This window comes from Saccharothrix sp. BKS2, assembly GCF_047689505.1.
In the GTDB taxonomy this organism is placed as follows: Bacteria; Actinomycetota; Actinomycetes; order Mycobacteriales; family Pseudonocardiaceae; genus Actinosynnema; species Actinosynnema lopnurensis.
The window spans coordinates 57,672-288,357 of sequence record NZ_JAUQOL010000005.1; the positions used below are offsets into that span (position 1 = coordinate 57,672).

A 230,686-nucleotide genomic window follows, 5' to 3' on the forward strand; every position below is an offset into this window, starting at 1 on the left:
GGTGGTGGCCAACGCCCTGCGCCACGGTCGCCCGCCCGTCCGGCTGCGGGTGTGGTCGGCGCCCCGGCAGTTCGTCGTCACCGTCCACGACACCGGCGCGGGCCTCGACGACCCGTTCGCCGGCCTGCTGCCCGCGCGGGACCGGACCACCGGTGGCCTGGGGCTGTGGCTGGTCCACCAGCTGTGCCACCACGTCACCTTCGGCCGCGACGAGGGCGGTTTCACCATCCGCCTCACCCTGGGCGTCGCCTGAACCCGGCACGGTTGTGCCCGCCGCGGTGGCGATCTACGATGGAGCTCTGCGATAAGCGTCCGCTACGCGGAACGACGATTCGGGTTAAGCAGAAGCTCGGTTGCCGGTTCTCGTGCCAACCGAGGAGCCCAATTGGGGCATTTCCCCGTCGAAAGAACACCCGTGGCCGTCATCGGCGTCGACGACCGCGACGGCATCTCCGTGGTCTCGGTGGCCGGTGAGATCGACATGACCTGCGACGAGCCGATCCGCGCCGCGCTGACCGCGCAGTTCGACCGACGCCCCGCCGGACTGGTCCTCGACCTGACCGACGTCGGCTTCTTCGGCTCGACCGGGGTCCGCCTGGTGGTCGAGGCCGCCACGTGGGCCCGGGACCAGGGGGTGGCCTTCGCCCTGGCCTCCACCCGGCGCGCGGTCCTGCGCACCCTGGACATCGCGCTGCCGGACGGGGTGGTCGACCTCCACCCCACCGCGCCGGACGCGATCAGGGCGTTGCGGACCGCAGGCGTGCCGGTGTCGCACTAGTGCCGGTGGCGCACTAGTCGAAACCCAGCCGACCTGTCCCGGCCCCGCCGGGGCAGGTCACCACCCCGGTCGACGTCGCGCGGCGGCACCGGGGGCGCCCCCGGTGCCGCCGCGCACCGGACGGGCACCCGGCGGTCACGGCTCCCGCCCGTCGGCCAGCTCCTCCAGCCCGGCGCGGTCGAGCAGGTCGAGCCGCGGCCCGTCCGGCGAGTCCGAGCGCTTGACCAGGCCCTTGCGCTCCAGGTGGCCCATCGTCTTGCGGAGCTTCTCGGTCGCCAGCGAGCCCTTGCCCTTGGCCGCGAACTCGTTCTTCTGCTCGGGCGCCAGGGTCGGCGCGACCGACTTCTTCCACACGGCCAGCAGCGCGGCGCGCGGCACCGACGCCTCGTCGCCCGCCACGTCCAGGACGATCCCCGCCAGCACGCGCCCGAGGTCGTCCTGCCGCTCCGCGTGGCGCCTGACCAGCTCCTCCACCGACGCGCGCCCCTCGCCGTCCGGCGTGCCCGGCACGTCGAGCGCGGTCAGCCTCGCCCACAGCGCCCGGTCGGCCGCGGTGGGCTCGCCCTCACCCGCCAGCACGGCGCCGCGGTGGGCGTCGATGGCGGAGCCCAGGGCGAGCACCAGGTCCATCAGCTCGTCGCGGACGTCGTCGCCGCGCAGCCGCCGCGCCGCGGGCGCGATCAGCCGCTGGTGCTCGCGCACCAGCGTCTCGAAGTGGGCGGTCTTGGTGAACCGGTTGGCGTCCTCGGCCGCGTCGCGCTGGTACTCGGCCTGGGTGATCTCCCCCTCCAGCGCCCGCGCCCGCGCGGTCGCCCGCTCGGCCGTGCGGTGCGTGCGCGTCACGGTGATCCGGTCGAGCATCGCCCGCAGCACCCGCTCGGTCTGCTCGACGTAGGCGTCGGAGCCCAGCAGCCGCCACGTCTCGGGGTCGCGGCTGCGCAGCGCGTTGTTGACGTAGCGGTCGGCGGCGTGGTCGTCGTCGGGGTCGTAGGGCAGTGTCACGTGTCATTCCTCGGTAGTGGGTGCGGAAACGCCCGCACGGGGAAGCCGGCAGGGCCCGGACAAGGGTGCCCGGCGGGCTCGGGCGCGCGGTCGCCGGGTGGTGCGCGGCGCGCGGCGCGGCAGGTGGTACGGCCCGGGCCGCTGGTTGGACGGTGCGGCGACACGTGGGAGTCTGTCACCACGCGGCCCTCATCCGGGCTGTTCGCCCACTGTTCCACGCAACCCGCCCCGAGGTCGTCGCACCCGGGACGGCGGTGGACGCCTTCTCCCGGCCCGTTCCACCCACACCTCGCGGTCCACGCCCACCTCACCACCCCGGGCAACGGCGCGCACCACACTCACCTCACGGGAGATCCCCATCACCACCTCAGCCCTGCTGCCGCCTTCCGTCGCCTCCCCCCGCGCGCTGGCCGACGTCTACGGCCCCGGCGTCGCCGTCGCCGCGCGACCGGCGCTGGAGGCGGGCGCGCCGGGGAACGGGCACCGCACCACCCGCGACTCGCTCTCCGCCAGGCCGATCGCGATCGCCTCGGACACCGCGCTGATCTGCAGCGCCGGCGGCACCGACCCGGTGCTGCTGGCGCAGTTGCGCGACGGCGGCCTGCCGGTCGGGACCGACCTGCGCGAGTTCAGCGGCGAGGCCGGGTTCGCGGCCCGCGTGGCCGAGGCGGTGGGCGACGGGCTGCGGATCGCGATGGAGTACCCGCAGCCGACCGCGCTGTGCGCGGACGAGCGCTCGGTCAAGACCGCGCGGCTGGTCGGCCACCTGAACAACAAGGCGACCATCGGCACGTTCGTCGACCCGCGCTTCCGGGCGCGGCGCAGCGTCGTCCCGCGCGCCGGGCTGGCCGAGGCGACGCCGGCGGAGGAGTCCTGGGTGCTCAAGGCCGCCACCGACGACGCGCACGGCGGCAGCCTCGACGTGTACCTGCACCGGGCGGGGGACGAGGTCGCGCTGCCGGCCTTCACCGACCTGCTCGGCGAGTTCGTGCTGGAGGAGTACCTCCACATCCTGCGCAACTGGGGCGTCCAGCTCTACGTCGGCGTGGACGCGGTCGCCCGGCTGCTCGCCGTCACCGAGCAGCGGGTGGACGGGGCCGGGGTGTACGTCGGCGGGCGGTTCGGGCCCGTCGCCCCGCCGCCGGACGACCTGCTCGCCGAGTGCCTGGCCATCACCCAGCGCGCGGCCGACGTCGGGTACCGGGGCCTGTGCAGCCTGGACTGCGCCGAGACCCTGGACGGCCGGCTGGCCATGCTCGACCTGAACTTCCGCATCACCAGCGGGTCGATCCCGCTGCTGGCGCTGCGGTCGGTCCGGCCCGACGCGCTCGACGGGCCCGCGGAGTCGGTGAAGCTGGCGGTCGCCGCGCCCATGGCCGAGCTGCTGGCCGAACTGCGCCCGGCGCTGGCGGCCGGCGGGCTGCTGGTCACCTCCGGCCACGACACCACCCGTACCGACAACCGCGTCCGGCAGAGCACCCTCCAGTTGCTGGTGTACGGCGACGACCCGGAGGACGTGACGGCGCGGCGGAGCGCGCTGGAGGCGAAGTTCGGCCTCTGACGGGGCGGAGGGCCTGGCGGTCGACGCGGGACTGCCGCGGGACCGCCACCGCGACGAACGCCTAACCGTCCCGTCTGCCAGGTGCTGCTGGAGGTGGCTGTGCCGGAACTGGTGGACCGCGCCGGTCTGCCTGAGCACGCCGCGCCGGTGCGCGTCGTCGAGGAACCGCAGCAATCGCCACGGCAGCCTGCCCCGCAACGCCCACCGGGTCAGGGACACCGCGGACGACACCAGGTCACCGCGCAGCGACCGGCCGGGTCGGGGCACGCTGAACCCGTCCGGCGGCACGGTCAGCCAGGTCCCGAGGCCGACGGCCCAGGCCACCACCAGGCCGAGGGCGGCCGGGATCCACCAGTCCCGGGGGTGCCCCACCCCGTGCAGGACGAGCGCCGGGGCCGTCGTCACCGCCGAGATCGCGAAACCGAGGGTCGCCCGGAACGCGATCGTCCGGCCGCGACCCCAGGCGCGCAGGGCGGTGCGGTGCGGCGGGCGGTCGGCCGACAGCGCGATGGCGACCAGCAGCACCAGCCCCGCCGCCGCCACCGCGACCTGGCCGGGAGGCCGGGGGTGCGAGTAGGTGAAGAACCAGAACGCCACCCCCAGCACCACCGGGGCCAGGAGCAGCCGGCGCCGCGGCACCCGTCGGCGCGCGATGCCGATCAGCCAGGTGAACGCGAAGCCGATGGCGAACCCGACCGGGAGGGACGAGCCCTCGGTGACCGCCGCCCGGCAGAGCGCGCCGGCGATCGCGGGCACCAGCACGAGGCGGGGACGGGGCAGCCGCCACCAGGCGATGTCGCGCCCGGCGGGCCCGGTGGCGTGGCGGGCCAGGAACCCCAGCCAGCGCCGAGCGCGGTCGGCCGGGTACCGCCCGGTGACCGCCGGCAGCGGCGCGAGCCGGGGCGGCGGCGTCGGCCGGTCGCCGTAGACGGCGGGCACCAGGGCGTCGAGCAGGTGCCGCTCCACGTCGGCGGGATCGGCGAACCGCCGCACGTCGGCCAGCTCGCCGGGGTCGCGGTCGGGCCGGGTGCAGGCGGTGCGGGCGAGGTTGACCGCCAGCGGGGTGGACAGCGACCGCGTGACCACCGAGTCCGGCTCGGTGCGCAGCCGGTCGAGCACCGGGGCCCAGCGCCCGGCCGACTGCGGCGACGCGGCGGACAGGAACTCGGCCGCGTCGGCGGCGGCGACCGGCGCCAGCTCGACCACGGCGGCCGCGGGCAGCGCCGTGCCGGAGGCGCGCACCGCGGCCTCGTACTCGTCGCCGCGGCAGGCCAGCACCAGCGGACGGCCCCGGCCGAACGCCCGGTGGACGCACTCCAGCGCCGGGGCGAGCAGGGCCTCCGGCAGCTCGTCCGGCCCGTCGAGCAGCGGCACGAGGCGCTGCCCGGCCACCAGGCGGCGCGCGGCGTGGCGGCCGTGGGTGCTCCGGTTGCGCAGGGCCGGGTAGTCGGTCTCCAACCGCCGGATGACCCAGTCCTCCAGGTGTTCGCCGTGCGGGTCCCACGACGAGAGGGAGAGCAGCACCGGCACGGGCTCGCCGGGCCCGCGCCGGGCGAGCAGGTCCAGGGTGAGCAGCAGCGCGGTGGCCGACTTCCCCGCGCCGGGTCCGCCGAGCAGCACCAGCCGCCGGTCCGCCAGGGAGGTGAACCGCCTGGTCAGGTCGTCGAGGTCACCGCCCTTGACGACGGGCGCGGTCGGGCAGGCGACCCGGCGGCGGGTGGGGCCCAGCGCAGGCGCAGCGGCTCGGGCCGGCGCAGCGAGCGGACCGACGCCTCGGCCTCCCACTGCCGGCGCACCACGGCCGCCAGGCCGTCCGCGGTCCCGTCCAGGCCGGGGCCCGCCCGGGGCGCCACGACGTCGCCGGCGACCACCCCGATCTGGAGGACCGTGCCCGCGTGGCCGTCGAACGCGTTGTGCACGGCTCGCACCCCGTGCCGCCCCCACCGGGGAACACCCATGGCACCCCTCCCCTGCCCCGATACCGACGGTACTCGTTTGATCACCAAGTGTTAACGAGCAGCCACGTTCGGGGCGGGTGAACCCGAGCACGACACTGGTGATCACTTTAAGTAATCGATACAGTGCCGTGGGTGACCAGCGCCGAGAACTCCCCGGGACCTGTCGCACCGCCGGCGGAAGCCGATCCCCGCTTCGCCCTGATGGACCTCGCGATGAGCTACCTGGTGCCCGCCGCCCTGCGCGCCGTCGCGGTGCTGGGCGTGGCCGACCACCTGGCCGGGGGGCCGCGCCCGGTCGCGGACCTGGCGCGGGCGGTCGGCGCCCACCAGCTCAACCTGCACCGGGCGCTGCGGCTGCTGGCCACGCACGGCATCTTCACCGAGGACGACGAGGGCCGGTTCGCGCTCACCCCCGCGGCCGAGCCGATGCGCACCGACGCGCCGTCGTCCTTCCGCGCGGCGATCCTGATGCTCACCGACACGACGTTCTGGCGGCCCGCCGGCGAGCTGGAGGAGGCCGTGCGCACCGGGACCTCGCCGTTCGACCGGCTGTTCGGGATGCCGTTCTTCGACCACTTCGCCCGCGACCCCGGGACCGCGGCGGTCTTCCACGACGGCATGGCCTCGATGTCCGACCCGGAGAACCCCCTCGTCGCGCGGGCCCTCGACCTCCCGCCCGACGCCGTGGTGGTCGACGTGGGCGGTGGTCACGGCGGACTGCTGCTGGCCGTGCTGCGGGAGCACCCGGGGGCGCGCGGGGTGCTGTTCGACCAGCCGCACGTGCTCGAAGGGCACCGGCTCGGCGAACTCGGCGCGGAGGACCGCTGGGACCTCGTGGCGGGCGACTTCTTCGCCGAGGCCCCGCCCGGCGACGCCTACCTGCTCAAGCGCATCCTGCACGACTGGGACGACGAGCACGCCCTGCGCGTCCTGGAGCACTGCCGGCGGGCGATGTCCCCGCAGGGCCGCGTCCTGGTCGCCGACGCGGTGGTCCCGCCCGGCAACGACCCCGACCCGGGCAAGGTCATCGACCTGCTCATGATGAGCTCGTTCACCGGGCGGGAACGCACCCGCGCCGACTTCGACGCCCTGTTCACCCGCGCCGGGCTCCGGCTGACCCGGGTGCTGCCCACCGACACCCGGCTGTCGGTCGTCGAGGGCGTCGCCGCGGTCTGAGCCCGACGGGTGGGGCCGCGCAGGCCGGGACCCCGACCGCGATCGGCACGGTCGGGGTCCCGGTGTCGCCGGTCCGGGTCGGGTCGTGGGAAGGGAAGGTCGGACCTCGACCCGGCCGGTGCCCGGTCCGCCCCCGCGGGGGCGGCGGGAGCGGGTTCAGCGCGGGCTGCGACCGCCCTGGACGTCGCCGTCGGTGTCGATGCGCTCCTTGCGGACCTCGCCGGCGACGGTCTCGGTGTCGGTGACCTGCTCCTTGGCCAGCCGCACGCGCTCGACCGGGACCGCCTCGGTGTCGACCACGGGGCGCTCCTCGTGCAGGGTCACCTCGTGCTCCTCCTCCGAGATGTCCGGCCCGGACAGGGCGGCGCCGCGGTTGGCCTCGGTGATCGGCTCGCGCTCGACCCGCACCTCCTCGCGCGTGACCGGCACGGCGACCTGCTCGGTCTCGGTGACCACGTACTTGCGCAGCCGGGCCCGCCCTGCCTCGTGCTTCTCGGTGCCCACCCGCAGGTGCTCCTCGGAGCGGGTCATCGCGTCGTCGGTGTTCGGGCCGGAGGTGTCGTGGCCCGTGTCGGCGGCGGTGTGGCGGCCGGCGGCGGCGGTCTGCTGCCCGGTGGCGGCCTGCTGTCCGGCGGCGGTCCGCTGCCCGGCGGCGGCCTGTCGCCCGGTGCCCGCCTGCTGCCCGGTGCCGCTGGTGAGGCCGTAGTGGCTGTAGAGGCGCCGCTCCTCGTCCGGGTCGAGGTGGTCGTCCGACGCCTCGACGTTGGGCGCGTCCTTGACCTGCTCCTTCGGGTAGGGGGTGCGCAGCTCGCCGTCCGGGCCCTCGGTCAGGCCGCGCACCGGCAGGAACGACTGCCGCAGCCCGAGCAGACCGGTCTTGACCGACACCCAGGTGGGCTCGCCGTCCTGGTCGTCGAACCACAGCTGCTCGACACCGCCGATCTTCTCACCGGCGGGGTCGTGGACGTCGCGGCCGGTCCAGCGGGTGATGCGCTCGCGGATCGAGTTGGTCACGGTCGTTCTCCATTCGTCGCTGTCGTGCGCCCGCGGCTCGCGGAGGTGGTCCTGGGCGGACCCCGGACGCGCGCGGGTCGGCTGGTTGCCCGGGGGTCGTCGCCCCGGGAGGTGTGCTCCTTCGGCCGCGGTCAGTAGCCGCGGGTGGGACCGTCGCCCCGGACCTGGCCCGCGGTCGTCTGCGGGGCGGGCACCTGCTGCGTGGGCGCGTCGGTCGTCGCGGTGCGCGCCACGTCCTCCCGGCCCCGCTGGTAAGCCTCGGCGTGGGCGCGGGCCTGCGGCACCTCATGCTCGGCCCGGCTGAGCCACTGCTCCCAGCGCTGCTGCATCGGCCGGACCAGGCCGCCGCCGACACCGATGACCGCGATGCCGCCGACCGTGGCCAGCACGGTGATCAGCACCGGCATCGTCACGGTGGTGGCCACGCCGATCTGGTTCAGCGCGGCGATCACGCCCAGGCCGATGACGAAGACCGAGGCGGTGGTGGCCAGCACGCGGCCGTAGGACAGACCGCCCAGGGCGTTGCCGACGAGGTCCTTGACCGCCCTGGCGACCGCCGCGGCCACCACGACGATGATGATCGCCACGGCCGCGCGGGGCAGCCAGGCCACGATGCCGGTCAGCAGCGTGGACACCGGGTTGGGACCCCAGGCGCCGAAGGCGACCTGGAGCGTGATCAGCAGCACCGCGTAGTAGACGAGCTTGGCGATGATGTCGGAGGCGTCGTACTTCGAGCGGGCCAGGGCCTGCTTGACGCCGCCGCGTTCGACGACGCGGTCGAACCCGACGCGCTCCAGGACCTTGTCCACGGCCTTGGCCAGGAACTTCGCGATGAAGAAGCCGATCAGCAGGATCAGCAGGAAACCCACGAGCTTGGGCACGAAGGTGGCCACCGCGCGCCAGGCGTCGGAGATGCCCTGGCTGAGGTCGATGGCGGCCAGTGTCGCGGTCGGCATGTCCGTTCTGGTCCTTCCCGTCGCCTGGAGGCGGGCCCCGGTGCGCCCTCGTCTCGGGATCGTCAGGGCCGGTCACCTCTTCGGCTACCCCGCTCGGGTGAGACGACACGCCCATTTGCCACATCACCCGTACGGTTCGCCATGAACAGTCCACAGCGGACACAGCGCTACGGGCGGTGGCCGTTCGGCGGGGTTTGCGGGCGTGGCAACCCGATCAAGGGGTCAGGCTCCTCCGTCGCGCGACCGGACGTGGACGCGTTCACCGTCCAACCCGAACAGCACGAGCAGCTCGACCGCGCGCCCGTCGGCCGATCCCAGCCAGTGCGGGAGCGTGGTGTCGAACTCCGCGGCCTCGCCCGGCGGCAGCACCAGGTCCCGGTCGCCCACGACCAACCGCAACCGTCCGTTGAGGACGTAGAGCCACTCGTGGCCGCTGTGGGTCTGCGGGGTGGGCTCGGCGGGCCGCGCCGAGGCCGGGATCAGCATCTTGTACGCCTGCACCCCGCCGGGCCTGCGGGTCAGCGGGATGAACGTCATGCCGTAGCGGTGGATCGGGCGCAGGTGGATGCGCGGGTCCCCGGTGCGCGGCGCGCCCACGAGGTCGTCGAGCGGGACGTCGTAGGCGCGCGACAGCGGCAGCAGCAGCTCCAGGTTCGCCCGTCGCCGCCCGCTCTCCAGGCGGGACAGGGTGCTCTCGGAGATGCCGGTCTTCGCCGCGAGCTCGGCCAGGGTGGTGCCGCACTGCCGGCGCAGGGCGCGCAGGCGCGGACCGACCTCGTCCAGCACCCGCTCGATCTCCTCGCTCATCCGACCAGTCTTGCCGGTGTGGCAAGTTTTCGTGCACCCGGCGCCGGCGGCGGGAAAGGTGGTGCCACACCCACCGTTCGACGAGAAGAGGAGGCCCCACGATGGGCACGGGCTCCACACCGGACGCGGACGGCGCACCGGCGCACCGCGCGACCTCGCGACGCACCCGGCCGGGCGCGAGGGCGAGCGCGAGCGCTTCGCGGTGGCGACAGGTGGTCGCGGCCGCGGTCGCGGCCGTGCTGCTGCCGACCGCCGCGTGCACGGCCCCCGCCGGCACGGTCACGACCGTCCCGGCCACGACCGGGACGGTCGGCCCGGCCGCCGAGGACGCGGAGTTCGACCGCGTGTTCCGGCACGAGTACGCGGACGTCGACGGGGTCCGGATGCACTACGTCACCGGCGGCTCCGGCCCGCCCCTGGTGCTGCTGCACGGCTGGCCGCAGACCTGGTTCGAGTGGCGCGGCATCATGCCGGAGTTGGCCAGGCACTTCACGGTCTACGCGCCGGACCTGCCCGGCCTGGGCGACAGCGAGGGGGTTCCGCCCTCCTACGACAAGGCCACGCCGGCCCGCTACGTGCACGGGCTCGTCACGGGGCGGCTGGGCCTGCGCGACGCCCGCGTGGTCGGCCACGACCTCGGCGCGGCGGTGGCGTTCCAGTACGCCGTCCAGTTCCCGGACGACCTCGTGCGGCTCGGCTACCTGGACCTGCCGCTGCCCGGCCCCGCCCTGGACGCCGCCCGGTACCGCGGCCTGAGCCGGCACATCGCGTTCCACTCGCAGGAGCGGGTGCCCGAGGCCGTCGTCGGCGACGACGTCCGGGAGTACCTGGCCCTGTTCTACCCGCAGGTCGCGTTCGGCGGCACGGCTTTCGGCGGACCCGGCGCGGCCCAGCCCTTCGACGAGGCCGAGATCGACGAGTACGCCCGCACCTACAGCCGCCCGGACGTCCTGCACGGCGGGTTCGAGCTCTACCGCGCCCTGGACCAGGACGTGCGGGACGACACCGCGGCCGCCCCGATCGCCACGCCGACGCTGCTGATGACCGCCGAGGGCCTGCTCGACCCGACCAGGGCGACCCCGGCGCCCCGGGTCGGGAACCTCGTGCGCGCGGTGGAGGTGCCCGGGTCCGGGCACTGGCTGGTCGAGGAGAACCCCGAGTTCGTCACCGCGGAGCTGCTCGCCTTCCTGCGCCCTGATTCCTGCGCCCCTGGCCCGGTACGGCGGAACCCGGTCGCCGGGAGCGGATCGCTCCCGACGACCGGGTTCCGGGAATTCCGGTTACCGGCCGATCAGGCGTTCGGGTCGAACGGGATGCCGCTCGGCTTGGCCTGGGACAGGTTGTGGTTGAACGCGCCGTCCTTGATGGCCAGGCTCGCGCTGCCGAAGTTGGCGTTCACCAGGGTGTTCCGGATGCCGGCCGGGAAGTGGTCCCAGCTGACCAGGTCCGGGTACTGCCAGGTGCCGTAGTGGTTCTCCGGCTGCTCGGTCGAGCTCGCGATCCGGAAGCAGTGGGTGCTCAGGCCGTCCTTGTGGTAGACGATCTTGGGGTGCGTGCCCTCCCAGGAGACCTGGGAGCGCGGGTAGGTGGAGTAGTTGCCGTGCGCGGAGGTCGAGACGTACTGGGCCTGGTCGTTGCTGACCCACACGATGACGTGCTCGATGTCGTGGCGGTGGCCGCAGCAGTCGATGCCGGGGACGGCCTGGTCCTTCTCGAAGTAGAGGTCGTACAGGTAGGCGCACCAGTTGTTGTTGCACTTGGAGCGCGAGTACGAGTTGGTGTTGTCCAGGTCGGACTGGTCGCGGCAGTTGCCGTTGAGGGCGCCGGAGTTGTTCAGGCCCGTGGCGATCACGCCGGTCGGCGAGATGGCCGGGGTCGGGTAGCAGCCGTCGGTGTCGTAGTCGAACGCGGGCTGCCACTTGGCGTCGGCGGCGGCGGCGTTCCCGGGCAGCGCCTGCGGCGGTGCGGCCCAGGCGGCCCCGGGGACGAGGACGGCCATCAGGGTGGCGCCCAGGAGGGCGGCCAGCAGTCTCAGGGCGGTGCGGGAGGTGGTGCGGGAGGTGGTGCGGGTCCGGTCCGTCGTTCGGGCGGTCACGGCGACCATGCTCTCCATCCGGGGTCGAGCGGCAGGGACGTTCAGCGCCGGCCGGTGTTCGCGGAGATCATCCGGCCGGTGACGAGGTTCCCGATCCGGGCCCTCCGCCGTCAACCCGCCGATGGTCGCGCCGGGGCGAACAGCCGGCGAACAGCGGGGAATCGGTCTACACCACCCGCTCGTTGCCGCCGTCGACCGGCACCTGGGCGCCGGTGGTGCAGGCGAAGGTGTCCGAGCACATCTCCGCGACCATCCTGCCGACCGCCGCGCTGGTGATCTCCGCGCCCAGCAGGTTCCGCCGCTTGTACGCCTCGACGTCGAGGCCGTAGTGCGCGGCGCGCTGGGCCAGCACCTCCTCGGTCCACAGGCCGGTGTCGAAGACCGCGTCGGGGTGCACCGCGTTGACCCGGATGCCGTCGGCCGCCCACTCCAGGGCCGCGACCCTGGCCAGCTGGGTGACCGCGGCCTTGGACGCGGAGTACGCGGCGGCGCCCGGTCCCGGCGCGGGGGCGTTCTTCGAGGCGATGACCACGACCCGGCCGCCGCGCGGCGCGAGCTCGAGGAACGGGTGCGCCGTGCGGAACAGCACGGCCGTGGAGTCGGCGTTGACCGCCATGGTGCGTCGCCAGGTGTCCGGGTCGAGCTCCGCGATGGGCGTGTTGCCGGGGAACACGCCGGCGGAGGCGACGAGCACGTCCACCCCGCCGAACCGCTCGACGCCGCGTTCCACCGCGGCCCGCACCGCGGCGGTGTCGGTGACGTCGACCCGCAGGCCCAGGTAGTCGGTGCGGCTTCCCGTAGGGGTGAGGTCCAGGCCGATGACGCTCGCGCCCCTGGCGCGCAGCGCGTCGGCGCAGGCCCGGCCGATGCCCGACGCGGCGCCGGTGACGAGGGCGACCTCGCCGGTGAACTCGGCCGGCGGCCCCGCCAACCGGAGCTTGGCCTGCTCCAGCTCCCAGTACTCCATCTCGAACAGGTCGCGCGGCGGCAGGGCGCGGTACCCGCCCAGTTCCTCGGCCCGCTCCAGGACGTCGATGGTGTGCGAGTAGATGTCGCGGGCGATGTCGGCGTCCCGCGCCCGCCGGCCGACCGTGAGCATCCCCAGCTCGGGGTCGAGCACGACGCGGGGCGCCGGGTCGAGCATGGTCAGGCCCGGTCGCGCGTGCCGCTCGAAGTAGCGGCGGTACTCGGCCGCGTAGCCCTCGACGTCCCGGCCGACCAGCGGCACCCGCTTGGTGCGGATGACGTGGTCGGGGGTGGCCGGGCCGCGCCCCGCGAGGTCGGCGAGGTCGGACCTGGCCACGAAGGCCGCGGTGGCCGGGTCGGTGTGCCGGGTGACGATCACCGGGTGGCCCGCGGCCTCGGCGATCCGCCGGCGGAGGGCGGCGAGGTCCCGGGGGTCGACGCGGGGCAGGGGCGCGGCGGGCGCGCGGGTCGGCCGGTGCCGCGCCAGGTGCGCCTCGGCGGCGCTGACCAGCTCGACGTGCCGGGCGTACGCCTCCTCGGTGTCCTCGCCGAAGGTGAACAGGCCGTGGTTCATCAGGACCACGCCGATGGTGCGCTCGCCGGCGTGCCGGGGGAACAGCTCGGCGCACTTCTTGGCCAGCGCGAAGCCCGGCATCACGTAGGGGACGACCACGACGCGGTCGCCGAAGACCTCCTCGACCAGGGGTTCGCGCAGGTTGGTCAGGGTGATCACGGCGTCGGCGTGGGTGTGCAGGACGGCGGGGTGCGGCAGGACCGCGTGCAGCAGCGTCTCCACGCTCGGGTCCGGCGCGCCCGCGTCGAGCAGGGCGCACCGCAGTTCGTTCATCATCCGGTCGTCGGGCAGGCTCGGCACGGTCAGCAGCTCGCGCAGGCGCTCCAGCCGCAGGGGCGCGAACCCGGCCCGCTCGATGTCGGCCAGGTCCCAGCCGCTGCCCTTGACGTGCAGCACGTCCACCCGGCGGCCGGTGAGGTCGGTGACGACCGCCTTGACCGAGGTGTTGCCGCCGCCGTGCAGGACGAGGTCCGGTTCGCGGCCGAGCAGCCGGGAACCGTACGCGCAGGCGTCGAGGGGGTCGGTGTGCGTTTCAGCCCAGCGGTTTTCCACGAATCGTCCGCTCGTCGGTGATGATGGCCGTGACCAGGTCGGCCGGGGTGACGTCGAAGGCGTAGTTCAGCGCCCTGGTCGGGTGGTCGCCGACGATTTCGGCGGGGTCGCGGATTTCGATGTCGACCCCCGCGCCGTCGGGGGTGGCGGGGTCGATCGTGGATTCGGGGGCGGCGACGAGGAAGGGGATGCCGGCCCTGGCCGCGGCGAGGGCCAGCGGGTAGGTGCCGATCTTGTTGACCACGTCGCCGTTGGCCGCGATGCGGTCCGCGCCGACCACGACGGCGTCGGCCAGGCCGCGGGCGATCACGGTGGGTCCCGCCGAGTCGACCACCACGGTGTGCTCGACACCCATCCGGGCGAGTTCCCACGCGGTCAGCCGACTGCCCTGGAGCAGCGGCCTGGTCTCGTCGACGTAGACGTGGCCCAGGGCTTCGGCGTCCCGCAGCGCGCGGACCACGCCGAGGGCGGTGCCCCACTCGACGCAGGCCAGCGCGCCGGCGTTGCAGTGGGTCTGCACGTTGACCGGTCCGCCGAGCCGGTCGAGGAGCCACCGCGCGCCCCTGAGCCCGAGGTCGCGGTTGCGGCGGACGTCGTCCTCCAGGACGTGGACGGCCTCGGCGACCACCGCGTCCAGGCCCTCGTCCAGCCGGGCCAGCACCCGGTCGACGCCCCAGGCCAGGTTGACCGCCGTGGGGCGGGCGGCCCGCAGCCGGGCGGACTGGGCGCGGACGTCCCCGCCGCCGCACGCGGCCAGCGCCACGCCCAGCGCGCCGGCCACGCCGAGTGCGGGCGCGCCGCGGACGGCCAACCGGCGGATGGCGTGGACGAGCTGGTCGACGGTGTCGATGCGCAGGGTCGTCAGCTCGCCGGGGAGCAGGGTCTGGTCGATCGCGATGATCCGGCCGTCCGCCCAGTCGATCGTCCGCATGGCCCGAGTGTGCCGAGCACCGCCCGCCCGGGGAAGCGGGCGACCCGAACGGACGATCACGGCGCGGGGTGCGCCCTGGCGGTCGGGCGCACCCCGGCGTGCGGTCGTCGGCGGGGTGCGTTACCCGCTGACGGAGGCCGAGAAGTTGTCGACCGCCAGCCCGGTGCCGCCGTTCCACGGCTCGAACCCGGCCTGGATGCTGGTCAGGTACCACGAGGTGGTGATGGCGCCGCGGTTGCGCACGTCGTTGATGAAGTCGAGCACGTTGAACGACCACGACGTGATGGGCGAGGGCGCGACGTAGGAGATGACGTTGTTGCCGCCGTTGTTGCCGCGCCACACCTGCCAGGTGCGGCCGCCGACGGTGGCGTTGCCCACGGCGCTGCCGATCGGCTGGATGGAGCCCTGGCGGTTGAACCAGATCATGATCTCCATCTGGTTCACCCCGGTGGTCTTGGGCGTGGGGTCGAGCCAGATGTCGTAGGAGGCGTTGTAGGTGCCGCCCGTGTACCGGTAGTTGATCGACGAGGTCGCGCTGCGGATGCGGCTGACCTGCATGGGCAGGTTCGACCCCGGCGAGCAGTTGCCGTAGTGGCAGCCCAGGTACACCGACGGGTAGGACAGGGGCGCGCCGTTGGTCGGCGCCGAGCCCTGCTGCTGGGTGATCTGGAACCCGGTCGAGGTGACGTTGATGCACTGGTTGGCCGAGGAACCCCACCGGTTGTTCTGGACCACGTAGCGGCCCTGGATGGTGGTCGTCCCGTACTGCTGGCAGATCGTCACGTCGGCCTGGGCCGGGCCGGCGGCGGCCACGACCGCGCTCGCGGCCAGCAGGCCGGTCAGCGCGAGGGCCCGGAGGGTGCTTCGCATGGAACTCCTCTCGAAGGTTCCGCGGCGGCGATGGCGCAGAGCGCTCTGGGAGCGCTCCCAAGGTAACGCGGGTACCCGTCCTCCGCACAGGCCAATCCGGTGACGTGCGCTCCCCCGTCCGTGGTCCCCCCCGCGGAACGGCCGTCCGGGCAGGCCGGCGGGGGTCCCCGTCCCGCCGCGGGACAACGCCGCGTGTCGGTTCTTTGACACCGCGTGACCGGGCGGTTTGACTGGGGCGATCCGGCGCCGCGGGGCGCCGAAATCCCACCGGCGGTGAAGCGCGTTTCGCCACACCCCCCGTCCGCGAGGCGGGAGGGTGTCCCCGGAATGCCGTCCGCCGTCCGCGGGGAACCAACCGAGAGGAAGCCAGTGCGATTCATCCGTGTGCTCTCCGCCGCATTCCTGGTGTTGGCCGCGCTCACCGCGGTCGGCGCCGGGCAGGCCGGCGCGCAGCCCCTTTCCGCGGCGGGGATCGGCATCGCCCAGGTCGGTGAGAACTGCGCGAACATCGGCAACGGCGACGTCTGCATCAGGGTCGGCGCCGTCAGCAACGGCCGCGCCGACATCACCGTCTGGTACGACAAGCACTCCGGCTCCCCGGTCACCATCCGGCTGCGCTACGGCGGCAACGGCTCCGGCGTCGACGAGGGCCAGTTCACCATCTCGGCGGGCCAGGTCCGCGGGTACATCTGGCGCGGCGTCTACCTGCTCAACGGCTGCTACGTCGGGCAGATCATGACCGGCCCGCCGCCCAACTACACGCCGCTCGTCAACGGCGGGTACGTCTGCTACTGAGGTTCGGGGCGGCCCTGTGCACGCTCCCATCCGGTTCGGTCCGATCCGACCTTGATTCGGGTCCGTATCTGCGCTTCCCTTGTTGTGCACGTTCACAACGCGAGTCCGCCGCAGGCCACCGCACCCTCGATCGAAGGAGATCGGATGTCCGGACCGAACCGGGCGGCCAGGGCCGCCCTCGCCCTGGCGGCCGCCGTGCTCCCGCTGACCGCGATCACCCCGGCCGTCTCCGCGGCCGGCTCCCTGACCATGCTGGGGGCCGACGTCTCGACCGCGCAACGCGCCCTGGAGCTCGGCGCGAGGTACTACGACGCGTCCGGCACCGCCCGGGACCCGCTCGACATCCTGAAGGGCGTGGGCGTCAACTACGTCCGCCTGCGCGTCTGGAACAACCCGCGCAGCGGCTACAACAACAAGGCGAAGGTCCTGGCCTACGCCAGGACCGTGAAGGCCAAGGGCCTCAAGCTGCTGGTCGACTTCCACTACTCCGACACCTGGGCCGACCCCGGCAAGCAGTACAAGCCGGCCGCCTGGTCGGGCCACGACATCGGCCGGTTGCAGACCGACGTCTACAACTACACCCACGAGGTGTGCAGCGGCCTCAAGGCGCAGGGCACCACGCCCGACAGCGTGCAGATCGGCAACGAGATCAACGTCGGGATGCTCTGGAACGAGGGCAGGGTGGTCAACAACGACTTCACCAACCTCAGCCTCCTGCTCAAGGCCGGCTACAACGCCACCAAGGCGTGCAACGGCGGCACCAAGGTCATGATCCACACGGCGAACGCCGACAGCCTCGACCACGCCCGCTGGTTCTACGACGGGATCAGGGCCAAGGGCGTGCCCTGGGACATCACCGCGCTGTCCTACTACTGCTCGTGGCACGGCACGCTGGCCAACCTCCACGACGTCATCACCGACGTGCGCTCCCGCTACGGCAAGGACGTCGTGCTCGCCGAGACGGCGTACCCCTTCACCAGCCAGAACGCCGACGGCACGGGCAACTCCGTCACCTCCGGCTGCGCGGACTACCCGCTGACGTGGGCGGGCCAGGCCACGAACTTCACCCACGTGCAGAACACGGCGCGCAACGCGGGCGCCATCGGCGTCTTCTACTGGGAGCCGACCTGGTACGCGGTCCCCGGCAACGGCTGGGACCCGGCGGACATCAACGGCAGCGGCAACGGCTGGGACAACATGGCGGTCTTCGACTGGTCCGGCCGCCTCAACCCGAACGTCCGCTGGACCCCCTGACCCCGACCCGGTGGGCGGGACCGGGCTCACCGACCGGTGAGCCCGGTCCCGGTCACCCCGCGGACCAGGTGGCGCTGGAGCACGGCGAACACCAGCACGATCGGCAGGATCGACACCGCCGCCGAGGCGAACAGCAGGGTGGTCCTCGGGTTCTGCGCGGTGAGCAGGCCGGACAGCGCCACCTGCACGGTCCACGTGGTCGAGTCCTGCGCGACGACCAGCGGCCACAGGAACTGGTTCCAGCTGCCGATGAGGTCGACCACCGCGACGGCGGCGAAGAACCCCGTCGAGTTCGGCACCACCACCCGCCGGAACACCCCCAGCCGGGACAGCCCGTCGAGCCGGCCCGCCTCCTCCAGCGCCACCGGGAAGTCCAGGAAGTACTGGCGGAACAGGAACACGTTGAGGGCGCTGAACAACCCCGGCACCACCAGCCCGCGCAGGTCGGACAGCCAGCCGAGGCTCGACACCACCACGAAGCCCGGCACGAACGTCACGGCGGCCGGCACCACCAGCGTCGCCACGGTCGCGTACAGCACCGCGGGCGCGTGCCGGTACGGGATCCGCGCCAGCCCGTAGCCCGCGAGCGAGCACAGCAGCAGCTGCCCCGCGGTCTGGAGCACCGCGACCGCGGTCGAGTTCAGCAGGCTGCGCGCGAACGGGACCTCGGTGCCCGAGAACACCTCAGGCAGGGCCGACCAGCTGTCGCGGACCAGCACCGCGAACGGCAGCAGGAACAGCGCCGCCGCGACCACCAGCGCCACCCCGCGCGCGACCGCGCCCACCCGGCCGGCCGGGGTGCGGTGGTGGCCGACGGGCCGCATCAGGCCACCCGCCGCAGCACCCGGCCGGACAGCAGCGTCACCAGCGCGATCACCAGGGCCAGGACGAGCGCGCCCGCGCTCCCCCGCCCCAGGTCCTGCCCGCCGGAGCCCAGCGAGGTGTAGTAGAGGTAGACCAGCGGCGGCCGCGCGAACGGCGGGTAGCCGCGGGAGTCGCCGAGGATGTTGTAGAACTCGTCGAACGCCTGGTAGGCGTTGACCAGGTTCAGCACCAGCACGGCCACCAGCGCGCCGCGCAGGCCGGGCAGCGTGACGTGCCGGAAGGTCTGCCAGCGGGGCGAGGCCCCGTCGACCCACGCCGCCTCGTACAGGTGCGCCGGGATCCGTTGCAGGGCGGCGATGAACAGGATCATGTAGAAGCCCAGTTGCAGCCACAGCCTCGCGGTGACGAGCACGACCCAGTACAGCGGCGGGTCGACCGTGCCGATCCACGCCCGCGGCTCGCCGCCGAACCAGCCCAGCACGGTGTTGGCGACGCCGCTGTCCACCCCGGAGAACAGCGACATCCTCCACACCAGCGAGGCGACCACGGAGGAGCACGCGAAGGGCAGGAAGAACACCGACCGGAAGAACGCCCGCGCCACCCGGACCTGGTTCACCAGCAGGGCCAGCGCGAGGGCGAGCACCACCGTGGCGGGCACGACGAGCGCGGCGAACGCGGTGAAGGTGCCGATGCTGCCCAGGAACGCCCGGTCGGTGAGCACGTCCGCGTAGTTGGCGAACCCCACGAACTCCTCGGGCGTCACCGTGTTGCGCGCGTCGAAGAGGCTGAGGTAGGCGCTCCAGCCGATCGGCACGTAGGCGAAGACCAGCAGCCCGGCCGCGAAGGGACCGACGAACAGCCAGAACGCGAGCGCGGTGCGCCGTCGGCTCACCGGTCCTGCCGGCTGATCTCGACGCGCGCCACCTCGACCGCCGCGCGCAGCTCGCCCGCCGCGTCCGCGCCCTCCCGGGCGATGCGGGAGACCGCGTCCGACAGCGCGGTGTTGGCGCGCGCCGGCCAGCGGGCAGGACTGGCGATCCGGCCGCCGTCGGTGACGAGGCGGACGACCTCCGCGCCCGGCCCGTCGCGCAGCGCCCCGGCCCGTTCGGCCAGGCTCCGGCGGGCGGGCAGGTGCGCGCCGAACGCGGTGGCGAACTCGGTCTGGTGGTCGGTCCGCTCCACCCACAGCCACCGCACGTAGTCCCGGGCCGCGTCGACGTCGGCGGCGCGCGCGTTCACCGCGGCGCTGAACGCGCCGATCGGCACCGAGTCCGCGCCGTCGGCGTCCAGGCGCGGGAACGGCAGCACGCCGACGTCGTCGCCGTGCGCCTCGGTGATCTTCGGCAGGTTCCACAGGCCGGTCCACTGCATCGCGGCCAACCCGTCGACGAACGCACCGGGGTCGGCCCAGTCGGTCGGCGCCCCGAGCAGCAGGCCGCCACCCCGGTGCAGCTCGCGGAGCCGGCCGAAGGCCGCGGCGGCGCGCGGGTCGTCGAAGCCGGGCGCCCGACCGTCCTCGGACAGCAGGTCCAGCCCCGCCGACCACAGCAGCGGCGGGGTGAGCACACCAACGCCGCCGTCGTTGCCTGCGAACAGACCGCGCACACCGCCGGTGGTGAGCCGCGCGGTGGCCTCCACCAACTCGTCGAGGGTCCGGGGCGGCGCGACACCCGCCCGCTCCAGCAGGCTGGGCCGGTAGTAGAGGACCTGGGTGTCGACGGCCTGGGGGATGCCGTACAGCGCGCCGTCGACGGTCTGGGACTCCAGCAGGGCCGGGAGGAAGTCCGCGCGGGCCTCGCCCAGCAGGTCGTCCAACGGCACCACCCGGCCCTGCCGCACCCAGTCGACCTTGACCTGCGCCTCGAACACGTCGGGCACCGCGCTGTTCTGGAGCGCGGTCAGCAGCTTGGAGTCGTAGTCGCCGGGGTTCCACTGCACCTCGACCCGGGCGCCCGGGTAGCCGGCGGCGTAGCGGCGCACCGCCTCCTGGACGCCGTCCTCGCCGTAGGCGTGGTACCAGTGCCGCAGGGTCCCCTCGGCGGACCCCTCCCGCCCGGTGTTCGACCCGCACGCGGTGAGCCCCACCAACCCGGCCGCCGCGAGGAACGACCGACGGCTCAGCTCGGCACCCATCCCGACCTCCCCCGGCTCGACCCCTGCGGCAAGGTAGCCGACCGTGGTGGGCCACTATCGGGTGATCAGGCCGGGGAGGCGGGTTCGGTACGCCTGGATCCCACTGACGGGTGACAGTCGGAGGAAGGGCTGGTCGCCTCGGAGGAGAGTGATGCGCCACCACTGCTACCAGCCGTGCGACTTCGTGTTCCTGCGCAAACCGTGGACCGGCTGGATCACCTCCCACACACCGGTCTGGCCGCCGCCGAGACCAGCGGGAACGTATTCGGTCAGGCATGGGTGCTCAACAACCTGGCCCATGCCCATCGCGAACGCCAGGAGTACGACCTGGCCGGTCGTGAGCTGGAGCAGGCGCTGGCCATACGCCGCGGGATCGGGGATGAGACGGGGCAGGCGTGGACGTTGACCGGCAGCGGCTACCTGGCGGCCGAACTGGGACGACGGGATGAGGCGGTGAGGCTGTTCGAGGAGACGGTGGAGCTGTTCCGCGGTGTCGGGGACCGCCACGGGGAGGCCATCGCCTCGGCCAGCCTCGGTGAGGCGATGCGCCGTTCCGGCCGTGACGATGAAGCGCTGCACCACCTGGGCAGGGCGCTGGAGATCATGCGTGGCGCGGTCGACGGCTACGGCGAAGGCTTTGCCCTGACCAAATTCGGCATCACGCTGCACGACCTGGGCCGCTATGAGGAAGCACTCGACCGGTTCGACCTCGCGCTGGACGCCCGTCGACGGGTCGGAGACCGGTGGGGCGAGGCCGAAACCCTGGTCAACTGCGGCCACACCCTGGCCGCTCTCGGTGACCGGCACCAAGCCCAGGTCTCCTGGCGCAAGGCGCTGGCCATCCTCGACGAACTCGACGACCCGCGCGCCGACCACGTGCGCGGCTACCTGGCCCCCCACGACAACATGGCCGAGCCCCGCGATCACGGGCTTGACGACCCGGCGGCATCCGCGGAGTCGTCCGACCAGGTGTAGTCGGGTGGGCGGTAGCCGGCGAAGCGGTCCAGCAGGCGGTCCAGGTCGTCGTCGACCAGCAGCATGTCCCGGTAGGGCTGCTTGAGGAAACCCTCGGCGACCACGTGGTCGAGCATGGCGAGCATCGGGTCGAAGAAGCCCGCCACGTTGAGCACCCCGACCGGCTTGGCGTGCACCTTCAACTGGGCCCACGTCCAGGTCTCGAACAACTCGTCCAGGGTGCCCGCACCACCCGGCAACGCCAGCACCGCGTCCGACAGGGCCGTCATCAACGCCTTGCGCTCGTGCAACCCTCCCACGACGCGCAGTTCGGTCAGACCCCCGTGGGCGACCTCCCAGCCCACCAGCGCCTCGGGCAGCACCCCGACCACCCGACCGCCGGCCGCCAGGGCACCGTCGGCGAGCGCGCCCATCATGCCGACCCGGGCACCGCCGTAGACCACCTCGATCCCGCGCCGGGCCAACGTCGCCCCGACCTCGCGGGCCGAGGCCAGGTACCGGTCGCCCCCACCGGAGGAACCGCAGTAAACGCACACACGCACGCCTCGAACCTAAAGGCACAACCCTCGAACGAGTGATGGCGACATACCCGATCAACCTGATTGGGTGAGACACGTACGTGTCGTCCCGGCCACCTACCCGGCTTCGACGACGCATTGGCCATCCTCTACCTCGCCGAGGTCGTCGCCGTGGGCAGCGTGCCGGCGCCCCGAGCCGCCGACACCGCCCTACGCGCCACAGCCGACAATCGATCCGTGGAGGGGCGGGGTGGCTTCACTCGGCGAGGTTCGACAACTGGTCGAACTGGGGCTCGGGAAGGCAGCCGATGCCATCGCCGCGTTGGAAGCTGCCGCCGATCTCGTCGACGAGGCCCAAGCCCTGATCCGAGCCGCCTCACGCGGCAGCGGCCGCGCCGATGCGGCACATCACGATGATCACCAACAACACGCCTTTGTCTGCGACACGATGTCGCATGCGATAAGCGAGCCCTTTCCAACCTCATCCGGTGGCGAGGTGGAGTGCGAGGACGGCTCGGGCCAGGTCGGTGATTCGGATGGTGGAGCAGGGGATCCTGCGCAGTAGACGCCAGGTCTTGAGGCGGAGACGGCGCGCTCGCCAGGAGCGCGGATGCGGGCGTGGGAGCGGTTGACCGCCTGTCGACCGGGCGAGAGGTTGTGCCACCTGCTGCCGATCCGTCGACGATGCACGGGCCACTCCCGGGCGGGAGCCGGAGGTGCGAACCGCACAGGTCGATCGCTGATGGGTGGACAAGCACACGAAGCTCCTGGCGATGGCCTCACTCTTGGTCGAGAAGTCATCTACCAGGAGCTTCGCCACGTCTCCAGCCCACCACCAGGCTGGAAGGGCTCACTGCGTACCCCCGCCGCTCGCAGGCGGTAATTCGCGCCCAACCGATGATGCCCGACCACGACCAGGGCCAGCAGCTCTCCGATGTGGCGGCCCATCGGAGAACCCAAGCGAGCCCTACCTCATATTGCCCTACGGATGGTAGTCAAGCTAGCCTGTTTACTTACGAAGCATTGGCCAAGCAATCGAAATCCCAACGATTCCATGCCACAGCTCGACGAGGTGGACCTACAGCTGCTGACCCTCCTTCAGGAGGACGGGCGCGCGACGCACGCCGCACTCGGCAAAGCTGTGGGCCTGACCGGCCCATCGGTGTACGCGCGGGTCAAGAGGTTGGAGCAGGAGGGGGTGATCCGGGGGTACAGCGCGATCGTCGAACCCCAGAGCGTGGGTCAAGGACTGCTGTCGTTCATCAGGGTGGGCACCGCGGCGTCCCACGACGAGCAGGAGCCGTTCGAGTCTTACGTGCAGGAGAGCAGGGCGATCATCGAGTGCCACGACGTGGACGGTGAGGACAGCTACATCCTGAAGACACGCACCGGTTCTCCGGAGGAACTCCGGGGCCTGCTCGCGGAGATCAGGGCATTGCCGGGGGTAACCCGCACGGTGTCGTCCATCGTGCTGCTGACGGTGAAGGAGATCCGTGGCGGAGCGCACCTGACCGAACCGGGCTCTCCTGGGACGAAAGGTGGGGCGTGATGGCAGAGATCCTGTGGTTGGGTGTGCTGCTCGGCGTCGGGGCGGCCCTGTCGGTCGGGCCGATCTTCGTGACGATCCTGCAGGAGGCGGCGGCCCGCGGCTTCTGGGCCGCGTTCAAGGTCATCCTGGGATCGGCGACCGCGGACCTGGTGCTGCTGGTGCCCGCCCTGGCGTTCGCCTGGGTGGTGGCGGCCGTCGCGGAGGCGCAGGTCTGGGTCAGCGGCGTCGGTGCGGTGCTGTTCCTGGTGTTCGCCGCGCAGGCAGTGCGGGACAGCCGGGTGTTGTGGCGCGGCGGTGCGAGCGCGCCGGTCGAGGGGTGGGCGTTCTGGAAGGGCGTTGCCAGCAACTTGGCCAACCCGTTGACCTGGACGTTCTGGGTGGCGACCGGGACACCGAGCATGCTGCGCGCGCAGGAGGTGGGCGGTTGGTTCGGGGTGGTGGTGTTCACCGTGACCTGGTTCGCCGTGGCCTCGGGTCTGGAGGCGGTGATCGCGTTCGTCGTCGCCGGGTCGGGCCGGAAGGTCGGGGTGCGGGGACAGGCGGTCATGACGGCGGTATCGGCAGTCGTCTTCGTCGGGTTGGCGGCCATCCTGGTGGTGCGGGACGTCGCGCCGGTGGTCGGGTGAGCCGGCCCGGGACCCCGGTCCCGGGCCGGCTCACCGGTCAGGCGAACACGTAGGACAGGTCGGTCGGCCGGCCGGCCAGCGCGTCCTCGAACGGGGCGGCGGCGCGCCGGCCCGCCGCGATCGCGTCGAACAGCGGGTCGAGTCCGTCCCGGTCGCCCTCCCACAGCACGGCGTGGACAGTGCGGACGAGTTCCTCGACGGCGGGGCGCGCCCGATCCAGCCACGCGCCGGAGTTCGCGGGCAGGGTGATGCCGCGGTCGGTGAGCCAGCCCAGTTCCAGGGTCGCGGCCACGCTGTCGGCGAAGTCGCTCGTCCGCCGCGACAGGTAGCGGATGTGCTCGGCGCAGAACCCGACGCCGAACTCGTCGCGGTCGGCCAGCTCCGCGGCGACCAGGATGCCGTGGCTGTCGGCGTAGGTCTCCTCCAGCGCCATGGCCAGGAACGGACCCAGCTCCTCGCGTACCGCCGCGCCGGTGTCCTGGCGGTCGGCGCGCCGCCAGAAGTGGCCGAGGTCGTGGCCGCGGAACCACACCAGCAGGCTGTCGACCAGCTGGGCGGGCGAGTGGTTGGCCACCGGGGTGGCGGTGCCCAGCAGCGGCAGCGAGCACCGTCTGACGCGCTCCTGGAACACGTTGCCGAACACGACGGTGAATTCGCGCCCCAGGACCGAATTGCCGGGGGTCTCCAACGGGAAGAAGTGCGCGAAGTTCTTGTGCCCGAAGGCCGACTCCCCACCCGCCAGGACCAGCTCGCCGAGGTGCATGTCCGGCTTCTCGTCGCACAACCGCGCCTCGGCGCCCAGCGCGCGGCCGGCGATGTCGGTGACGGCGCCGAACCGCGCGTCGAAATCCGTGATCACCCGCTGCCTGGCCGGGTCGGGGACGACCACGAGCAGACTCAGCGGGTCGCGGGCCGTTCTCGGGCTCCACGTGCCGAGCCTGCCGCAGTAGAACCACGGCTCGTCGGCCGTCGGGGGCTCGACGATGGACGGCTTCCACTCGCCGGTGGCGGAGTACAGCGCGAACAGCTCGGCGGAGGTGGAGATCGTCTCGGCCAGGGCGGCGCGCCCCGAGGCGCGCTCCGCCTCGGCGACCGACCACAGCGTACCCGCGACGCGGCGGGCCAACTCCAGACGGAGGCCGTCACGGCCGTCGCGGGACGGGGTCGCCCTGCTGTCGACCATGGCGTAGCAGTCCAGCAGCGATTTGACCTCGACCAGCCCCGACCACGACACCGGGAACGCGGCGCGCAGAGCCGCGTAGCCGGGGTCGACCCGGAAGGCGCTCGTCGTGGGCTGATCGCGGTGCCAGAACGGGCTGGTCGAGTCGACGTCCAAACGCGGGGTGATGCTCAGTTCCAGGGACATGGCGTGCTCGTTCCTCTCCAGGGTCTGGGTTCGGTTCGGTTCCGACAACGGCGGCCGCAGGTCGTCCGCGGCCGCCGTACCGCATCCCGACCTCAGCGAGGAAGGGCGCGCGGTAGGGGCTGGTGTCGACTTCCTGTCCCGCCGTGAGTACGTCCAGCCGCAGCGGGGTCTTCTCGTTGGCGGGCTCGACGTAGGCAGGTAGCAGGAGACCGGCAGGGGCAGGTTGGTCAGAGCGGACAGGCGCACCACCCGGACGGCCTCGTTGGGGGCGTCGTCGGGGGCGAACATCCGTGTAGGGGGCGAACATCCGTCTCGCCCGTGGTGGCCACCGGACCGGGGGCGACTTCCGGGGCCGGGTCGAGCGAGCAGGGACCGTCATCGGCGTGACCACGCGGAGTTGCCCACCGCGGCGCCAGAGCAGGTGCCGCACGGCGCACTCCGCGGGTTCGACCGGTCGATGGAGCCGATCAGTTCCCAGGTGCCTGCCATGCCGTTCTCGTCGAGGTCGGGTGGCCGCCGCCACTGCGGGTTCCCATCACCTCGTAGTCGCCCAGAACCTCGGCGACCGGTGGGAACACCAGGCGCAGCGCGGCCCGTCGCCGCGAGCCCTTCCGTCACGGGCGCACCCAGCGGGTTGGTGATCACCCGGTCCACGTCGCCGAGGTCGGCCTCGCGACAGTCGCCGTCGGCGGCCACGACCAACCTGCGGTACGCGGTCGTGTGGCACCGGTCCGCCGACAGCAGGTCACCGTCGTAGAGGCAGAAACCGTTACATGGCGGCCGGGGCGGGATCGGCTCGGGATTGCCCGTGGGCAACCGCGGTTCCCGCTCGTCGGCCTGCCTGGAGCGCGCCAGGTCGACGAGCGCGCCGAAGCCCAGCAGGGCATGGTTGGTCAGCACGAGCCACCGCCCCCCAGTTCCTTTGTGCGCGCAACACCGGACAACCCGGACGCGGGTTGTCTGGAAGCGCTACCGGAAAGTCCGGATTTCCCCACCGATCATCCGGTCACGACACGCGCAACCGATTCGCCCTAAAGCATGCCCCCCACAGGCGTATAAATGGCGTGTTTCAACAGCCCCCTTGGCGATCTAGAAGTTACCTGCGCTCGAGCGCCCTGAGCAAGTACTTATGGGCCATACAGTGCTATGTCGCATGGAAAAACCCAGGTCGGCGCCAAGCGAGGTGACGCATCTTCACCCAATGGCAGCAGCCTGAAACTTTCGCAACCGGAACCTTTCTCCGTGGTTGGCGACACACCAAGCAGGGCTCGATGTGGTGCAGAACAAGGACGGCCGCGACGATCGTGGTAGCGCGACGCGGGCAACACCGCAGCTTGGCAAGGCTTTCCAGCTCTTACCGGTCCTGAAAAAATGATCACTGCGGTGGCGTCGAACGTGCTCGATGTGGATCATTTTCGGTCGTGAGGAGGGATGAGTCCCCGCAACCCGCGCCGCAAGCGCGTGCCGAATCGGGTGTGGTGGACGCACCGAAGGCGTGAACACCAAGACGAAGCTGATCAAGCGCCAGATGTGCGGAAGAGCCGGTTTCGGCCTCCTGCGCCACCGCATCTTCCTCTGGAACACCACCACCGAAGTACGCCGCCAGGTCCTGAGGATCGACACGGCTCGTTCGCCGAGGGCGCGGATGTGGGCGTGTGAGCGGTTGATCGCCTGCTGTCCTGGCGAGGGGGTGTGCCACTTGCCGCGGCACAGAACGCGCAAGGGGCCGCCGACACCTCGATAGGCATTGTCCGCCCGGCACGGGAGGTCCACCGTGGCGAGGACTTGGACGTTCATTCCATGGCGCTGGTGCTTTCCGAGCTGCGCACAGGCCCGACACCGACGACCAACTGATCATCGCCGAGTCGGGTGAAGACCCATCCTCCGACGAGCCCGTTCCTGCTCAAGCCCGGAGACGTCCACCAGGAGTTCGACGAAGACGACGGAGGCATACTTGGCGCCGCTGTCTGAGCCGTGGGCGCTGTGGCAGCCGGAGGTGGGGCAGATCCCGGGACATATCGGTGGCACCGGCGCGAACGGGCCGTACCCGGCGTCGGGTTCACTGCGTTCTCCGCGTTCGACAGCGGCAACCACTCCGCCGCCGACGCCGGGCCCACATGCCGTGTTTCCGGGCCGACGGGTTCGTCGACATTCTGCTCAGCGTCAGTCTTCCGCATCAGCCATACGCCCGCCGAAGAGAGCTCCACACGATACCGTCACGGCACAGGTCCGAATATCCGCAGGATAACCGTTGCCCCTCGTTTACTGGTCCTAATAAAATTGTCGGACGTGGCGGTAGCAGATGATGCAGGTGGCGAGGCCGAGGAGGGCTTCGTGGATGTCGTCGCGGCGTTCCCAGCGGATACGCAGGCGTTTCATGCCGTGGTACCAGGCGATCGTGCGCTCTACCACCCACCTGACGGTGCCCAGGCCGGAGCCGTGGGGTTCGCCTCTGCGGGCGATCCTGGGGGTGATTTCCCTGGCGCGCAGGCGTCGGCGGTACTTGTCGTGGTCGTAGCCGCGGTCGGCGTAGAACGTCTTCGGGCGTCGACGCGGACAGCATCGTCGTCCGCGCACGTTCGGCACCGCGTCCAGCAGCGGTTCCAGGCCGACGACGTCGTTGCGGTTGCCGCCGGTGAGCAGAGTGGCGAGCGGGATGCCGCCGCCGTCGGTCAGGACGTGGTGCCTGGAGCCCGGCCGGGCGCGGTCGACCGGGCTCGGACCGCTTTTGGGCCACGACGCGCGGCACGGACGTGCGAGGAGTCGATGACGCCGCGATCCCAGTCCAACCGCCCCGCCGAGTGCAACTCCGCGAGCAGCACCTCGTGCAACCGGGACCACACCCCGGCCTCGTTCCAGTCACGCAGCCGCCGCCAACAGGTCATCCCAGAGCCGAAGCCCAACTCCTGCGGCAGGAACTCCCACTGGATGCCGGTGTGCAGCACGAACAGGATCCCCTACAGGCACAGCCGGTCCGGCACCCGCTTGCGGCCCGGGTTGCGGGGCCTGCGCGGCACCACCGGCAACAACGGCTCGATCCGCTCCCACAGAATCGTCCGGGAACGATCCACGGCGGCGACTCACCCCTCCCCACGACCGAAGATGATCCACATCAGATGCACTCAACACCAGTACGTTGATCATTTTGCTAGGACCAGTTACACCGACAACTGGGCTCTGGCCCGTAGTCGGTGGTGACGCTGTGTATCGGTCAGGGTAGGAGGATGCGGTGGCGGAGGAGGTCGAATCCGGCGCGTCCGTGCATCTGTCTCATGATCCTTTTGGTGCGGGTGTTGACGCCTTCGGTGCGGCCGTTGTGGTAGGGCAGGGTGAGGGCGGCGTCCACTGCGGACCGGTCGATCTCGAGGCCGTTGGTGAGACTGCGAAGGTGCGGCAGGTCGGCGGCGCGGGCCGTCGCGATCCATTCGGTGAGTTTCGCGTCGTTGCCCGCGGCGGGTGTCAGCAGGGCGGCGAAGCCGCGTATCAGGTTGGCGAGTGCGGTCATCTCCGGGCAGGCCGCGGTGATCTTCTCCAGCAACTCCGTGTCCTTCGGGCGCAGGTTGTCGGGTTTGGTGAGCAGGAGGCTGCTTGCGTGGCGGGAGGTGGTGACGGGGCGGTCGCCTTCGGCGCGGCCCTGGTTGAGGTAGCGGACCAGCAGGTTGGCGCTGCCGGTGTAGCCCAGCTCCCGGATCTCGGCGAGGAGGCGGGTGACCGGGACAGCGGGGTCGGCGGCGCGGCGGGCGCGCAGATGGTCGCGGTAGGGGTCGACCAGGTTCGGGCGGTAGGTGGGGGCGATGCGCAGCGCCTGGGGTTCGGGCATGCGGGCGTAGCGTTTGACCGTGTTCAGCGCCACGCCGAGCCGGCGGGAGCAGTCGAGCAGGCCGACGCCCCGGCCCAGCAGGTCGTGAACCTTCTTCCAGCGCTCACGGATGGTCTGCTCGTGAACCCCGCCGGGGCGGGGCGGGTTGATGGTGGCCCAGCATCCGGTGTGCGCGCGGACTTCGAGCAGGACCTTGTCGCAGAGGTTGCGCCACAAATGCCAGCGATCGCTGACCTGCACCGCGTCGGGCAGGGCGCGGCGGATCGCTTCGGCGTAGGTGGCCGAGCCGTCCCGGCACACGACCTCGACGCCGGGATGCTCGCGCAACCAGGTCTCCAGGACGGTTGCGTCGCGGCCGGGCAGGACCGCGACACGGCGGCCGGTCTCGGCGTCGATGACGATCGTGGCGTAGCGGTGGCGGCGGCGCAGGGCGAAGTCGTCCACGCCGATCACCCGCGTGACCGTCAGCTCGGGCAGCGGCAGGCGCCGCAGACGGCGCAACGCGGTGCTGCGGGACACCGGCACGGCGAGAAGTCCGGCCAGCCTTGCGGCCGCCCGGCCACATAATTCGTGGGCCACATGGGATATCTGCCGGACAAGCCGCACCGTGCGACGCTGGTGGCGCTCCAACAGCCCGGGAACCTGTTCTCGGAAGGTCTGCCGCAGGCAACCCCGAGCCGCGCGGACCAGCCGCCGGGCGCGCAGGTGCACAACGACCTGGCGGCCGTCGACCGGCACGTCCTTCACTGCCCGGTGGTGATACCCGTGCACCTTCGCCGTCGCGGTCCCGCACACCGGACACGGTACGGCCGCATCCCGAGTACGGGCCGTGAGCACCAGCATGCCGCCGCTGTCCTTCACCTCCTCGACGACCAACGCCGACAACCCGGCAAACACCGCCCCTACAAGGGAACCGACATCCATCACAAAGATCATGATCACGCTTGATTACTTGGCGTCACCACCGACTACGGGCCAGAGCCGACAACTGGACAGACCCAAGTCGCGCCGCTCAGCCGCTGTCAGGGTTGGCGCTGGTGGAGTGGTCGAGATTGTCGAGTTGCTGTTGGACGCGTTCGGCGTCGGTGTCGCGGCCTTGGTCCCGGTACAGCGCCAGTGCCCCCTCCCACGCCATGCGGGCCTGTTCCTGATCTCCTAGGGCGGCATGAGGATGGCCGACGTTATCGAGGGTGTTCGCAACCTCGTAGGCATGGCCGAGGGTGCGGCGCAGACTGAGGGCTTGGTCGTAGAGGTCGAGGGCCTGGTGGTGGTCACCGGTGTGGTGGGCGATGTAGCCGAGGCTGTCCAGGGTATGCGACTCGCCTACGAGGTCGTGGTGGTGCCGGTGCAGGACGAGAGCGGCGTGGCAGTGGCCGCGGGCGGTATCGAACTCGCCCAGGCGCGCGGCGTACCAGCCCACCGCGTTGAGCGCGTCGGCTTCCCACACCGGCTGGTTAAAGCTGCGATAAAGGTCGAGGGCGTGTTGGGCGTGGCCAAGAGCCCGTCGATCGTCGCCCCATAGCTCCCAAACGATCGCAAACTGCTGGTGCGTATGGGCCTGTTGGATGAAGTCGTGGTGACGTACGGCCAGGTCGAGGGCATGGTTCAGGTGTCCGGTGGCCTGCTCGTGTAGACCCAGCCGGGAACAGACATAGCCGAGGATCCGGTGGGTGCGGCTGCGGGTAGCGGATTCGGGTAGGTGTTCAGCGGCGTCCAAGGCCGCCTGCCACACGGCGAGCGCGTCTCGCAAGTGCCCACGGTGGTGGAAGGTGTCCAGGTTCCAGGCGAGGTGCCAGACCGCATGGTGGCGGCCGAGGGCGGTGGCAATGCGCTGGGTCGCCAGCAGAGTGGTGTGCTCGGCCTGTAGCCAGGCGAGCGCGGCCGCGGTGTCGGGCAGCGGGTGCGGGTGGACCCCGGAAGCGGGCGGGTCGGGTGGTAGGAGCGTGCCGTGGGGGTCCAGGTGGCGGCTGGCGGTGTGGGCGGTGTGCAGGTGGAAGTCCACCACCCGAACCAGGGCCGCCTCTCGCACGTCATCGGGCAGGGTGGCGCGGGCGGTGTTTGCGGCGTAGGCGCGGACCAGGTCGTGCATTGCGTACCGGCCGCCGGGCGAGCGGTCGATCAGTGAGGCGTTTTCCAGTGCCGCCAGTGCCCGGCGCGTGCGGGCCGGGGACAGACCGGTGAGGGCGGCGGTGGCGGGCGGAGTGGTATCGGGACCGGGAGTGATCCCGAGCAGGGCGAACATGGTGCGTTGGTCCTCCGTGAGATAGCGCAGGGACCAGGAGAGCACGGTGGGCAGGCTGGCGGCGGGCTCAGTGTCGTGATCGAACGCCTCCAGCCCGAGTTGGCGCAACTCGGCGGCGATTTCGGTTAGTGGGACGGTAGGGCGGATGTCGGCGGTACGGGCGATGATCGACAACGCGAGCGGGTGACCCCCGCACAGCATCACCAGTTCGTCCACCAATTCGGGCGCGGAGGCGACGCGGTCAGCGTCCAGGCGATCTGTCAACAGGGCGTGGGCCTCTTCGCGGGACAGGACGTCCAGGGATAGGTGGCGGGCGCCGTGCCGGTCGATCAGCGACGCCAGCCTTTGGCGACCGGTGACCAACACGGTGCAGGTCGGCGAGCCGGGCAACAACGGCACGACCTGCTCGATGGTGGCGGCGTTGTCCAGCACGATCAGCATCCGCCTGCCCGCGACCATGCTGCGGTACAGCGCGGCTTGGGTATCGAGGTCGGTCGGGATGCGGCCGGGGTCGACCTGCAGGGCGTCGAGGAACCCGCGCACCGCCGCCGCTGGCTCCACCGGGTCGTCAACGGGGCTGAAGCCGTGCAGGTCGACGAACAGCTGTCCGTCCGGAAAGCGCTCCAAGTTCCGATGCGCCCAGGCCAGGGCAAGCCAGGTCTTGCCAATGCCCCCGGCCCCGCCGATCGCCGAGACCAGCATCGTCGCCCCCGTACCCACCGGACCAGCGGGTACGGTTGTGGTAGTCGGTTCCCGCGCGTCGGTGCCCAGTCCCTCCGGTAGGGCGGTGTGGGTGAGGGCGCGGTCCAACCGGGCCAGTTCCACGGTCCGGCCGGTGAACAGTCCCGGTGCGGCGGGCAGTTGCCGCGGCACCACCCGCGCCGGGCGCGGTGATGGCGGATGCAGGTGTACGTTGCCGTGCACCACGCCGACAGCGGCGCCGTAGTCGGTGGCGACAAGCCCACCGTGGATGCTCGTCGTCGCTGCGGTCTCATGAGCCGGGGTCGTGTCGTTCTGGGAGGCCGGGTTGGGCGCCGACGCAGCGTGCCCGCCGTCTGTGTCGGCTACCGAGGGCTCTCGGACTCCGGTGGTGGTGGGGCTGCTGGTTGGTTGACGGTGAGGTGGTCGCCGGTGGCGGCGCCGATGGTGATTCCCCCTGTCGCTCCGTTGACCCCACCGTAGATGGTCGTGCTGCGATCCCCCACTCGGTCGCGATTCCCGGCTCCGGGGGCGCTTCGCGGCGCACCGAGGTCGTCGGATTCGTGGTCGGGTCCTGTAGGTGTGGTGTTGTGCGGGGTTGGTGTGGTGGGACCGGGCGGGTAGGTGACGAGGTGGTGTAGGTGGTTCTGGGTGGTGGCGGAGAGTCCGGTGCCGCCGCTGAGGTCGCGCATTCCGGTGGCGATGCGGTCGGCCCAGGCGGCGATGGCAACGTGTTGTCCGGTGCGGGCCAGCGCTTCGGCGCCCAGGAGCAGGAGTCGTTCGTCGTGGACGATGTCGGCTTCCAAGGGACCGAGCTGGGGTGGGATTTCGTGGTGTCGGCCTTGTTCGAGTAATAGTTGCCACAGGGTGGCCAGAGCGGTGCGGCGGTGTGCGTGGGCGTGGTGGCGGAAGGTGTCCACCCACCGTTGGTGCACGTTCTCCAGTGGGGTCCCGCGCCACAGCCCGAGCGCGTCGTGGAGGCGGTCAGGGTCGTGGTGCTCGCCCGCGGCTCGGGTCTCGCGGAGGAACCGGTGGTAGTCGACTGTGTCGGGGTCGACGTCGAGGATGTAGGCGTGGACGCCGGGATCGTGGCGTAACCAGGCGCGGTCACCACCCGCTCGTTCGATGGCGTCGCGGATGCGGGTGAAGTAACGGGTGAGGGTTGTGGGATCGGGTTCCTCGCGGCCCTCATCGCGCCAGGTGCGGTCGATCAGGGTCGTGACGGTGACCGGCCGGCCGACGTCGAGGGCCAGCAGACCCAGCATGCATCGTTGCGCCGACCCGGTCAGGGTGACGACGTTGTGGCCCTTATGGATCTCGACGTTGCCCAGTACCCGAATTTCCACCCGTCCCCCCGGCTGTAGCCCTTCTTGAAGGCGCAGTCTGGCGAGAGCCGCGCCGACGTCCAGCCGATGCGACCACGCTGCACTCGTCCGTAACGCGAATCCACCCGGACGGGGCAGCAGTGGTTGACGATGCGTGGCGGTTTTGGGCGTCTGTTCATCCCAGTGGTGTCCGACAACTGCGGACACCACGGCGGACACGACTCCTACCCAAATGGGGTAGCGATGTCCGCCCCGGTATCACGGACGTCGTCCGGGGACCCGTCGCGTGCGGTGGCCGATGCTGGTTCCAGCCTCAAGGCAGGAAAGCGGGGCGAAACGGAGACCAACGTCATGGACGTCATCGACAGCTGCGGCGATCACCTACCGGGTTGGCCTCACATCATGCAGCCACGCTGCACGGGATCGGCATGTGGGCAACGTTTTCGGCTCGGTGCCGACGCCCTGGGATCAGGAGGGAGGTGGCGGTTGTGATCGAGTTCGAGGAAGTGGTCTGGCAGGAGTCGTTCAGCAATGGAGGGGAGTCCGGTAACTGATAGCGGAGGGTGTTGATGTTTCGTCCACGGATCAAGTTCGAGCACCGGCCCGTCCGCTACGGCGAGGACCGGATCAGGATCGGCGGCGACATCATGGGTATCGCCGCCGAGATCGGAGACCCGGAGGGGTGGGTGTGGGCGTTGCTCAACATCCTCGACGGCACGCGCACGGTGGACCAGGTGCTCGCCGACCTGGTCCACCGCTTCCCCCGGCTGTCTCACGCCGAGGCGCGGGAGGCTGTGGACGACCTCATCAGGGCAGGGTACGTCTACGACACCGCCGCACCGCCACCCGAGCGGGTGATCGAAGCGAAGTGGGGTCGGTACGACCGGGGAGCAATGCTGCTGCGGTGGATGGACCGCACACCCGATCGCGGTGCATGGGACGCGCAGCTGCTGTTGCACCAGTCTAGGGTCACTGTCGTCGGGCTCGGTGGCGTGGGTGCCGCCGCGGCGTGGGCGTTGGCCGCCTCCGGTGTGGGTCAGGTGCACTGCGTCGACGGGGACGTGGTGGAGTTGTCCAACCTCAACCGCCAACTCCTCTACACCGAGCAGGACCTGGGTCGGTCGAAGGTGGAGGTCGCTGTCGAGCAACTGCGGAAGCACAACTCGCAGGTATCGATCACCGGCCAGCACGGCGTGATCGACCGACCGGACACACTGTGGAGCCTCGCGGCCGGGTGTGATGTGCTGCTGCTGGCGGCAGACACTCCGGGCGACATCCGGTCGTGGACCAACCGGGCCTGCCTCGCCACGGGGACAGTATGGGTGCACAGCGGCTACCACGGTCCACAGGTCCATGTAGGGCTTTACCGGCCAGGTAGCGGGCCATGCTCTGATTGCGGACGCGCCGCCCGGTTGGAGCGTGACGCCACGTTGCCGCCCCTGACCGGCTGGGCACCGGCCCGTGGGCAGCAAGGGCCCCACGCGGCGAACGCGGTCACCGCTGGCATCACCGGACAGCTGGCGGCGCACGCCGTGATCAGCCTGATCACCGGGGCACCCGCCCTACCGGTCAACCGGGAGTACGGAGTAAACCTCGTGACCCTACGCGGCCACACCGTCGGGTTGGACTCACCCAGGGCCGACTGCCCCGCCTGTCACGGACTGGTCTGATCCCGCTGCTCCGGCTTCCAACGCGTGAAGTCGGAGCAGTACCTCCTCCACCCGCGGATCACCCAGCTCGGTCAGCACCCGCACAGCCTCAACCAGCTTCTGCCGGGCCTGCGCTGGTTGCCCGAGGTGCTCGTGCGAGGTGGCTGCCGCCTCGTACAACGGCGCGATCAGATACTCCATCCCGCCCGACTGCTCGCACAGCGGCAATGCCTGTCCGCACAGCTCCAACACACGGTCGTGCTCGCCCAGATGTTGCCGGGCTACCGCCATCCCGTGCAGCGCGTAGGCGACGTTTGGGGGGTCGGCGGCGTGGCGCAGCACCAACTCGCGTTCCAGATGCGCCAACCCCTCCACCGGTTGTCCTGAGAAAGTGAGGATCGCGCCAAGGTTGGCTTCCACCACTGCCTCCGTACGCATCGCCCCGGTCTCTTGAGCCAGGGGCAGCGCCTCGGTGTAGCAGGCAAGCGCCTGCTCGTACTGATGATGGGTGCGATGCAGATAACCAAGACCGCACAACGCATCCAACCGCCGGACCCGGTCGTCGCCCGCATCACCGGCGGACTTCAGCACCAGAGTGAAGTCCGCCTCCGCTTCCGCCCACCGCTCCAGCTGGCGACGAGTATTGCCGCGGCGGATCAACAACGACAACTCGGATGCCTGATCCCCCGCCTCGCGGGCGGCGGACAGCCCCAGCGCCTCCGCCTCAAGCCGCAACGGCCACAACGACCTGGGCCTGGCGGTCACGAACCGGCACGCCCCCGCCAGCAACACCGCCTCACTCCACAACCCCTCCCCGTGCGCTGTCCGCAACGCCGTCAGCATCGTCGTCAACTCCGCGGTCAACCACTCCAGCGCCCCTGGTCGGTCGAACTCCGGAACACCACGCGCAGACCCTCGCAATGCCAACGGCGAATCCCCCGGAAAAGCCACCCGGTCCGCCTCATCGGCGACCGTGGCGTACCAGCCGACCACTCGCGTCACGGCCTGTCGACGGTCCGGCCCGGAATCGTCGGCGTCCGCCCGTCCGGCCGCGTAGGCGTACGCCAGGTCGTGCAGCCGATATCGTCCCACCCCGACCTGCTCCACCAGGTTCAGATCGACCAAGTCCTCCAGCAGCCAGCGGACCCGCGACAACGGCCAGTCCGACAAGGCCGCCGCCGCACCCTCGCCCAGTTCCACCGTGGGATGCAGGCCCAGCAACCGGAACAGGCGAGCCTGCTCCGGTGACAACCGCGCATACGACGCGTCGAACACCGCCCGCACCGCGGTCGAATCGTCCCCCGACACGCTCAACCCCTCCACCCTGCCCCTCTCCTCGGCGATCCCGGTCACCAACCCCGCCACACTGCCGTGCCGACGCCCCGCGATCCGACACGCCGCCACCCTCAACGCCAACGGCAACCCGCCGCACAGCGACACCAACGACGCGACCGCCTCCGGCTCCGCCCGAGCACGCTCCTCACCGATCACGCCCTCCACCAACGACACCGCGTCCTCAACGGGCAGCACGCCAACCGGCAGCCGTACCGCACCGTCGGAGACCGCCAGCCCCGTCAACGCCGCACGCCCGGTCACCACCGTCACACACCCCGACCCCGCAGGCAGCAACGGCCTCACCTGGTCCGCCGACACAGCGTTGTCCAACACCACCAACACCCGCCGCGACGCCGTCAACGACCGGTACAACCCGACCTGCGCCTCCTCAGCTGCGGGCACAGCTTCCGCCGAAGTTCCCAACCCCTGAAGAAAACCCGCCAACACCGCCGACGAAACCAACGGCGCACTCGGCCCGTAACCCCTCAGATCGGCGAACAGCGTCCCGTCGGGAAATCGCGACTCGGCACCTCGCGCCCACCGCACCGCCAACGACGTCTTCCCGACCCCACCCATCCCCTCCAACACCACCACCGACGGGCCACTTGGCTCATCCAACGACCCGCCCAGCGCGCTGTCCACCGCCGCGAGCTCGCCAGCCCTGCCGGTGAAATCCCGGACGCCAGCTGGCAATTGCCGAGGTACCGGAACCCGCGACGTCGGCAGCACTACCTGCCCGATGTTGCCTGCCTGTACCACAGCACCCACCACGGCAGTTCCCGCCAATGAGTTCGACACACCCACCCCGTCCGTCACCCACCATAAATCCCACAACCGGAACCGAGACACCACCGCATCGACGGCAGTCCACCCGGTCGGCTCACCCACCCGCGACACCCTCTGGCCTCCTGTCGTCGATCGCGCCACGATCGACGACAGGAGGAAGTGGAGGACCCGGACCGCACACCAGTTGTCGACCCGTGGCTGCGTTACTACTGCCGATCCGAACCGATCGAGTTGCGGCGTACGCCCAGAGGAGTGACCGACGCGCGAGAAAGCCGACGTCGCTGCCATTCACGACACCGTCGGCGACCGGGCACACACCGATGCACACCGAGCGCATCCGGTGACCGACGATCACCGCCGAACAGCGGACCGGAGTGGTCGCATACCCGCCAATCGGGTGGACTCGTACAGCCTAATGAGCGGTTGATGCGTCAAGTAGCACGGAATTCACCCGCACCCGTCGGTAGAACGGAGGTTCATTCGGCGCACCACGCAGTTCTGCCCTGGGGGGTCGACATGGCGGGTACGAGTCGGCACGCGGTCCACTGCACGATGGTCCTGCTCGACGTGGAGGGTTCCAGCGCCCCCAACCGGACGTTGCCTCAGCAACTCGACACTCGCAGGGGCCTGTACGCGGTGGTTGGAGAGGCGTTGGCGGCGGCCGGAGTGCCTTGGGAAGCCTGCCACCACGAAGACCGCAGCGACGGCCTGCTCCTGCTGATCCCGCCAAAGTACCCGAGGGCGCCGCTGGTTGAGGCGCTGCCGGAAGCGTTGGCGCGGACGGTGCACAGGCACAACACCAACAGCACCGACGCCGCCAGGGCACGGCTGCGGCTGGCGGTGCACGTGGGTGAAGTGGCCTTCGACGAAGGCGGCGTCACCTCCACGTCACTGACCAGCGCGATCCGGATGGTTGGCGCGCCGCCACTGCAGCAGGCACTGGCAGATGGGCCCGGTGCGCTGGCAATAATCGTGTCCCAGGTGGTGTTCGACGAGGTCGTGCGACATTGCGCCACGTTGGACGCGGCGATGTTTCGGCCGGTCGAAGTGACAGTGGGGGAGATCCGGAACCTTGCTTGGATCGCCGTGCTGGATCGCCCCTACGGACCCGACTCAGCAGGTCTCGATCGTCGACCGGCGGATTCCGCGTCGTCCACCCCCGAGTGGGGTGGACGCGCCTCACCCCTGCCCGACACCGACGACGCAGTACCACCCGGCGCTTCTGGCCCGCGTGCCGTGTCCATCGTCGGCGGCGTACATGGAGCCGGGTCAGGCATCACGATCGGCGCCGCCACCGGCAACCACTTCACAGTCGGCGCACAACCGGCAGGAGAGTCGGAAAACCCCTGGTAGCCGACACGGACAACGGGCACACCGTGTCGGCGCACGAGCCCGACGTCGCACCACCCGCCGGCACGCAGACGGTCACATGGATCCACGGCGCCCTCACCGCCACCGACAACAGCACCTCCGTCGGAGTGATCCACGGCGGCCTGCACCTTCACCAGTCACCACCGCTACCGCGCATACCCGCCCCGCGGCAGCTCGGTCCCCGACCGACGGCGTTCGTCGGCCGCGTCGACCAACTCGCCGCACTCGACCGCGCTCTCATCACCGATCCTCACACCGGGGCCGGCGAATTACGAACCGGTGGCGCGGCGTTGATCTCATCCATCGGCGGCACCGGCGGCATCGGCAAGACCTGGCTCGCCCAAATATGGGCTCACGAGAACCTGCACCGCTTCCCCGACGGGCAACTCTCCACCGACCTGCGTGGCTTCAGCCCTGGCGAACCACGTGCGCCGATCGACGTGCTGGGCGACTTTCTCGACGCTCTCGGCATCGACCGCGATAACCAGCCCAACGAGCTTGAAGCCCGAATCGGACTCTACCGCACCCGTACCAACGGCAGACGCCTGCTCATCCTACTCGACAACGCCGCCCACGCCGATCAAGTCCTGCCGCTGCTGCCCGGCGGCAATACCTGCACCGTCTTGATCACCAGCCGCGACCGACTCCATAACCTCATCGCGCGCCACGGGGCACGTCCTGTTCACCTCGACACCCTCACCGACACCGAGGCTTGCACACTGCTCACGACCGCCCTCGATAACACCCCCACCACCCCCGAGACCGAACACTCGATCACCGAACTGATCGGCCTGTGTGGCAGGTTCCCCCTCGCCCTCGGCCTGATCGCCGCCCGAATTCGCACCGATCCTCATCTGCTGCACGACCTCGCCGCCGAACTACGTGAACTCGGCCTAGATGCCCTCGACTCAGGCGACTCGCACGCCAGTTTGCCTACCGTCCTGTCTTGGTCGTTGCGCTACCTCACCGAACAACAACGCGCCCTATTCGAATTGCTCGGCATCGCCCCCGGCCTCTACGCCTCACTGCCTGCTGTCGCCTCTCTCGCCGGACAAACCTCACGGGAAACTCGCATAATGTTGCGAGCTCTGACCGATGTCTCCCTGGTCACCCATCTTCCCGGCGACCATTACTCGATGCACGACCTAGTACGCAGCTACGCAGCTACACGCGCCAATAGTGTGCCCCGAACTGATCAGCTTGCGGCCCTGCGACGAATCATCGACTTCTATCTCCACACCGCATATACCGCAAGCCAAATCCTGGAGCCCAACAGTACGACAATTCAGCCAAACCCTCCCGCTCCCGGCATCCAACACTATCCGATGGTCGACCACCCCATGGCGATAACCTGGATGGACACCGAGCATTCTTGCCTTTTAGCTTCCCAGCGCACCGCCTTTACCCACCAGTGGAATGATATCGTGGTGCAGTTCGCCTGCACACTAAGCGGACTCCATTTCCGACGAGGTCATATACTCGACGACCACGCCTCATGGAAAGCAGCATTGAACGCCGCCGAGCGTTTGTCCAGCACTGATGCACTTATACTTGCCCACAGAGGATTCGGATTCGCCAACGCGCAGGTAGGTGAACACCACGAAGCCATCCGACATTTGAACGAGTCTCTCTTCATGGCTCGACAGCGGGACGATCGAGCCGAGCAAGCTCATAGCCAGCGCGTCCTCGCCTGGGTGTGGGCAATACAAGGCGACGGTCATCGAGCACTGGAACACTGCCGACTCGCGCTCGAGTTGTATCGCACCGTCAACCTGCCTACAAGGGAAGCAAATGCCCTTAATGACCTTGGCTGGTTCGCGGCCCGCTTGAGAGATTTCGACACCGCGCGCGCCAACTGCCTAGCCGCTCTCGCCATGCACCGACAGCACGGAAATGCCACCGGCGAGGCATCTACGCTAGACAGTTTGGGGTATATCGCATATAGCACTGGTAGCCATCACGAGGCCATCGAGCACTACAACGGCTCTATTGCACTTCTCGCAGCTCATAGCTTCAGCGCGCACCTCTCTGACATCCTCGACCGACTTGGCCATCCCCATTCCGCATTAGGTCAAAACAACCAGGCTCGTCGAGCATGGCGGCAAGCCTTGACGCTCTATCAACAGCAGGGCCGCACCGCCGATGCCGAACGCGTCCAAAAGCAGCTCGACGACCTCGGCACCACCATTGAGCCATTTTCATCGTGACATCTCAGTGCCCGTTTCCGAGCTTTGGCTAGTGGAGGGCCTTGGTGCGGAGACGAGGGAACGGCAGGTTCAGGCGGTGGAAGCATCCGCTTCGAGGAGTTCGGTGAACACCTCGCTGGGTTTCTCCAGTCGTGGATCTTAGAGCCGGTCTCACGTGGCGGTGACGGTGCTGGGATGATGTGGTGCCGTGGTCGATCAGTTGTCGTCGCGGTTGGTGCCGGACGAGTTATGGGCGCTGGTGCAGCCGCTGATTCCCAAGTTCAGACGGCGCCCGCAGGGTGGTGGGACGGCTCCGGTGGACGACCGGGCGGTGTTCACCGCGATCGTGTTCGTGCTGACCAGTGGATGTAGGTGGCGGGATCTGCCGCCGTCGTTCGGCGTGTCGGCGCCGACCGCGCATCGTCGGTTCACGCAGTGGACGCAGGCCGCGCTGTGGCGGCGACCGCACCAGGCGGTACTCGACGAACTCGGCGGCCGGGGATTGGTGGACTGGTCGCGGGCGATCCTGGACAGCGCGTCGGTCCGGGCGAAAAAGGGGGCGACATGACCGGGCCGAACCCGGTTGACCGTGGCAAGTCCGGCTCGAAGATCCATGTCGTGACCGACTGCACCGGGTTGCCGCTCGCGGTCGGCGTCTCGGCCGCGAACCTGCACGACAGCCAGGCGTTCCAGCCGATGCTCCGGGCGATCCCGCGCATCCGCTCCCGACGCGGTCCGCGCCGCTTCCGGCCCGCGAAGCTGCACGCGGACAAGGCCTACGACATCGACCACCTCCGCCGTTGGCTGCGCGACCGCGGCACGATCCCACGCATCGCCCGCAAAGGCATCGAGTCCTCACAACGACTCGGCCGCCACCGCTGGGTGGTCGAACGCACGATCTCCTGGTTGTTCGGCTACCGCAGGCTCGTCGTCCGCTACGAACGCAAGGCCGTCAACTACTGCTCCTTCGCCACTCTGGCCGCAGCGCTGACCTGCTTCAAGCAACTCGTCAAAGCAACCACGTGAGACCAGCACTTAGCTTATCTTTTAACCTGTTCGGCGGAGTTTGGCGCCTTTCTTGTGGTGGGTTGGTCGGGTGTGTGTCTGGCCGGTGGCCAGGACGAGTCCGACGTCGAAGCGCGGTGCGGTGACGCGGTTCTTCGAGCCGGATGGTCTCCCGGTCCGGGGCGGACCGGTTTCGGTGCAGCCGCTGGGCGGACGATTTTCATATGGAGGTTGCGGAACCCGCGCCGGACGCGGGCCGGGGTGAGCTTGGTGGGTTCGGTATGGCGTTCCCAGGGGTGGCGCAGGTCGGCGACCAACGGGCGGGCCAGGCGTAGTTGGGCGTGGGCGGCCAGGACCAGCCAGGTCCAGCGGTCGGCCGCCTGAGGGCTGCACAGCTTGGGCCTGGTCCAACCCAGGGTTGCTTGAGCAGGCGGAAGGTGTGCTCGACGTCGAAGCGGCGCAGGAACATCTGCCAGTAGCGGTCGACCTCGGCGGGGCCGGCGTCGGCGGCGGAGCACCACAGCCAGACCGGTTTGTTCACCCCGCCGGACGGCAGATGCTCCACCGTCAGGCGGATCATGGTGCCCTCGATGATCGGTAGCGGTCCATTGTGGTCGATCCAGGCGCTGCGGCGGGTCAGGCGTGGATGCAGGCGGTTCCAGGCTTGTGCGGTGGCGGTGCCGTAGAGGCGGGTGTTGGTGTGGGTCACCGCGTCCTCGGCGCCCTAGGTGGCCGGGTCGCCGAAGACGAACTCAGCCCCGTGCTTGGGAAAACGCCCGCCCAGGGGGGTTGTGGACTCGGGGTGGGGTTGGGCGGCGCAGCACCCGGTCTGACCGCATCCGTCCCAGCACCCGCACCGGCAGATCGGCCAACAGGTGCGCGATGTGGGGCGCGTCGTAGCCGGCGTCGAACACCACCAGGATCTCCGGGTCGCCCTGCTTCCACTGGCCCGCGACGATCAGTCGTTCGACCACTCCGCGCACCTGGGCGACGGTGACCGCGGCGAGGTCGGCGCCGGGCGTGAGGCGGATCGCGTCCAGCAGCGCGGTCCACGAGGTGCCGCCGGTCTCCAGCGCGGCCACGAACGAGTACGGCCATCCCGGGATCATGCGGTGCTCGCCCCTGCCACGGCCGTAGACGTGACAGAACGCGCGGTCCGGGCAGGTCGCGCGCCGTCCGGTCGCAACCACGGTGAGACATCGACCGCGAGCACCAAGCGGCCGTTGGCCGCCCGTGGTAACGGCGTCCCGGTCAGCGCGGTGCGCAACCGGTCGATCTCGATGCGGCCGTTGTTGACCGCGTCGTACAGGCCGCCGTGCCCACGCCGGTGCTCCGGCGCCAGCGACAACCCCACCAGGGTCCGCACCGATCCGTCGGCGCACAACACGGCGTCAGTCAACTCGAACAGCCCGTCCGCCCGACGGGTCAGACACCGGTGAAACTCCCGCCGGAACCCGGACAACGCCCCGAGTGACCGCTCGCGGTCGAGATGGTGCACACTGATCACGCAGCCGATACCCCGGCCGCGGACCTTCTCGCTGCGGCCGTGCACCCGCCAGCCACCACCGTCGGGCACCCGCCCGAGCTTCTTGACATCGACGTGCAGCAGGTCGCCGGGGTGGGGGCGTTCGTAGCGGATGCCGGTGTGGCGGCGGCGCACCGGCGCACCGGTGACCGCATCGGCGCAGGTCAGGGCGGGCTCCTCGCGGCGGCGCAGCACCCGCCCGATCGTGGAGGCGGGCAGCCCCAGCAGTCCGGCCAGGTGCACGGGACCCACCGCACCGCCCGCCGGACGGCGAGGACACGGTCCTCGACCTCGACCGGGGTGCGCCGGGGACTGCGGTGCGGACGCGAGGAGCGGTCGGCCAGGCCCGCCTCACCCTCACGGCGGTGCCGGGCCAGCCATTTGTGCACGGTGGCCCGGGAGATCCCGAGCTGCTCGGCGATGCACGCGGGCGACCACCCGGCCGCGCGGCGGGTCACGATCAACCTGCGGGCATGCAGCGTGGTTCGGGCGTTACTGTGCACGCGAGGACCTCCGTGTGCCGGAACGGGTGCGTCAGACACATCCACTCCGCCCGGAGGTCCTCTCCTACTTCAACCCGACACGCCGTCAACAACCTCATTAGTCACTACACCTAGACCACCGCCTCGGGCCCGGCGAACCAGCGGGTCCCCGCCGAAGTCGACGGGAATCCGCTCCACGACGGCCCGGCGTGGACACAGCCGACTCCCGGAACCCCGCGGGCCGGATCAGGTGTGCCGACGCGGGCCGGTCGGTGCGGACGGCACCTCCGGCGCCGCGACCAACGCGGCGACCAGCGCCGCGACCACGCCGTCCTCCTCACGTCGGTGCAGCACCTCGGACCGGTAGACCAGGTCGAGCCCGACCAGGGGCACGCCCACCAGGTCCGGCGTGATCGCCTCGGCGGGCAGGAGGGCCAGTCCCTCACCGGCCACCAGCAGCCGGCGCAGGGTGTCGAGGTCCACGCCCGTGCAACGGACGGCGACGCGCAGCGGCGGGAGGCCCGTGGTGGCGCACAGCTCGTCCAGGCTCCCCAGGGCCTCGGGCGCGTCGATCCAGCGCGCGTCGGCCAGGTCGGGCGGGGAGACGCCGGGCCGGCCCGCGATCGGGTGGTCCCGGGGCACCGCGACCAGGGCCGGGGACTCGGTCAGCGGCGTGGCCCGCAGGGAGCTGACGGCGGGCAGGCTCAGCGGGTCGGTGCGCACGGCCGGCGCCGCGACGACGCCCACGTCCACGTCGCCCACGGCGACCGCCTCGGCCACGGCGACGGGCGGCAGGACGCGCAGGGTCAGGTCGCGCACCCCCGCCCGTCGCGCCTGGCGGGCCACGACGGGCGCGACGGCGGACGCGGCGGGGGCGATGCCGACCGCCAGCCGCGAGGTCGGTTGGGCGGCGACGCGGGCCACGTCGGCGCGCGCGGCGTCCAGGCGCATGAGGATCGGGGCGGCGTGCTCCAGCAGCCGCTCGCCCGCTTCGGTGAGGACGACCGGGCGGCGCCCCAGCAGGGTGGTGCCCAGGTCCGACTCCAGGGCGACGACGTGCTGCGAGACCGCGGACTGCGTGTAGCCCAGTTCGCGAGCGGCGGCGGAGAACGACCTCAGCCTGGCGATCGTGCAGAACGTCCGCAGCAGCCGGGTGTCCACGGTCGATAAGCGTAGCTGATGCGGACATGCCCGATGATCGATTGACCTGCACTCGGCTCCGCGCCGATGATGGCGGCGTGGACGACGGGCCGTGGATCGCGCGGGTGGCGCTGGTGGGCGAGCGTTCCGCCGGCGTGCGCGCGCACTCCCGCTACGCGACCCTGTTCGACGCGCTGTGGCGACGGGCGGGCATCGCCGTCGACGCCTACTGGACGCCCACCACCGACGTGTCCGGGCTCGCCGCCTTCGACGGGGTGTGGCTGGTGCCCGGCAGCCCCTACCTCAGCCAGGACGGCGCGCTGGCCGCCGTGCGCGCGGCACGCGAGGGCGACCTGCCGTTCCTGGCGACCTGCGGCGGGTTCTCGCACGCCGTGCTGGAGTTCGCGCGCTCGGTGTGCGGGCTGGCGGGCGTCGCGCACGCGGAGAACGCGCCGGACGCGCGCGAGCACCTGATCGTGCCCTCCGCCAAGCCGCTGGCGGGTCACGAGCGCCGCATCCGGTTGCGGCCGGGGTCGCTGGCCGAGCGGGTGCTCGGCGCGGGCTCCACCACCGAGCGCCACCACAGCGGCCACGAACTCGACCCGGCCTACGCGCCCCTGCTGGAGGCCGGCGGGCTGCGGCTCACCGGCCACGACGACGACGGCGTGGCCCGCGTCGCCGAGCTGCCGGGGCACCGCTTCTTCCTCGCCACGGCGTTCCAGCCCGAACTGACCGCCGACCCGGTCGCACCGCACCCGATCGTGACCGCGTTCGCCGAAGCGGCCGTCGCCGCCGCGGCCGCCTGACCCCTGCCCGCTCCCCCTTCCCCGAGGACGCCCATGTCGACCGAACCGCGTGCGCAGACCCCGACGTGGCTGCCGTACTTCCTGCTCTGCTCGCTGATCTGGGGTTCGGGCTTCGCCCTGATCAAGATCGGCGTCGAGGCGGACATCGCGCCCGCCTGGGTGGCGTTCTGGCGCTGCTTCTTCGGCGCGGCCGTGCTGTGGCTGCTGGTGCTCGGGCGCCGGCTCGCCGTGCCGCGCAGCGCGAAGGTCTGGGGGCACGCGCTGGTCGTGGGCACCGTGCTCAACGCGCTGCCGTTCGTCCTGTTCGCCCTCGGTGAGCAGGACATCAGCTCGCTCCAGGCCGGCGTGTGGAACGCGATGATCCCGCTGTTCACCCTGCTGTGGGTGCTGGTCATGCTGCCCTCGGAGAAGCCGACCCCGCGCAGGCTGGCGGGCCTGGTCACCGGGTTCACCGGCGCGCTCGTGGTGCTCGGCGTGTGGGACGGCGTGGACTCCTCGATGCTGGCGGGCAGCATCGCCTGCCTGGTCGCGGTGGCCTCCTACGGCCTGGGCTACACCTACACCCGCAAGTACCTCTCCGACGTGGACTCGCCGGCGCTGACGCTGACCGCGATGCAGATCGGCCTGGCCACGGTGGAGCTGGCCCTGCTGGCACCGTTCAGCACCGGGTCGCCGAGCCTGCCGATCTGGCCGGGCGCCGGGCCGATGCTCGCCATGGTCGTGCTGGGCACGATCGGCACCGGCGTCGCCTACATGTGGAACCTGAACGTGATCCGCGCGGTCGGCTCGACCGTGGCGTCCACGGTGGCGTTCCTGACGCCGATGTGGGCGGCGCTGATCGGCGTGCTGTTCCTCGACGAGGTGCTGCACTGGAACACGGTCCTCGGCGCGCTGCTCATCATCAGCGGCGTGCTGCTGACCCGACCGCCCAAGCGGGAGCCGGCCGCCGCGGCGCCCCCGGTGGGCACCTCGGCGGCCGGCGGCGCGGTCAGGGGCGGAGCAGCGGAGTGATCCGGCGCAGGCCCTCGGCGACGGTGGCCGGGTCGCGGGCGAAGCCGAGGCGGAACCCGCGATCGCTGCCGAGGGTCTCCCCCGGCATCAGCAGCACCCCGGCGTCGAGGGCGCGCCGGCACAGCGCCAGCGACGGCTCGCCGGAGGTGGGCGACGCCCAGGCGAACGGCGTGCCCTCCGGCAGGACCACCCGGACCAGGTCGGTGTGCCGGCCCGCCCACCCGGCCACCACCGCCAGGCCCGGTCCGACGGCGGCCTCGTAGGCCGCGGCGAACTCCTCGTGCCGGTCCAGCACCCCGGCCGCCAACTCCTCGCACAGCACGGAGTTGGCGATGGAGGTGTAGTGCTTGTGCCGGGCGCACCCGGCCACCACGTCGGCCGGGCCGTGCAGCCAGCCGATCCGCAGGCCCGGCAGCCCGTACACCTTGGCCAGCCCGGACACCGACACCACGCGCGGGTGCCGCGTGGCCGCGGAACCCGCCAGGTCGATGCGGTACTCCTCGTCGAGCACCAGGTAGCCGTCGGTCTCCGCCAGCAGGTCGGCCAGGGCGGTGACCTGCTCGTCGGTCGCCCGCCTGCCGCCCGGGTTGCCCGGCGAGTCCAGGTAGACCAGCCGCAGGTCCGGGCCCGCGGCGGCGCGCACCGCGTCGAGGTCGACGCCCATGTCCTCGGTGCGGGCCACGGTCTCCACCCGGCACCCCCGGTGCACGGGCACGTCCACCGACGGCAGCCACCCCGGCAGGAACGTCACCACGCGGTCACCCGGCCGCAGCAGGGTCGTGAACAGCAGGTACAGCGCCTCGGCGGCGCCGTGGGTGACCAGCACGCGGTCCGGGTCGGCGCTCCCGCCGTAACGCGCCGCGACGGCCTCGCGCAGCCTGCGCGTGCCGGTGTCGGAGCCGTAGCCCAGGACCAGGCTCGCGGGCACGCCGAGGTCGGCGAGGTCGCGGGCCGGGACGTAGCTGTTGCCCAGGTCGATCTCGTAGCGGCCGGGGGTGTCCTCGAACGCCCACTGCCGCATCGGGTAGAGCGCCGCGGTCACCCGGCCTCCTCCAGCCTGCTCCTCAGCGCGGGCGACACGTCACCCGTGCACACCTGCTCGACCTCACCGCACAACCGCACCGCGCCGTCGTCGCCGATGGCGACCTCCACCACGCCGCCGGCCATCTCCACGCGCACCCGGCGACCCGTCAGCCCCCGGGCGTGCGCGGCGGACGCGGCGGCGCACGCGCCCGCGCCGGAGGCGGGGGTGTAGCCCGCGCCGCGCTCGTGGACCTCGATCCTGAGCGCGTCGAACCCGAGCACCGTCGTGAACTCGACGTTGACCCGGTCGGGGAAGCGCTCGTGCCCGGCGACGGCCTCGCCGAAAGCGCGGGCGAGCACGGCGTCCACCCCGTCGAGGAACAGCACCGCGTGCGGGTTGCCGTTGTCCACGACGCTGACGTCGAACCGCTCGCCCGCCGCGGTCAACTCCCCCGCGGGGTCGACGCGAGCGGGACCGAGGTCGACCTCGACGAGCCCCGCCGCCGCGTCGTGGACCTCCACCACGGACTCGCCGGCGGGCGTGAGCACCACGACGCGGTCCACGCCGGCGTGCCGCCGGGCCAGGTGCAGGCCGACCATCCGGACACCGTTGGCGCTGCGCGCGCACGCGCTGCCGTCGGCGTTCACCGCGTGCAGCGCCACGGGCCTGCCGACGTCGACCGGCCCGTGCGGCAGGCGCAGCACCCCGTCCGCCCCGACCCCGAACCGCCGGTCGCACAGCAGCCTCACGGCCGCGGGTGTGACCGGCAGGTCGGTCTCGGCGGGGTCGATCACCAGGTAGTCGTTGCCCAGCGCCTGGTACTTGGCGAAGTCGGCCACCGGGGAACTACATCGCGTCCGCGGTGAGGGCCGCCTTGTCGTGGTCCTCGCCGTACCACTTCTCCTTCCACCGCGAGAACGCCACGATGACGATGTCGCGGTGGCCGGGGCCGCCGTCGGCGGAGGTGACGTCGGTGACGTCGTGCTGCAACGCGCGGTCGTCGAGCAGGACGGCCTGACCGGCCTCCAGCGTGCCGTCCCAGAACGGGGCGTCGGCGCCCGGCCGCCACAGCCGGGTCTTGCCGCCGCCCACGTTGTTGCGCCGCAGGATCGCGATCATGACGAACTCGTGGCCGTCGTGGTGCACGCCCTCGGGGGTCAGCGGACCCACCCGGTCACCCTCGGCACGGGTGCGGTTCTGGTGGACGTTGATCTGCCAGTCCTCGCTCTTGTCGAGGCCGAGGCCCTCCATGCCCGCGCGGATCAGCGGGGTGAAGTCGGCCTCGATGGGCAGGTACTTGCGCTTGATGCCGCCCCCGACCGGGTTGAACTTGGTGAACGCCGTGTAGTCGCGGTGCTCCAGCAACCCGAACTGCCAGCCCTGCTCCTCGTCGTGGTGCAGCCGGTACTGGCTGAACCGCTTGAAGCGGGTGCCGTTGCCCATGTACTCGTCGACGGGGCAGCGGTCGTAGCTGTCCAGGATCTCCTGGGGGATCTCCGGCAGGTCGACGATCGCGAACCGCTGGTCGTTCAGGGACATGTCAGGTCCTTCCGTGCTCGACGGCGGGGTGGTGGGGGTGTGCCGGTGGCCGGCGGTGTGCCGGGGTCAGGTGCTCGAGGTGATCAGGTGCACGCGGTGGTTCAGGTGCCCGCGGTGATCAGGTCGGCGACCTCGGCCAGGCGCTCGTCGAGGTAGCGGGCCGAGGAGTTCAGCCGCCAGAGGGTGCCGCGGGCGATGCCGCGCCGCATGTAGGCCGAGTCCGCGGACGGGGACACGATGTTGTGGAACCAGCCCGCCGCGTGCTGCGAGTCGACGGTGATGTGCAGGCGGTGGTAGACGATGCCCACCTCGGGGAGCCCGAGCCTCTCCCACGCGCCGACGACCTGCACGAAGCGGTCCGGCACCAGCCACTCGGTCATGCCCAGGAACCCGACGGCCTCGGGGTAGAAGCGGCGGTAGCGGCACAGCAGCACGGCGAGGTTGCCCGACAGCAGGGCGGTCGCGGTGAGCGAGTCCTCCAGCTCCTGCGGGGTGATGTCGAAGACGTCGTAGAGCTGGTTGAACAGGGTCGTGTGGACCTCGGCGGGCTTGCCGTTGCCCATCTCGTCCCAGAAGTTGTTGGCGATCTCCATCTTCGCCGGCCCCGCGGTGCCCACCTGCATGAGCGCCAGCAGGTCGTCGAACCGCCCGTCGACCACGGACTCCTGGATGACGTACTTGCGCAGGTGCGCCGCGGTGGCGTGGTTGCGGATGAACTTCATGTAGTACGGGTGCTTGAACACCCGGTGCCCGCGCGCGCTCTGCTTGAGCCAGGACAGGTACTCCGCGGGCGTGGTCGGCGCCGCGTCGACCACCGCCCAGTCGACCGCGGCGTCCTCCGCGGCGATGGTCGCCCGCTCCAGGGCGGTGAGGATCCCGTTGATCACCACCGACCCCTCCGCGGTCGGCTCGTCGGGGATCTTCATGAACAGGTCGTAGATGCGCGCCAGCAGCAACTGCTGGAGGCGGAACGCCTCCTGGTCACCCGTCGCGGCGGCCGCGTTGAGCGCGTCCACGTCGAGCGAGACCCGGTGCGCCTCCTCCCCGATGACCCGGGCATCCAGCTCCTCTGCGGGCAGCCGAAGCCACGACGTTATTTCCTCGACGAGCGCAACCCCATTACGCAGCACCGGCTCCACCTTGCCCAGATTGGTCTTCCCACGACATGTTCGATGCAATCGAAGAGAGTTCAACCGCGCGGCGGAGTGCTTTTTGACCAATAGGGCCCACGGTTGGCGACAATGATTACCCAGAGCCGGAGGCACCCAACATCCACCATTCGGCCGCATTGTCCGCACAGATGCGGTCCGGCCGCCGAAAACCCACCCCCGCAGGTCCCGTCCGCGCAGGTCAACCGGGCGACCGGCGCGGACGGCCCACCCAGGAGCGCTGCCACGACCAGGACCGATGGCCGTCGGGCCCGCCTCGGCGACAACTGAATCGGTGAGGAAACGAACGGCCTGACCGGAAAATTCCAAGTTATCGGTCAACGGTGCCGCAGGCCGAAGTTCGGAGGTCCGCACACGACCCCGGATGCTTCGCCTCCGGCACTGGCCCCCCGAGGAGGAACTGCTACCCTCGACCGGCGCCGGCACAGACGACAGTGCGCCGCAGCGCTTTCGGCTCGTCTTTCACCGATCCCGGCCGGTGGTGCGCACCCCGGTTGATCGTGGGAGCAGAACAGAGCCGCCGGACGCGTTCAACTGCGCTGAACCGCGTCCGGCGGCTCCCGACATCCTCATTTCACCCGCGGTGACCCAGCTTCCGCAGGCAGGAGCCTCCACCAGGCTTCACCTTCCCCCGCGTCGCATCCCCACCGCGCCGACCACGGACCACGGCGGCGCGGCGGCCGGGGCTCAGGTCGTGACCAGCCGCACCGCGGCGACCGCGTGCTCCAGCGTGGCGTGCAGCGGCAGCGCCGCGTCCACCTGGCTCATCCGCAGGGGCCGCAGCACGCAGCGGTTGTCCGCGATGACGGCGAAGGGGACGTGCAACCTGCTCGCGTGGTGGTGGGCGTTGATCAGCACGGCGATGCCGGCCGAGCCCATGAAGTCCACCTCGCGCAGGTCCAGCAGGACTGCGGCCGGGCGGCGCTCGACCACGGCGTCGAGTTCGGCCGCGACCGCCCGGTGCGACACCGCGTCCAGGGCGCCGACCACCCGGATCAGCGGGATGCCACCATCGATCTCGGTGGTGTGCGTACCGGGAGCGTGCTCGTTCATGGGGCTCTCCTCTTCGTCGGAGGCCACGGGGCCGCATCGTTCGAGCACGCTGTTTGACCCGAAGCGGTTTCTGCGCAGCTTTCGGCGTTCGCCCAGTGGTCCGTCAACGGTACGTGCGGCCGGGAGGACTACCCCCGGACGAATTTTCCAAACCCCCGGTTCACGCCACCGCGCGGACCAGGTCGACCGCTTCCCGCAGCGTCCGGCGCACCCGCAGCACCTCGACCAGGTCGGTCACCTGGAGGGTCCGCAGCGCCGGCCGCCGGCTCACCGCGACGGCGAACCCGACGCCCAGCCGCGCCGCCCGCTGGTGGGCCCGCAGCAGCGCCGTGATCCCCAGCGAGCCGAAGAACTCGACGCCGTCCAGGTCGACCACCAGGGCGGCCGGCCGCCGGTCCAGCCGGGCGGACAGCTCCGTGTCGATGACCTCGACGCTGCCGTGGTCCACGTCCCCGATCACGGTGGTGACCAGCACCCCGTCGTGCTCCGCGTGGGCTATGGCGAACGCCCCGATCTCCAAGGTCCGGTCCACGGTTCCGCACTCCTCGCCACGAGACGGGGGGAACGGTCCATCCGGGCGCGCTGTTCGGCCCGGGACAATCGCTCCACCGAATGCCTGCATTCGTCAGGGACACCTCGACGTTACGGCGCGTCACGGTGAAACATCAACCTGAAACGGGGAACACAGCGGGGATGTTCACCTGTCGGGATGACAGGAGCGCCTGTCGAACGCGGGTGAACCACCCGGACGGGGAAGGGCCCGCCGGGAATCGCCGGCCCCGTCCGGCGGCCCGGCGCCGGGACACCACGGCGCGACGGGCGGCACCCCTCCTGGACGAGACCGCGATCCTGTCGGCGCGGGGTTGGTTCCGCCACCCGGTCCCCGGCACCGGCGGGCGCGGCTCCCGGGCTCGATCACGACACGCGCGACCCGGTAGGGCACGATGGGCGGCCAAGCGGAACACGACCGCGGACAACCGGCGGAGGGTGGGCTCATGGTCGACAGCACGGCCGGGAAGACCGGGCGGGAGGACGACGGCGTGGGGATCGCGCTGGACGAGGCCGACCGGGGCGACGAGCTGGCCGTGCGGCTGAACGAGGTCGCCCGCACGCTGCACCACCAGGGCAACGAGCAGGAGACGCTGGACGAGATCGTGCGCGCGGCGGTGGGCACCATCCCCGGCGCCCGGCACGCCGGGATCATGACCATCGTGGACAAGCGCGACGTCCGGACGGTGGCGGTGACCGGCGACGTGCCCGGTGGCGTGGACCAGGTCCAGTACGACACCGGCCAGGGCCCCTGCCTGGACACGCTCTACCGGCACAAGATCGTCAACGTGCCCGACCTGGGCGCGGACAACCCCTGGCCCGTGTTCGCCGAGCGGACGCTGGCGCTGGGCGTGGCGTCCATGCTGTCGTTCCGGCTGTTCGTCCAGGACGACGACCTGGGCGCGCTCAACATGTACGCCCCCGAGCCGCACGCGTTCGGCGAGGAGTCCGAGCACGTGGGGCTGCTGTTCGCCGGTCACGCCGCAGTGGCCTTGGCCTCCGCCCAGAAGCGGGACCACCTGACCGAGGCGGTGCACACCCGCGACCTGATCGGGCAGGCCAAGGGCATCCTGATGGAGCGCCACAAGCTCACCGCCGACCAGGCGTTCACCCTGCTCGTGCGCGCCAGCCAACGCGCCAACACCAAGCTGCGCGACCTCGCCGAGCAGCTCACCCGGACCGGCGAGATGCCGACCGGGCCCCGCCGCCGCACCTGAACCGGACCCGGGCGCGACCGGCCGTCCTCACGGGAGCAGCGCGCGCGGATCTGTCCAGCGGGCGAGCAGCACGGCGGCGGCCTCCCGGGGGCCGCCGTCGCGCCGGGGGCGCAGGGCGCGCAGGAGCTGCCGGGCGGTTTCGGGCGGCGGGTGGCCCTCGGCCGCCTCGCGGCGCAGGAACTCGGCGAGCCGCGCGTGGGCCGAGGGGTCGCCGAGGACGTCGGTGATGCCGTCGGTGTGCAGGACCAGCCAGTCGTCCGGCGCCAGGGCCTCCCGCGCGGGGGTCGGTTCGCCCAGGCCCGAGCCGAGCGGCGGCGCCTGCCCGGCGGTGAGGGGCTCGACCCCGCCGCTCGACCGCACGATCACCGGCCGGGGGTGACCGGCGTTGAGGTAGCACAGCCGCCCGGTGGCCAGGTCGACCTCGACGAGGGTCGCGGTGGCCGACGCGCCGGGGCCGAACTGCCCCCTGATCGCCTCGTCGATGGCGCGGGCCTGCCCGATCAGGTCCAGGCCCGCGTGGCGGGCGCTGCGGTGGGCGGCCACCGCGGTGGCGGTGATCAGGCCGGCGCGCAGGTCGTGCCCGTCGGCGTCCAGCACGACCAGGGTGGCGGTGGTCTCCGAGAGCGCGTAGTCGAAGGTGTCGCCGCTGACGCGCTCGCCGGGTTCGACGGCGCCGGTGAGCACGAAGCCGTCCACCCCGGCGGTCAGCGGCGGCAGCAGCGACCAGGTCAGCTCGCCGGGCACCGTGCGCGGCGCGGGCAGCCGGATCAGGTCCGCGGCGTCTCCGTACCGGGTGAGCAGGGTGACCAGGTGCCCGAGCAGCATGGACAGCCACCGGCACTGGGTGCGCAGGCCGGGGTCCCGCAGGGTGAGCGGGTCGTCGACCTCGACGTCCAGCACGCCCAGCCGTTCCACGCCGTCCAGCAGCGGCACCCACAGCCGGGGGTGCTCGGGCACCGGCACGACCCGCACCTGCCGGAACGCGAGCCCGGCCGGGGTCGTGTCCAGGCCCAGGGGCTCCCGGCCGTCCTGGACGGCGGGCCACGGGTGCAGCAGGCGCTGCTGGTGGTCGGCCAGGTAGGGGGTGATCCGCACGCCCAGCGACCGCCCGGCGGCGTCGATGAGCAGGGGCAGCCGGTCGGGCGGGGCCAGCTCCGCGCCTTCGAGCAGCTTCACCAGCGCGTCCAGCGACCGCTCGCGGGGCTCGTTCGGGCCGATCGGCCAGCTGTAGTCGGCGCGGTCGGGCGGGGCCAGCTCGTCCAGGCGCTCGTTGACCGCGTGGGCGAGGACGTCCCGCTGGAGCGGGGGCAGCCCGCCGAGGCCGTGCACGTAGGCGTCGACCTCGATCAGCCCCAGGTCGCCGCCCAGGGCGAAGTAGCGCAGCCACAGCTCGTCGACGGTCAGGCCCGCGTGGCGCAGGGCGGCGGCGGTGCTGCGCTGCTGCCGGTCGGCCCGGTGGTCGGTCATGGCGGTCAGCGCCGGTCGTGGGTCGTGGAGCGCACCAGCCGCTCGGCCGCCTGCCGGAGCGTGGTGCGGTCCCGCCGGGCCTCGTCGGCCAGGACCAGGAACGCCGCCTGCTCGTCCACGCCGTCGCGGGCCATGACGATCCCCTTGCCCAGCGCGATCACGTCCCGTTCCCGCAGGACCTCCTTGAGCCGGTCGCTGACGCGCCGCGCGTCCTCGGCGGTGCGCACGTTGGCCAGCATGACCGCGCACTGCGTGGCGAACATCGTCAGCAGGCGCTCCTCGCGTTCGCCGTAGGCGCCGGGGACGGACGCGTAGACCTTCATCGCGCCCAACCCCTCCGAGCCCGCGACCATCGGCGCGCTGAGCACGGACCGCACCCCCACCCCGGCCGCAGCGCGCCCCCACTCCGGCCACCGGTCGTCCCGCAGCACGTCGTCCACGCGGACCACGGCGCGCCGGTCCCACGCCGCCAGGCAGGGCCCCTGCCCCAGCTCGTACTGGAGGGCGTCGGCCACCTCCACCCGGGGGTCGGTCGCCGCGGCCGAGACGCGGTCGCCGGTCGGGCCCAGCAGCGTGAGGCCGGCCCCGTCCGAGGCGGGGAAGGTCTCCCGGGCCAGCGAGGTGAGCAGCTCCAGCGCGGTGTTCACCGTGTCGGTGGTCAGCAGCAGACCGGAGACGCGCACGAACACCGCGGCCAGCTCATCGGCCGGTGATCGTCCCGATGTCATCGCACACCCCCAGTCCGGTCTCCGCGCACCGCTACTACCCGGTACGGCGCAGGTCAAACCCCGGCGGTCCCGGCGGGCCGCCCCCGCCCGGCCCGCCGACGCCCGCGGGCGGGCGCCCGGGAAGTCCACTGTGGAGGCTGCGCGGACCGTTCGGCGGCCCGAAAACCGGGATGAACGCGACGAATCTTCGACTACAGTCCGGCGCATGTCCCCTGAACCCGCACCCGAGCAGCGGGTGATCGGCCTGCTCGGCGGCATGAGCTGGCAGTCGACCGCCGAGTACTACCGGTTGGTCAACGAGCTGGTGGCCGAACGCCTGGGCGGCCTGCACTCGGCCCGCTGCGTGCTGTACTCGGTCGACTTCGCCCCCGTCGCCGAGGCGCAGGCCGCGCAGCGGTGGGACGAGGCCCTGCCGCCGCTGGTCGAGGCGTCGGACGCGCTGGTGCGGGCCGGCGCCGACGTGGTGGTGCTGTGCACGAACACGATGCACCTGCTCGCGCCCCGGTTGGCGGAGCGGCTGCCGGTGCCGCTGCTGCACATCGGCGAGGTGACCGCCCGGGCCGTGCTCGCCGCCGGGGTGCGCCGCGTCGGGCTGCTCGGCACCGCGTTCACCATGGAGAAGTCCTTCTACCGCGAGCTGCTCGCGGACCACGGCGTGGAGACGATCACGCCCGAGGCGCGCGACCGCGAGGCGGTGCACCGGATCATCTACGAGGAGCTGTGCCGGGGCGTGTTCACCGAGGACTCGCGGCGCGAGTACCTGGCGGTGGTCGACCGGCTGGTGGCGCGCGGCGCGCAGGGCGTGGTCTACGGGTGCACCGAGATCGAGCTGCTGCTCGACGGGTCGGCGGCGCCGGTGCCGGTGTTCCCGACCACCCGGTTGCACGCCGAGGCGGCGGTGCGGTTCGCCCTCGGGTCGCGGACCGCCTCCACGGCGTAGGGGTTCCTGGTCGGGTGGTGCCGTCAGGGCGGCCCGGGAGGAGTGGTCGCCCTGACGGCGGAGGTGTCCACGGCGCCGGGTGTTCGGTCTGCGCCGGTTCCGCGGACGGGCTGGTGGCCGGTGGGCCACGCGTGGTCTCGGCAGGTCGTGCCGGGGCGGGACGGGGGCCGGCTCTCAGCGCAGCGGGTCGAACGGCCGCAGCGCCTCGGGCTGCTTGCCGGTGGTGATCTGCTCCGCCAGCAGCCGCCCGGTGACCGGCCCCTGGGCCAACCCCCACATGCCGTGCCCGCCCGCGACGTAGATGTGCCGGGCGCGCACCGCGCCGATCAGCGCCCGGCCGTCCGGGGTGACCGGGCGCGGGCCGACCCACACGTCCCGGCGCTCGTCCCAGCGCACGCCGTCGAGCAGGTGGCGGGCGGAGGCGGTGATCGCGTCGACCCGGGCCGGGGAACCGGGGGCGTCCGGGTCGCGGAACTCCATCGTGCCCGCCACCCGCAGCCCGTCCTGGTACGGCGTGCACGCCACGCGCACGTCGGGCAGGTACACCGGGCCGGGGACCGGGCGGTCCACGGGCACGGTGAACGAGTACCCGCGTCCCGCGCGCACCGGCACCCGCACGCCCCACCGCCGCGCCAACCGCGACAGCCACGCCCCGGTCGCCACCACCGCGACGTCGGCGGCCACGGCCTTGCCCCGGCGGGGGTGGACCGTGACGCCCCTGCTGTGGGTGCGGATGCCGTCGACCTCGAACACCCGGATCGTGGCGCCCCTGGCGACCACCGACCGGCCCAGCGCCCGCACGAACGCGCCGGGGTCGACGTGGCGCTGCCCGTCGACGCGGACCCCCGCCGCGAGGGCGGGCGAGGCCAGGGGCACGTGCTCGCGCAGCCCGTCGGCGTCGAGTTCGACGTGCTCGACCGGCTGGCCGGCGTCGGCCATCCGGCGCAGCTCCCGCAGCAGCCCCCGGGCCCGCCGGGGCGTGGCGAAGGCGGCGGTGATCGGCGCGGCGACCGCGGCCGCGTCCACGCCGTTGGCGGTGAGCACGTCGAACGCCTCGACGCTCTCCTCGTTGAGCGGCAGGTTGGCCCGCACCGCGCGGGTCCACGAGGACCACCGGCACTGGGCCGCGAACCTGGCCAGGAACGCCCACAGCTCCGGGTCCGCCGACAGCGGGACGTGCAGGGGCGCGGTCGGGCTCAGCAGCGACCGCAGGCCGTAGCGCAGCACGGAGGGCTCGTTGAGCGGGATCGCCAGGCCGGGCGCGATCCACCCGGCGTTGCCCCACGACGCCCCGGCCGCCACCCCGGTCCGGTCGACCACGGTCACCTCGACGCCGCGCTCCTGGAGGAACCAGGCGGTCGACAGCCCCACGATGCCCGCGCCCACCACGACCGCCGACCGCGGTCCGCCGTCGACGTGCTCGACGTCGGCCATGACCACCTCCACACCGGGACGAATGCCGCTGACGAAAGCCAGCATCGCCCGGGGCGCCCCCGGTCCCGTTGTCCGTCGCCGACAACCTCGGCGGGTGTTCTTGTCGGGAACCGACAGCGGGGTGGTCAGTCGTCCCCGGCCGCCGCCAGGTCGATGATCATGGCGAGCCGCTTGCGGGCGTCGTCCAGGTCCAGCGCGGTCACCTCGGTCATCCGGCGCAGCCGGTAGCGGATGGTGTTCGGGTGCACGCCGAGCCGGGAGCCCGCCCGCGCCAGGTCGCCCTGGGCCTCCAACCACGCCCGCAGCGTGGCCACGTAGTGGGTGGCGTGCTCGTCGTCGTGGCGGCGCAGCTCGGCCACCGGTCCCCGGGCCGGGGTCCGCCCGCCCCGCGCGGCGGCGCGCAGGCGTTGCAGCAGGATGTCGTCCCACGACTCGTCGTAGGCCGGGGGCTCCGCGCCCGGTGCGCGCGCCTCGTGCAGCGCCAGGCACTCGTCGGCCTCCTGCCTGCTCGCGGGCAGGTCGGCGGCCGACGCCGGGCCGCCGACGCCGGCGGTCACCGCCACCCGGGCCGGCAGCGCGGCGCGCAGCCGGTCCACCCACTCCCGGGCCGCGGCCACCCCGTCGCCGGGCAGGACGGTGTAGAGGGTGTTGCCGGACAGGGCGCTGCGGCCGGGCCTCGACCAGCCGAAACCGGTGGTGGCCCGCTCGAAGGCCAGCAGCAGCGCGGCGTGCCGCTCGGCCGCGATGCGCGCGCGCACGGCCACCACCCGCAGCGCGCCGGGCGGCAGTCCGAGCCTGCTGAGCACGGTCGCGGCGTCGGCGGTGCCCTCCAGCAGGCGGATCACCAGGTCGGACTCGACCTGCCGCTCCAGGTCCGCGCTGGCCTGCCGGCGCAGCAGGTGCAGCGCCACCGTGCGCGCCCCGTCGGCCAGGGCCGCGCCGCGCGCGCCGGTCAGCGGGCTCCCGCAGGTGACCCACACCGAGCCCAGCAGCTCCCGGCCCGCGCGCACCGCCACCACCATGCGCCCGGTCAGCCCGTGCTCCGGGTCCCGCTCCACGAACAGCGGCCCGTCGTGGGCCGCCAGGTGCGCGAACACCCCGCGCTCCTCGAACACCGCGCGCAGCGGGTCCGGCGCCCGCCGCCCCAGGATCGTCGCCAGCCGCGCCGGGTCGGCGCCCTCCTGCGAGCTGGAGTAGGCGAGCACCCGCGACAGCCGGTCCTCGATGGTCACCGCGCCGCCGACCGCGCCGGCCAGGTTGTCGGCCAGCGCGAACAGGTCGGTCGGGCCCCGGCCGGACTCGGTCTCCCGGCCCTCCAGGACCAGCCCGTAGACGACCCCGGCGAGCTGGCTCCACGACACCGCCGGCTCGACCACCAGCACCGCGACGCCCTCGGACTCGCCGAGCGCGACGCCCTCCGCCTCCGCTCCCCCGGCGTCGCCGTGCACCAGCACCGCGCACGCCCGCGCCGCCACCGCCCACCCCACGGCCTCGGCCACCGAGCCCGCGCCCACGGCCAGGAACACGTCGCCGTCGACCGCGCGGACCTCGGTGGACTCGCGCATCACCACGCTGCGCAGCTCGGCGTCGCGCGGCACCGGGCAGCACGCCAACCGCACCCCGTAGCCGCCCAGCACGTTCACCAGGCGGTCCAGCCTGATCATGAGCACCCCTGTCCGACACCGACGACCCACGGTAATCGCCGGTCACCGGACCGCCGAGGTCACCGGATCAGGTGACCCCGCCGGAGGCGCTCACGCCGGGGAGCCGCCCCCAAGGACCGGGCGGGCCCGCGGGGTGCCGCCGCGGTCACGCCGCCGACCGGTCCCACGAGGACGAGGCGCAGGGCACCTGAGCCCAGACGGTCTTGCCCCCCGCGTGCCGGACCGTCCCCCACTCCTTGCTCAACCGGTCGACGATGACCAGCCCGCGGCCCCGCTGCGGCCCCAGCCGCGACCTGCCCAGGGTCGGCTCCCCGGACGAGCCGTCCTCCACCTCGATGTGGACCGCGCACGGGTCGACCGACCGGCGCAGCATCACCCGGCGGGGCACGGAGCCGTGGTCGTAGGCGTTGGCCACCAGCTCGGTCACCACCAGCACGCAGTCGCCCAGCTCGTCGTCGGTCAGGTCGGCCAGCGCGTCCGCCGCCCACCGGCGCACGAGCACCAGCGGTGGGACGTCGGCGGCCAGGTCCAGTGCCAGCGGTCCGGGCGCCTCGGAGTCGTCCATGGTGCCGCACCCTCCCGTTCAAGACGCCTGCTTCGTGCGGTTGGTACCCCGGAGCGGCCCCGGTCATGCGCCCCGACGCCCATCGGCGGTTCCGGGGGGCCGGGGGTGCGGCTCGCCCGGCGGACCGCCGTTCCGGGTACGCTCGTTTGCTCGACGCTGGCTCGTACGGCACCCGCCCTACGCTCGTGCCGGTCGCTCGGTGCGCACGGTCGGGACTTGGACGGGGTTGACGGATGGGTGGTACGCGGAGTTCGGGGATGCGGCTGCGCGTGCTGGAGGCGATCACCGACAGCGCGCTCCGGGAGCTCGACCTGGACAAGCTGCTGGAGGTGATGCTGTGGCGGGTCCGCGACCTGTTCGCGGTCGACACCGCCACCGTCCTGCTGGTCGACCACACCGGCGGGCAGCTCGTGGCCAAGGCGGCCTCCGGCCTGGAGGAGGAGGTCTTCCAGGGCGTCCGGGTGCCGGTCGGTGTGGGCTTCGCCGGGCGCGTGGCCCAGACCCGGGAACCGGTGCTGATCGAGCACGTCGACGAGTCCACCGTGGTCAACCCCCTGCTGTGGGAGCGGGGCCTGCTGGTCCTGCTGGGCGTGCCGATGCTGGCCCAGGGCGACCTGGCCGGGGTGCTGCACGTCGGCAGCACCGAGCCCCGCCGGTTCACCGACGCGGAGGTCGACCTGCTCCAGCTGGTCGCCGACCGCCTCGCGATGGCCGCGCACGTGCACCGGTCGCGTTCCGAGCGGTCCGCGGCCGCCATGCTCCAGGACAGCCTGCTGCCCAGCGTCCTGCCCACCGCCGACGGGTGGGAGATGGCCGCCCGCTACGTCCCCGGCACCGACAGCGGGGTCGGCGGCGACTGGTACGACGTGTTCCACCTGCCCGACGGGCGCATCGGCCTGGTGATGGGCGACGTGGTGGGCAAGGGGCTGCCCGCCGCGGTCGTCATGGGCCGCCTGCGCAGCGCGCTGCGCGCCTACGCCCTGGAGTTCGACGACCCCGCGGAGGTGCTGGGCAGGCTGGACCGGAAGGCCAGCCACTTCGAGACCAACACCATGGCCACGGTCGCCTACGCGGTCATCGACCCTGCGGCCTCCGGCATGGACCTGGCCCTGGCGGGCCACCTGCCGCCCGTGCTCGCCCTGCCCGGCCGGGAGGCCGTCTTCGCCGACGCCCCGGTCGGCCCGCCGCTGGGCTACGACCTGGCCGTCACCGGCCGCGTGAGCGCCCACGTCGACCTGCCGCCGGGCGCGCTCGCCGTCCTCTACACCGACGGTCTGGTGGAGCGCCACGACACGGACCTGGACAGCCGCCTGGAGCAGCTCCGGCTGTCGGTGTCGCCCGCGGCGCCGGAAACGGCCTGCGTCCGGATCATGGCCGCCCTGGTGGGCGACCAGCCCGCCACCGACGACGTCGCCCTGGTGGTGCTCCGGCACAGCCCCGGCCCCGGGGCGGACTGAGCCGCGCCGGGTCCCGACCGCCGACACCGGCCGTGGTGGTGCCGGCCCGGGGCCGCGGTGGTGGGATACTGCCGCGGTGGACGTGCTGAGCAGGAACCACGTGACCGTGTCGGGCCGCGAGGACGGGCGGGCCGTCGTGTTCTCGCACGGTTTCGGGTGCGACCAGAACATGTGGCGGTCGGTGGTCCCGGCGTTCGAGCGCGACCACCGGGTGGTCCTGTTCGACCACGTGGGCGCGGGGCGGTCCGACCTGTCCGCGTGGCTGCCGGAGCGCTACTCCACCCTCGACGGCTACGCCGGCGACGTGCTGGAGCTCCTCGACGAGCTCGACCTGCGGGACGTGGTGTTCGTCGGGCACTCGGTGAGCGCCATGATCGGCGTGCTGGCCGCGAACCGGGACCCGTCGCGGTTCGGCGCCCTGGTCCTGGTCGGGCCGTCGCCGCGCTACGTCGACGACGGCGCCTACCGGGGCGGGTTCACCGCCGAGGACATCGACGAGATGCTGGAGTCCCTGGACAGCAACTACCTGGGCTGGTCCACCGCCATGGCCCCGGCGATCATGGGCAACCCGGAGCGCCCGGAGCTGGGTGAGGAGCTGACCGAGAGCTTCTGCCGCACCGACCCGGACATCGCCCGGCACTTCGCCCGGGTGACGTTCCTGTCGGACAACCGCGCCGACCTGCCCCTGGTCACCGTGCCGACCCTGGTCCTCCAGTGCCGCGAGGACGTCATCGCCGAGCAGCGGGTCGGCGAGTACGTGCACCGGAGCATCCCCGGCAGCGAGCTGGTGGTGCTCGACGCCACCGGCCACTGCCCGCACCTGAGCGCGCCGGAGGCGACCGCCGAGGCCGTCCTGGACTTCGCCGCGCGGCGGGGCGCACGGCCGTGATGTGCGCGGCCGGGAGCCGGCTGGACCCCGAGGAGCCCGGTGACGGCGAGCGGTCGGGGACCGACCCGCGGGCGGTGTTCTCCTCGCTGCTGGAGGACAGCCCCGAGGAGCTGTACGACCGGGCGCCCTGCGGCTACCTGTCCACCCTCATGGACGGCGAGATCGCCAAGGTCAACGACACGCTGCTGGACTGGCTCGGGTACCGGCGGGAGGAGCTGGTCGGGACCAGGCGCCTGGGCGACCTGCTGACCACGGCGGGCAGGCTCTACCACGAGACCCACTACGCGCCGATGCTGCGCATGCACGGCGAGGCCCGCGAACTGGCCCTGGACCTGGTCACCGCGGCCGGTCGCCGGCTGCCCGTGCTGCTCACCGCCGTGGTGAAGAGCACCGAGGACGGCCAGCCGCTGCTGGTGCGCGTCACGGTGTTCGACGCCCGCGAGCGCCGCTCCTACGAGCGCGAGCTGCTGGCGGCCAAGCGGAAGGCCGAGCAGGAGCGCGAACGCCTCCAGCGCCTGACCGGCACCCTCCAGCGCACCCTGCTGCCCGACGCGCTGCCCGACATCGACGGCCTGGAGGTCGCGGCCCACTACCGGGCCGCGTCCAGCGACCAGGTCGGCGGCGACTTCTACGACGTGTTCCCGCTGGGCGGCGACCGGTGGGGGTTCTTCCTGGGCGACGTGTGCGGCAAGGGCCCCGAGGCCGCCGTGCTGACCTCGATGACCCGGTACGCCCTGCGCGCCGCGGCCGTCCGCGACGCCGACCCGGCGGCGGTGCTGACCACCCTCAACGAGGTGCTGCGGCAGCAGCGGTCGCCGGGGGCGCCGCGGTTCTGCACGGTCGTGTTCGGCGTGCTCCGGCCCGACGGCGACGGGTTCGCCGTCGACCTCGCGGCCGGTGGGCACCCGCCGGCCCTGGTCATCCGCGCCGGCGGGGAGGTGGACGTGCTGCACACGCCGGGCGGGCAGCTGGTCGGCGCTCTGCCCGAGCCCCGGTTCACCGGCGCCTCCACCCGCCTGGCCCCCGGTGACGTCTTCGTGCTCTACACCGACGGCCTGACCGAGGCGCGGCGCGCCGACGGGACCATGCTGGAGGAGGAGGGGCTGGCCGAGGCCGCCGCGGCGTTCGCGGGCCGGGGCGCCCACGGCGTGGTGGCGTCGCTGGTGGACCTGCTGACCGAGTGGTCGGGCACACCGTCCGACGACACCGCGGTGCTCGCGATCGGCCACCCCGGGGAGGCGGCGTGCTCGCGCTGACCACAACCACCAGCGGGACCACCTGCACCCTCGCCCTCGTCGGCGAGCTCGACCACCAGACCGCGCCCCGGCTGCACGAGGCGCTCGCGGGGCTGCGCCTCGCGCGCGGCGGCCGGCTCGTCCTGGACCTGGGCGGGCTGACCTTCTGCGACTCCAGCGGGCTCGGCGGCTTCCTGGTCGCGCACGAGGTCGCCTCCGACGCGGGCGCGGCGATCACCCTGGCCGACCCGCCCAGGGTCGTGACGAGGATGCTGCGCTTCACCGGGCTCGACTCGGTCTTCGGCACCGGGGACACCGCCGCGACGGGCTGACCGACCGGTCGACCCGCCCGCGGCCTACCCGGTCACGCAGGTGATCCAGTAGCCGCCGTCCTCGTGGTGCACGCCGTGGGTCTCGGCGGCGAACCCGGGGAAGCGCCGGTCGAAGCCCTCCAGCGCTTGCAGGTAGCGCAGCAGCGGGCCGTCGGCCGGGCCGACGCGCTCGCCGGGCACCAGCACCGGGATGCCGGGCGGGGTGGTGGTGACCTGGGTGGCGACGACCCGGTCGGCGAGGTCGGCCAGCCCGACCAGCTCGGTGCGGCCCCGGATGAAGTGCTGGTGCGCCTCGGCGGGGGTCATCGCCGCGACGGGCGGTGTCGGGTTGGTGAACGCCTCGTTGAGCAGCGCGATGACCCCGCTGCCCGCCAGGCTGTCGTGCATCTCCCGGCACAGCTCGGGCAACGTGAGGTCCGCGTACCTCGCGGGGTGGGCGCGGACCAGGTCCGGCAGCACCTCGCCCAGCGGCGCCCCGCGGTCGTGGAGGTTCTTGAAGTCGGTCAGGGCGTCGAGCAGCGTCCCCCACTTCCCCTTGGTGATGCCCATGGAGAACAGCACCAGGAAGGTGTAGACGTCGGTCTTCTCCACCACGATCCGCCGCGTCTCCAGGTAGGCGGTGACCACCCGGGCGGGGATGCCGGACGCCGACACCGCGCCGAGGGCGTCGACGCCGGGGCAGGTGATCGTCACCTTGACCGGGTCCAGCAGGCAGAAACCCGGTTCGAGGCCGTCGAAGCCGTGCCACGGCGCGCCCGGTTCGAGGGTCCAGCAGTCGGGTCGGGTGCGCAGCAGGTCCAGCGGCGCCCGTTCGAAGGCGACCCGCTCCCCGGTGTCCGGGTCGGTGACCTCGGTGGGCTGCCACACGCCGAAGAACCACGGCGGCCGGTCGCCCGCCGCGGCCAGGCGCGCCCCGAGGCGGACCGCGGCCTGGCGAAACCTGATCGCCTCGGTGATGGCCTCGGTGGTCAGCCACTGCCCCGCGGGACCGTCCATCATGCCCGCGGCCACGTCGCAGGAGGCGATCATCGGGTACAGCGGCGAGGTGGTGCCGTGCATCATGTAGGTCTGGTCGAACCGGGCGCGGTCGAACGGTACCCCGCCGCCGGACTTGACGTGGATCATCGCGGACTGGGACAGCGCGGCCAGCAGCTTGTGGGAGGAGTGGGTGGCGAACACGGTCGGGCCCCGCGCCCCTTCGACGGCCATCCCGTAGCGCCGGGCGTAGAGCGGGTTGAAGCGGCCGTAGGCGAACCACGCCTCGTCGAAGTGCAGGACCGCCGTCGAAACGCCGAGCAGTTCCGCCACCCGCACGGCGTCGTAGCACAGCCCGTCGTAGGTCGAGTTGGTGATGACCGCGTACACCGGGTCCGGGGAGGCCGCGCCCTCGGTGATCGGGGTCCGCGCGACCCGGTCGCGCACCGCGTCGGCGGTCAGCCTCGCGGGCGGGACCGGGCCGGTGGTCCCGTAGCCGTTGCGGGTCGGCACCAGGTAGACCGGGCGGGCCCTGGTCAGCACGACGCCGTGGTTGACGGCCTTGTGGCAGTTGCGGTCGAGCAGCACGATCTCGTCGTCGGCGACGGCGCTGTGGACGATCATGCGGTTGGACGTCGAGGTGCCGTGCAGCACGAAGTAGGTCTCGTCGGCGCCGAAGACGCGCGCGGCGTTGCGCTCGGCCTCCCCCACCGGACCGGTGTGCTCGAACAGCGAGCCCAGCTCGCCCACCGACACCGACACGTCGGTGCGGAACAGGCGCTCGCCGTAGTAGTCGTAGAACGCGCGCCCCACCGGCGACTTCAGGAAGGCGACCCCGCCGGCGTGGGCCGGGGTGTGCCAGGAGTAGGCGTGGGTGTCGTCGAACCGGCGCAGCTCGCGGAAGAACGGCGGCAGGACGTGCTCCAGGTACTGCCGGGCCGCGAAGTCGATGCGGCCCGCGATGAAGTCCGGGGTGTCCTCCAGCAACCAGATCCAGCCGTTGACCACCTCCGACACCCACAGCGGCGCTTCGTCGTCGTACTCGCCGGTGGTGAGCAGGAAGACGGGCAGCCGCGCGGAGAACCGGTCCAGCAGCAGCCGCAGGACGCCGCCGTCGCCCGAGCGCACCACGGCGGCGACCAGCTCCCAGCTCACCACGGCGGCGGCGATGTCGGCGTCGGACCCGACCACCGAGGCGGCGTCACCCGCCGAGTGGACCAGCACCACGTCGTGGCCGCAGCCGCACAGGTGGGCGCGGACCTGCTCCACCTTCGCCGCGGGTACCGAGCGGTCCGCGGTCGCCCGCTCCGCGACGATCAGGACAGTCGACTGCGACATGGTCCGGCTCCCTCTTCCTCGGTCCGGGTGGGCCCGTCGGTGTGAAAATAGGGAACTCCGCGCGCGGCGGTCCGAAAATCACCGGTTCGTGGCGACTCCCTCACCCGGAAGTGGAAGTCCGGCCCGCGCCGAACCGCCGCCCGTCGTTCACGAGTGTGACCGGGGGGCCGCGGATTCCGTTCACGAATGTGACCGCCGGCATTGACCCGCACCGGCGCTTTCCCGGCGGATGATCAATCCGGACGGCCACCACCTCGGTGTTCGACGGATTTCGACGGCCCGCCGCACGGAGCACCCCGGAACCATGGTTGACCAGCGGCTTCCCCGCCACCTAGCATTCATCCGGAAAGCGGTTTCCGTACGACGAGGTAAGGAAGCACCCAGGAGGCGCCGCGTGGCCACCCACCCCGTTCCCGCCGGTACCTGATTTCCGGGAGCGAGCCGACAAAGGCGTCTGCCCCGTTGCCGCGCGAAACGGATTTCGGCGAGCACCTCGCCGAAAGAGGAATTCACCACCGGCCCCGGCCTCCGGGGAAGTCAGAAGTGGAGTCGTCATGAGCACACTTGACCGATCACCGACCACGCGGACCGGGCGCCCGGGTGACGCCCGGTGGCGCCTGAGCCTGACGGCGGCCGCGGGCGCCACGGCGCTGGCCGCCGCCCTGGTCGCCTGGCCGAGCGCCCCGGTCGCGGACGCCGCGGTCGGCGCGGGCACCTACACGGTCACCAACGCGGGCAGCGGGCAGTGCCTCGACGTGCCGGGTGCCGGCACGTCGAGCGGCGTGCAGCTCCAGCAGGCGGCGTGCACCGGGGCCGGCGGCCAGCGGTGGACGCTGACCTCGGTCAGCGGCGGGTTCCGCATCGCCTCCGCCGCCAACGGCCTGTGCGTCGCCGTCCGGGACGGGTCGACCTCGGCGGGCAAGGTGATCGAGCAGACCTCGTGCACGGGCTCCGCCGGGCAGACCTGGTCGTTGACCCAGAGCGGCAGCAACTACCGCGTGGTCGACACCAACGGCGGCAAGTGCATGAACACCAAGGACAACTCCACCTCGGCCGGCGCGCCGGTGCAGACCAACTCCTGCGACAGCGCCGCCACCAAGCAGTGGACGTTCTCCCCCACCTCCGGCGGGCCGACCTCGACCACCACGTCGACGTCGACCACGACGAGGACGACCACCACCACCACGACGTCCCAGCAGCCGGGCGGTGGCGACGGCAGCGGCTCGTGGCCGTCGGACACCGGGAGCGTGCACCAGACCACCACGCGGGACGTGGGGACGTACTTCAACGGTGGGATGAAGCGGTACTACGGCATCGGTGACGGCGGTCAGGGCGAGGGCCAGGACCCGATGTTCGTGGTGGCCAACGGCGGCACGATCGAGAACGTGATCATCGACGCGCCGGCCGGCGACGGCATCCACTGCTCGGGTTCCTGCACCATCCGCAACGTCTGGTGGAACGACGTCGGCGAGGACGCGGCCACGTTCATGTCCTCCAGTTCCTCGGCGACCTACCTGGTCGACGGCGGCGGCGCGAAGTCCGCCTCGGACAAGGTGTTCCAGCACAACGGCGCGGGCACCCTGACCATCCGCAACTTCCAGTCGCACAGCGTCGGCAAGCTGTACCGGGCGTGCGGCAACTGCTCGTCGTCCTACCAGCGGCACCTGGTGATGGACGGCGTGACGGTGCGCTCGACCAAGGTGTTGGCGGGCATCAACACCAACTGGGGCGACACCGCCCGGTTCTCCCGGATCACCGTGTACGGCAGCGCCACGATCTGCGAGAAGTACCAGGGCGTGCCGAAGGGCTCCGAGCCGAAGAAGATCGGTGAGGGCGCCGACGGCAAGAACTGCTTCTACTCCACGTCCGACATCACCTACCGCTAGCACCTGCCGGCGGTCGGGCACGGACGAACGGGAACCCCGCGGACGAGGTCGTCCGCGGGGTTCCACCCTGTCGGCCGGGCGTCAGTTCGGGGCGTGGATCTGGTCGGCGGCGTTGGCCGCGTAGTCCCTGGTGGCGCCGCGGACGAACATGTTCACGGGAGCGTGGTTGCCGGAGAAGTGCTGCTGGATCGAGCCGTTGAACGGCGTGGTCGACGCGTTGCGGCCGTACACGTCGGTGTAGACGGTGGTGGGTCCGGAGTTGCGCACGGTGAACCCACCCGGCCGGAACTCGCGCAGCGTGCCCTTGAACGGGGAACGCGGGTCGTCCCAGGCCACCCGCTGCCCGGTCTGCTGCGTGATCCGGCGGACCTGGTCGCAGTAGTCGCCGCGGATGTTGTCGTAGCAGAGGTCGACCTGGCGGGCGAGCCGGTTCGGCGCCGAGGCGTCGTAGTACCGGCTCGGGTTCAGCACGTAGAACAGCGGCGAGATGGTGAACGACAGCTGCGACGTGCTGACGGAGAAGTCCGAGAACCAGAACTCGTGCAGGTCGTTGGTGTCGAACGGGACCTCCTTGCCCTGGATGACCTCGTAGTGGGTCTTGCCCTCCCGGATCGCCTGGACGCAGTCCGCGGCGGTGATGAGCCGGCCGAGCGAGCGGGTGTCGGACGGCGAGTCCGCGGGCACGGCCTGGCCGACCGAGGTGAACCTGCCGGTGAAGTTCGGACCCGGGCAGTCGGTGGCGCTGAAGCCGCCCGGCCGGCCGTTGGGGATCAGCCCGGCGAAGCGCGCCTCGCTGATCTGGCCGTTGTCGTTGTGCGAGCACCGGTTGTGGTAGATCAGCTCGTGCACGTTGTTGGTGAACGCGTCGGTCGAGTGCGTGCCCTGGTGGAACTTCAGCAGGACGTCGCACACGGCGATGGTGCTGCCCTGCGGCGGGAAGAAGCTGGTGCCGTTGTCGCCCTGGACGACGTTGGAGTTGTTGACCGCCAGCACCTTGTGCCCGACGTGGTCCTCGTGCCGGTGGACGCCGCCGGGGTTGGCGCTCATCATCACCTCGCTGGTGTAGCCGAAGGGCGGCCACTTCGCGGTGGTGAACAGGTCAGAGGTGCGCGGGTCGTCGCCGTGCTCGTGCCCGAAGGCGCAGCCGCTCGGGTCGCGCGGCGGGTGCCAGGTCGGGTAGACCTTGCCGTCCGGCCCGTACACCCAGTACCGCGCGTGGACCTCGACGGCGCACTCACCGCCGCGCGGCGAGTAGCCGGCGCCCGAGGTGATCAGGTCGTAGGACATGCCGGTGGCCGCGTCCGCCGGCGGCAGCGACCTGCCCCAGGCCGGGTTGTCGGCCGGCGGGGTGCTCGTGGGCGACGTCGTGGGTGAGGTCGTCGGTGATGACGTGGACGACGAGGTGGACGACGAGGTGGGGCTGCTCGTCGGGGAGCCCGTGCAGGCGGTGCCGTTGAGGGTGAAGCCGCCGGGCGCGGGGTTGCTCCCGTTCCACGAGCCGTTGAAGCCGAACGACACGGTGGCGCCCGTCGCGATGGCGCCGTTGAAGCTCGCGTTGCGCGCGGTGGCCTGGTTGCCGCTGTGGGTCACGGTGGCGCTCCACGCCTGGGTGACGCGCTGACCGGCGACGAACTCCCAGTTCAGCGTCCAGGAGCTGACCGCGTCACCCAGGTTGGTGACGTTCACGTTGGCGGTGAAGCCGCCCTGCCACTGCGACGTGACCGAATACGTGACGCCGCACCCGGCGGCCGCGGCCTGCGCGGCGACCACTCCGCCACCGGCGGTCGCCGCGGCGACCGCCACGACGGCCGTCAATCGTGATCGGTGTCTGCTGAGGTGCATTCTGTCCTCCACGAGATGAGACCGGCTCTGAACTGCGGCTCGGGCATCGCGCGGGTGGTACCGGGGCCGGCCCGGTCGCCTCGGCGCCGGGCTGCGCACCTGGTTCTTCCCGTTGTCGCTGCCCTTGGGTGGCGGTGTGCCTGCACCCGGGGCGGCGCCGGGGTGGTTCGGATGTCGAAACCTTGTCGACGCGGCCAGTGTTCGGCCGACTCCGCGAATTTGTCAACATTGTCGCAATTTTGCGAAAAGATTCGCGGCAGGAGTTCGGCCGGAAATATCACAATGAGTCATTTTCATCGTGACGTCGCAGGTCACGGTGCGGGCTGAGCAGTGGGGAGCGGTGGGCGAGGCTCCCGGTAAGACAGCAGTCGACCAAGATCCGATGCCCCAACCGGGAGCCTCGCCGTGCTGTCTTACCCTGCCGCGATTCCGCTGTCCAACCACACCCTCGTCCGCCTGGGCGACCTGATCCGCGCGGAGCGGACTCGGCGTCGGTCTCGTTGGCGGCGACTTGACCCTGGTCGTCAGGCGCTGCTCGTGCTCGCGCACCTGCGTAACGGCGACACCCACGCCCGCCTCGCCGCCGGGTTCGGCATCTCCCTCAGCACCGCCTGGCGCTATGTCCGTGAAGCGGTGGACCTGCTCGCCGCCCTGGCCGACGACCTCCACGCCGCCGGTGAACGCGCCGCCCGCCTCGCCTACGCGATCCTCGACGGCACCCTGGTCCCGATCGACCGCGTCGCCGACCAGAAGCCCTACTACTCGGGCAAACACCATCGCCACGGCGTCAACGTCCAGATCCTCGCCGACCCGGCAGGTCGGCTGGTGTGGGCGTCGGCGGTGCTACCCGGCGCCGTCCACGACCTGACCGCGGCCCGCACCCACGGCCTCGTCGACATGCCGACCACCCACAACGTCACCACGTTCGCCGACAAGGCCTACCAAGGCGCGGGCGGCACGGTGCGCACCCCGTTCAAGCGCCACGCCACCCGGCCACGGCTGTCACGAGGTCAAAAGGCGGTCAACCGGGCACACGCCCGCATCCGCGCCCTCGGCGAACGCGCCGTCTCGCTGCTCAAGACCTGGAAAGTCCTGGCCAAGCTCCGCTGCTGCCCACGCCGGGCAACCGCGATCATCGCGGCCATCCTCGTCCTGCACCACATCCAGACCCGCCGCCAACCACGATGAAAAAGGTTCAATGTATCCGGCGGGGGTGGGCAGCCCGCGAGCCCGGCCCCTCGAAGACCCGGCGGCCGGCACGGCGGGCACCCGTGCGGGCCGGCTCGGGACCACCGGCGGGTGGTCCACCGGCTCCGCACCCCAGCCACAGTGACGCGCATCACAAGAAAGGACCGGCGAACGGGTAACGTTCACGGGCTTGCGCAAGTTGCACCGTACAAGTTGCTCCCGGGCCGCCGAAAAAGGCCGGCGCACCACCGGGACCGGAATGCCGCACGACGAAAACGGGGATCGCGCATTCGGCTGGAGGACACCTTGGAGACCCGTCACCTTCTCGCCTTCGCCACCGTCGCGCAGACGGGCAGTTTCACCAAGGCCGCCGAAGTGCTCAGCTGTTCCCAGCCCACCGTCACCGCCCGGATAAAAACGCTGGAGGACAAGCTCGGCGCGCCGTTGTTCCGGCGGTTGCGCCAGGGCGTCCGATTAACCCGCGCCGGCGCGGAACTGCTCCCGCTGGCCGCCGACATCATCAAGCTCACGGACAAAGCGCTGAGGGTGAACTCCGCGGGCGGTGAACCGCAGGGGGAGATCGTCATCGGCACCACCCAGGGCCTCACCGAGCACCGCCTGTTCCCGCTCGTGGAGTACGTCCACTGGCGGCACCCCGACATCCGGCTGTCCCTGCGCTCCCGCGACACCCCCGGCAACCTGGCGGCGGTGCGCGACGGCGACCTGGACTGCGCGTTCTTCACCGACGGGGTCGAGCACCGGGACGGCCTGGACGTCACGGTGCTGTGCGAGGAGCCGCTGGTCCTGGTCACCGGCCACGACCACCCGCTGGCGCACCGCCCGACCGTCACCGACACCGACCTGCGCGGCGTCACCCTGATCACGGTGGAGGACGGGGTCTCCCACCACGACCGGCTGGTGCGGCTGCTCGACCTGGGCGGCGCGGAGCACCGCTCCTCGGTGCTGACCCTCGACTCCGTCGAGGTGGCCAAGCGGGCCGCGGCGTCCGGCCTGGGTGTGGCGCTGCTGCCCTCGGTCACCGTGCGGGCGGAGATCTCGGCGGGCCGGTTGCACCGCCTGCCGTGGTCCTTCCCCTTCCGGGTCTACACGCAGCTGGCCCGGCGGCGCGGGAACCCGCCGGGCGCGGCCCTCGCCGCGCTGACCGCGGCCGCGACCCGGGTGGTCAGCGAACAGGTGGCCGAGCACGCCTGACCCGGCCACCGGTCCGGGGGTCCTCCCGCTGCGGGCCCCCCGGACCGGGCGGTGTTCTCGGGGTTCCCGCCCGGGTTCCGCCGCCGGGGTTCGGCTCAGGACCCGCCGCCCTGGGCCCCGCCGCCGGGGTCCCACCTCGGGTTCCGCCGCCCTGGCCGTCCTCCCGGCCCGGCGCCCTCAGCACCGGTGGTGCTCGCCGGCCCGCAGGACGAGCGCCGGCTGCTCCCCGCTGGTGGACCAGACGACCCGGCCGACCACCAGCGTGTGGTCGTGCACCTCCAGCGCGTCCTCCAGCACGCAGCCCACGACCGCGACCGCGCCCGGCAGCACCGGCACGCCGTCGCGCAGCACGTGCCGCACGCCGTCGAACCGGCGGGCCGGGTCGCCCGAGGCGAACCGCCGGCACAGCTCCCGCTGCTCCCAGGCCAGCGCGTTGACCGCGAACACCCCGGTGGCGCGGAGGTGCTCCAGCGTCCGACCGCCGGTGCGCAGCGACACCACCACGCTCGACGGCTCCAGCGACAGCGACATCACCGCGTTCACCGTGCACCCCACCGGTCCGTCGGGGCTCCGCGTGGTGATCACCGTGACGAACGTCGGCAGCTGCGCCATGGCCCGCCGGAACGCGTCCGCGTCGACCACCTCGACCGCGGTCACCGCGCCACCCGCTCGGCCAGCAGCGCGACCAGGGCGTTGCGGTCGGTCTTGCCGTTCGGGTTGAGCGGCAGCTCGTCCAGGACGGTCACGCCGCGCGGCACCATGTAGCCGGGCAGCCGGTCGCGCAGCGCGGCCAGCAACCCCTCGCCGTCCAGGTCGGTCCCGGTGCACACCGCCTCCAGGTCCGGTTCGCCGTCACCGCCGGGCACCGCCACCACGACCGCGCCCAGCACGCCCGGCCGGTCGCGCAGCGCCGCCTCGACCTCCCCCGGCTCGATCCGGTACCCGCGCACCTTGACCTGGTGGTCGAGCCGGCCCAGGTGCACCAGCAGGCCGTCCTCGCGGCGGACCCGGTCGCCGGTGCGGTACCAGTGCGCCCCGGTCAACGGCCCGGTGCCGTCGTAGACCACCGCCACGTCGCCGTCGAAGGTCAGGAACCGCCCCGCGTCCTCGGCCGGGTCGAGGTAGCCGGGGAACCGCTGCGGGCCGCGCAGGCACAGCTCGCCCTCGTCGGCGGGGCGGCCGTGCTCGTCCAGCACCACGTGCTCCAGGTGCGGGTACGCCGTGCCGATCGGCACCGTGCCGTTCGCCGGGCGCGGCCAGTCGGCCGGGTCGGCGGGCAGCTCGTACCCGGTGCAGGTGATGGTCAGCTCGGTGGGCCCGTAGAAGTTCTCCAGCCTGCTGCCCGGCGCCGCGGCCCGCCACGCCTCGGCCTGCCGCAGGGTCAGCGCCTCGCCGGCGAACAGGCTCCAGCGCAGGGTCGGCATGCTGCCCGGCCGCAGCGCCCGCAGCCGCTGGGCGAAGGAGATCACCGACGGCACCGAGCACCAGTGCGTGATCCGCTTCGCGTTGACGAACCGGACCGGCGCCAGCACCTCGTTGCGCGTGGGCACCACCAGCGTCGCCCCCGAGCCCCAGGCGAGGAACATGTCGAACACCGAGACGTCGAAGGTGGTGTCGAAGGTCTGCGACACGCGGCTGCCGGGCCCGACCTCGTACCTCGGGATCACGTGCTCCAGGTAGGCCGACGCGTTGCGGTGCCGGATCGGCACGCCCTTGGGGGTGCCGGTCGAGCCGGAGGTGAACAGGACGTAGGCCAGGTCGTCCGGGTCCGGCGTGCGGGGCCGCAGGCCCTCGGCCGACGCGGGCACCTCGTCGCCCTCCCGCAGCACCCGGTCGAGCCGGGCGGCCGCGGCGACGGCGTCGTTGCGGGCGGCCGGGAACTCGGGGTTGAGCGGCACCACCGTGCCCCCCAGGCGCTGCACCGCCAGGTACCCGGCGTAGGTGAGGGCGCTGCGCGCGGCCAGCAACCCGACCCGCTCGTGCGGGCCCCGGGCCAGCCCGGCGGCGATCCGGTCGGCCAGCCCCGCCAGTTCGGCGTAGGTCAACCGCTCGTCGCCGACCTCCAGCGCGACGTGGTCGCCGAACCGGGCCACCGACCCCGCGAACCAGTCGTACAGGGACCTGCTCATCCGTTCCGCCTCTCCACCGCGATGACTTCTTCGAGGGCCCGGACCACCAGGGTCGGGCGGGGTCGTCCGCGCTCGGCGGACTGCACGGCGAACCGCACGGCCCGGGGCAGCTCCGCCCACGCCGCCGCGGCCGCCGGGTCGTCGGCGTGCTTGAACCGGTGGTGCCTGGCGGCCGCCCACAGGTCCTCGGCGTGGCGGGCCAGCGCCGCCGGGTCCTCCGCGACGTGCTCGACCAGGTGCCGCAGGGCGGGCCCGGTGCCCGTCACCCACGTGCCCCGCGCCGCCGGCGGTGGCGGGACGTCCCGCCTGGACAGCCACCGGTACCGGCCCGGACCCGGCACCTCGACCGGCACGCCGAGCGCGTGCACGTCCCGGTCGTGCACCTCCGGGCGCAGCGGCGGCAGCGGCGCGAGCAGCTCCCGCAGCGCGTCGTCGTCGAACCAGCCCCGGTGGGGGCGCTGCTCGCCGTGCGGCAGCAGCGCCTCGAAGCCGTCGACGACCAGCCAGCGGCCGTCGGCGTGGTCGGCCACCAGCACCCAGTGCGGGACGTCCTCGCCGGACGGCGGCGCCCACGGCAGGTTCCGCGTGCTGGCCACGGCCAGGGCGCGGCCCGCGTCGGCCAGCTCCTCGCGCAGGCCCGCCGCGGCCCCCGACCAGTCCCCGGCCGACCGGTAGCCCAGTTCCGGGTCCAGCGGCGCGTGGTGGGTGAACGCCACCCTGCCGGGGCGGTCCACGCGCACCGACAGGGAGACCGCCTCGGCGAACCGCCGGTCGACGTCCGGTTGGTCGGGGCGCAGGCAGCCGACCAGGTTGGTCGTGTAGCAGCTCAGCATGTCCACTCCTCGAACGCGCAGCTCAACGGCACGGCGGTGGTGCGCAGGGCGACCCAGCGGAACCGGCGCCACCGACCGGACACCGGCCGCGCCGGGACGTCGATCGCCCACGGCCGCCCGGCCAGCCCGGTGCCCTCCGCCTTGACGCACGCCTCCTGCACCGTCCACACCCGGGCGAACTCCACCGCCCGCTCGGCCGCCGGCAGCCGGTCCAGCTCGGCGGCCCGCTCGCGCAGGCAGCGGCGCACGACCCCCGCCGGCAGGTCGGCGGGCGGCTGCTGGAGGTCGACGCCCACGGCCCGCCGCAGCGCGACGGCGGCGGCGACCAGGCCGCCGTCGTGCGACACGCTCACCCCGACGTCCGGTGCGCCGGCCAGGACCGGTTTGCCGGTGGCGGTGGGGGTCAGCTCGGCGTCGCGCGCCCACGGGGCGACCGCCGCGAGCAGGTCGCGCAGCACGCCCCGGCCCGCGAGGAACTCCCGCGCCCGCCACGGGGGCAGGCCGGCCGCCGCGCGGGTGTCGGCCGGGTGCGGCGGCCCCGCCGGGGTGTCGGCCAGGCGCACCCAGACGTCCTGGTGGAGCTGGAGGTTCAAGGTCGGGGTCCCGGTCGGCGTGGAGTCCGCCGGCCCGGACCTGGCGGGTCCGGGCTCCGTGGTCCAGGCTCCCGCCGCGCCGCCTCCCGCCGCGCCGGCAAGGCCGGCAGAGCTGGCCGGACCGGCCGGACCGGCAAGGCCAGCCGGACCGGCAAGGCTGGCTCCCGCCGCCCCAGCGCTCATCGAACCAGCTCCGCGAGCAGCCGGTCCGCCTGGTCGGCCACCCCGCCCAGCACGACCTCCGTCACGCCGCCCCCGACCCCGAACACCCCGGCCTCGGCCCGCAGCAGGTGCGGGCCACCGGCGGCGAACCCGTCGGCACCGTGCAGGTGCGCGCACTCCGCCAGCACCCGGTCCACGGTCAGCCCCACCGACGCCTTGAGCAGCGCGGCGGCCGTGCCGTCGTGGTCGGTGGCGATCCGCACGCCCAACACCGCCACCAGGGCGTTGAGCTGGTGCACCTGCACGAGGCAGGTCGCGAACCGCTGGCGCACGCCGTCGAGCTGCCACAGCCCCTCGCGGGCGGTCAGCGACCGCTTCGCCGCGTCGAGCGCCCGCCGGCACAGCGCGACCGCCCACAGCGCGCCGGCGAGCCGTTCGACGGCGATGTGCCGCGCGAAACCCGCCAGCCCCCGGCCCGGTCGCCCCACCAGGTGGTCGGCGGGCACCCGCACGTCGTCGAACCGGACGTGCCCGACGCCGCTGCCCGCGAACAGGTCCGTGTCGGTGGGCCGCACGACCACGCCGGGCGCGTCGGCGGGCACCAGCACCCACGAGAAGTTCGTGAAGTGCGGTCCCGGCCGCCGCCGGGCCAGCACCAGCAGCCAGGTCGCGCCGGTCGCGTTGGTGATCCACCGCTTCGCGCCGCGCACCACCAGCCCGTCCTCGTCGGACCGGACCTCGGTCCCCAGCGCGGTCAGGTCGGAGCCCGCCGCCTCGTCCGTGGCGGCCAGCGCGGTGGTGGCGGAGCCGTCGAGCGTGCGCCGCAACGCCTCCGAGCCCGGCGCCTCCTCCGCGAGCAGCGGCAGCACCGTGGCCAGCTGCACGCACGCGGCCAGCGTCACCCCGTTGAGACCCCTCGCGTCCAGCGCGGCGAGCAGCGCTCCCAACCTGCCCGGGTCGACGCCGCGTTCCGGGCGCCCGTCCCGGTAGACCCCGGCGAGCACGCCCGCCTTGCCCAGGGCCGCCCAGCAGGCCGCCGCGTCGGGCAGCGACGGCACGGCGGCGAGGGCGCGCTCCACCTGCCCGGCGAAGTCCACTGTGGTCGGCGGCTCAGGCAAAGCGCACCTCCTGGTCGAGCAGGGCCAACCGCCCGTCCGCCAGGTACAGCCGGTCGTTGCCGTAGTTGAGCGCCGCCGAGCGCAGGTCGCGCAGCGCGCGTTCCAGCCCGGTCGGCGAGTCGCGCAGGTAGCCGTGCCGCAGCCCCACCGCGTCCACCAGCTCGTCCACCGCGGCGTAGCACTCCTCGGCGGCGGTGATCTTCAGCTCGTTGAGCAGGAGCTGGGTGCGCGGCCGGGACAGGTCGTCCTCCCTCGCCACCACGGCCTCCGCCCGCCACAGCAGGGCGTTGACCACCTCCAGCCGCTGCCGGGACCGCGCCAGGCGGGTCAGCAGCAGCTCCGAGCCCAGGTCCAGCGACCCGCGCGCGGCCGGGTCGCGCAGCAGCCCGAGCACCCGCGACAGGGCGCCGCTGGCGGTGCCGAGCCAGCACGCCGACCAGCCCAGGTGCGCCAGCGGGCCGAACGTGGTGGTGACGATCTCGCGGAAGCCGCCGTGCCGCCCGATCACCTGGTGACCGGGCACCCGGCCGCGCAGCCGCAGCGCGCCGCTGGAGCTGGCCCTCATGCCCAGCGGCTGCCACTCGCCGACCGGGACGACCTCCAGCTGGTCCCGCGCGGCGTAGACGAGCGAGACCTGGTTCGCCGAGGTCGCGCCCGGACCGAGCATCGTCACCAGGAAGCCGTCCGCGTGCCCACCGCCGGTGACGATCGGGGCGAACCGGTCCACCACCAGCTCGCCGTCGTCGTCGCGCAGCTCGGCCCGCGCGGTCAGCAGGTGGCCGCCCTTGCCCGCCTCGGTGGTCACCGAGGCCAGGTACAGCTTGCCCTGCGCGATGGCGGGCAGGAGCTCGTCGCGCAGCCGGTCGCCGGCGTGGCGCACGACCGCGGCGACCTGCTGGCAGTGCATCGCGAAGATCATGGCGGCGGACATGTCCGCCCGGCCCAGCCGCGTGCTGACGGTCAGCACGTCGGCCACCGAGCCGCCCAGGCCGCCGTGCTCGACCGGCACCAGCAGCCCGAGCAGACCGGTGGCGCGCAGCTCGTCCAGCGCCCGCACCGGGAACGCGGCCTCGGCGTCGCTCTGCCGGGCGTGCTCGGCCACCACGTCCGCGACGGCGTCCGCCAGCGCGCCCAGGTCCGCCGTCCGCGGCGGCGCGGCGGCGGTCACACCGCACCGACCTCGGGTCGCGCCGCGGCGGAGACGGCCCGCCACAGGTTGCCGGCGGTGGCGAAGGTGGTGTCGGTCAGGTCGTCGTCCGCCAGCGACACGCGGAACTCGTCCTCGATGGCGAACAGCAGCTCGATGGACTGCATGGAGTCCAGGCCCAGATCGCGCAGCGACGACTCGGGGGTCAGCTCGCGGTCGCCCCGGGCGGGCAGGAAGCGGGTCAGCAGTGCGGTGAAGCGCGGGTCCATGGCGTCGGTCCTCTCGGTTCGGGACGCGGTTCGGAACTCAGTTCGGGACTCGGGTCGGGACTCGGGTCAGGGCGAGGCGGGAGGTGTGGACCACCCGGTCGCCCTCCACCACGGCTTCCGCGGGACAGGGGTGACCGAGGAAGGCGAGGAGGGAGGCGGACAGGCCGTAGGCGCCGACGTTGGGCACGGCGAGCAGGTCACCCGGCCGCAGCGGCGGCAGCGGGGCGGCGCGCGACCACGTGTCCAGCGGCGTGCACAGCGGTCCGGTCACCACCGTGGGCGTCACCGGCGCGTCGGCAGCGGGGTGCACCAGTGTCGGGTTGAGCGGGGGCAGGCGCCGCAGCCCGGACATGCCGCCCAGGTGGTTGATGCCCGACTCCAGCACGACGACGTCCCGACCGTGCGACCGCTTGACGTCGAGCACGGCGGTCACCAGCGACCCCGCGGTGCCGACGAGGTAGCGGCCGGACTCGAAGACGACCTCCGGCCCTCCCCCTCGCCAGCCCGGCGCGTGCTCGTCGAGCAGGTCGTGGAGGCCCTCGCGCAGCCCGGTCAGGTCGACCGCGCCGCCCGCCCGGCCGAACGGCGCGCCGAACCCGCCGCCCAGGTCGAGCACGTCGGCCCGGAAGCCCTCGGCGCGCAGCTTCGCCGCGGTGGCCAGGCTGCGGCCGAACTGGGCGAGCAGGTCGTCCACGCCGGCCAGGTTGGTCCCCATGTACAGGTGCAGGCCGACCACCTCGACGTGCTCGCGGTCGCCGAAGCGGGTGGGCTCCGCGAGCACCCAGGCGACGTCCGCGCCGAACTGCGAGGTGACCCCGGTCATGGTCAGGCCCTGGCCCGGTTCCGGCTGGTCGTCGTTGATCCGCAGCAGGCAGCGGGCCCGGACGGACTCCGCGCGCGCCGCCGCGTCCAGCCGGTCCAGCGCGTGGGGCGAGTCCACGGAGAACTCGCGCACGCCCAGCCGCAGGGCGCGGACGAGGTCGGCGTCCCGCTTGCCCGGCCCGTTGTAGAGCAGGGTGTGCGCGGGCCACCCGGCGGCGAGCGCGGCGTCCAGCTCGCCCGGCGAGCAGACCTCGGCCCGCGCGCCGCCCTCCCGCAGCGCGGCCAGCAGGTGGGGGTGGGGGTTGGCCTTGAGCGAGTAGTAGTGGCCGCACCGCTCGGGCAGCGCCGCGCGCAGCCGCGCCTGGTTGGCGCGCACCTCGGCCAGGTCGTAGACGTAGGCGGGGGTCTCGACGCCCTCCCGCAGGGCGGTGGCGACGGCGTCAGACACCGCTGGTCACCTCCCGCAGCAGGGCCTTGCGGTCGACCTTCCCGTTGCCGGTCAGCGGGAGCGAGGACACCACCACGCACCGGTGCGGGATCTTGAACTCCTCGATCTCGTCCTTCAGGAGCGCGGTGACCTCGTCCGCGGTGACCCGCCCGACGACCACCAGCACCGCGGGCCGGTCGCCGTCCGGCGGGAGCACCACCGCGGACTCCACACCGGGCACGCGCCGGGTGGCGGCCTCGACCTCGGTCGCGCTGACCCGGAAGCCGCGCTGCTTGTAGATGTCGTCGCGGCGGCCGTCGAAGTAGACGTAGCCGTCCTCGTCCAGCCGGCCGTAGTCGCCGGTGCGCAGCTCCGGGAACAGCCCCTCGGCCAGGTGGAAGCGCCGGGCGCTCAGCTCGGGCCGCCGCCAGTAGCCCGCCATCACGTTCGGCCCGCGCACGACCAGCTCGCCCAGCTCGCCGGGCGGCAGCCGCCTGCCCTCCTCGTCGATCGCGAACAGCTCGGTGCCGGGCAGGGCGCGACCGGACGCGCCGGGGCGCTCCAGGTCGCCGTCCGGCGGCATGATCGCGGCCCGCTTGCACTCGGTGAGGCCGTACATCAGCTGCACCCGCAGGGTGGGGACCGCGGCGCGCAGCGCGTTCAGCGGCTCGACCGGCATCGCCGCGCCGGTGTTGGTCAGCAGCCGCAGCGGCGGCGTGCCGGCACCGCCGGAGCGCTTGACCAGGCGGGCCAGCGTCTCGGCCACGGCGGGCACCGAGGCCAGCACGGTCGCCCGCGCGCCGACCAGGTTGCGCAGCAGGGACGGACCGACCTCGGCCGGCTGCCCCAGCCGCACGTGCGCGCCGCTCGCGGCGCCCAGGAACAGCTGGTACAGCCCGTAGTCGAAGGACAGCGGCAGCGGGCAGTAGACGACGTCGTCCGGGCGGTAGGTCAGCTGGGACTGGATCGCCCCGACCGCGAACACCACCTGCTGGTGCGTGCTGACCACGGCCTTGGGCAGGGAGGTGGTGCCCGAGGTGTAGATGAGGCAGACCGGGTCCACGGCCAGCGGGCCCGGCGCGGGGGCGGGCGCGTCGGCGCCGGCGGGTGCGTCGGCGCCGGCGGGTGCGTCGGCGAAGGCGGGCGTGCCGGCGAAGGCAGGTACGTCGGCCCGGCCGGGCACGTCCGCGAAGGCAGGTGCGTCCGCGAAGGCGGGTGCGTCGGCGCCGGCAGGTACGTCGGCGCGGCCGGGCGCGCCGGCGAAAGCCGCCGTCCGGATCTCCCCGGGCGTGGCGACCAGGACGCCGCGGGACCGCGCCGCGGCCCGCGCCCCCTCCTCGGCCGCGACCAGCAGCACGGGCCCGCTGTCGTCGAGCACGTGCTCCAGCGGACGCCCGCGGGTCTGCTCGTGCAGCACGGTGAACGCCGCGCCGATCCGCGAGGCCGCGTACACCAGCACCGGGACCACCGGGTCGGACGGCGCGACCAGGACGACCCGGTCACCCCGGGCCACGCCCCGCGCGGTCAGCCACGCCGCCAGCCGGCGACTGCCCTCCGCCACCTGCCGGTGGGTGAGCGAGTCCGCGGCGGTGGACACCGCGGTGCGGTCCGGCCAGGCCAGCGCCGCCGCGTCGATCAGGTCGTGCAGCAGGGTCGTCATTCCGGTCCTCCGGAGGAGCGAGAGACGAGACGGCACAGGTCGTCGAGCCGGTGCAGGTGCTCCGGCACCAGGTCCTCGGCGTCGAACTCGACGCCCAGGGCGGACTCCAGGCGCTCGACGATGTCGACCACCCGGAACGAGGAGAACGAGGGGAAGCTCGGGAACGGCTCGCCGCGCAGCACCTCGACGGGGTCCACGCCCAGCACCCGCGCCACCACGGCCGCGACCTCCCGCCGCAGCCCGTCGAACACGACCCGGTCGGCCGCGAGCAGGTCGGCCAGCCGGGGCAGCACGCCGGGCGGCTCCGCCCGGCCCCGCGCCACCCGGCGGTAGGCCAGGTAGGTCTGCTCGGCCAGCGCCTCCCACCGCCGGACGTGCTCCTCGAACACCGCGGGCTCCTCGTGGCACGCCGCGTGCAGCCGCCGGGACCTGGCCAGCAGCCACGTCTCCAGGGTCAGCCGGCGCAGCGCGGCCACCCGGTCCGGGTGCTCCCGGTAGGCCCGGACGTAGGCGTCCACGACCTCCGGTCCGGCGTGGTCCTGCCGCGGCCGGACCCCGGCGGGCGGGTCCACCGGGTCGAGCCGGAACACCCGCGCCCCGTCCGGGACGGCGGCCGACAGCTCCGCCGCGGACAGCTCCCGGCGGTCCGGTCGCGCCGAGCCCCACTCGGTGTCGTTGTGGTAGGCGTCGTGCACGACGAACCCGGTGGGCCCCGCCTCCACCAGGAAGCTGTGGTCCATGTGCTCGTGCCCGTGGTAGGGCACCCACGGCAGGTGGAAGGCGTCCGCGACCACGTACACCAGGTCGTGGCCCCGCAGCAGGTCCGCCGACGTGGCGGCCCGCCACGTGCCGGCCACGGCCAGGCCGAGCAGGCGGCGCGCGTCGAGCAGGTGCTCGTCGAGGGTCCGCTCCACCGTGGGCAGCCCGTCCGGACCGGGCACGGGCGCGAACCGCAGCCGCGCCCCGAGGGCGAGGTGCCGCCCCGCGCCGTTCGCGCGGTCCGCCAGCAGCGCCAGGTTCGCCTGCACGCAGTCCAGCAGCTCGGCGCGCACGACGACGTCGGTCGGGGCGGTCACGTCCGCGCCCCTTCCACCCGGGGCAGCCCGGCCACCGCCGCCAGCAGCGCCTCCGGCGCCGGCGCCTGGTCGCTCAGCTCGCCGTCGAGCAGCTGCCGGTAGGCGCCCAGGTCCAGGTAGCCGTGGCCGCTGACGCAGACCAGCACGCCGCGCTCGGCCCCGCCGGTCGCCAGCCGCGCCGCGGCGGCCAGCGCGTGCCCGGACTCCGGCGCGGGCAGCACCGCCTCGCGCACGGTGAAGCGGCGGCCCGCCTCCAGCGCCTCGACCTGGTCCACCGCGACGGCGTCGACCTGGCCCGCGTGCCGCATCGCGGAGACGAGCTTGGCCGCGCCGTGGTAGCGCAGGCCCGCCGAGTGCGAGTCCGGGATCGGGTAGGAGCTGCCGATCGTGTACATCGCCTCCAGCGGACCGGTGCCGGTGGCGTCGGTCTGGTCGTAGGCGTACACGCCCCGGGTCAGCTTGGGCGTGGAGCTGGACTCCGCGGCGACGAGCCGGGGCGGCCGGGTGCCGCCGGCGGCGGCCTCGGCGTGGAACGGCAGCGCGATGCCGCCGAAGTTCGACCCGGCCCCGACGCAGCCGACCACCGCGTCCACCTCGGCGTCCAGCTCGGCCAGCTGCGCGATCGACTCGATGCCGATGACCGACTGGTGCAGGATGCTGTAGGTCTCGCCGCTGCCGATGCAGAACGCCGCGCCCTCCTTGCCCGCGGCGTACTCGACCGCCTCGCCGATGGCCAGCGACAGGCTGTTGCCCTGCCCCCGCGTCTCGCGGGAGACCCTGGTCGTGCCGGTCGGGCTGGCCAGCACCTCCGCGCCGAGCATCCGCATCAGCACGCCGCGGTAGGGCTTGCGCTCCAGGCTCGACCCGACCATGAACACCGTGCAGCGCAGGCCGAACAGCGCGCAGGCGGCGGCCAGCGCGGTGCCCCACTGGCCCGCGCCGGTGCCGGTCACCAGCTCCCGCACCCCGGCCCGCTTGTAGTAGTACGCCTGGGCCAGCGCGGTGTTGAGCTTGTGGCTGCCGGAGATGTTGCCGCCCTCGTACTTCACGTAGACGGGCACCCGCGCGCCCACCGCCTCCTCGAAGCCGGTGGCCCGCCACAGCGGGGTCGGCCGGAACTTGCGGTAGGCGTCGAGCACCTCCTCGGGGATCTGCCAGTACTCGCGCGGCTGCACGCTCTGCCGCACCAGCTCCATGGGCAGGTTGACGCCGATGCCGTGGCCGCCGCTCGTCTCCGGGGAGCGGTCCTCGGGCAGTGGGATGGTCAGGTGCGGCAGCACGCTGCGCCAGCTCGTGGTCCACGCGCTCACCGCGCCACCTCCACCGCGTCGAGCACGACGGCCACCAGGTCGTCGACGGTGGTGAAGGTGCGGCCCACGAACAGGTCGTCGGGCAGCGTCACACCCAGCTCGTCCTCGAGCCGCACGAGCATCCCGACGAAGCCGAACGAGTTGACCCGCAGCAGCTCCCCGCTCAACGGCTCGTCGCCGCGGACGGTGCCCGGGTCGATCGACAGCCGCGATTCCGCGACCACCACGCTCTTGACCGTGCGGGTGACGGTCACGCGGTCCAGTGCCCCGACGGACATCAGTGCCCCCTTTCGGCACGCAGCGCACCGCGTGCCTCGACGACCCAGGTGTGGGTGAGCAGCGCGGACACGGTCACCGGACCGCGCACGTGCAACCGGCCGGTGCTGATGGAGATCTCGGAGCCCAACCCGAGGGTCGGGCCGTCGTGCAGCCGAAGCGAGCCGTTCACCACGACCGCGGCGGCGTCCACCCCGCGGGTGAACCGCTCGACCACGTCCCCGTCGGCGCTCACCACGCCCTCGGTGTGCGCCGACCCGTAGCGGCGGACGTGCTCGACCGCGGCGTCCACCCCGGTCACCGGCAGCACGCCGATGGTCGGTTCGAGGAACTCGCGGCCGAGGTCGTGCGGCGCCAGCTCGGCGATCCGCACGCCGCCGCCCGGTCGGGCCCGCAGCCCGCCGCCGAGCTTGAGGGTGACGTCCGCGCCGGTGCGGACCAGCTCCCCGACGAAGTCCTCCGCCACGTGCTCGTCGACGAGCACCAGCTCCAGCGTGTTGCACGCCGAGGGCTCGGCCAGCTTGCTGTCCAGGGCGATCGCGGCGGCCCGCGCGAGGTCCGCGCTGCCGTGCACGTAGAGGTGGTTGACGCCGCCGCCGCTGGCGATGACCGGCACCGAGCCGGCCGAGCGGCAGTGGTCGATCAGCGCGGGGCTGCCGCGCGGGATCAGCACGTCCACCGCGTCCGGCCGGCGCAGCAGCTCGCGCAGCACCGAGCGGTCCGGGTCCTCGACCACCGAGACCAGGCCGGCCGGGAGCCCGGCGGAGACCAGCGCCCCGTGCACCGCGGTGGCCAGGGCGGCGTCGGTGTCGGCCATCTCCTTGCCGCCGCGCAGCAGCACGCTGTTGCCGACGACCACCGGGATCAGCGCGCCCTCGACGGTGACGGTGGGGCGGGCCTCGTAGACCATGAAGACCACGCCCAGCGGCTTGGCCACCCTGCGCAGCTCGCCCCAGTCCCCGATCGGGACCGGTGGGGCGGGCGCGGTCGCCGGGCCCAGTTCGGCGGTCACCGCGTCGATCAGCCGGAGCAGGCCGTCGAGGTGGCCCTCGGTCAGGCGCAACCGCTCGACCAGCACCGGGGAGAGCCCCCGGCGCTCGGCGCGGGCCACGTCCTCCGCGTTGGCCTTGAGCACCAGCGGCCACGAGTCGGTCAGGTGTTCGGCGAGCGCGCCGCAGTAGCGGCGGTAAGCCGGGTCGCCCACCGGCGGGGCCGCGCGCAACGCGGCCCGTGCGGAACTCAGCAACTGCTCGGTCATGGTCTCCTCACCACATGAACTGGCCGCCGTCGACGATCAGCTTCTGGCCGGTCAGGTAGCCGCTGTTCGGGCTCACCAGGAACTCCAGCGCGTCGGCGATGTCGTCGGGGGAACCGAGGCGTCGTCGGGGGATCTCGGCCAGCACGGCGGCCAGCCGGTCGGGGTCGTCGAGCCGGAACCGGGTCCGCAGCTCGTCGGTGTCGGTCATGCCGGGGATCAGGCAGTTCACCCGCACGGTCGGCGCCAGCTCCAGCGCGAGGCACTTGGTGAGCTGGAGCAGGCCGGCCTTGCTGGCGCAGTAGTTCGCCCCGTCGAGCCGGGGCCGGATGCCGGTCGTCGCGCCGATGTTGACCACGTTCCCGGAGCCGGCCGCGACCATGGCCGGCGCCAGCGCCCGGGTCAGCCGGAACGGGCCGGACAGGTTGGTGTCGAGGACGGTGGACCAGTCCTCCTCGGACATCTCCAGGAACGGCCGGTCGACGTTGACGCCGGCGTTGTTCACCAGCACCGAGGGCGTCCCGTGCGCGGCGAGCAGCCGGTGCGCCCAGGAGGTCACCGCCGCCGGGTCGGCGACGTCGACCCGGTCCGCGCCCACCCGGTCGCCGTGCTCGGCCACCAGGCGCTCGGCGGCCGCCTCGTCGCCCTGGTACAGCGCCACGACGCGGTACCCGAGCTTGACCAGGCGGGTGGTCAGGGTGAGGCCGATGCCCCTGGTGCCGCCGCTGACCACGGCGAGCCGGTCAACCATCGAGGAACTCCTTGACGTGCGTGACGAGGGTGGCCAGGTGCTCGGGGGCGAAGACCTCGAAGTGGCCGCAGGCCAGGTGCCGGGTGCGCAGGTCGCGGGCCAGCGAGGGCCAGCGGGTGTCGGTGTTGTCGGGGCAGCGGACCAGCAGCGCGGGCCCGTCGTAGCGGCTGCGCACGCGGTGGCGGCTCATCGCCCCCAGGTGGGCGTCGGTGACGGCGGCGACGCGCTCGCGGGCGTCCTCGGTGGGCGCGAACCCGGCGGAGGCCACCACCTGCTCGCGCAGCCGGTCGTCGCCCGGCTCGGGGTCGGCGGTGCTGTCCACCAGGACCACGGCGGGCCGGGCGCCCCGCTCGGCGAACCGGGCGGCCAGCTCCCAGGCCAGCACGCCGCCCATGGACCAGCCGAGCAGCAGGGCCGGTGGCCGGTCGACGAGGGCCGCGTAGCGCTCGACCATGGTGGGCAGGTCGTCGTCGGGGCGCTCGCCCGGCAGCAGGCCGGCCGCGCGGACCGCGTGCACCGGGCCGCGGGCGGCCAGTTCGGCGGCGAGGCCGAGGTAGGGGCCGACGCCGCCGCCCGCCGGGTGCAGCAGCAGGGTCGGCGCGCCGTCGCCCGCGGCCAGCGGCACCAGCAGGTCCGTCCGGTGCGCGGTGGTCATCGGAGCCCCCGGACCAGCTCCGCCAGCGCGGACACGGTGGGGGCGCGGAAGAAGTCCAGGAAGGGGACGCGCACGCCGTGCTCCTGCTCGACGCGGCCGAGCGCGAGCAGCACGGTGAGCGAGTGCGCGCCGACCTCCAGCAGGGAGCGGTCGAGCGGCGGCGCGGGGTGGTCCAGCAGCTCCGCCCACAGGGCCTGGAGCTCCGCCTCCAGCGGGTCGTCGGGCGTGGTGCGCCCGCCCCGGTCCGGGCCCCGCTCGTCGGCCGCCGCGTCCGCGCGCCGCAGCAGGGCGGCGCGATCGACCTTGCCGTTGCCGGTCAGCGGCACCTCGGCCACGGTGAAGGCGCGCGACGGCACCGTGTACGGGGGCAGCGCGTCGGCCAGCCGCCGCCGCAGTGCCTCCAGGTCCGGGACGTCGCCCTGGACGAACAGCACCAGGTGGCGGTCCGCGCCGTCGCCGCGCGCGACGGCCACCGCCCGGCACACCCCGGGGTGCCGCTGGGCGACGACCTCGACCTCGCCGAGTTCGACGCGGTGGCCGCGGATCTTCACCTGGTGGTCGTCGCGCCCGAGGAAGACCAGCACGCCGTCGGCGTCCCACAGGACCTGGTCGCCGGTGCGGTAGCGGGTCGTGCCGTGCGGGTCGGGGACGAACCGCTCGGCGGTGCGCCCCGGCTCGCCGACGTAGCCCAGGGCCGGGCAGTCCCCGCCCAGCAGCAGCTCGCCCGCCACGCCGCGCGGCGCGAGGTGGCCGGTGCGGTCCACCACCTGGGCGGTGACCCCGGTCAGCGGCACGCCGATCGGCACGTGCGCCGGCCAGTGCGGGTCCTCGGCGGAGAGCCGGTGGGTGGTCACCGCGTGCGTCTCGGTCGGACCGTAGAGGTTGACCAGCCGGACCCCGGGGTGCCGGGCGAAGAACTCCCGCACCACGTCGTCCAGCACCAGCTGCTCACCCGAGACGCACACGTACCGCAGGTGCCCGAACTCCAGCCCCTCGGCGGCCTGGACGAACGGCCGCAGCGCCGCGACCGGCAGGTAGACGTGGGTGACCGCGGCGTCGAGCACCCGGCGCGCCACGGCCGGGAGGTCCCGCCGGTCGGCCGGGTCGCGCGAGACCACCGTGCCGCCCGCGGCCAGCGTCGGCACGATCTCCTGGAAGGACACGTCGAACCCGAGCGGCGCGTACTGGAGGAACCGGGTGCCCTCGTCCATGTCGAGCGCGTCGAGCTGCCACGCGGTCAGGTTGACCAGCGGGCGGTTGTGCATCAGGACGCCCTTGGGGTTCCCGGTCGAGCCCGAGGTGAACATGACGTAGACACCGTCCTCTTCGGACGGTGCGCCGGGGTCGCCGGCGCCGGCCGCGGTGTCGCGCAGCTCCGCCACCGGGAACACCGGCACGCCGGGGTCTCCCCCGCCGACTGCGATGCGGCAGTCGGCCCGGCCCACCACGTAGGCCAGGCGCTCGGCGGGCAGCGCCGGGTCCAGCGGCAGGAAGGTGGCGCGCAGCCGCAGCACGGCCAGCACCGCGACGACGGTGTCCACCAGGGTGGTCGTGGTCAGGCCGACGACCCGGCCGGGGGCGACGCCGCGCCCGCGCAGCCCGGCCGCGACGGCGGCGACCTCGCGGCCCAGCTCGGCGTAGGTGAGGGCGCGGCCCTCCTCCTCGACCGCGACGGCGTCCGGTCGCCGGGCGGCGACCCGGGCCAGCCAGCCGTCGAGGTCCGCGCACGGCGGTTCCCGGCGGAACCCGTCGGTGTGGCGCGCCTCCCGCGCCGAGGCGTCGTCGAACAGCTCGCGCAGCGGGGTCGAGGGGTCGGCGGCGGCCCGGTCGAGGGCGAGCCGCAGGGAGTCCTCGACCGCACCGGCGATCGGCTCGGGCAGCAGGTCGAGGTCGTGCTCCAGCTCCAGCACCCAGCCGTCCGGGGTGGGGGTGACCCCCAGCCACAGGTCGAACTTCGCGGTGCCGGTGCCGTGCTCGCGCACGGCGCGCACGGCCGAGCCGGGCGGGGTGGCGGTCGAGTCCTGCATGGCGAGCATCGCGGAGAACAGCGGGTTGCGGGCGCCGTCGCGGTCCGGGTCGGCGTGCCGGACGACCCGGCCGAACGGCACGGTGACCGCCCGCCGCACCTCGTCGACCTCGCGGTCCACCGCGGTGCGCGCGTGCTCCGCGAACGCCCGGTCCCAGTCCACGTCCACCACCAGCGGCAGGGTGTTGACGAAGAAGCCGCACAGGTCGTGGGAGGCGAGGGTGCGCCGCGCCATCAGCGGGCTGCCGAAGGTGACCCGGTCGGTGCCGCCGTGGCGGGCGAGCACGGCCGACCAGACGGCGGAGAAGAAGGTGAAGGGGGTGACGCCGAGCGCGGTGATCGCGCGGTCCACCGCCGCGGAGCCCGCGGCCGACAGCGGCAGCTCGCGGCGGGCGCCGCGGAAGTCGGTGGTGGTGGGGCGGTGGGGTCGCGGGTACAGCACCACCGGCGCGGTCCCCCGCAGCCGGGCGGCGATCGCCTCGGCCCGCTCCTCGGTGGTGGCCGCGGCGGCGGCCCTGACCTGGGCGTCGAGTTCCCGCCGCAGCGCCCGCTCGCGCACCGGGCGCACCGCCGCCACGTCCAGGGTCCCGGCCAGGGCCGCGTCGAGGTCGCGGACCAGCGGTTGCAGCGAGTACCCGTCGAAGACGGTGTGGTGCACGGAGAGCAGCAGCGTCGACGCGTCGCCCGAGGTGGAGCTCAGGTGCACGGCGCGCAGCAGCGGGGCCTCGCCCGGGTCGAAGCCCTCGGCGGCCAGCTCCGCCAGCGCGCGGCCGGTGCGCGCCCCGAAGTCCCGGTCGACCGGCACGTGCCGCAGCGGGACCTCCCGCTCGGTGAACGGCTCCCGCAACCAGGCGGCGGGTTCGGGCAGCTCGCGGAACGCCAGGCGCAGCGCCGGTTGCGCGTTGAGCACGGCGGTGAGCGCCGCGCGCACCTCGGCGGCCGACCGGTCCGGGTCGAGCCGCAGCTCGACCAGCACGGTGTAGAGGTTCCCGACGGGGACCGAGCGGTGCACCACCAGCAGGCCGAGCTGCGACTCGGTCACCGGGGCGGCGCTGATGACGGCCGTCACCGGGCCACCTGCCCGGCGACCCAGGCCCGGAACCGGCCCAGCGTCTTGAGGTCGGCCAGCTCCGCGAGGTCGATCTCCCGGTCGGGATCGGGCACGAGTTCGGCCACGACGCGCAGCGTCGTCAGCGAGTCGAGCCCGATCTCGGCCAGGGTCGAGGCGTCGGTGAAAGGCACGCGGACGAACCGCCGGATCGTGGCGTCAATGTCTTCGGCGAAAATCTGCACGGCAGGCTCCATCGACCAAACTCCCAGGTGGGTCCGGGAACACCGGAGGCGATGAATCCAGGATGCGCGCCCTCGGACGGGATTTTCAACCGAGGATCGGGGCTTCCATAGAACCGGCCGATGGTCGAATAGGAGCAGTTGGAATAATTTCCGGTAATGCTTTTCCGAGCCGTTCGGGCTCGCGGGTCAGGCGTCGGTCCGGGTGTAGATGCGGTTCAGCACGGCGGGGGTGAACGTGCGCAGGAACGGCACGATCAGCGCGAGGGTGGCCAGGGCGAACACCGCGAAGGCGACCCGGAAGCCGAACCACTCGGCCAGCACGCCGACGAGGGCCGCGCCGACCGGCATCGCGCCCCAGCTGAACAGCCGCAGGGCGGCGCTGAAGCGGCCCATCATCTCCGGCTCCACCAGCAGCTGGGTGATCGTGCGCGAGTTCACCGTCCACAGCGTGCCGCCCAGGCCGCCGAAGAACGCGGCGGCGCCGACGGCCACGGCGTTGGTGGTCAGCACCGGGACGGCGACCATGGCCAGCGTGCCGACGAGGTCGACGAACATGACCGTGCGGCGGCCGAGCAGGCGGTTGAGCGGGCGGACGGTCAGCGCGCCGACCAGGCCGCCGACGCCGAGCGCGCTGAGCACGAAGCCGTAGCCGCGCGGGTCGAGGCCCATGGTGGTCGTGGCGATCAGCGGCATCAGCGCCAGCCACGCGCCCCAGCACGCGCACAGCACGGTGAGCACCAGGGCCATCAGCCGCAGGACCTGGCTGCGCCACAGCACCTTCAGCCCCTCGGCGATGTCGCCGTGGACCGAGGTCGCCCCCCGGTCCCCGGTCCGCGCCACGCGGAACCTGCCCACCAGGAACACCAGCACGCCGATGCCGATGACGTAGGCCGCCGCGGTGGCGCCCAGGGCCACCGACGCGCCGGCCGCCACCAGCAGGCCGCCCACGAAGGGCCCGCAGAACTCGTTGCAGACGGTTTCCGCGCCCGCCACCCACGTGTTGGCGCGCTCGCGGCCGGCGGGGGCGACCGCGTCGGGCACGAGCGCGCCCGCCGACGTCAGCGCGATGACCTCCGCGACGCCCAGGGTCAGGCCGCCCGCGTACAGCAGGGGCAGGCTGGTGGTGCCCGCGGCCGCCGCGGTGAGCAGCCAGCCGACCACCACCAGGCGCATCCCGTTGGCGACCCACAGCAGGCGGCGGCGGTCGACCCGGTCGACCAGCACGCCGACGTGCAGGGCCACCAGCAGCCAGGGCAGCGTCAGGGTCAGCCCGACCGCCGAGATCTGGAGCGGGGAGCTGGTCAGGGCGGTCGCCATCAGCGGCAGGACCACCTTGGTCACGCCGTCGGCGAGGTTGGTCACGGCGGTGAAGGCCACCAGCACCCCGGTGTTGCGGGTGCTGGTCCGGTCGATGCCCGCCGGCACGGCAGTGGTCGTCATGGCTACCCCTAACCACCTATGGCGTTAGCCGGTCAGTTCCTGCTCCAGCGGCTACCCTAGAGGAGTCCGGGATAACCATCAACCGCGTTAGCTGGTGGGAAACATGATCGAACCCTCCCCCGAAGCGGAGTTGACCAGGGCTTTCACCAACACCGTCGACCTGGAGGACGAGACCGACGAACTCGCCGCGAGCGACTCGGCCGCCGCCTGGCTGCGGGCCCGGGGGCTGGTGGACGAGCCGGTGCCGCTGACCGCCGAGGACCACCGCCGGCTGCTCGACCTGCGCGCCGGCGTCCGGTCCGCGCTCGGGCAGGTCCAACCGGGCGGGCTGGCGGCGGGCGAGGCCGTGCTCTCGGGCCTGCCGGTGCTCGTCAGCCTCTCCGCCGGCGGGCTGGTGCCCGCGCCGGGGCTGACCGACGTCGACCGGGCCCTGGCGCGCCTGGCCATCGCCTGGTCCGCGCTCGTGACCACCGGCGAGGCGCAGCGGCTGAAGCGGTGCGCGGACGACGTGTGCGGCTGGGTCTTCTGGGACGTGTCGCGCAACCACAGCAGGCGCTGGTGCAAGATGCGCGTCTGCGGGAACCGCGCGAAGTCCCGGCGCTACTCGGCGCGGCAGCGGGAGTTGCGCCTCCGGGAGGAGACCGCCTGACCGGCGACCCGGGTCACGCGGAGTCGACCAGGATCGGCGCCACGCCGCTGCGCGCCCACGCGGCCAGGCCCTGCCGGTCCACCAGGGTGATGCCGACCTGCGCCGCGACGGACCGGGCCGGCCCGGTGAACGTCGAGGTGGTGACGATCAGCGGGTGGTCGGCGCGGTGGTAGTACCGCGCGGTGCCGGAGAACCGCTGCACGGCCTCGCTGCCCACCTTGTTCGTCGGGCTGTAGCGCTTGCACTGCACCACGACCCGGCCGCCGTCCGGCGCGATCGCCACCACGTCCGCGCCCGCGTCGCCCGACCCGCCGACGACCTCCACGTCCACGCACCCCGACCGGCGCAGCAGCCGGGCGGTCCACTGCTCGAAGTCCGCGCCGCTCATGCCGTCGGTGGACTCGACGGCGCGGTCCAGTTCGGCCTGGAGCACCGACTCGGCCCGGCGCCGGCGCAGCCGCAGCACCAGGACCGCCACCCCGACGGTCAGCCCCGCGCCCGCGATTCCCGCGGACAGCACCGGGTACGCCTGGACGAACCACCACAGCAGCAGCACCGCGACCCCGACCGCGATGGGCACCAGCGGCACCCGGTCCCCGCGCCGCTTGGCCTTCGGCTTCGCGCGCGTGCGCCGTTTCGCCCCCATCCACTCCCCCTCGTCCCGTCCAGCGTGCGGGGGCGCCGGCGGGCGGCGACAGGTCCCGTCGGGTGAAAGTCGCCGGGGCACCGGGGCGCGGGGACCGCAATCGTGCGTTGCGGCCGGCCGCGGGCGCGGGGTGTGGTGGCGGTTGTCCGGCCGCGGGGCCGGCACGGCGATCGGAGGGGGTGCGATGGTGGAGCCAGGCGCGGCCGGCCGGGTGAGCCAGTCCGGTGCGGCCTCCGGTGGGGCGAACCTCTTCCAGGCCGGCGGGGACATCACGGTCCACGGTGACGTGATGGGCGGGGTGCCCGCGGTGGAGTCGGTGTCCCCGCCGCCGTCGGTGGGGCGGGTCCCGGTCGCACCGGAGCTGTTCGTGGGCCGCGGCGAGGAGTTGGCGCGCCTGGGCGGGGTCGTCGCCGGCGGGGGCCGGGCGGCGGTGGTGGCGGTGCACGGTCTGGGCGGGGTCGGGAAGAGCACCCTGGTCGCGCGGTTCGCCGCGGTGCACGCCGAGGCGTTCGAACTGATCTGGTGGGTGACGGCGGACTCGCCGGCCGCGCTGGACGCCGGGCTGGCGGAGCTGGCCGAGGCCGTGGCCCCGAAGGCGGCGAAGCTGCCGCCGGAGGAACGGACGCGGCTGGGCGTCCGCTGGCTGGCCACCCACGACGGGTGGCTGCTGGTCCTGGACAACCTCACCGCCCCGGCGGACGTCGCCGGGCTGCTGGAGCGGGTGCGGACCGGCACCGTGCTGATCACGTCCCGCCGAGGTGGTGGTTGGCGCGGGGTGGGCACGGTGGTGCTGGACGTGCTCCTGCCCGCCGAGGCGGTGGCGCTGATGACCGGGCTCGTGCGCGCGGAGTGGCCCGACGCCGACCTCCGGGGCGCGGACGCGTTGTGCGCGGAGCTGGGCTGGTTACCGCTGGCGGTGGAGCAGGCCGCCTCCTACCTCGCCCAGGCGCGCATCCCCCCGACCGGGTACCGGGACCTGCTCGCCCGGTACCCGGCGCGGATGTTCGCCGCGACGGCCGAGGGCGGGGACGCCCAGCGCACCGCGGCCCGGATCTGGCGCGTCACCCTCGACCGGCTGGCCGACACGCCCCTGGCCGGCCGGGTGCTGCGGGTGCTGGCCTGGTGGGCGCCCGACGCCGTGCCGCGAACGCTGCTCGACGGGACGGCCGACGAGCCCGACCTGGTGGAGGCGCTCGGCAGGCTGGCCGCCCACAGCATGATCACCCTCACCGGTACCACCATCGGGGTGCACCGACTGGTCCAGGCCATCACGCGCACCCCCGACCCCCACGACCCGCACCGCCGGGCCCGCGACCTCGACGCGGCCCGCGCCACCGCCACCACCGCGCTGCTCACCGGGCTCCTCGAGCGCGATCCCGGCCACCCCTCCGGCTGGCCCCATTACCGCCTGGTCCTGCCCCACGCCCAAGCCCTGCTCGGTCACAGCGCCACCGCCACGGACACCGGCGAGACCTGCGACCTCCTCACCCACCTCGGCCGCTACCTGGTCGGCCAAGGCGATTCGGCCACCGCCCTCGCCTACTTCACCCGAGCCCTGCACGGCCGCGAGCGCATCCTCGGGCACACCCACCGGAGCACGCTGGCCAGCCGCAACGACCGCGCCTACGCCTACTGGTCCGTGGGTGACCTCCGACGTGCGATCCCGCTGCGCGAATCCACCGTCGCCGATTACGAACGCGCCCTGGGCCCCGACCACCCCGACACGCTGACCGCCCGCAACAACCTCGCCTACGTCTACCGGTTCGCCGGCGACCTCCAACGGGCGATCCCGCTGCACGAGGCGTGCCTGGCCGACCGCGAACGCGTCCTCGGACCCGACCACCCCCACACGCTGACCACGCAGGACACCCTTGCCGCCGCCTACCTGGCCGCCGGTCACCCCTGGCGCGCGATCCCGCTGTACGAGAAGACCCTGGCCGACCGCGAACGGGTCCTCGGCCCCGACCACCCCGACACGCTGCTGTCCCGCAACGACCTCGCCACCGCCTACTCGATCGCGGGTTCCCCCCGGCGCGCGATCCCGCTGCACGAGGCGACCCTGGCCGACCGCGAACGCGTCCTCGGACCCGACCACCCCGACACGCTGATCACCCGCAACAACCTCGCCACCGCCTACCGGGCGGTGGGCGACCTCCAGCGGGCGATCCGCCTGCACGAGGCGTGCCTGGCCGACCGCGAACGCGTCCTCGGACCCGACCACCCGGACACCCTCACCTCCCGCAACAACACCGCTTTCACCCACTGGTGCGCGGGCGACCTCCGACGCGCGATCGCGCTGTACGAAGCCACCGTCGCCGATTGCGAACGCGTCCTCGGACCCGACCACCCCGACACGACGCTCTACCGCGAGAACCTCGCCGGCACCGCCGCTCGAACAGCCCCGACGCGGCCGCCCCCACATCCCCGTCCCCCGACGACGCGCCCCGACCGCAGCGGCTGGTCCGGCGCCGACCACCCGGGCAGGTCCACGCACGCGCGTACCTTTGGGAACGTGAGCACCGCACCGCCCCCGACCACCACCCTGGGCAACGACTTCGCCCGCGCGCTCCCCGAGCTGGCCCTCCCCTGGCGCGCCGACGAGTTCCCCGCGCCGGACCTGCTCGTGCTCAACGAGCCCCTGGCCGCGGAGCTGGGCCTGGACCCCACCTGGCTGCGCGGTCCCGAAGGGGTGCGCCTGCTCGTCGGCAACCACGTCCCCGAGGGGGCCACCCCGGTGGCGCAGGCATACGCCGGGCACCAGTTCGGGCACTACTCCCCGCGCCTGGGCGACGGCCGGGCGCTGCTGCTCGGTGAGCTCACCCACGCCGACGGCCACCCGCGCGACCTGCACCTGAAGGGCTCCGGGCGCACGCCGTTCTCCCGAGGCGGCGACGGCCTGGCCGCGGTCGGGCCGATGTTGCGCGAGTACGTGATCAGCGAGGCGATGCACGCCCTGGGCATCCCCACGACCCGCTCCCTGGCCGTGGTGGCGACCGGTCGTCCGGTGCGCCGCGAGACCGCGTTGCCGGGGGCCGTGCTCGCGCGGGTCGCGCGGAGCCACCTGCGCGTCGGCAGCTTCCAGTACGCCCGCGCCACCGACGACGTCGACCTGCTGCGCCGGCTGGCCGACCACGCGATCGCCCGGCACCACCCCGGGGCGGCGGAGGCGGACAACCCGTACCTCGCGCTGTTCGAGGCGGTGGTGGCCGCCCAGGCGTCGCTGGTGGCGCGGTGGATGCTCGTCGGCTTCATCCACGGGGTGATGAACACCGACAACATGACGATCTCGGGCGAGACCATCGACTACGGGCCCTGCGCGTTCCTGGAGGCGTACGACCCGGCCACCGTCTACAGCTCCATCGACGAGGGCGGGCGCTATGCCTACGGCAACCAGCCGCTGGTGGCCGAGTGGAACCTCGCCCGCCTGGCCGAGGCCCTCCTGCCCCTGCTCGCCGACGACCAGGAGCGGGCGGTCGCGGTGGCGGTCGAGGCGCTCGGCGCGTTCCGGCCCCGGTACGACGCCGCGTGGTCGGCGGGGATGCGGGCCAAGCTGGGTCTGTCCGCAACCCCGGCGGACACGGCGGACGCGGTGGTCGCGCCGCTGGTCGACGACCTGCTGACGCTGATGCGGGACAACCACGTCGACCACACGTCGTGCCACCGCCGGCTGGGCGCGGCGGCCCGGGGCGACACCGAGCCGGCGCGCGAGCTGTTCCTCGACCTGGCCGGGATCGACGCGTGGATCGCCCGCTGGCGGGCCCTGGGCCCGGACGGCGACGCCATGGACCGGGTGAACCCCGTGCACATCCCCCGCAACCACCTGGTCGAGGAGGCGCTGACCGCCGCGACCGGGGGTGACCGGGCCCCGCTGGAACGCCTCCTGGACGCGGTGACCTCCCCCTACGACGAGCGCCCCGGCTTCGAGCGCTACGCCGAGCCCGCCCCGGCCGACTTCGGCGCCGACTACCGGACGTTCTGCGGGACCTGAGCCGGCGGTCAGGCGTCGGGCGGTTCGGCCGCGCACGAGCGACAACCCGGCGGGTAGCCCGGTGGGGTACTGGTCCGGTCGGCGGAGAGCTGGGACGATGGCGGTGTGCGATCCGATCCCGTCACTCCGTGCGGGCCCCTGACCGCGAGCCGTCGTCGAGGCGTGCAGCTGGTCACCGGGGTGGCCGTCGGTGGTGGCCTGGGCGCCGTCGCCGCCCCGTGGTGGGCGTGGGCCGTCGTGCTCCCGGGGCTGTGGCTGCTGGCCGCCGCGATGCGCCGGATGACCCCCTCCTACCTGGTCACCAGGTGCAGCGGCTAGCGGTGCGCCTCGGCGGGTCGGTCCGTCGTGGGAACGACACCGACCAGGGCGTGTCCTGGGGGTCTTTCTCATGATCGTGTGCAGATGATGAGGCGTGGTAGGACGTGGTAGGACGTGGGATGAGGCGTGGGCGGGGATCGTGTCGATTCCACCCCGATCTCCACAGGCTCCGCGACGTCGTCCAGCGGTGCTTCAACGAACTCGAGCAGTTCCGCGGCCTGGCCGGCAGGTTCGCGAAACGAGCCGCCCACCACCGAGCCGGGATCATCCCGGCCCGCATCGTCCTCCACCTCAGATGAAGATCCACAGGACACGCCCCAGCCGACCTGCTGTCCGGTTTCGGGACTGACGTTCCGGCACCGGCAAACCTGGTCATTCCCGTTTTCCGGAACAGTGGGTAGCGTCGTGGTCACACAGCGGTCACTCCTGGAGGAGCGGAATGCGACGCGACGACCACACCAGCGGCGATGGCACCGATCCGACAGCACGGACGGGCCGCGGCATCAGCCGTGCGACGTTCCTCAAGGGGGCCGCCGGCGCACTGCTCGGCGCCGGCGGCGGGCTCGGCGCCGCGACGGCCGGCGCAGCCGACACACCGCGTGCCGGTTACCTCAAGGACCTCACGGGCAACGAGACGGCCCGGTTCGGCTTCCGGGGCACCGACCTCGGGTTCACGGCACGGACCAACCACGGTTACTGCATCTCGATCTTCGGCGACACCTTCGACCAGCCGGTGCCGGTCAACGTCACCGGGTGGCGTTCGCCCGTCGGGCTGCGCCAGTCGAACACCGACCTGCAGAACGGTATCCGCTGGGACAACGCCATCGGTGGCTCACGGGCCAAGGAGTTGATCCTCTATCGGCACAACGATCCCGACTACGCCAGGAACACGCCGGGGCAGGTCGTCACCGAGATCCCCAACGACCTGATCCACCTGCCCGACGGCCGCTACATCATGACCACGTTCGGTGTGCGGGACTGGGCGATCCCCGAGCAGGGCGGCATCCCGAGTGCCGGTGGCAGTTGGCGCACCTGGTACTCCCGGCTGTGGACGTCCACCGACACCAACGCGGAGAACTGGACCACCACGTGGAACCTGGAGACCAACCGGGAGAACATGGACTACTGGAACAGCGGCGACATGAGCCTGTTCCAGAACAACACCATGATCATGTGGCCGGGTGAGAACTTCGTCTACGTCTACGGGACCAACGAGGGCCGCTGGAACGGCGGTGGCATCCACCTCATGCGGGTGCCGTGGGACAAGATGTGGAACTACAGCCAGTACCGCTTCTGGGGCGTCGACGGCTCCGGTCGCTGGGACTGGCGCCAGTACGGGCCGATCACGCCGATCATCAACGCACCGAGTCGCAACGAAGCCATCGGCGAGTTGTCGGCACAGGTCATCGAGGGGCGGGTCGTGTTGTCGTTCCTCAACGGCGGCCGCGGCGCGGTCACCCAGACGGCGACGTACCCGACAGGCCTGTGGACCGCCCCGAAGACCCAGGTGACCTACGCGCAGGCCCAGAACATCTACGCGCCGATCGTGCATCCGTACTCGACGTTGGCGAACTCCCACATCCTGTTGTCGCAATGGGTCGGGTCGGAGTACTACGGCGTCCGCCAGTGGACCGGCAACATGTACGGCACCGTCGCGGCGCGTGGCTCGGTCGGTGCCACGCTGGCGGTGACGAAGGACGAGCCCGCCCTTCCCGGGCACGTCGGGCCGGTGTCGCCGCAGTGGCAGAAGCTGCCGCTGGCCGAGCAGATCGCGGTACTCGGTGACAATACCGACAACCGCGTGAGCAGAGCCGACATCGCGGCGGTGACCAGGTCTGCGGCGAGCGCCAACACCGGGGTGTCGGCGGCACGCCACCGAGCGGGGGCGATGGCGCCGACCGGCTAGGGCGTGTCCTGTGGATCTTCATCTGAGGTGGAGGACGATGCGGGCCGGGATGATCCCGGCTCGGTGGTGGGCGGCTCGTTTCGCGAACCTGCCGGCCAGGCCGCGGAACTGCTCGAGTTCAGGGAACTGCTCGAGTTTGTCGAAGCACCGCTCGACGACGTCGCGGAGCTCGTGGAGATCGGGGTGGAATCGACACCGACCACGAACGCGACATTCTCCCCCAACGTCCCCGGGGAGTCGTCCTCGACGATCACGTGCTCCGGGATCCGGTCCCCCGTCCCGTCCGCGGTCCACAACCGCAACCGTTCATACGCGGTCTTCCACGGCCCATACCGCCCAGGCACACCACGCCACGCCGCACCGGCGCGCCCCTTCCACACAACCGCGTCGATCTAGTCGCCCACGACCTCCTCGTACACCGCCCGCGCCTCGACCCCGGGCCTGATGCCCAGGTCCGAGTCGAGCACGTGCCACAGCCGGCGGTACACGCCGATCGCGCCCGTGCGGTCGCCCAGGTGCGCCAGCACGCGCATCAGCAGCACCTGCGAGGACTCGCGGGCGGGGTGGGCGGACGCCTGGGGCGCCAGCAGGTCGACCGCCTCGGCCCACGCGCCCAGCTCGGTCTTCGCGGTCGCCAGGTGCTCGACGGCGGCGAGCCTGCGCTCCCGCCACAGCGCGGTCACCGTCGTGGCGGGGCCCGAGGGCACGAGCCCGACCAGGCCGTCGACCGGCCAGCCCGCCAGCGCGGGGGTCAGCGCGGCCACCGTGGTCGGCAGGTCGCCCTGCCGCAGCGCCGTCGCGCCGCGCCGGGCGAGGCCGTCCACCCACAGCGCGTCCACGGCCTCCGGGCGCACGTCGAGCCGGTAGCCGTGGCCGACGTGGACGAGCAGGCGGGCGAAGCCGGTGTTCGCGGTGTCCAGGCAGCGGCGCAGGCGGGACACGTACAGCTGGAGGTTCTTGACCGCGCTGCGCGGTGGTTCCCGCTCCCACAGGTAGTCCAGCAGGCGTTCGGTCGACACGGCCGTGCCGGCGTCCAGCGCGAGCGCCACCAGCAGCGTGCGCGTCTTCACGCCACCGGGCACCACGCCGCCCGCGGTCGGTCCGCTCACCGAGGAGCCGCCCAGCAGCCGGACGTCCACCTCCCGCTGCACGCGCACCGTCGACCGAACCGACATCCCAGCGCTCCCCACCTCAGCCCGACCCGTCACCGCACACGGTATGTCGGACCCGGAGGTGCGCGGCGCCACACCGAACGGAGTGCGTTACCTCGCCCGGAAACGCATACCGGACGTATACCGGCAGGTGGAATCGTCCGGCCCGTCGCCCGTGTCCCGAGGAGGTGCCCGTTGACCCCGAACGAACCCGATTCGGAGAACCGCACCGCCGCGAGCGGGGCGGGCCGGTCACCGGGACGGCTCCGGGGCGGGTGATCGCACCACCCGACAGGGCGGGCGGTCCCGGGTCGGCACGTCGCCCGGCCGCGTCGCCGAAGCACTCCCGAAAGGACGCAACCCGTGGACCTGACCTTCGACGATTCCGAACTCGACCTGGGTGACCTGGCCGTCACCGCGATGCGCGACGCCGTCGCGCTGCCCGAGACCGGCGCCTCGGCGGCGGCGTGCTCGTGCAGCAGCACCTCGTGCTGCTGCTGCCAGCAGGTGCCGCAGCTGCCGAGCTGACCGGGCAGCCGAGCGGATCCGAGCCGGGGGCGCCCGTTCGCGGGCGCTCCCGGCCCACACCGGGGGGAGCACCGGATGACCGGGAGCGCGACGGGCCGGACCACGACCGAACTCGCGCCGTACGCGCTGGTCCGGGTGACGGCGCTGCCGCACCGACGACCGGGTACCACGGACTTCCGGACCGGGCTGGGCCAGGTCGTGGCGGCCGAGGCCCGGGTGGCGGCGCTGGCGCCGGACCTGGCCGACGCCCTGCACGACAGCGCCGCCGGCCACCCGGCCGAGTTCCACCGGCGGGTGGTGCTGCCGCTGCGCCGCGACGTGCACAACGGCCGCGTGCCCGGACCCCGGGTCGTGGCGGAGCTGGGCGACCTGCCGCAACGGGTGCCGCTGCTGGCGTACTGGCTGGCGGCCCACGCCGACCTGGTGCGGGCGGTGGACGAGGCGGTGACCGCGTGGCCGCGCGAGCTGGCCGCGTCCCGGGCGTGGCTCGCGGAGGTGTGCGCGGCCGACGCGCTGCGGCGGGCGAGCGCGCTGACCGGCCCGGACCTGTTGCACGGCCTGGACCGCACCGCGCGGGGCCGCGGCGAGCCCGACCGCCGGGCGCGCAAGGTCGAGCCCGCGGTGCTGCGGTACGCGTTGCGCGCGACCGCCAAGACCAGCCCGCTGTCCTGGTACACGCACGTCGGTTGGGGCGTGTGGGGCGAGGGTCCGTGGCCCGCCGCGCCGCCGGTGTCGCACCCGGCCGCGCACCGCCTGCTGGTGACCAGGGTGGTGGACGCCCTCGGTCCCGGGCTGCCGCACCGGTTGGCGCCGGCGCTGCGGGAACACGACGGGCGGCTGCTGTTCCGCCGGGACTCGCCGGTGGAGGGCGTCGGCCGCGCCGTGGTGGTGCGCGAGGAGGAGGTGGACCTCGCCGCGTCCGGGCCGCTGCGGTTCGTGGTCGCGACCGTGCGGGAGGCCGGGTCCGACGGGGTGTCGCCGGCCCGGGTCGCCGGGGCGTTGGCGGCGCGGCTGGCGGGTGAGGACGCGGAACGCTCGGCGCGCGGGTTCGTGGCGAAGACCCGGGACCTGGGGCTGCTGGTGCCGGTGTCCCCCGTCCACCCGCAGGACCCGGACGCGCTGGGCTCGCTGGCCGCGTGGCTCGCCGCGCGGGCCGAGGAGGCAGGTGAGGCCGATGAACGGGCCGACACCGTTGAGCGGGCCGACACCGGCCGGCAAGCCGACGAGCCGGCGGGCAGCCACTTCGCCGACACCGCCCGCCGCCTGACCTCCCTCGCCGCCACCACCGCCGCGTTCGCCACCGCCGACCCGCAGACCCGCACGGCCGTGCTCACGGACCTGACCGAGGGCTGGCGCGAACTCGGGGAGCGGATCGGCGCGGACCTGACCGGGGTCACCCCCGTGGTCGAGGACGTGGTGCTGCCCGAGCCGGTGCCCGTCCCTCCCGGCGCCGTACCCGCGCTGGCCCGCCTCACCCCGCTCCTGGCGGCGTTCGACCAGCACGTGCTGCTGCGCCGGCTGATCCGGACCAGGTTCGTCGAGCGGTTCGGCGAGGGCGGGGTCGCGAGCCTGGCCGACTGCTCCGGGCCGCTGGTCCTGGCGTGGCAGGACTCGACGAGCACCGGGGCGGCCGAGGCCGTGGGCGATCCCGGGGTCCGCGCGGTCCTCGGCATCCGCGAGAAGCTGGCCGGGCAGGTCCACGACGGCGTCGTCACCGACGAGGTGCTGGCGACCGCCGCCGACCTGCTGCCCGCGTGGGCCACCGGCCGCGCCGGCTCGTACGGCTTCTTCGCCCAGCCGACCCCGGACGGGCGGCTCGTGGTCAACCGGGTCTACGCCGGGTTCGGCAAGTTCACCAGCCGCTTCCTCGACCTGCTGCCCGGCGCGCGCGACGCGGTCACCCGCCAGGTGCGGCGCTACACCGACCACCCGGTGCAGTTCCGCCCGGTGCAGGGCTTCAACGCCAACCTCCACCCGCTGCTCGGGGCCCGCGAGGTCGGCGAGGACGCCCGCTGGGCCGACCTGCCCGCCGACGAGCTGGACGTGCGGCACGACCCGGTCGCCGACGAAGTGCGGGTGACGCACCGCGGCGTCCCGCTCGACGTGCTGTACCTGGGTTTCCTGATCGCGCCGGCGCTGCCGGACCGGCAGGCGCCGCTGTACTCGGACCTGGCCTGCGGCTGGGTGGACCTGGACGCGCTGCGGCCCGTCCGGACGCACCGCGGGGTGACCGCGCGGGGCCGCCTGACCTTCGGCGAGGTCGTGCTGGCGCGCCGGTCGTGGGACTTCCCCGCGCCGCCCGCGATCGGCGCGGAGGAGCGGGCCGCGCTGGACGTGGCCCGGTTGCGCGCCCGGCACGGGCTGCCGGAGCACGTCTTCGTCGGACCGGACCCGGGACCGGTGTCGGCCGACGCCTACCGGCGGGCGCTGACGGCGGGCAAGCCGCAGTACGCCGACCTGGGCGACCCGCTGCACCTGCGCTGCCTGCCCCGGCTGCTGGCCCGGTTCCCCGACGGCGTGCGGCTGACCGAGGCGCTGCCCGTGCCCGGCACCGGGTCGCCGGACGGCCGGGTGGTCGAGCTGATCGCGGAAACCTACTGGAGGGCCTCGTGATCGACGTCGTCTGCTACTACCACGACCCGGTGAAGGCACCCCTGCTCCGCGAGGCCGTGCTGCCCGCGCTCGCGGCGGCGCGGGAGCGCGGCGCGGTGGGGCACGTGGAGCGGCACTGGCTGCACGGGCCGCACGTGCGGGTGCGGCTCGACGGCCCGGACGAGACCGCCGCGCTCGTCGCGGACCGGCTGCGCGCGCACCTCGCCGACCATCCGTCCACTGTGGACTTCGGTCGGGCCGGGCTGCTCGCCCAGGCCGAGCGCAACGGGATCGCGGAGCTCGTGCCGCCGCCCTACGAGCCGATCCACCCGGACAACACCGTGGTCGTCGAGCCGACCGATTTCACCGCCGTCCGGCAGCTGCTGGGTTCCGACCCGCTGGTGGACCTGCGCACCCGGTGCCTGCGGCTCGGCGTGCCCGCGGTGCGCGACGCCGTGGCCGTGACGGGCACCAGCCAGACCCGCGTGCGGCTGGCGCTGATCGCGATGGCGGCCCACGCGAGCCGGTTCCCGGCGGGCCTGGCCAACGGCTACCACTCGTTCCTGTCGCACCTGGAGGACTTCCTGCTGCACAGCGACCCGGACGGCGTGCTGCGCGACCGGTTCGACCGGGTGTGGGAGCGCAACGCCGACCAGGTGGTGGGCACCGTGCGCGGTGTCGCCGACGGCTCGGTGAGCACGCCGTGGGTGGCGTGGACCGAGGGGTCCCGCGCGCTGGTGGAGGAGGTGTTCGACCGGGGCGGGCTGCCCACGGCCTACCCGGAGCAGCTCGGTGAGCGCGCCCTGGAGCTGGGCGCGCGGGAGGCGGTCCGGCGCTGGCACCGCGACCACCAGGACCGGGTCAGCGACTACCACCTCAGGTTGCGGGAGGTCGACTTCGACCACCCGGACTACCGGCGGCCCGTCACCGTCTACCGCTTCGGCACCAACATGCTCTACCAGCTGCTGGCCGTGTGCGACGTGACCCCCGTCGAGCGCTACCTGGCCGCGAGCCTGGTGGTGCGGGCGGTCCAGCGGATCACCGGGCTGGGCTGGTCCGAGCACGTCGCGCGGATGGTGAAGGTGGACCGGTGAGCGGGGTGCTGCTGCGCCTGCGCCCGATCGCGCACGCGACGCCCACGGCGACCGGGTTGCACGTGCGGGGGTGGCGGTCGAGCTTCACCGTCGACGGCGGGCGGGGGCTGTGGACGATCTGGGAGCGCCTGGCCGGTCCGCTGGCCGAGGGGGTGCCGCCGGAGCAGCTGGCCGTGCCGGAGAACGCGTCGCCGGCGGTGGCGCGGGCGCTGGAGCTGATCATCGGCCAGCTCCGCGAGCACGACCTGCTGGTGGAGGTGCCCGCCGGGTGGGGCGACGGCGGCGCGGGTGACGGTGGCACGTCCCACCGGGATCTCGGCGCACCGCCACCGGACATCGCGAGCTGGCTGGAGTCGGTGGCCGCGTCGCCGCTGGAGGCGTGGCGGCGGCTGCGCTCCACGACCGCCGTGGTCACCGGTGAGGGCGCGCCGGCCGCCGCCGCCCACCGCGCCCTCACCGCCGCCGGCCTCGACGTCGCCCCCGTCCGCCCCGGCGCGGGCCTGCTCCTGATCGCCGGCCCGCACGCGGTCGCCGCCGGGTGCGCCGCCGACGTCGGTTTCGCGGTCGCGCCGGGCCCCGTCGCCGACGTGGTGGCCGACGCGGCGGCGGTGGCCGACCGGCTGGCGGGCGCCCCCGGGACACCGCCGGAGGTGCTGGCCGCGCTGGTCGGGTCGGCCGCCGCGCACCGGCTGGTCTGCGCGCTGGGCGGCCTGCCCGACCCGGCGACCGAGGTGGTCGACATGTGGAGCGACGTCCCCCCGACCGGGCCACCGCACCAGGCGGTCCTGGTCACCCGCGTGGACCCGCTGCGCGCCGAGTACCACCCGTGGCTGTCGACGGTCCGCCCGCAGGAGCCCAACGGCACCCTGCTGGAGGTCCTGGGCGACCGGGAACTGGGCCCGGTGCCCACCCCGCTGCCCGGCGACCTGCCCCAGCTGCCGGTCAAGCTGGCCGCGTCCGGGAACGCGGTCGGCTTCGGCACGACCGAGCACGCCGCGCGGCTCGACGCCCTGCTGCGCGCCGCCCGGGAACTCGCGCCGGCGGGCGCGGTGCTCGGCGCGGACCGGGCGCACGCCCTGGGCCTGGCCCTGCGCACCGCCGCCCGGCACCTGCCCGGCACCCCGGTCGCCGAGGACGAGTGGTCCGCCGACCCGACCGCCCGCCGCTGGTGGAAGGCCGTGGTGCTCCGGTTCGCACTGCCCGCCGAGGTGGAGGTGACCAGGTTGGGTCCGGGCGTGGTCCGGGCGGTGGTGCGGGCCGCCGGGGAGGAGCTGTCCTGGGCGGTCGAGGCGCAGCCCGCCGACGCCGTCGCGTTCGCCGCGCTGGCCGCCGCCGGGCGGGCGCAGGCCGGGGTGACCGGGCCGGTGGTGCTGTGCGGAGCGGCGCCGTTCGCCACGCCGGACGGGGCCGCCGCGCCGTGGACCAACCGCGACTGGCACTGGCCCCACGGCGTGCGGGACGGCGAGGAGGCGGTGCGGGACGGCCTGCGCGCGCTCGTCGGCGAGGTCGAGCCGGTGCGCCTCGGGCCGGTGTTGGAGGCCGCCGGCCTGGCGGCCTTCGCCGTACCGGGAGCGGCCCGGTGAACCGGACTCGAACCACCCGCGCGCCTCGCCGTGCCGGCGGCCTTCGCCGTACCGGGAGCAGCCCGGTGAACCCGACTCCAACCACCCCCACACCCCACCGGCCTGGCGACCTCGCCGCACCGGGGGGCGACCCGGTGAGGGTGTTGGAGCTGGTCGACTACACGATCGACGACCTGGACCGGGTCGGCGCGGACGGCCCCGTGCTGCCGGTGCGGTTCGACGGCGCCCTGGTCCTGGTCGGACCGGTGGTCGGCGGTGCCGGCGGCGGCGTGTGCGTGCGGTGCGCGGAGGACGCCCGCCTGGCCGCGCTCGGCGCGTCGGCCCCGCGCGGCGACGGGCGGCTGCGGCTGGGCGGCCTCGCCTCCCCCGCGCTGCGCCCCCTGCTGGCGGCGCTGGTGGACCGCGTGCTGGCCGACCCGGACGCACACCGCGACCGGGTCCTGGCGCTGCGGACCGACCTCGCCACCCTGGGCGAGCACCGGGTGCGCCCCCGGCCCGGCGGCTGCCCGACGTGCGGCCCGCTGCCCGAGGACTCGCCGGGCACCGCCGAGGTGGTCCGCGCGCCCGTCCCGGCCGTCCCCGGCACGCTGCGCGGCCCCAACCCGCGCACCGGCGGCGACGCCCTGCACCGCGAGCTGTTCGACCTGCGGCACGGCCCGGTGGGCGGCATGTACCGCATCGGTGACCTGACGGTGGCGGCGGTGAGCGCCGAACTGGTCGGCGGGCAGGCCGGGTTCGGCCGCACCGCCGACTACGCCGAGGCCGAGCGCGTCGCGCTGTACGAGGCGGTGGAGCGGCACGCGGGCCTGCGGCCCCGGCGCGTCACCACGGTGCTGGAGGCGTCGTACGCCGAACTCGGGGACCGCGCGCTCGACCCCGCCCGCCTGGGCCTGCCCGACCACGCGTCGCCGCACGTGGCGCCGTACCACCCGGACGCGCGGACCCGCTGGGTGCACGGCTGGTCCTACACCCGCGGCCGGCCGGTGGCGGTGCCCGAGCACGTGGCCTACTGGGGCCCGGCCGAGGGGCCGCGGTTCGTCGACGAGACGTCCAACGGCTGCGGCACCGGCAACAGCCTCGCCGAGGCCGTGCTGCACGGGCTGTTCGAGGTCGCGGAGCGGGACGCGTTCCTCATGGCCTGGTACGGCCGCGTGCGGCTGCCGCGCCTGCGCGTGCGCGACGAGGTCACCACGCACCTCGCGGACCGGCTGGAGCAGCTCGGCTACCGCCTGGAGCTCTACGACGCCACCAACGACCTGGGCGTGCCCGCCGTGCTCTCGCTGGCCCGCTGCACCGCGCCGAGGCCGCGCCTGCCCCGGGCGTTCTTCGCCGCGGGCGCCGGGCTCGACCCGGACGCGGCGATGCGCTCGGCGGCGGCCGAGGTGGTGATGGACGTGGAGGCCGGGGCCAAGCGCTACCGCGCCGAGCCCGGGGACTTCGACCCGGACCGGCTGCGGCGGCTGCTGCGCGACCCGAGGCTGGTCCGCACCATGGACGACCACGTCAACGTCAACGGCCTGCCGGAGGCCGTCGAGCGGTACGACTTCCTCGTGCCCGGCCCGGAGGTGGACCCCGTGGTCCCCGACGTGCCGCGCGAGGACCTGGACGCGGTGCTGGAGCACCACGTGCGCCGGTGGGCGGCGCTGGACCTGGAGGTGATCGCGGTCGACCAGAGCGACCCGGTGGTGCGCGACCGGCTCGGCCTGCACTCGGCGAAGGTGATCGTGCCCGGCACCGTGCCGATGACCTTCGGCGAGCTGAACCGGCGCACGCGCGGCCTCCCCCGGCTGCGCTTGGCCGGTCCCCCGCTGCCCCACCCGTTCCCGTGAACCCGGACGACGTGAACCCGGACGCCACGCCCCGGGACGCCGCGCTGGCCGCCGCCTACGCCCACGGGCCCGGCCGGCTCGTCGAGCCCGGGGCGTCACCGCGAGCCGGGTCGACGCCGGGACCACGCGTCCCCCTGACCGCGCTGGCCGCGCACAGCCGCTTCGGCGCGGCACTGGCGCACCTGCTGACCGACGTGGCCACCCCGCTGCGCTGGGAACCGTGGAACCAGTACAACGACCACCGCGCCCACCCCTCCGCGCGGGCCGCAGTCACCGTCGACCTGGTGCTGGCGGTCGGGTCGCGGCGGTGGCCGCTGGACCCCGTGCGCCGGGCCCTGGTCGGGGACGAACCGCCCGCGCCCGACGGCGCGGCACGGGTCGAGCTGGTCCGCCGCCGCGACCGCCTCTCCCCCGGCTACCGCGAGTTCGGCGACGTGCTCACCGAGCTGGAGGTGGGGCACGTGGCCGCGGCGCTCGTCGAGCACGCGGCCCGCCTGGGCCTGCGGGCCCGCGCCACCGGCACGACCGTCACCGTGACCTCGGACCGGGAGACCGGCGACCCGGCCGCACCCCTCCCGCGCCGCAGCTCGGGGGTCGGGCCGCGCGGCATCGCGGCCGATCCCCGACCGCTGCCCGCGAGCGCGCTGCACGCCGTGGTCGAGGCGGTCAACGACCCGCCGGCCGGCTCGCCGGTGCGCGACGACCTGCGGCACCGGCTGGCCGTGCGCAACGTGGCGGGCGTCGAGGACGGCTGGTACGCCGTGTCGGGCGGGTTGCGGCTGGTCGAGCCCGGACCGGCGGTGGCCCGGCTCCAGCCGGTGTTCGGGCACCCGCCCGGCACCCTCCACGTCGCCTCGGTGAACCTCGCCCTGGTCACGACCGGCGACCCGGCCGCCGCGGTGGCCGCCGACGGACCCGACGGCTACCGGGCGCTGCTGCGCGCGGCGGGCGCGACCGCCCAGCACGTGTGCGCGGCCGCCGCCGGCGCGGGCGCGTTCTGCCGCCCGGCGCGCAGCACCGACGACGGCCCGCTGGAGGCCCTGGCCGGCGCGCCCGCGTCGCACGCGCTGCTCTACCTGCTCGTGGCCGGCCGCTCGCGCGGCACGGGCTTCACCTACGACCTCACCCCGTTGGAGACGCGATGACCTGGACCGGCCTGCACGTGCGGCTGTCCTGGGCGGTCGAGCACGTGGACGCCTTCGTCGCCGACGCGCTCGCCCCGGCGATGGCCGAGCACCGCGCGGCGGGACGCGTGACCGACTGGTTCTACGTCCGGTACTGGCGGACCGGCCCGCACCTGCGCCTGCGGCTGCGCGACGCCCGGGTGGACCTGACCGGGCAGCTGCGCGAGCTGGTGGCGCGGGCCGACCACCCCCGGCTCGACCTGGACCCCGCCGCGTTCTACGCCGCCGCGGGCGCGGCCGAGGGCGAGTGGCTACCGCACGGCGACGTGCGCGAGGCGCCCTACGAGCCGGAAGTGGAGCGGTACGGCGGGCCGGCGGCGCTGCCGGTCGCCGAGGAGGTGTTCTGCCGCAGCACCGACGTGGCGGTGGCCGTGCTGCGGTCCACCCGCGCGCCCGGCGCGAAGTTCACCGCGGCCGTGGAGCTGGTGATGGCCACGACGACCGCGCTGGGGCTGGACCGGTTGGGGGCGGCGGCGTGGCTGCGGTCCCTGGCGACGGGCTGGCGGCAGGCGCGCGAGCCCGTCGCCCCGCCGGGCCTCGGCTCCCACGTGGCCGCCCGGACGCTGCACGACGCGCGGGCGGCCCTCCTCGCCGCCCGCTGGGACCGGCTCGGCACGCACGCCACGGGCGCGGTCGCGTACTGGGCGGAGCAGGTGCGGGCGGACCTGCCGCGCTACGCCTGGGCCTCCCAGCTGCACATGCTGTTCAACCGCCTGGGCCTGAACCCCGAGGAGGAGCGCACCGCCTGCCGGCTGGTGGCGATGACGGCCGAGGCCCCGGACGGGCCCACGCCGTTCCACGAGGACGGCGCGACCGCGCCCGACCGGCGCTACCTGGCCGCCGCGAGGTTCCACCCCGGGGTGCCGGACCAGGGCCCCCGCGAGGTCGGGTACGCCCCGCCGCCACGACCGCCGTGGTGGCCGGAGGTGGCGCTGCCCGACGCCGCGCCCGTGCCGGGCTCGCTGGTCGACGCGCTGCTGACCCGGCGCACCGCGCGCGGCCCGGAGCCGGCCGGGCAGCTCGACTCCAGCCCGCTCGACGCCGGGCAGCTCAACGACAGCCCGCTCAACGACAGCCCGCCCGACGCCGACCCACTCGACGCCGGCTCACTCGACGCCGGCCCACTCTACGCCGACCCGCTCGACGCCGGCTCACTCGACGCCAGGCAGCTGGCGACGCTGCTGTGGACCGCGCAGGGCGCCCTGGCCGACGGGCGCAGGCCCTACCCGAGCGCGGGCGCGCGGCACAGCGCGCGGCTGCGCGTGGTGGCCCTGCGGGTGTCCGGGCTGGAGCCGGGGGTGTACGACGTGGACGAGGCGCGGCGGGTGCTGGTCCGCGTCGCGCCCGCACCGCCCACCGGGGACCTGGGCGCGACCTCCATGTGGTTCGGCCACGGGGACGGCCGGGTCGACCCGGCCACCACGCCCGCCGTGCTCGGGCTCTACGCGCGGATCGGCGCGCTGCGCGCGGCCTACGGCCTGCGGGCGCTGCGGCTGGCGTTCACCGAGGCCGGGCACCTGGCGCAGAACCTCGCGCTGGTCGCCGCGTCGTCCAGGCTCTCCCTGGGGCTGTTCGGCGGTTTCTACGACGACCTGGCGCACGACGTGCTGTGCCTGGACGGCGTGGACGACGTGCTGGTCTACCTGATGCCCCTCGGTCCCAACCCGTGAAGGCAGGGCCCGCATCGACCGACCGCCCGGTCCACGCCCGCCCGGTCAGAGCCTGCCGGTCGGGCGGCGCCCGGCCGCCAGCTCCGCCACCTGCTCGTCGGTGAACGGCGGGTCGAGCAGGTCGCCGCGCTGGGCGTGGCACCGGAACATGTCCGCGATGAAGTGCATCCGGTCGGGTAGGTCGGCCCAGTCCCGCGCGGCGGTGTCGAGCAGGCTGTTCGCGGTCGGGTCGACGGTCGCGAGCAGCGCGAGCAGCTCGGGGTCGGCCGGCTCCGCGAGCAGCGGCGGGAACCGGGCGGGCAGGTCCTCGCCCAGGTCCAGCAGCTCACCGCCGGGCAGCGCCAGCGTCATCAGGTGCGCGGTGACGGTCCGGCGGGCCAGCGTGCGGACGTGGGCGGCCAGCCGGTCGACGGCCACGCGCACCGGGTCGCGCCTGCCGATCACGGTCAGGAACGCCAGGCGCAGCCACCGGAGCACCCGGTTGTCCGGGAGGACCAGGTCGAGCAGGCGGCGTTCGAGCTCGCGCGGGTCGACCACGGGCGCCTCCAGCGCGGCGGCGATCTCCGGTTGCAGCCGCGTCTGCTCGTGCAGGCCGATCTCGACGTTGGCCAGGAGCAGCAGCTCGGCCCGCCGCTTCGGGTCGTCGGTGGTCATCGCCCGGTGGTAGCGGGTGAACGCCTGCCTCAGGTAGCGCTGGCCCTCGGGCGGCTCGCCGGGGCGCAGGGCGTCGAGGAACTCGGCCACCCGCCGCTCGTCGGCGGTCCCGTCGCCGTCGAACAGGGCCAGGAAGCGGGCGAACTCGCGGGCGACCTCCGCGAAGACCTTCAGGTTCCCGCGCGCCGAGGCTTCGCTGACGGCGTCGAGCCGCGCGGTCGCCGCGGCGGTCCGGCGCACCAGCCGCGCGGCGTGGTCGAGGGCCTGCCGGGGCACGGCGCGCCGCAGGCCGCCGACCACCAGCCCCACGGCGGCGGACGCCTCGGGCGAGGACTCCAGCAGCCGCTCCAGCGTCCGCTCCAGGTCCTCCTGCCGGATGGTCTGCCCGACCTGCTTGGACGCCCACACCGCGAACGTGCACCAGTTGGCGGACCCGCCGGTGCGGTCGGCCAGCGCCCGGGACAGCTCGTGGTAGCAGTGGGTGATCAGGAGGTTGCGCACGACGGGGTCGGCGTGGGCGGCGATGCCGTCGACCCCGGGCACCGAGGGCGGGACGCGACCGCCGAGCCGGTGCGCGTCCGCGGTGGGCTGACTCATGACACCGACCTCTCCGTCCGGGCTGCAACCACCTCATCGTCGCGGCGACGTGGAATGTGACAGCGACCGGGGAACTCAGCCGGCGCGGATCGCCGACGTCAGCGCGTGCGGCGCGCGGTCCTCCCCGTACAGCGGGCCCGTGGCGGTCGTCGCGCCCGCCGCGCGCCACCAGGCGGCCTGCTCGGGCGTCGTCACGCCGTCCACCACCACCTCGGCGCCCGCGCCCGCCACCGGGGACACCAGGTGCGCCAGGTGGTCGTCGCCGCCCGCCGGCTGCCGGGCCGCGACGCGGCGCGCCACGCGGACCCGGCGGATCGGCAGGTCCGCCACCGCGGCCAGGTCGTCGGGCCCCAGGCCGAAGTCGTCGAGGGAGGTGCCGACGCCCAGTTCCGCCAGGACGGTGAGGTTGTCCACCGCGTCGGGCTCGGTCAGCACGCCGACCGGCACCCCGACCTCCAGCCGGTCGGCGGGCAGGCCCGTGCCGCCCAGCACGCGCCGCACCCGGCGGACCAGGTCGGCGTCGCAGCACTGGTGGCGGGTCAGCGGCACGTGCAGGGTGCCCGCGAAGCCCGACTGCCGCCACCAGGCGACCTGGCCGCACGAGGTGGACAGGTGCCACTCGCCGAGGGCGAGGATGAGGCCGGTCCGCTCGGCCAGCGCCACGCACCGGTCGTGCGCCACCTCGCCGCCGTCCGGGAGCTGGTGGCGCAGGCGCGCGGACACGCCGGCGAGCGCGCCGCCCGCCAGCGCCACGACCGGGGTGTAGCGGGCGGTGAAGCGGCCCTCCTCCAGCGCGCCGGGCAGGGACACCGCCAGCCGGTCGGTCTCCCGCTCGACGAGGTCGCGGTCCGGGTCGAACAGCTCCCACTGGCCGCGGCGGTGGGTCCTGGCCCGGCGCAGGGCCTGCTCGGCGGCGCGCAGCACGTCGTCGGGCGAGGCGTCGGCGGGTGGGCGGCGGACCACGCCGACGCTCGCCGTGACGGCCAGGCCGCACCCGTCGAGGTAGACCGGTTCGGACAGCTCGCGGTTCAGCTCGGCCACGGTGGTGCCGACGTCGGGGGTGGTGGCGGTGTTCTCGACCAGGACGGCGAACTCGTCGAAGCCCAGCCGGGCGATCATCGCCTGCTCGCGGGCGAACACGGCCTTGAGCCGCTGCGCCACGTGCACCAGGAGGCGTTCCCCCGCGGCCCGGCCGAGGCCGTTGCACACCAGGCCGAACGCGTCGAGCCCGAGGTGGAGCAGGGTGACGCCGCGGACCGGGTCGGCGCGGCGCAGCGCGCCCTCCAGGTGGGTGGTGAAGAACTGCCGGTTCGGCAGGCCCGTCGACAGGTCGTGCAGGGCCTGGCGGTGTAGTTCGGCCCGGAGCAGCGCCAGCTCGGTGCCGTCCTCGACCACGGCGACGAAGTGGGCGGGCGCCCCGGTCTCGTCGCGCAGCAGCGAGGCGGTGAGGGTGATGCGGGCGGTGTCGCCGTTCTTGCGCAGCAGGCGCTGCGCCTGCCGGATGCGCTCCGGCCCGCCCGTCACCAGGCCGCGGAGGGCCTCGGCCAGGTGCTTCGCCGAGTCGGGGTGGACGAGGTCGAGCAGGGTGCGCCCGGCCAGCTCCCCGGCGGTGTACCCGAGGATGTCGGTGACGGCGGCGTTGGTGCGCGCCAGGCGGCCGTCGAGGTCGACCAGGAGCACGCCGCTGGTGGAGGAGGTGACGACCTCCTCGAACCGCGCCTCGCTCTCCCGCAGGTGCCACCGGACGTCGCGGACCGCCTTGAGCAGCGACGCCTGCACGGCCTCCTGCTGCTCGAACACCGCCCGCCGGTTCGCCGCGAGGAACCCGCACGACAGCGCGCCGAGGCCGAGCACCACGCGCTGCGCGTGCCGCTCGACGGGCTGGAACTCGGGCAGGGCGGGCAGGCCCTTGCCGAGCACCTCCACGGTGACGCGCAGGCCGCCCTCGCCGACGTGGCCGAGCGCGACGAGCCGTTCGCCGACCTCCTCGACCGGGCGAGCGGCGAAGGGCTCGGCGTGCAGCGCCGCGCACAGCACGTCGAGGTGGTGGCGCAGCTCGCGGTCGAGCTCGTCCCGCGTCAGCGGCACGACCACCGCCGCGCCGAACAGGTAGGACCACTTCCGGGCGAGCGGTTCCCGGCCGTCGCCCGACGGCGTCGATCGCGGTGTTCGAGTGGGGTACGGCATTTCCGTCGCCCTGCTGTGGTGTGGGGGAGTCCGCGACAGTTTACCGAGCCCCACCGGCCAAGTCTCGGCCGTCGGGGTGAAAAATGATCACCCGATGAGGTCGACACCGCGGAAATGCCGTGCGGTGGTCCGCTCCTTACGCTTTTCTGCCGACTCCCGCGTACACCAACACGTTCATGTCGGATTCGTCCGCCATGTCCGCGGGTCCACCCGGTCGCCAACCGGCGCAGCCCACCAGGCCCGGTTCGACGAGGTCGAACCCGGCGAACAGGTCGGCGATCTCGGCGCGCGACCGCAGGGTGACCTGGTCGCGGCTCCTGCTGCGGCGGATCACGTCGGTCGCCTCGGACAGCTCCTCGCCCTGCTCGTCGGCCGTCACGTGGGTCATGGCGAACCAGCTGCCGGGCGCGAGCGCGTCCCGGTAGCGGGCGACCAGGCCCGCCGGGTCGTCCTCGTCCGGCACCCAGTGCAGCACCAGCAGCATCAGCAGGCCGACCGGTTCGTCCAGGTCGAGCAGCCGGCGGACCCGCCGGTCGGCGAGGATGCCCGCCGGGTCGCGCAGGTCGGCGGGCACGACGTCCACCCGGTCGTTCCCGACCAGGATCAGCTCGCTGTGCGCCACGGCCACGGGGTCGCGGTCGACGTAGAGGACGCGGCACTCCGGCGCCCGCGCCTGGGCCACCTCGTGGACGTTGCCGACGGTCGGGATGCCCGAGCCGATGTCGAGGAACTGGCGCACGCCCCGCGCCACCAGGTGGCGCACGACCCGCGCCAGGAAGGCCCGGTTCACCCGCGCCGCCGCGCGCAGGCCGGGCATGGCCGCCTCGATCCGCTCACCCACGGCGCGGTCGGCGGCGAAGTTGTGCGCGCCGCCCAGCAGGTAGTCGTAGGTGCGGGAAATGCTGGGCACGGAAATGTCCACGTCCGGGGGGACCCATTCGCCTCGCTGCATTTCGGGCACACCTGCTTCACTTCCCGGGCCGTCGAACTTAACGGTTCGCCGAAGAAAAAGTGGTGATTCTGCTTCTTCCGAGTGAAGCAACCCACCCGATCGGGCACTGTCGACCTGTGCCAAACGGGTCCTATCGTGGGACTCTCCCCTTTCCGACGGGAATTCCCGGGGCGAGCGCGGGTGCTCCGGTGGCACCCGGCCGACCGCCGTTCCCGGGCGCGTCGACTCGATGGAGGTCGTTCACCCGTGCGTTGGTCGCGTGTCCGGTCCGGTGCCGCCGTGCTGCTCGTCGCGGGGGCCTGCCTGTCGCCCACCCCGGCGGGCGCCGAGCCCGTGCCGTGCCGGGAGGTCCGGGTCCCCGTGGCGGTGGCCGGCACCGCCCAGGCCGTGGCCGGGACGCTGTGCGCGCCCGCCGGGTCGACGACCGTGCAGGTGCTCGTCCCCGGCGGCACGTACAACCGCTCGTACTGGGACGTCTCCCACCAACCGGACACCCGGTCCTACCGGCTGGCGATGAACCGGGCCGGCATCGCGACGCTGGCCGTGGACCGGCTGGGCACGGGCCGCAGCTCCAGGCCGCCGAGCGCGCTGGTGACCGCGACGACCCAGGCCGAGGCGGTGCACCAGGTGATCCGCACGCTGCGGCCCCGGTTCTCGCGGGTGGTCGTCGGCGGCCACTCGATCGGCTCGGCGATGGCGCTGGTCGAGGCCGGGCTGCACCGGGACGTGGACGGCGTGCTCGTCACCGGGTTCACGCACCGGATGAACCTGGTGGCCGTGGTCCCGGTGCTGGCCGGCATGGTCCCGGCCGCGCTGGACCCGAAGTTCCTCGGCCGCACCCTCGACCCCGGCTACCTGACCACGGCCGCCGGGACGCGCTTCCGGTCGTTCCACGCGCCGGGACCGGAGGTGCCGGGGGCGGTGGCGCTGGACGAGTCCACGAAGGACGTGTTCTCGGTGGCCGAGGCCGTGGACACGCCGGCGCTGAACAACGTCGTGGTCCCGTTCACCCGGCTGGTCGAGGCGCCGGTGCTGGTCGTCGTGGGCGAGGACAACCACTTCTGCGGGCCGCCGCTGGGCAGCGACTGCTCGTCGGCCGAGGCGCTGCGCGCGTCCGAGGCACCGTTCTTCTCCCCCGCCGCGCGGCTGGAGGCCCACGTGCTGCCCGGGTACGGGCACTCGATCAACTACGCCCCGAACGCCCCGGACTTCCACCGGGTCGTGGTGGCGTGGACGACGGGGTTGTGAGCGCGGCCCGGGACCCCTGATCCCCTGTTCGACGGGGTTCGACCAAGGTTCGACAGGACCGTTGGGCGGAGTGGACGCCGCGCCCGTACGCCACCCGTACGCAGCCTTCGGCGGTGGTGCGGTGGGAATTGACAAGGTCACCACCGCACCGCAGAGTTTGGGAGCGCTCCCAGCCATCACCGTCGATGAGGAACCGCCCATGAGACCGCGTCTCGTCGTGCTGCCCGCGCTCGCCGCGCTGGTGGCAGCCCAGGCCCTGGTGGTCACCGGCCCCGCGGCCCAGGCCGACCCGGACGTCACCGTCACGGTCAACACCCGAGCCGGGTTGGAGGTGGTGCACGAGGCCGCGATCGGCGTGAACCACGCCATCTGGGACACCCACCTCGGCAGCGACGCCGTCGCCGACCTGCTCAAGGACGCCGGGGTCAAGGCCATGCGCTACCCCGGCGGGTCCTATTCGGACATCTACCACTGGGAGGACCACACCGCGCCCGGCGGCTACGTGGCGCCCAACACCGACTTCGACACCTTCATGGGCGGCGTGCGGCGCGCGGGCGGGCAGGCCGTCGTCACCGCCAACTACGGCACCGGCACGCCCGAGGAGGCCGCGGCCTGGGTGCGCTACGCCAACGTGGAGAAGGGCTACGGCGTCCGGTACTGGGAGATCGGCAACGAGAACTACGGCAACGGCCACTACGGCTCCGGTTGGGAGGCCGACCACCACCCGGACAAGAGCCCGGCCTACTACGCCACCCTCGTCCGCGACTACGCCACGGCCATGAAGGCCGTCGACCCGACCATCAAGGTCGGCGCGGTCCTGACCACCCCGGGCGAGTGGCCGGACGGCATCACCGCGGCGGGCGACACCGGGTCGTGGAACGAGGTCGTGCTGTCCATCGCCGGTCCGGTGGTCGACTTCGGCATCGTCCACTGGTACCCGAGCGGCGACACCGCCGCGCAGGTGCTGGCCAAGACCGACCGGGTGGTGGACCAGATCGCCCTGGTGCGCGAGCAGTCGCGCCGCCTGGCGGGCAAGGACCTGGGCATCGCGCTGACCGAGGTGAACACCTCCTACGGCCGCAACACCCAGCCGGGCGCGCTGTTCGCCGCCGACGCCTACGCCACCATGCTGGGCCAGGGCGTGTTCAGCGTCGACTGGTGGAACGTCCACAACGGCATCGGCCAGGTCCGGGAGATCGCGGGCCACCCCGACTACGACGACTACGGCCTGCTCTCCAGCGGCAACTGCGCCGCCGACGGCACGACCTGCCAGCCCGCGCTGAACACCCCGTTCGCGCCGTACCACGCGATCTCCATGGTGTCCCGCTTCGCCCGTCCGGGCGACCAGCTCGTCACGGCCGCGTCGAGCGACCCGCTGGTGCGCGCCCACGCGGCCCGGCGACCCGACGGCGGCCTGGCCGTGATGCTGGTCAACCAGGACCCCGGGACCGCCAAGACCGTGGGCCTGCGGTTCGCGGGCTACACCGCCGCCGGCCAGGCGACCGTGCTGACCTTCGCCAACGGCGACACCGGCATCGCCACCACCGCGGGCCCGTCGTCCTCGGCCACCCTGCCGCCGTACTCGATCACCACCCTGGTGCTCGAGCCCTCCGGCGCGGTCACCCGGCCGGCCACCCCCGCCCGCCCGGTCGCCGGGGCGGTCACCGACCGCACGGCCGCCCTGTCCTGGCCCGCCCCGCCCGCCGGGGTGAAGTACGAGGTGCACCGGGTCGTCGGCGCGCACACCGAGCAGTGGGGCGAGACCACCGGCACCGGCTTCACCGCGGCCAACCTCTCCCCCGGCACCGAGTACACGGTCACCCTGGTGGCCAGGGACAACGCGGGCCGGGTGTCGTGGTCGTCGCCGCCGCTGACCTTCGCCACCGGCACCCCCGCCACCTCGTCGTGCGCGGTGAGCTACCGGGAGACCACCAACTGGGGCAACGGTTTCGTGGCCGACCTGGAGATCACCAACACCGGCACGAGGCCGGTGGAGGCGTGGACGCTGACCTACACCTGGCCGACCTCCTGGCAGCAGGTCGCCAACGGCTGGAACGCCACCTGGGCGCAGACCGGTGACCGGGTGACGGTCACCGGCGGTGCGGCGCTGGCCCCGGGCGCGTCGACCACGGCCGGGTTCGTGGGCAACTACCAGGGCCCGAACGTCCGCCCGCTCAAGTACTTCCTCAACGGGGCCCTCTGCACCACCCGCTGAGGACGCGCGTCGCCCCCTGTCGGCGGCAGGGGGCGACGCGGACGCGGGTCGGCGGCACCGACCCGCAGGCCGTGGCGGGCGGTGGGAGGAGCACTGCCGCCGCCTGAACGCGGACGCGATCCTGTACGTGGTCGACAGCGGTGGAGCCGGGTGAGGAGCCGGGCCCGTGGGAGGACGCACCGGCCATCCGTCACACTGGCCCCATGCGACGTCTGCTCCTGCTGTTGCTGGTGGTGCCACTGCTCGTGGGTTGCGGCACCCCCGAGCCGGACAACCTGACCCTCGAGGAAAGGCAGATGCCGGAGCGGTTCAACGAGTTCCACCAGCGGTTGAAGCAGGAGGGGTTCAGCGGTGTCGCGGAGATCCGCTGGTACGGCGAGAAGCACCTCTCCGAGGCGTACGGCGAGGCCGACCCCGCCACGAGACGCCCCAACACCCTCGACACCCGGTTCCGGATCGGTGAGGCGACCCAGATGTTCACCGCCGTGGCCGTGGTCCTGTTGGCGCGCGGGGGCGAGCTGGAGTTGAGCGACCCGGTGTGCTCGCACCTGCCGACGTGCGTGCCGGAGTGGCAGCCGATCACCGTGGAGCAACTGCTCCTGCACACCTCCGGCATCCCGGACTACGCCGAGGAGGATCCGGCGGTCGTCGGATCCTCCCACCTCGACCTGGTCCGCCACCTGCAGGACCTGCCGCTCGTGCACGACCCGGACTCGCCGTGGCAGCCCGGCAACTCCGGCTACGTGGTCCTGGGCGCGCTGATCGAGCACGTCACCGGCGAGACGTACGGGCAGCACCTCGAACGCGTCCTGTTCGACCCGCTGGGCATGACCTCCACCACGGCCGACTGGGACGCCGTCGACCCGGTCCTGCGCGCCGTCGGTCCCCCGACCGCCGACGTCGCCGCGACCCCGGTCCGGTACGCCGACCGGGCGCTCGTCTCCACCGGGCCGGACCTGGTGCGGTGGGGCGAGTTCCTGATCTCCGGCGACACGGACGTCACGGACATCACGGGCTTCGACCTGTTGGGGAAGAAGGACATCGCGAAGATCGTCACCGACGCCGCCGGCAACGGACAGGGTTACGGCTTCCGCACCACAGGCAGGAGCCTGTCCACGACCATCTGGCAAACCGGTTCGGTGCACGGGTTCCCCGTCTACTTCGGGGTTTCCCGGTTCGACCGGGCAGTCGTCGCCGTGTTGGGCAGCCGACCCGCACCGGACGTCGCCGACCTCGGCCGGACCATGATGACCACCATCACGAAGTGACCCGCACGCCTCCCCCCGGCTGCTCGTGCGATGAGGTCCCCTCCGCCGACGTGGTCCGGACCGGCGTGGCGGGCCTCCCCGACCTGCTCCGGGACCTCCCCGGCGGCACGCGCGACGTCGTGCCGACCCCCGCCCGGGTCCGGACCACCCTCGCCACCGGGGAGGTCGGGTCCCAGGACGCCGCCGCCGGGTGGGCGCTCCCCCGGCCCGCACCCGGGCACCGACCGGTCCTCGCACACGCCCGGCAACTCCACCTCACCCGCCACTGCGGCGAGGAGACCTGGCCCGACGGGCTCAGGGCGCAGGTGCGCCCGCCCGTCGACGCCGGGCCGGCCCGCATCGACGAGCTGAGGCCGCGGTGAAGACCCGGGCCCGCGTCAGCCGATCTCGGCGCGCCACTCCCGCACCACGTGCCGGCGCAGCTTGCCCGAGCCGGTGCGCGGCAGCGCCGGCACGAACACCACCTCGCGCGGCACCTTGTAGGCCGTCAGGTCCCGGCGCACCGAGGCGATCAGCTCCTCCGCCAGCGCGTCGTCCGCCGGCCCGTCGGCGCGAGCCACATCGGCACGCACCACGTAGGCGCGCAACCGGGTCGCCCCGTCCCGGTCTGCGACGGCGCACACCGCCGCCTCCCGCACCAGCGGGTGCCCGACCAGGAGGTGCTCCACCTCCAGCGGGTGGACCTTGATGCCGCCGACGTTCTCGATGTCGTCCAGCCGGCCGGTGACGCGCAGGAAGCCGTCGGCGTCGAGCGAGGCCAGGTCGCCGGTGGCGTACCAGTCCCGGGTGCGCACCGGCGCGCCGTCGTCCCCGGTCCCGAGCGTCACGGTCGGCCCGCGCACCTGGAGCCGGCCCACCACGTCCGGTTCGACCGGATCGCCCCGCTCGTCCACCACGCGCACCTCGCACGGCGGCAGCGCCCGGCCCACCGTGCCCACCCGCCGCGCGGTCGGGGTGTTGGCGGCGAACGCCTGACCGACCTCGGTGGCGCCGATGTTGTTGAGCAGCCGGTCGCCCAGCACCTCCATCAGCCGTTCCTCCAGCGAGGTCGACAGGACCTCGCCGCCGGTGGAGGCGATGCGCAGGCCCGCCAGCCGCTCGCCGCCCGGGTGGGCGATGAGCCGGGCGTAGAACGTCGGCACCGCGAACAGGGCGGTGACGTGGTACTTGTCCACGATCGCCAGCACGTCGTCGACCAGCGGCGGGTCCGGGTTGAGCACCACGCGGCACCCGGCCGTGAGCGGGTAGAGCAGGGAGTTGCCCAGCCCGAAGGAGAAGTACAGCTTCGACACCGAGTGGACCACGTCCCCCGGACCCAGCCCCAGCCCCGCCGAGCCGAACGAGCGGAAGCCGATCGGCGGGTCGCCGTGCAGGTGCGGGCACATCCGGGGCACGCCGGTGGTCCCGGAGGTGAACGTCGCGTACACCTCGTCGTCGAGGGCGCGCGGCACGACCGGCACCGGCCGCGCCCCGGCCAGGTCGGCGAACCCGGTCGTGCGGAACCCGGTCAGGCGCGGCACGTCCTCCGGTCGGCACACGACCAGCGCGGGCCGGGCCGAGCCCACCACCTGGCGCAGCTCGTCGGGGTGCAGCCGGGGGTTGACCGGGACCGCCACCGCGCCCGCGTGCGCGGCGCCCAGGAAGGACAGGACGAAGTCCGTCCCGTCGTCGAGCACGAGCGCGACCCGGTCACCGGGCCGAACGCCCGCCTCGACCAGGCCGCCCGCCACGCGCGCGGCCCCGTCGTACACGGCGGCGTGGGTCAGCAGGGTGCCGTCGACCTCGTAGGCCGGGCGGTCCAGCCACCCGCCGGCGGCGGCTCCGGCGCGCAACGCCTCGACCAGGTTCATCCCACTGCCCTCCTGCTCCGGCCCGCCCGGGGACCCGGGTGGGGGAAGGTCCCGCGCACGCGCGGCGGGGTCACCGCCCCGGTTCCCCGCCCGCGAGCAGCGCCGCGGCCTTCGCCCGCCACTCCTGCACCACGCCGAACAACCCGTCGACCGCGTCCAGGTCCGTCAGCGGCGCGGGTCCGCCACGCAACGCGCCGAGGAAGTCCACGTACGCCCCGCTCACCGGCGGCGCGGCGAGCTCGGCAGCCGGCGCGCCGGCCGTGCCCGTGACCGAAACGCGGCACAGCGGCTCACCCCACCCCACCTCGACCGTCCCCGTGACCCCACCGGACACCACCGCGGCGCGGGCCCGGCCACGGGTCGCCACCACCTCGCGCACCCCGGTCACCGGCGCGCCGAGCACCCGCTCGACCGCGTCCACCACGTCCGGCCCGATTTCGGCGACGACGTCCCGACCCGCGACCTCCGGCCGGTCGAGGCGCACCGCGAAGGAGGTCGGCACCCCGGCCCGCCCCTCGGTGATCGCCTTGCCCAGCGCGGTCAGCTCCGGGTGGTGCGCCAGGGGCAGGTCGACCGCGCACCGGCCGGGAGCCCGCCGCGCGGCCTCGACCAGCAGCGGGAGATCGGCCACGGCATTCTTGTCCAGCAGCACGTGCAGTCCCCGGCGCAGCGCGGTCAGCACCGCGTCGGGATCGGGCGCGAGCACCACCACGCCCTCCGCCGGCACCGTCTCCACCAGCCGGGTCCCGTCGCCCAGCGCCCAGGGCGCGCCGTGCGCGCGGGCGGCCGACAGCCGGGCCCCCAGGTCGGCATCCGCCACGCCGACCACCCGCACGCCGGGCACCGCGGGCACCGCACCCGCGCCCGCGCCGACGAGCACGACCCGCACGTCCGCGGGACCGGCGGTGGCCAGGACCCGGTCGCTGGCGAAGAAGCTGAGGTCGGCCGACGCGGCGGCCGGGTCGGCGAGCACCGACACGCGCGGCCGGTCCAGGTCGGTGTAGTCCTTCTCGACCGGTGCCCACTCCAGGTCCTCGGGCGGGTGCGCGGGTCCGGCGGCGAACAGGTCGGCCCAGCGACCGCGGATCACGCGCATGTGCCGCTTCCAGATCGGCAGCTTGTCGTGGCCGACGTGGTTGAACGTGGTGCCCTCGAAGTGCCGCACCGCGACCGACCCGACGTACCGGATGCGCTCGCCGTCGGCGCGCAGGCGGCAGCACAGGTCGACGTCCTCGCACAGCGAGACCGGGTCGAACGCCTCGTCGAAACCGCCGACCCGCCGGAAGGAGGTGTGCCGGACCATCAGCGCGGCGGTGGGCGCCCAGGTCTGCTCGCGGTGCGCGCGGTGCTCCTCGCCCAGCGGCCGGCCGCGCCCGATCGAACCGATGCGCCCGTCCGCGGTCGAACCACCGCCCGCGCACTGCACCAGCTCCCCCTCGCCCGGGTAGAGCAGCAGGGGCGACACCGCGGCCAGCCCGGGGTCGGCGGCGAGTTCGGCGGCGAGCACCTCGACCACCCCCGGGTCGTCCAGGACCACGTCGTTGTCGAGGAAGAGGAGGAACTCGCCGCGCGCCTCCGCCGCGCCGACGTTGCGGCGCTCGCTGCCGCCGCGGTCGTCCTCGTGGCGCAGCACCACCAGCGGGTGGCCGAGGTCCAGCCCGGCCAGGTGCTCGGCGGTGCCGTCGTCCGACCCGTTGTCCACCACGACGACCTCGACGTCACCGGACGCGCGGGCGAGGGACGCCAGCGCCCGGCGGGTGTACTCCAGGCGGTTCCTGACCAACATGACGACCGAGACCAGACCGGGTACCGGGAACGGGTTCACGCTGCGCCCTCCACCGACGGGGGATCGACCTGACGCGGCACGTCGCCGTGCCGTTCGAGCGCGGGGTCGGGGCGGGTGCCCGCGCGCCACCTCCGCCGCGGCGTCGGGATCGGTCCGACCGGTCGGAGCTCCACGCCACCGGGGTCGTGCGGGGCGGCGCCTTCCGCCTCACCCGCCGCCCGTTCCACTATGGTGGGACCGACAGCGCCGGGGTTCGGCGGTGGCCGTGCGGAAAACCGGTGACCGCAGCCCTCCCGGGAGGGTGAGCTGGATCGTTCCGGCGCTGAGCGTAAGGGCGGTTCACCGCGTGCGCCAGCACCCGAATCGGACTTCCGAAGGGACACCGTGCAGGACGTCGCCGGCACCACCGGTCCCCGGTATAAGCCCTGCCTCCTGCTCGACCGGGACGCGGGGGCGGCCCCCGCCCGGACGGCGTTGTTCTGCCACGCGGCGGGTTTCACCGGCCTGGTGTGGCGGTCCTGCGCGACGCGACTGGCGACACCGCTGCGCGTGGCGGCCCCGGACCTGCGCGGCCACGGCGAGGCGCCGCCCCTGCCCGCGGACGCCGACTGGGGCGTGTTCGCCGACGACGTGCTCGGCGCGGCCGGCGCGCTCGGTCCCGGACCGCTGATCGGCGTGGGCCACTCGCTGGGCGGGACGGCCCTGCTGCTGGCGGAGGCCCGCGCGCCCGGCACGTTCGACCTGCTGGTCTGCTTCGAGCCGATCCTGGCGACCCACGACGACCCCGCCTTCGCCGAGGCCGCCGCCCGGCGGCGCGCGGTGTTCCCCTCGCGCGCCGAGGCGCACGCCCGCTACTCCTCCCGGCCGCCCCTGTCCCTGCTCGCGCCGGAGGTCCTCGACGACTACCTGGACTCCGGCCTGGCCCCCGACCCGGGCGGCGGGGTGCGGCTGCGCTGCGCCCCGGAGGTGGAGGCCCGGCTGTTCCGCACGGCGATCTCCTGCCCGTGGCGGGAAGCGCTGCCGCTGGTGCGGTGCCCGACGGTGTTCCTGCGCGGCGCCGGATCGGTCGTGGTGACCGGGGAGTCGCTCGCGGCGGCCCACGCGGAGCTGCCGGCGGGCCGGTTGCGGGAAGTGCCGGGAATGGACCACCTGGGCCCGCTGGTCCGGCCCGGCGCGTTCGCGCGGGTGCTCGACGGGATCTTCGCGGAGTCCGGCGTGCCGGGACCGGCGGGGCGCGGGGAACACCCCGGCGGGTCGGTCACCGCCACTCGGTGACGGTGACCTCGTCGCCGACCGCGACCTCACCGGGGGTCAGCACGACCGCCTTCAGGCCGAAGCTGACGCCGTCGGGTTCGCGGCGGTAGTCGGCCAGCGTGCGCAACGGCTCGGGGCCCACGCGCACCCCGGCCGACTGGTCCACGAGGGTGACCGCGCAGCGGATGGCCAGCTCGCCGAAGCCGATCTCGGCGCCGCCGACCGCCATCCGGCCCACCCGGTCCTCGGTGTGCGGCTCGGGCCAGCCGTCGATCACGATGTTGGGCCGGAACCGTTCCACGGGCACCGGATCCGCGCCTTTCGCCGCGATCCGCGCGTTCAAACCGTCCAATGAGGACAGCGAGACGACCAGCAGCGCGGTCGGGTCGACCCCGTCGCGGGCCCGGCTCGCCCGAGCCGGCTCGCGCACCAGGCGGACCGGTCGGCCGATCACCCCGGACAGCCACTCCGCCGCCTCGTCGCCCTGGTCGACCCCGGTCCCCGGCCACTTCTCCACGTCGACCGGGCGGACCGGCCCGTCCACCGCCACGTCCAGCACCAGGTCGTCGGCGCCGGGCGCGCTCAGCTCCAGCTTCGCGCCCTCCTCCAGCACCCGGCCCCGGACCACGGCCAGGAGCGGCGCCTCGCCCTGCCAGACGGTCTGCCCCTCCGGCCCGACCACCGCGAACAGCCGGTCGTGGGGCGGTCCGGTCGGGGTGAGCTCGGCGCGGTCCACGGCGACCCGGGCACAGCCCTTGATCGGGTAGGACGCCAACGCGCGCACGGTCGCCACCCGACCAAAGTACCGGCGTGCGGCGGCATAGCACAGGACCACCCGGGGGGTCACCGCTTCCCACGGTGCGGTCGGGGTTCCCCGCGCGCCCCACCGGCGGGATCCTGCTGCCGGGAGCCACTACCACCGGGAGCGAACCGATGACCGCGGAAGTCAGCCACACCCTCAACGACGTCGACATCGAGGCCGTCGGCCGCCTCGTCGAGGCGATCCGCCAGGACGACGCCAAGGCCGCCACCACCTGGGCCGCGCACGTGACGTGGACCGGCGGGTTCCGGTCCGAGGCGCGCGTGCGCGGGTTCGCCCCCACGCACTCCGACGAGCCCGCCGCCCTCGGCGGCGGCGACACCGCGGCCAACCCGGTCGAGCAGCTGCTGAGCGCCCTGGGCAACTGCCTCGCGGTGGGGTACGCGGCCAACGCCACCGCCGCCGGCATCGCCGTCGACCGGCTCACCGTCGACCTCAGGGGCGACGTCGACCTGAGGGTGTTCCTCGGGCTCGCCGAGGGCCACGCCGGGTTCGGCTCGATCACCGCCCGGGTCCGCCTGGACTCCCCCGCGCCGCGGGCGGAGCTGGAGGAGCTGCACCGCCGGGTGGTCGCCACGTCGCCGGTCGGCCACACGCTGCGCAACGCCGTGCCGGTGGAGATCGAGCTGGCCTGAGGTCCGGCGGAGGTCGAGCGGAAAAGGCGGGGGACGCCCTTCCCCGCCTTTTCCGCGCGTCGGGGTACAGCGCGATTTCACCCGACAACGGGGAGAAATCGAGTCCGGTATTTCCTCCGAAAATCCTTGCGGGGACGGTGTTTCGCAAACTTTCGGAAACCGTTGACAACCCAGCGGAGTCGGTTCGATGCTTTGCGCATCGATAGACCTGGATCACCGCGTCGACGCGGGTGGGGTGACCACCGGTCGGTTCCCGAGGTCTATCACGCTGCCCGGTCCGCCGCCGGCCTCAACGAGGAGGAAGCATGCACATGGACGACGCACCCATCCCGCAGATCAGCCGCAGATTGTTCGTGGGTGGTGCCGGCGCCCTGGCACTCGCCACGACCGGGCTGGTGCTGCCGGGCACCGCCCAGGCCCAGACCGTCACGAACAACCAGACCGGTAACCACAACGGTTACTACTACTCGTTCTGGACCGACGCCAACGGAACGGTCTCCATGACCATGGGTTCCGGCGGTCAGTACAGCACCACGTGGCGCAACACCGGCAACTTCGTGGCCGGCAAGGGCTGGAGCAACGGCAGCCGCCGGACCGTGCGCTACTCGGGCAGCTTCAACCCGTCCGGCAACGGCTACCTGTGCCTCTACGGCTGGACGTCGAACCCGCTCGTGGAGTACTACATCGTGGAGAGCTGGGGCAACTACCGGCCCACGGGCACGCACAAGGGCACGGTCACCAGCGACGGCGGCACGTACGACATGTACCAGACGATGCGGTACAACGCCCCGTCCGTCGAGGGCACCAAGACCTTCCCCCAGTTCTGGAGCACCCGGCAGCAGAAGAAGGTCGGCGGGACCATCACCACCGGCAACCACTTCGACGCGTGGTCGCGCGCCGGGATGCGCCTGGGCAACTTCAGCTACTACATGATCATGGCCACCGAGGGGTACCAGAGCAGCGGCAACTCCAACATCACGGTGAGCTGACCGGGAGTCCCCTCCCGGACGAGCGAGCGGGACGAGCTGGACGAGCGCCGTGGCGCGGCGGCGGTGCGGTCGCCGCGCCACGGCGCCGTCGGCCGTCAGCCCACCGGCGGTTCCGCGGTGTGCCAGTCGGTCAGCCCCTCGTACGCGCGGGCCGCCGCGAGGAGCTCCAGGTCCGCCCCGCGCGGGCCGATCCACTGCATCCCCACCGGTAACCCGTTCGCGAACCCCACCGGCTGGCTCACCACGGGCAGGCCGGACAGGCTCAGCGGGATGGTCAGGCTGCCCGCCCGCATCTCCAGCACCGGCAGGTCGACCGGCGTGCACGCGGTGAACGGCACGGTCGGCGACAGGAGCAGCCGCAGCCCGTGCCCGGTGAACAGCGCGTCCCAGGCGCGGCCGATCCGCGCCACCGCGTCCCGGGCCGCCGAGAGCGCCCGCTCGTCCACGCCGCCGCCCACCGCGACCGCGCCGAGGATGGCCGGGTTGTGGTCCAGCAGGCCGCGGGCGGCGCCCGCGCGGTGGGCCGCCGCCACCTCGTGCAGCGCCACGCCCCGGTAGGCCGGGCCGACCAGGTCCATCGCGGGCGCGGTCACCTCGACCAGCCGGGCGCCCGCCCGTCCGAGCAGGCCGATCGCCTCGGCCACCACGTCCCGCACGTCGTCGTCCGACTCGGCCAGCCAGTCGGTCACCACGCCGATCCGCACGCCCGCCAGACCCCGGACGGGGAAGTCCGAGGTGGACGGCAGGCCCGCGAGGCAGCGGAACAGCAGCTCGGTGTCGTCGACCGTCCGCGCGATCGGGCCCACGCGGTCCAGGGTCGGCGAGGCGGGCCACACGCCGTCGTGCGGCACCCGGTCGCCGGTCGGGCGCAGGCCGACCACGCCGCAGAACGCGGCCGGGATGCGGATCGAGCCCCCGGTGTCCGACCCCACCGAGGCCGCGCACTCGCGCGCCGCCACGGCCGCCGCCGACCCGCCGCTGGAACCGCCGGCCACCCGGCGCGGGTCCCACGGGTTGGCGGTCGGCGCGCACGCGATGCCCACCGCGAACTCCTGGGTGGTGTTCTTGCCGAACACCACCGCGCCCGCCTCGCGCAGCCGCCGCACCACCGCCGCGTCCCGCGCCGGGTGGATGTCCGGCCACACCGGGGAGCCGTACCTGGTGGGCATGTCGGCGGTGTCGACGATGTCCTTCACCCCGATCGGCACGCCGTGCAGCGGGCCGCGCCACCGGCCCGCCACCACCTCGGCCGCGGCCCGCTCCGCCTGCCGCCGCACGAGTTCCGGGTCCAGGTGCGCGAAGGCGCGCACGACCGGCTCGGCCCGCTCGGCGCGCTCCAGGAACGCCTCGGCCAGCTCCACGGGCGACAGCTCGGCCGACGCCACCGCGTGGGCCAGCTCGCGGACGGACCACGAGGTGATCGGGCGATCGGCCATGGTGCGGATCTCCTCTGGCGAGCAGGACGCGGTGTTCTCGCGGCCGGTGTCCGGGTAGCCTGAAAACGTTGCGCGTCAACGGGAACGGGGGTCTTCATGATACGGGTGGTCATCGGCAAACCCGGTTTGGACGGGCACGACCGGGGTGCCAAGGTGGTGGCGCGGGCGTTGCGCGACGCCGGTGTCGAGGTCGTCTACACCGGCCTGCACGTCACCGCCGAGCAGATCGTGCGCACGGCGGTGCAGGAGGACGCCGACGGCATCGGGCTGTCCGTGCTGTCGGGCGCCCACCTCGTCCTGTTCCCGCGCGTGGTCGAGCTGCTCGCGCGGGAGGGCGCCTCGGACGTCGTCGTGTTCGGCGGCGGGATCATCCCCGAGGAGGACATCCCGGTGCTGCGCGCGGCGGGCGTGGCCGAGGTGTTCACCCCGGGCACGCCCGTCGACGCCATCGTGGACTGGGTGCGCGCGACCTTCTCCGAGGACCGCAGGCACGTCACCGCGTAGCGGCCCGGGACGCGCTCGTCCGCAGGAACGACAACACCTCCTCGCGGCCGGGCGCGTCCCGCAGGTAGAAGTGGCCGCCCGGCAGCACGGTCAGCTCGCACCCCGCGGTGGTGTGCCGCGCCCAGTCAGCGAGGCGGTCCTCGGCGATGTCGTCGTCCCGCCCGCCGAACACGCGCAGCGGCACGTCCAGCGGCGGCCGGGGCGAGTAGCGGTAGGTCTCGTAGACCTCGAAGTCCGCCCGGTAGGCGGGCAGCACCATGGCCAGCAGGTCTCGATCGCCCGCCACCTGCGCCATCCCGCCGCCGTAGGACCCGTCGATGAACGAGATCAGCTCCTCCTCCGGCAGGTGGTGCACCGCCTCGCGGCGCGGGCCGTGGTGCGGCGCGGGGATCGCCGACACCACCAGCAGGTCGGGCAGCGGCCTCCCCCGCTCGCGCAGCTCCAGCGCCACCTCGTGCGCGACCAGCGCGCCCAGGCTGTGCCCGAAGAACGCGAACGGCGGCCGGAAGTCCACGTGCTCGACCACCGCGGCCACCAGCTCCGCCATGGAGGTCAGCGGTTCCTCGGCGAAGCGCGAGCCGTGGCCGGGCAGCTGGACGCCCAGCACCTCGACGTCGGGCAGCTCGTCGGCCCACCGGACGAACTCGCCCGGTGAGCCGCCGCTGTGGGGGAAGGCGTAGAGCCGCAGGGCCGCGTCGGGCCGGGGCAGGCGGCGGACCGTCCACTTCGGAGTCATGAGTTCCCTCCCGCGGCGCGGGCCGCGGTCGTCCGGCCGCGCAGCAGCGCGGTGAGCTGGGTCGGGGTGGGCGCGGTGAAGATCTCCTTGGCCGACACGGGGACCTCGAACCGCTCGCGCAGCCACTTCGCCAGCTGGGTGGCCAGCAGCGAGTCGCCGCCCAGGTCGAAGAAGCCGTCGTGCGGGTCGACCTCGGGGAGGCCGAGCAGGTCGCGGAACGCGGCCACCACGGCGGACCGCACCGGGTCCTCGTCGGCGCCGGTCGCGGGCGTGCCTGCGGGGGTGGTGCCGGCTGTGGTTGCGCCGGCTGTGGTGGCGCCGGTCGTGGTCGTGGTGGCGCCGTTCGTGATCACGCCGGTCGTGGTCGCCTCCCCCCGCTCGATCCGCACGCGCGCGGCGGGCTCGTCGGCACGCGCCCGCGCCGGCTCGACCAGGAACGCCGTGTGCTCGAACGGGTACAGCGGCAGCGCGGTACGGCGACGGGGCGCGTCGTGCAGGCGCGCGAAGTCCACCGGGACGCCCGCCGACCACAGCCGCCCGGCGGCGGTCAGCACACTGATCCGGTCGGGCGTGCCCTCGGCCGCGTGCGGCAGGGAGTTCACCGCCACGTGCCGCGCCGACCAGGCGGGGTGCCGGCGGGCCAGGGCGGTGAGCGTGGTGCCCGGACCGACCTCCAGCAGCACCGAGTCCCGGTCGGCCAGCAGGACCTCCAGCGCGTCGCCGAACCGGACGGGCCGGCGCAGGTGCGCGGTCCAGTAGTCCGGGTCGCACGCCTCGGCGTCGGTCAGCACCCGGCCGGTCGAGTCGGACACGACCGGCGTGGTCGGCGGGGACAGCCGGACGCCCGCCACGAGCTCGCGGAACCGGTCGGTGATCGGGTCCACCAGCGACGAGTGGCCGGCGGTCGCGATGCGCAGCACGCGCGCGTCGAACCCCCGCTCCCGCAACTGCTCGGCGAACCGCTCGACCAGCTCGGCGGGCCCGGTCGCGGTGCACTGGTCGGGTCCGTTGACCGCGCCCAGGTCCAGCCCGGGGGGCAGCAGCTCGCGCACCCGCTCCTCGGGCAGCCGGACGGCCGCCATGCGCCCCTCGGGCAGGCCCTGGAGCAGCCGCCCGCGCTCCGCGACCAGCGCGGCGGCCTCGTCGACCGCCATCACCCCGGCCACGCAGGCGGCGGCGAACGCGCCCAGGCTGTGCCCGACCACCCGCGCCGGCCGCACGCCCCAGCTCTCCCACAGCTTCGCCAGCGCGTACTCGACGGCGAAGACGGCGGGCTGGCCGAAGCGGATGGTGTCCAGCGAGGCGACCGCCGCGTCCCGCCCGGCCGGGTCGGGCCGCAGGACCGAGGCGAGGTCCAGGCCGCTGTGCCGGGCGCACTCGTCGAATGCGGCCCGGAACACCGGCTCGTGGTGGTGCAGCTGGGCGGCCATGCCGACGTGCTGCCCGCCCTGGCCGGGGAAGGTGAACACGACCGGCTTGTCCTCCGCCTTCGCGGTGGACGGCACCACGCGGTCGTGCTCGCCGGAGCGCAGCACCCGGGCCGCCTCGGCGGCGGACTCCGCGACGACGAACCGGCGGTGCGGCCACGCCCGGCGGCCCAGCTGGGAGGTCCACGCGAGGTCGGCCAACCCGGTGTCGGCCAACCCGGTGTCTGCGGGGTCCGTGGTGGCCGGGGCAGCAGTGGCCGGGGCAGCGCCGGCCGAAGCAGCCGCGTCGAGCCGGTCCGCCGTGCGGCGGGCCAGTTCGTCGAGCGCGGCCGGTGTGCGCGCGGACAGCACCACGAGGTGGCCCGGCCGCTCCGGCGCGGGCGGCGCGACGACCTCGGGCGGCTGCTCGACCACCGCGTGCGCGTTCGTGCCGCCGATGCCCAGGGCGTTGACCCCGGCCCGGCGCGGACCGCCCGCCGGCCACGGCCCCGCCCCGGTCCGCACCTCGAACGGCGACGAGGCGAAGTCGATCTGCGGGTTGGGCGTGGTGAAGTGCAGGCTCGGCGGCAGCACGCCGTCTCGCACCGCCAGCACCGCCTTGATGAAGCCCGCCACGCCCGCCGCCGCGTCGGTGTGCCCGATGTTGGTCTTGAGCGAACCCAGCGCGCAGAACCCGGTGCGGTCGGTGTCGGCGCGGAACGCCCTGGTCAGCGCCAGCACCTCGATCGGGTCGCCGAGCGGGGTGCCGGTGCCGTGCGCCTCGACGTAACCCACCGAACCGGCGTCGACCTCGGCCGAGTCGAGCGCGGCCCGGATCGCCCGGACCTGGCCCGCGACGCCCGGCGCGGTGAAGCCGATCTTGTCGCCGCCGTCGTTGGCCACGCCGGTGCCGCGCAGCACGGCGTGCACGCGGTCGCCGTCGGCCAGCGCGTCGGCCAGCGGCTTGAGCACCACCAGCGCCGCGGCACTCCCGCCGACGGTGCCGGTGGCGTCGGCGTCGAACGCCCGGGTGTGCCCGTCCGCGGCGAGGATGCCGCCCTCCACGTAGGTCCCGGCGGGGGGCGGCACGTGCACGGTCGCGCCGCCGGCCAGGGCGATGTCGCAGTCACCCGCCAGCAGCGCCTGCGCGGCCACGTGGATGGCCACCAGCGAGGTCGAGCAGGCGCTCTGCACCGTGCACACCGGACCGCGCAGGCCCAGCTTGTGCGCCACGCGGGTGGTGAGGAAGTCGGGCGCGGTCGCCATGCGCAGCTGCCAGGCGTCGACCATCGGCAGCTCGGCGCGGGCCGCCTGGAGGGCGGCCAGGTAGCCGGTGGTGCCGCCGCCGGCGAACAGGCCGATCGCGCCGCCGTACGCGGCCGGGTCGTAGCCCGCGTCCTCCAGCGCGTGGTGCGCGCACTCCAGGAACACGCGGTGCTGCGGGTCGGTGATCAGGGCTTCGCGCGGGGTGAGGCCGAAGAACCCGGCGTCGAAGCCCGCCGCGCCCTCCAGCACGCCGTACCCGCCGGTCCGGCCCTCCTCGTCCACGGTCCGGGTGACCGAGTCGACGCCGGCGAGGACGTTGCGCCACAGCGCGTCGACGTCCGGCGCGCCGGGGAACCGGCCCGCCATGCCGATGACGGCGATCTGGTAGCCGGTGTCGTCGAACCCGGAACCGTCAAGCCCGGCCCCGTCAAGCCCGGAACCGTCAAGCCCGGAACCGTCGAACCCGGCGTCGTGGCCGGCCTGGTCGTGTGCGGCGCTCACCGCTGTGCCCCTTCCGCGTTCGTGGTCCCCCGCCTCTGCGCCCGCAGCCTGCGCAACCGGTCCCGGCCGCTGCTGCGGAACGACGCCGAGGCCAGTTCGACGGGCTCGGCCCGCGCCTCCTCGACCCCGGCCCCACCCCGGCGCAGCCGGTCGGCCAGGCCGCGCACGGTGTGGTGCTCGAACAGCTCCACCAGCTCCACCGCGTACCCCAGCTCACCGGTCAACCGCCGGTGCACGTCGGCCAGCAGCAGCGAGTGGCCGCCGAGGTCGAAGAAGCTGTCGTCGCGGCCGATCACGTCCAGGGACAGCACCTGCCGCCACACGCCCACCACCGCGGCCTCCACCTCGTCCAGCCCCGTCGCACCCGCCGCGGACCCCGGCGCGGCCGGTTCGGGCAGCGCCGCGCGGTCGACCTTGCCGTTGGCCGACAGCGGCAGCGCGGGCAGCGCCACCACGTGCCGGGGCAGCATGAACGCGGGCAGCCGCTCCGCCAGGTGCTCCCCCAGGTCGGCGGGCGCCGCACCGCCCGACCCGGTCACCACGTAGGCGACCAGGTGGGCGTCGGGGGTCTCGCGGTGTCGCACCGAGACGTGGGCGGCCACGACGTCCGGGTGCTCCTCGACGACCGCGCGCAGCTCGTCGGGCTCGATCCGGTTGCCGCGGATCTTGACCTGGTCGTCGGTGCGGCCGATGAAGTCGTACTCGCCGTCGGGCCGCAGCCGCACCAGGTCGCCGGTGCGGTACCGCCGCCCGCCGGCGTCGTCGGTGGTGAACCGCTCGGCGGTGAGGTCCGGCCGGCGGAAGTACCCGCGGGCCACGCCGGGGCCGCCGATGTGCAGCTCGCCGACCTCGCCCGGGGGCACGGGGCGCAGCTCCGCGTCCAGGACGTGCAGCTCGGCCTCCGCCACGGGCCCGCCGATCGGCGGCAGGCCGTCGCCGTCGGGGGTGACCAGGCCGCCGGTGGTGAACACCGTGGCCTCGGTCGGCCCGTAGATGTTGACCACCCGGAACGGCTGGCCGGGCGCCGGCCTGGCGGTCAGGCGCTCGCCGCCCACCATGAGGGTGCGCAGCGCCCCGTCCGCCGGCCACGACATGCCCAGCAGCGGCGTGCCGATGGCCACCGTCAGGAACAGCGTCTTGACCCGTTCGGCCACCAACCAGTTCCGCAGCAGCTCCGGGGTGAGCACGGTCGGGATGTCCGCGACCGTGATCGTCGCGCCCGAGGTCAGCGCGGGCCAGGTGTCGAACACCGCGGCGTCGAAGCCCGGTGAGGCGACCATGGCGACCCGGTCGCCGGGTCCCAGGTCGTGCGCGTCGACCTGGGACCCGGCGAACACGGCGAGGGCGTGGTGGTCGATCATCACGCCCTTGGGCTCGCCGGTGGAGCCGGAGGTGTAGATGACGTACGCCAACCGGTCCGGCGGGTACTCCGCCGGCCCCTCGAACGGCCCGTCCAACGGCACGTCTGCGGCCGCGGCGGGGTCGAGCACCTCGACCCCGTCCGCGCGCCACCGCCCGGCCTCGTCGGGCGAGGTCACCAGGGGGACCCCGGACCCGGCGAGCCGCAGCACGGCCGCCGCGCGGCCGTGCGGGTGCGCCGGGTCCATCGGCAGGTAGGCCGCGCCCGCGAGCGCGACGCCCAGCACCGCGGCGACCTGGTCCGCCCCGCGCGGCAGGCGGACCGCGACGACGTCCTCGGGTCCCGTGCCGCGGCGGCGGAGCAGGCCGGCCAACCGACCCGCCCGCGCCGCCAGCTCGCCGTAGGTGACCTCGACCCCGCCCTCCCGGACGGCGACCCGCCGCGGGTGGTCGGACGCCTGCCGCCAGAACGCGGTGACGACCGGCTGTGCTGCCATCTGCCCCCCAGTGCTCGGAATTCAGGTTGAACGTGATGACGGTGCGTCGGACCCGACCGCCGGTTCGGCGGTCTGCCCACCGGCCGCGGCCGGGTCCCCGAACGCCTTGCGGGGCATCCCCCACAGGGTCGGTGCGATCGCCGCGATCGTCACCAGGCCGGCGACGAGGAACGCGACGTTCAGGCCGCTCGCCGAGGCCGCGCGGGCGACGTCGGCGAGCACGTCCGCGGCGACCGGGGCGTCACCGGGCACGCGGCCCTCGGAGAGCTGCTCGGTGACGCGGCCCAGTTCCCCGCCCAGCGGCTGCGCGGCGAGCCGGTCCCGCAGGTCGTCGAGGAAGGTGGAGACCTGGGCCGCGCCGATCGCGGCGATGCCCACCACGGTGCCGAACTGGAGGCCGGTCTCGACCGTGCCGGAGGCCGTGCCCGCCCGCTCCGGCGGCACGGAGCCCAGCGCCACGGTGTTGACCGGCGGCAGGGTCAGGCCCCAGCCGATGCCGATCAGCCCGACGGCCCACCAGATGCCGCCGTAGCCGGTGTCCGCGTCGGTGAACCACAGCGCGGCCAGGCCGACGCCGCCGACGGCCAGGCCCACGGACACGATCTGGGCCGCGCCGTACCTGGCCATGAGCTTGCCCGCGATGGGCGCGGCCAGCACGAGCATGACCGCGGCGGGCAGGAACCCGATGCCGGCCTTGAACGGGCTGTACCCGAACGCCTGCTGGAGCAGCTGCGACAGGAAGAAGAACGACGAGGACAGGCCGAAGCCGAGCACGAACGCCACGATCGTGGACGCGGTGAACGGCTTGGAGGAGAACAGCGACAGCGGCATCATCGCGTGCTCGCTGCGCCGCTCCACGGCGATGAACGCGACCAGCGCCAGCACGGCGACCGCGAACGAGCCGAGGATGACCGGCGAGCCGAAGCCGACCACGACGCCCTCGATGATGCCGTAGGCCAGCGCGAGCGCGCCCAGCGAGCCCAGCAGCAGGCCGGGCAGGTCCAGCCGCCGACCCTCGGCCGGCGCGATCGAGTCCACCGTGAACACGACCAGGACGATCGCGGCGATGCCGAGGGGGACGTTGATCTGGAACAGGATGCGCCAGTCGAAGGTGGCGACGAGCCAGCCGCCCGCCACCGGGCCGAAGGCGATCGCCGCGCCGCTGAGCGCGCTCCAGATGCCCAGCAGCTTGGCGCGCGCGGCGTCGCCGCCGGCGAGCAGCGAGATCAGCGCCATGGCGGCGGGCACCAGCATGGCCGCGCCGACGCCCTGGAGGGCGCGGCCGGCGATGAGCACGCCCGCGCTGTCCGCCAGGCCGCACACGGCGGAGCCGACGATGAAGAGGGAGGTGCTGGCGAGCAGGCCGGTGCGGTGCCCGAGGCGGTCGCTGACGGCGCCGCCGGTCAGCACCAACCCGGCGAACGCCAGGGTGTAGGCGTCGAACATCCACTGGAGGCTGGTGAGCGACGCCGACAGGTCGGTGCGGATCACCGGTAAGGCGACCGCGCTGATGGTCAGGTCGAGCATCGCGATCAGGGACGTGGCGAACACCGTGAACAGGGCGACGCGCCGGCGCGTGCCCACGACCGGGGCCGCGGGGGTAGACATGACTGGGACTCCCTCATCGGGTAGCGGGGGTCGAACGGACGGGGGCGCCCCGCCCGGTCGGACCCGAGCAGGCCGCCGGGAGTGGATCAGTCGTGCTGGGGACCGGCGTCGTCGGCGGACCCCGGGTCGAGCATCGGGAACAGCCGCGTCACGACCGCGACCGGCTCGGAGCCGGTCGGGCGTGCCGAGGGGTCGTCCTCCCGGTGGCGGAACAGCGCGATCAACGACCGCACCGCGTCGCCCAGGGCGGCCATCTCCTCGGGGGTGAGGTAGACGACCTGGCTGAACGCCTCGTCCCGCCGCCAGTGCGCGGGCACCTCCTCGCGCCGGTCCAGCCAGCGCTGGTAGCTCTCGTCCTCCAGCGCGCGGTTGAGCCCGCCGAGGTCGGGGTGCGCCGGGCGTTCGGCGGCCGGTCGGGGTCGGGGCGCCCTGCGGTGCCCCCGTCCCGCACCGCGCGCCAGCCGCCACGGCCTGGCCCGCCCGGTGACCCCCGGGACGTCCTCGACCAGGCCCTGCTCGGCCAGCTTGCGGAGGTGGAACGAGTAGAGCCCGGTGTTGCCGCCCAGTTCGCGCGCGGCCTGCGCCGAGGTCAGCTCGGCGCGCGTGCGCAACAGCTCCAGCAGCGCCTCGCGCACCGGGTGCTCGTCCCGCCTCGACTCGTCCACTTTGCAAACAGTAGGAGTTTGCAAACTCAACGTCAACAGCCCTACCCTCGACGCCATGACCGTGCTGCCCGTGCGCCTGTTCGGCGACCCCGTGCTGACCCAGCCCGCCGCCCAGGTCACCGACTTCGACCAGGAACTGCGCCGCCTCGTCCGCGACCTGCACGACACGCTGGACGACCAGCGGGGCGCCGGGCTGGCCGCGCCGCAGCTGGGCATCAGCAGGCGCGTGTTCGTCTACCACCTCGAGGGGATCAAGGGCCACCTGGTCAACCCGACCCTGAGCTTCCCCGACGAGGAGGAGCAGGACGGCCCCGAGGGCTGCCTGTCCATGCCCGGCCTGTACTTCGACACCAAGCGCCGGCTGAACGTCGTCGCCAAGGGGTACACCGCGCACGGCGACCCGGTGCAGGTCGTCGGCTCCGGCTACCTGGCGCGCTGCCTCCAGCACGAGACCGACCACCTCGACGGGGTGCTGTTCATCGACCGGATGGATGCCCAGCGCCGCCGCGCCGCCCTCAAGGAGATCCTCGCGGCCGACTGGGCGGGTCGCCCGGCGCCGACCGTGAAGATCAACCCGCACGACTCCGGCGCGGGGATGTGGTTGCGCCGTTAGGCGCGGCGGCACGGGCACCACGGGTCAGCCCCGCGCGGTCGCGACGGCCCGCAGCGGGGCGACCGAGGTCTCCCCGATCCGCGCCCGCAGCTCCGGGTCGGTCACGCCCAGGCCGGCGTGCGGCGCGAGCCCCAGCACGGCGATCTTGCCGACGTGCCGGTTGGTCTGCACCAGGCGCGCGGCCTCCGCGCTCTCCTCCAGCGGGAACACCTCGTTGAGCGCCGACTGCACCCGGCCCAGCGCGACCAGGCGGTTGAACTCGGCCATCTCCTGGAGGTTCGCGCCGTGGCTGCCGATGACGCGCTTGAGCTTCATCCACAGGTAGCGGTTGTCGTACTCGTGCCGGTAGCCGGTGCTCGAACCGCAGGTCACCACGACGCCGCCGCGGCGCACGACGAACACCGAGATGCCGAACGTGGCCCGCCCGACGTGCTCGAAGACCACGTGCGGGTCCTCGCCCACCGCGCCGCGGATGGCCCGGCCCAGCCGCTTGCCCGCCTCCGCCTGGTCGGTCGAGCCGCCGAGCCCGATCTCCTCCCGGTTGATCACGACCTCGCAGCCGAGCCTGCGGGCGGCCTCCACCTTGGACTCGCCGCCGACGACGCCGACCGCGATGCCGCCGCCGTTGCGCACCAGCTGCGCCGCGTACGCGCCCAGACCGCCGGTCGCGCCCCAGATCAGCACGACGTCGCCCTGCTTGATCTGCGCGCCGCGGTGGCTGACCAGCATCCGGTAGGCGGTGCCGCCGCACAGCAGGTTCGACGCGGCCTCCTCCCAGGTCAGGTGGGCGGGCTTGGGCAGCAGCTGGTTCGCGCGGGCCACCGCGTAGTGCGCCAGCGAGCCGAAGTTCGTCTCGAAGCCCCACGCGCGCTGGTCGGCGTCCAGCATCCCGTCGCTGTGCGTGGCCGGGTCCTGGTCGTCCACGTAGGACGCCGACACCACGACGTGGTCGCCGACCTTCCAGCGCCGCACCCCCGAGCCGACCCGGACCACGACGCCCGCCGCGTCCGAGCCGAGCACGTGGTGCGGCTGGTCGTGCCGCGCGGCCCAGCCGCCCTGCTTGCCGAAGTGGCGCAGGAACGCGAACGTGGGGACGGGCAGGAACATCGCCGACCACACGGTGTTGTAGTTCATCGCGCTGGACATCACCGCGATGAGCACCTCGTCGGGCGCCAGCTCCGGCATCGGCACCCGGCCCAGGTGCAGGGACTTGCGCACGTCGCGCTCGTCCTGGTCCTGGCCGGCGAACATGTCCACGTCCTCGACGCGCAGGTGCACCGCCGGGTACTCCTCGGGCACCGGGATGCGGCCGAGCTCCTCGGGTCCGGCGCCTGCCAGTGCGGCCTCGGCGAGCGGGTCCATGGTTCCTCCTCCTGGTCAGGGCGTGGTCGTGAGGGCGATGCGGCCGGGCAGGTCGAACCCGTCCAGGTGGTCTCGCAGGTGGGCGCGCAGCTCCCCGACGCCGGGTGGCCGGGCCGGGTCGGCGGGCTCCACCTCGGCCACGGCGACGGGCCCGCGGCGACCGGTGTCCCGCACCTCCACCCGCGCGTCGCGCACCCCGGGGTGCGCCCGCAGCACGCGCGCCACCAGCGGCGCGTCGATGAAGCCGTGGTGCCGCAGCCACCGCGTCGCCCGGGGTCCGAGGTGCTCGACCGCGCCGTCCGGCCGCACGCGGGCCTCCTCGCCGGTGTCCGCCCAGGACCCGTCGGCGGGGTCGGACACGACCAGCGCGCCGGGCACGCCGACGTGGGCGGGCCCGCCGTCCGGGCCGAGCACGGCCAGCGCGCGACCCGACGTGGGCCGCAGCACCGGCGGGTCCAGCGGGTCGGCCGCGGGCACGGCGACCCAGGGGGCCGCCGGGCCCTCCTCCGCCGGCGCCGAGGGCACGCCGCGCGCCACCGGCGCGCCCGACGAGCGGGCCAGCGAGCGCACCGCCTCGTGGAAGTGGGCCGCGAACGCCTCCGCGCCCGCCGCGTCCATGGTCTGCGGCCGGTAGTCCAGCCGCACCAGGCCGCGCGGCCAGTCCGCCCGCACCTGGAGCGTCTTGTCGAACGTCGCCGAGGTGTTCGCGGTGAAGAAGTCCCAGCGCAGGTCCAGGCCCGGCACGTCCAGCCGCAGGCCCCGGGGCGGGCGCGGGAAGGACAGCCCGAACTGGGTCATCAGCCTGCGCGCGGACCGGTCCGGCACCTCCGCCAGCAGGCGGCGGAACGGCACGCGGCGGAACCGGCGCATCCGCGCCAGCGCCTCGTCCGCCTCCGCCAGCGCGGCCCCCGGCGCCCGGTCGGCGGCGCAGGGCAGCACCAGCGGCACGACGTTGACCTGCACGCCCGCGGTGCCCCGGGTGGTCTCGTCGCTGACGTCCGCGGCGATCGCCAGGACCGCCACGTCGTTGCCGTACCAGGCGAGCTGGCGGGCCAGCGCGGCCAGCAGCGCGGTGAAGGTCGACACGGAGGAGCCGGCGGCCAGCTCGCGCAGCGCCGCCACGTCCCGCTCCGCCAGCGGCGTGGTCGCGGTCGACCGCACCCCCGTCCGGCCGGGCTCGCGGCCGCCCTGCACCAGCAGCGGGCCGGTCACGCCGGGCAGCACCCGAGTCCAGAACGCGGCCGCCTCGGCGCACACCTCGTCGGGCGCGTCCGCCGGGTGGGCCGCGTCGAGCGGCGGGCCGAGCCCGTCCGGGTCGGTGAGCGCGCGGGCGAAGTCGGCGGCCACCACGAACTTGCTGCGGCCGTCGAACCCCGCGTGGTGGACCGAGAACACCACGGTCCGCCGGTCCGGCGCGTGCGCCAGCCCGTGGAACCGCACCGGTCCCTCGGCGGCCAGGTCCCAGCGCCTGCGGTTCTCGCCGGCCGCCATGAACGCCGCGGCGGCCTCCCGCTCCGCGCCGGCCTCGCACGGCACGGCCACCTCGTCGTAGGACAGGGCGTCGTCCGCGTCCAGCACCACCTGGCGCAGCTCGCCGTCGACGACGCGCAGCACCGACCGCAGCGGCTCGTGCCGGTGCAGCACGGCCAGCGCCGCGCGGCGCAGCCGGCCGGGGTCGAGCGGGCCGGTGACCGCGACCGCGAAGTAGCCGCTGCTGCTGGTGCCCGGGTCGTACTCCTGCTCGGCCCACAGCGCGGACTGGGCGGCGCTGACCGGCCGGTGGAGCACCCGGTCCCCGAGCGCGGTCACGACCGCACCGCCGCGCGGTGCCGGCGGGCGCGCACGGCCTCGGCCAGCAGGCCGGCCAGCGCCACCCGGTCGACCTTGCCGCTGGGCGTGCGCGGGAACGCGTCCAGCACGGTGATCGAGACCGGCACCGCCACCTCGGGCAGCACCTCGCGCAGCCGCGCGGTGACGGCGTCGGTGTCCAGCCCGGTCCCGCCGCCGGCGAGCACGACCGCGGAGCGCAGCGTGCGGTGCCCGGAGGCGCTCTCCACCACCACGGTCACCGCCCCGTCCACGCCCGGCTCGGCGAGCAGGTGCGCGTCCACCTCCAGCGGGTCCACCCGGATGCCGCGCAGCTTGACCTCGTCGTCGTTGCGGGTCAGGAAGCGCAGCACGCCGTCGACCAGCTCGACCTTGTCCCCGGTGCGGAACGCCCTGGTGTGGCCGTGGGGGGTGCGCGGGACGTCGACGTAGCGGCGCGCGGTCAGCTCCGGCTGCCCCAGGTAGCCCGCCGACATCGGCCGGCCCGCGACCAGCAGCTCCCCCACGGTCGGCACGGCCGGGTCGTCGGGCAGCACCAGCGCCTCGCAGCCCGGCAGCGGCGTCCCGATCGGGGGCAGCGCGGGCCAGTCCGCGGGCGGGCCGGTGAGGACGTGCGCGGTGACCATGGCCGATTCGCTCTGGCCGTAGTGGTTGTTGAGCCGGCAGCCGGGCAGGCGCTCGAAGAACCGCCGGATGCGGGGCGTGCACACCAGCTGCTCCCCCGCGGTGTTCACCTCGACCAGCCGCAGCCGGGCCAGCAGCTCGTCGGTCGCCGCGATGGTCAGCATCTGGAGCGCCAGGTTCGGCAGGAACACCCGCTGGACGCCGTGCTCGGCCAGCCACTCCAGCAGCTCGCCGGGCTCCCGGCGCAGCCGCTCCGGCACGACCGCGACCGTGCCGCCGCCCACCAGCGTGCCCAGCACCTCCTGGAACTGGACGTCGAAGTTCAGCGGCGCGAACTGGGCGGTGCGCAGGTCGGGCGCGATCGAGTGGTCGGCCTGCCAGCGGGCCATGGCGTCGATGCAGTGGTAGGACACCTCCACGCCCTTGGGCCAGCCGGTGGAGCCGGAGGTGTAGATCAGGTAGACGGCGCGCTCGGGCACCTGCTCCCGCGGCCACCGCACGTCGGTCTCGGGGTCGAAGCCGGCGGCGTCGAGCCCGGCGGCGTCCGGCTCCGGCGCGTCCGGGACGGTCGCGGTCACCGGGTGCCGCACCACGTCCCGGTCGGTCAGCAGCAGCGCGGGCGCCGAGTCGGTGACCATGTGCTCCAGCCGCCTGACCGGGTACTCCGGGTCCAGCGGCACGTAGGTCGCCTCGGCCAGCAGCACCCCCAGCAGCGCGACCACGGCCCGCGTCCCGCGCGGGTAGGCCACCGCGACCCGGTCGCCCGGCCGCACGCCGCGCTCCCGCAGCAGCTCGGCGGTGCGGTGCGCCCACGCGTACAGCCCGGCGTAGGTCAGGGCCGGTCCGTCGCCGACCAGCGCCAGGTCGTCGCGGCGCTCGCCGGCGGTGCGGCGCAGGGCGAGCGGCAGCCACTCGGCGTCGCTCTCCCCGCCCCACAGCCCGGCGTAGGCGGGCGCGGCGGGCTCGGCCTCCAATTCCTCGGCTGCCAGCTCCTCGGCCAGCTCGCCCACGGTCGGGTGGTCGAAGATCACCCGCAGGCCCACGGTCAGGCCCAGCCGGTCCCGGATGCCGGCCGCGATCCTGGTCGCGGTGATCGAGTCGCCGCCCAGGTCCACGAAGTTCTCGTCCTCGGCGATGCCGTCCACGCCCAGCGCCTGCTCCCACAGCGCGGTGAGCTCGGCGGCGATGTCGGTCGGGTTCATGCCAGCACCTCACGGATGGTTCGCAGCGCGGCGCCCGGGTCCGCGGTCCAGCGGCGGGCGGTCTCCTCGAAGGAGTCGCGGAAGAACTCCGCGCTGTCGGCGGTGAACAGGTCGGCGGAGGTCAGCAGGTGGCCGGTCGCGCCGGACCGGGTGAAGTCCAGGTGCAGCTCCACCTCGTACCTCGTGCGGGTCGGCGGCACCGGGTGCCACGCGGTGCGCGCGCCGGGGAACCGGGGCGGTTCGGCGGGCGCGTGCAGGTCGAACACGGACTGGGCCAGCCGCGCCCGGCGCGGGGTCGGCGGCAGGCCGGCGGCCGCCGCGATGCGGTCGAACGGCGCGTCGGCGTGGTCGGCCGCGTCCAGGACGGTCCGCCGCACCCGCCCGGTCAGCTCCCGCAGCGTGGTCGCGGGCGGGCAGGCGATCCGCACCGGCACCACGTTGACCAGGAACCCGACCAGGCGGTGGTCGGCCGGGTCCAGGCGACCGGCGACCGGGACCCCGACCACGGTCTCCGCCGCCGGCGGGTCGTCCGCGCCGGTGAGCACGGCCGCGAAGCAGCCCAGGAGCACCTGGAACGGCGTGGCGCGGGCCTGCCGGGCCACACCGGCGACGGCGGCGCACACCTCGGCGGGCAGCTCGACGCGCCGCGCGTGGGCGAGCCCGCCGCGCCGCGCGGGCGGCGGCAGGTCCGGCCGGGGACCGCTGAGCGCGGGCACGCCCGCCAGCTCGGCGCGCCAGTGCGCCAGCGCGGCCGTCGGCTCCGGTCGGGCCCGCCGCGCGTGGTCGGTGAAGCGCGGCGCCGGCGGCAGGTCCGGCTCCCGCCCGGCGGCCAGCGCCGGGTACAGCTCGGTCAGCTCGCGCACCAGCACCGCGAGCGACCAGCCGTCCACCGCGATGTGGTGGTAGGTGAAGACCAGGACGTGGTCCTCCGGCCCCGCGCGCAGCAGGGTGACCCGCACCGGCGGCTCGGCCCGCAGGTCGAACGGCCGGGCGCGCAGCTCGGCCACGCGCGCGTCCACGTCGTCGGCGTCCTCCGCCGAGACCACGTCGGGCGCCGCGTCGAGGATCACCTGCACCGGCTCGGGTCCCCGGTCGTCGAGCACGGTGCGCAGCGCCTCGTGCCGCTCGACGAGCCGGGCCACGCAGGCGCGCAGCACGTCCTCGCGCAGCGGCCCGGACACCCGGACCGCGGACTGCACCACGTACTCGCCGGGCGTGAGCCGCTCGGCCAGCCACAGGCGCGCCTGGCCGGGCGTCAGCGGCGCGGTGGTCGTCCCGGTCGTCCCGGTCACCACGACCGCTCCAGCAGCGAGGCCACGACCGCCGCGTGGTCCGCGCCCGACGGGCTCCGCAGCTGTCGGCGGGCCGCCGCGACCCGGTGCCAGGCGGCCTCGCAGAACACGTCGGCCAGGTCCTGCGACCCCGGCTCGCCCGCGGCGCGCGCGAGCACCAGCGCCGCGGTCACCAGCTCCTCGGCCAGCTCGCCGAGCAGGGACAGGGCGTGCCCGTCCGCCGTCGGTCCCGACCGGGGCCCGGCAGCGGCGGCCCGGCACGACTCCGCGAACGCGCGCGCCTGGCCGGTCAGCTCGACCCAGTGGGCGCGGTTGCGCCCGGACAGCCCGGCGGGCGGTTCGGCCGCGGGCGCGTCGGACAGCGCGTCGGGCGCGCCGAGGTCCGGGGCGAAGTAGGTCAGCGCGAAGTTCGCCGCCAGGCGCATCCGCAGCAGCACCTCGGTGCCGCCCGCGATGCGGGTGCCCCGGGCGTCCCGGAACAGCCGCTCGACCGGCGCGGGCACGGCGCCGCGCGCCGCCTTCCCCGCGGCGGTCTCGAAGCCCTCGCCCGCCATCAGCGTCAGGGTGCGCTCGGCCACCCGCCAGGCGGCCATCGACGTGATGTCCTTGGCCGCGACCTGCTCGGGCACCAGGTTGACCCGGCGGTCGCCCGCGTCGCCCAGCATCGCCCAGCGCGCCGCGGTCTCCAGCGCGTAGGTGTCGGCCGCGCACTCCGCGAGCATCCCGCGCACCTGCGGGTAGTCGGTGAGCACGACGCCGTCCACGCGCCGCCGGGTCAGGTACTCCGTCGCCCACCGCAGGCAGCCCCGGGCCACGGCCAGCGACGGCCCGGCGACCACGTGCACCCGGCCGCGGGCCAGCACGGCGGCCCGCTGCGCGGACAGCCAGGGGTCGTCGTCCTCGGGCAGCAGGCGCTCGGCGGGCACCGGCGCGGCGGCGAAGGCCAGCTCCCCGTTGGGGAAGCCCTTGAAGCCCATGAACTCCAGCCGGGACAGCACCTCGGTGCCCGCGTCGCGCGCGTCGACGAACAGGATCCGGTTGCGGCCCTCCAGGGTCGCGGTCACCGCGATCACCTCGGCGATCGGGCCGTTGCCGATGTAGAGCTTGTGGCCGTCCAGCACGTAGCCGCGGCCGTCGTAGGAGGGCCCGGCCTTCGTGGTCCGGCCCCGGTTCGACGCGCCCGCGGGCTCGGTGTCGGCCATCGCGGTGACCGCGCCGGCGGCCAGCCGCTCCTCCAGGAAGGCGCGCAGCGGGCCCTCGGGGGCGATCCGCAGGTAGGCGGGCGCGCCGATCCCGTTGTGGATGGCCAGCAGCAGGCCGGCCGGCACCGAGACCTCGGCCGCCGCGGTCACCAGCCGGAACACGTTGTACGCCGACAGGTCCCGGCCGCCGGCGGACACCGGCGCGCCGGGGTGCAGCAACCCGGCACGCGCCAGCGGGCCCACCAGGTCGTCGACCGGCTCGCCCTCGGCGGGCGCGCGGCCGTCGAACACCGACCGCAGGTCGTCGACCGCCTCGTCGCCCAGCTCGGCGTCCACCGGGTCCTGAGCCGGGAACGGGCACAGCAGGTCGGTGGGCACCCGGCCGTGCACCAGCTCCTCCAGGGCGCTGGGCACGCCGGGCACGGCGAGGGCGTTGCGGGGTCGCGGGGTCACCGGGCACCCCCGCCCTGCCACAGCACCAGCCGGCCGGCCAGCTCCCGGGCGGTGGTGGCCAGCTCGCGCAGCGGCGGCGCGCCGACCAGCAGCACCGGCCGCCGCGAGTCCTCGACGAGGCGGACGCAGAAGTCGGAGAACGCGCCGGGGCACGCGCCCCGGTACAGGCCGAACCACGAGGACCGGTTGGTCCAGGTCACCGACAGCGCCACGCCGTCGTGGTGCGGCAGGTTGGCGTACGAGCCGAGCGCGAGCCCCGACCGGGCGGCCTCGCGCAGCGCGCCGGCGTCGGACGGCACCTGGTCGGCCGGCGGCAGCAGCCGCTCGCCGACCAGGAACCGCGTCGTGGACGCCTGCGACAGCTCCACGCCGAACCGCTCCCGGCACACCTGGCGGACCATGGCCTTGGTCCACAGCTGCCTGCTGAACCCGGCCCTGACCGGCTCCAGCCCCAGCAGGAGGTTCCGCACCTCGTCGCGCTGCCCGGGTGAGAGCAGCGGCCGGCGGCCGGGCGCCTTGCGGTCGCACAGCGCCGCCTCGCCGTCCCGCCGGTAGGCGGCGGCCCAGCGGAACACCGCGGCCCGCGAGACCCCGTACCGCCGGGCCACGTCGTCGGGCCGCTCCCCGCCCAGCACCCGCCGCACCGCCTGGAGCCGCTGGGCCTGGGTCACCGCACCGCGTGCCACGACCCGCTCCCCACCACCGATCACCGAACCGCCGATCACCGAACGCCCTCCCCCGACTCCGGCAGCCCGCGCATGAGGCGGGCCAGCTCGCGCCGCTGGGTGGTGGGGCCGCGCTCGAAGGCGTCCAGCACCCGTTCCCGCAGCGCGGGCGACTGCTCCTGGCTGAGCTTGAACATGCCGTCGACCGCCTCGACGACCAGCTCGAACGCGCCCACGCCCGGCAGGATCTTGTCGAAGTACCCCACCGAGTCCCGGTCCTGCCAGCCGTGGCCGAAGCGCTCCTCGCAGAACGCGACCGTCCGCCGCACCACGTCCAGCGTCGCCTCGCGGTCCTGGACCAGCCGCACCGTGCCGCGCACGTGCACCGAGACGAAGTCCCAGGTCGGCGCGGCGGGCGTGACGCCGTAGACGGTCGGCGAGACGTAGCTGCCGGGTCCGGTGAACACCAGCAGCGCCCGGCCGCCGTCGGTCAGCGCCGACCAGTGCGGGTTGTCCCGGTTCAGGTGGCCGAGCACGGTGCGGCCCACCAGGGAGCCGTCGGCGGGCCCGTCCTCGTCCGCCGGGATCGCCGGCAGGTGCGTCGCGAACGGCACCTCGCCGCCCACGCCGCCCCCGCCCCCGCTGACGAGCAGGGCCAGCGGGTGGGACCGGACGACGTCCAGGACCCAGCCCGGCTCAGGCGGTCGGTAGGTCGTCGGCACGTACACCGCTGCTCCTGTCCTCGCCGGCCGAGGTGACGACCTCGGTCAGCACGCCGTGGCAGTCCTTGGGGTGCAGGAAGGTGGCCGTGGAGCCCATCGACGCGCGTTGGGGCGGGTCGAACAGGACCCTCGGGCCGTGCCCGCGGAGGTCCTCCACCACCGCGTGGACGTCGGGTGAGCCGAAGGCGATGTGGTGCACGCCCTCGCCGTGGCGCTCGATCCACCGCGCCACCGTCGAGTCGGGCGAGATCGGCTCCAGCAGCTGGAGGTAGGTGGCGCCGCCGTCGTCGGTGCCGTTGACGCGCAGCATCGCCTCCCGCACGCCCTGGCCCTCGTTGACCTCCACGTGGCAGACCTCGAAGCCGAACACCGACCGGTAGTGCTCGACGGTCCGGTCGAGGTCGCGGCACGCGATGCCGATGTGGTCGACCCTGGTGAACATCAGGACCCCGACCCCCGGGCCACCGCCGACAGGGCGCCGTCCAGGTACTGCCGCCGCATCTCGGCCCGCTGCACCTTGCCGCTGGTGGTCTTGGCGAGCGTGCCGCGCTGGATCGGCACCACCTCGTCGAGCACCACGGCCAGGTCGCGCTCGACCGCGGCGGTGACCAGCCCGACCAGCTCGGGCAGCCCGACCGCGCGCAGCAGCCTGCCGTCCACCTCGACGGCCAGCACGAACAGCTCCCGCCCGGCGCGCTCGACGGCGAACGCGGCGCTGCTGCCCGCCCGCAGCAGCGGGTGGGCGCCCTCCGCGGCCAGTTCGAGGTCGTTGGGGTAGTAGTTGCGGCCGTTGCGGATCAGCACGTCCTTGTGCCGGCCGCACACGTACAGCTCGCCGTCGTGCAGGAACCCGAGGTCACCGGTGCGCAGGTGGGGCTCCGGGCCCTCGCCGGCGATGACGGCCCGGAACGTCGCCGAGGTTTCCGCGGGCCGCTGCCAGTAGCCGCGGGCCACGCCCGGTCCGCGCACCCAGATCTCGCCGATCCCCCTCCTGCCCACCGGAAGCCGGGTCACGGGGTCGACGACGCGGACCACCGTGCCGGGCACGGGCGTGCCGCAGCTGACCACGCGCAGCGAGTTCGCGGTGCCGGCGGGCACGGGCACCGCGACGCCGTCGGCGGCCCGCGCCGCGTCGATGGAGATCGCGTGCGGCGGCATGTCCTGGCGGGTGCCGGTGACGTGCAGGGTCGCCTCGGCCAGCCCGTACGCGGGCGCCGGCGCGGACGCCCGGAACCCGGCCTCGGCGAACACCTCGACGAAGCGGCTCACCGTGCTCCACCGGACCGGCTCGGCGCCGTTGAGCGCCGCCACGCAGGAGGACAGGTCGAGCCCGGCGGGCACGCCCCGGCCCGCCACCGCGTCCAGGCACATCTGGAAGGCGAAGTTCGGGGCCGCGACGTGCGTGACCCGGTGCTTGCCGATGATCTCCAGCCACCGCAGCGGCCGGCGGACGAACGCGCCGGGCGACATCAGGTGCACCGGCACGCCCGCGCGCACCGGCAGCACCGCGCCGAACAGCAGCCCCAGGTCGTGGAACAGCGGCAGCCAGGAGGCGACGCGGCCGTGCTCGGGGATCGGCCACTGGGTGAGGATGTCCGCCGTGTTGTGCCAGAAGTTGCGGTGCGTCACCTCGACGCCCTTGGGGTGGCCGGTCGAGCCCGACGTGTACTGGAGCAGCGCCAGGTCGTCCGGCCCGGCCTCGTCGCCGGGCAGCCAGGTCGCGGCGCCGCGCAGCTCGGCGGAGTCCACCAGGGTCAGCTCGGCCAGCTCCGGCATGTCGGCGTAGCCGGCCAGCCGCTCGGCCACGCGGCTCGACGTCAGCAGCACCGAGGTGCCCGCGTCGGCCGCGATGCGGCTCATCCGCACCACGCCGTGGCGGCGGTTGGGCACCTGCACCGGCACCGCGGCGACCCCGGCGAGGAAGCAGGCGAACAGGTCGCGGACGAAGTCCAGGCCGGTGTCGTGCGCCAGCACGGCGCGCCCGCCCGCCAGGCCCCGGTCCAGCAGCGCCGCCGCCCGCGCGCGGGCGTCCCGCTCCAGCTCGCCGTAGGTCAGCTGCTCGGTGTGGTCCTCGCCGTCGACGTGGTGCACGTAGGCCACGCGGTCGGGCGAGGTGAACGCGCGTTCGGCCAGGATTCCCGGCAGGGTCCGCGCGGTGGTCGGGTCGGGGGTGGTCAGGTCGGGGGTGGTCAGGTCGGGGGTGGTCTGCGTCTCCGTCACAACTAGCTCCCCAGGACTTGTCGCGGCTGTCCGTTGCCGGTCGCCAGCGGGGCCGCGCGGCGGACCGCCTCGACCACCGACGCGGCGATCTCCCCCGCCCGGACGCACGACGTGGACAACAGGCTCGACGAGATGCCGTGCAGGTGCTCCGTGGCGCCCTGCACGTAGACGCCGGCCGACATGCGGCCGTCGGTGAGCACGCGGAAGTCCCGGCCGACCACGAGTTCGTCGTGCTCGGCGCGGCGCAGCCAGGGCTCCAGGGCGTCGAGCAGCCGGTCCGGCCGCGAGGGCCGGTAGCCGGTGGCGAACACCACGTAGTCCACGTCCAGCGCCGTGGTCGTGCGGGTCGGCAGGTGCTCGACGTCGAGGCGCACCCCGTCCGCGGTGGGGGTCACCCGCCGCGGACGGGACACGTTGAGGAACCGCAGCCTTCGGCGGCCCGTCACCCGCTCGTGGTACGAGCGGCGGTACAGCTCGTTGATGAGGTCCCGGTCCACCACCGCGTAGTTGGTGCCCGCGTGGTAGCCCAGCAGCATCTGCTTGACCTCGGCGTCGCTGGTGAAGAACTCGTCCACCGCCGACGGGTCGAAGATCCGGTTGGCGAACGGGCTGTCGTCGGCGGCGGTGTAGCCGTACCGGCTGAAGATCGGGAACACCTCCGCGTCGGCGAAGGTCCGGTGCAGGTACTCGGTCACCTCCGCCGCGCTCTGCCCGGCGCCGACCACTGCGAGCCGCTTGGGGCGCGCGTCGCCCAGCGCGGCGACCCGGCCCAGCAGCTCGCCGCTGTGCCAGATCCGGTCGCCGCGCTCCACCCCCTCGGGCAGGCACGGCGACAGGCCCGTGGCCAGCACCACGTTGCGGGCGCGCCGCACCGTGACGCCGTCCTCGCTGACCGCGTGCACGTCCAGCGCGGTCACCCGGTCGTCGGTCAGCACGGGGTGGACCGCGGTGACCTCGCTGCCGTACTCCACCTGGGGGGTGAACCGCTCCGCCGCCCACTCCAGGTAGTCGTGGAACTCCACCCGCGACGGGTAGATGACCTGGTGGTTGATGAAGTCGACCAGGCGGCCCTTCTCGTGCAGGTAGGCCACGAAGGAGAAGCCGCTGGTCGGGTTGCGCAGCGTCACCAGGTCCTTGAGGTAGGAGATCTGCATGGTGCTGTCGTCGATCAGCATGTTCCGGTGCCACCCGAACCGGGGCTGCCGCTCGTGGAAGGCGACGCGCAGCGGCGCCTCCCCGGCCTCGTTGTGCTCGCGCACCGCGATGGCCAGCGCGAGGTTGGAGGGGCCGAAACCGATGCCGAGCAGGTCCACCGGCTCCCCCTTGGCCTGTGCCGACGCGCGGAACCCCATCAGATCGCGAGCCGGGCGTCGTAGGTGGCCAGCCACTCGTTGAGGTACAGCACCATCTCCAGTGAGAAGCGGTTGACCTTCTCCCTGGACGCGGCCGAGGTCGGGTCGGCCAGGTAGGACTTGGCGGTGCCCAGGTCCAGGAACGGCTGGATCGGCGCGGAGCCGTCGGCCAGCAGCTCGGTGACCATGGCGCGCAGCGCGCGGTCGTAGCCCGGGTCGTCGATCGGCGGGTAGCCGGCCTTCTTGCGGTACAGCACCGAGGGCGGCAGCAGGTCGCGGACGGCGGCGCGCAGCAGGGACTTCTCCCGGCCGTCGAAGGACTTCATCGCCCACGGCACGTTGTAGACGTACTCGACCAGCCGGTGGTCGAGGAACGGCACGCGGCCCTCCAGCGACACGGCCATGCCGATGCGGTCCTTGCGGTCCAGGATGATCCGCAGGTAGCCGGTCAGGTTCAGGTAGGTGACGGTGCGGATCTTGCGGTCCACGTCGGACTCGCCGGGCAGCCGCTCGATCTTGGCCACCTCGGTGGCGTACAGGTCGCGCTCGGCCTCGTCGCTGCCCAGCGACTCGACCAGGTCCTGGTTGATCAGGCCAGTGTTGCGCAGGCCGTTCTTGCCGGCCATCTGGCGGCCGAACTCCAGCCACGGCAGGGCCTGCGCGTCGACGAAGCGGTCCTCCAGGAACCAGTGGTAGCCGCCGAACAGCTCGTCCGCGCCCTCGCCGCCCAGCGCCACCGTGCAGTCCTGGCGGAAGCGGCGGGCCAGCAGCAGGTAGGAGGTGTCGAGGTCGCCCAGCGAGGTCGGGATGTCCCGGGCCAGCAGGACCTCCCGGCGCACCTCGGGGTCCATCAGCTCCTCGGGCGAGACGACGACCCGGGTGTGGTCGGTGCCCAGGTGCTCGACCATGCGTGCCACGAACGGGTAGTCCGGGGTGGAGCGGACCTCGTCGGGGGTGAAGTTCTTGTCGTGGCCCGCGAAGTCGATCGAGTAGGTACGCAGGGTCTCGCCGCCGTTGTGGCGGGCGGCGAGCGCCAGCAGGGCGCTGGAGTCCAGGCCGCCGGACAGGAACACGCCCAGCGGCACGTCGCTGTGCAGCTGCCGGCGGACCGAGTCCTCCAGCAGCTCGCGGACCGTGCCCACGGTGGTGTCGAGGTCGTCCTCGTGCGGCCGGGCGGGCGGGGCCCAGTAGGTGGTGACCGACAGCCCGTTGCGGCCGAAGCGGACGATCGTGCCGCCGCGGACCTCCTTGACGCCGGCGAAGATGCCGTTCTCCGGCGCCTTCACGAAGTCGACGATGGCGCGCAGGCCCTCGGTGTCCACGACCGGCTCCACGGCCGGGTGCTTGAGCAGGGCCATGAGCGCGGAGCCGAACACGAACCCGCCGGGCACCTCGGTGTAGTACATCGGGTAGATGCCGAACCGGTCGCGGATCAGGTGCACCTCGTCGGTGCGGCCGTCCCACACCGCGAAGGCGAACATGCCGAGCAGGCGCTCCGCGCACGCCGCGCCCCACTGGAGGTAGGAGGCCAGCACGACCTCGGTGTCGCTGCTCGTGGTGAAGGTGTGGCCGTGCGAGCGCAGCTCCGCCCGCAGCTCGTCGCAGTTGAAGACCTCGCCGGTGTAGGCCAGGGTGACCGGGGGTTCACCCGGTCGCTGGGCGACCATCGGCTGCACACCGCCGACGAGGTCCACGACCGACAGCCGCCGCACACCGAGCGCGACGTGGCGGTCCAGCCACGTGCGCTGGTCGTCCGGACCGCGGCGGTGCATCGTGGCGGTCATGGTGTCGATCAACACCTCCCGCTCCTCCGAGGCAGGGGTGAAGTCGACGAAACCGGTGATCCCGCACATGGGTGCTCCTGGTGATTTGGCCGTGGAACGCTGTGGACCGAAAGCCCGGTGTGGTCTCAGGCGTGCGCCGGGGACGCCTGACCGGCGGGGTGGCCGATGCCGCGGGCCACCGCCGTGCACATCTGCTGGATGCTCGCCCGCGCCCGCGCGGCCTCCACCAGGGCGGGCAGCACGTTGTGCCCCGCCTCGGCGGCCGCGGACACCGCGGCGAGCTGGTCCGGGCACTCGACCCGGGAGAAGGGCCTCCGCCTGCCGGCGGCGACACCGGACTTGCGCTGCTCGCGCAGCAGGGCGCGCTCGTGCTCCGACTCGGCCGCGTCCGCGACCCCGACGACGGGGCCCCGGTCGTGGAACGCCATGTCGTCGATCTCGCCGGAGAGCCAGCCGCCGCGCAGCGCGGCGAGCAGGCCGCCCCGCTGCTCGATGCGGTCGAGCCAGGACAGCGCCTCCGCCTCGACCTCGTCGACGAGCCGCTCCAGCACCGCGGACCCGCCGAGCGGGTCGACGTGGCGCGCCAGGTCGGTCTCGTGCAGCAGGATCTGCTGGATGCGCAGCGCGATCCGGGCCGCCAGCTCGCCGGGCGTCTGCACCGCCTCGTCGAACGAGCACACGTGCAGCGACTGGACGCCGCCGAGCACCGCCGAGATGGCCTGCACGGTGGTGCGGGCGATGTTGTTGAGCGGCTCCTGCACGGCCAGCGCCGAGCCGAAGGTGTTGACCTGGGCGCGCAGCTTCATCGACTTCGCGTCCCGCGCGCCGTAGCGGTCGCGCATCCGGGTGGCGTAGATCCGCCGGGCGGCCCGGAACTTGGCCGCCTCCGCCAGGATCTCCAGGTGCGAGCCGAAGATGAAGCTGAACTGCGCGGCCACCTCGTCCACGGTGAACCCGCGGGCGATCATGCCGTCGAGGTACTGCTCGGCGTCGGCGATGGCGAGGGCCACCTCCAGGGGGCGGGTCGCGCCCGCCTCCCGCGCGTGGCCGCCGGAGATCGAGATCGGGTTGACCTTCGGCAGGTGGCGGACGCAGTGCTCGATGACGTCCAGGGAGAACCGGAAGCTGTGGTCGAGGTCGAACACGACCGCGTGCCGGGCCAGGTGCTCCTTGAGCATCTCGTTCTGGAGGGTGCCGCGCAGCGCGGCCGGGTCGACGCCGCTCTCCTGCGCGGCCACGATCCACATCGCCAGGATCATCGGCGCGGTCGCGTTGATGGTGAAGGACACGGAGATGTGGTCGAGCGGGATGCCCTCGAACACCGCGGCGAAGTCGTCGACCGTGGCGATCGACGCGCCCGCGCGGCCGACCTCGCCGGCGGCGGCCGGGTCGTCGGGGTCCAGGCCCATCTGCGTCGGCAGGTCGAACGCCAGGGACAGGCCGGTCTCGCCGCGGTCGAGCAGGTAGCGGAACCGGGCGTTGGTGTCGGAGGCGTCGCCGAGGCCGGCGAGCTGCCGGATCGTCCAGTGCCGGGTGGTGTACCCGCCGGGGTGCAGGCCCGCGTCGTAGGGGAACCGGCCGGGCTCACCCACGGGAACCACCCACCTCGGGCAGCAGGAGGCCGGCCGCGGCGAAGTCCTCGCGGGCGCCGGGCACCTCCAGCACGTCGTGGTCGAAGAACATCTTGAGGGTGTGCCGGGCGGACGCGCGGAGGTCGGCCCGCACGGCGGTGTCGGTGTAGGTCTCGCCGATCACCTGCTCCACCTGCGCGGCCGTGAGGGAGGTGGCGAGCAGGGACTTGCGGATGGCGGGGAGGTCGGGTGAGAGGCAGGCGGTGATGATGCCGGGCAGGCAGCGCGCGGCGCGGGCTCGGGTGCCCTCGTCCATGACACCCCAGAGGAAGTCGAAGAAACGGGTGTAGAAGGCGTGGTGCCGGCGCTCGTCGCGGGCGTGGTCGGCGACGACCTCGCGGATGGTGCCCGCCACCGTCTCGTCGTTGGGGATGTCCTCCAGCAGCGAGGTCACCACCGTCTCGAACACCACGACCTGGAGCAGCTGGGCGGCCTGCGGGTCGAGGGCCGCGCCGCTGCCGTCGAGCCGGGCCAGGGTGTGGTCGAACGAGTAGGGCAGGCCCGGCACGCCGGTCGCCCGCTCCACCTGGTCCACCATCTCGAAGCTGGTGTGCGCGTGGTGGGCCTCGTCGCAGTAGATCTTCCACGCGTCGAGCCGCAGCTGCCGGTCGATGCCCAGTCCCGCCTGGTCGAACGCGACGACCAGGGTGCCCCGGTTGACCACCTTGGCCTCCAGGTTCGCCACGAAGTTCATGTACTCGTAGAAGCGGCGGGTGATCACCGCGCCGCGCTCCTCCTCGGGCAGCTCGGCGGTCAGCGGGTGCGCCAGGTGCGGGATGAGCTTGATCGGGAACGCGGTCAGGCCGGACTCCACCTCCGCGCAGAACGTGCGGTGGGGATCGGTGCGCACCCCGGCGCGCTCGTACCACTTCCCGAAGATCAATGACGAGTTCACGGTGATTCACCCCGAGGTGGACCCCCGACGAACGGCGGGCACACGTAACTGATCACTCCACTCTCCCCCCAGCAGGAAGCGGAATCGAAAAAATCAACTCGACGAAGGCGATCGCCTTTATTCGCCGGACCCCAGAACGAGTTCGTACGGTACTCAAGGGGTTCATGCCAGTCAAGGAGGAATCAGCCGGACAGGAAATAGGCTCCATTGATCGTGAGACCGAAGTGGGGTCGATGTAACAAGTCCGTTACACGACCTCGATCATCCACATAGGATGGGGGTTGACCTGCGGAAAATGCTGATGGTTCACCCATTTGTCACAAATATTGAGCAGTCAACCACCGGGCGGGCGGTGAGCAGGAAAAAGAAGACCCGCTAGCCCGTTCGCCCTAGCGCGGTAGGCCGGTCAACCCTCTCCGGACACCTCCCCCCGCAGCAACGGGATATTGAATCGCCGAACCGGCACGGAGCGTGATCCAGACATTCCCGAAAATGCGAGATCCCGAAGTTCAACAACTCGACGGACGCGTTCTTTGACGGAGCTCACACACGGGTCCGCCCATTGCCCGGAAAGTGGCGCGGGACACGCCGGAGGAGTTCTCGGAAGAGGTGCAGGACACATGGCGGTCCCCGACCCCGCGGCGTAGTGTGTCGCCGCCGCAGGCCACCCGCCGGACCATCTCGGCGACCGCCGGCGGTGCGCTCCCCCGGACGTGGGAGGCATTCCGCCGACCGGGCGATCAATTCCCGGACGTGCAGGTGACGTCCGGTTCGGGGGTGGCCGGGCCGTTGGCGGTGAAACCGAAGGTGGTGGAGCCGTCCACGGGGAGCCGGGCGTTGTAGCCGGCGTTGGTGACCCGCACCGAGCCGGCGGCCGCGGCGAGGGTGCCGTCCCACAGGTTGCTGATCGCGTGACCCGCGGGCAGGGGCCAGGTGACCGCCCACGCGGTGAGGGCCCGCCCGCCGGAGTTGCGCACGGTCACCTCCACCTGGTAGCCGCCCGGCCAGGAGTTGGTGATCCGGAAGCGGGCGGTGCAGTCGACCTGCGGGGCCGTGGTGGTGGCCTCGGTGGTGTTGGTGGTCGTGGTCTTCGTTGTCGGGGCCGGGAGGGCGGTCGGGTCGGACGGTTCGTCGTCGCGCAGGGAGTCGCCGATCACGACACCGGCGGCGACCAGCACCACGGCGCCGACCACCAGGGCGACCCGCCGCCACGGTGCTCGGTGCCGTGCGGGCAGCGGTCGCGTGCTGCCGGGGGGCCGGGATGCGTCAACGGGCCGAGTGGTGTCGATTTGTCGGATTTCACCGGTCGGCCCGAATTCGACAGCGGGACGGTTCTCGTCGGACGATCCGCTGTCGTCGAGCGGTCCGCTCCCCTCGAACGCCCGGTCCTCGTCGAACGCCCCGGCTCCGCCTGCTCCGGCTTCGCCCGCGCCCGCTCCGTCCGCTCCGGCTTCGCCCACCGGTGGCGTGCCCGGCAGCGGCCGCCCCTGCACGACCGCGTCCAGCAGCGCGTGCACCTCGGCCATGGTCGGCCGCTCGGCCGGGTCCCGGCGCAGCACGCGCAGCAGCACGTCGCCGAGTGGTCCGGGGAACCGCATCGGCGCCACCTGACCCTCCGACACCCGCCGCAGCAGCGCGTACGGGTTGTCGGTCGCCCCGAACGGCGGGTGACCCTCCAGCGCCGCGTACAGCGTCGCGCCGAGGGAGTACACGTCGGAGGCGAACACCGCCGGCTCCCCCGCCGCCACCTCCGGCGCGAGGAACGCGGGCGTGCCCACGACCACCCGGGGATCGGTCACCGTGCCCTCGCCGATGGCTCGGGCGATGCCGAAGTCGGCGATCTTCGCGGTGCCGTCGTCGCCCAGCAGCACGTTGAACGTCGTGACGTCCCGGTGCACGACGCCGACCGCGTGCGCCGCCGCCAGCGCCGACGCCACCTGCCACCCGACCCCCGCCACCAGCTGCTCCGGCAGCGGCCCGCGCTCGTCGACCAGCTCGGCCAGCGTCCGCGAGGGCAGGTACTCCATGACCAGGCAGGGCTTGCCGCCGTGCTCGACCACGTCGTGCACGCTGATCGAGTGCGGGTGCCGCAGCTTGGCCGCGACCCGCCCCTCCCGCACGATCCGCTCCACGGCGTCCGGCGAACCGCCCGCCCCGAGGAACTTGACCGCGACGTCCCGCCCCAACCGCTCGTCCCGCGCCCGCCACACGACCCCGGACGCCCCGCGCCCGAGCAGCGCCACGAGCCGGTACCGCCCGGCGATGACCTCGTCCCGTTCCAACACAACCAGACGCTACTGCCCCACCCAGCCCACGGGCTACCTCCGTTTGCCGCACGGACTTCGGGAGCGGCCCGCCGCCGCGCGGCCCGGTCCACAGTGGAGCGGGGGGCGCCGACCCGCCCGGACCACCGCCTTGACACCGCGTGCCCACGGCTGTTCCGCTCGGCACATGGCCTTCCGCGCACCGACCGCCGACACCGCCTACCGGCACGCGCTGCGCCTGGACGACCGGACCCGGGCGCTGACCGACCGCTTCGGGTGGAGCGTGCTGCTGGTCGACGGCGGTTCGGCGGTCGGCCGTGAGTTCGCCCGGGGGCACCGACCCGCCCCGGCGGACCTGGTGCGCTTCGCCACCGTCCCCGACGCGGACGGCCCGGGGTTCACCCGGCGGCTGGGGCTGGACGCGCACGTGCCCTGCCTGGTGGTCTGCGCCGACGTGGCGTCCCGGCGCGTGCACGTGCTGCCGCTGGCCGACCGCACCGCCGACGAGGCGCACCGGCGCGTCCAGGACTGGGTCGAGGAGTTCCACGAGGCGAACCACGAGCTGCTCGCGCGGTGGAGCGGGGTGGAGCGGGAGGTGCGCGAGCTGGTCGACGTGGTGTCCGGTCCGCTGTGGGCGAGGCGCATCCGGTCGGCGGAGCGGAGCCGGGACCAGCAGGTTTTGCGCGGGTTGGCAGCGCTCGCCACGTCGCCGCCGGACGACCTGGCCGGGGTGGACGCGGTCCTGGCCGACCCCACCGACCTGCCGTGGGGCCTGGTGGACGCCCTGCGGGACCTCCGGGGGCGCATCGCCGGCCTGGACGCCGACCTGGCGGCGCGGGAGCGGATGGCCGGGGCCGCCGCGGAGCTGGCCGCCGCGACCGACCGGCAGGACGTGCGACGGGTGCTGGCGAGCCTCACCGCCGACGCCACCGCCCGCCACGCGCTCGCCCCCGACACCGCGGCCGCCCTCACCGCGACCCGCGCCGCCCTCACCCGCGACGACGCCCGGGACTCCCGGCGGTGGCGCGAGGAGAACGGTCCGCTGTTCGCGCTGCCGGTGTTCGTCGCCGCCCGCCACTCGTGGCACTGGATCGCCGAGCAGGGCCGCCGGTGGCGGGAAACCGCGCAGCACCACCGGCAACGGGACTTCGCGCTGTTCAGCCGCGTGCTGGCCGCGCAGCCGCTGGAGGACCCCGACGCGGTGGCAGACGCGGTGCTCACCGCGCTGGCGGCGCACCACGGCGTCACCGACGAGGAGGAGTGGACCGCCGCCACTGCCGGGTTCCGCGCCTACCTCGTCGAGACCACGGGCAGGCTGCGCGAGGCGGCGCCGGAGGGGTTCACCCTGGTCGGCCACTGCCTGCCGAACCACCCGCCCCCGGTCCGCCCGTTGGACGAGGAGGAACGCGGCCTGCGGGACGGGCTGGCGAGCCGGTTGGCCCGGGACGCGGCTGCCCGGGAGGCCGCGGACGGCCGCCGGGAGGCCCTGGCGGAGGTGCCCGCGCTGGCCGAGCGGTTCCGGGCGGAGCCGGCGGCCCGGTTGGAGGCCGGCGCGCCGGTGCCCGAGTTGGCCGACCGGTCCCTGGTGGAGGCGCTGGCGCGGCTGGCCGGGGTGCTCGACGGGTACGAGGAGGCGGTGCGGTCGGTGGTCCACCCGCACGAGGCCGATCCGGCGGTGATCGCGGTGGAGTGCCCGGTGGGCGTGGCGGAGGCGGTCGGGGTGGTCGTCGGGCGCTCGGCGTTCGACCGCCTGCGCGAGCAGGTGGCCCGGACGCTCGCGGGGCACCGGGAGGCGGCGGGGGCGTTGCCGGGTTCCTGAGCGGCACCGGGTCCCGAACCGCGGCGCCCCGGTCCCGGTTCCGGTGCGGGTGGGCGGCGTGCTCCCCGGTCGTCGTCCCCGCACGGTTCGGCGCGCGAAAAGCCGTTCGCCGGTCCGGCCGGGTGCTGCTAGCGTCGGGGGGACCGCTGACTGTGGAGGAAGCCATGGTTGCCCGGAACACCACACCGGGCCACCGCACCGAGGCCGTTCGACGGCCCGGGGCCGCCCGGTGACATCGCCCTGGAAGCCGATGCACCGCAGGGAGTTCTCACATGTCCGCATCACCCTCGTCCACCTGGTACGTGGACTTCTTCACCGAACTGCCCAACGAGTTCTGGCGGCGCGCCGTGCCGCCGGAGGTCACCGTCGAGGAGATCGACTTCGTCGAGGAACGCCTCGGTCTCGCGCCGGGCTCGCTGGTCCTGGACGTGCCGTGCGGGAGCGGGCGGCACAGCCTGGAACTCGCCCGGCGCGGGCACCGCGTGACCGGTGTCGACCTGTCCGCCGAGGCGATCGGGCACGCACGGCGCGCCGCCGTCGGTCTCGACGTGGAGTTCGTCCACGCCGACATGCGGGACGTCCCGCGGGACAGCGGGTTCGACGCCGTGGTCTGCCTGGGCAACAGCTTCGGCTACCTCGAACCCGACGGCCTGCGGGAGTTCGCCGCCGCGCTGGGCGGGGCCGTCCGGCCCGGCGGCGGCCTGGTCGTCGACTTCGCCTCGGCGGCCGAGTCGATCCTGCCCGGCTACCGGGCCGAGCCGCGGACCATGCGGACCGGCGACATCACCACCGTCGCGACCAGCGAGTACGACGTCGCCGGGAGCCGGGTGCTCAGCCGCTACCGGTTCAGCCGCGGTGACGAGCAGCTCGACGTGACCGCGATCCACCACGTCTACACGGTGGCGCAGATCATCGACCTGCTGGCCGGCAACGGGTTCACCGACATCGGGCTGTTCGACGGCCCGGGTGGCGAACCCTACGGGATCGGGAGCGGCCGACTCCTGCTCACCGCGCGCCGAACGTCCTGAGCGGGCGCCGATCCCAGTCACCGAATTCCGTGCCGAAAACGTGAATCCGGATTTCGGGAACGGGTGACGCCCTGCGGGGGCACCTGGATCGCAGGTGCCCCCGCAGGGTCGGTTCACCGGGCCGGTCGGCCGTCGATCAGGGGAGGATGCTGACCAGGATCTTCGAGATGTCGATGTCGTCGATCAGGTCCAGGTCGTTCAGCGCGTCGACCAGGGTGTTCTTGAAGACCAGGTTGTCCTCGACGTTGACGGTCTTGAGGACGTTCTCCAGCTCGACCTCCAGCAGGTCCAGCTCGGTCCCGTTGAGGACCTTGTTGCCGCTCAGGATGTCGCCGAAGGTGATGACGGCGTCGGGCAGGATGTCCACGTCCACGTCCACGCTGCACGCGACGACGTTGACCAGGCCGATCGGGGAGTTCAGGCAGTCGACGGCCGGCTTGGTGGTCGCCTGGGCCGCGGTCGCGCCGCTGAAGAGGAGCGCACCGGTGATCGCGGTGAGAGCGGCACCCGAGACAAGACGCTTCAACAACTTGGGCTCCTAGTTCGAAAGTTCCGTCTGCGCCGATCGGCGTTGGCCAAATAGAAGCAGAACCGGGAACAACTGCGCACGAGTCCTTTCGGGTGACCAACCGAAAAGAGCCCTGGTAATTGCTCCTTTCGCCGGAGAGCCGCGTCGTGACTACCGCTCGGATATTTCCATGAAGCACCGATCCTTCTCACGGACGTTTCGGACACGCTCCGTTCAAACGCGACCGGAAGGGTGATCCGCGATGCAGAGGCCGACTCGCGTTCGAGACCGGGGCGGACCTGTTCGCGCACGTTGGGGAAATGACCGCACGAATGCGGGGCGGCGATCCCGTGCACTCGGTGACCGGCCTAGCCGAAACGTGGCGAACGGGTGAATCCGAGTCGATTGCGGATTACCGAAGTCCTTTGTGACTCAAGTCACAAATACATGCTCGCGGGTCGCGGGTCGGCCTCCACGGTGGCGAGTTGGTCGCCGAGGAACCGCGTCGGGACGGCGAACGACGTGGTGGTGCCGGCCGCGGCGGCGTGGGCGGGCCGGTCGTCGGTGATGACGTCGACCCGCCAGGGCACACCGGCGGAGAACCTGGCCTCGATCGTGGCGTTGACCCCGTGCGCGCGGTTGCCCGCCGGCCGGGTGAGCGCGGCGCGGTCGAGGAACTGGTCCGCGTCCCAGATCATGGTGGTCGGCCGGCGGGTGCGGGCGTGGTGGCCGACCGCTTCGAGGAACTTCAGGACGTCCCCCGCTCGATGACGCCGGGCCGGTTGTAGTCGTGGTCGAGCAGGACCCGCTCACCGATGACCACCGGGTAGGTGTTGATTTGTTCCGGACGAAAGAGCCACCGAACAGTCCAGTGGGCGGAGTGCGACCCCTCCCTGGAGCGGAATGCACCTGCGAATTCGACCGGATGGACCACCCGGTGGTGGACCGCCCGACAGTCACCTGTTTGCCGTGTTGCACGACCTTGGCCACCGAATCGCCGCCGAAGTACTGTCTACTCCTGCCTGTTCGACAATTCATGAATCTCCGTCGATTGGAATAGGAACACATGAGAACCACGCTCCTGCGCTGCACGGCTGCGGTCCTCCTGTTCTTCGGCATGACGGTCTCCGTCATGCCGGCGCACGCTTCGCCCGCCCGACCGGGCGCCTCCCCCGAGCGCCACTGCGTCGTCCACCTGGGCGTGGCCGAGAAGGGACAGCGGTACTCACCGATGTCGGACCTGCGCTGCTTCTCCTCCTCCGCAGGGGTGCGGGCCGAGATCGCGCAGGAGAACGAGCGGGCCGACACCGGAATCCAGGCGGTCCTGATCGGCACCGACTACACCGACCCCAACTACGCCGGCAGCTCGCTGAGCTGGACCGCTCCCGGCGCGTGCTACTACAACGGCACCCGGCCCAGTTGGGGCGCGCCCAGCATGCCGGCGGGGTGGGACAACGTCGTTTCCTCCACCCAGACCTACTCCGGCTGCAAGGCGACCGTGCTCTACGACTACGCGAACTACGGCGGGATCTCGATGGTGACCGGGTGCAACTCCACGACTCTTTCCTTCATGGACAACCGGGCGTCGGCGCGGGAGTGGACCGACCAGACCTACGGGCAGCCCTGCTGACGGAAGTGACGCGGCTCCCGTCACGCGCGGCTCCCGTCAGCAGGCGTCGCCCTCGAACGCGCCCTCGGGCAAATCCGCCCGCTCCAGCACCAACCCGCTGCGCCGCACCACCCCGCACACCACGTCCAGCCACGCCCGCGGGTCGACCGGCTCCAGCCCGTCGACCCGGTCGTCCACCGCGGTGCCCCCGGCGGCCGCGGGCAGGTCCTCCAGGCGCGTGTCGGGGCGGCCGAGCAGCTCGGGCAGGCCCCACATCAGGTTCCGCGTCCACAGCTGCACCACCCCGGTGGTGGTGATCGGGGCACCGAGGGTGATCTCCAGCTCGTCGGTGTCGTCGCGGAACCACAACCCGCCCACGGTGACGTGGTCCGACGTCTCCAGGGCGTCCAGCAGTTCTCCGGTGCCCAGGTCGAACACCTCGACCGCGCCGGCGCGCGCGACGGCGATCAGCTCCCCGCGCACGGCGGCCGGGCCGGCGAGCACGTTCGCCTCGCCGTGGCGGAAGACCGAACCGGGCACCTCGCGCCCGTCGGCGATCGAGTAGCGGCGGGTGAGGCCGTCGTCACCGACCACGACCAGCTCGTCCTCGTCCAGGGTGGTCCACGGCTGCCCGACCCCGGCCGGCAGCACGACCGGCTCGCCGAGGCGCTCACCGGACCGCGCGCCCCACGCGCTCAGCCGGTCGGCGCGGTGCACCAGCAGGCGACCGGGGTCCGGGAACGACAGCCCGGCCTGCCCCCGGTCCCCCGGCGACGGCCCGGGGCCGGGCGGGTGCACCTCCGCCAGCGGCGCCAGGTCGGGCAGGTTCCACAGCCGGATGCGCGTGGTGCCGCCGTCCCGCAGGGCCAGGGTCCGGGAATCGGGCGACACCGCGGAGGAGATCTCCACGCCGTTGGACTCGTGGGGCGGACCCGTGACCTCCGCGACCCGCGCCCGGTCGGCGATCCGCCAGACCGCGACCGCGCCGTCCGCCCGGAACACCACCACGTGCGCGCCGTCCGGGGTGACCTCGGCGGACCGCGCCGCGGCCAGCGCCCGGTCCAGCGGGTCGGCCGGCGGCACGCGCACGACCAGGAGGTCGTCGCCCAGCTCCAGCAGCACCCGGACCGCGCCGGAGCCCTCCCGCTCGACCGCGCGCACCCGCCCGCCGGAGGGCGCGTGGACCACGCGCCGGTCGCCCGGCGCGTCGGTCGACCCCACCCACAGCGTCTCCGTGCCGGTCCAGAAGGGGGACTCGGTGATCGCCCACGTCCGGCCGTCGAGGCTGAAGGCCGCGTCGTCGTACTCCTCGGTGCACAGCAGGCCCTCGGGCGTGACCCGCGCGCGTTCGACCCCGGTGATCGAGTCGCGCGAGACCAGCGTGCCCTCCACGCAGTCGGAGTCCACCGGCCCGGTCGCGGTGAACTGCTCGTACCCGGTCACGGGCAGCTCCCGCGAGCCGGCCGCCGACAGGCCGAACAACCTGCCGTCCAGGCCGACGACGACCTCCCCCGAGGGCAGCACGTACAGCAGGACCGCCACGCCCGGGGGCGTCTGCCGGCCGTGGCCGAACGGCGCGGGCGCGGTGAGCGTGGTCGAGGCCCCGGTGGTCACGTCGACCAGGTGCACCTCGGGCCGGTCCAGGGCGGCGTGGGCGAGCCGGTGGCCCAGCGGGTCGGCCACCACGAAATCGGCGTCCGCCGACACGGTCCGCACCACCTCGCCGGTGCGCGCGTCGCGCACCCGCACCTCACCGGCCGGATCGCGCTCGGTGAACCGGTCCTCGCCCAACCACTCCGGGGTGAAGCCGCCACCGGTGACCGGGACCGCCACCGCCGGCGAGGCCGCCGCGTCCCACACCTCCGCCACCCGGCCGTCGTCGCCGGAGCGCACGACCCGGGAGCCGGCCGGGCTGGGCACGACCCACCGGGGACCAGCACCTCGACGTGCCTCAGCGAGCGGGACAGCACGAGCAGGGTCGCCCTGGTGTCCAGGCGGTCGTCGGTCAGCCAGGCGCGGGTGGTGTTGTCGACCCACGGCACCGGGCCGGCGGGGTCCGCGCGGCCGAGCAGCGTGCTCGCCGCGTCCGACGCCCGCGCCGTGTCCTGCCGGTCGACCAACGTGGTCGCCGCGTAGGTCAGCGAGACGCCGAGGCTGACCACCAGGGCGACCGCCAGGGTCCGGACGACGACCCGGCGCGCGTACGCCAGCACGCCCGCCTCGACGAACCGGCGCTGCCGGGCGGTGAGGTCCGCGCGGCGCTCCCGGAGCAGCGTCAGGGCCCGCCTGGTGGTCCGGCCGCGGAGGAGCAGCGCGCGGTCACCGGTGGCCTCCCAGCGGGCGGCCGCGCGGTCCAGCTCGTCCTGCCACAGCCGGAAGTCGCGGTCGACCTCGACCCAGCCGCGCAGCCGGTCCCAGTGCCGCACCAGCGACTCGTGCACCAGCTCCACCGAGTCCGGCCCGAGGGTGAGCAGGCGGGTGCGGGCCAGCTCGACCGCGATCGGCCCCAGCTGGTCCGGCGGCACGGCGCGGCGCGTGTACCCGCCGTTCTCCAGCGGGCTGACCAGCTGCGTGAGCACGCGGCGGACCTGCTCGGGGTCGAACCGGCGCCACACCTGCTCGGCGTAGGCGGAGACGGCGCCGCCGACACCGCCCAGCTCCCGGTACGCCTGATGCGTCAACACGCCCCGGTGCTGCCGCTCCCACAGCAGCGCCAGGGTAAACTCCAGCAGCGGCAACGGGTTCCGCTCGCCGACCAGGTCCTCCAGCAGCACGTCGGCCAGGCCGCGTTCCAGCACCGGCGTGCCGGGCACCGCCAGCGGACCCTCGACGGCCTCCCGCAGCTCGTCCGGGCTCGGCGCGCCCAGGGTGCTCGTGCGGCCGGCCGGCCGCGAGCCGACGCGGGGATCGGCGAGCAGGCGGTCCAGCGCCTCGCTCGTGGTGGTGACGACCAGGTCCACGCGCGGGGTGCGGTGGTGCGACCCGGCGACGTCCAGCAGGGCGGTCAGCAGCTCGGCGGCCTCGTCGGGGAAGCGCGCCAGCGCCTCGTCGAACTGGTCGACCACGATGGTGAGGCGGCGCAGGTCGTGGCCGACGAGGTGGCGGTTGACCACGTCCTCGACGCGGTCCGGCGCGACCCCGTCCACGCCGAGCGCGGCGGCCAGCGCGTCCCACGGCGAGCCGCCGGCGGCCGGGCGGACCACGACCGCCTCGCCGAGCCGGGGCAGCAGCCCGGCCAGCACCAGCGACGACTTGCCGCAGCCGGACGGGCCGGTGACCACCAGGACGCCGTCGCGGTCGAGCCGTTCCGCCAGCTCGGCGGCCCGCCCCGCACGCCCGAAGAACCACTCGGCGTCCTCGCGCTGGAACGGCTCCAGGCCGCGGAACGGGTTCGGTTGGCCGCCGACCGAGGCCAGCTCGGGCCACGCGTCGTGCAGGGCCGCGCCGGACAGGGCGTAACCGATCCGGTGCGCCTGCCGCCCCTCGACCTCCACGACCATGCCGACCACGGCGCCCAGCTCGTCGTCGACCACCGGACCGCCGCTGAAGCCCTGGAGCATCGGCAGGCCGTGGGCGCGGTCGTCCTCGATGTGGATGCGCCCATCCGCGATCGGGCCGCGCACCACGCCCTGCGACCACACCCCGGCCGGGCGCCGGGCCGGAACGCCGAAGGTGCGCACCCGGTGATCGCGGATGTCGTCGACGGCGACGACCCGCACCGGCCGGGCCTCCGGCGGGGTGGTGCCCAGGCGCAGGCACGCCAGGTCCACCCCGTCGGGGCGGTGCACCACCCGTGCCCGCGCCGTGGCGTCCAGGACGGGGAAGTCCAGCTCGACGACCTCGGCGTCACCGATCACGTGAGCGCAGGTCAGCACGGTGTCCGCGGACACCAGGAACCCCACCCCGACCGGCTGACCACCGCGGAAGACCCGCACCAGCGCCCGCTCGACCAAACCCCTGCCCCCTCACAACGACCAGCCCGGTCCTCGCCACACCGCTGCCCCGCGCACCCCGCCGGACGGGCACGACCTCCGGCCCCTCCGGGACGCGCGGGAGCCACCGGGGGTTCTCCGCATTCGGGCGGTCACGGCGAGGCGGCGGCCGGGCGGTGAGGGTACTGGTGGTCCGGCGGGTGCGGGTTCACGCACCCGAAGCAGCCGACCGGCGCCGCACCAGACCCACCCGCCCGCCCCGGGACGACGACCACAAAGGACCGCCGGGCGGGAACTGCCCGATGTGGCGGCGGCACCTTCCGCACCCGGCCGCGACGAGCGCCCCCGTCGGCACCCGTCGCCCGACCCCCGGCCCCGACTTCGGCCCCGGTGCGCGCTCCTTGCCCCCGCCACCGGCGGTTGCCAGGATTCCGCTCCGAGAAGCAGGTTCCTCCGGGGAAGGACGACCGCGTTGTCGAACCGACTGAAGAACCACGCGCTCGCCGCGGCGGCGCTCGGCCTGGGGCTGGCCCTGGTGTCGCCGCCGGCCGGCCGGGCGGCACCGGTCGCGGCAGCGGCCTGCACGTGGCAGGCCACCTCCTGGGACCTGCCCGCCGAGACCAACGGCGGTGTGCTGGAGGGCTACAGCGGCAGCCGGTACGCGGTGGGCACCACCGGCAGGTTCGTGCCGCTCAGCGGCCTGGTCGACCCGCGCGGAACGCTGTGGGACAACGGGAAGGTCGTGCAGCGGGCCACCGCCGCGACGCCGGGGTACCGCGACGTGAACGCCGCCGGGCGGATCGTCGGCTACGACTACGTCAACGGCAGGCTGGTCGGCGTCACCATCGGCCGCGACGGCCGCGCCACCGCGCTGCCCGGCAACCCCGCGTGGGACGGCTACTCGGCCGAGCTGGTCAACAACGCGGGTGACGTCGTCGGGTACGCCGACATCGGCACCCGGGACGTCGTGGTGCTGTGGCCGGCCTCGGCGCCGGGCACCTACCGCGAGCTGCCCTCCCCCGCCGACGTCCGGACCATCCACCCCGTCGACGTCGACGAGCAGGGCCGGATCGTCGCCACCACCGGGACGAGCTCGGGCGGTGGCCTGGTGCGGGACACCGACGGCCAGTGGCGCGTGCTCGCCGCGCAGGTCGCCGGCGGCTACAGCAACCCGAACGCCATCCGCAACGGCCGGGTCGTGGGCTCGCAGGGCACCGACAGCGGCCACGCCGCCACCGAGTGGACCGCGCGGGGCGTGCTGGTCCGCACCTTCCGCAACTCCGGTTCGGCGTCCGCCATCGGCGGCAACGGCACCGTCGGCGGCCGCACCACCGTCAGCGCGGGCCAGCGGACGGTCCTCTGGCGCGACGGCGTGGTCGTCGAACAGCCCGCCACCGTCCCGTGGACCTTCCAGCTGCGCTGGATCAGCGACGACGAGAGCACCCTCGTCGGGAGCGACGGCGGCCGTCCCGTGCAGCACCGCTGCTCCTGACCCACCACCCGCGCGCCCCGGGCGAACCCGGGGGACGGGGGCGCGGTCCACGTCCGCGGTCCGGGCCGCGCCGAACGCGGCCGGACCGCGGGCGCACGAGATCGACCGCGCCCGCTGCCCCGGCCCGAGCGCGCCAACACGGGCTCCGAGGGCGAGCAGGCGATCCTCGTGCCCGGTCGTCCGGCACGCGCTCGGAACCCTCGGCGGCACGGGTGTTCTCAGGGAGTTCACCCGATCCCGTCGTGCACGGATGCCGTCACCGGGTTGGTGCGCCCGATCGGAGGAGTGACGGGAGGTCGTGGACGCCGTCGAGGACGTGGGTGGGGTGTTCGGCGGTCAGCTCGGGCCGGGTCTGCGCGCCGGTGAGGACCGCGGCGACGACGCCGGCGCGGGCGGCCAGGCCGGCGCGCACGTCGAGGACGGTGTCGCCCGCGACCAGCACCTCGGCGGGGTCGGTGACGCCGGTCAGCTCCATGGCGCGGTGGATCATGTGCGGCTGCGGGCGACCGCCCGCGACCTCGGAGGCGCACACCACGCCGTCGAGGTGCTCGCCGACGCGCCAGCCGACGGCGTCCAGCAGGGGGTCGGTGACCTGGCGGTCGAACCCGGTGGTGAGCACCACCCTCACGCCGGCCGAGCGCAGGGCCGTCAGCGCCTCCGGTACGCCGGGCAGCGGGGTGGGCGGCTCGGCGGCGTAGGCGTCGCGCAGGCGGCGGACGAACTCGTCGTGCAGTTCCTCCACCGCGTCCGGGTCGCCGGTGAGCGCGGCGAGGGCTTCCCGCTTGTCGGCGCCCATCCACGGGCGGACGTCGACGTCGGGCCTGCCGTGGTCGGCCACGACGGAGGCCAGCACGCGGTAGACCGCGCCGCCTTCGTCCACCGTGGTGCCGGCGATGTCGAGCGCGGCCAGTGCGATCATGCGTAGTCCCCTTCGGACAGCCGGCTGCGGACGGCGGCGGAGAGCCGGTCCACCGCGACGATCAGCACGACCACCACGAGGATGTGCGTGAGCATCTCGTCGAACTTGAACAGCTTGATGGACTGGTTGATCAGGAAGCCGATGCCGCCCGCGCCGACGAGGCCGAGCACGAGCGAGGACCGGACGTTGACGTCGAAGCGGTACATCAGCAGGCCCGTGAGCTGGGGCAGCACGGAGGGCAGCAGGGCGTGCGCGGCGACCTGGACGCGGTTCGCGCCGGCCGAGCGCAGCGCCTGCGACGGGCCGGGGTCCGCGTCCTCCAGCGCCTCGGCCCACAGCTTGCCCATGACGCCGACGTTGTGGCACACCAGTGCCAGCACGCCGGGGAACGGGCCGAGGCCGACGGCGGTGACGAAGATCAGGGCGAACACCACGTCGGGCACGGCGCGCAGGAACGACAGCACCGACCGCGTCGCCTGGTAGACCCATCCCGACGGCGCGGTGCCGCGGGCGGCGAGCAGCGCCAACAGCAGTGAGAGCGGCACCGACAGGGTGGTGCCGAGCAGACCGATCCACAGCGTGACCAGAGCCGCGTCGAGGCTGGGGCCGAGCACCTCCCACGACAGGTCCGGCGGCACGGCCTCGGCGAGGAAGTCGGCCATGCCGCGCCGGCCGTCCGCCAGCGCGCCGAAGGAGATGTCGGTGGTCTCCCACGCCACGGCGTGCGCGACGAGCACGACGGCGGCGATGGCCCACCCGAGCAGAGCGGACCTCGGGCGACGGGGTTTCGGCGGCACGGGAAGCCAGCGCACGCCGTCCGCGGTGGTCGTCACACGGGCTCCAGTACCTGGTAGAGGGAGTCGACGGACTGGTCGGGCGCGCCGTCGAGGACCACGTGGCCGTCGCGCAGGCCGACCACGCGGTCGGCGTGGCGGGCGGCGAGCGCGGGTTGGTGCAGCACGGCCAGCACCGCGAGCCCCTCGATGTGGGCGAGTTCGGCGAGCAGGGCGAGGACCTGTTCGGAGGCGGCGGGGTCCAGGGCGGACACCGGTTCGTCGGCCAGCACCACGCGCGGGCGCTGGCACAGGGCGCGGGCCACGGCGACGCGCTGCTGCTGGCCGCCGGACAGGCTGCCCGCCCGGTCGTGGGCGCGGTCGGCCAGGCCCACCCGGTCCAGGCAGGCCATCGCCTCCTCGCGGACCTCGTGCGGGAACCCCAGCAGCGACGACCGGGTGGGGAGCCGGCCCAGCGCGCCGGAGCAGACGTTGTCCAGGGCGGTGCGCCGGCGCACGAGGTGGATGCGCTGGAACACCAGGGCCAGGTCGAGCCGGCCGCGCGGCCGGCCGTCCACGGTCACCTCGCCGGCCTCCGCCGGGATCAGCCCGGCGGCGGCGCGCAGCAGCGTGGACTTGCCCGAGCCGTTGGCCCCGAGGACGGCCAGCAGTTCGCCGCGGGCGACGTGCACGTCCACGCCGTGCAGGACGCGGCGCTCGCCGTAGCGCGCGGTGATCCCGGACAGCTGGAGCATCAGGCGTCCTCTTCGGTCAGGCCCATGGTCTCGGCCAGGTCGAACAGCGGCTGGTAGGTGGACTCGTCGACCGCGACGAGCGGGCCGGGCGGGTCCACGTCGAGCAGGGCGCCGATCTCCGCGACCGCGTCCGGGGACAACCCCAGCAGTGCGCCCTTGACCGCGTCCTTGAACTCCTGCGGCAGGTCGCCGCGCACGGTGATGGGGTCGTTGGGGATCGGGTCGGAGGTCCAGACGCGACGGAACCTCGACTGGTCGAACGTACCGGCGTCGGTGGCGCTGCCGAGCTGCTGGGAGTTGATCTCGGCGGCGTCGACCGCGCCGTTGACCAGGGCCAGCAGGGCCTCGGGGTGGCCGCCCGCGTAGTTGACCTTCACCTCGGACTCGGCGATGCCGGCGTCCTTGAGCGCCTTGCGGGGCAGCGCGTCGCCGGAGGTGGAGCCGACCGAGCCCAGCGCGAGCGAGCGACCGCGCAGCTGCTCGATCGAGGTGATGTCGGAGCCGGTGGGAACCCAGATCCCGGCGGTGTAGCTGGAGAGCGTGCCGTCGGACTCGCCGAAGGAGGCGATGGCCTCGGCTTTGGCGCGCTTGCTGGCGAAGACGTAGCCGAGCGGCCCGAAGATGCCGATGTCCAGGCGGCCGTTCTGCATGGCCAGGACCTCGGCGGAGTAGTCCTCGGTGACGGTGAGCTCGACGGGGCAGTCCAGCGCCCCGGACAGGGCGTCGGCGAGGACCTGCGCGGCCGGGGTGAGGCGGGCGGGGTCCTCGAACGGTTCGACGCCGAAGCGGATCGTGCCGTTCGGGCAGGTCGGGGATGCTTGCTCGGCGGCGCTGCCGCAGGCGGTCAGGGTGAGGGCGGCGGTGAGGCCGACCACGAGGGCGAGGTGGCGGACGGGCACGGTGGGCTCCGGGTGGGAAGGTTCGCGGGTGGGGCTACCGCGGCGGCGGGCCCGGCAGAACGGTCGCAAGTCGACCCTCAACGGGTCAATACTTGTATTGACAAGTCATCGGGTGTTCACCCGGCGTAGGTCGGCAGGTCAGGCGGGGTGGCCAAGGTCGGTGGCCGTGCGGCGCACCTCGAACAACCGGCGCCCCTCCCGGTTGATCCAGGTGGCGGCGAGCGTGGCCGGGGAGACCGTGGTGTCGGCGACGAGCTTGAGGAAGACGTGGGGTTCGACGGCGCTGTGCACGAGGGCGGGGTGCGGGGTGTTCAGGCTCGGGATGGTGCCGGCGTGCAGGGGGCTGACGATGTACTGCCACAGGTCGTAGCCCACGCGCGGGCCGTAGTTCAGGGCGCGGGAAACATGGATGTCGCCACCGATCAGGAAGCAGCCGGGGATGCGCTCGGCGGCGACGAGGTCCAGGATCGCGTTCTTCTCGTGGGCGTAGGTCTCCCAGTCGTCCTTCTCGGCGTTGCCCTTGTCGTCCCAGATCATGCCGGTCGCCAGCGCCTTGAACGTGGCGGTGCTGGCACGCAGCCGGGCGCGCAGCCATTCCCACTGCTCCCGGCCCAGGCAGGTGGGCTTCGCGGGGTCGGCCCAGCTGGGGCCGGTGCGGCTGAACCAGCGCGGGTCGATCAGGAACACCTCCACCGGGCCACGGCGGAAGGACGTGTAGACGCCCTCGCCGTCCCCGCGGGTGGTGAGCTGCACGCCGCTCGCGGAGTGGCCGAAGGTGGCGTTGGCGCGGTAGTCGACGAACGCGGTGCGGTTGGCGCGCTTGCCGGTGTGGTCGCCGTGGAAGTCGTTGCCGCCGAAGTCGTGGTCGTCCCAGGTGCCCCAGACCGGCATCGACCGCACCACCCGGGCCAGTTCGGGCTGGGCGAGGAACCGGCGGTGCTCGGCGCGGGCCACGGCGAGGTCGGCGGAGTCGACGTAGGGGGTGTCGCCGAGCAGGACGAAGCTGTCGCAGCCCTCGTCGGCGATGCGCGTCCACACGGTGCTCGGGGTGGACGGCGCGCACGAACCCAGGCCCATCGTGACCACGGCCGGGGCGCCGGCCGCGGGGGCGGTGGTGAACGAGCCGGTCAGCGGGGTGAAGCCGGGCGCGCCGCCCTGCGGGGCGATCGAGTACTCGTAGCGGGTGGCCGCGCGCAGGCCGGTCACGGTGACCAGCAGGGTGTTGTCGTTGGCCGTGGACAGGGCGGCGGTGGCCGTCCTGGTCGTGGCCCCGGCGCGCGCGGTGCACACCCAGGTCGGGAACGCGGCGGGGTCCAGGCCGGGGCGCGCCCACAGGCGGGCGGTGGTCTCGTCGACGTGCCCGACCAGCGGACCCACCGCCGCTTCGGCGGGCATCGGGGTGGGCACGACCGCCGGCGCGGTGCCCGCCCGGACCCGGCGCACGTAGCCGGCGAGGTTGGTGAAGAACGCGACGCTGTCCCGCACGGCCGCGGCGGGCTGGACGGCGTTGCCCGCGGCGTCGAAGCACTTGTCCACCGTCAGGCTGGCGACCAGGAACCGGCCCGCACCGTGCGCGGCCTCCAGCAGGCACGGCGGCGCGCCGGTCGCCGCGCAGGCCATGAGCACCCGCATCGACCGCCACGACCGCACGGTCTCCCAGCTGACCCGGATCGCGGCCGCGCGGCCGGTGAACAGCCGCCCGTCGGCGATGCGCAGGCCCGCCACCAGCGGGTGGTCCGCGGCGGTCGGGAAGACCGCGTCGTGGTCGGAGTCCGTGCGGATGGCGGTCGTGCCGGCGGGCAGGTAGGGCACGGCCGCGCCGTACTGGTCGGACTGGGCCAGGTCCAGCACGACCCGGCCGCTCGCGACGAAGTCGCGCAGCGAGGCGGCCTGGACGGCGGTGTAGTCGAGGTAGCGACGGTCGTTGTTGGTGAAGCTGCCGAACGCGATCAGGTCCACCCCCTGCGCGGTGGCCGCCTCGGCCGTGTCCAGCGGGACGACGGTGAACCCGGCGCGGCGCAGCAGCTCGGCCAGGCCGGCGGCCCTGGTCCACTGGTCGGTGAACTCCAGCACCGCGGCCCTGGGCGCCACCTGGGCCTCGGCGGTCGCGGCGGCGGTCGCGGTGAGCGCTGTGACGACGCCGCCGACCAGGAACGACCGGCGGTGGATTCCTTCGTGGGTCATGGTTCCTCCTCGCCGAGGACGCTGGCAGTGCACGCCGACGAGAACAAGAACTTGTCTCTACAAGTCATGGGCTGTTCACGCTCAAGCCAGGAAAGGTTGCCCACTTCCGATGACTTGTACAGTCAAGCCATGACGACTCCCCTGCACCGGGTCATCGCGGCGGCGCTGCGCCAACGCATCCGCGACGGCGCGATCGCCGTGGGCGAGCCGCTGCCGTCCGAGGCCGCCCTGTGCGACGAGTTCTCCGCCTCCCGCGGGCCGGTGCGCCAAGCGCTGTCCGCGCTGCGCGACGAGGGTCTGGTCGGGGGCGGGCAGGGCAGGCGCGCGGTGGTGCTCGACGCCGTGCCCGCCCAGCCCTTCGAGTCCTTCCTGTCCTTCACCCGACGCGCGGAGATCACCGGGCACGAACCCGGCCAGCGGCTCCAGGAGATCGCCCTGCGCCGCCCCGAGCCCACCGTCGCCGCGGCCCTCCAGGTCGACCCGGACGACGTGGTGGTGCAGCTGCTGCGGCTGCGGCTGCTCGACGGCCGCCCGGCCATGCTGGAGCGGATGACCTACGTCGAACCCGTCGGGCGCCCGCTGTTGGACGCGGACCTCGACGCCGGGTCGATCTACGCGCTGCTCATCGACCGCGGCGTGGACCTGCACTCCGCCCGGCACACCTTCGACGCGGTGGCCGCCGACGCCCTCGACGCCCGCCTGCTCGACGTGCCCGAGGGCGCCCCGCTGCTGCGCGAGCGCCGGCTCACCTCCGACTCCAAGGGCGCCCCGATCGAGTGGTCCGAGGACCGCTACCGACCGGACGTGGCCTCGGTGACCGTCACCAACACCCGCAACACCCGCAGCGCGGCGCTCTAAGCGGGCACCACGGCCTGCCGCATCGCCCCCTCCGTCCGGGCCGCCTCGAACGCCGCGTCCACCTCGCCCAGTCCGAACCGCCCCGCGACCAGCTCCGCGAAGGGGTGGGTGCGGTGGTGCGCGGCCAGGAAGCGCACCGCGTCCTGGAGGTCCACCGGCCGGTAGTTGTGCACGCCCACCACCGTGTGCAGGCCCCGCACCACCCGCTCGGGGTCCAGCGCGACCGGCTCGCCCGGTGACACCGACCCCGCCAGCACCGCCGTGCCGCCCACCGCGAGCGAGCGCAGGCAGGCGTCCACCGCGACCGGCTTGCCCGACAACTCCAGCGCCACGTCGACGTCCGCCGGCGTGCGGTCGCCGATCTCGGCCGCACCGAACCGGAGCGCCTGCTCCCGCCGGGCCGGGTCGGGATCGACCACGACCACGTGCGCCCCGGCGGCGGAGGCCATCGCCACCGCTGTGACCCCGAGCATCCCCGCCCCGGTCACCAGCACCCTCCGCCCCTCCAGCGGGCCGGCGGCGGCGATCACCGCGGTCACCGTCGCCGTGGCGCACGAGGCGGGCGCGGCCACCGCGTCGGGCACACCACCGGGCACGGCCACGATCGCGGTCCCCGGCAGCAGCACGCAGTGCGTGGCGAACCCGCCGGTCAGCGGCGCGGTGTCGTCCAGCGGCTCGTGCCCGTACTTGCGCAGCCGACGGCACTTCTGCGGGAACCCCCGCGCGCACCGGTCGCAGTCACCGCACGAGGCTGTGACGGACCAGACGACCCGCATGCCCTGGACCACCGGCGCGCCGTCCACGCATCGCGCATCGCCCTCCCCCACCGCGACCACCGTGCCGACCTGCTCGTGCCCCAGCACCGAGGGCTCCGGCGACGGCCGCCGTCCGGACACCGTGTGCAGGTCGCTGCCGCACACCGTGGCCAGGTCGACGCGCACCAGCACCTCACCGGGGCCGGGCGCGCCGGTGGCGGTTTCCACCAGCGTGAACGGTCGACCCAACCCGTCCCACCTGGCGTAGCGCACGAGGACGCGGCCCCAGGTCGAGCCGGCGGTCGGATGAGGGGGAGTTCGCACGGTGAAGCCCTTCTCAGGAGGTGACCGTCGGGGAATCGACGGCCCAGTACCAGTTGTTGTCGCCACCGGCCAGCCGCCAGGTCACCGTCATCCGCGTCGCACCGGCGGGGACCGCGACCGGGACGGCCTCGACCTTCGCCACTGCGTCACCGTTGTAGGTGAGCACCGTCCTGGCGGGACCGCCGTCGAAGGACACGGACACCGTCGCGGTTTCCGCGCCCTCCTCGCGGTGGTGCGAGACGAAGCCCACGACCACCCGCGAGCGACCGGTCACGTCGTACGCCGGTGAGATCAGCGCGCTGGTGAAGGTGCCGGTGCGGGTGCGGTCGGACCACTCGTCGGAGTCGGCGACGGCGAAGACGCCGCGCGCCCGGACGTTGGTCTCGCGCCACTGGCCGGTCTCGGTGCGGGTCCAGAAGTCGTCGTTGGTGAACGACCACCCGTGCCACTCGGCGACGCCGCCGGTGCCCATGCCCGTGTCGTCGACGCGCCAGCCCGACGGGGAGGTGTCCGACCAGCCGAGCACGCCGATGGCCTCGTGCACGGCGGGCTTGAGCGCCACCGCGTCGAACGGGTCGGCGGACGGCGTGCCCAGCGGTCGACCGTCGAGCCCGGCGGGCGCGACGCCGAACCTGCCGAGGACGGTGGCGGCGACATCGACGTTCTTCGGGGCGACGGCGGGTGTGCCGGGTGCGGCGCCGGGCCCGGTGTGGATGATCAGTGACGACCGCTCGCCGGGGGTGCTGCCGCCGTGCCCGCCGGTGTCGGTGTGGCCGTGGTCGGAGGTGATGACGACCGTCCACGCCTCCTGACCGCGGTTCGGGCGGGCGGCGATGGCGTCGAGGACCTGCTTGACGCGCTTGTCGACGGCGGTGATCGCGGCGCGGTAGCAGGCGCCGGCCGCGCCGCAGGTGTGCCCGGCGGCGTCCACGTCGTCGAAGTGCAGGAAGCCCGCGTCGGCGTCGGTGGTGCGGAGGTGTTGCGCGGCCCGGTCGGCGGTGGCCTGGTCGCCGCCCGAGGAGACGCGCAGGTCGACCTCGGGGCCGAAGATCGCCGTGCCCGCACCGGTGGTGACCAGAGGCGCCCAGGTGGCGATGGCGTAGGTCGAGGTGGACCGGTCGGCGCGCTCCAGGCGGGTCAGGAAGTCGGGGTGCTCGGCGAGGCGGTGGTTCGTGCCCCACGAGTTGCTCACCACGCCGTGCCTGTCGGGCCACACGCCGGTGGCGATGGTGGCCCAGCCGGGTCCGGACAGCGTCGGGGCCATCGGATTGGCGTAGAGGGAGGTCTTCGACGACGAACCGCCGGCGACCAGTGAGTCCAGGGTGGGTGCGTCGGCAGCGGCGATGCGGTCGAGCACCAGTCCGTCGACGCCGATGACGAGCGCTTTGGGCGTGGCCGCGACGGCCTGGGGGTCGGAGCGGCGGTCAGCGCGGCGACCGACAGGCCGACGGCGAGGTGGCGCAGGGTGATCACGCGTCTCCTTCACGGCGACTTGACCATACGAGATCGGTGTGGACCGTCGCTCATGAGACCGCAGAATCCGATGAGGTGGGTTAACAGTAGGCCAACTTGTCAGTACAAGTGTTGTCGCCCGCCGCTCGGGTACCGCAGTGTCACCGGCGTGAACTCCACTCTGGTGATCGTCGGCGCAGGTGTCGTGGGGCTCGCGCACGCCGTCGAGGGCGTGCGCCGCGGGTTGCGCGTGATCGTGCTCGACCGCGACGAGCGGGCGGTCGGCGCGTCGATCCGCAACTTCGGGCACATCTGCACGACGGCGCAGGCCGGACAGGCGCTCGACTTCGCCCGGACGGCCCGGCTCACCTGGCTGGACCTGGCCCGGCGGGCCGGCTTCGGGGTGGCGCGGGCCGGCACCGTCGTGCTCGCCCGGTCCGAGCACGAACTGGCGGTGCTCGCCGAGTTCGCCGCCGAGCGGGGCCCCGAGGAGGTGCGCCTGCTGGACCGGCACGAGATCGAACTCCCCCTGCTCGCCGACGACGTCCTCGGCGCCGCCCGGCTACCGCTGGACCTGCGCGTCGATCCGCGCGAGGCCGTGCCCGCCGTGGCCGCCTGGCTGGCCGGCCAGGGCGTCGAGTTCCGGTGGCGCACCGCCGTGACCGGTGTCGAACCCGGCCTGGTCCGCACCACCCGCGGCACGCTCGACCCGGACGCCACCGTGATCGCCGTCGGCCACGACGTCGACCGCCTGCTGCCCGACCTCGCCGACGCCGCGCAGCTGCGGCGCTGCCGCCTGCGCATGTTCGAGGTGGGCTCCCCCGGCGGCCGCACCATCGCCCCCGCCGTCCTCTCGGGACTGTCGATGCTGCGCTACCCCGGCCTGGCCCGCACCGCGGCCGCGGCCGACGTCCGCGCGCACATCGCCCGCGACCGACCCGAACTGCTCGACGTGGTGATGAACCTGATGCTCACCCAACGCCCCGACGGCAACCTCGTCGTCGGCGACACCCACCACTACGCCCTCACCCACGACCCGTTCCTCGACGAGGACACGGACGCGCTCGTGCTGCGCGAGGCCGCCCGGCTGCTCGGCGTGCCCGACCTGACCGTCCGCCGCCGCTGGACCGGCGTCTACGCCTCCGCCCCCGACGAGTTCCTCACCGCCGCGCCGCACCCCACCACCCGCGTCGTCTCGGTGACCTCCGGCATCGGCATGACCACCGCCTTCGGCCTCGCACCCACCGTCCTCGACGGCTTGATCCCGGCATGAGCACCCGGCAGGCATCCGGCGCCCCACCCGGTCCGCGATGGCCAGGAGGTGCGGTTCACGCGGGTGGCGCACCCCCACGTCGGACGAGTCCGGGCCGTGTCGGCCGCACACGGCCTCCAGCCGGACCCGGCCTCCAGCCGGACCCGGATGGCCACCCGACGTCGGCGGTTCACCCGACCGGCGGGGGTGCGGATCAACCCGATCGGCGACCCGCCTGGAGGTCGACCGCCCAGCGGTGGGCCTGGGCGCACATCTGGGCCTCGGTGCCGCGCGCGTGGTCCACCACGTCCTCACCGCGCCACAGCAGCACCGCGACCACGTCGGGGCCGATCGGCGTCAAGCCGACCGTCCACCTGCGACCTCCCGCCGCCACCAGCACGCGTTCGGCGGTGGTCCAGCGCCCGACAGGAGCGCGTTTGACCGACCACGGCGGGCGCAGGTCGTCAACGGACCGCGCGGGATCGCCTCGGCGTCGTCCGTGCCCGGCCCGATGCCCGCCGGCAGGACCAGCACCTTCATCCGGTCCTGGCGGTTGAGCGGGGCCCCGGGCAGGACCGGGGTGTCGCCCGGTGGCGGCCAGGCCCCGTCCCTGGCGATCTCGGCGCGTCGGGTGTCACTCCGACCGGCGAGCCCAGGTGAACGCGGCAGGTGATGCGCTCGCGGGTCGGCCACAGCGTCACCGGGTAGGCCGCGCCCCTGACGGGCAGGGTGACCGCGCCGATCGCCGCACCCGGGTTGTCGGAGATCCACATCGTCGGGGACTGACGGTCCTGAGCCATGTCCGCACCACCTCCGGTGGTCGGGTCGCGGGTGGCCGGCCCGAGGCGCCGCCCCTCGGGCCGGAAGGGGTTACTGGTAGCCGCGGATCTGGCAGAAGGCCCGGTCGAGCGGGTCGTGCCGGGCGTCCCACAGGGCGCCGCCGGTGGTTCGCGCGACCTCGCGCAGCTCGTCCTCGGCGGCCTCCCCGAACAGGATGGGGAACACCGGCACGGCGCTCGTCCGGCCGGACAGGAACGTCCGGTACTCCGGCAGGCCGGCCCCCTGGCGGTTCTCCCCGTCGGTCATCAACACGATGCTGGTGAACCGGTCGCCCGGACCGTCGAGCAGGGCGTGGGCACGCATGACGCTGTCGTAGACGGCGGTGTCACCGCCTGCCGCCAGGCCCTCGACCGCATCGCGGATGGCCGAGAGGGAGGTGAGCGGGGCGGCTTCGTCGACGGTGAACGACAGCGGCGCGCCGGGCGCCTGGTTGAACGGCAGCAGGATCACCTCCTCGCGCCCGCGGAACCGGCAGAACCGGCCCGACAGCGACTCGTCCGCGCCGGTGAGCCCGGTGAGCGCCCTCTTGAGCTGCGCGATGCGCTCGCCCTCCATCGAGCCGGACACGTCCAGCACGTACACCGTGCGGGCGGGTCGGCGCAGCCGGTCGGCGTAGGCGTGGAGCAGGGCGTCGATCACCGCGCGGTTGTCCGGGAACGGGATCTCCACGAGGGTGTCGGGGACCCCCGGCGGCAGCGGCACGCCGGGCACCGCCGGGCGTCGCCAGGTCAGTTCGGTGATGGCGCGCTGCGCCTGCGGGGTGCGCAGGTACTCCCCCAGCCGCCGGTGCGCGTCGCGGGCCTCCGCGCTCGCGCCGGCCAGCACGGTGAGCGGGTAGTCGGCACTGACCACGCCGTCCTGCGGGTACACCGGGACCAGGCCCTCGGGCGGCAGCTCCCCGGACCGGTTGAGCGACAGCAGCGATGCCTCGTAGGTGATCAGGGCGTCGACGGGCCCGCCGGGGTCCTCGCCGGTGGCGCGGCGGACGAACGCGTCGGCGAGCCAGTCCGAGGAGCCCGCGGTCACGCGGTGCCCGGTGAACAGCCGTGACAGCGCCCCGGAAACCCGCGTGATCGCGTCGAGGTCGAGCGCGCGCCCACCGCCGTCGACCGCGGTGGCGACCGCGACGAGCGCCGAGAACCCGCTGTTGGAGGCCGCCGGGTCGGTCATCGCGAACGTCAGCGCGCCCCGGTCCACCGCGGCGGCGACGTCCGACCAGCGCACCGGTGCCCGGTCCCACCCCAGCTCCCGGGCGACCGGCGCGCGCAGGCCGAGCACCACGGGCGAGGTCATGACCTGCACCTCGGATCCCAGGCGGTCGCGGGCCTCGGGGATCGTGCGCAGGTACCGGGTGGAGGAGAACCACAGCGCGTCGTGCACGCCGTCGGCCCCGCCCTCCGCGACCTTCTGCGCCCCGTCGAGGCTGCCGGTGAACTCCAGCTCCACCTTCACGCCGGTGGCCCGCTCGGCGTCGTCGAGGACGGGTCCGAGGTCGGCCAGCTCGCTGCCCGCCAGGACGCGCAAGGTCGTGGGTGGTCCGGCGGTCGCCGTCGGCGGCGTCACCGGCTCCGGAGTCGTGGTGCACGCGGTCACGGCGGCGCCGGTCAGGGTCGCCGCGGTGAGGACGCGCAGCAGTCGCCGGGTCACGGACATCCCTCCCCCGAGCGCTGGATGGTCGCCAACTCGTCCAACATGGCCTCCAACACCTCGAACGACGGCGACTCGACCACCGACGTCGGCGACCTGTCGGCGCCGACCGGCTGGGCAACCGGCGACTCGGGCCGGAAGCCGTGCTCGGCGGCCAGCCGCACCAGCTCCTGGTCGTCGCGCAGCGCCCGGCCGAGCTGCCCGCCCGCGTCGTCGAACGGGATCAACGTGTGACGCGAGTACACGGTGGGCCTCGGGTAGAGCATCACCGCGTCCGGCGGCAGCACCGGAGCTGGGGACCGGGTGAGGAACTGCGCCTCGTAGACCAGTCCGATCGGCACCCGCCCGTAGCCCTTGGTCAGGTAGTCGTTGAACAGGTCCTGACTGGTGCGCTGCTTGTCGCCCTGCCTGCCCACCAGGGCGCACAGGTCGGGCACCACCCGACGCACCTCGTCGACCGCCTGGACCACGGAGCCGTTGTTGGCCACGTGCGAAGCCAGGGACAGGAACATGATGGCCGAGCTGGAGTCCTGCGGGTCGGTGGTGCGCAGCTCCACGGCCTTGGGGAACCGGTACTGGGCCGGGCCCTCCAGTTGCTCCCACTTCCTGCCCTCGCGGGCGAACCGCAGCAGCGCCGCGACGTCCACCACGCGGCTGCCGTCGGGGTCGGCCTGGACCGCGCCGTTGCGCTGCAGGGTGTCGGCGATGCCGTTGAACGTGGCCACCACCATCGGCGAGGAGAACAGGGCGAAGCTGTCGTGCAGGTCGAACTCGCCCAGGATCTTCTGCGCGGTCGGCGTGCTGGACGGGAACGCGAAGCCGTAGCCGTGCCCCTCGTTGCGCAGCGCCACCAGCATCTCGCGGGACCCTTGGCTGTCCACGGTGACCCGCAGGCCCCGGCAGGCCAGCCGCTCCACCACGCGCGGGTCCTTGAAGAGGGACTCCTTCTCCGAACCGATGATCCCGGTGACCGGGACGGCGGAGTCGGCGCAGTCGCCCTCGGCACGCGTGCCGCCGCGCACCCGATCCGCCACCACCACCGCCACGACGGCCACGATCGCGACACCCACCACGAGTGCCGCCACCCGTCCCGCGGATCGGCTGCGCGCGCTCGTCACGACCGACCACCGCGCAACCCGGTGTCGAGCAACCGCAGGTCCGGCGGCGTCACCGTGGCGGTGTCCACCAGCACCGCCGCCAGGTTCCGCTTGATCGCCTCGGGCGGCGCCGAATCGGCGGTGATGCCGGGCACCCCCGCCGCGGCCAACCTCCGCCGCACCACGTCCACCACGTGTTCCGCCTTCCGCTCGGTCCACCGGCGCTCGCCGGGGACGTCGTTGAGAACCGCGCCGGTCTCCCGCCACGACAGCGGGTGCGGGTCGTCCACCCGGAGCAGCGCTTGCCGGAAGAGGGCGACCAGGACCAACCGCTCGCGGTCCGACAGCGGCCAGCCCATGTCCCGCGTCCCGGTGTCCGGCCGCACGGCGTTGCGACCGCCCGCGTTGCCGACGACCAGCAGTTCCACCACGTGCAGCCGGGATCCCCGGATGTAGAGGGGCGCGTAGCCGGGCGCCAGCACGGTCTCGTGACCGCTGAGCAGCGGCGGACCGCTCGACACGCGGATCGGCAACCTCCCGCCGTTGCGCAGCAGCCACCGGTCGCCGGGCAGCAGGCGCGCCACCGCGTGCTCCCGGCTGACGTGCGCGTCGCCCGCGCCCACCGTCACGTGCACGTCCGGGCCGTTGCGCCCGAGCAGCAGGTGGTTGTCCGCGTGCGGCACCGCGGCGTACCCGCCGTCCTCCCCCAGTGCGAACAGCGTCCCGCTCGGCGCGGCCACACCGCCGAGCAGCGGTTGCCCGCGCAACAGGCTGGGGGTCGTCGCGTCGAGGAAGTACCTGGGTTGGAGTGCCATGACCGCCGTCCGTTCCGGGAGTGCCACGAGACCGACGTTAGGGACGCGACCTCGGGAACCCTCCCGGGTCGACATCACGCGTGGGGTCACCCGGGGCGGGTCCGGGGTCGCGCAACCCGTCACCGCGCAGGCCGAACGCCAGCAACGCGCCCGCCACGACCAGTGCGACCGCCGTCCACGACGCGGTCGCGCCGTCGAGCACCCCGAGTGCGGCGAGCAGCACGCCGAGCGCCCCACCGGTCGCGCCGCCGACTACCACCCCGCCGACGCTCCTCGGAGCGGGGGTCGTGGCGGGGATCGGGCGTTCCGGCGCCGCGGGCCGTGACCGCTCCTCCTCCAACGCCGCCCGGGCCGCCGCGGCCAGTTCACCGGCCTCCTGGTAGCGCTGGTCGGGGTCCTTCGCCAAACCCCTGGCCACCACCGCTCCCAGCCCGGCGGGAACCCCGTCGGGCAGCGGGGCGGGCGGGCGGTGCAGGTGCCCGACGAGCACCGCCATCTCGTCGCCCTCGAACGGCCGGCGGCCCGACAGGCACTCGTAGAGCACCACGGCCAGCGAGTAGACGTCCGCGCGGTGGTCGGCGGGCCGCTCCCCGGCCAACCGCTCCGGCGCGATGTAGTGCGGCGTGCCGACCACCTGACCGAGGCGGGTGATCTGCTGGGCGGTGATGGGCTGAGCGATGCCCCAGTCGAACAGCCAGGCGTGATCGGTCCCGCGCCGCGCCCCCGGTTCCAGCAGGACGTTCGACGGCTTGACGTCGCGGTGGCGCAGCCGCTTGCGGTGCGCGGCGTCCAGCGCCGCGGCCACCTGCTCGATGATCGCCACAGCCCGTTCCGCGGGCAGCGCTCCGTCCTGCTGGAGGACGGTCGACAGGTCGACCCCGTCGACGTAGCGCATGACGATGTAGGGGTGCTCGCCCACCGAGTAGTCGTAGACCGGCAGCACGTTGGGGTGGTCGATCTGAGCGGCGAGTTCGCACTCCCGGCGGAAGCGCTTCTCCGATTCCGGATCGCTCAACGCCGCGGCCGACAGCAGCTTCACCGCCACCTGCCGGTCGTGCCGCGACGTGTCCTCCGCCACGTGCACCTCGCCCATACCGCCTCTGCCCAGTAACCGGACCAGCCGGTACCTGCCGAGCTCCTCACGCACGGTCACTCCTGCCCCAGCCCGCACTCGTGCTCCGGCCCCGATGCTACGACCCCGTGCCCGACGAGGACCGCTTTTCGGAATACCGGGATGATCGCCGGAAGAACCCGCGCGTTACCGCTCCCGGACCATTTCCCGGGCCAATACCGGCAGTTTCCCCGCCGTTCATCCCACGTTCTTCCAGCGCCATTTCCGCACGCGTTCCGCCCTGCTGGCCCAACCGGGGCCGGCGGCGCCCGGGTCTGCCCCGGACGACGCCGCGCGCCGGGTCGTTCGAGCCCTGCGGTCGGCGTCCACCACGTCGGTGCACCCGGCCGGGTGACCACCGCGCACCGGGCCGCGCGAACGAACCGGACCCGGCCTGGAGGGGCGCGGCGCTCCGCCGTGCGGACGAGCGCGTGGCGTGCCTACAGTACGGCCGGCGCTCCTCGGGGAGTGCCCGGTCGGGCCGAGAGGAGTCACCGGTGGCCATCGACGCGCAGGAACCCCCGCGGGGGTGGGTCCCGGTCGAGCACCGCGTCCTCGGGCTCGACCGGCGGACGTTCGCACCCGCCCTGACCGTCCTGGTGATCGCGCTGGCGCTGATCTACGGGCTGCCGGCGCTCAACGCGGCGATCCCCTGGCACGACGAGGTCCGGGCCGGTGACGTGCTGGACCTGGGGAACGGCGCGACGGCGGTGCCGCCGGTCGGCTGGCACCTGGAGAGCGGCACCCTGGTCGGCCGGGAGCAGGTGGACCCGATCCACCTCCAGGCGCTGCTGGCCTCGGGCGGGGCGACGGTGGAGCTGCGGGGCGCGGCCTTCGACGGGACCGCGCAGGCGTTCCTCGACCAGGTGGAGCGCTCGCAGGGCGACGACGTGCCCGGGGTGGACGGGTCGCGCGCCACGCTGACCACCGACGCGGGGGTGGTGGGCGTCGCGCGGAGCACCACGGGACCGGGCGGCGACGGGCTCGACGTGGCGTTCAAGGTGGCCGTCGGCGCGGACGGCCCGGCCGAGGCGGCGCCCGCGCTGCTGGTCCGGGTCCGCACCGCGCCGGGCCGGTTCGAGCGGTACCGGGGCGAGGTGGCGGCGCTGCTGCGCAGCATCACGCCGGAGGCGGGGCGATGACCGACGTCGGCACGGGCAAGGCGGCGCAGCTGGCCGCGATCGAGCAGTCGGGGTGGGGGCTGCCGTTCCGGTTCCTCCAGCCGCGCAACGCGGCGTTCTGGGTGTACGTGCTCGGGGTCGGCGGCGGTGCGCTGACGATGCTGCGCTACTTCGGCCAGGGCGGCGGGTTCTACGCGCCGGCCCTGACCGGGGGCGTGCTGCTGTTCGGGCTCTACCTGGTGCCCTGGCTGCTGCTCCTGCGCCACCACAACCGCTACACCCGCCAGCCGGCGGGGCTGCTGGCGACCGGCTTCGCCTGGGGCGGCGTCGCCGCGACGTTCTGGATCGCCCTGCCGGCCAACACCGCGCTGCTCGACATCTGGGCGAAGGTCGGCGGCACCGCGTTCGCCGCCGACTGGGCCGCCGGGCTCACCGCGCCGATCAACGAGGAGTTCGGCAAGGCGCTCGGGCTGGTGCTGCTCATCGGCCTGGCCCCGCGCCTGGTCCGCAGCGCCTACGACGGGTTCGTCATCGGCGCGTTCACCGGCCTGGGGTTCCAGGTCTTCGAGGACGTCCTGTACGTGTTCAACGGCGTGACGCAGAACTTCGGCGTCGACCAGTTCGGCTCGTCGCTCCAGGTGTTCCTCCTGCGCGGCGCGTCCGGGATCGTGTCGCACGCGTTGTTCAGCGCGATCTTCTGCGCGGGCCTGATGTGGGTGCTGGGCCGCGCGCCCGGCGAGCGCGACGTGCCCCGGGGCGTGCTGACCATGCTCACCGCGATGGTGTTCCACTTCGCCTGGGACGACATGGCGGGGCTCAGCGGCGGTGGCGCGCTGTTCTTCCTCCTGCTGCCGCTCATCGCGGTCGTCGAGCTGGTCGTGCTGTTCCACGTCCTGCGTCACGCCGCGCGGCGGGAGCGCGCCTGGGTCCGGGACCTGCTCGGGCCGGAGGTCGCGGCGGGGGTCGTCGACCCGCCGCTGCTCGACGCGGTCAGCGGCCTGCGCAAGGAGCGCAAGGCGTACCGCAAGCACTTGCGCAGCGGGCGCAGGGCACGACACCTGGTCGAGGGCGCGCAGGACCTGGCCGAGGAGATCGCCCGCGCGGGCGGCGAGGACACGCGCGAGGTGGCCTACGCCCGAGCCGAACTCCTCCGCCTCCGCGCCACGCCCTGACCCTGGGTCTCAGCGGCAGGTCGGCGGGGTGTGCCCCGGCGGTGCGGGGACGACGTTCGGGTGTCGGGGACAGCGGCGGCATCGCGGAGAACGCGGTGGCGGCGTCCGCGCCGAAGGAACGCCGATGCGCGTCACGCGCACCGCCTCGCCCGGCCCGTGCCCGACACGCGACCGGGCCGCGTGTCCGGACATCTCCGTCACTCGATCGTCGAGCACAATGACCGGTGGACTGGGATCGGTGGTGCCGGTGATCGAGTCGTTGGCCGGAGGAGAGCGATGCGTGGCCTGATGCGCAAGAAGACGACCTGGGCGGGGTTGGCGTTCGTGGTGGTGGCCGCGATCGTTGGGTTGTGGGCCTTCCAGCCCTGGAAGCTGTGGACGCGCAGCGAGGTGGACGAGGCGCTGCCCACCGGGTTCGCCGTCCCGGCGAGCACCGCGCCGGTGACCAGCGGACCGTCGGAACCCGCTCCCACGACCACGAGCACGACCACTTCCGCGCCCGCGGAACCGGCCGTGCTCGCCGCGGGCGAGTTCGTCACCCAGGAGCACGAGACGCGCGGTACCGCCAGCGTGCTGAGCAGCGGGGGCGAGCGCATCCTGCGCCTGGAGGGCTTCTCCACCTCGGACGGCCCCGACCTGCACATCTGGCTCTCCGACGCGACCGCGGGCGGCGAGTGGGGCAAGTACGACGACGGCCGCTACCTGACCCTGGGCCCGATGAAGGCCACCGACGGCAACCAGAACTACGCCATCCCCGCCGACGTCGACCTGGCCGGCCTGCGCAGCGTCGTGGTCTGGTGCGACCGCTTCAACGTCGCCTTCGGCTCCGCGCCCCTGGCCCTCTGAGGTGGCCTTACGACGCGTCCAGCGGTTATCCGAGGGCCCTGCACAGCGGTGGGTGCGCCGCGGCTGTTTCGTTGCGGAACCTGGCGGCCGTCGAGCAGCACCCGTGCGACCCGACGTATTTCGTGTTCACCCTCTGGCACGCGGGTTTCTGATCAAAAACACTTCGGAAGGGCTCAGCGGTAGGCCGGCGGGGTGTGCCCCGGCGGTGCGGGGACGACGTCCAGCCCGGGGTCCCCGACCAGCGCTTCGACCGCGGCTCGTCCGGCACCGATCCCGGCCCAGTGCGGGTCGACGTCGCTGGTGAAGCACCAGCCGCGGTCGGCGGGCCACGCGAAGGCGGGCGGCGCGCAGGGGCCTTCGGCGCCCAGGACCCCCTCCCAGCCCGCGATGTCGGTCAACGAGCCGCGCAGCAGGGCGTAGCGCCGGTGCGGGAGCGTGACCACCGGACCCGACGGCGGCAGGGCGATGTCCGAATAGCCCTCCCAGACGCAGAAGTAGCACTCCCCCGGTGTGGTGGTGAACCGCGCGAGCAGGTGGAGCGCGCGTCGCGCCTGGTCGAGGTCGGAGGGGTGGTCGGCGGTGATCGCCACGTCCGCCTCGGCCCGGCCGGGCGCGGTGGGGTCGGGGATGAAGCGCAACCGGGCGTAGGCGTCGTACCCGGCCGGTCCGAGGGTGATCAGCTCCATCGGCGGGGTGGGAGAGCGCACGAGCCAGTCCGCGACCGAGGTGTCCGGGTGGAAGCCGAGTGCCACCGGGGCAGGGTAGCGGGAGGGCTCCCCGCGGCGGGGACGGCGCCACGCCGCGGGGAGCCGGTCGGCTACTCGAAGAACTTCAGGCTCCAGCCGGTGTCCGCGGTCGCGCCCGGGACGTTGGCGCGCCGGTAGGTCGTGCTGCCCCACCAAACGAACGTGCCGGTGTACCAGTAGCGGTTGTCCCAGTGGTAGGGCGTGCCCTTGGCCACCGCGTGGTACATCATCGGGGACCTCGGGCCGGCCGGCGGGCTGGCGGCGATGTCGCCGTCGGGCAGCGCGAACGTGTTGTGGCCGGGCCCGTTGACGTGCAGGGTGGGGTCCCAGCCGGTCATCATGGTGGCCCGGTTCGAACCGAACAGGCAGCCGTTGGACTTGTACCAGTCCCACACGTGGGTGGGGTTGCCGCCGGCGCGCAGCCGCAGGTCCGCGACGCAGTACTGCTCGCTCCAGCTGCCGTTGGCCGAGTAGACGACGTGCAGCTGGCCGTTGGGGTCCTTGACGACCTCGGGCGCCTCGTTGATGAACGGGTTGCCGACCACCCGCTCCCACGGCTCGCGCGGCTGCGAGATGAGGTGGCGGGCGCCGACCGGGGTGAGCGGGTCGGACATGCCGGCGATGTAGAGGTTCTGCTCGACGTTGGTCGTGCACTCCCAACCCGACCAGATGAAGTAGCGGCGGCCGTTGAACGTCACCGGGACGCCGTCGATGGCCCACCGCTCCTCGGGCAGGGCGAGCAGGACCTCACCGGTGTAGCCCGAGGCCGGCGAGGCCGAGTGGATCGCGTACATCCGGTGCGCCGCGTCGGTGCCCGCGGTGAAGTAGATGTAGTACCGGCCGCCGTCGCGGACGATCTCCGGCGCCCACACAGAGCCGAGGTTGCGCGCGTCCCGCCAGACCAGGGCCGCGGGCGCGGAGGCCAGGGCGTCCGGGGACGACGCCTGGCGGACCTGGATGCCGCCACCGCCCACCTGGGCCGAGACGTAGGTGGCGCCGACGCGGATGACGCTCGGGTCGGCGGCGCGCAGCGCGGTCCGCCCCGACGAGGAGAGCCCGCAGGCGTCGGGTTCGGCCGGTTCGCCGAACGCCTGCTGCCCGGACAGGACGAACGCGACCACGGCGGCGGCCGCGGTGAGTCGCTTGGGTAAGGCACGTGCGGTGCCGGAGGGGTTCACGGGACTCCTTAGCGGTGCAGGGGACCACTTCGCGCGATCACACGCCCTCCGGCGGCTGTGGATCGTGTCGGCTCACGCGGTGTGAAAGTAACACGCAGAACCGACTTCCGGTCCGGCCGAGGACGACGTCGGAGCAGTCGCCGTCGTGGGGTTCGGCCTGCCGGTGCCGCCGCACCACGCCCTCCCGCGACGAGGTCGCGGACGAGCCGAAGGCACTGGCTGTGCTCGGCCTTGCACGATCGGGCGAATCGTTCGACTCGATCGGGTGCGGACAGGATGGCTGGGCTCGGGCCGGGAAGCCGAGTCGCGGCGGAAAATCCGCAGGGAAGGAGAAACCGATGGCACCGCTCACCGAGATGGCACTGCCGGGTGTGGTGGACCGAGGGTTGCGCGCGGAGGTGGACAGGCTGATCCGGCCGGAGGAGCCGCGGCCGTCCGCACCGGCGGTGCGCCCCAGCGCCCTGCTGGTGCTCCTGCTCCTGTCGCCGGCCACGCCCAAGCCCAAGCGTCGTTGAGGCGGACGCTCGTGACCGACGGCACGGCAGTGGGGCCGCACCGCCTGGACGTGGCGGTGCGGTCCACTGCCGAGGCCATCCTTCAGCGGCTCGACGGCGAAGCCGCACGGCTGCGCTCGCTCGACGGGTCGGGACCCGGCGGGAACGACGTGGCGGTCACCGTGGCGGCCGTCCGGGTGCTGGGCGCGGACGTGCTCGCCCCCTGCGCCCTGCTCGGGCAGCGGCTGGACCCGGTGGACCACGGCCTGGTGACGGCGGCGCTGCGCTGCTTCCCGCCGGGGCCGGATCCCCTCCCGGTCGACCGGTGGCTGCACTGGGGACTGGCCCGGGCGATGGTCGAGGCGGGGGTCGGGGACGTGGAGCGGCGGGACGTGGAGCAGCCGGGGGTGCGGTGGGTCGCGGACCTGCCGTGGCCGGTGCTCGGCCGGCAGGTGGCGCACCTGGCCGCGCTCGCCGTGCCCGGCACGGCCCGTCAGCTGGTGGCGGCCGTGCGCGGTCGGGCGCCGGACCTGGCCCGGGGGTGCGTCCGGGCGCTGCTGCGGCGGGACTGGTTGCAGGCCGCCGGCTGCTGCCGGTGGCTGGCGCTGCTCGGCGACCCGGTGCCGTCGCTGGGACTGGTCGCGGCGCTGGCGCACCTGGAGCAGGCGGCCCGGGACGACCCCCGGACGCTGCTGCACGTGCGGATCGCCCGGATGCTCGGCGCCGAGGTCGGGCCATGATCCACCCACGGCTGTTCCACCAGGTCGGCGAGCGCGCGCTGGAGTGGCTGGCGGCCAACGCCGACCGGTTCCGCCCGGCCCGCGACCCGCTCGACCCCGACGTCGACGTCGACACCTCGCTCAAACCGCTGGGCGAGCTGGCCCAGATCAGCGTGGTGCTCGACCGGGAGGGCGTCGCGGGCGGCAGGCAGCGCGCACTCGCCCGCGGTCTGCTCGACCTGGTGTGGGAGGAGCTCGGCCGGGGCGGGCTGCTGGTGGCCCTCCTCGACGCGGAACCGGGCGCGCCCTACCCGCTGGAGCTGTACGCGCCGCTGTGGGAGGCCGGGCTGCGCCACCCGCCGCTGGAGGACCTGCTCCGGCAGACCACCGGCACCCGGGGCTGGGCCGCGCAGGAGGTGCTGCCCACCCGGGCGCTGGGCATCCTCAACGCCGAACGCCGGACGGGGCTGCCCCCGCACGGCGACCGGGACCAGGCGGTACGCCGCACCTGGCTGGGCCGGCTGCCGGAACCGTGGACCGCGGAACGCACGACCTGCTACATGGTCACCCACACGGTGTTCCACCTCACCAACTGGGGCCAGGACCCGGCCGGGCTGCCCGACGACATCGCCGACTACCTCACCACCTGGCTGCCGGTCTGGGTGGACGTCTGGTGCGCCACCGAGGACTGGGACCTGCTCGGCGAACTGCTCGCGGTGGACGCCTGCCTGCCCCGGTGCGCCCTGGACGAGCAGGTGTGGACCCGGTACGCCCTGGCGCAGCGACCCGACGGGCTCGTGCCCGTGCGCGGGCGGTACCCCGACGCCGACGCCGACCCCGACCAGGTGTTCGCGGAGTGCCGGCACCCCACGCTCGTCGTCGCGTTCGCGGCGGCCCTGGCCACGTCCCGCGCCATGACAGCGCTCGTGCCATGACAGCGCTCGTCCCGTGACCGCGTCGACCGGGCACCGACTGCGCGCCGTGCTGGCCGGGGCGGTCGACGCCGTGCCCGCGCCCGACGTCGTGTTCGCCGCGCTGCACGAGGGCCACCGCGAGGTGGTGACCGGCGGCACCGCCCCACCACCGGGGTGCGACCGCCGCGAGCTGCGCTTCGAGATCGGCTCCGCCGGCAAGACCTTCACCGCCCTGCTGCTGGCCCAGCTCGACGCCCGGGGCGAGCTGCGGTGCGCCGACCCGGTGGTGCGCCACCTCCCGGCGGCCGCGCACCGGCCCGCCACCCGCCGGCTCACCCTGCGCCACCTGGCCACCCACACCGCGGGCCTGCCCCGACTGCCCCCGAGCCTCTACCTGCACGCCGCGCGCCACGGGAGCACCAACGCCTACGCCGGCTACTCCACCGAACGGGTGCTCACCGCCTTCGCCCGCACGCGACCGAGGAACGTCGGCACCTGGCGGTACTCCAACCTCGGGTACGCGGTGCTCGGCCACGCCCTCGCCCACGCCCAGGGCACCGCTTTCGACGACCTGCTCACCGCGCGCGTCCTGACCCCGCTGCGCTTGACGGACACCGACACCCACCCCAGCCCGCCGGGTCGCCTGCCCCGCTCGGGCACGGTCCCGCAGCTGCGGATGGACGGGTTCGCCCCGGCGGGCGCGGTCCGCTCGACAGCGGACGACCTGCTGACCTACCTGGCCGCACACCTGGACCCGGCCGGCAGCGCCCTGGCGGACTCCCTGCACACCGTGCGGGCACCCGTGCCGCACCCGGCGCCCGGGGAGTCCCGCAGCCTCGGTTGGTTCATCCACCACGACGACCGCGGCGCGCTGTACTTCCACGCCGGCGCCACCTTCGGGCACACCACCTTCCTCGGCTTCCGACCGGCCACCGCCACCGCCGTGGTCGCCCTCGCCGGCCGGAGGGCGCACCGGCGGTTTCCGCTGGTCCCCACCGCCTACCGGCTCCTCGCCGACATCCGCTGATCTCCCGGCCGGCAGCCCACCGATGTGGCGGTGAGCTGCCGGTCGGAGCAGCGGCGCCCCTGTCTCGATCGGGTGACGGGCCCGCTCGGGATCACCGTGCGGCCGCTTGGCGGGTCTCGCCGCCCCGGACGGCGGGGAACTTCACCCCGGTGAGGTCTTCGGAAACGGCCCACAGCCGCTGCTGGACGGCCACCTCGTACGACTTCGGGCTGGAGGTGACCAGCCGGGGGTGGCCCATGACCTCGTTGCGTCCGCCGGGACCGTAGTACTGGCCGCCGAGCACGGCCGGGTCGGTGGCGGCGCGCAGGATCGGCAGCGCGCCCATCGCCGGCGTCTGGGTGATCAGCGGCGCGAGCCGGGTGAGCGGGAGCCTCAGGGCCGCGGGGGTGTTGCGGGCGAGTTCGGTGTTGGACATGCCGGGGTGCGCGGCCACCGCGACGGTGGTCCCGTGCGTGGCGAGCCGGCGCTGCAACTCGTAGGTGAACATGAGGTTGCTCCTCTTCTTTCTTACTGTCCATAGCCATGTTCACTCTCAGTGAGAACAGAGTCACGGATGCGTGTCCGGTCGAGCAGGTGCAACATGCACGAATGATCCTGCCCCTGCCGCGCGGAGGCATTTTCCCCGTTGCCGCCCCGTCTGCCGAAGAGGGTACCCGGAGGGCGATTTTCCAGCACTTTCCGCACTTTTCGGGGTACGCTTGGGGTATCGCTTTCGGGGGGGTACTTGTGAATGGTGTGCCATTGGCGTTGGCGGGTCCGGCTAGACCTCGTCGGGCGCTTACGACGGAATTGTTCGGAGTCCGCTACCTGCGCGCGTCGCAAGACCGGTGGGGGCGTGCGATCTCCGTTGGTTCGCAGGAGTACGAGGGCGAGGAGTTCTTCGAGGAGAACGGCATCGTCCATATTGCGACGCACAGCGACAACAACCTGAGCGGGTCGTTGTTCGCGACCCAGGGTCGGGACGGCTACGAGGACGCGTTGGAGGACATCCGCTCGGGTCGGGCGAATCTGCTGTGGACGTGGGACTCCTCGCGGGCGCAGCGTGACCTGGAGATCTACGCCCGTCTGCGGCGTATCTGCATCGAGGCTGGCGCGTTCTGGGCCTACGGTGGTCGCATTTACGACATGTCCGACCCGAAGGACCGTCAGGACACCGCGCAGGACGCGGTGAAGGCTGAGGGTCGGGCCGATGAGATCTCGATGCACTCGCGTCGCGGTGTGCGCAGCCGGGCCAGGCGGGGTGAGCACGCAGGGCCGATCGCCTACGGCTATCGCCCCGTCTACAGCCAGGAGACCGGCAAGTCGTTGGGCTGGGTGATCGTGGAGGAGGAGAAGGAGGTCATCCGTCGGATTGTCGACTGGCTTCTTGAGCGCAGGACGTTGACCTGGGTTGCGCGGAAGCTCAACGAGGAGAACGTGCCGTGTGCGCGTGACCGCCGTTGGAACAAGCGGTTGGTGGCCTATCTGGCGGAGGAGCGCGGACACCCCGGCGAATGGGCGAGGTTGTGCGCGTCGCTGTCGGAAGAGGATCAGCGGGTCGCGGAGACGATCGTCGAGCGGGTGCGTGCCGGGGAAAACCCGAAGGAGGTGGGCCGCGAGTTGAACCGTGACGGCGTGAAGTACTTCTTCCCGAGCAGGTGGGACGGGACGAAGGTCAAGAACATCGCCCTGTCGCCGCCGTCGGCGGGGCTGCGCCGCTGGCACGGCGACACCGTGGTGGAGAAGAAGCCGGACCCGACCGCGCCGGAGGGCTTCCGCCTGGTGCCGGTGGCCACGACGTGGAGGGGCATCAAGACCCACGAGGAGCACGAGAAGCTCACGGCGTTGCTGACCGCCCCCGACCGCAAGACGTCACGGGACGGCGAGCGTGTCAAGCACTTGTGGAGCGGCATCGCGCGGTGCGGAGTGTGTGACGGAAAGCTCAACAGCATCCCGAAGTGGGGCAAGCTGCGGTACCGCTGCGCGCCGAAGTCGTGCGTGATGCGCGACCAGGTGTTGGTGGACGCCTGGCTGACCGAGCAGGCGTTGCTGCTGCTGGAGCGCGAGGACGCCGCCCAGTTGTTCCGCATCGACATGGACGTGACCCAGGCGCGGGCGGCGCAGCGGGAGGCCGAGCGGTTGCGTGCCCGCTTGGACGGATTCCGGGCGCAGGCGGTGGCGGGCACGATCAGCGGCGAGTCGTTCGCGATGTTCGAGGGCGAGTTGCTGCCCAAGATCGCGAGGGCGGACGAGTTGGCGAAGCGGGCGACGCTGCCCCCGGCGCTGGTGGACATCATCGGCACCGACGTGCGGGCGGTGTTCCTGGCGCTGCCGTTGGTCCAGCAGCGGGAGATCCTTCGGGCGATCATGCGCCCGAGGATGATGCCGACGAAGAAGAAGGCGCGCGGCAGGTTGGACACCTCGGCGATCGACCCCGGTTTCCTGTACGCGATGCCGGTGGACGGCCCGGAGGCCGCTCCCGCGACGAGCGGGGACCGGGTCGCGGCGTAGCGCTCCGACGGCACGAAGACTTGGCCCCTACGGGACGCTGTCAGCACTCCGCTCCGCCGCCAGGCCGGAGCGGAGTGCTGCGGAGAGCACGGTTGACAGCGATCCTGCTTCGAACTTTGTGAATCGCACTTCTACGCACAAGTCGGCACCTGGCCACCAGACTCCCCGGGTCGCGAACTCTGTGAGGTGTTGCCGGACTCCTGACGGACGACCGGATGAATGTCGCGATCACCGGGTTAGTGTCCTGAAATTTGAGGTCAGCAGTCGATGCGTATCGAGCTGGCCTTGTTTCGGTACGCACTCTCCAGATTCACCGGCGCACCGTTATTTACGACGCTACGCAAATAACTGTTAGTGGAATCGGCCGCATCGTACAGGTGAACCGTTCCACCACCGCCGTTGCGTACCGACTCGACGTTGTTGTTGAACACGCTGCCCAACGCCCACGGGCCGCACGAAGGCGCAACCCAGCGGTCGCCGGTCTCGTTGAGCCCGGTCCAAAAGCAGCTATAACTAGCGGGGCAGGTGGCAAAGTAAATTGGCCCCACCCCGATCTTCGGTGCATTACCGACGCTTTCGTTCCGGATGGATGGTGTCACATCCGCCGCAGAAGCAGGTACGTGCTGAAGCGAGAGCAAAAATAACAGCATCAAGGAAAGCGTGATGACCTTCGGAGTCTTCTTCACTATTCCCCCTCGGGTGTACGCAAAAATTTCCTAGCTGAACGGTGACTCTATTGTCGAAGGCTTAAGCAAGCAAGAGGGGGCACGGCACTGGGCCAGATTCGCCAGGAGCTTCCCGCTGTAGAAGCCGTGGCGTGCCAGGGGTCAGGCGGCCGGGCGTGCGGCCAAGGCGGCGCGCACGTGCGGCCGGAACACCGCCGCGACCACGTCGAGTTGGGCGGGGTTCAGGCGGGGAACGCGGTCGACGTTGGCGCGGGCTGCGGCCAACTCCTCGGCGGAGAGCAGGGTCCGGGGGTCCACCATGACGGGTGGCTGTTCGGGGCTGAGAGCTTCGGACACGGGTGTTCCTCCCCTGGCTGGGGTGAGTGGGTGGGTCAGCGGTGTGATTGGCCGTGCGTGGTGTCGCGCCCCCGGTGCTGTCTGGTTGCCTGCCACTCACGGAAGGTGCGTTCGCCGATGCGGCGGCGCAGGTGCGGGATGTTGTTCTGGCTCATGCCGACCGGTGCCGGTCCGAGGACGGCGTCCAGGTCGGTGGCGGCGTTGGTGTGCCATCCGGCCGCCTCGATGGCGGCTTCGTCGGGGAAGACGTCGGCGACCCGATCGGTGCTCGGGTCGAGGAGGTGGTCCTCCTTGCCGCCGTAGCTGTAGATCCACCGGAAGTTGGCGGGCGGGTCCGGTTCGACCAGCCTTTTGAACCGCGCGACCTCCTTGGTGTAGCTGTAAATCAGCACGTCGGGGACGGCGCGGGCGATGCGCAGCCAGGCCAGCAGGTAGGCGTCGGAGAAGTAGTCGCCCGAGTCGTGCACGCGCAGGGCCTTGCCGCCCCGGAATCGCGGGTGCGCCAGCTCGGCGCGGATGTCGGCCTCCCACTGCGGCAGGTCGTCCAGCACGCGGGCGAGGTTGCGTTCGTGCTTGGCCTTGACCTGTGGGAATCGGTAGGTGCCGTGGCGGGCGTAGCAGACCGCCGCGCACACCCCGGCCGCCGAACACGTCATGTAGGTGCGGCCGTCCGGGAGCCGTCCGGCCAGCGCGGGCAGGGTGAAGTTGAAGATGCCGTGACGGCGCAGGCCCGAGTTCTGGGTGATCAGCCGTTCGGGCCTACGCCGTGGGGTGGTGGTCGTGGTGGAGCGCTCCTCGTCAGTCGGTGTCGGTGGGGACCAGCGGGCGGCCGTCGGCGTCGCGCGGGTCGACCAGCGGGGTCACCTTGTGCTCGGTGGTGACCACGACGCCGAAGGTGCCGAGCAGGACGAGGGCGGCGGTGATCAGGCCGGTGATGCCGTCGCCCTGACCTGCGGTGAGCAGGCCGGAGCCGACCAGGCCGGTGACCAGGGCGGTGAGGCCGCCGACGACGGAGCCCGCGACGCGCAGCGGACGGAGACGGGAATCGGACACGAAGGGTTCCTCCTGGAGGTGGTTGGGTTGGTTGCCCTCGTGCCGCTCGAACCACAGGACGAAGCGCAGGCACGCTTTGCCGAGCAGCCAGAGCAGCAGGGCGAGGGAGAGCACGAGCGAGCCGCCGCCGGGTTCCATCCCGGCGGCGGCCGACTCGTGGGTCATGGACGGGTCAGCCAGTCCCCGGCGCGGATGTAGTCGGGGTTGGCGATGCCGTTACGTGCGGCGATGGCCGCGACGGTGGTGCCCCAGCGCGCGGCCAGCGCCGAGAGGGTGTCGCCGGGCCGGATCTGGTAGCGCTCACCACCGCCGCCCCCGCCGTTGCCGGGGACCTGGATGGTGCGGCCCGCGTAGATCAGGTTGGGGTTGGCGATGCCGTTGCGGGAGGCCAGCTCGCCCACGGTGGTGCCGGTGCGCGCGGCGATGCCGGACAGCGTGTCGCCGGGCGCGATGACGTAGGGGACCCAGCCCGAGGGCGCCGGGCCGGGCGCGGGTGGCTGCGGTGCGGGGGTGGGCGGGGTGCCGAGGATGAACGCCGAGCGAGACCAGCCCGGCAGGGTAGCGTTGCGGTCGACGTGGCCGCCGATGCCGTTGACGTTGCCCTGGCTGGTGTGCTGGTGGATCGCCAGCCGGGAGTGGGCGAAGTCGACTCGACCGGGGTCGCCGTTGTACTGCGCGCACCACAGCAGCACCCGGTCGTCCGCCCACTCGTTCGGGCGCAGCCGGGTGGTGAACCAGTTCTGGTTGGCGTAGATGAGCAGCGGTGCCCCGGTGGCGGCGCGGAAGCGGTCGACGAACTCGCGGACGAACGGGTTGGGGTCGCCGAAGGTGTCCGCCTCCATGTCCAGCATCGGCCACATCGAGCCCTCGTTCAGCAGCCCGCGGGCCTCCAGGCCGGCGACGAAGTAGCCGACCTGTCCGGTGACGTTGCCGGGGTGGGCGTAGTGGTAGCCGCCGGTGGCGATGCCGACGGAGCGCGCCCCGTTGACCTGCGAGGTGGCCAGGGGGTTGGTGTAGGTGGTGCCTTCGGTGGTCTTCACCGAGGCGAAGGTGATGTTGTGGCCCGCGACGGCGGGCCAGTCGATGCGGTCGCCCTGGTAGCTGGCGATGTCGATGCCGTAGTCGGTCAAGCGGTTCCTTCGTTCGGGGATGGGGACGAGCCCGCCCGCGAGCGGGCGAGCTGTTTGGCCAGGGCGGCGCGCAGGGCGCGTTCCTGGGCGAGTTCGTGGGTGGCTTCACGGAGCGCGGCCGTGGCGGTGTCGAGGTCGGCGCGGGCTTGGCGCAAGTCACTGAGGGCTTGGTCGCGTTCGGTCTCGGCTTCGGCGAGCTGGCCGCGCAGGGTCGCGGCGATTTCTTCGTGCAGCTCGGCGAGCTGCCGGGCCGCGCCGAGCACGGCGGCTTGGGCTTTGTCGGCAGCGTCGGCGTGAGCGCGGTCGATCTCGTCGCGCGCCTTGCGCCGGGTATGCAGCGAGGCCAGCACCGCACCGGTCGCGGTGCCGAGGTTGGTGATCACCAGCGCGACGGCGGTAATCAGCTCGGGCGTGATCGGACCGATGGCCAGGGGCAGCAGCGTGGTCAGGAAGGCGATACCGCCTCCCCTGTTACGGCCTGTGACGGCCTGTAAGCGGGTGGCTGCTAGGCTGCCGTCGCGTCTTGGACTCAATGGCTGGGGTCCGAGACGAACCCAACCCTCACACCGCGACAACTACGAAGGACGCTCGGAGGAGACCGCTTCGCCCTGTCGGACCCGCACGGTGCGGGCCGATCGAGTCAGGGCGAGATGGCCCCTGGCGAGGGATGTCGCACGACTGCCGAAGGGCAGACGGGTGCTCGACCCGGGTGTGAGCTGGGAGGTTTCGTGGTGCCATGGCTTGTGGTCGGCCTGCTCGGCGCCCTGGGGGCGATCCTCGCCCTCGTCCTTGTCGGACGCCCGTCCACCAATTGGGTACGGGTCCAGGTACGGGCGGGGCGTCAGGTGGGATTCACGTTCGAAAGCGCCCCAACGGGCGAGCCCGGCAGCCCGGAGCAATCCCGACTGCCCGCACGGTCGCCGCGTCGCCGGACACGGCCTACGGCACGCGGACGCCCTCGCGGGCAAGGACGTTCTGGGCGTCGGGGTCGATAGGTGGGTCGGGGAACAGACCGGTGTCGGTGGGTGCACCTGCTGTGGTGGTAGCGCGCAGGGTGAGGATCTGGCGGACGCGTCCGGTGTCGTCACCGTTGGTGCGGATGCCCACGACCCAGGCCGGGGTGGACAGGGTCGCGCCGATATGGTCGACCACGCGCACGAGGTCGCCGAGCTGGATGCGGGGGTCGGGCAGGATCTCGACGTCGCCGAGGATGGGCAGCGGCAGTGCGCCCACGGCCAGCAGGTGGTCTGCGATGGCTCCGGCTGTGGTGCTGGACTGAATCCATGGTGTGGCCGCGACCTGGTAGACCTGCGCGCCGTAGAGGGTGCGGCTGGTGGTGTTGACCCGGCGCACCGTGTTGCGGATGGGGCTACCGGAGGCCAGTCCGATAGAGGCGATCACCAGCGAGGGTGAGCCGGTGGAGGTCACCAGGTACAGCGTGCTGGTGGTGCGGTTGCGGAAGGTCAGCACCAGTCGGTTGCCGTCGCGTTCGGCGGTGGTCTCGACCGCGCCGTGCACGCCGGTGGTGCCGCTGGTCTGGGTGGCGAAGCGGACGCGCGAGCCGGTGGGCGCGGTGGTGGCGTAGACGACCGGGGGCGGGCTGTCGTACTCGGAGACGTCGTAGTCGATCGACATCGAGAACGAGCCGAACGGGGAGAGCGAGCGCAGGGCGGTGTCGGAGAACTTCGTGGCCGTGGTGCCCATCCGGTAGGTGGAGTAGGGCACGTCGATGGTGTTGCGCACCGCGTCGATGGCCTCCGAGACACGCAGTGAGGCGATCTCGCGGGCGCTGGTGACGGTGAGCACGGGGGTGCCGGGGTTGGTGAAGCGCCGGTTGTTGCGGTAGCGGAACACCCCGTACTCGTCGAACTCGGCGGTGGCCTGCTCCGCGCGGGCCACGGCGGTGATCACCTCCCACGCCGAGCCCTGGGTGGGCGGCACGGCGAGCAGGGGCGAGGTCACCTCGTCCAGCACCGCGCCGCGGGTCCAGGTCGGGTCGAACTCGGCGCGGGTGGGCCGTCCGGACCTCTTGGACACCTGCACCGCCTCCACCGGCATCCCCGAGGTCAGCTCCACGTAGTTGAGCTGGGAGCCCCCGGTGGGCAGCGGTCCGCGTTCGCCCATGGCGCGCTCGTAGAAACCGCCGAGCACCGGTTCGCCGGACAGGTAGTAGTAGGCGGTGGGGCGGGTGTCGGTGAACGACCAGTAGGCCCCGACGTGGTAGATCCCGCGTCGGCCCAGCTCGGCGGGGCGGATGGTGGCGCTGGTGGAGTCGGTGCCCACGCCCACGGTGTCGGTGGAGAAGTCGAACCAGACGCGCACGTGGTTGGTCGCGCCGTCGGCCTGGTAGAACAGCGCGATCTGGACTTGGCCGCCGCCGGCGGGCACCATGCGGGCGTCCACCCACGCCTCCACCAGCAGGTCGGAGCCGGGCACGGTGGTGCGGGTGCGCGGGTCCCACCGCACGGTGTAAGGGCTGGAGCCGGACGCGGGCACTGCGGCAATCTCCCAGGGCGCGCGGGCGCGGGAGTAGCTGTGGGAGTTGCTGACGTGGTCGCGGTAGAACCCGATGTCGGGGGTGAACCCGCCGTGCATCGAGGCGTAGAGGATGGCGTCCGGGCGAGGCGGCGGGGCGCTGTGGATACCGGCCTCGCGCAGCAGGTGGTCCACGATCCAGGTGCCCGAGCTGATCGGGGTGGTACCCGTGCTCACGGCGACCGGGAGGGTCGCGGCGTCGCGCAGCCGCTCCGCACCGTCGAGGGCGGACAGGTCGACCAGGCCGGTGGCGGAGTCGGCGACGCGGTCGCGGATCGAGCCCCGGAACGCCGGGAGCGCGTCACCGGCCAAGCCCCACCCGTGCAGCGCGGACTGCCTGGGACGGGTGAGGTCGGCGGTGGTGTGCGGGGCGTAGGGGCTGTAGAGCTGGGCGGCGGTCTGCTCCCCGGTGCCGGTCAGGGTGAGCCGCAGCTCTGCTGAGGAACTGCCGTTGACCGCGCGCATGGCGGCGGGCAGGTCGGTGTCGTAGCCCCGGTCCACCGACCAGGAGGTCACCTGCCCGGTCAGTTCCTTCCCGCCCAGGCGCGTCAGGGTGGTGTGGACCCGTTCAGGTTCGGCCAGCGCGGCGACGAGTTCGGGGTCGGCGTCATGCACGGCGCACCTCCACGAGGGTCAGCGACAGGTCGCGGTGGGGCAGCCGCGGGCGGTCGGCGTAGGCGGTGACGGTCATGGCCGGGCAGCCGTCGCCGACCGGGATGGGCTCGTCGGCGGTGACGGGTTCGCCGAGGCGCAGCAGGGCGCCGCCCACGGGCACGATCGTGGTCAGGGTGGGCAGCCACACTTTGGGCGCGACGAACGCGGCCCCGACGGGCGGAACGGCGGTCAGGGTGGGCGTGGCCGAGGTGACGGAGTCAAGGAAAGTGCCATCCGCGTTCCACCACTCCAGCACGCACACCGCGCCCACGGTGCGGGTCAGGTAGGTGGTGAAGCTGACCGGAACGCCGGGCAGCACCGGCCACCCCGACCAGTACGGCGAGGTGTAGTAGAGAGCGCTGCTGTCGCCCTGCGTGGCGGTGACGGTCAGCGTGCCGTCGGCGCGTTCGGCCAGGGTGCCCCACCCGGCGAGGCTGATCCGACGCGGCGCGCGCCCGAGCGACTGGCTTGCCTCGAACAGGTTGTCGGCTGCCGGGTCGAGCACAGCCAGCGGTCCGGGGCCGTAGGCCCGGCGCGCGAGAGCGTCCAGCCACTGGGCGTGGTCGGGTAGCAGGGCCGTCCAGGACAGGGCGAGGCGGCGGGGCGGGGTGGCCAACCTGGTGGTGGTCACCCCGCCCGCCAGCGAGGCGAACTCCTGCACTCCCAGCGACACCGACCGGTCGAACTCCGTCGCGGTGTCGGGGATCTCCCGCAACGCCCCCGGTGGGCCGATCCACAGCGAACGCACGGGCGCTCACCTCCGGGACAGGATGCGGTCGCCCTCGGCGGTCGCCCGCGCGATCTCGGTTGTCCCGACCTGCACCACGACCGGCCGCGCGGCCAGTTCGCGCACCGCGTCGACCAGTTCACCCAGGTCCGGCGGTGCCGTGCCCGAGTCGTCGCGGGCGGTGGTGCTGCGGGTGATCACCCGTTCCGACGCAGTGCGGCCGGAGGGATCTTCGGACGCGGCCAGGCGCGGGATGCCTGCTGTGAGGTCGGACAGGTAGGCGCGCACGGCGGGTTCCTCGGCCTCCAGGCCGGAGAGCAGCCCGCGCATGATCAGCCGTCCGTTGCCGCGCAGCAGGACGCGGTCACGTTCGGGAGGTCCCTTCCAGTCGGGTAGGAGGTTGGTCAACTGCGTGAGCTTGTCGCGCAGGGACGCGAACATCGACTCGATGCCGCGCAGCAGGCCCCGGATCAGGTTCTTCCCGGCCTCGACCAGCAGCGATCCGAGGTCGCCGAGCGCGCCGAGCAGCCGCGCGGGGAGGCTCGCGACGAACGAGACCAGGCCGCCCGTGGCGAGGTCGGCTCCGTTGCGGATGGCCTGCCAGGCTCCCGAGACGATGTCGCGCACGCCCGACCAGGCCCGCGACCAGTCACCGGTGATCACGCCCATGACCAGGTCCAACAGGCCCTGGAGGAACGTGAGCGCTCCCGAGACGGTGTCCACGATGCGCTGGAAGACCGGCCCGACGACGTTGTCGATCAAGAAACGCAGGACCGGGATCAGCTTGGACGTGATCTCGGCCGCGACCCCGGCCATCATGGACGTCCAGGTCGCGAGCACCCCGGTGGCCTGAACGACCACCGGCACGAGCAGCCCGAAGAGCTGGAGCAGCGGCGGCAGCAGCTCCGAGACGAGCTGGAGCAGGACCGGTGTCAGCGGGAGCAGACCTTCGGTCGTGATCCGCAGCAAGCCCTCCACCAGCGGCGGCAACAGCGGCAGCAGCCCGGTCAGCCCGACGGCCAGCGTCTCGCCGAGCAGCTGTCCGATTTGGACCAAAGTCGGCGTGGCTGCGGCAAGCCCGACCGACAGGACCTCGGCCAGGCGCTGGACCGTCGAGACGATCACCGGCAGCACGGGCAGGGCGGCGGTGAGCCCGGCGAGCAGGACTTGGGCCCAGAAGTCGGCGAGCTGGCCGACCAGCGGCAGCACGGCCGACAGGGCGGTGAGCAGCGCTCCGCCGATCTGCGCCGCGATCGGTGTCAAAACGCGAAGCAGATTCGCAAGCGCCGGGGCGGCGATGTTGACCGCCTGCACGAGCAGTTGCCCGAGCTGCACCACCAGCGGCGCGGCGGCCCGTGCCAGGCCGATCAGAGCCGGGGCCAGCGTGCGCACCCCGTCCGCGAGTGCTCCGCCGACGAGTTCGCCGACCAGCGACGAGACGGCCGGGGCCAGCTCGGCGGTGACACCGGCCAGCAGCTCGACCGCCGGGACCAGCAGAGACGCCAGCGCCTGGGCCGCGACCCCCGCGAGCGGTGCGAGGGCGGCCAGGACGCGGCCCGCGGGCTCGACCGCGCCCACGAGCACGCCCAGCCCGGCGGCGACCATCGGCCCGAGCTGGGCCACGGCCGGGGCCAGCACCGACCCGGCCACGCGGCCGACCTCGACCAGCAGCGGCAGCAGCGCCGAGGCCACCGCGCCCAGGCCGCCGAAGATCTGGCTGAGCGCGAGCGCGCCCTCCGCCGAGCGGAGGTAGGCCAACATCCCGTCGGTCAGCGCGTGCAGGGTGGTGAGCAGGCCCACGCCCTGGGCGTTGGCGGCCGACAGGATCGTGAACACGATCCGCGTCAGGTTGCCCAGGATGCCTGCCAGGTCGCCCAGCGCGGACAGGCCGGCGGACAGCCACTCGCGTAGCTGCCCGGTCTCGCGGGCGGTGGCGATGAACTGCGCGAACCGCTCGGTGCTCTCACCCAAGCCGGAGGCGAAGCCGGGCAGGAAGTCCGAGCCCACGGCCGCGATGTCGCGGATGGCGCGCAGCAGCGGCGCCACACCGCCCGCCAGCGCGCGGACGGACTGCCCGGTGTTGTCCAGGATCAGCCGGACGTCATCGACCGTGCGCGCCTCGCCCGCGAACCCGGCTGCGTCGCGTGCGGCCTGGTTGTAGCCCTCGGCGATGTTGACCAGGCCGTCACGCAGCACCGGCAGGTAGCGGTTCCCCAGCCGGGAGACCTCACCGCCGAGTCCGGCGAACAGCGCCGCCTGCACGTCGAGCTTGAGCCCGTCGAGCTGCGGGCGCAGTGCGCGGACGGCGTCGGTGGTCTCCCGCATCGCGGGCGGGAAGTCCTTGACCGCCTTGGCGTACTCGGCAGGCGTCTCCGCGCTGAGGGCGTCGTTGAGGCCGTCGACCCCGAGGCGCAGCGCGCCCACGGCGGCGGCTGCGGCGATGCCGACCGCCGGGACGATCAGCAGCGACCCGGCCGCGGTCCCGGCCGCCGCGCCGAGCCCGCCCATCAGCCCGAGGGCCTGGGCGATGCCACCGGCCAACGCGGCGTACTTCAGCGTCGCCGCGCCCACGGTGGCGGTGTGACCGGCGACGTTGCCGGTCAGCCGCGTGACGCCGTTGTCGAGCTGGGCCAGGCCGCGCACGGACGCGCCGACCGACTTGTCCAGCGCGGCGCGGATGGTGACGCTGTGCCCGGACAACCGGCGCTTGAGGTCGGCGAACTCGTCACGGGCCGGTGCGGAGTCCAGCTCGGCCAGCAGCCGCATCGCTGTCCGGTCGCCCGCGCGGGCCAGTTCGGCGAGTTGGGCGCGCACCAGCGTGGTCTGGATCTGTGCGCCCAAGCTGATGTCGGGGGCGCCGCGCTGGGCCTGGTTGATCTGCTCGCGGACGTGCCGCCCGAGGCCCTGGAGGCTGGGCAGGATGGTGAGGTAGGCGTGGCCGACGGTTACCAGGAGCGCTCACGCTCCCCGCATCCACAGCGCGATCTCACGCAGGGACTTCGTCTCGGGTTCGGGTTCACCCCCTGCCGGTGCGGGCGGGGCGGTGTCGCCGAGGTCCAACGGCGAGGTCACGTCGGCGTCGGTGACCTTGCCGCCCAGAGCGGTGGCGACCGTGGCCCACAGCAGCGTGACCCGCCGTTCGAGCGCGGCGAGCAGGACTTCGGGACGGGTCCACCCGGCATCCGGTGAGGCCGCGCGCCACACGGCGGCGTCGTCGGGCAGGTGCGCGACCACGGCGCACACCCGCCGGAACGACAGCGTCTCCCGGTAGAGGTCCAACAGGTCCAAGCCCAGCCGCAGGAAGTCGACTTCGAGCGCGGTCGCGGTGGTGTCGTCCGCCAGCAGGCGGGCGACGATCAGGGGTTTCCCCGGCCCAGCTCCCGCGTGATCGTCTGCGAGAAGTGCTCGGCGTCGGCGGCCGTGGTCGCCAGGCTGCGCCAGGTGGCGTACTGCTCCGCCCCGAGGATCAGCTTGAGCGAGAGCAGGACCTTGCCCTCCTCCTCGGCCTCGATCGCGGCCAACGGGAATTCCGAGGCCGACGGCAGGGTGAAGCGCTTGCCGCGCCACATCACGGCGTGCTCGCTGCGCGCGGGCGGGCGGTTGGTGGCCTCTCGGCGCTGGGCTCTGCTCACTTGCTGTTCTCCTCGATGGCGAGCGTGCCGCCGCCGCTGGGCGGGGCGAGCAGGACGGCGGGGTCGTCGGTGAGCCACACGGCCAGCGTGGTTCCAGTGGCCGGGGCGAGCGCGGCGAAGGTCAGCCCCCAGCGGGCTTCCTGGGTGCGGGTCCACTGCGCGTCCTGGGTCTCGGAGACCTCGGCGCGCGGGACGTAGAGCCGGTGGTGGTAGATCTCGGTCGCCGAGATCTGGTCGACCCAGTCCACGCACAGGGCGCGTTCGTCGCCCTTGGGCACGGAGGAGATCTCGGCGCGGTACTTCTTCGACCCAGCGGAGGTCTCGGCGAACACCATCCCGCCGAAGTACGCGCCCAACACGATGCCCTTGGTCTCCTGGAACACGCTGGAGACGCCGAACTCCTGGGACGTGTAGATGTAGCGGGCGGGTGTGACCTGCTGCCAGTGCGTGGTGCCGGACTTCTCCACCGCGCGGCGGATGGTCACGCCGTCCTCGGTCGACAACCCGAGGCCGCTCCACGCGGCGGGCAGGGGTGTGCTCGGGTCCGGCGGTTCGGGTGTGCCCGGCGGGGCGAGAGACAGTTCCCCGGTGCCGGGGACGCGGACGAGGGTGGGACTCGGGGCCAAGCGGATGACCTCCAGGAGGGCGCGGGAGGCCGTTCTCCTGGAGGCGGTGCCGGGAGGCGGGCAGCCTCCCGAGGCGGGTACGAGGGTTCAGCAGATGGTAGAGCGGGCGCGCACAGCGACGGCGGCGGTGGCAAGCGGTCGGTCGGTGTGCGGGTCGAGTCCACCGAGAGGGCCTGTGACGGGTTCGCCTCCGGTCAGGCCCGATGCGGGCGCGGGCAGGCACAGCAGCGCCAACGCCAGGCCCACGGTGGCCTTGGCCGCGTGCTCGGAGCGGTGCCAGCAGGTCAGCCGGATCACCACCCGTTGCAGCGCGGGCCAGGTCCAGGTGTGGCCGTCCTCGGCGACCAGGAGCCACGGCAGCGACGGCGGGCCGCCGTCCGGGCCGGTGCCGACCTGGGTGGACACTTTGATGCCCACGAGCACCGGTTCCTGGCGGGCGGCCAGCTGCGGGCGCAGCGCGCGGACGACCAGCTCGGCCACGTCGACCGGGACCGGCAGCGTCACGGCTGCCCGTCCGTGTCCAGGCCATCGACCTCCAGCCCGGAGGCTTCCGCCGCGCGTTTGAGCAGGCCGTAGCGGGCTTCCATACCGACCCCGGCGGGATGGCGCACTGCGACGGTGACGCCCACCCGGTCGCGTCGGGGGTCGTCGAAGACCTCGATCGTCAGCGGTTCTCCGCTGGTGACGCGGTGACCGGCGCCGCGCGCCGCCGCACCGACCTGATCGGCCGCGGCCTGCACCGCGTCCCGGAAGCCTGGGGAGTTCAGCAGCTCGCGCACGCCGTCGCGGTCGACGCGGAAGTCGTGGAATGCGTCCATCGTTCAGCCCTCCACGTGCTTGAGTCGGGTTTCGTAGTGGACGTGGCCGAACCGGGGTTCCCAGAGGTCGGGTTCGCCGTCGACCTCCAACACCCGGTCACGCCACTCGATGCGCTCGTGCGCGGCCAGGCGCTCGATGCCGAACAGCCGCCACGCCGTGACCACCGGTCGGCGGCCCGGTTCGACGGGCTCGGACGAGGTGACCGGCTGGAGCAGGCCCCACATCACGCGACGCGGGGCGTCCGGCCCGTAGTCCAGGTCCAAGGCGGGGTTGTCGTAGGCGTCGGTGACCGGTGTGGGGGTGACGACGAGGAAGCGGTGAGGCAGTTGAATGGCTGCTCCGATCAGGTGGAATGAGGCTGGATCGCTCAAGTCGGAGCGCACGGCCGCCGATGGCGAGGAGGAGAAGCGCCGGACTCGCAACAGCAGGGCTGGCGCTCTGCCGTCTGTGGCAGGTCCGTCCAGGTCAGACCGTCCAGATGGAGAACGCGCCGCGCGGCGCGGGCGCGGGCAGTCGGAGCAGGTCCAACTCGTCCTCGGTCAGGTACAGGCCGCCGCCCTCGTGCGCGGCCGTGCGCGAGTGACTGCCCACCGTCTCGGACTTGTTGCCGTCCGGCGGCGAGGCCAACGCCCGCAGCACCGCAGTGGCGATCACGCCGGGCGCGGTCGCGGGCGGCGGGTCGGACAGATTGGGCACGCGGGCGCGGACGATCGCCGAGGCGTCGCCGATCAGCACAGCTGCGCGGGCCTGTTGCTCGGCGGTCAGCTGCACCTCCGTGCGTGCCTGCACGTCGGCCACGCTCGAAAGAGGGGGTAGGCCAGTTGCATAATTGATCATTTTTATCCCCTGGATACATGCCGATCGGATCAACTTGCCTGCGCCGACCAGATGTGTTCCGACCTCCAAGTGCTCTAACTTGTCCGCATGTCTGACGGTATCCCATTCAGCGTGCTAGCTTCGAAATTAGGGGTGACCTGGGCAGGGCTTCAGGCGATATTGGTTGCACTTCGTCGACCGCGCGCCCAGGCGCATGGAATTCTTGCTTCAAGGGGGAATAGTGTCGATCAGATTCAAATCGGCGGTCTTGGCGATCGTTGCCGTGGCGGTGGGAGCAGCTTTCACCGTTCCTGCCAGTTCCGCTTCGGCGGAAGTGCGGGAGGGCGGCCAGGTCGTCGCCGTCCCACTGACGGAGGCGTCTAGCACGCAAGCCTCGACGGCGCGCGGTTCCGATGGAGAGATCGGCACTTCGGGAGCGCTGGGCTGCGCGTATCCCTACGCGTGCCTCTACAACTCGAACCGGACGAAGGTCGAGCAATTCCAGGTGGTCACCTCGGGATGGCAGTCGTTCAGTCGGACGGACGTCTACTACGGAGTGAACACGCGCAATGACGACGTCGTCTACATCCGTTACACCAATGGCAAGGTCGGGTGCCTCGGGTCGGGGAATGCCTCGCTCGTCTGGAACCTGCGTTCCCTCGGTGTTCCGAACGGGATTCGCATCGACAGTTCATCCGTCTGCTTCCCGTAACGGAATCGAATGACGGGATCTGAAATCGGATGCCGGACCCAATGGCAAGCGGGTCCGGCATCCAGGCTATTATGAACCGGGTGGTGGCCGTTCAGCAGGCATCACGGCATGGCGGGATCGCGGTGAAAGCGGCTGGACAGGTGGTGAACCGCTTGCCGCTCATCACTACTACGTCGTCTCCTTGAGTGGACGCCCGCCGATCGCGCGGACGCCCAGCTCAGCAGGCAGGGTGCGTAGGGCCTCGATGGTGGTCTTGTCGGTCACTTCGGCCTCGCCGTCGGTGAAGATCACGCCCAGGTCATGGATCACGAGCTGCTTGTAGCGGCTGCTGGCGAACTTCACGCACCACCCCCGGCGGTGGAGCCGCTGGTCAGGCCGGTGATCTTGCCGTGCGCGATCTCCGGCCCATATTCCAAGCTGATCTCGCCGTAGATCTGCGCCCGGTCCGAGCTGCCGGTCTTGGCCAGCGGCTCCGAGAACAGGAACCCCTGGCCCGGCTTCTCCATCATCACCGGAGCGCACTGGTCGAGGCTGACCACCTGCACGGTGTCGGTGGGCATGTATCGGTTGAGCATGATCGACAACCGGCCGAAGTCGGTCTCGATCGTGGTCACCGCGACCCCGGCGATGTTGCGGGTCTCCTCGCGGTAGTTCTTCTTGGTGATGAACTCGTCAGTCAGGCGGCGCTTCTGCCACGCGTTGCACATCAGCGTGGCCATCTCGCTGATCTGGATGCCGCCGTTCTCCCAGACCTTCTGCAACAGGTCGATGACCATGCCCTCGGTCAAGGGCTGCGGGGTGGCGTTGGTGATGACGTTGGTGCGGGTGGCCTCGATGATGCCGCGCGTCTTGCGCACCGTGCTGTTGTCGGTGGGCTCGGCGTAGCGGCCGACCAGGAACGTCAACTCGACGTCGCGGGCGATCTGGACAAGGGCCTGGCGGGTCTGCCAGTCCATCTCGTTGGGCACGGCGTTGGTGCCGCCGATGCTCTGCGCGTTGGGATTGGCCGCGCCGGTCCCGGCGAACATGTTCTGCGTGGACTGGCGGGTGTAAGTCACGCCCACGGTCTCCTGGTGGATCTCCAGGACGTTGCGGTCCTGACCCCGGATGCGGGTCTCGGCGGGCGGCGCGTCCGCTCCCTCCAGGCGCTGGCGGTTGGGGTCCGGCGGGCGCAGGTCGTACACGGTCCAGGTGTGCACGACCGCGTTGGCCCGTCGCCCGCCGGTCAGACCACCGATGGCGGAGAGGAACGGGGTGTCGGTCGGGGTGAGGCCGAACAGCTCGCCGACGTAGTTCGGGCTGTTGTAGGTGTTGGCGATAGCGGCGATACCGGGCAAGGAGGCTCCTTACGTGTTAGGGGTGCGGGGTGCCGCTGCGCGGGCCTGCTCGGCGACGATCCGGTTCTTGAGGCTGATCGCGGTGGCCCAGTCGCCGCGCGACTCGGCCTCGCGGATCTGCTCGGCGACACCGGACAGCCCGCCTTGGCGCTGGCCCTGCGAAGGGTCTGGGGCGGGGCGTCGCGGCCCGTTGACGCGGGCGAGGTGCGGGCGCTGGGCGAGCACCGCAGCGAGGTCAGCGGCAATGGCGGCGGCGTCGACCGTGCCGTCCTCGGACAGGTAGCGGTCCCGATCGTCCAGGTATCGCGGCGCGTCGGTCGGGTCGGCCCATCCGAAGGCGGCGGCGCGGATCTCCGCGTCCACCGCCGTGCGCCGCAGCGCGACGAGCTGCGCTTCGGCGGCGGTCGCACGCTCGGCGGCCTTCTCCGCGTCGGTCTTGTTCGCGGCCTCGATCTCGTCCAGGCGGCGGGCCTTCTCGCGGTTCTCCCGAGCCTTGGTCTCCGCGCTGGTCAGCTTGGTGCGGGTCTCCTCGTACAACGCCCGGAAGTCCGGTTCGGTGGCCTTGCCGGGGTTCTCGGCCGGTGAGGTTGGGACGGGCGGTTCCGGGGCCGGTAGCGGGCTGGTGGGCGGCTGTGCGGGCGGTTCCGGGGCGGGTGGGTTGGTCGGGTTGTCGAACAGGGCGGAAACCCCCTTTCGTGTGACGTGGACAGGCCGGTGGACATGGGAAGATCCGCGCGTGAAAAACTGGCCGGTGCGGAGGGTCGCTGTCGCGGCGCTGCTCGCTGCCTCGGCTGGTGCCCAGGTCATGGCCGGTGTAGACGGTGAGATCACCGAGGAATTGGTGGGTTGGTTGGTAGGCGCTGTCCTCACGGCGGGGACGGCGGGAGCACTCACAGGGGCACCTGTGGATCAAAAAAAATTCTTCGGAGGTCGCCCTCTTATGCGTGAGGTTTCCTCACAGACGCGGGGGCGCCCCCTCCTCAGAGCACACGCCGCCTCACAAAAAACCTTCTGGGCGTTGTAGGTCTACAGCGCGCGAACCACGTCGTAGACCTACAACGCTGGCATGAGGTGCCTCATCTGAGATAGCCGAAGCGGCGTAGCTGCCTGATCAGCTCGACCTGGTCCTGGCCCAGGGCAGTGATGAGTTGGGCGGCGGTGGGCCGGGGCACCTGGGATCGCCGGTACCGGCCGCCGCGCTTGGCCAGTTCGCCGAGCTGCCGCCCGATGCCCCGGCCGGTGATCGCTTCGCGGGTGAACTCGTAGCCGCCGGCCACGTAGACCTGACCGGAGCGGCGGGCGTTGACCACGCGGCCGATGTCGGCACCGGCCCGGATCGCGGCAGCCTCGCCCTTGCCGAACGCCTTGTCCTGCTGGGCGCGGGTCATCGAACCGAACAGGGCCTTCGGGCTGTGGGAGCTGCCGCCCTCGCGCCACTGCTCGGAGGTGATGGGGCGCATGGTGCAGTCACAGCGCGGGTGGCGCAGGAACCCGGTCGAGTACCGGTACAACCGGCCCGACAGCAGGATGCAGCGCCCGCACGCGGGCAGGGTCACCACCCGCTCGTACCCGGCGATCTCCGGTTCGACCACTGCCCCGACGTGCAGCGCGAGGCGGGCGGTGTCGTTGGTCTCGGTGGACACGTAGGTCAGCAGCTTGGCCAGCCCGAGGGCACGGGCCTCGGTCTCGGGCAGGTCGGCGGCGCGGGCGCGCCGGTAGTAGCCGAACGCGAAGTCCATCAGCGCGTCGAGCACCAGGCCATTGGCGGCCAGCCCGACGAACGCCGACGCCACCAGCAGCGCGAGCGGGGCCGACACCGCGCCTGCGGCCAGCAGCGCGCCCGCGACGTAGAGCGGCGCCAGCGCTGCCGACTCCTGCTGTGCCTCCTGCACCGCCGTGACAACCTGAGGCCGGACCTCCTCTACCCAGGAAGCGGACGCCTCGCGCGGGTCGAGCTGCCGCCAGGCGGCCTGGGCCTGCTCGACGGCCGCGCGGGCGATGCGCTGCTGAGCCCGGTAATAGTCGGCATCGGTGCCGACCGACGGTCGCGCGGGAGCAGTCAGGGCGATCACCTCCCGGCGAGCGCGGGTTCCCGAAACTGCACCGCCAACGGCGGCACGGTCATGCCCGGCCCGAGCTGGACCGGCACGCGACGACGCGGCGCGGGCACCCGCCCAAACTCCGGCTCGTCCTCGGGCTCGTCATCGGCCGGATCGCGCGGGACCGGCAGCGGCTTGGGGCCGAAGTCCTCGGCTTGGTCGCCCACGGCGCGCGAGTACGCCTCGGCGTCCTCGGCCTCCATCTCCCTGATCTGGGTATCGGAGTACCCGAGTGCGCGACGCGACGCGCGACGCGGCAGCAGCCGGTCCGCCGAGAACAACTTCACGACCCCATCGGCCTGGGCGGCGAAGGTCGGCGTTGCGGCGTCGACCCACTGGGCTTCCATGCGCAGCGCCTCGTCCGGCACCCACCCGTCACGCACCAGCAGGACCGTGCGCATGACCTCCTCCCAGCCGTCACCGAAGCTGCGTTGACGGCGTTCGGCCCGCTTGATGTGCCGGGACTCCGACGAGCGGATGCCATCCGCCGAGGCGGGGTTCTCGGTGGCGTAGCCGAGGAAGTGCGGCGGCAACCCCGTCAAGGACGCGACGAGGTGGGCCAGGGCGTTGAGGGTGGTATGGAAGTTGGCGAGGTCGGCTTCGGGGAACTGGCCGACCGAGACGCCGTCCTCCTTCGGGCTCTTGGGTGAGGCCCACAGGACACCGGCCACCGCTTCCCACGGGGACAGCGGGCGGCCCTGCGCGTCGACGAAGTCCTCTTTGTCGAAGCCCAGCGCGTAGCGGCGCGGCATCGCGTGGAACTCCGCGCTGATCATCATGTCGGTGGCGATCTTCGACGCGGCGTCCGACAGCGGCAGCACGGCCGCCAGCTCCGAGCGCCCGAGCCGCGGCGGGACGGTGCGGCGGCGTCGGGTGCGCGGCCGGTTGACGATCGGCACCACCGGCACGTGGCCCATGCCGTGCTCGTCGCGGTCGTCCTCGATCCAAGTACCGCCGCCGTCATCTGACGAGTACCAGATGGTCTCGTTGGGCAGGTAGAGCGTGGCCCAGGCTTCGGTGCTGCCGTCCTCGGCGTCGTCGCTGAACTGGCGTTTGAGCGCGGCGCGCACCTTGCGGGTGCGGGGGTCCAGGTCGACGTGCACGTCCAACGGCGATTCGACTGTGACCAGCGGGGTGTTCGGCCGGTCCTCGTCGGTGCCGACGATGGCGAACGCCCGCCCCAGGGCCAGGGCGTCGATGTGGGCCTGTTCGGCGTGCAGGTCCAGCCGGTTGGCCTGCCAGATCCGCCACAGGTCGGCGTCGGTGGCCTGCTGGCCGCCGAGCCGGAACCCGGTCAAGTCCAATCGCTCGTCCAGGCTGTCCACGACGAGCTGAGCCCAGTTGATCACGACCTGGCGAACGCGGCCGTCCAGGCGGCGGATCAGCTCCGGGTGCATGTAGGACAGGGACTGTTCGCCCTCGTAGTAGGAGTCCAGCAACTCCAGCTCGGGGAGCTGGGCGTTGTGCAGCCGCGCCAGCCGCGCCACCCACTGGGCGGGAGTGAGGGTGTTCTTCGTGGAGATCAGGACGACCACCACCAACGGAAGTCCGGCTCGTAATCGACGCCCTCGGCCGCAGTCGGGCAGTGGGCGAGGGCGTGAGACAAGAGGCGCGTCGTGGTCAGCGCCGATGCGTCACCTGCGGTCACCCCTTTGCTGGCTTACGGCAACCCGGCACGGCTGGCACGGTAGGGCGACGGGGAGGTTGGGCCATCCGCTTCTCGTCCAGCAGGGGGAACCAGTGCGATTCCACAAGTTCTTCGCCAGTTTCGCGATGTCGGCGATCGTCACCGCAGCCCTCGTCGTGGCGGCGCCGACGGCGTCCGCAGCGGCGAAGTACTGCTACTACGACATCACTGTACAGTCCGGCCAGTGCTTCTACCGCCACCAAGCACTCCAGGACTACCGAGCGGCACAGGCCGGGTACGACTACATCCACGTCGTGAATTGGGTTAACTTCAACACCGGCGGCGGCGTCCAGATCATCGGTGGGGCAACCCGCTGCACCCTGGCCATTGACAACGAGGGCAAGAAATTGCCCAACCTGACGACACTGCGCTACCTCCTGCCCAACGGGCAAGCCGGCGAGACGCTGGACAACTCCATCAGCTCCGTCAAGACCTACAACACCTGCGTGGTGCAGTTCTTCGAGGGCCTCAACTACACCGGCGCACAGTCACCGTGGATGGGATCGACCGCCGACACCAGCGTCTACGACTTCTACGACCGCGCCACGTCGCTGGACATCACTTGACCGACCGGCGAGGCCGTCACGCGCCTTGAGCAGGTGCACCGTGCGCTGCACCACCTCGGGTAAGCCCTTGCGCGTCTAACCCATCACCACCATTCTGCCGGACTTCCTCGGCTTTGTGCCGCGCAGCTTCCAGCCGCCCACGGCCATAGCGGCGGTGGGCACGGCGTCGATTCTCTTGCCGGTCTTGCCGCGTTCGGGCTTGTCGGGTCGGATGAGGTCGGGTTCGCCGGGTGGGTGGCGGACTTCGACGGAGTCGAAGCAGAACTCGGCGACGGGGTTGCCGTGGTGGCTCCAGCCGCGTGACTTGGTCAGGGCCATGAGTTCGGTCATGCCCGCCGTCATGCTCTTGTAGGTCTGGGCGACCGGGAACATCGGTACGCCTGTCTTCTTCTCCAGGCGTTGGCGGACGGGTTCGCCCGACCACTCGTCGTAGGAGATGTCCGCGACCCGCAACAGGCCGGTGTCGGCGATGATGTCGGCTTCCACCTTGTCGTAGTCGATGACCTCCCCGTCGGTGACCGTGATCCACCCCGCTGCGGCCCACTGGCTGACCTTGCCGTCGGTGCGTTCGTCCAGGAACGCGACCCCGGCTTCGGGCAGCCAGAACCGCCACAAGGCGCTGGGGTGGCCGTCGATGCCGTCCGGCACGATCAGGCACCAGGCGGTCAGGTCCAGCTTCGAGGCCAAGTCCAGCCCGCCCCAGGCGGGACGGCAGGCCAGCTCGCGGCGCAGGGCAGCGGGCTCGTCGCGGGTGCTGCCGGTGCACGCCGCGTAGAGGTGCATCGGCATCCACCGCGACGCCTGGTTGACCCACTGGTTCAGGCGGAACTGCCGGAAGGCGTTCTCCTTGAGCGGGTCGTTGCGGGCTTCGAGAGCTTCTTCCCGTAGCGCGGCCAGCGACAGGAAGTCACCCAGCGCCCGGTTGGCGTAGTACCAGTTCGCCTCGTCCCACGGGTCGGCGTCGGCCGGGGTGTTGCGCAGGTAGACGAACCGGTGTGGCGCCCTCGCCGGGTCCTCGGCGATCTTGGCGAACTCGTCGTGCTCGGCCTTGGCGAAGGAGGCCGGGTCGTTGCCCGCGGTCGTGGCCGCGATCAACAGCGGCTCAAGCCGCGTGCCCATGCCGGTGCGCATGGCGTTCCAGAAGTCGCCGTTGGGCTGGGTCAGGACCTCGTCAAAGATCACGCATGACGGGTTGGAGCCCAGGTTGCCCAGCGCGTCGGCAGGCACGACCGCGTAGACGCTGTTGGTCTTCTCGTCCACGATGCGCGCCGAGTGCTCGATGACCCGCAGCCGCTTGGATAGCACCGGCGACAGTCGGACCATGCGGGCGGCGACGTTGAATACCAGCTTCGCCTGGTCGGTGTCGCGGGCACAGCCGTAGACCTCGGCCGACTCCACACCGTCCCCGACCAGCAGGTACAGAGCGACGAAGGCCAACAGCTCGGACTTGCCGTTCTTGCGGGCCAGCTCGATCCACGCGATGCGGAACCGGCGGACGTAGCAGAGAGCTTCGTCGTCCCAGCGGACCTCGCCGAACAGCGGCCGGACGATGTCCTCGCGCTGCCACTCGGCGAGGATGAACGGCCGCCGCGCCCACCGGTCCTTGGTGTGGACGCAGATCTCCTCCGCGAACGCCTGCGCGTGGTCGGCGCGGGGCTTGCAGAAGTGATCGCCGCGCTTGCGACAGGTGCGGCCGTCGAAGGTGCGCCCGCACACCGGCAACCGCGCCCCGCGGTTGGGTGTCTTGGTGGTTGTTCGGGGCGTAGCGGTGCCGGTGCGCGAACTGGTCTTGGTGCGCTTCGTGTCGGCGCGGGACTTAGCTGAGGAGGCGGCCTGCGCCCTGGTTCTGGTCGCCACCGCCCACCTCGACCTTGATCGACTGGCGATCCGACGGCGTCAGGCCGAAACGGGCGGCGTAGGTGAGGAACGTGCGCTCGGCCTCGGCCTGCACCTGAAGCGCCGGGTTCTTCATCAGACCGGCTCCGCCCTGCACCAGCAGCGCGGAGCCGTTGACCAGGGCGGTGGCGTTGCGGTAGCGGGCCAGCGCCTCGCACAGGATCAGGAAGGCGTCCACGTCCCACGTGGTCAGCACCTTGCGCTTCTCCAGATCGGGAGCGAGCCGCGCCCAGATCTCCCGCGCACCGTCCGAAGCCCACTCCGGGCACACGATCTCACCCACCGGCGGAACCGGTTCCCGGTCGTTGATCCGGTCGGCGCGGTCGCCGTGCAGGACGCGCAGGGCGGTGGGCTTAGCCGCAGGTCCACGCTTTCCCAAGCCATCCCTCCTGGTCACGAAGGTGTCGAGGGCAAACCGGCGAGGGTCTCACTTCAACCCGTCGTTGTTCAAACAAGGGGGGTTGTACCGGGCTGTCGGAAGCACGCGCTACAACTTGTCCACGTTGTTGACCACGAAGTCCAGTGCGTTTGCGTGCCGTCACGGTCGAGCCCCGCCCTCGACTCGCGAGGGAGAACCACACGATGGACGGCAGGAGCCAGGGTTGAACGACGATGATCACGCGGAGGACGACCGTCCCGAGCGTGACGAGGAACGAAGGCCCGACCGGGGTGGCATCCCCGATCGAGTCCTCGTCTACCTCACCTTGTTGGTCCAGGTTGCGGCGCTAGTCGGCGAACTGAGCAACCTGGTCCGGTAGTGGTGTGGTGGTGCCCACGCAAGCGGGCACTACCACCCACTGCGAGGCGGACTTCTTGCAGCTAGACGCGGGGGTGCCCCCGTGTCTAGCGTCATAGCTGTCCGCAACACCGATTCTGGCAGAGGCCATAAAACCAGAATTCTGGGTATGGACCATAGCTCCGTAAGCCCAGGTCATGACCCCATCGGGTGAACCGGTGATGTGGTGGTCAGGAACCGGAACTGCGGCCTCGTGACGGGCTGGCCGCGCGCCGGGACAGCGCGCGGCGGGCACCCGCGACGAGGCGGCCGAGTCGGCCTCGCATCGTCAGTCCTCCTTTCCGGTGTCGGGTTCGGGCAGGTCGACGCCCAGCGCCGACGCGGCGGCGCGGCCGTCGAGGTACTTGTCCCCGAGGTGGAACAGCCGCCCGGCGCGCAGGAACGCGTCCTTCTCCTCTCGGGACTTGAAGCACAGGACGAACCAGAACTCCGAGTCCGTGGCGAGCCGGAACCGCTCGTCCTCCCGCGCGGTGCGCTCGCGGAAGCCGCGGGCCAGGGCGTCGAGTTCCGCGGTCAAGTCGGTGGCCAGGTCGCCGGTATAGGTGACGTCGGCGAGGGGTCGGGTTCGGGGTCGGCGTTGAGCTGGGCCAGCAGGTCGGCGTTGGAGGTCGGTCCGCCGATGGCGGCGGTGGCCTGGAGCTGGACCAGGAGGTCGGCGTTGGGGTCAGCGGGCGAGGTCACGGCGGAACACCTCCAGGTCGGCGAGCGGGAACCAGGACAAGATCCGCTCGTAGTCGTCCGGGGCGTGGCGCCGGATGGGGTCGAGGAACCGGAAGTCCAGCCCGTCGAAGCTGCGGCCGAACCACTCGTACTCCGGGGGCAGCGGGCAGTGGTGCCGGGTGAGGGCTTCGCGCACGTCGGCGATGCGCCAGTCCCACACGATGCTGACCTTGCGCAGGTGCTCGCGCTTCGGGCCGTGGGTGACCATCGCCATCCGGCGGTTGGGCGAGTCGGCGGCGCGGACGCCGTCGGCGTTCCAGGCCGCGGGCAGGTCGACGTCCGTGCGGATGAGGTCGGCCAGCTCCTCATACGCCGGTTCGGGGAGCTGGGCGGCCTCGATGACCGCCGCGCGCTCCGGGGGCTGGAACATCAGCGTGTTGAGCCAGCGGAACAGCGCCGGGTGCGGCAGGTTGAGGATGTGCGTGTCGAAGAAGTCCTCGTAGAACTTCAGCGAGTCCTCGATGAACCGCAGGCCCGGCACCAGGTACAGGTGGTAGGGCACCACCTCGATCCCGGCTTCCCGCATCGCCAGCCACGCGGCAAGGCTGTCCTTGCCCCGGCTGAAGCCGAGCAAAACCGGTTTCCCCTCGGCCGCGAGTTCGGCGCGGATATCCTCGGACGGGGTAATCCCGTCGACAACGATGGGTACGGCGCACCTCCGGTGGTCGTGATGCGTGACGCATCGGTGATGCGGGCCGCATCACCGGACGGGCGAGATCAGGCCGTGGCGTCGCGGGCGATCATCCGGCTCACCGTGGACTGCGCGACCTGGGCGTGAGGCGCGATCTCGTGTTGCGTCGCGCCCAGCTCGTATGCTTGTCGCACAAGGAATTCGTGCTCGTCCACCCAGGCGTGGACCTGGTCGGCCGCGAGCGCCAGGCGCTCCAGCACGGCGGCCAGCTCGCGTCCGGCTTCGCTGTCCTCGGGCACCGGTCGACGGACGTGGGATCGGCGTTGCCGGAAACCTGGCGGGACGGGACCGGGCCTCAGTGGCTTGTGCCCTTCCTGGCCGGTCAAGGGTCACCCCCCTGGGGTGGCGCGGCCGGTGCCGCACGGGCCGCGCTCGGTGCGTGGCCTGCCGGCTCACGGGCTGTTCCACCCTCCTCTGGTGCGGCAGTCCCGGGCGGTGATCCGGGCATGGCACGGTCCACAGAGACCCCTGCCCCGGTCCGGATGGTCGGGGTCCACCCCAGCGGCTACCAGCTCACGGCGCGTGAGCGGCCAGTGGTCGGCCACGGTGGACGGGGCGGAACAGCCGGTGTCCGGGTGGTCGAGGCAGTCGGTGAGATCGCAGCGGCACACCCGGTCACCGGGACGGGAGAGCACCCCAGGGCGGAAGCGGGACCGGTGGCCGGCGGTGTAGCCGCGCTGAGCGCTCGTGCCGTGGGCACGGCGGGAGCGGGTGCGGCAGTCGGGGCACATGCCCCCGGTGCCGGTGCGGTTCGGGCAACCGGGGCGGGTGCAGGGGCGGGAGGCACGGGAGGGCAGCGCGTCCACCCCCGTGCACGGGACTGCCCCCGGCGGGGTTGCCGGGGGCAGTCGGGTTGTCGGCCGGTTCCGGCCTACAGGTCGGCGGTCAGCAGGGTCAGGGCGGTCTGTGCGGTGTTCAGGCCCTCCCGGGCGGGGAACACGGCCAGGTGGGCACGGTCCTGCAAGCCCCGGTCACCGGCCGCCTTCGGGGGCTTGATGTTCTGCACCCAAGACATCACGGCCAGCAGAGCGGCCCACCGGGTGCCCTTCACCTTCTCGGTGAGGTCCACCTCGCCCCGGAACAGCTTGCCCACCACCCCGGTGCGGACCTCATGGGCCCGATACGGGGCGGCACCCTGGTTCGGCATCGGCTTGTCCTTCAGCACCGCGTCGGCGAACGTCTCGAACTCCTTGGCGGTCATCTTCTTGCGGAGCAGCTTGTTGGCGATCTCCCCGAACTCCTCCGCGAACCGGTGGAACAGGTCCAGGGCTTCACTGGCCTCGGTGGTCCGGGCGTCCGCGTCGTTGTCCGGGGTCAGCTCCACCCGGTCGGACACCCCGGGCAGGGTCACCGGGAACACCACCTGGGTGCCAGTGTGCACCGGCATCACCCGGACCACGGAACCCCTGCCGGGCACCAGGGAGTTGACCAGGACGGCCCTCATCTCCACCTTGTCCACCTTGCCCACGGACACCAGCTCGGGCACGCGCACCGACACGAACGCGCCCGTGCCCTCCCAGAGCGGGCCGGCCGGACCGGTCTTGGCACCGGGGACGGCCCTCAGGATCTCGGACAGGATCGCGCCCCGGACCTCGATCGGCACCGGGTTGGCCTCCCGGGTGGTGGTCCCGATGTGCCGGAACCCGAAGTCGGCCTCGGGGTCGGACTTGACCAGGGACCACACCCCCGGTGCCTCCACCGGAACGGTGGTGTGGTCCGCCTCCACCAACCCCTTCTCGCTGGGCAGGTCGGCCAGCATGAGGCACCCGGTGGTGTGCTTGCGGCCCACCGGCTGGTCGCACTCGGTGCACTTCCCGGACGGCACCAGCGCCGCCATCGGCTGACGGGTCACGTTCCACCCGGACAACCCGGCCTTCTTCAGCAGCTCGTTCACGGAACGGGAGCTGTTGTTCGCCGTCGCCAGCCGCGCCCAGGCGTCCCGGTCCGGCCGGACCGGCTCCACCTTGGGCTTGTCCTCTGCCTTGGTGGGCTTGGGCTCAACCTTCGGTGAGGTCTTGGCGGTTGCCTTGACGGGCTTGCCCTCTGCCTTGGCCGGTGAGGTCTTGGCGGGTTCCTGCTGGGCCTGCACAGCGGCAGGCATGGCGGCAGGGGTCTGCGGTTCGGTCATGGGATTCCCCTGAAAACGGCCAGCACCTCTCTCGGGTGCTTGGCGGTTGGTTTGGGTGACACCCAAGACATTACCGGCGGCACAATCCCTTTCAAGCCCTTGCGGGAAACTCCTGACAAAGTGACAACGAACGGTCCAACGCTTTGCTTGATGACCTTGGGCGTGGCTTCGCATAGATGAAAAAGGGGCTGCGAGCAGTGCCCGCAACCCCTTTCGCCCTCGCCGGATCCGGTGTCACCCAAAATCCGAGGAGACGATGGCCATCTCGCCGAACGGCTGGCCTGCTGTCGAGCGCGTGGCATCTAACTGGCCATACACCTGACCTGCTGGGCGAGTTCGCCATCCCGCACGGTTTGCACGTCGAGTCGAAAACGCATCCCGTTGACTCGCCCGAGCATTTCCCTGTGCCTTTCTGCTCCATTTGAGTGATTTTTGATCCAGTGATTGCCCTGTGTGCAGGTGACTGCAATTGTGCGGAATAGCCCTGTTCGGGTGCAGCAACACCACGGACGGGGGACGCGAGGAACGGGAGCGACACAATGGCAGTGGCAATCGAACGGCGCGAGCAGAAAACAGAAATCGTCCAGGTGCGACGTGTGTACGGCGCCCGGTGGGCGCGCACCGCGGATCTGGGTACCAAGGCCCTGGCCCGGCGGATCGTCCTGGACATCGAGCGCGAGTACGGGCTGACACACGCGCCGCTGGACGTCGAGCGGCCCTTCGGCATCGCGGCATGGGTCTACCGCACGCCCTCGGGCGACTGCATCGACTTCGAGGTCTACGGCATGACCACCGACCTCGTGCGCGACCCGGTGCGAGCCGAGCGGTTGCGCGCCGACCTGATGCACCTGGTGTCCCGGTACAACTGGGCCAACCACGACCGGCCGGACGACCGGCGCTTCGGCGGCGGCGCGGTCTACCTGTGCAGCGAGGCGGAGGAGCGGGCGCGCGACGGGCGCTCCGGGCACGTGCGGGTTTACCGCCGCTGGCTGGGCCGGCTCGGGCGGCGCTTCCGGCCGTACCTGCCGGTCGCCTGCGACTGATCACCCCTTGGACACAGCGACGCCCCTGGTCGAGCGGTGCAGCAACACCATCCCAGGGGCGCGCTGTCGGAACCCGAGAAACGGCACAACATGAATTCCGACGAGCCGCAGAGTAACAACCTCGACGAGGACGCGGTGTTCCTCGCCTACGACGTGCTGGAGATCGCGCGGGAGGAGTTCGCCCGCGCGGTGAACCGACTGGCCGCGAAGCCGAGCCCGCAGGCCACCGCGCTGCGCAACATACTGGCCGAGCAAGCCTCCGAGGCGCGCGCGTTGCACGCGCTGTCGGTGGGCTATGGCTGGAGCGAGGCGATCCACCGCGTCACCACCGCCGAAGCGCTCGCCCGCGCCCGTGAGCGTGGCCACGTCGGCACCGACCTGGCCACCGGGTGCCCGGTGCTCACCGGCACCGGCCAACGCGCCCTGAACCGGTGGCGGGACTACATCGCGCCACTGCGCGACCTGCCCGAGTACAAGCCCATGTGGGACTTCGTGCACGGGCTGGACGGCTGAATCACCCACTATCGCCCCGGTGCAGCAACACCGGGGCGGTACCACGAGAAAGGCACGACACGATGACCGGACCGGTCACGCCTGCTCCTGGTGGGCACGAGCACGACGACCGCGAGTTGCACGCGGAGTTCCTGCTGCTTCGGCTGCACGGTTGCCGCTTCCTGCGCCTGCGCGAAGGGCTCGTTGAGCACGTCACCGCCGACCACGGCGGCACGGTCGACTACGAGGACCTGCGCACGTCGGAGTGGACGTCGGACCTGGTGGAACTACCGGTGCGCTACTCCGACACCCACGGCAGCGATCTCGACGTGGTCAACCAGCAGTACCTGATCGAGCAGTTCGGGGCGCGGGTGTTCGTCCACCTGCGCGACGACCGCGACGGGGCGCGTGGCATCGCCCTGCCGGTGTGCCGGCCGCTTCCCGGCGACGACGCCGACAACAGCGTCCTGCACAGGCTGACCAGGGAGTTGGAGCGGTTGCGCGTGGTCGGGCTGCTGGACGAGGAGCGGCACAGCGCCTACATCGGAACCCTGGCCCACAACGCATGGCGCTCGCACCTGCGAGCTGAGGCGATCACGGCCCTGCGCGCCATGTCGCCCGACCCCCAGGAGGACCGGGCGGTGGTGCTCGCCGGGCTTGACGCGGACGACCCGATCGGCGAGGCGTACTTCGGGTTCGAGGGCAACGAGTGGGCGGCCGTTACTCCCTTTCGCGTGCGCAACGGCAGGCACGACGAGGCCGTCATGCACGTGGCCACGACCCTGTTCGCGTGGGAGGTCTGATGATGCGCTGACCACCTGAACTGAAGGGGGACCGGGTGACCGGTCCCCCTTCTGCATGTCCGGTCCCGGACAGCGGCTCTGGGGACGGACAGCGGCTCTCATGGCCCACCGGCACCGGATCGGGTTGCCCTTCTGGTCACCCGGATGCAGTATCGAACCCGTGTTCGATCAGGCTGCCCGGGACAACGCCGAGCTGGTGCGCGCGTTCACCCCCGCACAGCCGGTGTGGGTGGTCCTGGGACAGGCTCACCGGGAGCAACCCCGGTCGGACAAGCCCGCTCCGCCAGTCGCGCGCAACCGGGGTCTGGTGTTGGACGGCACCGTGCCGGGCGAACTGCACGCCTGGGTCCGCAGCGCTCGCGTTGGCTGGCTCGCGTTGGCCTCGTTCTCCGTGCCGTAGTTCGGCTTCGGCGGCATCCCGGTGCGGCAGCTCGTTCCCGGCGCGGCGGTCGTGGAGCGCCGCAAGGGCGAGACCGAACCGCCGTTCTGAACTGCGCGGGATGGGCGGAGCCCTCGCGGTCGAGGGGGAGGGCGACCGCGAGGACTCGACGCCCGGCCTGAAGGGTGCCGTCGATCTGTGCCGTAGATGCCAAAAGTCCCGCCGCGCAGATGCGGGGCGGGACTTCGACGGGAGCTTTGGGCACACGTGTACCCAGTTCGTTCATCATGCGTGCTGAAGCAACTGAAGGTCAACTGATTCGACCGTGATGCCGGTCACGTGGCAGTCTCATGGCGGAGCTGTTCGTCCAGGGTCTGGGCCAGCTGCGCCCACACATCCAGCGGCCAGCGCTGCCCGCACCCGGCGCACACCGCTTCCACCTCGTCGGGGTCGATGCTCAACGCCGGGCGCCGCAGGAAGTCCATCTCGTCGTCGGACCAGACCTGCACCGTGGCCACCCCGCAGGCTGGGCACGCGCGCCCGCGCAACGGGTAGCGGGGCACCGGGTCCAGCAACAGCCGCGCCGAGCGCACCCACCCGTTCGCCAGGTCGGCAGCCCACAGCACGTAGTCGGTTTCGGTGTGCTGCCAGTCCTCGGCGTGCCCGCCCCAGATGTCCACCTGCTCCAACAGGCTGTCGGTGCGGTAGGGGTGGCGGTGGCCCACGCACGTGCGGCGGACCTCGTGGCGGATCTCGGCCAGCAGCTCCAGCGCGCCCAGGCTCGCTGGGGGCCGGCTGCCCAGCTTGCCGACCGCACCCGCGCGCTTGCTGCCCGGCGTCACCGCCTCCTGGACCTGCGCCAACAGCGGCAGTACCTCGGCCACCTCCTGGCCGTCGTCCTGGCGGTGCAGCACGAACAGGCCGGGCCTGACCAACTGGTCGACGGCGACCTCCCACGCCAGGCGCGCGGCGTCGACCTGGTCGCGCGTGGGCGGGGCGGGCGGTTCCTGGTCGGGGTTGTCCCCGTTGTGGACGAACCTGGGGACAACCCCGTCGTAGGCGAAGTCGCGCGGGTCGTGGTCGTCGTGGTCGAAAGCGGCGGTCATGCGGAAGCTCCTTGCGGCGCGGGCGGGGTCGGGCCGCCGCGGGTGGTCGGGGTCGTGGCCTGTCGGGCGCGGGCGTCGGCCAGGCGGGAGGGGTGCATCCGGGTGACCGGGTCGCGTTCCTCCTGGCGGCCGTCGCGTGTGCGGGTGATGGGCTTGCAGATGCGGCCCGCGTGGGCCAGGCAGAACCGGCAGCGCACCCGCCCCGCCAACTCCGTTTCCGGGTTGCGCGCCCAGCCCATCGCCGCGTAGACGGCGCGGATGCCGCGTTGTCCGGCAACGGCGAACCGGGCGCGTTCGCGGGCCTGCTCGGTCGGGGTAACCGGCAGCGGCGGGCGGGTGGAGCCGGGTGCGGTGGTCGGGTGCAGCGCGGCGACCTGGGCCAGCTGGGCGACTTCGGCCGCCGTGACCTGGCGGACCCGCTGCGGTGGGATTGAGGCCAGCGCTGCATGGCACTGCGCGGCGGTGCTCCCGCGCAACTCCCGCCACCAGGCGGTCACCACCTCCTCGGCGATCGGTTGGCCCTCTCCAGCGATGCGGTAGTGCCACAGCAGCGCGCGAACCTCCGAGCGGGTCAGGGCCGGTGCGGTCACGCGGCCACCTCCACCACGCGCTCCTCCTCGGCGTCCTTGCCCGGGTCGGTGCCCACCGTCGCGGCCAACGCCTCGTCCAACAGCCGTTGCAGGGTGGCGGCGTCGGCGTGTGCGGGCAGCTCGCCGCGCACGGCCAAGCCCAACGGCGAGCGGTCGTCATCGGCCACCGCGTCGGCGCGGATCTGCTCGAACGTCTGCGCCGTCGCCAGGTCACGCTGGCGGGTTGAGGGGTCACCGGGTCCTCGGTGAGCGCGCATCAGCTCGCCTACCAGCTCGGGCAGCCACGTCGTCGGCAGGTTTTTGCTCGCCCACACCCGCAGCCCCGCCGCGATCACGGCGGGCTCGATGCCCTCCCGCAGCAGGCCGATCACCTGCCCGCGCAGCGCCGTCACCACGCGCTGGGGCTGGGCGGGGCAGTGCACCGTCACCAGCCGTTCGGCCTCGGAGCGCCGGGCCTGCCGCACCGAGCCCGGTTCCGTCCCGGCGTCCTCGCCCGCGGGCTCGTCCTCGCGCAGGTGCGGGTGGGCGCCGGGGCGTGCGGGCGCGGGGTCACCCACTTCCTCCTCCACCGACGCAAGAGGGACCACTCCGGTCTCCCGCTCCCCACTCCCTTCTCCCCGGCCCCGCGCCGAAGGGTTGCCGAAAGGGTTCGCCGTGGTGTTCGAGACCGGTTCCCGTCGAGGAGCGGGGCCGCCGGCCGGCTTGCGGGTCGACCGGGTGTTCATCGCGGCCATCACCGAGGCGGGCAGCTCCCGCGCTCCGGCCTCCAGCTCGTCAGCCGCCACGAGCGGGGCCGGGCCGGTCACCTCGACCGGCAGGCGGCGCAGCTCCCTGGCCAGCGCCGCGCGCAGGATCGGTGAGACGATCTCGAAGGCCACCCGAAGCGCCCCGCGCAGGACGTTGGGCTGCTTCCACAGCTCGTCACGGCGGATGAAGCTGCGCACGAGGACTTCTTCGGTCTCCTGGTCGACCACGATGAACCTGGCCGCGTCCAACTCGGCCAACGCCGACCGCACGGCTGCCAGGTCCAGGTCCGGGTGCGCCAGCGCCCAGCGCTTGGCCGCCAGGTCGAGCACCCCGGAGTAGGCCAGCTTGGGCTGTGAGACCAGCTGGAGGTAGATCAGCTTGGCGACGGCGGACAGCTCGACGAAGTCCGGGTCGGTCCAGATGTGCACGTAGAGACGGGCGTGATCACGCGCCACGAAAGGTCATCCCCCAACAGAGCGAACACGTCTTGTGGACAGCACGACATGGCCGCGTGTGGATGCGCGCGGCGGTGGTGTGCGAGGCGGTCAGGCGGTCGCGGCCCGGTCGGGCTCGGCGGTCTGGTGCTCGACGAGCACGGCGAGGTTGAGCGAGTAGACCGGCATCATCTTCCCGCCGTTGCCCCCGCGTGAGTCGGTGGAGCGCACGTACCGGCCGGTGGTCACGAGCAGTCCGGTCGACAGCAGGCGCCGCACCGTCGCGCCGACCATCGGCGGACGGACCCACCCGGGCAGCTCGCCGCGCCAGCGGTTGGCGTTGGTCTCGCGGAACGGGTCGGCCATCGCGTCGTCCACGACGACGCGGACCACCGCGGCCAGGTGCGCGGAGTTGCGCGGCTCGGCGTTCAGCAGGGCGGCGATGCGCTCCACGGTGCCGCCGTAGTCCAGCGGCAAGCCGACCAGGTGGCGGGCGATGTCGGCGGTCAGCTCACCGATCGCCACGGGGGTGGTGCGCGGACGGGTCCGGCCGGCCCCCCGAGACCGGCCGGACCTCGCCCCCCTGCTCACGCAGCGTCCACCAGCAGGAACGTCCGCACCGAGGTGATCTCCTCGCACTCGCGCACAATCTGCGGGTAGCGCTCCTTGAGCAGGGTCTGACTCAGCCCGATGCGCAGCGTGGCCCGATAGGTGACCATGGGCACGCCATTGACCGTGCCCACCTCGATGTCCCCGAGGCGTCGCTTCAGCGTGTTCTGGAGGTCACCGCGCAAGCGTTTAAGGCGGGCGAGCTGGTCCTCGATCGTGCGCAGCAGCTCCAGGTGCCCGGTCAGGTCGTCCAGCTCGACGGACTCCGCGGGAGTGGTGGTGGTCTTGGACATGGTGGGCCGCCCCCTCGACGGCCGATGACGCTGCGGGTTGGACGGTCGGGATAACGCCGCCAGCCATCGGGCCAGCAGAGCGGCACGCGATCTACACCACTGAGCGCATCCGAGCTGTAACGCGCAGCAGCGAGACCGCGATATTGCGGTTTGGGCCCTACGGAGCACTCGTCCCCCAACGATGAGCTGTCTTCACGGGTGTGAAGAAGGATCATCACGTGCGTTGTTGCGTAGGGGCAGCATGGTTGAAGTCAGGGGGTTGCGTCAACCAGGATGAAGAGATGTGCTTGTATCTTCAAGCCTGTGAAGATGAGGGGGATGGGTCGTGAGTAGCGACGAACAGCCGATGCCCAGCGTGGCCGCGATCCTCAACACCCTGTTCGACCGCCACCGGAAGCCCGCGTCGTCGGGCAGCAGACGCCCCGGCCGGTCCTACAGCAACCAGGAAGTCGCGGACTGGTGCACCGCACGCGGTGTGGAGATGTCGCAGACCCACCTCTGGAACCTCCGCCAGGAGGCCAAGGCGGTCGACCCGCGCGTGAGTCACCTGAAGGTCATCGCGGACTTCTTCGGCTACCGGCCCGCGTACTTCCTCGACCCGGAGGTGTACTGGGAGACCGAAGCCCAGCTCGGGAACCTGCCTGGTGACGACCAAGAGGAAGGCGAGCTGTCGATACCACGCCAGAACGCGAAGGCCCGGGTGCTCATGCGCCGCGTCGACAGCCTCACCGAGTCGGGCAAGTCGCTGATCGCCGGGCTGGTGGAGCAGGTGGTCGAATGGGAGAGAAGCCATGTGCAAGACAGCCCGGACGCGTGAGCGCCGAGGGCCTCTCCGCCGGTTGACGCGGTTGTGGCAGGCCCTGGTCCCCCGGGCGCGCGACCGCGACCCGCACAGGCCCGTGCTCGACAACCGGGAGATCGTGCGCCTCGCGCGCAGCCTGCCCATCACCGACCCCTTCGACCTGGACGCCCTGCTGGGCGAGGTCTCCCGGATGGTCGGGACACCGATCGCGCTCGCGCCGTACCCCGCGCACACCGTCGAGGACGCCCGCCGTCTCGGTGAGGCGTTGCCCGCGGCGCTGTGCATCGTGGCGGGCACCCGCGCGCACGTCCTCTACCGGACGGACACGACGCCGAGCCACCAGCGGCACTCCATCCTCCACGAGGTCGGGCACCTGCTGTGCCGCCACGGCACGCCGAGCGCCGACACCGATGTCCGGACCCTGCTCCGCAGCACCTACGACGACGCGCAGGAACAGGCGGCTGAGGCGTTCGCCTACGAGTTCGAACGCCGACTCGGCCCCGTGCGCGTGCTGTCCAGCGACCACCCGACCGACGAGAAGTTGACCGACACCATCGAGCGCGCGGGCTCGATCCTCGAAGGGTGAACCGTGCTGAGCTTCTTCCTGCCCGTCCTGGTGGTGGTCACGGCCGCGTTCTGGTTCTGGATGTCGTCCTACCGGCACACCCGCAAGCCCGGGGTACGCGCCATGTGCGTGGCGCTCCTGCTGCTCGACCTCGGCGTGCTCATGGGCGCGATCAGCTTCGCCGGGCGTTCGTTCGACCTCGCGACCGAAGCGCTGCCGCTCCAGTTCATGCAGCACGTGTGCATCCTGACCGCCGCGTTCTACCTCCAGATGTTCTGCCTGCACCTCACCAGCGACACCACCCGCGTGGTCAGGCAGGCCCGACTTCGCCGGTTCGTCCTGGTAGCGGCGCTGCTCGGGCTGACCGCCTTCTACTTCCTCGGTCCGTGGCAGCACGGGATCACCGAGGTCCACTCCGCATACGGCGATCGGCCCTGGGTGACCCAGTACCTCGCCGTGTACTCGGCCTACTTCGGCTGGGTGCTGCTCGACGTCCTGCTGATGTCCCGGCTGGCCCGCCACATCAGCCGGCCGAACCTGCGGCTCGGGTTGCGGCTGCTCGGCGCGGGCAGCGTCACCGGCCTCCTCTACGTCGCCTGGCGGTTCGGCTTCAGCGTCGCCGCCGCGCTCGGCGTCCCGGTCCCACCCGACTCCAGCGAGTGGAGCGGCTCCAACCCGTGGATGTTCCTGGCCGTCATGCTGCTGATGGCGGGCGTCCTCGTGCCCCCGATCGGCGTCCGCTTGGAAGCCCGCAGGACCCATGCCGCCCTGCACCCGCTCTGGTCCGCGTTGACCACCATGGCCCCGGAACTCGTCTACGGCCGTCGCAGCCGTGGTGACCGCCTCCGCATCCGCGTCACCGAGATCCGGGACGTCCTGATCGGGCCGCTGCACGCCTACCTCGATCCCGAGGTCACCGCCGAGGTGCGCGGACGAGCCGACGACCTCGGGATGCCCGAGCACGAAGCGCGCGCGACGGCCGAAGCCGCGACCATCGCCGTCGCGCTCGAAGCCAAGCGCCGGAACCTGCCACCGCTGACCACCGCGCCCGTCGTCATCGGCGAGACCGACGATGCCGCCCAGCTCGTCCGCATCGCGGACGCCTTCACCGGCTCAGACCTCGTCACAGCCGCCGTCAAGGAGTTCCAGGACCACCATGACCACGTCCACTGACACCAGGACCGTTCACCGGCGGATCGCCAGGCTGGCCACCGAAGTGCTCGCCCCCTGGGTCTGGGTGCTCGTCCTGCCCCTGGCGATCGGGTGGCACGCCACCGGCGACCCCGGCGCCGCCCTGCTCTGGGGGTTGATCGTCGGGATCACCGGTTCGATCATCCCGATGGCGATCATCATCCGGGGCGCCCGACGCGGGCGGTGGGACAGCCGCCACGTGATCAACCGCGAAGGCCGGGTGGTGCCGTTCATCGCCTGCACCACCTCCCTCGGCGTCGGCATCGCGGTGCTCGTGCTCGGCGATGCACCCCGGCAGATGATCGCGCTCGCACTCGCGATGTTCGCGACCCTGCTCGTCAGCATCGCCATCACCTTCGCGCTTCCCGTTCGCGGTGCCCGGGGGTGGAAGATCTCGATGCACGCGGCCGTCGCCGCTGGTTCGGCGGTGATCCTCACCGTCGCCTACGGGCCTTGGCTCGCGCTCGTCGGCCTTGCGGTAGTGCTGGTCGCGTGGTCGCGGGTCGAGTTGGGGGATCACACGACGCCACAGGTCACAGCCGGTACGGTCGTCGGCTTGATCGTGGGTGGTCTGCCGTACTGGTGGCTCGCGACCAGCTTCGTGTAATCGGCCGCACCGGACGTCACACGCGCTCGATCACCCCGTAGTGGGCGACGAGTGCGGCGAAGTCCTTGCCCCGTCGTCTGGGTGCGCGATCGACCAGGGTCCGCATGGTCTTCACCGCCAACGGCTGGCGGCGGACCCAGTCAGGGGCCAGTTGACGGCCTTCAGCGAGGTAGGCGAGCGCCAACCGGTCCTGACGCAGTTGGGATGCCGCGTGGGCCAGGTGCAGCCGGTGACCGGCCTCCCAGAATGCGGGCACCGCACCGTGGGCCTGGGGCACCCACTTGGCGAGCCGCAGCGCCGTCTCGGGATCTCCCAGGCGCATGGTGTGGTCGATGAGCTGGAACGCGGCGACGCGCGGCCCGAAGATCGCCGCTTCGCTCGCGCTGTCGCGCCCTGCCCGGACGGCGGCCGACTGCGCTATCGCCAAGAGGTCGTCCGCACGCCCCTCGCTGCCGGACCGCAGGGCCGCGCTGGCCGCGTTGAAGATCAGGTTGCCGAACACCCCGGCGCGGTCCGGGTCGCGGTCGAGCATCCGCGGTTCCACCTGCTCGGCTGCCCGGACGGCAACCCGCTCGGCGTCCTCGGTGCGCTGTTGCCTGACCAGCGTCCACACGAGGTAGCGGAGCGAGATCGCGGTCTCCAGTTCGACGTTGTCGGACTTGCCCGCGGCGGCCAAGGCGCGTTCGGCGGATGTCCAGGCGAGGTCGTCCAGTTCGAACCGGCCGACGAGACCGGCGCCCAGGCGATAGGCCGTCGACAGGATGCGGTGCGCGACCGCGTTGTCGTCACCGGCTGTGCTGTGCACGAGTCGGCGTGCGTCCACGAGCAGCGCCGGGAGCAGGTGCAACAACGTCGTGTGGCGGCCGTCCACATAGGCGCGCCAAGCTTCGTGGGCCGTCAGTGCCAACGTGGTGGGCGCTTCCACCTCGGCGGGCTCCGCGAAGTCGGACAGGCCGGGGATCGCCGAGGTGGCGGTGATCGCCTGACGTAGCGCACCGATACCTCGGGCGTCCTGCTTCTCGTCGCCGGAAGCGACGCCCAGCAGGGCCTCGACGGACACCCCGAGCGCTTTCGCCAACTTGGTCATGGTGGACGGGCGCGTCATGCGGGTCTCAGCGCGTTCGATGCGTCCCACCGTGTCGACGCCGACATCGGCAGCCGCAGCGAGTTCCTCCTGGGAGAGGTCGCGCGCCTTCCTCAACCTGGGCAGGTTCTCCGAGAGCGCGTTGTGCACGGTTGCCTCCGGCTGCGGCTGGTCAGCGATGCTCTTGCACGGTGACGCGGTAGCCCGACTCGCACAGAGCCGGCGCGCCCGT

The 230,686-nt window shown here is 73.1% G+C and carries 206 protein-coding genes and 5 pseudogenes (2 of these 211 only partly in view); 72 read left to right on the forward strand and 139 right to left on the reverse strand.

Annotated features, from left to right (window positions below; all coding sequences use genetic code 11):
* Together Q5530_RS11400 and Q5530_RS11405 are read left to right on the forward strand one after the other, a co-directional pair.
* Positions 1 to 253: the final stretch of an anti-sigma factor RsbA family regulatory protein gene (locus tag Q5530_RS11400; RefSeq protein ID WP_415362138.1), read on the forward strand. It extends 698 nt beyond the left edge of the window; the window shows 253 of its 951 coding nt (coding positions 699-951); its start codon lies off the left edge, out of view; the stop codon is at positions 251 to 253.
* A gap of 162 nt (positions 254 to 415) precedes the next feature.
* Entirely contained in the window at positions 416 to 778 is a 363-nt protein-coding gene (locus tag Q5530_RS11405) for an STAS domain-containing protein (RefSeq protein ID WP_415362139.1), read from the forward strand.
* 135 nt (positions 779 to 913) lie between these two features.
* On the opposite strand, the gene Q5530_RS11410 is transcribed toward Q5530_RS11405, so the two are convergent.
* Together Q5530_RS11410 and Q5530_RS11415 are read right to left on the reverse strand one after the other, a co-directional pair.
* Positions 914 to 1,780: a hypothetical protein gene (locus Q5530_RS11410; RefSeq protein ID WP_415362140.1), complete on the reverse strand. Its 867-nt coding sequence runs from the start codon at positions 1,778 to 1,780 to the stop codon at positions 914 to 916.
* A 417-nt stretch (positions 1,781 to 2,197) separates the two neighbouring features.
* Entirely contained in the window at positions 2,198 to 2,344 is a 147-nt protein-coding gene (locus tag Q5530_RS11415; RefSeq protein ID WP_415362141.1) for a hypothetical protein, read from the reverse strand.
* Between the two features lie 7 nt (positions 2,345 to 2,351).
* Here Q5530_RS11415 and Q5530_RS11420 point away from each other — a divergent pair, with 7 nt between their 5' ends.
* The 3 genes from Q5530_RS11420 (at position 2,352) to Q5530_RS11430 (ending at position 4,788) form a co-directional block, all read left to right on the forward strand.
* Positions 2,352 to 3,341 (forward strand): hypothetical protein, encoded by a 990-nt coding sequence (locus Q5530_RS11420; RefSeq protein WP_415362142.1) that lies wholly within the window; start codon positions 2,352 to 2,354, stop codon positions 3,339 to 3,341.
* 577 nt (positions 3,342 to 3,918) lie between these two features.
* On the forward strand, positions 3,919 to 4,269 hold the full coding sequence (locus Q5530_RS11425) for a hypothetical protein (RefSeq protein WP_415362143.1): 351 nt from the start codon (positions 3,919 to 3,921) through the stop codon (positions 4,267 to 4,269).
* A 108-nt stretch (positions 4,270 to 4,377) separates the two neighbouring features.
* The gene (locus tag Q5530_RS11430) at positions 4,378 to 4,788 is read left to right on the forward strand and encodes a hypothetical protein (protein WP_415362144.1); all 411 of its coding nucleotides are present in this window, start codon (positions 4,378 to 4,380) and stop codon (positions 4,786 to 4,788) included.
* 208 nt (positions 4,789 to 4,996) lie between these two features.
* On the opposite strand, the gene Q5530_RS11435 is transcribed toward Q5530_RS11430, so the two are convergent.
* Complete coding sequence (locus Q5530_RS11435) at positions 4,997 to 5,299, reverse strand: hypothetical protein (protein ID WP_415362145.1); 303 nt, start codon at positions 5,297 to 5,299, stop codon at positions 4,997 to 4,999.
* A gap of 132 nt (positions 5,300 to 5,431) precedes the next feature.
* Here Q5530_RS11435 and Q5530_RS11440 point away from each other — a divergent pair, with 132 nt between their 5' ends.
* Positions 5,432 to 6,475 carry a methyltransferase gene (locus tag Q5530_RS11440; protein ID WP_415362146.1) on the forward strand — a complete coding sequence of 348 codons (1,044 nt, stop codon included), beginning with the start codon at positions 5,432 to 5,434 and terminating at the stop codon, positions 6,473 to 6,475.
* Positions 6,476 to 6,631: 156 nt separating this feature from the next.
* Here the strand turns inward: Q5530_RS11440 and Q5530_RS11445 are convergent, their stop codons facing one another.
* From Q5530_RS11445 to Q5530_RS11455, 3 genes are all read right to left on the reverse strand, one after another.
* On the reverse strand, positions 6,632 to 7,489 hold the full coding sequence (locus Q5530_RS11445) for a DUF2382 domain-containing protein (RefSeq protein ID WP_415362147.1): 858 nt from the start codon (positions 7,487 to 7,489) through the stop codon (positions 6,632 to 6,634).
* 131 nt (positions 7,490 to 7,620) lie between these two features.
* The gene (locus Q5530_RS11450; protein ID WP_415362148.1) at positions 7,621 to 8,445 is read right to left on the reverse strand and encodes a mechanosensitive ion channel family protein; all 825 of its coding nucleotides are present in this window, start codon (positions 8,443 to 8,445) and stop codon (positions 7,621 to 7,623) included.
* 222 nt (positions 8,446 to 8,667) lie between these two features.
* Positions 8,668 to 9,252, reverse strand: coding sequence for a helix-turn-helix domain-containing protein (locus Q5530_RS11455; protein WP_415362149.1), 585 nt, complete (start codon positions 9,250 to 9,252; stop codon positions 8,668 to 8,670).
* A gap of 212 nt (positions 9,253 to 9,464) precedes the next feature.
* Here Q5530_RS11455 and Q5530_RS11460 point away from each other — a divergent pair.
* Positions 9,465 to 10,445 (forward strand): annotated as a pseudogene (locus Q5530_RS11460) (alpha/beta fold hydrolase); the annotation flags it as partial.
* Between the two features lie 98 nt (positions 10,446 to 10,543).
* Here Q5530_RS11460 and Q5530_RS11465 read toward each other — a convergent pair.
* From Q5530_RS11465 to Q5530_RS11480, 4 genes are all read right to left on the reverse strand, one after another.
* Entirely contained in the window at positions 10,544 to 11,251 is a 708-nt protein-coding gene (locus tag Q5530_RS11465; RefSeq protein ID WP_415362534.1) for an NPP1 family protein, read from the reverse strand.
* Between the two features lie 262 nt (positions 11,252 to 11,513).
* On the reverse strand, positions 11,514 to 13,439 hold the full coding sequence (locus Q5530_RS11470) for a bifunctional aldolase/short-chain dehydrogenase (protein ID WP_415362150.1): 1,926 nt from the start codon (positions 13,437 to 13,439) through the stop codon (positions 11,514 to 11,516).
* Positions 13,420 to 14,370: an S-methyl-5-thioribose-1-phosphate isomerase gene (mtnA, locus tag Q5530_RS11475; RefSeq protein ID WP_415362151.1), complete on the reverse strand. Its 951-nt coding sequence runs from the start codon at positions 14,368 to 14,370 to the stop codon at positions 13,420 to 13,422. The genes Q5530_RS11470 and mtnA overlap by 20 nt, the downstream gene beginning before the upstream one ends.
* A 120-nt stretch (positions 14,371 to 14,490) precedes the next feature.
* The gene (locus tag Q5530_RS11480) at positions 14,491 to 15,240 is read right to left on the reverse strand and encodes a GH12 family glycosyl hydrolase domain-containing protein (RefSeq protein WP_415362152.1); all 750 of its coding nucleotides are present in this window, start codon (positions 15,238 to 15,240) and stop codon (positions 14,491 to 14,493) included.
* Between the two features lie 369 nt (positions 15,241 to 15,609).
* On the opposite strand from Q5530_RS11480, the gene Q5530_RS11485 reads away from it, so the two are divergent.
* Both Q5530_RS11485 and Q5530_RS11490 read left to right on the forward strand, forming a co-directional pair.
* Entirely contained in the window at positions 15,610 to 16,035 is a 426-nt protein-coding gene (locus Q5530_RS11485) for a hypothetical protein (RefSeq protein WP_415362153.1), read from the forward strand.
* Positions 16,036 to 16,179: 144 nt separating this feature from the next.
* Positions 16,180 to 17,289, forward strand: coding sequence for an arabinogalactan endo-beta-1,4-galactanase (locus tag Q5530_RS11490; RefSeq protein ID WP_415362154.1), 1,110 nt, complete (start codon positions 16,180 to 16,182; stop codon positions 17,287 to 17,289).
* Between the two features lie 26 nt (positions 17,290 to 17,315).
* On the opposite strand, the gene Q5530_RS11495 is transcribed toward Q5530_RS11490, so the two are convergent.
* The 3 genes from Q5530_RS11495 to Q5530_RS11505 are packed head-to-tail and all read right to left on the reverse strand — an operon-like array spanning position 17,316 to position 20,247.
* The gene (locus Q5530_RS11495; RefSeq protein WP_415362155.1) at positions 17,316 to 18,113 is read right to left on the reverse strand and encodes a carbohydrate ABC transporter permease; all 798 of its coding nucleotides are present in this window, start codon (positions 18,111 to 18,113) and stop codon (positions 17,316 to 17,318) included.
* Positions 18,113 to 19,006: a carbohydrate ABC transporter permease gene (locus Q5530_RS11500; protein ID WP_415362156.1), complete on the reverse strand. Its 894-nt coding sequence runs from the start codon at positions 19,004 to 19,006 to the stop codon at positions 18,113 to 18,115. Before Q5530_RS11500 ends, Q5530_RS11495 begins: the two co-directional genes overlap by 1 nt.
* The gene (locus Q5530_RS11505) at positions 19,003 to 20,247 is read right to left on the reverse strand and encodes an ABC transporter substrate-binding protein (protein WP_415362157.1); all 1,245 of its coding nucleotides are present in this window, start codon (positions 20,245 to 20,247) and stop codon (positions 19,003 to 19,005) included. The genes Q5530_RS11500 and Q5530_RS11505 overlap by 4 nt, the downstream gene beginning before the upstream one ends.
* Positions 20,248 to 20,448: 201 nt before the next feature.
* On the opposite strand from Q5530_RS11505, the gene Q5530_RS11510 reads away from it, so the two are divergent.
* Positions 20,449 to 21,222 carry a tetratricopeptide repeat protein gene (locus Q5530_RS11510; RefSeq protein WP_415362158.1) on the forward strand — a complete coding sequence of 258 codons (774 nt, stop codon included), beginning with the start codon at positions 20,449 to 20,451 and terminating at the stop codon, positions 21,220 to 21,222.
* Here Q5530_RS11510 and Q5530_RS11515 read toward each other — a convergent pair.
* Positions 21,171 to 21,764 (reverse strand): TIGR00730 family Rossman fold protein, encoded by a 594-nt coding sequence (locus tag Q5530_RS11515; protein ID WP_415362159.1) that lies wholly within the window; start codon positions 21,762 to 21,764, stop codon positions 21,171 to 21,173. The genes Q5530_RS11510 and Q5530_RS11515 overlap by 52 nt on opposite strands.
* A gap of 226 nt (positions 21,765 to 21,990) precedes the next feature.
* On the opposite strand from Q5530_RS11515, the gene Q5530_RS11520 reads away from it, so the two are divergent.
* Positions 21,991 to 22,305, forward strand: coding sequence for a hypothetical protein (locus tag Q5530_RS11520; RefSeq protein WP_415362541.1), 315 nt, complete (start codon positions 21,991 to 21,993; stop codon positions 22,303 to 22,305).
* Here Q5530_RS11520 and Q5530_RS11525 read toward each other — a convergent pair.
* A pseudogene (locus Q5530_RS11525) lies at positions 22,222 to 22,406 on the reverse strand (IS5/IS1182 family transposase); the annotation flags it as partial. The gene Q5530_RS11520 and the pseudogene Q5530_RS11525 sit on opposite strands and share 84 nt — an antisense overlap.
* 388 nt (positions 22,407 to 22,794) lie before the next feature.
* Here Q5530_RS11525 and Q5530_RS11530 point away from each other — a divergent pair.
* Positions 22,795 to 23,289, forward strand: coding sequence for an Lrp/AsnC family transcriptional regulator (locus tag Q5530_RS11530; protein ID WP_415362161.1), 495 nt, complete (start codon positions 22,795 to 22,797; stop codon positions 23,287 to 23,289).
* Positions 23,289 to 23,915, forward strand: a complete 627-nt coding sequence (locus Q5530_RS11535; RefSeq protein ID WP_415362162.1) for a LysE family translocator — start codon at positions 23,289 to 23,291, stop codon at positions 23,913 to 23,915. Before Q5530_RS11530 ends, Q5530_RS11535 begins: the two co-directional genes overlap by 1 nt.
* Positions 23,916 to 23,952: 37 nt before the next feature.
* On the opposite strand, the gene Q5530_RS11540 is transcribed toward Q5530_RS11535, so the two are convergent.
* The 7 genes and pseudogenes from Q5530_RS11540 to Q5530_RS11570 form a co-directional block, all read right to left on the reverse strand.
* The gene (locus tag Q5530_RS11540) at positions 23,953 to 25,281 is read right to left on the reverse strand and encodes a hypothetical protein (protein ID WP_415362163.1); all 1,329 of its coding nucleotides are present in this window, start codon (positions 25,279 to 25,281) and stop codon (positions 23,953 to 23,955) included.
* Positions 25,282 to 25,656: 375 nt separating this feature from the next.
* On the reverse strand, positions 25,657 to 26,181 hold the full coding sequence (locus Q5530_RS11545; protein WP_415362164.1) for a hypothetical protein: 525 nt from the start codon (positions 26,179 to 26,181) through the stop codon (positions 25,657 to 25,659).
* A 699-nt stretch (positions 26,182 to 26,880) separates the two neighbouring features.
* Positions 26,881 to 27,099: pseudogene (locus Q5530_RS11550) on the reverse strand (IS5/IS1182 family transposase); the annotation flags it as partial.
* A gap of 453 nt (positions 27,100 to 27,552) precedes the next feature.
* Positions 27,553 to 28,352: pseudogene (locus tag Q5530_RS11555) on the reverse strand (IS5 family transposase).
* A gap of 140 nt (positions 28,353 to 28,492) precedes the next feature.
* Positions 28,493 to 29,998 (reverse strand): ISL3 family transposase, encoded by a 1,506-nt coding sequence (locus tag Q5530_RS11560; RefSeq protein WP_415362535.1) that lies wholly within the window; start codon positions 29,996 to 29,998, stop codon positions 28,493 to 28,495.
* Between the two features lie 115 nt (positions 29,999 to 30,113).
* The gene (locus tag Q5530_RS11565) at positions 30,114 to 32,270 is read right to left on the reverse strand and encodes an ATP-binding protein (RefSeq protein ID WP_415362165.1); all 2,157 of its coding nucleotides are present in this window, start codon (positions 32,268 to 32,270) and stop codon (positions 30,114 to 30,116) included.
* A 137-nt stretch (positions 32,271 to 32,407) separates the two neighbouring features.
* Positions 32,408 to 33,586 (reverse strand): BTAD domain-containing putative transcriptional regulator, encoded by a 1,179-nt coding sequence (locus tag Q5530_RS11570; protein ID WP_415362166.1) that lies wholly within the window; start codon positions 33,584 to 33,586, stop codon positions 32,408 to 32,410.
* Between the two features lie 350 nt (positions 33,587 to 33,936).
* Here Q5530_RS11570 and Q5530_RS11575 point away from each other — a divergent pair, with 350 nt between their 5' ends.
* A complete protein-coding gene (locus tag Q5530_RS11575; protein ID WP_415362167.1) occupies positions 33,937 to 35,037 on the forward strand; it encodes a HesA/MoeB/ThiF family protein in 1,101 nt (366 codons plus the stop codon).
* On the opposite strand, the gene Q5530_RS11580 is transcribed toward Q5530_RS11575, so the two are convergent.
* Positions 34,996 to 37,239, reverse strand: coding sequence for an ATP-binding protein (locus Q5530_RS11580; protein WP_415362168.1), 2,244 nt, complete (start codon positions 37,237 to 37,239; stop codon positions 34,996 to 34,998). The genes Q5530_RS11575 and Q5530_RS11580 overlap by 42 nt on opposite strands.
* Before the next feature lie 450 nt (positions 37,240 to 37,689).
* Here Q5530_RS11580 and Q5530_RS11585 point away from each other — a divergent pair, with 450 nt between their 5' ends.
* The 3 genes from Q5530_RS11585 (at position 37,690) to Q5530_RS11595 (ending at position 41,720) form a co-directional block, all read left to right on the forward strand.
* Positions 37,690 to 38,490 (forward strand): hypothetical protein, encoded by an 801-nt coding sequence (locus Q5530_RS11585; protein ID WP_415362169.1) that lies wholly within the window; start codon positions 37,690 to 37,692, stop codon positions 38,488 to 38,490.
* Between the two features lie 23 nt (positions 38,491 to 38,513).
* Entirely contained in the window at positions 38,514 to 40,715 is a 2,202-nt protein-coding gene (locus Q5530_RS11590) for an ATP-binding protein (RefSeq protein ID WP_415362170.1), read from the forward strand.
* Positions 40,716 to 40,914: 199 nt separating this feature from the next.
* Positions 40,915 to 41,720 (forward strand): IS5 family transposase gene (locus tag Q5530_RS11595; RefSeq protein WP_415362536.1). Its coding sequence is split into 2 segments (ribosomal slippage): positions 40,915 to 41,251 and positions 41,251 to 41,720, totalling 807 coding nucleotides; the frame shifts between segments, so codons are not numbered across the junction.
* Between the two features lie 199 nt (positions 41,721 to 41,919).
* Here Q5530_RS11595 and Q5530_RS11600 read toward each other — a convergent pair.
* From Q5530_RS11600 to Q5530_RS11615, 4 genes and pseudogenes are all read right to left on the reverse strand, one after another.
* Complete coding sequence (locus Q5530_RS11600) at positions 41,920 to 42,408, reverse strand: hypothetical protein (RefSeq protein ID WP_415362171.1); 489 nt, start codon at positions 42,406 to 42,408, stop codon at positions 41,920 to 41,922.
* A 43-nt stretch (positions 42,409 to 42,451) separates the two neighbouring features.
* Positions 42,452 to 43,476 (reverse strand): annotated as a pseudogene (locus tag Q5530_RS11605) (transposase).
* Positions 43,389 to 43,772, reverse strand: a complete 384-nt coding sequence (locus tag Q5530_RS11610; RefSeq protein ID WP_415362172.1) for a leucine zipper domain-containing protein — start codon at positions 43,770 to 43,772, stop codon at positions 43,389 to 43,391. Before Q5530_RS11610 ends, Q5530_RS11605 begins: the two are co-directional and overlap by 88 nt.
* A 180-nt stretch (positions 43,773 to 43,952) precedes the next feature.
* Positions 43,953 to 44,867 (reverse strand): LysR family transcriptional regulator, encoded by a 915-nt coding sequence (locus tag Q5530_RS11615; RefSeq protein ID WP_415362173.1) that lies wholly within the window; start codon positions 44,865 to 44,867, stop codon positions 43,953 to 43,955.
* Positions 44,868 to 44,944: 77 nt separating this feature from the next.
* On the opposite strand from Q5530_RS11615, the gene Q5530_RS11620 reads away from it, so the two are divergent.
* On the forward strand, positions 44,945 to 45,652 hold the full coding sequence (locus tag Q5530_RS11620; protein WP_415362174.1) for a glutamine amidotransferase-related protein: 708 nt from the start codon (positions 44,945 to 44,947) through the stop codon (positions 45,650 to 45,652).
* Between the two features lie 33 nt (positions 45,653 to 45,685).
* On the forward strand, positions 45,686 to 46,663 hold the full coding sequence (locus Q5530_RS11625) for a DMT family transporter (protein WP_415362175.1): 978 nt from the start codon (positions 45,686 to 45,688) through the stop codon (positions 46,661 to 46,663).
* On the opposite strand, the gene Q5530_RS11630 is transcribed toward Q5530_RS11625, so the two are convergent.
* The 6 genes from Q5530_RS11630 to Q5530_RS11655 form a co-directional block, all read right to left on the reverse strand.
* The gene (locus tag Q5530_RS11630) at positions 46,641 to 47,705 is read right to left on the reverse strand and encodes a pyridoxal phosphate-dependent aminotransferase (RefSeq protein ID WP_415362176.1); all 1,065 of its coding nucleotides are present in this window, start codon (positions 47,703 to 47,705) and stop codon (positions 46,641 to 46,643) included. The genes Q5530_RS11625 and Q5530_RS11630 overlap by 23 nt on opposite strands.
* Entirely contained in the window at positions 47,702 to 48,526 is an 825-nt protein-coding gene (gene dapF / locus Q5530_RS11635) for a diaminopimelate epimerase (protein WP_415362177.1), read from the reverse strand. The genes Q5530_RS11630 and dapF overlap by 4 nt, the downstream gene beginning before the upstream one ends.
* A 7-nt stretch (positions 48,527 to 48,533) precedes the next feature.
* Entirely contained in the window at positions 48,534 to 49,226 is a 693-nt protein-coding gene (locus Q5530_RS11640) for a 2OG-Fe dioxygenase family protein (RefSeq protein ID WP_415362178.1), read from the reverse strand.
* A 101-nt stretch (positions 49,227 to 49,327) separates the two neighbouring features.
* Positions 49,328 to 50,356 (reverse strand): iron-containing redox enzyme family protein, encoded by a 1,029-nt coding sequence (locus Q5530_RS11645; protein ID WP_415362179.1) that lies wholly within the window; start codon positions 50,354 to 50,356, stop codon positions 49,328 to 49,330.
* Positions 50,357 to 51,082: 726 nt separating this feature from the next.
* Positions 51,083 to 51,448 (reverse strand): STAS domain-containing protein, encoded by a 366-nt coding sequence (locus Q5530_RS11650; protein ID WP_415362180.1) that lies wholly within the window; start codon positions 51,446 to 51,448, stop codon positions 51,083 to 51,085.
* Between the two features lie 160 nt (positions 51,449 to 51,608).
* A complete protein-coding gene (locus Q5530_RS11655) occupies positions 51,609 to 51,980 on the reverse strand; it encodes an STAS domain-containing protein (RefSeq protein WP_415362181.1) in 372 nt (123 codons plus the stop codon).
* A gap of 463 nt (positions 51,981 to 52,443) precedes the next feature.
* Between Q5530_RS11655 and Q5530_RS11660 the strand changes: the two genes are divergently transcribed.
* Complete coding sequence (locus tag Q5530_RS11660) at positions 52,444 to 53,214, forward strand: GAF and ANTAR domain-containing protein (protein WP_415362182.1); 771 nt, start codon at positions 52,444 to 52,446, stop codon at positions 53,212 to 53,214.
* Between the two features lie 27 nt (positions 53,215 to 53,241).
* Here the strand turns inward: Q5530_RS11660 and Q5530_RS11665 are convergent, their stop codons facing one another.
* Both Q5530_RS11665 and Q5530_RS11670 read right to left on the reverse strand, forming a co-directional pair.
* Positions 53,242 to 54,681, reverse strand: a complete 1,440-nt coding sequence (locus tag Q5530_RS11665) for a PP2C family protein-serine/threonine phosphatase (protein WP_415362183.1) — start codon at positions 54,679 to 54,681, stop codon at positions 53,242 to 53,244.
* Between the two features lie 5 nt (positions 54,682 to 54,686).
* Positions 54,687 to 55,409: a GAF and ANTAR domain-containing protein gene (locus Q5530_RS11670; protein WP_415362184.1), complete on the reverse strand. Its 723-nt coding sequence runs from the start codon at positions 55,407 to 55,409 to the stop codon at positions 54,687 to 54,689.
* 205 nt (positions 55,410 to 55,614) lie between these two features.
* Here Q5530_RS11670 and Q5530_RS11675 point away from each other — a divergent pair, with 205 nt between their 5' ends.
* Entirely contained in the window at positions 55,615 to 56,349 is a 735-nt protein-coding gene (locus tag Q5530_RS11675; RefSeq protein WP_415362185.1) for an aspartate/glutamate racemase family protein, read from the forward strand.
* A gap of 174 nt (positions 56,350 to 56,523) precedes the next feature.
* Here Q5530_RS11675 and Q5530_RS11680 read toward each other — a convergent pair whose 3' ends face one another.
* From Q5530_RS11680 to Q5530_RS11690, 3 genes are all read right to left on the reverse strand, one after another.
* Positions 56,524 to 57,783: an FAD-dependent oxidoreductase gene (locus Q5530_RS11680; protein ID WP_415362186.1), complete on the reverse strand. Its 1,260-nt coding sequence runs from the start codon at positions 57,781 to 57,783 to the stop codon at positions 56,524 to 56,526.
* Between the two features lie 125 nt (positions 57,784 to 57,908).
* A complete protein-coding gene (locus Q5530_RS11685; protein WP_415362187.1) occupies positions 57,909 to 59,447 on the reverse strand; it encodes a PucR family transcriptional regulator in 1,539 nt (512 codons plus the stop codon).
* Positions 59,448 to 59,592: 145 nt separating this feature from the next.
* Complete coding sequence (locus Q5530_RS11690) at positions 59,593 to 60,012, reverse strand: ATP-binding protein (RefSeq protein ID WP_415362188.1); 420 nt, start codon at positions 60,010 to 60,012, stop codon at positions 59,593 to 59,595.
* Between the two features lie 233 nt (positions 60,013 to 60,245).
* Here Q5530_RS11690 and Q5530_RS11695 point away from each other — a divergent pair, with 233 nt between their 5' ends.
* The 4 genes from Q5530_RS11695 to Q5530_RS11710 all read left to right on the forward strand — a co-directional run bounded on the left by Q5530_RS11695 (position 60,246) and on the right by Q5530_RS11710 (position 63,925).
* Complete coding sequence (locus tag Q5530_RS11695; RefSeq protein WP_415362189.1) at positions 60,246 to 61,469, forward strand: PP2C family protein-serine/threonine phosphatase; 1,224 nt, start codon at positions 60,246 to 60,248, stop codon at positions 61,467 to 61,469.
* Between the two features lie 76 nt (positions 61,470 to 61,545).
* Positions 61,546 to 62,358 (forward strand): alpha/beta fold hydrolase, encoded by an 813-nt coding sequence (locus tag Q5530_RS11700; RefSeq protein WP_415362190.1) that lies wholly within the window; start codon positions 61,546 to 61,548, stop codon positions 62,356 to 62,358.
* Positions 62,358 to 63,614, forward strand: a complete 1,257-nt coding sequence (locus Q5530_RS11705; RefSeq protein WP_415362537.1) for a PP2C family protein-serine/threonine phosphatase — start codon at positions 62,358 to 62,360, stop codon at positions 63,612 to 63,614. The genes Q5530_RS11700 and Q5530_RS11705 overlap by 1 nt, the downstream gene beginning before the upstream one ends.
* Positions 63,602 to 63,925: an STAS domain-containing protein gene (locus Q5530_RS11710; RefSeq protein ID WP_415362191.1), complete on the forward strand. Its 324-nt coding sequence runs from the start codon at positions 63,602 to 63,604 to the stop codon at positions 63,923 to 63,925. The genes Q5530_RS11705 and Q5530_RS11710 overlap by 13 nt, the downstream gene beginning before the upstream one ends.
* A gap of 24 nt (positions 63,926 to 63,949) precedes the next feature.
* On the opposite strand, the gene Q5530_RS11715 is transcribed toward Q5530_RS11710, so the two are convergent.
* A complete protein-coding gene (locus Q5530_RS11715) occupies positions 63,950 to 66,238 on the reverse strand; it encodes an Orn/Lys/Arg decarboxylase N-terminal domain-containing protein (RefSeq protein ID WP_415362192.1) in 2,289 nt (762 codons plus the stop codon).
* Positions 66,239 to 66,792: 554 nt separating this feature from the next.
* On the opposite strand from Q5530_RS11715, the gene Q5530_RS11720 reads away from it, so the two are divergent.
* On the forward strand, positions 66,793 to 68,124 hold the full coding sequence (locus Q5530_RS11720) for a pectate lyase (RefSeq protein ID WP_415362193.1): 1,332 nt from the start codon (positions 66,793 to 66,795) through the stop codon (positions 68,122 to 68,124).
* Positions 68,125 to 68,205: 81 nt separating this feature from the next.
* On the opposite strand, the gene Q5530_RS11725 is transcribed toward Q5530_RS11720, so the two are convergent.
* Complete coding sequence (locus Q5530_RS11725; protein WP_415362194.1) at positions 68,206 to 69,939, reverse strand: cellulose-binding domain-containing protein; 1,734 nt, start codon at positions 69,937 to 69,939, stop codon at positions 68,206 to 68,208.
* Between the two features lie 432 nt (positions 69,940 to 70,371).
* Between Q5530_RS11725 and Q5530_RS11730 the strand changes: the two genes are divergently transcribed.
* Together Q5530_RS11730 and Q5530_RS11735 are read left to right on the forward strand one after the other, a co-directional pair.
* Positions 70,372 to 71,154: a transposase family protein gene (locus Q5530_RS11730; RefSeq protein WP_415362195.1), complete on the forward strand. Its 783-nt coding sequence runs from the start codon at positions 70,372 to 70,374 to the stop codon at positions 71,152 to 71,154.
* Positions 71,155 to 71,460: 306 nt separating this feature from the next.
* A complete protein-coding gene (locus Q5530_RS11735) occupies positions 71,461 to 72,366 on the forward strand; it encodes a LysR family transcriptional regulator (protein ID WP_415362196.1) in 906 nt (301 codons plus the stop codon).
* A 177-nt stretch (positions 72,367 to 72,543) separates the two neighbouring features.
* On the opposite strand, the gene Q5530_RS11740 is transcribed toward Q5530_RS11735, so the two are convergent.
* The 18 genes from Q5530_RS11740 to Q5530_RS11825 all read right to left on the reverse strand — a co-directional run bounded on the left by Q5530_RS11740 (position 72,544) and on the right by Q5530_RS11825 (position 91,608).
* On the reverse strand, positions 72,544 to 73,023 hold the full coding sequence (locus Q5530_RS11740) for a flavin reductase family protein (RefSeq protein ID WP_415362197.1): 480 nt from the start codon (positions 73,021 to 73,023) through the stop codon (positions 72,544 to 72,546).
* Positions 73,020 to 74,495 (reverse strand): amino acid adenylation domain-containing protein, encoded by a 1,476-nt coding sequence (locus tag Q5530_RS11745; protein WP_415362198.1) that lies wholly within the window; start codon positions 74,493 to 74,495, stop codon positions 73,020 to 73,022. Before Q5530_RS11745 ends, Q5530_RS11740 begins: the two co-directional genes overlap by 4 nt.
* The gene (locus Q5530_RS11750) at positions 74,492 to 75,328 is read right to left on the reverse strand and encodes a hypothetical protein (RefSeq protein ID WP_415362199.1); all 837 of its coding nucleotides are present in this window, start codon (positions 75,326 to 75,328) and stop codon (positions 74,492 to 74,494) included. The genes Q5530_RS11745 and Q5530_RS11750 overlap by 4 nt, the downstream gene beginning before the upstream one ends.
* The gene (locus Q5530_RS11755) at positions 75,322 to 75,921 is read right to left on the reverse strand and encodes a 4'-phosphopantetheinyl transferase family protein (RefSeq protein WP_415362200.1); all 600 of its coding nucleotides are present in this window, start codon (positions 75,919 to 75,921) and stop codon (positions 75,322 to 75,324) included. The genes Q5530_RS11750 and Q5530_RS11755 overlap by 7 nt, the downstream gene beginning before the upstream one ends.
* Positions 75,922 to 76,100: 179 nt before the next feature.
* Positions 76,101 to 77,201: an acyl-CoA dehydrogenase family protein gene (locus Q5530_RS11760; protein WP_415362201.1), complete on the reverse strand. Its 1,101-nt coding sequence runs from the start codon at positions 77,199 to 77,201 to the stop codon at positions 76,101 to 76,103.
* On the reverse strand, positions 77,194 to 78,369 hold the full coding sequence (locus Q5530_RS11765; RefSeq protein WP_415362202.1) for an acyl-CoA dehydrogenase family protein: 1,176 nt from the start codon (positions 78,367 to 78,369) through the stop codon (positions 77,194 to 77,196). Before Q5530_RS11765 ends, Q5530_RS11760 begins: the two co-directional genes overlap by 8 nt.
* The gene (locus tag Q5530_RS11770; protein ID WP_380641720.1) at positions 78,366 to 78,617 is read right to left on the reverse strand and encodes an acyl carrier protein; all 252 of its coding nucleotides are present in this window, start codon (positions 78,615 to 78,617) and stop codon (positions 78,366 to 78,368) included. The genes Q5530_RS11765 and Q5530_RS11770 overlap by 4 nt, the downstream gene beginning before the upstream one ends.
* Positions 78,618 to 78,654: 37 nt before the next feature.
* Complete coding sequence (locus tag Q5530_RS11775; protein WP_415362203.1) at positions 78,655 to 79,887, reverse strand: alanine racemase; 1,233 nt, start codon at positions 79,885 to 79,887, stop codon at positions 78,655 to 78,657.
* Positions 79,880 to 81,526 (reverse strand): class I adenylate-forming enzyme family protein, encoded by a 1,647-nt coding sequence (locus tag Q5530_RS11780; RefSeq protein WP_415362204.1) that lies wholly within the window; start codon positions 81,524 to 81,526, stop codon positions 79,880 to 79,882. Before Q5530_RS11780 ends, Q5530_RS11775 begins: the two co-directional genes overlap by 8 nt.
* Positions 81,523 to 82,602, reverse strand: coding sequence for an acyl carrier protein (locus Q5530_RS11785; RefSeq protein ID WP_415362205.1), 1,080 nt, complete (start codon positions 82,600 to 82,602; stop codon positions 81,523 to 81,525). Before Q5530_RS11785 ends, Q5530_RS11780 begins: the two co-directional genes overlap by 4 nt.
* The gene (locus Q5530_RS11790) at positions 82,599 to 83,912 is read right to left on the reverse strand and encodes a TrpB-like pyridoxal phosphate-dependent enzyme (protein ID WP_415362206.1); all 1,314 of its coding nucleotides are present in this window, start codon (positions 83,910 to 83,912) and stop codon (positions 82,599 to 82,601) included. Before Q5530_RS11790 ends, Q5530_RS11785 begins: the two co-directional genes overlap by 4 nt.
* Positions 83,909 to 84,190: an acyl carrier protein gene (locus Q5530_RS11795; protein ID WP_415362207.1), complete on the reverse strand. Its 282-nt coding sequence runs from the start codon at positions 84,188 to 84,190 to the stop codon at positions 83,909 to 83,911. Before Q5530_RS11795 ends, Q5530_RS11790 begins: the two co-directional genes overlap by 4 nt.
* Complete coding sequence (locus Q5530_RS11800) at positions 84,190 to 85,446, reverse strand: glutamate-5-semialdehyde dehydrogenase (protein WP_415362208.1); 1,257 nt, start codon at positions 85,444 to 85,446, stop codon at positions 84,190 to 84,192. Before Q5530_RS11800 ends, Q5530_RS11795 begins: the two co-directional genes overlap by 1 nt.
* A gap of 7 nt (positions 85,447 to 85,453) precedes the next feature.
* Positions 85,454 to 86,194, reverse strand: coding sequence for an SDR family NAD(P)-dependent oxidoreductase (locus Q5530_RS11805; RefSeq protein ID WP_415362209.1), 741 nt, complete (start codon positions 86,192 to 86,194; stop codon positions 85,454 to 85,456).
* The gene (locus Q5530_RS11810; protein WP_415362210.1) at positions 86,187 to 86,849 is read right to left on the reverse strand and encodes an alpha/beta fold hydrolase; all 663 of its coding nucleotides are present in this window, start codon (positions 86,847 to 86,849) and stop codon (positions 86,187 to 86,189) included. The genes Q5530_RS11805 and Q5530_RS11810 overlap by 8 nt, the downstream gene beginning before the upstream one ends.
* Positions 86,846 to 89,944: a non-ribosomal peptide synthetase gene (locus Q5530_RS11815; protein ID WP_415362211.1), complete on the reverse strand. Its 3,099-nt coding sequence runs from the start codon at positions 89,942 to 89,944 to the stop codon at positions 86,846 to 86,848. The genes Q5530_RS11810 and Q5530_RS11815 overlap by 4 nt, the downstream gene beginning before the upstream one ends.
* Positions 89,941 to 90,168: a phosphopantetheine-binding protein gene (locus Q5530_RS11820; RefSeq protein ID WP_415362212.1), complete on the reverse strand. Its 228-nt coding sequence runs from the start codon at positions 90,166 to 90,168 to the stop codon at positions 89,941 to 89,943. Before Q5530_RS11820 ends, Q5530_RS11815 begins: the two co-directional genes overlap by 4 nt.
* Before the next feature lie 186 nt (positions 90,169 to 90,354).
* Complete coding sequence (locus Q5530_RS11825) at positions 90,355 to 91,608, reverse strand: MFS transporter (RefSeq protein ID WP_415362213.1); 1,254 nt, start codon at positions 91,606 to 91,608, stop codon at positions 90,355 to 90,357.
* 103 nt (positions 91,609 to 91,711) lie between these two features.
* Here Q5530_RS11825 and Q5530_RS11830 point away from each other — a divergent pair, with 103 nt between their 5' ends.
* Complete coding sequence (locus Q5530_RS11830; protein WP_415362214.1) at positions 91,712 to 92,257, forward strand: CGNR zinc finger domain-containing protein; 546 nt, start codon at positions 91,712 to 91,714, stop codon at positions 92,255 to 92,257.
* Between the two features lie 13 nt (positions 92,258 to 92,270).
* On the opposite strand, the gene Q5530_RS11835 is transcribed toward Q5530_RS11830, so the two are convergent.
* The gene (locus Q5530_RS11835) at positions 92,271 to 92,903 is read right to left on the reverse strand and encodes a restriction endonuclease (RefSeq protein WP_415362215.1); all 633 of its coding nucleotides are present in this window, start codon (positions 92,901 to 92,903) and stop codon (positions 92,271 to 92,273) included.
* A 184-nt stretch (positions 92,904 to 93,087) separates the two neighbouring features.
* On the opposite strand from Q5530_RS11835, the gene Q5530_RS11840 reads away from it, so the two are divergent.
* From Q5530_RS11840 to Q5530_RS11850, 3 genes are all read left to right on the forward strand, one after another.
* Complete coding sequence (locus tag Q5530_RS11840; protein WP_415362216.1) at positions 93,088 to 96,891, forward strand: protein adenylyltransferase SelO family protein; 3,804 nt, start codon at positions 93,088 to 93,090, stop codon at positions 96,889 to 96,891.
* A 162-nt stretch (positions 96,892 to 97,053) separates the two neighbouring features.
* Positions 97,054 to 97,209, forward strand: coding sequence for a hypothetical protein (locus Q5530_RS11845; protein WP_415362217.1), 156 nt, complete (start codon positions 97,054 to 97,056; stop codon positions 97,207 to 97,209).
* A gap of 439 nt (positions 97,210 to 97,648) precedes the next feature.
* A complete protein-coding gene (locus Q5530_RS11850) occupies positions 97,649 to 99,115 on the forward strand; it encodes a DUF4185 domain-containing protein (protein WP_415362218.1) in 1,467 nt (488 codons plus the stop codon).
* On the opposite strand, the gene Q5530_RS11855 is transcribed toward Q5530_RS11850, so the two are convergent.
* Positions 99,112 to 99,495, reverse strand: a complete 384-nt coding sequence (locus Q5530_RS11855; RefSeq protein ID WP_415362219.1) for a transposase — start codon at positions 99,493 to 99,495, stop codon at positions 99,112 to 99,114. The two genes, Q5530_RS11850 and Q5530_RS11855, sit on opposite strands and share 4 nt — an antisense overlap.
* Before the next feature lie 12 nt (positions 99,496 to 99,507).
* Entirely contained in the window at positions 99,508 to 100,290 is a 783-nt protein-coding gene (locus Q5530_RS11860) for an AfsR/SARP family transcriptional regulator (RefSeq protein ID WP_415362220.1), read from the reverse strand.
* A 339-nt stretch (positions 100,291 to 100,629) separates the two neighbouring features.
* Here Q5530_RS11860 and Q5530_RS11865 point away from each other — a divergent pair, with 339 nt between their 5' ends.
* The 7 genes from Q5530_RS11865 to Q5530_RS11895 all read left to right on the forward strand — a co-directional run bounded on the left by Q5530_RS11865 (position 100,630) and on the right by Q5530_RS11895 (position 110,746).
* Positions 100,630 to 100,794, forward strand: a complete 165-nt coding sequence (locus tag Q5530_RS11865) for a thiazolylpeptide-type bacteriocin (protein WP_415362221.1) — start codon at positions 100,630 to 100,632, stop codon at positions 100,792 to 100,794.
* Between the two features lie 75 nt (positions 100,795 to 100,869).
* Complete coding sequence (locus tag Q5530_RS11870; RefSeq protein WP_415362222.1) at positions 100,870 to 103,407, forward strand: lantibiotic dehydratase; 2,538 nt, start codon at positions 100,870 to 100,872, stop codon at positions 103,405 to 103,407.
* Positions 103,404 to 104,480, forward strand: coding sequence for a lantibiotic dehydratase C-terminal domain-containing protein (locus tag Q5530_RS11875; protein ID WP_415362223.1), 1,077 nt, complete (start codon positions 103,404 to 103,406; stop codon positions 104,478 to 104,480). Before Q5530_RS11870 ends, Q5530_RS11875 begins: the two co-directional genes overlap by 4 nt.
* On the forward strand, positions 104,477 to 106,063 hold the full coding sequence (locus tag Q5530_RS11880; RefSeq protein WP_415362224.1) for a hypothetical protein: 1,587 nt from the start codon (positions 104,477 to 104,479) through the stop codon (positions 106,061 to 106,063). Before Q5530_RS11875 ends, Q5530_RS11880 begins: the two co-directional genes overlap by 4 nt.
* Before the next feature lie 134 nt (positions 106,064 to 106,197).
* A complete protein-coding gene (locus Q5530_RS11885; RefSeq protein ID WP_415362225.1) occupies positions 106,198 to 107,892 on the forward strand; it encodes a TOMM precursor leader peptide-binding protein in 1,695 nt (564 codons plus the stop codon).
* The gene (locus tag Q5530_RS11890; RefSeq protein WP_415362226.1) at positions 107,889 to 109,037 is read left to right on the forward strand and encodes a hypothetical protein; all 1,149 of its coding nucleotides are present in this window, start codon (positions 107,889 to 107,891) and stop codon (positions 109,035 to 109,037) included. Before Q5530_RS11885 ends, Q5530_RS11890 begins: the two co-directional genes overlap by 4 nt.
* Positions 109,034 to 110,746, forward strand: a complete 1,713-nt coding sequence (locus Q5530_RS11895; RefSeq protein ID WP_415362227.1) for a thiopeptide-type bacteriocin biosynthesis protein — start codon at positions 109,034 to 109,036, stop codon at positions 110,744 to 110,746. Before Q5530_RS11890 ends, Q5530_RS11895 begins: the two co-directional genes overlap by 4 nt.
* Before the next feature lie 45 nt (positions 110,747 to 110,791).
* Here Q5530_RS11895 and Q5530_RS11900 read toward each other — a convergent pair whose 3' ends face one another.
* From Q5530_RS11900 to Q5530_RS11910, 3 genes are all read right to left on the reverse strand, one after another.
* On the reverse strand, positions 110,792 to 111,997 hold the full coding sequence (locus Q5530_RS11900; protein ID WP_415362228.1) for a hypothetical protein: 1,206 nt from the start codon (positions 111,995 to 111,997) through the stop codon (positions 110,792 to 110,794).
* A 75-nt stretch (positions 111,998 to 112,072) separates the two neighbouring features.
* Positions 112,073 to 114,184 (reverse strand): putative bifunctional diguanylate cyclase/phosphodiesterase, encoded by a 2,112-nt coding sequence (locus Q5530_RS11905; RefSeq protein ID WP_415362229.1) that lies wholly within the window; start codon positions 114,182 to 114,184, stop codon positions 112,073 to 112,075.
* A gap of 136 nt (positions 114,185 to 114,320) precedes the next feature.
* Positions 114,321 to 115,136, reverse strand: coding sequence for an SAM-dependent methyltransferase (locus Q5530_RS11910; RefSeq protein WP_415362230.1), 816 nt, complete (start codon positions 115,134 to 115,136; stop codon positions 114,321 to 114,323).
* A 246-nt stretch (positions 115,137 to 115,382) separates the two neighbouring features.
* Between Q5530_RS11910 and Q5530_RS11915 the strand changes: the two genes are divergently transcribed.
* The 4 genes from Q5530_RS11915 (at position 115,383) to Q5530_RS11930 (ending at position 120,229) form a co-directional block, all read left to right on the forward strand.
* A complete protein-coding gene (locus Q5530_RS11915) occupies positions 115,383 to 116,384 on the forward strand; it encodes an alpha/beta hydrolase (RefSeq protein WP_415362231.1) in 1,002 nt (333 codons plus the stop codon).
* A 199-nt stretch (positions 116,385 to 116,583) separates the two neighbouring features.
* On the forward strand, positions 116,584 to 118,599 hold the full coding sequence (locus tag Q5530_RS11920; RefSeq protein ID WP_415362232.1) for a cellulose binding domain-containing protein: 2,016 nt from the start codon (positions 116,584 to 116,586) through the stop codon (positions 118,597 to 118,599).
* 203 nt (positions 118,600 to 118,802) lie between these two features.
* The gene (locus Q5530_RS11925; protein WP_415362233.1) at positions 118,803 to 119,867 is read left to right on the forward strand and encodes a serine hydrolase domain-containing protein; all 1,065 of its coding nucleotides are present in this window, start codon (positions 118,803 to 118,805) and stop codon (positions 119,865 to 119,867) included.
* On the forward strand, positions 119,864 to 120,229 hold the full coding sequence (locus Q5530_RS11930; RefSeq protein WP_415362234.1) for an aminoglycoside adenylyltransferase domain-containing protein: 366 nt from the start codon (positions 119,864 to 119,866) through the stop codon (positions 120,227 to 120,229). The genes Q5530_RS11925 and Q5530_RS11930 overlap by 4 nt, the downstream gene beginning before the upstream one ends.
* A 15-nt stretch (positions 120,230 to 120,244) precedes the next feature.
* Here Q5530_RS11930 and Q5530_RS11935 read toward each other — a convergent pair whose 3' ends face one another.
* Both Q5530_RS11935 and Q5530_RS11940 read right to left on the reverse strand, forming a co-directional pair.
* Entirely contained in the window at positions 120,245 to 121,717 is a 1,473-nt protein-coding gene (locus tag Q5530_RS11935; RefSeq protein WP_415362235.1) for a class I adenylate-forming enzyme family protein, read from the reverse strand.
* Positions 121,718 to 121,787: 70 nt separating this feature from the next.
* Positions 121,788 to 123,632, reverse strand: a complete 1,845-nt coding sequence (locus tag Q5530_RS11940; RefSeq protein ID WP_415362236.1) for a glycosyltransferase — start codon at positions 123,630 to 123,632, stop codon at positions 121,788 to 121,790.
* 345 nt (positions 123,633 to 123,977) lie between these two features.
* Here Q5530_RS11940 and Q5530_RS11945 point away from each other — a divergent pair, with 345 nt between their 5' ends.
* A complete protein-coding gene (locus Q5530_RS11945) occupies positions 123,978 to 124,778 on the forward strand; it encodes an alpha/beta fold hydrolase (protein ID WP_415362237.1) in 801 nt (266 codons plus the stop codon).
* Here Q5530_RS11945 and Q5530_RS11950 read toward each other — a convergent pair.
* Positions 124,762 to 125,550 (reverse strand): MOSC domain-containing protein, encoded by a 789-nt coding sequence (locus Q5530_RS11950; RefSeq protein WP_415362238.1) that lies wholly within the window; start codon positions 125,548 to 125,550, stop codon positions 124,762 to 124,764. The genes Q5530_RS11945 and Q5530_RS11950 overlap by 17 nt on opposite strands.
* Positions 125,551 to 125,690: 140 nt before the next feature.
* On the opposite strand from Q5530_RS11950, the gene Q5530_RS11955 reads away from it, so the two are divergent.
* Positions 125,691 to 126,212, forward strand: coding sequence for an OsmC family protein (locus Q5530_RS11955; RefSeq protein ID WP_415362239.1), 522 nt, complete (start codon positions 125,691 to 125,693; stop codon positions 126,210 to 126,212).
* Between the two features lie 311 nt (positions 126,213 to 126,523).
* Positions 126,524 to 127,201, forward strand: coding sequence for a glycoside hydrolase family 11 protein (locus Q5530_RS11960; protein ID WP_415362240.1), 678 nt, complete (start codon positions 126,524 to 126,526; stop codon positions 127,199 to 127,201).
* Between the two features lie 95 nt (positions 127,202 to 127,296).
* Here the strand turns inward: Q5530_RS11960 and Q5530_RS11965 are convergent, their stop codons facing one another.
* Complete coding sequence (locus tag Q5530_RS11965) at positions 127,297 to 128,637, reverse strand: amidase (protein ID WP_415362241.1); 1,341 nt, start codon at positions 128,635 to 128,637, stop codon at positions 127,297 to 127,299.
* A gap of 96 nt (positions 128,638 to 128,733) precedes the next feature.
* On the opposite strand from Q5530_RS11965, the gene Q5530_RS11970 reads away from it, so the two are divergent.
* Positions 128,734 to 129,141 carry a cobalamin B12-binding domain-containing protein gene (locus Q5530_RS11970; RefSeq protein ID WP_415362242.1) on the forward strand — a complete coding sequence of 136 codons (408 nt, stop codon included), beginning with the start codon at positions 128,734 to 128,736 and terminating at the stop codon, positions 129,139 to 129,141.
* Here Q5530_RS11970 and Q5530_RS11975 read toward each other — a convergent pair.
* From Q5530_RS11975 to Q5530_RS11995, 5 genes are all read right to left on the reverse strand, one after another.
* Positions 129,131 to 129,877, reverse strand: coding sequence for a thioesterase II family protein (locus Q5530_RS11975; protein WP_415362243.1), 747 nt, complete (start codon positions 129,875 to 129,877; stop codon positions 129,131 to 129,133). The two genes, Q5530_RS11970 and Q5530_RS11975, sit on opposite strands and share 11 nt — an antisense overlap.
* Positions 129,874 to 133,050 (reverse strand): type I polyketide synthase, encoded by a 3,177-nt coding sequence (locus Q5530_RS11980; protein WP_415362244.1) that lies wholly within the window; start codon positions 133,048 to 133,050, stop codon positions 129,874 to 129,876. The genes Q5530_RS11975 and Q5530_RS11980 overlap by 4 nt, the downstream gene beginning before the upstream one ends.
* Entirely contained in the window at positions 133,047 to 134,906 is a 1,860-nt protein-coding gene (locus Q5530_RS11985) for a non-ribosomal peptide synthetase (RefSeq protein ID WP_415362245.1), read from the reverse strand. The genes Q5530_RS11980 and Q5530_RS11985 overlap by 4 nt, the downstream gene beginning before the upstream one ends.
* Before the next feature lie 21 nt (positions 134,907 to 134,927).
* The gene (locus Q5530_RS11990) at positions 134,928 to 136,514 is read right to left on the reverse strand and encodes an MFS transporter (RefSeq protein ID WP_415362246.1); all 1,587 of its coding nucleotides are present in this window, start codon (positions 136,512 to 136,514) and stop codon (positions 134,928 to 134,930) included.
* Between the two features lie 86 nt (positions 136,515 to 136,600).
* Entirely contained in the window at positions 136,601 to 137,179 is a 579-nt protein-coding gene (locus tag Q5530_RS11995; RefSeq protein WP_415362247.1) for a helix-turn-helix domain-containing protein, read from the reverse strand.
* Between the two features lie 55 nt (positions 137,180 to 137,234).
* On the opposite strand from Q5530_RS11995, the gene def reads away from it, so the two are divergent.
* Positions 137,235 to 137,792 (forward strand): peptide deformylase, encoded by a 558-nt coding sequence (def, locus tag Q5530_RS12000; protein WP_415362248.1) that lies wholly within the window; start codon positions 137,235 to 137,237, stop codon positions 137,790 to 137,792.
* Positions 137,793 to 137,816: 24 nt separating this feature from the next.
* Here def and ccrA read toward each other — a convergent pair whose 3' ends face one another.
* The 14 genes from ccrA to Q5530_RS12070 all read right to left on the reverse strand — a co-directional run bounded on the left by ccrA (position 137,817) and on the right by Q5530_RS12070 (position 157,308).
* A complete protein-coding gene (ccrA, locus tag Q5530_RS12005) occupies positions 137,817 to 139,154 on the reverse strand; it encodes a crotonyl-CoA carboxylase/reductase (RefSeq protein WP_415362249.1) in 1,338 nt (445 codons plus the stop codon).
* A 15-nt stretch (positions 139,155 to 139,169) separates the two neighbouring features.
* Positions 139,170 to 140,963, reverse strand: a complete 1,794-nt coding sequence (locus Q5530_RS12010; RefSeq protein WP_415362250.1) for a condensation domain-containing protein — start codon at positions 140,961 to 140,963, stop codon at positions 139,170 to 139,172.
* On the reverse strand, positions 140,960 to 142,807 hold the full coding sequence (locus Q5530_RS12015) for an AMP-binding protein (protein ID WP_415362251.1): 1,848 nt from the start codon (positions 142,805 to 142,807) through the stop codon (positions 140,960 to 140,962). The genes Q5530_RS12010 and Q5530_RS12015 overlap by 4 nt, the downstream gene beginning before the upstream one ends.
* Positions 142,804 to 144,102, reverse strand: coding sequence for a condensation domain-containing protein (locus Q5530_RS12020; RefSeq protein ID WP_415362252.1), 1,299 nt, complete (start codon positions 144,100 to 144,102; stop codon positions 142,804 to 142,806). Before Q5530_RS12020 ends, Q5530_RS12015 begins: the two co-directional genes overlap by 4 nt.
* A complete protein-coding gene (locus Q5530_RS12025; protein ID WP_415362253.1) occupies positions 144,096 to 145,754 on the reverse strand; it encodes an acyl-CoA dehydrogenase family protein in 1,659 nt (552 codons plus the stop codon). Before Q5530_RS12025 ends, Q5530_RS12020 begins: the two co-directional genes overlap by 7 nt.
* Complete coding sequence (locus Q5530_RS12030) at positions 145,751 to 146,440, reverse strand: helix-turn-helix domain-containing protein (RefSeq protein WP_415362254.1); 690 nt, start codon at positions 146,438 to 146,440, stop codon at positions 145,751 to 145,753. The genes Q5530_RS12025 and Q5530_RS12030 overlap by 4 nt, the downstream gene beginning before the upstream one ends.
* 35 nt (positions 146,441 to 146,475) lie before the next feature.
* Complete coding sequence (locus Q5530_RS12035; protein WP_415362255.1) at positions 146,476 to 147,147, reverse strand: FMN-binding negative transcriptional regulator; 672 nt, start codon at positions 147,145 to 147,147, stop codon at positions 146,476 to 146,478.
* Complete coding sequence (mce, locus tag Q5530_RS12040) at positions 147,116 to 147,583, reverse strand: methylmalonyl-CoA epimerase (protein WP_415362256.1); 468 nt, start codon at positions 147,581 to 147,583, stop codon at positions 147,116 to 147,118. Before mce ends, Q5530_RS12035 begins: the two co-directional genes overlap by 32 nt.
* Positions 147,583 to 149,361 (reverse strand): fatty acyl-AMP ligase, encoded by a 1,779-nt coding sequence (locus Q5530_RS12045; RefSeq protein WP_415362257.1) that lies wholly within the window; start codon positions 149,359 to 149,361, stop codon positions 147,583 to 147,585. Before Q5530_RS12045 ends, mce begins: the two co-directional genes overlap by 1 nt.
* A gap of 2 nt (positions 149,362 to 149,363) precedes the next feature.
* Positions 149,364 to 150,674, reverse strand: coding sequence for a lysine N(6)-hydroxylase/L-ornithine N(5)-oxygenase family protein (locus tag Q5530_RS12050; RefSeq protein WP_415362258.1), 1,311 nt, complete (start codon positions 150,672 to 150,674; stop codon positions 149,364 to 149,366).
* Positions 150,675 to 150,712: 38 nt separating this feature from the next.
* The gene (gene asnB, locus Q5530_RS12055; RefSeq protein WP_380643556.1) at positions 150,713 to 152,566 is read right to left on the reverse strand and encodes an asparagine synthase (glutamine-hydrolyzing); all 1,854 of its coding nucleotides are present in this window, start codon (positions 152,564 to 152,566) and stop codon (positions 150,713 to 150,715) included.
* A gap of 56 nt (positions 152,567 to 152,622) precedes the next feature.
* A complete protein-coding gene (locus Q5530_RS12060; RefSeq protein WP_415362259.1) occupies positions 152,623 to 154,089 on the reverse strand; it encodes a methylmalonyl-CoA mutase family protein in 1,467 nt (488 codons plus the stop codon).
* On the reverse strand, positions 154,082 to 155,023 hold the full coding sequence (locus Q5530_RS12065; RefSeq protein WP_380643562.1) for a diiron oxygenase: 942 nt from the start codon (positions 155,021 to 155,023) through the stop codon (positions 154,082 to 154,084). Before Q5530_RS12065 ends, Q5530_RS12060 begins: the two co-directional genes overlap by 8 nt.
* Positions 155,024 to 155,763: 740 nt before the next feature.
* Entirely contained in the window at positions 155,764 to 157,308 is a 1,545-nt protein-coding gene (locus Q5530_RS12070) for a protein kinase domain-containing protein (protein ID WP_415362260.1), read from the reverse strand.
* Positions 157,309 to 157,474: 166 nt separating this feature from the next.
* Here Q5530_RS12070 and Q5530_RS12075 point away from each other — a divergent pair, with 166 nt between their 5' ends.
* Both Q5530_RS12075 and Q5530_RS12080 read left to right on the forward strand, forming a co-directional pair.
* A complete protein-coding gene (locus Q5530_RS12075) occupies positions 157,475 to 159,106 on the forward strand; it encodes a hypothetical protein (protein WP_415362261.1) in 1,632 nt (543 codons plus the stop codon).
* A 272-nt stretch (positions 159,107 to 159,378) separates the two neighbouring features.
* The gene (locus tag Q5530_RS12080) at positions 159,379 to 160,134 is read left to right on the forward strand and encodes an SAM-dependent methyltransferase (protein ID WP_415362262.1); all 756 of its coding nucleotides are present in this window, start codon (positions 159,379 to 159,381) and stop codon (positions 160,132 to 160,134) included.
* Positions 160,135 to 160,270: 136 nt separating this feature from the next.
* On the opposite strand, the gene Q5530_RS12085 is transcribed toward Q5530_RS12080, so the two are convergent.
* Both Q5530_RS12085 and Q5530_RS12090 read right to left on the reverse strand, forming a co-directional pair.
* Positions 160,271 to 160,663, reverse strand: coding sequence for a hypothetical protein (locus tag Q5530_RS12085; protein WP_415362263.1), 393 nt, complete (start codon positions 160,661 to 160,663; stop codon positions 160,271 to 160,273).
* A gap of 416 nt (positions 160,664 to 161,079) precedes the next feature.
* Entirely contained in the window at positions 161,080 to 161,340 is a 261-nt protein-coding gene (locus Q5530_RS12090) for a hypothetical protein (RefSeq protein ID WP_415362264.1), read from the reverse strand.
* Between the two features lie 368 nt (positions 161,341 to 161,708).
* On the opposite strand from Q5530_RS12090, the gene Q5530_RS12095 reads away from it, so the two are divergent.
* Positions 161,709 to 162,272 carry a hypothetical protein gene (locus tag Q5530_RS12095; protein WP_415362265.1) on the forward strand — a complete coding sequence of 188 codons (564 nt, stop codon included), beginning with the start codon at positions 161,709 to 161,711 and terminating at the stop codon, positions 162,270 to 162,272.
* Positions 162,273 to 163,861: 1,589 nt separating this feature from the next.
* Here the strand turns inward: Q5530_RS12095 and Q5530_RS12100 are convergent.
* Positions 163,862 to 166,204 carry a trypsin-like peptidase domain-containing protein gene (locus Q5530_RS12100; protein ID WP_415362266.1) on the reverse strand — a complete coding sequence of 781 codons (2,343 nt, stop codon included), beginning with the start codon at positions 166,202 to 166,204 and terminating at the stop codon, positions 163,862 to 163,864.
* A gap of 451 nt (positions 166,205 to 166,655) precedes the next feature.
* Between Q5530_RS12100 and Q5530_RS12105 the strand changes: the two genes are divergently transcribed.
* On the forward strand, positions 166,656 to 167,675 hold the full coding sequence (locus Q5530_RS12105; RefSeq protein ID WP_415362267.1) for a hypothetical protein: 1,020 nt from the start codon (positions 166,656 to 166,658) through the stop codon (positions 167,673 to 167,675).
* A 256-nt stretch (positions 167,676 to 167,931) separates the two neighbouring features.
* Here Q5530_RS12105 and Q5530_RS12110 read toward each other — a convergent pair whose 3' ends face one another.
* The 5 genes from Q5530_RS12110 to Q5530_RS12130 all read right to left on the reverse strand — a co-directional run bounded on the left by Q5530_RS12110 (position 167,932) and on the right by Q5530_RS12130 (position 173,205).
* The gene (locus Q5530_RS12110; RefSeq protein ID WP_415362268.1) at positions 167,932 to 168,594 is read right to left on the reverse strand and encodes a phosphonatase-like hydrolase; all 663 of its coding nucleotides are present in this window, start codon (positions 168,592 to 168,594) and stop codon (positions 167,932 to 167,934) included.
* A complete protein-coding gene (gene phnE / locus Q5530_RS12115; protein ID WP_415362269.1) occupies positions 168,591 to 169,427 on the reverse strand; it encodes a phosphonate ABC transporter, permease protein PhnE in 837 nt (278 codons plus the stop codon). Before phnE ends, Q5530_RS12110 begins: the two co-directional genes overlap by 4 nt.
* Positions 169,424 to 170,122, reverse strand: coding sequence for a phosphonate ABC transporter ATP-binding protein (locus Q5530_RS12120; protein ID WP_415362270.1), 699 nt, complete (start codon positions 170,120 to 170,122; stop codon positions 169,424 to 169,426). The genes phnE and Q5530_RS12120 overlap by 4 nt, the downstream gene beginning before the upstream one ends.
* A complete protein-coding gene (locus Q5530_RS12125) occupies positions 170,122 to 171,021 on the reverse strand; it encodes a phosphate/phosphite/phosphonate ABC transporter substrate-binding protein (protein ID WP_415362271.1) in 900 nt (299 codons plus the stop codon). The genes Q5530_RS12120 and Q5530_RS12125 overlap by 1 nt, the downstream gene beginning before the upstream one ends.
* A gap of 138 nt (positions 171,022 to 171,159) precedes the next feature.
* A complete protein-coding gene (locus Q5530_RS12130) occupies positions 171,160 to 173,205 on the reverse strand; it encodes an alkaline phosphatase D family protein (protein WP_415362272.1) in 2,046 nt (681 codons plus the stop codon).
* A gap of 129 nt (positions 173,206 to 173,334) precedes the next feature.
* On the opposite strand from Q5530_RS12130, the gene Q5530_RS12135 reads away from it, so the two are divergent.
* On the forward strand, positions 173,335 to 174,063 hold the full coding sequence (locus Q5530_RS12135; RefSeq protein ID WP_415362273.1) for a GntR family transcriptional regulator: 729 nt from the start codon (positions 173,335 to 173,337) through the stop codon (positions 174,061 to 174,063).
* Here Q5530_RS12135 and Q5530_RS12140 read toward each other — a convergent pair.
* Together Q5530_RS12140 and Q5530_RS12145 are read right to left on the reverse strand one after the other, a co-directional pair.
* Entirely contained in the window at positions 174,060 to 175,067 is a 1,008-nt protein-coding gene (locus Q5530_RS12140) for a zinc-binding dehydrogenase (protein WP_415362274.1), read from the reverse strand. The two genes, Q5530_RS12135 and Q5530_RS12140, sit on opposite strands and share 4 nt — an antisense overlap.
* Before the next feature lie 88 nt (positions 175,068 to 175,155).
* Positions 175,156 to 176,814, reverse strand: a complete 1,659-nt coding sequence (locus Q5530_RS12145; protein WP_415362275.1) for an alkaline phosphatase family protein — start codon at positions 176,812 to 176,814, stop codon at positions 175,156 to 175,158.
* Between Q5530_RS12145 and Q5530_RS12150 the strand changes: the two genes are divergently transcribed.
* A complete protein-coding gene (locus tag Q5530_RS12150; RefSeq protein ID WP_415362276.1) occupies positions 176,764 to 177,867 on the forward strand; it encodes a TIGR03364 family FAD-dependent oxidoreductase in 1,104 nt (367 codons plus the stop codon). The genes Q5530_RS12145 and Q5530_RS12150 overlap by 51 nt on opposite strands.
* Positions 177,868 to 178,060: 193 nt before the next feature.
* Here Q5530_RS12150 and Q5530_RS12155 read toward each other — a convergent pair whose 3' ends face one another.
* The 5 genes from Q5530_RS12155 to Q5530_RS12175 all read right to left on the reverse strand — a co-directional run bounded on the left by Q5530_RS12155 (position 178,061) and on the right by Q5530_RS12175 (position 183,392).
* Positions 178,061 to 178,207 (reverse strand): hypothetical protein, encoded by a 147-nt coding sequence (locus tag Q5530_RS12155; protein ID WP_415362277.1) that lies wholly within the window; start codon positions 178,205 to 178,207, stop codon positions 178,061 to 178,063.
* A gap of 509 nt (positions 178,208 to 178,716) precedes the next feature.
* The gene (locus Q5530_RS12160) at positions 178,717 to 180,333 is read right to left on the reverse strand and encodes a substrate-binding domain-containing protein (RefSeq protein ID WP_415362278.1); all 1,617 of its coding nucleotides are present in this window, start codon (positions 180,331 to 180,333) and stop codon (positions 178,717 to 178,719) included.
* Entirely contained in the window at positions 180,330 to 181,451 is a 1,122-nt protein-coding gene (locus Q5530_RS12165; RefSeq protein WP_415362279.1) for a hypothetical protein, read from the reverse strand. Before Q5530_RS12165 ends, Q5530_RS12160 begins: the two co-directional genes overlap by 4 nt.
* Positions 181,448 to 182,245, reverse strand: coding sequence for an FHA domain-containing protein (locus Q5530_RS12170; RefSeq protein ID WP_415362280.1), 798 nt, complete (start codon positions 182,243 to 182,245; stop codon positions 181,448 to 181,450). Before Q5530_RS12170 ends, Q5530_RS12165 begins: the two co-directional genes overlap by 4 nt.
* A gap of 37 nt (positions 182,246 to 182,282) precedes the next feature.
* A complete protein-coding gene (locus Q5530_RS12175) occupies positions 182,283 to 183,392 on the reverse strand; it encodes a serine/threonine-protein kinase (RefSeq protein ID WP_415362281.1) in 1,110 nt (369 codons plus the stop codon).
* A 461-nt stretch (positions 183,393 to 183,853) separates the two neighbouring features.
* On the opposite strand from Q5530_RS12175, the gene Q5530_RS12180 reads away from it, so the two are divergent.
* The 3 genes from Q5530_RS12180 (at position 183,854) to Q5530_RS12190 (ending at position 186,495) form a co-directional block, all read left to right on the forward strand.
* Positions 183,854 to 184,498, forward strand: coding sequence for a hypothetical protein (locus Q5530_RS12180; RefSeq protein ID WP_415362282.1), 645 nt, complete (start codon positions 183,854 to 183,856; stop codon positions 184,496 to 184,498).
* Positions 184,495 to 185,649, forward strand: coding sequence for a PrsW family intramembrane metalloprotease (locus tag Q5530_RS12185; protein ID WP_415362283.1), 1,155 nt, complete (start codon positions 184,495 to 184,497; stop codon positions 185,647 to 185,649). Before Q5530_RS12180 ends, Q5530_RS12185 begins: the two co-directional genes overlap by 4 nt.
* A 276-nt stretch (positions 185,650 to 185,925) precedes the next feature.
* Positions 185,926 to 186,495: a DM13 domain-containing protein gene (locus Q5530_RS12190; protein ID WP_415362284.1), complete on the forward strand. Its 570-nt coding sequence runs from the start codon at positions 185,926 to 185,928 to the stop codon at positions 186,493 to 186,495.
* Positions 186,496 to 186,668: 173 nt separating this feature from the next.
* Here the strand turns inward: Q5530_RS12190 and Q5530_RS12195 are convergent, their stop codons facing one another.
* Both Q5530_RS12195 and Q5530_RS12200 read right to left on the reverse strand, forming a co-directional pair.
* A complete protein-coding gene (locus Q5530_RS12195; RefSeq protein WP_415362285.1) occupies positions 186,669 to 187,247 on the reverse strand; it encodes a hypothetical protein in 579 nt (192 codons plus the stop codon).
* Positions 187,248 to 187,312: 65 nt separating this feature from the next.
* On the reverse strand, positions 187,313 to 188,419 hold the full coding sequence (locus Q5530_RS12200; RefSeq protein WP_415362286.1) for a glycoside hydrolase family 43 protein: 1,107 nt from the start codon (positions 188,417 to 188,419) through the stop codon (positions 187,313 to 187,315).
* A 338-nt stretch (positions 188,420 to 188,757) separates the two neighbouring features.
* On the opposite strand from Q5530_RS12200, the gene Q5530_RS12205 reads away from it, so the two are divergent.
* Genes Q5530_RS12205 through Q5530_RS12220 form a run of 4 tightly spaced genes read left to right on the forward strand, consistent with a single transcriptional unit; the run spans position 188,758 to position 191,573 of the window.
* Positions 188,758 to 188,934 (forward strand): hypothetical protein, encoded by a 177-nt coding sequence (locus Q5530_RS12205; protein WP_415362287.1) that lies wholly within the window; start codon positions 188,758 to 188,760, stop codon positions 188,932 to 188,934.
* A gap of 11 nt (positions 188,935 to 188,945) precedes the next feature.
* Positions 188,946 to 189,653 carry a hypothetical protein gene (locus tag Q5530_RS12210; protein WP_415362288.1) on the forward strand — a complete coding sequence of 236 codons (708 nt, stop codon included), beginning with the start codon at positions 188,946 to 188,948 and terminating at the stop codon, positions 189,651 to 189,653.
* Positions 189,650 to 190,567, forward strand: a complete 918-nt coding sequence (locus Q5530_RS12215) for a DUF6895 family protein (RefSeq protein WP_415362289.1) — start codon at positions 189,650 to 189,652, stop codon at positions 190,565 to 190,567. The genes Q5530_RS12210 and Q5530_RS12215 overlap by 4 nt, the downstream gene beginning before the upstream one ends.
* A 13-nt stretch (positions 190,568 to 190,580) precedes the next feature.
* The gene (locus Q5530_RS12220; RefSeq protein ID WP_415362290.1) at positions 190,581 to 191,573 is read left to right on the forward strand and encodes a serine hydrolase domain-containing protein; all 993 of its coding nucleotides are present in this window, start codon (positions 190,581 to 190,583) and stop codon (positions 191,571 to 191,573) included.
* 91 nt (positions 191,574 to 191,664) lie between these two features.
* Here the strand turns inward: Q5530_RS12220 and Q5530_RS12225 are convergent, their stop codons facing one another.
* Positions 191,665 to 192,060 (reverse strand): hypothetical protein, encoded by a 396-nt coding sequence (locus tag Q5530_RS12225; protein WP_415362291.1) that lies wholly within the window; start codon positions 192,058 to 192,060, stop codon positions 191,665 to 191,667.
* Between the two features lie 302 nt (positions 192,061 to 192,362).
* On the opposite strand from Q5530_RS12225, the gene Q5530_RS12230 reads away from it, so the two are divergent.
* A complete protein-coding gene (locus Q5530_RS12230) occupies positions 192,363 to 194,063 on the forward strand; it encodes a recombinase family protein (protein WP_415362292.1) in 1,701 nt (566 codons plus the stop codon).
* A gap of 257 nt (positions 194,064 to 194,320) precedes the next feature.
* On the opposite strand, the gene Q5530_RS12235 is transcribed toward Q5530_RS12230, so the two are convergent.
* From Q5530_RS12235 to Q5530_RS12310, 16 genes are all read right to left on the reverse strand, one after another.
* Entirely contained in the window at positions 194,321 to 194,749 is a 429-nt protein-coding gene (locus tag Q5530_RS12235) for a peptidase inhibitor family I36 protein (RefSeq protein ID WP_415362293.1), read from the reverse strand.
* 141 nt (positions 194,750 to 194,890) lie between these two features.
* Complete coding sequence (locus Q5530_RS12240; protein ID WP_415362294.1) at positions 194,891 to 195,085, reverse strand: hypothetical protein; 195 nt, start codon at positions 195,083 to 195,085, stop codon at positions 194,891 to 194,893.
* 35 nt (positions 195,086 to 195,120) lie between these two features.
* Positions 195,121 to 195,834 carry a GP88 family protein gene (locus tag Q5530_RS12245; protein ID WP_415362538.1) on the reverse strand — a complete coding sequence of 238 codons (714 nt, stop codon included), beginning with the start codon at positions 195,832 to 195,834 and terminating at the stop codon, positions 195,121 to 195,123.
* A 49-nt stretch (positions 195,835 to 195,883) separates the two neighbouring features.
* Complete coding sequence (locus Q5530_RS12250) at positions 195,884 to 196,303, reverse strand: hypothetical protein (RefSeq protein ID WP_415362295.1); 420 nt, start codon at positions 196,301 to 196,303, stop codon at positions 195,884 to 195,886.
* Positions 196,300 to 197,268, reverse strand: a complete 969-nt coding sequence (locus tag Q5530_RS12255) for a GH25 family lysozyme (protein ID WP_415362296.1) — start codon at positions 197,266 to 197,268, stop codon at positions 196,300 to 196,302. The genes Q5530_RS12250 and Q5530_RS12255 overlap by 4 nt, the downstream gene beginning before the upstream one ends.
* Positions 197,265 to 197,801: a hypothetical protein gene (locus Q5530_RS12260; RefSeq protein WP_415362297.1), complete on the reverse strand. Its 537-nt coding sequence runs from the start codon at positions 197,799 to 197,801 to the stop codon at positions 197,265 to 197,267. The genes Q5530_RS12255 and Q5530_RS12260 overlap by 4 nt, the downstream gene beginning before the upstream one ends.
* Before the next feature lie 406 nt (positions 197,802 to 198,207).
* Positions 198,208 to 200,418 carry a hypothetical protein gene (locus Q5530_RS12265; RefSeq protein ID WP_415362298.1) on the reverse strand — a complete coding sequence of 737 codons (2,211 nt, stop codon included), beginning with the start codon at positions 200,416 to 200,418 and terminating at the stop codon, positions 198,208 to 198,210.
* Entirely contained in the window at positions 200,411 to 201,205 is a 795-nt protein-coding gene (locus tag Q5530_RS12270; protein ID WP_415362299.1) for a hypothetical protein, read from the reverse strand. The genes Q5530_RS12265 and Q5530_RS12270 overlap by 8 nt, the downstream gene beginning before the upstream one ends.
* Before the next feature lie 6 nt (positions 201,206 to 201,211).
* A complete protein-coding gene (locus Q5530_RS12275; protein ID WP_415362300.1) occupies positions 201,212 to 204,025 on the reverse strand; it encodes a phage tail protein in 2,814 nt (937 codons plus the stop codon).
* 117 nt (positions 204,026 to 204,142) lie between these two features.
* Positions 204,143 to 204,472, reverse strand: a complete 330-nt coding sequence (locus Q5530_RS12280; protein ID WP_415362301.1) for a hypothetical protein — start codon at positions 204,470 to 204,472, stop codon at positions 204,143 to 204,145.
* 68 nt (positions 204,473 to 204,540) lie between these two features.
* Complete coding sequence (locus Q5530_RS12285; RefSeq protein ID WP_415362302.1) at positions 204,541 to 204,816, reverse strand: hypothetical protein; 276 nt, start codon at positions 204,814 to 204,816, stop codon at positions 204,541 to 204,543.
* Positions 204,813 to 205,319 carry a hypothetical protein gene (locus Q5530_RS12290; RefSeq protein WP_415362303.1) on the reverse strand — a complete coding sequence of 169 codons (507 nt, stop codon included), beginning with the start codon at positions 205,317 to 205,319 and terminating at the stop codon, positions 204,813 to 204,815. The genes Q5530_RS12285 and Q5530_RS12290 overlap by 4 nt, the downstream gene beginning before the upstream one ends.
* Positions 205,320 to 205,529: 210 nt before the next feature.
* The gene (locus Q5530_RS12295; protein WP_415362304.1) at positions 205,530 to 205,946 is read right to left on the reverse strand and encodes a hypothetical protein; all 417 of its coding nucleotides are present in this window, start codon (positions 205,944 to 205,946) and stop codon (positions 205,530 to 205,532) included.
* On the reverse strand, positions 205,943 to 206,260 hold the full coding sequence (locus tag Q5530_RS12300; RefSeq protein WP_415362305.1) for a hypothetical protein: 318 nt from the start codon (positions 206,258 to 206,260) through the stop codon (positions 205,943 to 205,945). The genes Q5530_RS12295 and Q5530_RS12300 overlap by 4 nt, the downstream gene beginning before the upstream one ends.
* A gap of 3 nt (positions 206,261 to 206,263) precedes the next feature.
* A complete protein-coding gene (locus tag Q5530_RS12305) occupies positions 206,264 to 206,644 on the reverse strand; it encodes a hypothetical protein (RefSeq protein WP_415362306.1) in 381 nt (126 codons plus the stop codon).
* 82 nt (positions 206,645 to 206,726) lie between these two features.
* Complete coding sequence (locus Q5530_RS12310; RefSeq protein WP_415362307.1) at positions 206,727 to 207,050, reverse strand: hypothetical protein; 324 nt, start codon at positions 207,048 to 207,050, stop codon at positions 206,727 to 206,729.
* A 268-nt stretch (positions 207,051 to 207,318) separates the two neighbouring features.
* Between Q5530_RS12310 and Q5530_RS12315 the strand changes: the two genes are divergently transcribed.
* The gene (locus Q5530_RS12315; protein WP_415362308.1) at positions 207,319 to 207,789 is read left to right on the forward strand and encodes a hypothetical protein; all 471 of its coding nucleotides are present in this window, start codon (positions 207,319 to 207,321) and stop codon (positions 207,787 to 207,789) included.
* Positions 207,790 to 207,957: 168 nt separating this feature from the next.
* Here the strand turns inward: Q5530_RS12315 and Q5530_RS12320 are convergent, their stop codons facing one another.
* The 5 genes from Q5530_RS12320 to Q5530_RS12340 form a co-directional block, all read right to left on the reverse strand.
* Positions 207,958 to 208,131, reverse strand: a complete 174-nt coding sequence (locus Q5530_RS12320) for a hypothetical protein (protein WP_415362309.1) — start codon at positions 208,129 to 208,131, stop codon at positions 207,958 to 207,960.
* Positions 208,128 to 209,126, reverse strand: coding sequence for a DUF5309 family protein (locus Q5530_RS12325; RefSeq protein WP_415362310.1), 999 nt, complete (start codon positions 209,124 to 209,126; stop codon positions 208,128 to 208,130). The genes Q5530_RS12320 and Q5530_RS12325 overlap by 4 nt, the downstream gene beginning before the upstream one ends.
* Before the next feature lie 9 nt (positions 209,127 to 209,135).
* On the reverse strand, positions 209,136 to 209,957 hold the full coding sequence (locus tag Q5530_RS12330) for a hypothetical protein (protein WP_415362311.1): 822 nt from the start codon (positions 209,955 to 209,957) through the stop codon (positions 209,136 to 209,138).
* A 245-nt stretch (positions 209,958 to 210,202) separates the two neighbouring features.
* The gene (locus tag Q5530_RS12335; protein WP_415362312.1) at positions 210,203 to 211,198 is read right to left on the reverse strand and encodes a hypothetical protein; all 996 of its coding nucleotides are present in this window, start codon (positions 211,196 to 211,198) and stop codon (positions 210,203 to 210,205) included.
* On the reverse strand, positions 211,195 to 212,763 hold the full coding sequence (locus tag Q5530_RS12340) for a phage portal protein (protein WP_415362313.1): 1,569 nt from the start codon (positions 212,761 to 212,763) through the stop codon (positions 211,195 to 211,197). Before Q5530_RS12340 ends, Q5530_RS12335 begins: the two co-directional genes overlap by 4 nt.
* 202 nt (positions 212,764 to 212,965) lie before the next feature.
* Here Q5530_RS12340 and Q5530_RS12345 point away from each other — a divergent pair, with 202 nt between their 5' ends.
* Positions 212,966 to 213,478: a hypothetical protein gene (locus Q5530_RS12345; RefSeq protein WP_415362314.1), complete on the forward strand. Its 513-nt coding sequence runs from the start codon at positions 212,966 to 212,968 to the stop codon at positions 213,476 to 213,478.
* Between the two features lie 75 nt (positions 213,479 to 213,553).
* On the opposite strand, the gene Q5530_RS12350 is transcribed toward Q5530_RS12345, so the two are convergent.
* The 6 genes from Q5530_RS12350 to Q5530_RS12375 form a co-directional block, all read right to left on the reverse strand.
* The gene (locus Q5530_RS12350; RefSeq protein ID WP_415362315.1) at positions 213,554 to 215,335 is read right to left on the reverse strand and encodes a terminase large subunit; all 1,782 of its coding nucleotides are present in this window, start codon (positions 215,333 to 215,335) and stop codon (positions 213,554 to 213,556) included.
* Positions 215,295 to 215,753: a phage terminase small subunit P27 family gene (locus Q5530_RS12355; RefSeq protein ID WP_415362316.1), complete on the reverse strand. Its 459-nt coding sequence runs from the start codon at positions 215,751 to 215,753 to the stop codon at positions 215,295 to 215,297. The genes Q5530_RS12350 and Q5530_RS12355 overlap by 41 nt, the downstream gene beginning before the upstream one ends.
* Positions 215,754 to 216,438: 685 nt before the next feature.
* Positions 216,439 to 216,687, reverse strand: a complete 249-nt coding sequence (locus Q5530_RS12360; protein ID WP_415362317.1) for a hypothetical protein — start codon at positions 216,685 to 216,687, stop codon at positions 216,439 to 216,441.
* Between the two features lie 147 nt (positions 216,688 to 216,834).
* On the reverse strand, positions 216,835 to 217,464 hold the full coding sequence (locus tag Q5530_RS12365) for a hypothetical protein (protein WP_415362318.1): 630 nt from the start codon (positions 217,462 to 217,464) through the stop codon (positions 216,835 to 216,837).
* A 143-nt stretch (positions 217,465 to 217,607) separates the two neighbouring features.
* Positions 217,608 to 217,820 (reverse strand): hypothetical protein, encoded by a 213-nt coding sequence (locus tag Q5530_RS12370; protein WP_415362319.1) that lies wholly within the window; start codon positions 217,818 to 217,820, stop codon positions 217,608 to 217,610.
* A 632-nt stretch (positions 217,821 to 218,452) separates the two neighbouring features.
* Positions 218,453 to 219,709, reverse strand: coding sequence for a DUF932 domain-containing protein (locus tag Q5530_RS12375; protein WP_415362320.1), 1,257 nt, complete (start codon positions 219,707 to 219,709; stop codon positions 218,453 to 218,455).
* Between the two features lie 539 nt (positions 219,710 to 220,248).
* Here Q5530_RS12375 and Q5530_RS12380 point away from each other — a divergent pair.
* The 4 genes from Q5530_RS12380 (at position 220,249) to Q5530_RS12395 (ending at position 222,447) form a co-directional block, all read left to right on the forward strand.
* Positions 220,249 to 220,752 carry a hypothetical protein gene (locus Q5530_RS12380; RefSeq protein ID WP_415362321.1) on the forward strand — a complete coding sequence of 168 codons (504 nt, stop codon included), beginning with the start codon at positions 220,249 to 220,251 and terminating at the stop codon, positions 220,750 to 220,752.
* A 90-nt stretch (positions 220,753 to 220,842) separates the two neighbouring features.
* Positions 220,843 to 221,265 (forward strand): hypothetical protein, encoded by a 423-nt coding sequence (locus Q5530_RS12385; protein ID WP_415362322.1) that lies wholly within the window; start codon positions 220,843 to 220,845, stop codon positions 221,263 to 221,265.
* 62 nt (positions 221,266 to 221,327) lie between these two features.
* Complete coding sequence (locus tag Q5530_RS12390) at positions 221,328 to 222,047, forward strand: hypothetical protein (RefSeq protein ID WP_415362323.1); 720 nt, start codon at positions 221,328 to 221,330, stop codon at positions 222,045 to 222,047.
* A gap of 160 nt (positions 222,048 to 222,207) precedes the next feature.
* A complete protein-coding gene (locus Q5530_RS12395) occupies positions 222,208 to 222,447 on the forward strand; it encodes a hypothetical protein (RefSeq protein WP_415362324.1) in 240 nt (79 codons plus the stop codon).
* Between the two features lie 314 nt (positions 222,448 to 222,761).
* On the opposite strand, the gene Q5530_RS12400 is transcribed toward Q5530_RS12395, so the two are convergent.
* The 5 genes from Q5530_RS12400 to Q5530_RS12420 form a co-directional block, all read right to left on the reverse strand.
* Complete coding sequence (locus Q5530_RS12400) at positions 222,762 to 223,532, reverse strand: hypothetical protein (RefSeq protein WP_415362325.1); 771 nt, start codon at positions 223,530 to 223,532, stop codon at positions 222,762 to 222,764.
* Positions 223,529 to 224,122: a hypothetical protein gene (locus Q5530_RS12405; protein WP_415362326.1), complete on the reverse strand. Its 594-nt coding sequence runs from the start codon at positions 224,120 to 224,122 to the stop codon at positions 223,529 to 223,531. Before Q5530_RS12405 ends, Q5530_RS12400 begins: the two co-directional genes overlap by 4 nt.
* Positions 224,119 to 225,324, reverse strand: coding sequence for a hypothetical protein (locus tag Q5530_RS12410; protein WP_415362327.1), 1,206 nt, complete (start codon positions 225,322 to 225,324; stop codon positions 224,119 to 224,121). The genes Q5530_RS12405 and Q5530_RS12410 overlap by 4 nt, the downstream gene beginning before the upstream one ends.
* Before the next feature lie 90 nt (positions 225,325 to 225,414).
* A complete protein-coding gene (locus Q5530_RS12415) occupies positions 225,415 to 225,828 on the reverse strand; it encodes a hypothetical protein (protein ID WP_415362328.1) in 414 nt (137 codons plus the stop codon).
* Positions 225,829 to 225,890: 62 nt separating this feature from the next.
* The gene (locus Q5530_RS12420; RefSeq protein ID WP_415362329.1) at positions 225,891 to 226,205 is read right to left on the reverse strand and encodes a hypothetical protein; all 315 of its coding nucleotides are present in this window, start codon (positions 226,203 to 226,205) and stop codon (positions 225,891 to 225,893) included.
* A 355-nt stretch (positions 226,206 to 226,560) separates the two neighbouring features.
* Between Q5530_RS12420 and Q5530_RS12425 the strand changes: the two genes are divergently transcribed.
* From Q5530_RS12425 to Q5530_RS12440, 4 genes are read left to right on the forward strand one after another with little or no spacing between them, the layout of a single operon-like run.
* The gene (locus Q5530_RS12425; protein ID WP_415362330.1) at positions 226,561 to 227,022 is read left to right on the forward strand and encodes a hypothetical protein; all 462 of its coding nucleotides are present in this window, start codon (positions 226,561 to 226,563) and stop codon (positions 227,020 to 227,022) included.
* Positions 227,023 to 227,044: 22 nt separating this feature from the next.
* The gene (locus Q5530_RS12430; protein ID WP_415362331.1) at positions 227,045 to 227,593 is read left to right on the forward strand and encodes an ImmA/IrrE family metallo-endopeptidase; all 549 of its coding nucleotides are present in this window, start codon (positions 227,045 to 227,047) and stop codon (positions 227,591 to 227,593) included.
* Between the two features lie 3 nt (positions 227,594 to 227,596).
* Positions 227,597 to 228,745 (forward strand): MAB_1171c family putative transporter, encoded by a 1,149-nt coding sequence (locus Q5530_RS12435; RefSeq protein ID WP_415362332.1) that lies wholly within the window; start codon positions 227,597 to 227,599, stop codon positions 228,743 to 228,745.
* Positions 228,729 to 229,370 (forward strand): hypothetical protein, encoded by a 642-nt coding sequence (locus Q5530_RS12440; RefSeq protein ID WP_415362333.1) that lies wholly within the window; start codon positions 228,729 to 228,731, stop codon positions 229,368 to 229,370. The genes Q5530_RS12435 and Q5530_RS12440 overlap by 17 nt, the downstream gene beginning before the upstream one ends.
* A 16-nt stretch (positions 229,371 to 229,386) precedes the next feature.
* Here the strand turns inward: Q5530_RS12440 and Q5530_RS12445 are convergent, their stop codons facing one another.
* Both Q5530_RS12445 and Q5530_RS12450 read right to left on the reverse strand, forming a co-directional pair.
* On the reverse strand, positions 229,387 to 230,604 hold the full coding sequence (locus Q5530_RS12445) for a helix-turn-helix transcriptional regulator (protein ID WP_415362334.1): 1,218 nt from the start codon (positions 230,602 to 230,604) through the stop codon (positions 229,387 to 229,389).
* A 22-nt stretch (positions 230,605 to 230,626) separates the two neighbouring features.
* On the reverse strand, positions 230,627 to 230,686 hold the end of the coding sequence (locus Q5530_RS12450; protein ID WP_415362335.1) for an NUDIX domain-containing protein. 441 nt of this gene lie beyond the right edge of the window; the window shows 60 of its 501 coding nt (coding positions 442-501); the start codon falls outside the window, past its right edge — the gene reads right to left on this strand; the stop codon is at positions 230,627 to 230,629.

Bases quoted from the DNA above. Each gene is read 5' to 3' on its own strand.
- Q5530_RS11435 (WP_415362145.1), bottom strand. From the start codon at position 5,299: ATGGGTGTTCCCCGGTGGGGGCGGCACGGGGTGCGAGCCGTGCACAAC.
- Q5530_RS11450 (WP_415362148.1), bottom strand. From the start codon at position 8,445: ATGCCGACCGCGACACTGGCCGCCATCGACCTCAGCCAGGGCATCTCC.
- Q5530_RS11455 (WP_415362149.1), bottom strand. From the start codon at position 9,252: ATGAGCGAGGAGATCGAGCGGGTGCTGGACGAGGTCGGTCCGCGCCTG.
- Q5530_RS11465 (WP_415362534.1), bottom strand. From the start codon at position 11,251: ATGGCCGTCCTCGTCCCCGGGGCCGCCTGGGCCGCACCGCCGCAGGCG.
- mtnA (WP_415362151.1), bottom strand. From the start codon at position 14,370: ATGCGGACGATCGACTGGGCGGACGGCCGGATCATCGCGATCGACCAG.
- Q5530_RS11480 (WP_415362152.1), bottom strand. From the start codon at position 15,240: ATGCGAAGCACCCTCCGGGCCCTCGCGCTGACCGGCCTGCTGGCCGCG.
- Q5530_RS11490 (WP_415362154.1), top strand. From the start codon at position 16,180: ATGTCCGGACCGAACCGGGCGGCCAGGGCCGCCCTCGCCCTGGCGGCC.
- Q5530_RS11495 (WP_415362155.1), bottom strand. From the start codon at position 18,113: ATGCGGCCCGTCGGCCACCACCGCACCCCGGCCGGCCGGGTGGGCGCG.
- Q5530_RS11505 (WP_415362157.1), bottom strand. From the start codon at position 20,247: ATGGGTGCCGAGCTGAGCCGTCGGTCGTTCCTCGCGGCGGCCGGGTTG.
- Q5530_RS11530 (WP_415362161.1), top strand. From the start codon at position 22,795: ATGCCACAGCTCGACGAGGTGGACCTACAGCTGCTGACCCTCCTTCAG.
- Q5530_RS11535 (WP_415362162.1), top strand. From the start codon at position 23,289: ATGGCAGAGATCCTGTGGTTGGGTGTGCTGCTCGGCGTCGGGGCGGCC.
- Q5530_RS11540 (WP_415362163.1), bottom strand. From the start codon at position 25,281: ATGTCCCTGGAACTGAGCATCACCCCGCGTTTGGACGTCGACTCGACC.
- Q5530_RS11575 (WP_415362167.1), top strand. From the start codon at position 33,937: ATGTTTCGTCCACGGATCAAGTTCGAGCACCGGCCCGTCCGCTACGGC.
- Q5530_RS11585 (WP_415362169.1), top strand. From the start codon at position 37,690: ATGGTCCTGCTCGACGTGGAGGGTTCCAGCGCCCCCAACCGGACGTTG.
- Q5530_RS11625 (WP_415362175.1), top strand. From the start codon at position 45,686: ATGTCGACCGAACCGCGTGCGCAGACCCCGACGTGGCTGCCGTACTTC.
- Q5530_RS11640 (WP_415362178.1), bottom strand. From the start codon at position 49,226: ATGTCCCTGAACGACCAGCGGTTCGCGATCGTCGACCTGCCGGAGATC.
- Q5530_RS11650 (WP_415362180.1), bottom strand. From the start codon at position 51,448: ATGAACGAGCACGCTCCCGGTACGCACACCACCGAGATCGATGGTGGC.
- Q5530_RS11660 (WP_415362182.1), top strand. From the start codon at position 52,444: ATGGTCGACAGCACGGCCGGGAAGACCGGGCGGGAGGACGACGGCGTG.
- Q5530_RS11665 (WP_415362183.1), bottom strand. From the start codon at position 54,681: ATGACCGACCACCGGGCCGACCGGCAGCAGCGCAGCACCGCCGCCGCC.
- Q5530_RS11670 (WP_415362184.1), bottom strand. From the start codon at position 55,409: ATGACATCGGGACGATCACCGGCCGATGAGCTGGCCGCGGTGTTCGTG.
- Q5530_RS11675 (WP_415362185.1), top strand. From the start codon at position 55,615: ATGTCCCCTGAACCCGCACCCGAGCAGCGGGTGATCGGCCTGCTCGGC.
- Q5530_RS11680 (WP_415362186.1), bottom strand. From the start codon at position 57,783: ATGGCCGACGTCGAGCACGTCGACGGCGGACCGCGGTCGGCGGTCGTG.
- Q5530_RS11685 (WP_415362187.1), bottom strand. From the start codon at position 59,447: ATGATCAGGCTGGACCGCCTGGTGAACGTGCTGGGCGGCTACGGGGTG.
- Q5530_RS11690 (WP_415362188.1), bottom strand. From the start codon at position 60,012: ATGGACGACTCCGAGGCGCCCGGACCGCTGGCACTGGACCTGGCCGCC.
- Q5530_RS11695 (WP_415362189.1), top strand. From the start codon at position 60,246: ATGGGTGGTACGCGGAGTTCGGGGATGCGGCTGCGCGTGCTGGAGGCG.
- Q5530_RS11705 (WP_415362537.1), top strand. From the start codon at position 62,358: ATGTGCGCGGCCGGGAGCCGGCTGGACCCCGAGGAGCCCGGTGACGGC.
- Q5530_RS11715 (WP_415362192.1), bottom strand. From the start codon at position 66,238: ATGTCGCAGTCGACTGTCCTGATCGTCGCGGAGCGGGCGACCGCGGAC.
- Q5530_RS11720 (WP_415362193.1), top strand. From the start codon at position 66,793: ATGAGCACACTTGACCGATCACCGACCACGCGGACCGGGCGCCCGGGT.
- Q5530_RS11745 (WP_415362198.1), bottom strand. From the start codon at position 74,495: ATGAGCAGGTCCCTGTACGACTGGTTCGCGGGGTCGGTGGCCCGGTTC.
- Q5530_RS11750 (WP_415362199.1), bottom strand. From the start codon at position 75,328: ATGCTGAGCTGCTACACGACCAACCTGGTCGGCTGCCTGCGCCCCGAC.
- Q5530_RS11770 (WP_380641720.1), bottom strand. From the start codon at position 78,617: ATGGACCCGCGCTTCACCGCACTGCTGACCCGCTTCCTGCCCGCCCGG.
- Q5530_RS11780 (WP_415362204.1), bottom strand. From the start codon at position 81,526: ATGACGACCCTGCTGCACGACCTGATCGACGCGGCGGCGCTGGCCTGG.
- Q5530_RS11795 (WP_415362207.1), bottom strand. From the start codon at position 84,190: ATGTCCGTCGGGGCACTGGACCGCGTGACCGTCACCCGCACGGTCAAG.
- Q5530_RS11800 (WP_415362208.1), bottom strand. From the start codon at position 85,446: ATGACCGAGCAGTTGCTGAGTTCCGCACGGGCCGCGTTGCGCGCGGCC.
- Q5530_RS11805 (WP_415362209.1), bottom strand. From the start codon at position 86,194: ATGGTTGACCGGCTCGCCGTGGTCAGCGGCGGCACCAGGGGCATCGGC.
- Q5530_RS11810 (WP_415362210.1), bottom strand. From the start codon at position 86,849: ATGACCACCGCGCACCGGACGGACCTGCTGGTGCCGCTGGCCGCGGGC.
- Q5530_RS11825 (WP_415362213.1), bottom strand. From the start codon at position 91,608: ATGACGACCACTGCCGTGCCGGCGGGCATCGACCGGACCAGCACCCGC.
- Q5530_RS11830 (WP_415362214.1), top strand. From the start codon at position 91,712: ATGATCGAACCCTCCCCCGAAGCGGAGTTGACCAGGGCTTTCACCAAC.
- Q5530_RS11835 (WP_415362215.1), bottom strand. From the start codon at position 92,903: ATGGGGGCGAAACGGCGCACGCGCGCGAAGCCGAAGGCCAAGCGGCGC.
- Q5530_RS11840 (WP_415362216.1), top strand. From the start codon at position 93,088: ATGGTGGAGCCAGGCGCGGCCGGCCGGGTGAGCCAGTCCGGTGCGGCC.
- Q5530_RS11850 (WP_415362218.1), top strand. From the start codon at position 97,649: ATGCGACGCGACGACCACACCAGCGGCGATGGCACCGATCCGACAGCA.
- Q5530_RS11860 (WP_415362220.1), bottom strand. From the start codon at position 100,290: ATGTCGGTTCGGTCGACGGTGCGCGTGCAGCGGGAGGTGGACGTCCGG.
- Q5530_RS11870 (WP_415362222.1), top strand. From the start codon at position 100,870: ATGACCGGGAGCGCGACGGGCCGGACCACGACCGAACTCGCGCCGTAC.
- Q5530_RS11895 (WP_415362227.1), top strand. From the start codon at position 109,034: ATGACCTGGACCGGCCTGCACGTGCGGCTGTCCTGGGCGGTCGAGCAC.
- Q5530_RS11900 (WP_415362228.1), bottom strand. From the start codon at position 111,997: ATGAGTCAGCCCACCGCGGACGCGCACCGGCTCGGCGGTCGCGTCCCG.
- Q5530_RS11905 (WP_415362229.1), bottom strand. From the start codon at position 114,184: ATGCCGTACCCCACTCGAACACCGCGATCGACGCCGTCGGGCGACGGC.
- Q5530_RS11910 (WP_415362230.1), bottom strand. From the start codon at position 115,136: ATGCAGCGAGGCGAATGGGTCCCCCCGGACGTGGACATTTCCGTGCCC.
- Q5530_RS11920 (WP_415362232.1), top strand. From the start codon at position 116,584: ATGAGACCGCGTCTCGTCGTGCTGCCCGCGCTCGCCGCGCTGGTGGCA.
- Q5530_RS11925 (WP_415362233.1), top strand. From the start codon at position 118,803: ATGCGACGTCTGCTCCTGCTGTTGCTGGTGGTGCCACTGCTCGTGGGT.
- Q5530_RS11935 (WP_415362235.1), bottom strand. From the start codon at position 121,717: ATGAACCTGGTCGAGGCGTTGCGCGCCGGAGCCGCCGCCGGCGGGTGG.
- Q5530_RS11955 (WP_415362239.1), top strand. From the start codon at position 125,691: ATGACCGCGGAAGTCAGCCACACCCTCAACGACGTCGACATCGAGGCC.
- Q5530_RS11960 (WP_415362240.1), top strand. From the start codon at position 126,524: ATGGACGACGCACCCATCCCGCAGATCAGCCGCAGATTGTTCGTGGGT.
- Q5530_RS11965 (WP_415362241.1), bottom strand. From the start codon at position 128,637: ATGGCCGATCGCCCGATCACCTCGTGGTCCGTCCGCGAGCTGGCCCAC.
- Q5530_RS11970 (WP_415362242.1), top strand. From the start codon at position 128,734: ATGATACGGGTGGTCATCGGCAAACCCGGTTTGGACGGGCACGACCGG.
- Q5530_RS11975 (WP_415362243.1), bottom strand. From the start codon at position 129,877: ATGACTCCGAAGTGGACGGTCCGCCGCCTGCCCCGGCCCGACGCGGCC.
- Q5530_RS11985 (WP_415362245.1), bottom strand. From the start codon at position 134,906: ATGGCAGCACAGCCGGTCGTCACCGCGTTCTGGCGGCAGGCGTCCGAC.
- Q5530_RS11990 (WP_415362246.1), bottom strand. From the start codon at position 136,514: ATGTCTACCCCCGCGGCCCCGGTCGTGGGCACGCGCCGGCGCGTCGCC.
- def (WP_415362248.1), top strand. From the start codon at position 137,235: ATGACCGTGCTGCCCGTGCGCCTGTTCGGCGACCCCGTGCTGACCCAG.
- ccrA (WP_415362249.1), bottom strand. From the start codon at position 139,154: ATGGACCCGCTCGCCGAGGCCGCACTGGCAGGCGCCGGACCCGAGGAG.
- Q5530_RS12015 (WP_415362251.1), bottom strand. From the start codon at position 142,807: ATGAACCCGACCGACATCGCCGCCGAGCTCACCGCGCTGTGGGAGCAG.
- mce (WP_415362256.1), bottom strand. From the start codon at position 147,583: ATGTTCACCAGGGTCGACCACATCGGCATCGCGTGCCGCGACCTCGAC.
- asnB (WP_380643556.1), bottom strand. From the start codon at position 152,566: ATGTGCGGGATCACCGGTTTCGTCGACTTCACCCCTGCCTCGGAGGAG.
- Q5530_RS12075 (WP_415362261.1), top strand. From the start codon at position 157,475: ATGGCCTTCCGCGCACCGACCGCCGACACCGCCTACCGGCACGCGCTG.
- Q5530_RS12080 (WP_415362262.1), top strand. From the start codon at position 159,379: ATGTCCGCATCACCCTCGTCCACCTGGTACGTGGACTTCTTCACCGAA.
- Q5530_RS12090 (WP_415362264.1), bottom strand. From the start codon at position 161,340: ATGATCTGGGACGCGGACCAGTTCCTCGACCGCGCCGCGCTCACCCGG.
- Q5530_RS12095 (WP_415362265.1), top strand. From the start codon at position 161,709: ATGAGAACCACGCTCCTGCGCTGCACGGCTGCGGTCCTCCTGTTCTTC.
- Q5530_RS12110 (WP_415362268.1), bottom strand. From the start codon at position 168,594: ATGATCGCACTGGCCGCGCTCGACATCGCCGGCACCACGGTGGACGAA.
- Q5530_RS12120 (WP_415362270.1), bottom strand. From the start codon at position 170,122: ATGCTCCAGCTGTCCGGGATCACCGCGCGCTACGGCGAGCGCCGCGTC.
- Q5530_RS12130 (WP_415362272.1), bottom strand. From the start codon at position 173,205: ATGACCCACGAAGGAATCCACCGCCGGTCGTTCCTGGTCGGCGGCGTC.
- Q5530_RS12135 (WP_415362273.1), top strand. From the start codon at position 173,335: ATGACGACTCCCCTGCACCGGGTCATCGCGGCGGCGCTGCGCCAACGC.
- Q5530_RS12170 (WP_415362280.1), bottom strand. From the start codon at position 182,245: ATGGCACTCCAACCCAGGTACTTCCTCGACGCGACGACCCCCAGCCTG.
- Q5530_RS12185 (WP_415362283.1), top strand. From the start codon at position 184,495: ATGACCGACGTCGGCACGGGCAAGGCGGCGCAGCTGGCCGCGATCGAG.
- Q5530_RS12190 (WP_415362284.1), top strand. From the start codon at position 185,926: ATGCGTGGCCTGATGCGCAAGAAGACGACCTGGGCGGGGTTGGCGTTC.
- Q5530_RS12205 (WP_415362287.1), top strand. From the start codon at position 188,758: ATGGCACCGCTCACCGAGATGGCACTGCCGGGTGTGGTGGACCGAGGG.
- Q5530_RS12215 (WP_415362289.1), top strand. From the start codon at position 189,650: ATGATCCACCCACGGCTGTTCCACCAGGTCGGCGAGCGCGCGCTGGAG.
- Q5530_RS12225 (WP_415362291.1), bottom strand. From the start codon at position 192,060: ATGTTCACCTACGAGTTGCAGCGCCGGCTCGCCACGCACGGGACCACC.
- Q5530_RS12250 (WP_415362295.1), bottom strand. From the start codon at position 196,303: ATGACCCACGAGTCGGCCGCCGCCGGGATGGAACCCGGCGGCGGCTCG.
- Q5530_RS12300 (WP_415362305.1), bottom strand. From the start codon at position 206,260: ATGGACGCATTCCACGACTTCCGCGTCGACCGCGACGGCGTGCGCGAG.
- Q5530_RS12375 (WP_415362320.1), bottom strand. From the start codon at position 219,709: ATGACCGAACCGCAGACCCCTGCCGCCATGCCTGCCGCTGTGCAGGCC.
- Q5530_RS12380 (WP_415362321.1), top strand. From the start codon at position 220,249: ATGGCAGTGGCAATCGAACGGCGCGAGCAGAAAACAGAAATCGTCCAG.
- Q5530_RS12385 (WP_415362322.1), top strand. From the start codon at position 220,843: ATGAATTCCGACGAGCCGCAGAGTAACAACCTCGACGAGGACGCGGTG.
- Q5530_RS12390 (WP_415362323.1), top strand. From the start codon at position 221,328: ATGACCGGACCGGTCACGCCTGCTCCTGGTGGGCACGAGCACGACGAC.
- Q5530_RS12400 (WP_415362325.1), bottom strand. From the start codon at position 223,532: ATGACCGCCGCTTTCGACCACGACGACCACGACCCGCGCGACTTCGCC.
- Q5530_RS12420 (WP_415362329.1), bottom strand. From the start codon at position 226,205: ATGTCCAAGACCACCACCACTCCCGCGGAGTCCGTCGAGCTGGACGAC.
- Q5530_RS12440 (WP_415362333.1), top strand. From the start codon at position 228,729: ATGACCACGTCCACTGACACCAGGACCGTTCACCGGCGGATCGCCAGG.